Annotated in this window: 169 protein-coding genes, 4 tRNA genes, 1 other RNA gene and 3 pseudogenes (1 of these 177 only partly in view); 84 read left to right on the top strand and 93 right to left on the bottom strand. The window is 71.4% G+C overall.

Annotated features, from left to right (window positions below; translation table 11 throughout):
• Nucleotides 1-179: 179 nt before the first annotated feature.
• A complete protein-coding gene (locus ABT297_RS01195; RefSeq protein WP_350543234.1) occupies nt 180-971 on the top strand; it encodes an SDR family NAD(P)-dependent oxidoreductase in 792 nt (263 codons plus the stop codon).
• 62 nt (nt 972-1,033) lie between these two features.
• On the opposite strand, the gene ABT297_RS01190 is transcribed toward ABT297_RS01195, so the two are convergent.
• The 4 genes from ABT297_RS01190 to ABT297_RS01175 form a co-directional block, all read right to left on the bottom strand.
• Complete coding sequence (locus tag ABT297_RS01190) at nt 1,034-1,732, bottom strand: NRDE family protein (protein WP_350543232.1); 699 nt, start codon at nt 1,730-1,732, stop codon at nt 1,034-1,036.
• A 10-nt stretch (nt 1,733-1,742) separates the two neighbouring features.
• Nucleotides 1,743-4,211, bottom strand: coding sequence for a putative bifunctional diguanylate cyclase/phosphodiesterase (locus ABT297_RS01185; protein ID WP_350543230.1), 2,469 nt, complete (start codon nt 4,209-4,211; stop codon nt 1,743-1,745).
• A gap of 52 nt (nt 4,212-4,263) precedes the next feature.
• Entirely contained in the window at nt 4,264-6,048 is a 1,785-nt protein-coding gene (locus ABT297_RS01180) for a S8 family serine peptidase (RefSeq protein WP_350543228.1), read from the bottom strand.
• A 120-nt stretch (nt 6,049-6,168) separates the two neighbouring features.
• The gene (locus ABT297_RS01175; RefSeq protein ID WP_350543226.1) at nt 6,169-6,657 is read right to left on the bottom strand and encodes a winged helix-turn-helix transcriptional regulator; all 489 of its coding nucleotides are present in this window, start codon (nt 6,655-6,657) and stop codon (nt 6,169-6,171) included.
• A 65-nt stretch (nt 6,658-6,722) separates the two neighbouring features.
• Between ABT297_RS01175 and ABT297_RS01170 the strand changes: the two genes are divergently transcribed.
• The 3 genes and pseudogenes from ABT297_RS01170 to ABT297_RS01160 all read left to right on the top strand — a co-directional run bounded on the left by ABT297_RS01170 (nt 6,723) and on the right by ABT297_RS01160 (nt 9,892).
• The gene (locus ABT297_RS01170; RefSeq protein ID WP_350543224.1) at nt 6,723-7,226 is read left to right on the top strand and encodes a PaaI family thioesterase; all 504 of its coding nucleotides are present in this window, start codon (nt 6,723-6,725) and stop codon (nt 7,224-7,226) included.
• Nucleotides 7,227-7,302: 76 nt separating this feature from the next.
• Nucleotides 7,303-8,763: pseudogene (locus ABT297_RS01165) on the top strand (glycosyltransferase family 39 protein); the annotation flags it as partial.
• Between the two features lie 82 nt (nt 8,764-8,845).
• Entirely contained in the window at nt 8,846-9,892 is a 1,047-nt protein-coding gene (locus ABT297_RS01160) for an ABC-2 transporter permease (RefSeq protein ID WP_350543222.1), read from the top strand.
• 18 nt (nt 9,893-9,910) lie between these two features.
• Here ABT297_RS01160 and ABT297_RS01155 read toward each other — a convergent pair whose 3' ends face one another.
• Both ABT297_RS01155 and ABT297_RS01150 read right to left on the bottom strand, forming a co-directional pair.
• Nucleotides 9,911-10,636 carry an enoyl-CoA hydratase/isomerase family protein gene (locus ABT297_RS01155; protein ID WP_350543220.1) on the bottom strand — a complete coding sequence of 242 codons (726 nt, stop codon included), beginning with the start codon at nt 10,634-10,636 and terminating at the stop codon, nt 9,911-9,913.
• 146 nt (nt 10,637-10,782) lie between these two features.
• Entirely contained in the window at nt 10,783-10,947 is a 165-nt protein-coding gene (locus ABT297_RS01150) for a hypothetical protein (protein WP_350543218.1), read from the bottom strand.
• Nucleotides 10,948-11,505: 558 nt separating this feature from the next.
• Here ABT297_RS01150 and ABT297_RS01145 point away from each other — a divergent pair.
• The 6 genes from ABT297_RS01145 to ABT297_RS01120 all read left to right on the top strand — a co-directional run bounded on the left by ABT297_RS01145 (nt 11,506) and on the right by ABT297_RS01120 (nt 18,023).
• On the top strand, nt 11,506-12,597 hold the full coding sequence (locus tag ABT297_RS01145; RefSeq protein WP_350543216.1) for an XRE family transcriptional regulator: 1,092 nt from the start codon (nt 11,506-11,508) through the stop codon (nt 12,595-12,597).
• Nucleotides 12,590-13,789, top strand: a complete 1,200-nt coding sequence (locus ABT297_RS01140) for a hypothetical protein (RefSeq protein ID WP_350543214.1) — start codon at nt 12,590-12,592, stop codon at nt 13,787-13,789. The genes ABT297_RS01145 and ABT297_RS01140 overlap by 8 nt, the downstream gene beginning before the upstream one ends.
• Nucleotides 13,790-14,050: 261 nt before the next feature.
• Nucleotides 14,051-14,584 carry a GNAT family N-acetyltransferase gene (locus tag ABT297_RS01135; protein ID WP_350543212.1) on the top strand — a complete coding sequence of 178 codons (534 nt, stop codon included), beginning with the start codon at nt 14,051-14,053 and terminating at the stop codon, nt 14,582-14,584.
• A 56-nt stretch (nt 14,585-14,640) separates the two neighbouring features.
• Nucleotides 14,641-15,849 carry a DUF4407 domain-containing protein gene (locus tag ABT297_RS01130; RefSeq protein ID WP_350543210.1) on the top strand — a complete coding sequence of 403 codons (1,209 nt, stop codon included), beginning with the start codon at nt 14,641-14,643 and terminating at the stop codon, nt 15,847-15,849.
• Between the two features lie 86 nt (nt 15,850-15,935).
• Nucleotides 15,936-17,558 carry a glycoside hydrolase family 10-like protein gene (locus ABT297_RS01125; RefSeq protein ID WP_350543208.1) on the top strand — a complete coding sequence of 541 codons (1,623 nt, stop codon included), beginning with the start codon at nt 15,936-15,938 and terminating at the stop codon, nt 17,556-17,558.
• Between the two features lie 36 nt (nt 17,559-17,594).
• On the top strand, nt 17,595-18,023 hold the full coding sequence (locus ABT297_RS01120; RefSeq protein ID WP_350543206.1) for an SPW repeat domain-containing protein: 429 nt from the start codon (nt 17,595-17,597) through the stop codon (nt 18,021-18,023).
• A 51-nt stretch (nt 18,024-18,074) separates the two neighbouring features.
• Here the strand turns inward: ABT297_RS01120 and ABT297_RS01115 are convergent, their stop codons facing one another.
• From ABT297_RS01115 to ABT297_RS01105, 3 genes are all read right to left on the bottom strand, one after another.
• The gene (locus ABT297_RS01115) at nt 18,075-18,269 is read right to left on the bottom strand and encodes a CsbD family protein (protein WP_350543204.1); all 195 of its coding nucleotides are present in this window, start codon (nt 18,267-18,269) and stop codon (nt 18,075-18,077) included.
• Between the two features lie 51 nt (nt 18,270-18,320).
• Nucleotides 18,321-18,905 carry a DedA family protein gene (locus tag ABT297_RS01110; RefSeq protein ID WP_350543202.1) on the bottom strand — a complete coding sequence of 195 codons (585 nt, stop codon included), beginning with the start codon at nt 18,903-18,905 and terminating at the stop codon, nt 18,321-18,323.
• 84 nt (nt 18,906-18,989) lie between these two features.
• Nucleotides 18,990-19,631, bottom strand: a complete 642-nt coding sequence (locus tag ABT297_RS01105; RefSeq protein ID WP_350543201.1) for a sigma factor-like helix-turn-helix DNA-binding protein — start codon at nt 19,629-19,631, stop codon at nt 18,990-18,992.
• A 60-nt stretch (nt 19,632-19,691) separates the two neighbouring features.
• On the opposite strand from ABT297_RS01105, the gene ABT297_RS01100 reads away from it, so the two are divergent.
• Nucleotides 19,692-20,345, top strand: coding sequence for an RluA family pseudouridine synthase (locus ABT297_RS01100; protein ID WP_350543199.1), 654 nt, complete (start codon nt 19,692-19,694; stop codon nt 20,343-20,345).
• Nucleotides 20,346-20,370: 25 nt separating this feature from the next.
• Here ABT297_RS01100 and ABT297_RS01095 read toward each other — a convergent pair whose 3' ends face one another.
• Nucleotides 20,371-21,036, bottom strand: a complete 666-nt coding sequence (locus ABT297_RS01095; RefSeq protein ID WP_350543197.1) for a CPBP family intramembrane glutamic endopeptidase — start codon at nt 21,034-21,036, stop codon at nt 20,371-20,373.
• Between the two features lie 273 nt (nt 21,037-21,309).
• On the opposite strand from ABT297_RS01095, the gene ABT297_RS01090 reads away from it, so the two are divergent.
• The 4 genes from ABT297_RS01090 to ABT297_RS01075 all read left to right on the top strand — a co-directional run bounded on the left by ABT297_RS01090 (nt 21,310) and on the right by ABT297_RS01075 (nt 24,956).
• Nucleotides 21,310-22,551 (top strand): APC family permease, encoded by a 1,242-nt coding sequence (locus tag ABT297_RS01090; protein WP_350543195.1) that lies wholly within the window; start codon nt 21,310-21,312, stop codon nt 22,549-22,551.
• 130 nt (nt 22,552-22,681) lie between these two features.
• Entirely contained in the window at nt 22,682-23,938 is a 1,257-nt protein-coding gene (locus tag ABT297_RS01085) for an AAA family ATPase (RefSeq protein WP_350543193.1), read from the top strand.
• 68 nt (nt 23,939-24,006) lie between these two features.
• Nucleotides 24,007-24,648 carry an RloB family protein gene (locus tag ABT297_RS01080; protein WP_350543191.1) on the top strand — a complete coding sequence of 214 codons (642 nt, stop codon included), beginning with the start codon at nt 24,007-24,009 and terminating at the stop codon, nt 24,646-24,648.
• Nucleotides 24,649-24,797: 149 nt separating this feature from the next.
• Nucleotides 24,798-24,956, top strand: a complete 159-nt coding sequence (locus ABT297_RS01075; protein WP_350543189.1) for a hypothetical protein — start codon at nt 24,798-24,800, stop codon at nt 24,954-24,956.
• 174 nt (nt 24,957-25,130) lie between these two features.
• Here ABT297_RS01075 and ABT297_RS01070 read toward each other — a convergent pair whose 3' ends face one another.
• Entirely contained in the window at nt 25,131-25,448 is a 318-nt protein-coding gene (locus tag ABT297_RS01070) for a chymotrypsin family serine protease (RefSeq protein ID WP_350543187.1), read from the bottom strand.
• A 140-nt stretch (nt 25,449-25,588) separates the two neighbouring features.
• A tRNA-Arg gene (locus ABT297_RS01065) sits at nt 25,589-25,661 on the bottom strand.
• Between the two features lie 105 nt (nt 25,662-25,766).
• On the opposite strand from ABT297_RS01065, the gene ABT297_RS01060 reads away from it, so the two are divergent.
• On the top strand, nt 25,767-27,074 hold the full coding sequence (locus ABT297_RS01060) for a sigma factor (RefSeq protein ID WP_350543185.1): 1,308 nt from the start codon (nt 25,767-25,769) through the stop codon (nt 27,072-27,074).
• Here ABT297_RS01060 and nhaA read toward each other — a convergent pair.
• Nucleotides 27,012-28,929: pseudogene (gene nhaA, locus ABT297_RS01055) on the bottom strand (Na+/H+ antiporter NhaA); the annotation flags it as partial. The gene ABT297_RS01060 and the pseudogene nhaA sit on opposite strands and share 63 nt — an antisense overlap.
• 82 nt (nt 28,930-29,011) lie before the next feature.
• Between nhaA and ABT297_RS01050 the strand changes: the two are divergent.
• The 4 genes from ABT297_RS01050 to ABT297_RS01035 all read left to right on the top strand — a co-directional run bounded on the left by ABT297_RS01050 (nt 29,012) and on the right by ABT297_RS01035 (nt 33,226).
• Nucleotides 29,012-29,641: a response regulator gene (locus tag ABT297_RS01050; RefSeq protein ID WP_350543181.1), complete on the top strand. Its 630-nt coding sequence runs from the start codon at nt 29,012-29,014 to the stop codon at nt 29,639-29,641.
• Complete coding sequence (locus ABT297_RS01045; protein ID WP_350543179.1) at nt 29,638-30,732, top strand: sensor histidine kinase; 1,095 nt, start codon at nt 29,638-29,640, stop codon at nt 30,730-30,732. The genes ABT297_RS01050 and ABT297_RS01045 overlap by 4 nt, the downstream gene beginning before the upstream one ends.
• Nucleotides 30,733-30,735: 3 nt before the next feature.
• A complete protein-coding gene (locus ABT297_RS01040) occupies nt 30,736-31,596 on the top strand; it encodes an ATP-binding cassette domain-containing protein (protein ID WP_350543177.1) in 861 nt (286 codons plus the stop codon).
• Nucleotides 31,597-31,732: 136 nt separating this feature from the next.
• Nucleotides 31,733-33,226, top strand: coding sequence for an ABC transporter permease (locus tag ABT297_RS01035; protein WP_350543175.1), 1,494 nt, complete (start codon nt 31,733-31,735; stop codon nt 33,224-33,226).
• A 20-nt stretch (nt 33,227-33,246) separates the two neighbouring features.
• Here the strand turns inward: ABT297_RS01035 and ABT297_RS01030 are convergent, their stop codons facing one another.
• The gene (locus ABT297_RS01030) at nt 33,247-34,143 is read right to left on the bottom strand and encodes an alpha/beta hydrolase (RefSeq protein WP_350543173.1); all 897 of its coding nucleotides are present in this window, start codon (nt 34,141-34,143) and stop codon (nt 33,247-33,249) included.
• A gap of 117 nt (nt 34,144-34,260) precedes the next feature.
• Here ABT297_RS01030 and ABT297_RS01025 point away from each other — a divergent pair, with 117 nt between their 5' ends.
• Together ABT297_RS01025 and ABT297_RS01020 are read left to right on the top strand one after the other, a co-directional pair.
• A complete protein-coding gene (locus ABT297_RS01025; RefSeq protein WP_350543171.1) occupies nt 34,261-37,653 on the top strand; it encodes an ATP-binding protein in 3,393 nt (1,130 codons plus the stop codon).
• A 49-nt stretch (nt 37,654-37,702) separates the two neighbouring features.
• Complete coding sequence (locus ABT297_RS01020; protein WP_350543169.1) at nt 37,703-39,052, top strand: FAD-binding oxidoreductase; 1,350 nt, start codon at nt 37,703-37,705, stop codon at nt 39,050-39,052.
• Nucleotides 39,053-39,138: 86 nt separating this feature from the next.
• Here the strand turns inward: ABT297_RS01020 and ABT297_RS01015 are convergent, their stop codons facing one another.
• Nucleotides 39,139-39,708, bottom strand: coding sequence for a permease (locus tag ABT297_RS01015; RefSeq protein WP_350543564.1), 570 nt, complete (start codon nt 39,706-39,708; stop codon nt 39,139-39,141).
• A gap of 156 nt (nt 39,709-39,864) precedes the next feature.
• Between ABT297_RS01015 and ABT297_RS01010 the strand changes: the two genes are divergently transcribed.
• Together ABT297_RS01010 and ABT297_RS01005 are read left to right on the top strand one after the other, a co-directional pair.
• The gene (locus ABT297_RS01010; protein WP_350543167.1) at nt 39,865-40,494 is read left to right on the top strand and encodes a TetR/AcrR family transcriptional regulator; all 630 of its coding nucleotides are present in this window, start codon (nt 39,865-39,867) and stop codon (nt 40,492-40,494) included.
• 95 nt (nt 40,495-40,589) lie between these two features.
• Nucleotides 40,590-40,949, top strand: a complete 360-nt coding sequence (locus tag ABT297_RS01005) for a response regulator (protein ID WP_350543165.1) — start codon at nt 40,590-40,592, stop codon at nt 40,947-40,949.
• A gap of 15 nt (nt 40,950-40,964) precedes the next feature.
• Here ABT297_RS01005 and ABT297_RS01000 read toward each other — a convergent pair whose 3' ends face one another.
• Complete coding sequence (locus ABT297_RS01000; RefSeq protein ID WP_350543163.1) at nt 40,965-41,654, bottom strand: response regulator transcription factor; 690 nt, start codon at nt 41,652-41,654, stop codon at nt 40,965-40,967.
• 42 nt (nt 41,655-41,696) lie between these two features.
• Between ABT297_RS01000 and ABT297_RS00995 the strand changes: the two genes are divergently transcribed.
• The gene (locus ABT297_RS00995; RefSeq protein WP_350543161.1) at nt 41,697-43,607 is read left to right on the top strand and encodes a CHASE3 domain-containing protein; all 1,911 of its coding nucleotides are present in this window, start codon (nt 41,697-41,699) and stop codon (nt 43,605-43,607) included.
• Nucleotides 43,608-43,746: 139 nt separating this feature from the next.
• Nucleotides 43,747-43,992: a hypothetical protein gene (locus tag ABT297_RS00990; protein ID WP_350543159.1), complete on the top strand. Its 246-nt coding sequence runs from the start codon at nt 43,747-43,749 to the stop codon at nt 43,990-43,992.
• Nucleotides 43,993-43,999: 7 nt separating this feature from the next.
• On the opposite strand, the gene ABT297_RS00985 is transcribed toward ABT297_RS00990, so the two are convergent.
• A complete protein-coding gene (locus tag ABT297_RS00985; protein WP_350543157.1) occupies nt 44,000-45,010 on the bottom strand; it encodes a VldE C-terminal domain-containing protein in 1,011 nt (336 codons plus the stop codon).
• Nucleotides 45,011-45,187: 177 nt separating this feature from the next.
• Between ABT297_RS00985 and ABT297_RS00980 the strand changes: the two genes are divergently transcribed.
• From ABT297_RS00980 to ABT297_RS00965, 4 genes are all read left to right on the top strand, one after another.
• Complete coding sequence (locus ABT297_RS00980) at nt 45,188-45,412, top strand: hypothetical protein (RefSeq protein ID WP_350543155.1); 225 nt, start codon at nt 45,188-45,190, stop codon at nt 45,410-45,412.
• A complete protein-coding gene (locus ABT297_RS00975; RefSeq protein WP_350543153.1) occupies nt 45,409-46,869 on the top strand; it encodes a hypothetical protein in 1,461 nt (486 codons plus the stop codon). Before ABT297_RS00980 ends, ABT297_RS00975 begins: the two co-directional genes overlap by 4 nt.
• Before the next feature lie 75 nt (nt 46,870-46,944).
• Nucleotides 46,945-47,310 carry a response regulator gene (locus ABT297_RS00970; RefSeq protein ID WP_350543151.1) on the top strand — a complete coding sequence of 122 codons (366 nt, stop codon included), beginning with the start codon at nt 46,945-46,947 and terminating at the stop codon, nt 47,308-47,310.
• Nucleotides 47,307-49,379: a sensor histidine kinase gene (locus tag ABT297_RS00965; RefSeq protein ID WP_350543149.1), complete on the top strand. Its 2,073-nt coding sequence runs from the start codon at nt 47,307-47,309 to the stop codon at nt 49,377-49,379. Before ABT297_RS00970 ends, ABT297_RS00965 begins: the two co-directional genes overlap by 4 nt.
• A 33-nt stretch (nt 49,380-49,412) precedes the next feature.
• On the opposite strand, the gene ABT297_RS00960 is transcribed toward ABT297_RS00965, so the two are convergent.
• The 4 genes from ABT297_RS00960 to ABT297_RS00945 are packed head-to-tail and all read right to left on the bottom strand — an operon-like array spanning nt 49,413 to nt 52,913.
• Complete coding sequence (locus tag ABT297_RS00960) at nt 49,413-50,615, bottom strand: ABC transporter permease (protein ID WP_350543147.1); 1,203 nt, start codon at nt 50,613-50,615, stop codon at nt 49,413-49,415.
• Nucleotides 50,612-51,319: an ABC transporter ATP-binding protein gene (locus ABT297_RS00955; RefSeq protein ID WP_502885470.1), complete on the bottom strand. Its 708-nt coding sequence runs from the start codon at nt 51,317-51,319 to the stop codon at nt 50,612-50,614. The genes ABT297_RS00960 and ABT297_RS00955 overlap by 4 nt, the downstream gene beginning before the upstream one ends.
• Nucleotides 51,320-51,324: 5 nt before the next feature.
• Nucleotides 51,325-52,356 (bottom strand): peptidoglycan-binding protein, encoded by a 1,032-nt coding sequence (locus ABT297_RS00950; protein ID WP_350543143.1) that lies wholly within the window; start codon nt 52,354-52,356, stop codon nt 51,325-51,327.
• 59 nt (nt 52,357-52,415) lie between these two features.
• Complete coding sequence (locus ABT297_RS00945) at nt 52,416-52,913, bottom strand: hypothetical protein (RefSeq protein WP_350543141.1); 498 nt, start codon at nt 52,911-52,913, stop codon at nt 52,416-52,418.
• 145 nt (nt 52,914-53,058) lie between these two features.
• On the opposite strand from ABT297_RS00945, the gene ABT297_RS00940 reads away from it, so the two are divergent.
• From ABT297_RS00940 to ABT297_RS00930, 3 genes are all read left to right on the top strand, one after another.
• Nucleotides 53,059-53,718, top strand: a complete 660-nt coding sequence (locus ABT297_RS00940; RefSeq protein ID WP_350543139.1) for a response regulator transcription factor — start codon at nt 53,059-53,061, stop codon at nt 53,716-53,718.
• Entirely contained in the window at nt 53,715-54,905 is a 1,191-nt protein-coding gene (locus tag ABT297_RS00935; protein WP_350543137.1) for a sensor histidine kinase, read from the top strand. The genes ABT297_RS00940 and ABT297_RS00935 overlap by 4 nt, the downstream gene beginning before the upstream one ends.
• A 133-nt stretch (nt 54,906-55,038) precedes the next feature.
• On the top strand, nt 55,039-56,427 hold the full coding sequence (locus ABT297_RS00930; RefSeq protein ID WP_350543135.1) for an MFS transporter: 1,389 nt from the start codon (nt 55,039-55,041) through the stop codon (nt 56,425-56,427).
• 14 nt (nt 56,428-56,441) lie between these two features.
• Here ABT297_RS00930 and ABT297_RS00925 read toward each other — a convergent pair whose 3' ends face one another.
• Together ABT297_RS00925 and ABT297_RS00920 are read right to left on the bottom strand one after the other, a co-directional pair.
• Nucleotides 56,442-57,527 carry a branched-chain amino acid aminotransferase gene (locus tag ABT297_RS00925; RefSeq protein ID WP_350543133.1) on the bottom strand — a complete coding sequence of 362 codons (1,086 nt, stop codon included), beginning with the start codon at nt 57,525-57,527 and terminating at the stop codon, nt 56,442-56,444.
• Nucleotides 57,528-57,610: 83 nt separating this feature from the next.
• On the bottom strand, nt 57,611-58,462 hold the full coding sequence (locus ABT297_RS00920) for a spermidine synthase (RefSeq protein ID WP_350543131.1): 852 nt from the start codon (nt 58,460-58,462) through the stop codon (nt 57,611-57,613).
• A 167-nt stretch (nt 58,463-58,629) separates the two neighbouring features.
• Here ABT297_RS00920 and ABT297_RS00915 point away from each other — a divergent pair, with 167 nt between their 5' ends.
• The 7 genes from ABT297_RS00915 to ABT297_RS00885 are packed head-to-tail and all read left to right on the top strand — an operon-like array spanning nt 58,630 to nt 66,078.
• Nucleotides 58,630-59,505 carry an FAD binding domain-containing protein gene (locus ABT297_RS00915; protein ID WP_350543129.1) on the top strand — a complete coding sequence of 292 codons (876 nt, stop codon included), beginning with the start codon at nt 58,630-58,632 and terminating at the stop codon, nt 59,503-59,505.
• Between the two features lie 3 nt (nt 59,506-59,508).
• Nucleotides 59,509-59,988, top strand: a complete 480-nt coding sequence (locus tag ABT297_RS00910; RefSeq protein WP_350543127.1) for a (2Fe-2S)-binding protein — start codon at nt 59,509-59,511, stop codon at nt 59,986-59,988.
• Nucleotides 59,985-62,360 (top strand): aerobic carbon-monoxide dehydrogenase large subunit, encoded by a 2,376-nt coding sequence (locus ABT297_RS00905; protein ID WP_350543125.1) that lies wholly within the window; start codon nt 59,985-59,987, stop codon nt 62,358-62,360. Before ABT297_RS00910 ends, ABT297_RS00905 begins: the two co-directional genes overlap by 4 nt.
• Before the next feature lie 36 nt (nt 62,361-62,396).
• Complete coding sequence (locus tag ABT297_RS00900; protein WP_350543123.1) at nt 62,397-63,353, top strand: XdhC family protein; 957 nt, start codon at nt 62,397-62,399, stop codon at nt 63,351-63,353.
• On the top strand, nt 63,350-64,216 hold the full coding sequence (locus ABT297_RS00895; protein ID WP_502885465.1) for an AAA family ATPase: 867 nt from the start codon (nt 63,350-63,352) through the stop codon (nt 64,214-64,216). Before ABT297_RS00900 ends, ABT297_RS00895 begins: the two co-directional genes overlap by 4 nt.
• Nucleotides 64,185-65,405, top strand: coding sequence for a vWA domain-containing protein (locus tag ABT297_RS00890; RefSeq protein ID WP_350543121.1), 1,221 nt, complete (start codon nt 64,185-64,187; stop codon nt 65,403-65,405). Before ABT297_RS00895 ends, ABT297_RS00890 begins: the two co-directional genes overlap by 32 nt.
• A complete protein-coding gene (locus tag ABT297_RS00885; protein WP_350543119.1) occupies nt 65,362-66,078 on the top strand; it encodes an SRPBCC family protein in 717 nt (238 codons plus the stop codon). Before ABT297_RS00890 ends, ABT297_RS00885 begins: the two co-directional genes overlap by 44 nt.
• Nucleotides 66,079-66,162: 84 nt before the next feature.
• On the opposite strand, the gene ABT297_RS00880 is transcribed toward ABT297_RS00885, so the two are convergent.
• Nucleotides 66,163-66,642 (bottom strand): DUF6328 family protein, encoded by a 480-nt coding sequence (locus tag ABT297_RS00880; protein ID WP_350543117.1) that lies wholly within the window; start codon nt 66,640-66,642, stop codon nt 66,163-66,165.
• Nucleotides 66,643-66,779: 137 nt separating this feature from the next.
• On the opposite strand from ABT297_RS00880, the gene ABT297_RS00875 reads away from it, so the two are divergent.
• Nucleotides 66,780-67,100, top strand: coding sequence for a DUF6401 family natural product biosynthesis protein (locus ABT297_RS00875; protein ID WP_350543115.1), 321 nt, complete (start codon nt 66,780-66,782; stop codon nt 67,098-67,100).
• 28 nt (nt 67,101-67,128) lie between these two features.
• On the opposite strand, the gene ABT297_RS00870 is transcribed toward ABT297_RS00875, so the two are convergent.
• From ABT297_RS00870 to ABT297_RS00860, 3 genes are read right to left on the bottom strand one after another with little or no spacing between them, the layout of a single operon-like run.
• Entirely contained in the window at nt 67,129-68,328 is a 1,200-nt protein-coding gene (locus tag ABT297_RS00870) for an esterase-like activity of phytase family protein (RefSeq protein ID WP_350543113.1), read from the bottom strand.
• Nucleotides 68,329-68,374: 46 nt separating this feature from the next.
• Nucleotides 68,375-68,887: a hypothetical protein gene (locus ABT297_RS00865; protein ID WP_350543111.1), complete on the bottom strand. Its 513-nt coding sequence runs from the start codon at nt 68,885-68,887 to the stop codon at nt 68,375-68,377.
• Nucleotides 68,888-68,907: 20 nt separating this feature from the next.
• Entirely contained in the window at nt 68,908-69,639 is a 732-nt protein-coding gene (locus ABT297_RS00860) for a CAP domain-containing protein (protein WP_350543109.1), read from the bottom strand.
• Between the two features lie 227 nt (nt 69,640-69,866).
• Here ABT297_RS00860 and ABT297_RS00855 point away from each other — a divergent pair, with 227 nt between their 5' ends.
• A complete protein-coding gene (locus ABT297_RS00855) occupies nt 69,867-70,067 on the top strand; it encodes a PspC domain-containing protein (RefSeq protein ID WP_350543107.1) in 201 nt (66 codons plus the stop codon).
• Nucleotides 70,068-70,258: 191 nt separating this feature from the next.
• On the top strand, nt 70,259-70,651 hold the full coding sequence (locus tag ABT297_RS00850; RefSeq protein ID WP_350543105.1) for a DUF6401 family natural product biosynthesis protein: 393 nt from the start codon (nt 70,259-70,261) through the stop codon (nt 70,649-70,651).
• Nucleotides 70,652-70,682: 31 nt separating this feature from the next.
• Here ABT297_RS00850 and ABT297_RS00845 read toward each other — a convergent pair whose 3' ends face one another.
• The 13 genes from ABT297_RS00845 to pdxH form a co-directional block, all read right to left on the bottom strand.
• Complete coding sequence (locus ABT297_RS00845; RefSeq protein ID WP_350543103.1) at nt 70,683-72,377, bottom strand: MFS transporter; 1,695 nt, start codon at nt 72,375-72,377, stop codon at nt 70,683-70,685.
• A gap of 10 nt (nt 72,378-72,387) precedes the next feature.
• Nucleotides 72,388-73,122, bottom strand: coding sequence for an LppX_LprAFG lipoprotein (locus ABT297_RS00840; protein ID WP_350543101.1), 735 nt, complete (start codon nt 73,120-73,122; stop codon nt 72,388-72,390).
• Between the two features lie 88 nt (nt 73,123-73,210).
• Complete coding sequence (locus ABT297_RS00835; protein ID WP_350543099.1) at nt 73,211-74,686, bottom strand: glycoside hydrolase family 3 protein; 1,476 nt, start codon at nt 74,684-74,686, stop codon at nt 73,211-73,213.
• A 145-nt stretch (nt 74,687-74,831) separates the two neighbouring features.
• Nucleotides 74,832-75,296, bottom strand: a complete 465-nt coding sequence (locus tag ABT297_RS00830) for a DUF4442 domain-containing protein (protein ID WP_350543097.1) — start codon at nt 75,294-75,296, stop codon at nt 74,832-74,834.
• 51 nt (nt 75,297-75,347) lie between these two features.
• Nucleotides 75,348-76,508 (bottom strand): hypothetical protein, encoded by a 1,161-nt coding sequence (locus ABT297_RS00825; RefSeq protein ID WP_350543095.1) that lies wholly within the window; start codon nt 76,506-76,508, stop codon nt 75,348-75,350.
• Nucleotides 76,509-76,535: 27 nt separating this feature from the next.
• Nucleotides 76,536-77,870 (bottom strand): ABC transporter ATP-binding protein, encoded by a 1,335-nt coding sequence (locus ABT297_RS00820; protein WP_350543093.1) that lies wholly within the window; start codon nt 77,868-77,870, stop codon nt 76,536-76,538.
• A gap of 162 nt (nt 77,871-78,032) precedes the next feature.
• The gene (locus ABT297_RS00815; protein ID WP_350543091.1) at nt 78,033-78,833 is read right to left on the bottom strand and encodes a DUF4230 domain-containing protein; all 801 of its coding nucleotides are present in this window, start codon (nt 78,831-78,833) and stop codon (nt 78,033-78,035) included.
• A gap of 69 nt (nt 78,834-78,902) precedes the next feature.
• Nucleotides 78,903-80,072 carry an acyl-CoA dehydrogenase family protein gene (locus ABT297_RS00810; RefSeq protein WP_350543089.1) on the bottom strand — a complete coding sequence of 390 codons (1,170 nt, stop codon included), beginning with the start codon at nt 80,070-80,072 and terminating at the stop codon, nt 78,903-78,905.
• A gap of 16 nt (nt 80,073-80,088) precedes the next feature.
• Nucleotides 80,089-80,379 carry a type II toxin-antitoxin system VapB family antitoxin gene (locus tag ABT297_RS00805; RefSeq protein WP_190249067.1) on the bottom strand — a complete coding sequence of 97 codons (291 nt, stop codon included), beginning with the start codon at nt 80,377-80,379 and terminating at the stop codon, nt 80,089-80,091.
• Nucleotides 80,380-80,435: 56 nt separating this feature from the next.
• Complete coding sequence (locus ABT297_RS00800; protein ID WP_350543087.1) at nt 80,436-81,053, bottom strand: nitroreductase family protein; 618 nt, start codon at nt 81,051-81,053, stop codon at nt 80,436-80,438.
• 9 nt (nt 81,054-81,062) lie between these two features.
• Nucleotides 81,063-81,992: an aldose 1-epimerase family protein gene (locus tag ABT297_RS00795; protein ID WP_350543085.1), complete on the bottom strand. Its 930-nt coding sequence runs from the start codon at nt 81,990-81,992 to the stop codon at nt 81,063-81,065.
• 16 nt (nt 81,993-82,008) lie between these two features.
• Nucleotides 82,009-83,280, bottom strand: a complete 1,272-nt coding sequence (locus tag ABT297_RS00790; protein WP_350543083.1) for an MFS transporter — start codon at nt 83,278-83,280, stop codon at nt 82,009-82,011.
• A 79-nt stretch (nt 83,281-83,359) separates the two neighbouring features.
• The gene (gene pdxH, locus ABT297_RS00785) at nt 83,360-83,965 is read right to left on the bottom strand and encodes a pyridoxamine 5'-phosphate oxidase (protein WP_350543560.1); all 606 of its coding nucleotides are present in this window, start codon (nt 83,963-83,965) and stop codon (nt 83,360-83,362) included.
• A 181-nt stretch (nt 83,966-84,146) separates the two neighbouring features.
• Between pdxH and ABT297_RS00780 the strand changes: the two genes are divergently transcribed.
• From ABT297_RS00780 to ABT297_RS00765, 4 genes are all read left to right on the top strand, one after another.
• Nucleotides 84,147-85,253, top strand: coding sequence for a citrate synthase 2 (locus tag ABT297_RS00780; RefSeq protein WP_350543081.1), 1,107 nt, complete (start codon nt 84,147-84,149; stop codon nt 85,251-85,253).
• A 108-nt stretch (nt 85,254-85,361) separates the two neighbouring features.
• Nucleotides 85,362-86,480 carry a phosphoserine transaminase gene (gene serC, locus ABT297_RS00775; protein WP_350543079.1) on the top strand — a complete coding sequence of 373 codons (1,119 nt, stop codon included), beginning with the start codon at nt 85,362-85,364 and terminating at the stop codon, nt 86,478-86,480.
• Nucleotides 86,481-86,597: 117 nt separating this feature from the next.
• Nucleotides 86,598-87,677: a septation protein SepH gene (sepH, locus tag ABT297_RS00770; RefSeq protein ID WP_350543077.1), complete on the top strand. Its 1,080-nt coding sequence runs from the start codon at nt 86,598-86,600 to the stop codon at nt 87,675-87,677.
• Nucleotides 87,678-87,723: 46 nt separating this feature from the next.
• Entirely contained in the window at nt 87,724-88,710 is a 987-nt protein-coding gene (locus tag ABT297_RS00765; RefSeq protein WP_350543076.1) for an aldo/keto reductase, read from the top strand.
• 63 nt (nt 88,711-88,773) lie between these two features.
• On the opposite strand, the gene thpR is transcribed toward ABT297_RS00765, so the two are convergent.
• The 5 genes from thpR to ABT297_RS00740 form a co-directional block, all read right to left on the bottom strand.
• Nucleotides 88,774-89,307 (bottom strand): RNA 2',3'-cyclic phosphodiesterase, encoded by a 534-nt coding sequence (gene thpR / locus ABT297_RS00760; RefSeq protein ID WP_350543075.1) that lies wholly within the window; start codon nt 89,305-89,307, stop codon nt 88,774-88,776.
• A gap of 106 nt (nt 89,308-89,413) precedes the next feature.
• Nucleotides 89,414-89,899: a hypothetical protein gene (locus tag ABT297_RS00755; RefSeq protein ID WP_350543073.1), complete on the bottom strand. Its 486-nt coding sequence runs from the start codon at nt 89,897-89,899 to the stop codon at nt 89,414-89,416.
• Nucleotides 89,900-90,158: 259 nt separating this feature from the next.
• On the bottom strand, nt 90,159-90,956 hold the full coding sequence (locus ABT297_RS00750; protein WP_350543071.1) for a maleylpyruvate isomerase family mycothiol-dependent enzyme: 798 nt from the start codon (nt 90,954-90,956) through the stop codon (nt 90,159-90,161).
• Nucleotides 90,957-90,991: 35 nt separating this feature from the next.
• Nucleotides 90,992-92,299 carry an MFS transporter gene (locus tag ABT297_RS00745; protein ID WP_350543069.1) on the bottom strand — a complete coding sequence of 436 codons (1,308 nt, stop codon included), beginning with the start codon at nt 92,297-92,299 and terminating at the stop codon, nt 90,992-90,994.
• Complete coding sequence (locus tag ABT297_RS00740) at nt 92,296-92,736, bottom strand: MarR family winged helix-turn-helix transcriptional regulator (RefSeq protein ID WP_350543067.1); 441 nt, start codon at nt 92,734-92,736, stop codon at nt 92,296-92,298. The genes ABT297_RS00745 and ABT297_RS00740 overlap by 4 nt, the downstream gene beginning before the upstream one ends.
• Nucleotides 92,737-92,834: 98 nt before the next feature.
• Here ABT297_RS00740 and ABT297_RS00735 point away from each other — a divergent pair, with 98 nt between their 5' ends.
• On the top strand, nt 92,835-93,104 hold the full coding sequence (locus ABT297_RS00735) for a DUF2530 domain-containing protein (RefSeq protein WP_350543065.1): 270 nt from the start codon (nt 92,835-92,837) through the stop codon (nt 93,102-93,104).
• Nucleotides 93,105-93,114: 10 nt separating this feature from the next.
• The gene (locus ABT297_RS00730; RefSeq protein WP_350543063.1) at nt 93,115-93,342 is read left to right on the top strand and encodes a VOC family protein; all 228 of its coding nucleotides are present in this window, start codon (nt 93,115-93,117) and stop codon (nt 93,340-93,342) included.
• 6 nt (nt 93,343-93,348) lie between these two features.
• On the opposite strand, the gene ABT297_RS00725 is transcribed toward ABT297_RS00730, so the two are convergent.
• Nucleotides 93,349-94,200 (bottom strand): DUF3027 domain-containing protein, encoded by an 852-nt coding sequence (locus tag ABT297_RS00725; RefSeq protein ID WP_350543061.1) that lies wholly within the window; start codon nt 94,198-94,200, stop codon nt 93,349-93,351.
• A gap of 71 nt (nt 94,201-94,271) precedes the next feature.
• Between ABT297_RS00725 and ABT297_RS00720 the strand changes: the two genes are divergently transcribed.
• The 3 genes from ABT297_RS00720 (at nt 94,272) to ABT297_RS00710 (ending at nt 97,795) form a co-directional block, all read left to right on the top strand.
• A complete protein-coding gene (locus tag ABT297_RS00720; RefSeq protein ID WP_350543059.1) occupies nt 94,272-96,059 on the top strand; it encodes an MFS transporter in 1,788 nt (595 codons plus the stop codon).
• The gene (locus ABT297_RS00715; RefSeq protein ID WP_350543057.1) at nt 96,056-96,748 is read left to right on the top strand and encodes a futalosine hydrolase; all 693 of its coding nucleotides are present in this window, start codon (nt 96,056-96,058) and stop codon (nt 96,746-96,748) included. The genes ABT297_RS00720 and ABT297_RS00715 overlap by 4 nt, the downstream gene beginning before the upstream one ends.
• A 228-nt stretch (nt 96,749-96,976) precedes the next feature.
• Entirely contained in the window at nt 96,977-97,795 is an 819-nt protein-coding gene (locus tag ABT297_RS00710; RefSeq protein ID WP_350543055.1) for a 1,4-dihydroxy-6-naphtoate synthase, read from the top strand.
• A gap of 107 nt (nt 97,796-97,902) precedes the next feature.
• Here the strand turns inward: ABT297_RS00710 and ABT297_RS00705 are convergent, their stop codons facing one another.
• Together ABT297_RS00705 and ABT297_RS00700 are read right to left on the bottom strand one after the other, a co-directional pair.
• Entirely contained in the window at nt 97,903-98,301 is a 399-nt protein-coding gene (locus ABT297_RS00705) for a cold-shock protein (protein ID WP_350543053.1), read from the bottom strand.
• A gap of 69 nt (nt 98,302-98,370) precedes the next feature.
• A complete protein-coding gene (locus ABT297_RS00700) occupies nt 98,371-99,030 on the bottom strand; it encodes an HAD family hydrolase (RefSeq protein WP_350543051.1) in 660 nt (219 codons plus the stop codon).
• A gap of 114 nt (nt 99,031-99,144) precedes the next feature.
• On the opposite strand from ABT297_RS00700, the gene ABT297_RS00695 reads away from it, so the two are divergent.
• The 3 genes from ABT297_RS00695 (at nt 99,145) to ABT297_RS00685 (ending at nt 105,146) form a co-directional block, all read left to right on the top strand.
• Nucleotides 99,145-100,794, top strand: a complete 1,650-nt coding sequence (locus ABT297_RS00695) for a glycosyl hydrolase family 18 protein (protein WP_350543049.1) — start codon at nt 99,145-99,147, stop codon at nt 100,792-100,794.
• A gap of 79 nt (nt 100,795-100,873) precedes the next feature.
• A complete protein-coding gene (locus tag ABT297_RS00690) occupies nt 100,874-103,243 on the top strand; it encodes a helicase-associated domain-containing protein (RefSeq protein ID WP_350543047.1) in 2,370 nt (789 codons plus the stop codon).
• A 262-nt stretch (nt 103,244-103,505) separates the two neighbouring features.
• Nucleotides 103,506-105,146 (top strand): DNA repair helicase XPB, encoded by a 1,641-nt coding sequence (locus ABT297_RS00685; RefSeq protein WP_350543045.1) that lies wholly within the window; start codon nt 103,506-103,508, stop codon nt 105,144-105,146.
• A 9-nt stretch (nt 105,147-105,155) separates the two neighbouring features.
• Here the strand turns inward: ABT297_RS00685 and ABT297_RS00680 are convergent, their stop codons facing one another.
• The 4 genes from ABT297_RS00680 to ABT297_RS00665 form a co-directional block, all read right to left on the bottom strand.
• Nucleotides 105,156-105,740: an acyl-CoA-like ligand-binding transcription factor gene (locus ABT297_RS00680; protein ID WP_350543043.1), complete on the bottom strand. Its 585-nt coding sequence runs from the start codon at nt 105,738-105,740 to the stop codon at nt 105,156-105,158.
• Nucleotides 105,718-107,232, bottom strand: a complete 1,515-nt coding sequence (locus ABT297_RS00675; RefSeq protein WP_350543040.1) for an MFS transporter — start codon at nt 107,230-107,232, stop codon at nt 105,718-105,720. The genes ABT297_RS00680 and ABT297_RS00675 overlap by 23 nt, the downstream gene beginning before the upstream one ends.
• A 188-nt stretch (nt 107,233-107,420) precedes the next feature.
• Nucleotides 107,421-108,482, bottom strand: coding sequence for an aspartate-semialdehyde dehydrogenase (locus ABT297_RS00670; RefSeq protein WP_350543038.1), 1,062 nt, complete (start codon nt 108,480-108,482; stop codon nt 107,421-107,423).
• Nucleotides 108,483-108,493: 11 nt separating this feature from the next.
• Nucleotides 108,494-109,759: an aspartate kinase gene (locus ABT297_RS00665; RefSeq protein WP_350543558.1), complete on the bottom strand. Its 1,266-nt coding sequence runs from the start codon at nt 109,757-109,759 to the stop codon at nt 108,494-108,496.
• A 166-nt stretch (nt 109,760-109,925) separates the two neighbouring features.
• On the opposite strand from ABT297_RS00665, the gene ABT297_RS00660 reads away from it, so the two are divergent.
• The 4 genes from ABT297_RS00660 to ABT297_RS43105 all read left to right on the top strand — a co-directional run bounded on the left by ABT297_RS00660 (nt 109,926) and on the right by ABT297_RS43105 (nt 113,859).
• Complete coding sequence (locus ABT297_RS00660; RefSeq protein ID WP_350543036.1) at nt 109,926-110,708, top strand: hypothetical protein; 783 nt, start codon at nt 109,926-109,928, stop codon at nt 110,706-110,708.
• Between the two features lie 197 nt (nt 110,709-110,905).
• On the top strand, nt 110,906-112,612 hold the full coding sequence (leuA, locus tag ABT297_RS00655) for a 2-isopropylmalate synthase (protein WP_350543034.1): 1,707 nt from the start codon (nt 110,906-110,908) through the stop codon (nt 112,610-112,612).
• Between the two features lie 82 nt (nt 112,613-112,694).
• A complete protein-coding gene (locus tag ABT297_RS00650; protein WP_350543032.1) occupies nt 112,695-113,402 on the top strand; it encodes an HNH endonuclease family protein in 708 nt (235 codons plus the stop codon).
• 217 nt (nt 113,403-113,619) lie between these two features.
• On the top strand, nt 113,620-113,859 hold the full coding sequence (locus tag ABT297_RS43105) for a hypothetical protein (RefSeq protein WP_502885464.1): 240 nt from the start codon (nt 113,620-113,622) through the stop codon (nt 113,857-113,859).
• Here the strand turns inward: ABT297_RS43105 and recR are convergent.
• The 4 genes from recR to ffs form a co-directional block, all read right to left on the bottom strand.
• Nucleotides 113,856-114,449: a recombination mediator RecR gene (recR, locus tag ABT297_RS00640; RefSeq protein WP_350543028.1), complete on the bottom strand. Its 594-nt coding sequence runs from the start codon at nt 114,447-114,449 to the stop codon at nt 113,856-113,858. The genes ABT297_RS43105 and recR overlap by 4 nt on opposite strands.
• A 12-nt stretch (nt 114,450-114,461) precedes the next feature.
• Nucleotides 114,462-114,782: a YbaB/EbfC family nucleoid-associated protein gene (locus tag ABT297_RS00635; RefSeq protein ID WP_350543556.1), complete on the bottom strand. Its 321-nt coding sequence runs from the start codon at nt 114,780-114,782 to the stop codon at nt 114,462-114,464.
• A 271-nt stretch (nt 114,783-115,053) separates the two neighbouring features.
• Complete coding sequence (locus ABT297_RS00630) at nt 115,054-118,074, bottom strand: DNA polymerase III subunit gamma and tau (RefSeq protein WP_350543026.1); 3,021 nt, start codon at nt 118,072-118,074, stop codon at nt 115,054-115,056.
• A gap of 91 nt (nt 118,075-118,165) precedes the next feature.
• Nucleotides 118,166-118,259, bottom strand: an RNA gene (gene ffs / locus ABT297_RS00625) — signal recognition particle sRNA small type.
• Between the two features lie 53 nt (nt 118,260-118,312).
• Here ffs and ABT297_RS00620 point away from each other — a divergent pair.
• From ABT297_RS00620 to ABT297_RS00600, 5 genes are all read left to right on the top strand, one after another.
• Nucleotides 118,313-118,397, top strand: a tRNA-Ser gene (locus ABT297_RS00620).
• 704 nt (nt 118,398-119,101) lie between these two features.
• Nucleotides 119,102-119,374 carry a hypothetical protein gene (locus ABT297_RS00615; protein ID WP_350543024.1) on the top strand — a complete coding sequence of 91 codons (273 nt, stop codon included), beginning with the start codon at nt 119,102-119,104 and terminating at the stop codon, nt 119,372-119,374.
• 259 nt (nt 119,375-119,633) lie between these two features.
• Nucleotides 119,634-119,918 carry a hypothetical protein gene (locus ABT297_RS00610; RefSeq protein WP_350543022.1) on the top strand — a complete coding sequence of 95 codons (285 nt, stop codon included), beginning with the start codon at nt 119,634-119,636 and terminating at the stop codon, nt 119,916-119,918.
• Between the two features lie 271 nt (nt 119,919-120,189).
• On the top strand, nt 120,190-121,101 hold the full coding sequence (locus ABT297_RS00605; RefSeq protein WP_350543020.1) for a helix-turn-helix domain-containing protein: 912 nt from the start codon (nt 120,190-120,192) through the stop codon (nt 121,099-121,101).
• Between the two features lie 63 nt (nt 121,102-121,164).
• Nucleotides 121,165-121,368, top strand: coding sequence for a DUF397 domain-containing protein (locus ABT297_RS00600; RefSeq protein ID WP_350543018.1), 204 nt, complete (start codon nt 121,165-121,167; stop codon nt 121,366-121,368).
• 76 nt (nt 121,369-121,444) lie between these two features.
• Here the strand turns inward: ABT297_RS00600 and ABT297_RS00595 are convergent, their stop codons facing one another.
• The 5 genes from ABT297_RS00595 to ABT297_RS00575 all read right to left on the bottom strand — a co-directional run bounded on the left by ABT297_RS00595 (nt 121,445) and on the right by ABT297_RS00575 (nt 125,142).
• Complete coding sequence (locus ABT297_RS00595) at nt 121,445-121,648, bottom strand: DUF397 domain-containing protein (protein WP_350543016.1); 204 nt, start codon at nt 121,646-121,648, stop codon at nt 121,445-121,447.
• A 171-nt stretch (nt 121,649-121,819) separates the two neighbouring features.
• On the bottom strand, nt 121,820-122,293 hold the full coding sequence (locus ABT297_RS00590; RefSeq protein WP_350543014.1) for a DUF6232 family protein: 474 nt from the start codon (nt 122,291-122,293) through the stop codon (nt 121,820-121,822).
• A gap of 719 nt (nt 122,294-123,012) precedes the next feature.
• A tRNA-OTHER gene (locus ABT297_RS00585) sits at nt 123,013-123,142 on the bottom strand.
• A gap of 90 nt (nt 123,143-123,232) precedes the next feature.
• Nucleotides 123,233-124,768, bottom strand: coding sequence for an ATP-binding protein (locus tag ABT297_RS00580; RefSeq protein WP_350543012.1), 1,536 nt, complete (start codon nt 124,766-124,768; stop codon nt 123,233-123,235).
• A 287-nt stretch (nt 124,769-125,055) separates the two neighbouring features.
• Nucleotides 125,056-125,142: transfer RNA gene (locus ABT297_RS00575), tRNA-Ser, on the bottom strand.
• A gap of 68 nt (nt 125,143-125,210) precedes the next feature.
• Here ABT297_RS00575 and deoD point away from each other — a divergent pair.
• Entirely contained in the window at nt 125,211-125,918 is a 708-nt protein-coding gene (gene deoD / locus ABT297_RS00570) for a purine-nucleoside phosphorylase (RefSeq protein ID WP_350543010.1), read from the top strand.
• 393 nt (nt 125,919-126,311) lie between these two features.
• On the opposite strand, the gene ABT297_RS00560 is transcribed toward deoD, so the two are convergent.
• From ABT297_RS00560 to ABT297_RS00545, 4 genes are all read right to left on the bottom strand, one after another.
• Nucleotides 126,312-126,746 carry a nucleoside deaminase gene (locus ABT297_RS00560; RefSeq protein ID WP_350543554.1) on the bottom strand — a complete coding sequence of 145 codons (435 nt, stop codon included), beginning with the start codon at nt 126,744-126,746 and terminating at the stop codon, nt 126,312-126,314.
• Nucleotides 126,747-126,775: 29 nt separating this feature from the next.
• Nucleotides 126,776-127,297, bottom strand: coding sequence for a tRNA adenosine deaminase-associated protein (locus ABT297_RS00555; RefSeq protein ID WP_350543008.1), 522 nt, complete (start codon nt 127,295-127,297; stop codon nt 126,776-126,778).
• A gap of 80 nt (nt 127,298-127,377) precedes the next feature.
• Nucleotides 127,378-127,545: a hypothetical protein gene (locus ABT297_RS00550; protein ID WP_350543006.1), complete on the bottom strand. Its 168-nt coding sequence runs from the start codon at nt 127,543-127,545 to the stop codon at nt 127,378-127,380.
• Nucleotides 127,546-127,654: 109 nt separating this feature from the next.
• Nucleotides 127,655-128,245 (bottom strand): hypothetical protein, encoded by a 591-nt coding sequence (locus ABT297_RS00545; RefSeq protein ID WP_350543004.1) that lies wholly within the window; start codon nt 128,243-128,245, stop codon nt 127,655-127,657.
• Nucleotides 128,246-128,532: 287 nt separating this feature from the next.
• Here ABT297_RS00545 and ABT297_RS00540 point away from each other — a divergent pair, with 287 nt between their 5' ends.
• Complete coding sequence (locus ABT297_RS00540) at nt 128,533-129,537, top strand: prephenate dehydrogenase/arogenate dehydrogenase family protein (RefSeq protein ID WP_350543002.1); 1,005 nt, start codon at nt 128,533-128,535, stop codon at nt 129,535-129,537.
• Here the strand turns inward: ABT297_RS00540 and mtnA are convergent.
• Complete coding sequence (gene mtnA, locus ABT297_RS00535; protein ID WP_350543000.1) at nt 129,463-130,482, bottom strand: S-methyl-5-thioribose-1-phosphate isomerase; 1,020 nt, start codon at nt 130,480-130,482, stop codon at nt 129,463-129,465. The genes ABT297_RS00540 and mtnA overlap by 75 nt on opposite strands.
• An 80-nt stretch (nt 130,483-130,562) precedes the next feature.
• Between mtnA and ABT297_RS00530 the strand changes: the two genes are divergently transcribed.
• Nucleotides 130,563-131,000 (top strand): hypothetical protein, encoded by a 438-nt coding sequence (locus tag ABT297_RS00530; RefSeq protein WP_350542998.1) that lies wholly within the window; start codon nt 130,563-130,565, stop codon nt 130,998-131,000.
• Nucleotides 131,001-131,034: 34 nt separating this feature from the next.
• Entirely contained in the window at nt 131,035-132,078 is a 1,044-nt protein-coding gene (locus ABT297_RS00525) for a PHP domain-containing protein (protein ID WP_350542996.1), read from the top strand.
• A 72-nt stretch (nt 132,079-132,150) separates the two neighbouring features.
• Here ABT297_RS00525 and ABT297_RS00520 read toward each other — a convergent pair.
• Nucleotides 132,151-132,888, bottom strand: a pseudogene (locus tag ABT297_RS00520) (DMT family transporter); the annotation flags it as partial.
• Between the two features lie 210 nt (nt 132,889-133,098).
• Between ABT297_RS00520 and ABT297_RS00515 the strand changes: the two are divergent.
• On the top strand, nt 133,099-134,769 hold the full coding sequence (locus ABT297_RS00515; protein WP_350542994.1) for a DUF885 domain-containing protein: 1,671 nt from the start codon (nt 133,099-133,101) through the stop codon (nt 134,767-134,769).
• A gap of 46 nt (nt 134,770-134,815) precedes the next feature.
• On the opposite strand, the gene ABT297_RS00510 is transcribed toward ABT297_RS00515, so the two are convergent.
• On the bottom strand, nt 134,816-136,324 hold the full coding sequence (locus ABT297_RS00510) for a DUF6114 domain-containing protein (protein WP_350542992.1): 1,509 nt from the start codon (nt 136,322-136,324) through the stop codon (nt 134,816-134,818).
• Nucleotides 136,325-136,395: 71 nt separating this feature from the next.
• Nucleotides 136,396-137,040: a DUF6230 family protein gene (locus tag ABT297_RS00505; RefSeq protein ID WP_350542990.1), complete on the bottom strand. Its 645-nt coding sequence runs from the start codon at nt 137,038-137,040 to the stop codon at nt 136,396-136,398.
• 622 nt (nt 137,041-137,662) lie between these two features.
• On the opposite strand from ABT297_RS00505, the gene ABT297_RS00500 reads away from it, so the two are divergent.
• Complete coding sequence (locus tag ABT297_RS00500; protein WP_350542988.1) at nt 137,663-140,503, top strand: carbohydrate-binding protein; 2,841 nt, start codon at nt 137,663-137,665, stop codon at nt 140,501-140,503.
• Between the two features lie 160 nt (nt 140,504-140,663).
• Here the strand turns inward: ABT297_RS00500 and ABT297_RS00495 are convergent, their stop codons facing one another.
• The 3 genes from ABT297_RS00495 to ABT297_RS00485 are packed head-to-tail and all read right to left on the bottom strand — an operon-like array spanning nt 140,664 to nt 143,694.
• Nucleotides 140,664-142,040, bottom strand: coding sequence for an ABC transporter permease (locus tag ABT297_RS00495; protein ID WP_350542986.1), 1,377 nt, complete (start codon nt 142,038-142,040; stop codon nt 140,664-140,666).
• Complete coding sequence (locus ABT297_RS00490; RefSeq protein ID WP_350542984.1) at nt 142,037-142,732, bottom strand: ABC transporter ATP-binding protein; 696 nt, start codon at nt 142,730-142,732, stop codon at nt 142,037-142,039. The genes ABT297_RS00495 and ABT297_RS00490 overlap by 4 nt, the downstream gene beginning before the upstream one ends.
• A complete protein-coding gene (locus ABT297_RS00485) occupies nt 142,729-143,694 on the bottom strand; it encodes an efflux RND transporter periplasmic adaptor subunit (RefSeq protein WP_350542982.1) in 966 nt (321 codons plus the stop codon). The genes ABT297_RS00490 and ABT297_RS00485 overlap by 4 nt, the downstream gene beginning before the upstream one ends.
• Nucleotides 143,695-143,936: 242 nt before the next feature.
• Here ABT297_RS00485 and ABT297_RS00480 point away from each other — a divergent pair, with 242 nt between their 5' ends.
• Both ABT297_RS00480 and ABT297_RS00475 read left to right on the top strand, forming a co-directional pair.
• Nucleotides 143,937-145,343 carry a selenium-binding protein SBP56-related protein gene (locus tag ABT297_RS00480; protein ID WP_350542980.1) on the top strand — a complete coding sequence of 469 codons (1,407 nt, stop codon included), beginning with the start codon at nt 143,937-143,939 and terminating at the stop codon, nt 145,341-145,343.
• Nucleotides 145,340-145,978, top strand: coding sequence for a hypothetical protein (locus ABT297_RS00475; RefSeq protein ID WP_350542978.1), 639 nt, complete (start codon nt 145,340-145,342; stop codon nt 145,976-145,978). The genes ABT297_RS00480 and ABT297_RS00475 overlap by 4 nt, the downstream gene beginning before the upstream one ends.
• Before the next feature lie 60 nt (nt 145,979-146,038).
• Here ABT297_RS00475 and ABT297_RS00470 read toward each other — a convergent pair whose 3' ends face one another.
• The 7 genes from ABT297_RS00470 to htpG all read right to left on the bottom strand — a co-directional run bounded on the left by ABT297_RS00470 (nt 146,039) and on the right by htpG (nt 156,246).
• Nucleotides 146,039-148,840: a DUF5682 family protein gene (locus tag ABT297_RS00470; protein WP_350542976.1), complete on the bottom strand. Its 2,802-nt coding sequence runs from the start codon at nt 148,838-148,840 to the stop codon at nt 146,039-146,041.
• Entirely contained in the window at nt 148,837-149,964 is a 1,128-nt protein-coding gene (locus ABT297_RS00465) for an ATP-binding protein (protein ID WP_350542974.1), read from the bottom strand. The genes ABT297_RS00470 and ABT297_RS00465 overlap by 4 nt, the downstream gene beginning before the upstream one ends.
• Before the next feature lie 11 nt (nt 149,965-149,975).
• Nucleotides 149,976-151,283 (bottom strand): VWA domain-containing protein, encoded by a 1,308-nt coding sequence (locus ABT297_RS00460; protein WP_350542972.1) that lies wholly within the window; start codon nt 151,281-151,283, stop codon nt 149,976-149,978.
• A complete protein-coding gene (locus ABT297_RS00455; RefSeq protein ID WP_350542970.1) occupies nt 151,280-152,620 on the bottom strand; it encodes a hypothetical protein in 1,341 nt (446 codons plus the stop codon). The genes ABT297_RS00460 and ABT297_RS00455 overlap by 4 nt, the downstream gene beginning before the upstream one ends.
• Nucleotides 152,620-153,114, bottom strand: coding sequence for a hypothetical protein (locus tag ABT297_RS00450; protein WP_350542968.1), 495 nt, complete (start codon nt 153,112-153,114; stop codon nt 152,620-152,622). Before ABT297_RS00450 ends, ABT297_RS00455 begins: the two co-directional genes overlap by 1 nt.
• A 67-nt stretch (nt 153,115-153,181) precedes the next feature.
• Nucleotides 153,182-154,369 carry a phosphotransferase family protein gene (locus ABT297_RS00445; protein WP_350542966.1) on the bottom strand — a complete coding sequence of 396 codons (1,188 nt, stop codon included), beginning with the start codon at nt 154,367-154,369 and terminating at the stop codon, nt 153,182-153,184.
• A 77-nt stretch (nt 154,370-154,446) separates the two neighbouring features.
• Nucleotides 154,447-156,246 carry a molecular chaperone HtpG gene (htpG, locus tag ABT297_RS00440; RefSeq protein WP_502885469.1) on the bottom strand — a complete coding sequence of 600 codons (1,800 nt, stop codon included), beginning with the start codon at nt 156,244-156,246 and terminating at the stop codon, nt 154,447-154,449.
• Between the two features lie 331 nt (nt 156,247-156,577).
• Here htpG and ABT297_RS00435 point away from each other — a divergent pair, with 331 nt between their 5' ends.
• Nucleotides 156,578-156,895, top strand: a complete 318-nt coding sequence (locus ABT297_RS00435) for a DUF5808 domain-containing protein (protein ID WP_350542962.1) — start codon at nt 156,578-156,580, stop codon at nt 156,893-156,895.
• A gap of 3 nt (nt 156,896-156,898) precedes the next feature.
• Here the strand turns inward: ABT297_RS00435 and ABT297_RS00430 are convergent, their stop codons facing one another.
• The gene (locus tag ABT297_RS00430; RefSeq protein ID WP_350542960.1) at nt 156,899-157,321 is read right to left on the bottom strand and encodes an ester cyclase; all 423 of its coding nucleotides are present in this window, start codon (nt 157,319-157,321) and stop codon (nt 156,899-156,901) included.
• A gap of 85 nt (nt 157,322-157,406) precedes the next feature.
• Here ABT297_RS00430 and ABT297_RS00425 point away from each other — a divergent pair, with 85 nt between their 5' ends.
• Together ABT297_RS00425 and ABT297_RS00420 are read left to right on the top strand one after the other, a co-directional pair.
• Complete coding sequence (locus ABT297_RS00425) at nt 157,407-158,045, top strand: TetR/AcrR family transcriptional regulator C-terminal domain-containing protein (RefSeq protein ID WP_350542958.1); 639 nt, start codon at nt 157,407-157,409, stop codon at nt 158,043-158,045.
• Nucleotides 158,046-158,124: 79 nt separating this feature from the next.
• Nucleotides 158,125-159,717, top strand: a complete 1,593-nt coding sequence (locus ABT297_RS00420; RefSeq protein WP_350542956.1) for a methyl-accepting chemotaxis protein — start codon at nt 158,125-158,127, stop codon at nt 159,715-159,717.
• 8 nt (nt 159,718-159,725) lie between these two features.
• On the opposite strand, the gene ABT297_RS00415 is transcribed toward ABT297_RS00420, so the two are convergent.
• From ABT297_RS00415 to ABT297_RS00400, 4 genes are all read right to left on the bottom strand, one after another.
• A complete protein-coding gene (locus tag ABT297_RS00415; protein ID WP_350542954.1) occupies nt 159,726-161,810 on the bottom strand; it encodes a tetratricopeptide repeat protein in 2,085 nt (694 codons plus the stop codon).
• Between the two features lie 44 nt (nt 161,811-161,854).
• Nucleotides 161,855-162,349 (bottom strand): hypothetical protein, encoded by a 495-nt coding sequence (locus ABT297_RS00410; RefSeq protein WP_350542952.1) that lies wholly within the window; start codon nt 162,347-162,349, stop codon nt 161,855-161,857.
• A 56-nt stretch (nt 162,350-162,405) separates the two neighbouring features.
• Entirely contained in the window at nt 162,406-164,037 is a 1,632-nt protein-coding gene (gene argS / locus ABT297_RS00405; RefSeq protein WP_350542950.1) for an arginine--tRNA ligase, read from the bottom strand.
• 252 nt (nt 164,038-164,289) lie between these two features.
• Entirely contained in the window at nt 164,290-164,748 is a 459-nt protein-coding gene (locus tag ABT297_RS00400; protein WP_350543552.1) for a carboxymuconolactone decarboxylase family protein, read from the bottom strand.
• 127 nt (nt 164,749-164,875) lie between these two features.
• Between ABT297_RS00400 and ABT297_RS00395 the strand changes: the two genes are divergently transcribed.
• Complete coding sequence (locus tag ABT297_RS00395) at nt 164,876-165,760, top strand: sigma-70 family RNA polymerase sigma factor (RefSeq protein WP_350542948.1); 885 nt, start codon at nt 164,876-164,878, stop codon at nt 165,758-165,760.
• A 14-nt stretch (nt 165,761-165,774) separates the two neighbouring features.
• Here the strand turns inward: ABT297_RS00395 and ABT297_RS00390 are convergent, their stop codons facing one another.
• The 7 genes from ABT297_RS00390 to ABT297_RS00360 form a co-directional block, all read right to left on the bottom strand.
• Nucleotides 165,775-166,998: a GNAT family N-acetyltransferase gene (locus ABT297_RS00390; RefSeq protein WP_350542946.1), complete on the bottom strand. Its 1,224-nt coding sequence runs from the start codon at nt 166,996-166,998 to the stop codon at nt 165,775-165,777.
• A gap of 106 nt (nt 166,999-167,104) precedes the next feature.
• Nucleotides 167,105-167,968, bottom strand: coding sequence for a PhzF family phenazine biosynthesis protein (locus ABT297_RS00385; protein ID WP_350542944.1), 864 nt, complete (start codon nt 167,966-167,968; stop codon nt 167,105-167,107).
• Nucleotides 167,969-168,110: 142 nt separating this feature from the next.
• Nucleotides 168,111-168,647 carry a hypothetical protein gene (locus ABT297_RS00380; RefSeq protein ID WP_350542942.1) on the bottom strand — a complete coding sequence of 179 codons (537 nt, stop codon included), beginning with the start codon at nt 168,645-168,647 and terminating at the stop codon, nt 168,111-168,113.
• A gap of 201 nt (nt 168,648-168,848) precedes the next feature.
• On the bottom strand, nt 168,849-169,547 hold the full coding sequence (locus ABT297_RS00375; RefSeq protein ID WP_350542940.1) for a hypothetical protein: 699 nt from the start codon (nt 169,545-169,547) through the stop codon (nt 168,849-168,851).
• A gap of 52 nt (nt 169,548-169,599) precedes the next feature.
• Nucleotides 169,600-172,101 (bottom strand): FtsX-like permease family protein, encoded by a 2,502-nt coding sequence (locus ABT297_RS00370; protein WP_502885463.1) that lies wholly within the window; start codon nt 172,099-172,101, stop codon nt 169,600-169,602.
• Entirely contained in the window at nt 172,098-172,820 is a 723-nt protein-coding gene (locus ABT297_RS00365; RefSeq protein WP_350542938.1) for an ABC transporter ATP-binding protein, read from the bottom strand. The genes ABT297_RS00370 and ABT297_RS00365 overlap by 4 nt, the downstream gene beginning before the upstream one ends.
• Entirely contained in the window at nt 172,817-173,419 is a 603-nt protein-coding gene (locus ABT297_RS00360) for a PadR family transcriptional regulator (protein WP_350542936.1), read from the bottom strand. Before ABT297_RS00360 ends, ABT297_RS00365 begins: the two co-directional genes overlap by 4 nt.
• 129 nt (nt 173,420-173,548) lie before the next feature.
• Between ABT297_RS00360 and ABT297_RS00355 the strand changes: the two genes are divergently transcribed.
• From ABT297_RS00355 to ABT297_RS00335, 5 genes are all read left to right on the top strand, one after another.
• Nucleotides 173,549-174,067 (top strand): SigE family RNA polymerase sigma factor, encoded by a 519-nt coding sequence (locus tag ABT297_RS00355; protein ID WP_350542933.1) that lies wholly within the window; start codon nt 173,549-173,551, stop codon nt 174,065-174,067.
• 35 nt (nt 174,068-174,102) lie between these two features.
• A complete protein-coding gene (locus ABT297_RS00350) occupies nt 174,103-175,554 on the top strand; it encodes a WD40 repeat domain-containing protein (RefSeq protein ID WP_350542931.1) in 1,452 nt (483 codons plus the stop codon).
• A 220-nt stretch (nt 175,555-175,774) separates the two neighbouring features.
• Nucleotides 175,775-177,253 (top strand): DUF2142 domain-containing protein, encoded by a 1,479-nt coding sequence (locus tag ABT297_RS00345; RefSeq protein WP_350542929.1) that lies wholly within the window; start codon nt 175,775-175,777, stop codon nt 177,251-177,253.
• Nucleotides 177,254-177,434: 181 nt separating this feature from the next.
• Nucleotides 177,435-178,580, top strand: a complete 1,146-nt coding sequence (locus ABT297_RS00340) for a DegT/DnrJ/EryC1/StrS family aminotransferase (protein WP_350542927.1) — start codon at nt 177,435-177,437, stop codon at nt 178,578-178,580.
• The gene (locus tag ABT297_RS00335) at nt 178,546-179,526 is read left to right on the top strand and encodes an NAD-dependent epimerase/dehydratase family protein (protein ID WP_350542925.1); all 981 of its coding nucleotides are present in this window, start codon (nt 178,546-178,548) and stop codon (nt 179,524-179,526) included. The genes ABT297_RS00340 and ABT297_RS00335 overlap by 35 nt, the downstream gene beginning before the upstream one ends.
• Nucleotides 179,527-179,676: 150 nt before the next feature.
• On the opposite strand, the gene ABT297_RS00330 is transcribed toward ABT297_RS00335, so the two are convergent.
• Nucleotides 179,677-180,291 (bottom strand): hypothetical protein, encoded by a 615-nt coding sequence (locus tag ABT297_RS00330; RefSeq protein WP_350542924.1) that lies wholly within the window; start codon nt 180,289-180,291, stop codon nt 179,677-179,679.
• The gene (locus tag ABT297_RS00325) at nt 180,288-182,267 is read right to left on the bottom strand and encodes a hypothetical protein (protein WP_350542922.1); all 1,980 of its coding nucleotides are present in this window, start codon (nt 182,265-182,267) and stop codon (nt 180,288-180,290) included. The genes ABT297_RS00330 and ABT297_RS00325 overlap by 4 nt, the downstream gene beginning before the upstream one ends.
• A gap of 498 nt (nt 182,268-182,765) precedes the next feature.
• Between ABT297_RS00325 and ABT297_RS00320 the strand changes: the two genes are divergently transcribed.
• The 3 genes in view from ABT297_RS00320 to ABT297_RS00310 are tightly spaced (at most 2 nt apart) and all read left to right on the top strand, a layout consistent with a single transcriptional unit that may run on beyond the window.
• Complete coding sequence (locus ABT297_RS00320) at nt 182,766-184,235, top strand: hypothetical protein (RefSeq protein WP_350542920.1); 1,470 nt, start codon at nt 182,766-182,768, stop codon at nt 184,233-184,235.
• Nucleotides 184,216-185,460, top strand: coding sequence for a glycosyltransferase family 2 protein (locus tag ABT297_RS00315; RefSeq protein WP_350542918.1), 1,245 nt, complete (start codon nt 184,216-184,218; stop codon nt 185,458-185,460). The genes ABT297_RS00320 and ABT297_RS00315 overlap by 20 nt, the downstream gene beginning before the upstream one ends.
• Before the next feature lie 2 nt (nt 185,461-185,462).
• Nucleotides 185,463-185,535 carry the start of a hypothetical protein gene (locus tag ABT297_RS00310; RefSeq protein ID WP_350542916.1) on the top strand. Its footprint extends 1,730 nt past the window's final position, so 73 of the gene's 1,803 nt are visible here — the first part of the coding sequence; the start codon lies at nt 185,463-185,465; its stop codon lies off the right edge, out of view.

Raw genomic sequence — 185,535 nt, 5'->3', positions numbered from 1 at the left:
GATGACCGGCCCGGAGCGCAGCGGAGGGGCCGGTCATCATGGGCTCAGCCCCAAGTCATGCCGCAGCCGGAGCGCAGCGGAGGGTTCGGCATGACCGGCCCGGAGCGCAGCGGAGGGGCCGGTCATCATGGGCTCAGCCCCAAGTCATGCCGCAGCCGGAGCGCAGCGGAGGGTTCGGCATGACCCGGACGGTGGTCGTCACGGGCGCCAGCGCCGGCATCGGGCTGGCGGCCGCGCGCCGCTTCGCCGCGGCCGGTGACCGGCTCGTGCTGCTCGGCCGGAACGAGCGCCGGCTGGCCGCGGCGGGTGCCGAGATCCCGGGCGCGACGACCGTCCGCGCCGACTTCGCCGACCTCGGCCAGGTGCGCGCGGCCGCCGGGGCCGTCGCCGCGGCCTGCGAGCGCATCGACGTGCTCGTCAACAACGCCGGCGGGCTGTACCGCGGGCCGCGCGCCCTGGTCGTCAACCACCTGGCCGGGTTTCTGCTCGCCCACCTGCTGCTCGACCGGCTGCGCGCCGGCCGGGCGCGGATCGTCACCACGGCATCGCTGGCCGAGGCGTGGGGCGTGCTCGACGTCGACGCGCCGCTGCGCCCGTCGCCGGCGCACCGGATGCGGTGGCTGGCGTACGGCTCCTCGAAGCAGGCCAACCTGCTGTTCACGGCCGAGGCCGCGCGGCGCTGGGGCCCGCTCGGCATCCTGCCGACGGCGTTCTTCCCCGGGGTGGTGCGCAGCCGGTTCGCCCGGACGAGCCCGATGTTCACGCTCGGCCGGCTGATGCCGGTGATCTACACGTCCCCGGACCGGGCCGCCGGCACGCTGCAGTGGCTCGCCGACGCCCCGGCCGAGCGGCTCGTCCCGGGCGGGTACTACTTCCGGCGCCGCCCCTTCGCCGCGACCCCGCGGTCCACGAGTCCGGACCGGGCGGCGCGGCTGTGGGAGGCGTCGCTGGTGCTAGCGCCTGCTTCATGACTGAGGCGGGGCTGCGGCGGGCCCAGATTCCGCCTCGCTCCCACCCCAGTCATGAACAGGCGCTAGTCCGGTAGCCCGACCTCGTCCCAGATCGCGTCGGGGCCGGGGTTGGCGGTGAAGTCGTAGCGGACGCCCGGCTCGCCGATCGCGACCAGGGTGGCCGAGCCGGAGCCGTACAGCAGGCCGTCGACCTCCCGGCGGATCAGCAGCGGGCGCTCGCCGGCGCCGGTGAACTCGCCGCCGGACAGCAGCCCGATCCAGTCGCCCCACGCCGCACGCGGCGGCAGCCCGGGCTTCGGGTCGGGGTTCCCGGCGGCGCGCAGCGGGGCGAAGTCGTTGACGTCCACGCCCTGGTTGACGATCACGTGGTCGCCGGGCGGCAGGAGCCGGTGCGTGACCGCCGTGCCGTCCCACGAGGTCACCGCGACCTCGGTGGGCTCCGCGCGCACCAGATGGAAGGCGTCGAAGGCCTGAAGCGTGTCGTCGTCCGGGGGGAACTGGGCCAGCGGGAGGGAGCCGCGGGTCGGGCGGTCGCCGGCCGGCGGCAGCGGCGGATAGCCGTTGAGCAGGGCCGTGACACTCGGACGGGCCGGGTCCACGGCCAGCCAGGTCCCGCCGGCGGTACTGTCGCGGCCGCCGAACCGGCCCGGCCAGTGCTCGGCGGGGGGCTCCCAGGGGCGGGCGAGGTACTCGTCGCGGACAGCGGCCAGCAGCACGGGCCAGGTGGCGTCGGGGTCGAACCGGAGGAGCACGGTGCACATGGACCGAACGTTATGCCCCGCCCAACTGGGGGATCCGGGCGGTCAGCCAATCCGCGAACTCGCCGGCCGGCAGCGGCTTGGAGATGTGGTACCCCTGGACCAGGTTGCACCCCTCGCGGCGCAGGTGGAGCAGGGTCTCCTCGTCCTCGACACCCTCCGCCACGACCATGAGGTCGAGGGCGTGGCCGAGCTGGACGGCCGAGCGGACCACGGCGCGGTCGCGGTGGTCGACGGCGATGCGCTGCACGAACGAGCGGTCGATCTTCATCTCGTGGATCGGCAGCTCGCGCAGGCGGCCCAGCGACGAGTAGCCGGTGCCGAAGTCGTCGATGGCGAGCTTGACCCCGAGCGCGTGCAGCCGGTCGAGGATCAGCAGCGCGCCGGTCGGGTCGGCCATGATGCTGCTCTCGGTGATCTCCAGCGTCAGCGCGCCCGCCGGCACGCCGGCCTGGCCGAGCAGGCGGTCGACGATGTCGGGCAGGTCGGACTCCTGCAGGCTGCTCGGCGAGAGGTTGACGGCCACGTGGATGTCGTGGCCCATCCGCCGCCAGCCGGCGCAGCGGCGCAGCGAGACCTCCAGCACGTGCAGCGTCAGTGGGCGGATCAGCCCGGAGTGCTCGGCGAGCGGGATGAACTCGTCCGGCGGCACGAAGCCGTGCACCGGGTGGTGCCAGCGGGCGAGCGCCTCGGCGCCGACGACCATGCCGGTGGCGGTCTCGAGCTTGGGCTGGAACACGACCACGATGTCGCGGCGCTGGATCGCCTCACGCAACTCGGCGACCATGGCCAGGCGGCGCGGGCTGTTGCGGTCGTCGTCGCTGGTGTAGACCCGGACCCCGGTGTGCGTCGCCTTCGCCACGTACATCGCCACGTCGGCGTGCTGGATCAGGGTCTTGGCGTCGTGGCCGTGCTCGGGGGCGAGCGCGATGCCGATGCTCACCCGGGCGTTGAGCCGCAGGTGCCCGATCGGGATCGGCTGCTCCATCGCGGCGTCCAGGTCGTCGCCGATCGCTACCGCGACCTCGCGGGTGCGGATGTCCGGCAGCAGTACCGCGAACTCGTCCCCGCCGAACCGGGCCACCGTGCCGCGGTCGCCCAGCCGCCCCTGCAGCCGCTCGCCGGCCTGGCGCAGCAGCTGGTCGCCGACGTCGTGGCCGAGCGCGTCGTTGACGTCCTTGAACCGGTCGAGGTCCATAAGCAGCACGGCGACCGGGGTACCCGCGGCGAGCAGCTCGTCGGTGAGCGCCTGGAACTGCTGCCGGTTGGGCAGGCCGGTGAGCGGGTCGTAGAGGGCCAGGTGCTCCTTCTGCGCGACCTCGCGACGCAGCTCGTCGAGCAGGCGGGCCTTGGTCAGCGACAGGCTGGCGTGGTTGGCCAGCGCCTGGAACAGCCGCACGTGCTGCGCGCCGAAGGTCGGGATGTCGGGGAGGCTGTCGGCGACGAGCAGCACGCCGGTGGCGCCGTCGCTCAGCGGTACGGGCACCGCGATCCCGTCGACGATCGAGCCGATGACGGCGCTGCCCTTGGCCACGAGCACGGGCGACCCGGCCCGGGCCGGCTGCCACCACGCGGTCTCGGGCAGCTCGTCGACGGTGCTGACGTCCAGCTGATGCCGGCCGTGCATGCGCAGCCGGAAGTGGGTGCCGTCGGGGCCCGGCACGATCAGCTCGGCCCGCTCGGCGCGCAGCTGGTCGCGGGCCTGCTCAAGCACGATCCGGGCGACGCCGCCGGTGTCCAGCGGCCCGTGGAGCGCACGCGTGAACGCGTACAACTCCTCCACCTGCTGGTGGCCCTGGCTCTGCCGGACGAAGGCGCGATACGCGCGGTACGTGACCGCGGAGACGACCGCCAGCAGCGCGATGGCCCGCGGGTCGCGCTCGATGGCCAGCGCGCTGACCAGCCCGATGCTCGTGGTGATCGCGACGAGCGGCGCGCCCCGCAGGGAGTTCGGCAGCCGCCGCCACTCGCCGGGGTCGTCGTGCAGGGCAATGACGGCGGTCACCAGCACCGCGGCGATCACGTCGGAGAGCAGCATGACGATCAGGACCTGCAGCCACCCCTTGGGGCCGCTCGGCAGCGCCGGCCCCGACAGCGCCCGCAGCAGCGCGGTCGCGGCCGTGGTCTGCACGCCGAGCAGGGCGACGTTGAAGCCGAGCTTGACGCCGCGCTGGCCGCGCAGCACCGCGAGGCCGATCACGCCGCCGATGAGCCGCACGCACAGCAGCAGTGTCGGGTCGACCGACAGCAGCCCGAGCACCATCGGGATCTCGCTGATGCTCATCGCGTGCCCGCCACGACGGACCCGTACGTGCACGGCGAAGCCCTCGGTCACGGCGAAGGCCACCAGCAGGATCGCCAGCGGCAGCGGATCCGGGTCGGCGGGCAACCCGACGCCGCGGATGCTCAGCGCGTGCGCCGCGACGGTCGCGGCGCCGAGCCAGAGGCTGAGCGTCGCGACCCGGGCATCCGGGCGACCCAACCCACGTGCTTTCTTCATCATCGCCCTGTTTGTGTGGAACTTCGCCGTGCGGTCATTGCCAGATGGAGGAGGACCAGTAGCTCCCACTCCAAGTTCGGCCGCTCCACGCGCTTCCTGACCAAGTCCGGCCGCTCCATGTGCGGCCGTCCCAGACGGCGCCGCTCCAGGTGCGCCCGCTCCAGGTGCGCCCGTCCCAGTTGGTGCCGGCCCAGTCGGCCACGGCCCAGCTACGCCCGGACGAGCCGTTGCCGAGCGTGCTGCCGGTCCAGACCGAGCCGTTCCACGTGCCGCCGGTCCACGCCGTGCCGGCCTTGGCGGCCTTCGCCCAGGCGGTCCCGTTCCACGCCTTGCCCATGATGTCCTTCTCGCCGGTCAGCATCGCGCCGCTCGTCGGGTCGGCCACGTGGGCGGTGCCGCGCGAAGCCTCCAGGCTGCCGGTGCCGGTCGAGGCCGCCCACGTCTGGGTGGACGCGGCCGCCGTCGGGGTCGCCGCCTCGATGGCCCTCCTGATGTTCAGCGCGCCCGCCCCGCGACCGAGGGCCACGGCGTTAGGCATGGCGTCGGCGGTGCTCGTGAGCAGCTTCTTCACCTGGTCCGGGGTGAGCGACGGGCGTTGCTGCAGCAGCAGTGCGGCCGCGCCGGAGGTGATGGCGGCGGCCTGGGAGCTGCCGCTGCCCCGGAAGTACCGGCCCGAGGTGTCGCCGGGGACCAGCCCCGTGGGGTAGTTCACGTCGATGTACGAGCCGGGGTCGCGCAGGCCGACGATCGAGCGCCCGGGTGCGGTCAGGTCGACGGACCGGGTCGCGTTGCCGCGGCTGCTGAAGTCGGCCACGACGTCGTCGGCTCGCGTGTCGGTGCCCTTCGAGTCGGCGGCGCCGACCGCGATGACGTACGGGTTGGCGGCCGGCATCGACAGCGAGTCGCGCGTGGTGCCGTCGTTGCCGCCCGACACCACGACCGTGATGCCCTTCTTCCAGGCCGACTCGACGGCGTGGGACAGCGGGTCGAGCCGCTCGTTCTGCGTGGAGTCGGTGCCGAAGGACAGGTTGAGCACCCTGATGTTGAGCCCGGGGTCGTTTCGGTGCGCCACGACCCAGTCGATCGCGGCGATCACCTGCGACACGTCGGTCGCGCCGTCCGCCGCGGCGACCTTCAGGCTGATCAGCGTGGACATCGGCGCCATGCCGGTGAAGTTGGCCGGGTCGGCGACGGTGGACAGGTTGGTGCCGGGGTCCCGCCCGGCGATCAGCCCGGCCATGTGGGTGCCGTGGCCGAACGTGTCGACGTAGCGCAGGTTGGGCGCCTGCGACTCGAACGACAGGTCCGGACCATTGATGATCCGGTTGTCGTTCAGCCCCGTCACCGGCGACACGCCGGAGTCGATCAGGGCCACGCCGACGCCGGCCCCGCCGAGCTGACGGCCGTTGGCGTCGGACTTCTTCCACACGTCGAGAGCGCCGGTGGCGCGCACGACGCTGAACATCGAGTTGGCGTCGCCGTCAGGGCGCCAGGCCGCCGTCTCGAACGCGACCCTGCCGTCGACGGTCACGCCGCGCACGCCGGGCGCGCCCCGCACGGCCGCGATCCGCCGGCTCGGCAGGTCGGCCACGAAGCCGTCCACGACCGGCAATGGCCGGCCGACCCTGCCGCCGGCGCGGGTGACCGCGAGGGCGGCGGGGCCGGGATCGTCGTACTCGACGATGACACGGGTCAGGACGGCGGCGGCGGCCGGCGGGGTGGCGGCGGCCGCCGGTGCGACCGGCGCGACCGCCCCGGCCGCGATCGAGACGATCGCGGCGGAGGTGGCGCCCAGCGCGGTCCGGTATCTGCTCGGCATGCGGGTCCCTTCCATGGGTCGATGACTCGCCGTGATCCATGGTTGGGCAGTAAGTAACGGAGCGTTGTCAACAGGTCGGGCAGTATTCGCACCTGGTGTGTGCTACAACGCGCCGCGTCGTCACGACACGGGGCTCTGCTCCCGTCGGATCGCGCCCGGGCCGGGCTGCGGGACCACGTCACGGGGCGCGATGTCGAGGTGCCCGCGCTCGCAGACCAGGGTGGCGTGGACGTCGGCGCCGCAGCCGCGGTGGACGGTCCGCAGCGGCGGGCCGCCCGGGTCGGCGAGATACCGGTCGCCCCACTCGCGGACGGCCACTAGCAGCGGGTACAGGTCGAAGCCCTTCTCGGTGAGGCGGTACTCGTCGCGGCCCCGGGAGCCGGGCTCGCGATACGGGACCCGGCGCAGGATGCCGTTGTCGACCAGCACGCCGAGCCGGTTGGTGAGCACCTGACGGGGAATGCCCGTGCGCACGCGCATGTCGTCGAAGCGGAAGATGCCGTTGAAGACCTCGCGGAGCACCACGATCGTCCACCGCTCACCGAGGATCGCCATCGTCCGGCCGATGGTGCAGTTGTCCACCGACCACTCGAGTGCTCTAGGTCTCATGCAGTCAGGCTAGCGCCGAGCTGGGTCTTATTGACAGATCCAGCCCCGGCCGGGAGGCTGGGCCCATGACGCAGACCGAGGGGGACCTCCGCAGCCGCACGTTCTCGTGGTCCGATCCGATGCTCAACGCGGCGGAGCTCGGCCGGCGCGGCGGACTGGAGCTGCTGCAGGCCATGTCCCGCGGCGAGCTGCCCGCGCCGCCCGTCACGCACCTGCTGGGCGCGGGCCGGCTCGAAGCCGAGGCCGGGCGCGTGGTGGTGACGCTCGAGCCGCAGGAGTACCACTACAACCCGCTCGGCAGCATCCACGGCGGCGTGCTCGCCACCCTGCTGGACACCGCGACCGGCTGCGCCGTGCACTCGACGTTGCCGGCCGGGGTCGGGTACACGACGCTCGACCTGACCACGAAGTTCCTGCGCCCCGCCTCGATCGCCTCCGGCGTGCTGACCTGCGAGGGCACCGTCATCTCCAAGGGGCGCCGGACCGCGCTCGCCCAGGCCCAGATCACCGACGCCCGAGGTGCGCTGGTCGCGCACGCCACCTCCACCTGCATGCTGTTCGACCTGTAGTGCACAGCCGGTAATTCACAGCCGGTGGACAGCTTTCGTTGAAGGCGCTGGCAGGGTCGGGCCGCACCTTGGCAGCATGACGACCACGCTGACCCCTCCGGCCGCACCCGAGGCCGGCACCGGGACCGATCCCGGGCACCCAGCCGCCAGGGCGGCCGGCTCGGCGGTCTGGGTGCGCCCGGCGCTCGGGCTGCTCCTGCTCGCCGCCGGTGCGCTGTACCTGTGGAACCTCAGCGCCTCCGGCTGGGGCAACGCCTTCTACGCCGCGGCCGCGCAGGCCGGCGGCGAGAGCTGGAAGGCGTGGTTCTTCGGCTCCTCGGACGCCTCGAACTTCATCACTGTGGACAAGACGCCGGCGGCGCTGTGGGTCACCGGCCTGTCGGTGCGGATCTTCGGGCTGAGCTCGTGGAGCGTCCTGGTCCCGCAGGCGCTGATCGGCGTGGCAACGGTCGGCCTGCTGTACCTCACCGTCAAGCGGTGGCACGGCCCGGCCGCCGGGCTGCTCGCCGGCGCGGTGCTGGCCGCCACGCCGGTCGCCACGCTGATGTTCCGCTTCAACAACCCCGACGCGCTGCTCATGCTGCTGCTGGTGGCCGGGGTGTACGGCATGCTGCGCGCCCTGGAGCGCGGCAGCACCTGGTGGCTGGTGTTCGCGGGCGGCGCGATCGGCTTCGGGTTTCTGACCAAGATACTGCAGGCCCTGCTGGTCGTCCCGGCGTTCGGGCTGGCGTACCTGCTGTTCGCTCCGACCGGCCGGGGCCGGCGCCTGGCGCAGCTGCTCGTGGCCGGCGCCGCGGTGATCGTCTCGGCCGGCTGGTGGGTTGCGATCGTGTCGCTGACGCCGGCCTCGTGGCGGCCGTACGTCGGCGGCTCGCAGACCAACTCGATCCTCGAGCTGACTCTGGGGTACAACGGCTTCGGCCGGCTGACGGGCAACGAGACCGGCAGCGTCGGCGGCGGTGGCGGGAGGGCCGGCGGCTGGGGCGAGACCGGCTGGTCGCGCCTGCTGGACGGGCAGACCGGCGGCCAGGCGTCCTGGCTGCTGCCGGCGGCGCTCGTCCTCACCGTCGCGGGCCTGATCTGGTCGACGCGCAAGGCGGCGTACGTGCTGTGGGGCGGCTGGCTGCTCACCACCGTCGTGGTCTTCAGCTCCATGCGGGGCATCTTCCACGACTACTACACGGTGGCCCTGGCCCCGGCGATCGGCGCGCTGGCCGGCATGGGCGCGGCGACCCTGTGGCGACGCCGGTCCGACCTCTACGCCCTGCTGGTCCTCGGCGGCACGGTCGCGCTCAGCGCGATCTGGTCGTACATCCTGCTCGAGCGCAGCGGCGACTTCCACCCGTGGCTGCGGGTGACGGTGCTCGCCACCGGCGCGTTCGGGGCCGCCGGCATCCTGCTCAGCCAGCAGCTCGGCCGGGGCCCGCGGCTCGCGGCGGCCACGCTGGCGCTCTTCGCGGTCTTCGGCGGCCCGGTCGCGTACTCGTTGAACACCGCCGCCACGCCGCACGCCGGCTCGATCGTCACCGCCGGCCCCGGGTCTTCCGCCGTGCCTGAGTATCGGATAAAAGAGTCAAGTACGACACACCGGAGTCGCTCGTACGATACCGTCAAAAGCGGTGAAAGCGGGATTTCTTCATGAAGTGCGCGACGGCGTCACGCCGCGCGCGAGTGCGCTGGTCCTCGCGGTCCTCGCCCTCCAGCTGGCGTTCATCGCCAGCTACATCGGGGCCTTCCACGAGCCGACCCCGCACCGGATTCCGGTGGCCGTCGCCGCGCCGCCCGAAGCGCTCGACGACCTGGTCGTCAAGCTCGACGGGCTGCCGGGCGAGCCGCTGGAGGCTCGCGCCGCGTTCAGCGAGGACGCCGCGCGCCGGATGATCGACGAGCGCCAGGTCTACGGGGCGTTCATCGTCTCCAGCAGCGACGCCACCGACCGGCTCGTCATCGCGAGCGCCGCCGGCCCCGGCGTGGCCACCGCGCTGACGCAGATCATCACGCCGCTGGAGGACGCCCAGGAGCGGGCGTTCATGATCGAGGACGCCAAGCCGGCCCTGCTCGGCGACGCGCGCGGGCTCTCCGGGTTCTACCTCGCGCTCGGCTGGGTCGTCGGCGGGTACCTAGTCGCGATCGCGGTCAGCACCAGCAAGGGCTCCCGGCCGGCGAACCCGCATCGGGCGCTGATCCGGCTGCTGTCGCTGGCCGTGTACGCCGCGCTGTCGGGCGTCGGCGGCGCGGCGATCGCGGGCCCGCTGTTCGGCGCGCTGGACGGGCATCTCGCGCAGCTGTGGTGGTTCGGAGCATTGCTGGTGTTCGCCTCGGGCTGTTGCACGATGGCGCTCCAGGCGGCGTTCGGTTTCGTCGGCAGCGGCCTGACCGTGCTGCTGTTCGTGGTGCTGGGCAACCCGAGCGCGGGTGGCGCGTACCCGGCGCCGCTGCTGCCACCGTTCTGGCGGGCGATCGGTCCGTGGCTGCCGCCGGGCCTGGGCACGGAGGCGATACGCGGCATCGTGTACTTCAACGGCGCCGGCGTGCAGCGCGCGGCGATCGTGCTCGGCGGGTACGCGCTGTTCGGCCTCGTGGGCACGCTGCTGGTGGCGCAGATCGCCCAGCCGCGCCAGGTCGTGATCCCACCCACCCAGGCCCTGGTGCCGGTCGGCCGCTGATCGCGGCATCGCCCACTGTCAAGACCAGCCGAAGCGGGGTGCGCGACGCTCGACGAACGCGGCCAGGCCCTCGGCCAGTTCCGCCTCGTCCTGCTCCGGCGGCTCGCCGCCCGCCAGCACCTGCTTCGCGGCGAACTGCGTCAACCCGGACCGGGCAGCGATCGTGGAGGCTACGCGCAGTACCGAATCGGCCAGCTCGGCAGCGGGCACCACCGCGTCGACGAGGCCCATGCGCTCGGCCGCCGCGGCGTCGATCAGCTCTCCGGTGTAGAGGAGCAGTTTCGCGCGGGCCGGGCCGATGAGAGCGGCGAGCCGGCGGGTGGTCGACGGAGGGTACACGATCCCGAGTTTGGCCGGGGTCACGCCGAAGCGGCTGTCGTCCGCGGCGAAGCGCAGGTCACACGCCACCGCGAGCTGGCAGCCGCCGCCGACGCAGAAGCCGTCGACGCGGGCGATCGTGGGCTTCGGGAAACCGGCCAGCGCCAGCTCGGCCTCGACCGCGAAGCTCGCGTCGCCGGCGCGCGCCACCGCCGCGGCGTCGGTGATGTCCGCACCGGCGCAGAAGGTGCCGCCCGCGCCGGCGAGCACCAGCACGCGCACCGACGGGTCCTTGGCCGGGCCGTCGAGCAGGCCGGGCAGGGCGCGCCACATCGCCGCGGTCATCGCGTTGCGCTTGGCGGGGTTGGTGATGACGATGGTGGCGATCGGGCCGTCCTGCGTGAGGACCAGCTCGCCGCTCACCATTCGTGCACGGGGGTGTTCGAGTGCATCCTCGGAAGGTACTCCGACCGGGGCCGCCGCCCTCGACCTGCCAGGCGGCGCCGGTCCCAAGGTGCGGCGGTCGTCGCCGCGACCGCCGCCCAGAAGTTCAGTGAAGTTTCGCCGGAGCGTCAGTGGGAACGCGTCGCAGCGGCCATGACGAGCGCCACCAGCACCGCCAGGCCGGTCAGCCCGAAGATCAGTGCTGTGCGGGCGGCCGCCATGTCCGCCACCATCTTGGCGGCGAACGCCGTCGCCTCCTTGCCGGCCTGGTCCGCGGCGGAACGAAGCCCCATCAGGAGCAGAACCGCCGCGCCTACGAGTAGAAAGACGATCAGCACCGGAACCCCCCTCGGTTTCCGGTGCTGCCCGCCCTGCCGGCCGCTGTTCCAATTGCAACTAGGGGAATGTTTACTCCGCGCTTGCGGAGCGTTAGGTTGAACATGAGCCTTCCCTCCTCGGGGAGCGCCGCAAAGGGCTCGTGGTGCCCGGTTCCTTGCCCGGGCTGGGGCACCACGTGCCCTGTCTTCGATCTGACATCTTGGATCTTCACCTTCGTTCGGCACTTCGGCGAAACTTCACCTCCCTTCTGTCTACACGGTAGGCCGGGGGTAGGTGTCGCACAAGACTCTGACCGAATTGCTGTATGCTCTCGACGCCATCCGAAGCGTTGGGGAAATGCCCTGGCGTCGGCGCTAGCGACGGCCTTATACTTCTTCAGTTGACCATGGTGCGTTGCGCCGAAGTTTCGGTAGGACAGGTGGAGTGCGGTGCAGCCTAGTGAGGCACCAACGAACCGCGCGCTGGCGCAACACCTCCGCGACCTCCGGAAGCGACAGTGGCCCGAACTTCAGGTGACGCAGAAGCAAATCGCCGAAGCGCTGGGCGGCGACAAGCAGCTGAGCCTGTCCGTGATCTCCTCGTGGGAGAACCCCGACAGCCCGGTCGTGCCTCCGGAGCACCGGCTCGCCGGTTACGCCCGCTTCTTCGCCTCGCGCCGCTCGATCGAGACCCGGCCCGCACGCCTGCTCGAGGACGACGAACTCACCGACGATGAGCGGGACGCCGAGCGCACGATCTACGCCGAGATCAGCCGGCTGCGCAACCCCGACCACGTCGACGCGCGGCCGGCCGCCGCCGACGTCCCCGAGACCAACCCGCTGCAGGTCCTCAGCACGGGCGGCGAGATCCCGCTCGGCCCGGGCGACTCGATCGGCGGCGGCACCTGGTATTTCGGGTCCGACGCGAAGCGCATCGTGATCGTCTGCGCGCGCCTGCCGGAGGACCTCCGGGAGAAGATGCCGTATGCGCACAAGAGCGACCCGGACTACGTGCGCGCCTACACCTACGCCGACGTCGACTCGGTCATCGAGCTGTTCGGGCACATCCGGGCGGTGAACCCGACCGCCGACGTGCGAATCCGCACCGACGACCGGCTCCTCGCCGACGACTACCACAGCCACCTCGTGCTGCTCGGCGGCATCGACTTCAACCCGATCACCCGCGACCTCGTCGAGCGGCTCAACCTGCCGGTGCGGCAGCAGCCCCGGCTCGCCGAGGAGGACAGCGGTTACTTCGAGGTCGGCGACCGGCGCCACACCCCCGTCGTGGAGGTGGAGCAGCGGGCGGACGGGACCGAGCGGCGGACCCTGCGCGAGGACGTCGCCTACTTCTTCCGCGGTCCCAGCCCCATGAACATGAAGCGCACCATCACCCTGTGCAACGGGATGTTTGGTCGTGGCACCTACGGGGCAGTTCGCGCGCTGACCGATCGGAACTTCCGCAACCGCAACGAGGAGTATCTCGCGAAGCGCTTCGGCGATGCCGAGAGCTTCAGCATTCTGTTCCGCGTCACCGTATTCACGGGAGAAACCTTGACCCCGGACTGGACCGTCGCGCGGAACCGGTTCCACGAGTGGCCGGACGCGGGTGAGCAGGTTGGCTGACCAGACTGACGTCGGCCAACTGCTGTCACACAGTAATCTGCTGGAGCACCCCGATACACCCGACATCGTGGATCGGAAGCTCGACGCCATCATCGTGCCGAGCGCCCGCCCGGCGTCATCGCTCGTGCACGCCGCCGGGCTGGCCGAGGAGCTGAACACGCCGCTGGTCGTGCTGGCCAGCCGCAGGGCGCGCGCCGGCGAGGTCGTCCGGGAGATCGAGGACAACGGCATCGTGGCCGACGTGATCGCCGTGGACGTCGGGCAGGCACCCAGGCGGATGCCCGACCTGGAGACCGCCCACCTCCTTCCGCGCGGCACCGACGTCAGCATGAAACGCAACCTCGGCCTCCTGCTGGCCCGGGCGGCCGGCTGGCGGCAGGTCATGTTCCTCGACGACGACATCACCGTGAAGAGCGCCCTGGACCTGCGCCGGACGGCCGGCGCGCTGGCCAAGCACGCCGCCGTCGGCATGCACATCAGCGGCATGCCGGACAACTCGGTCGTCTGCCACGCACGCCGCGAGCTGGGCGATCGGCAGGGCACGTTCATCGGTGGCGGTGCGCTCGCCGTCCCGACCGACAGCGATGTCGGCGCGTTCTTCCCCGACATCTACAACGAGGATTGGTTCTTCCTGCTCGACAACGCCCAGATCCGGCCGGTCACCCTGGTCGGCGAGGCGATCCAGCTGCCCTACGACCCGTTCGTCGATCCCGCCCGGGCGCGCGAGGAGGAGCTCGGCGACACCCTCGCGGAGGGAGTCTTCGCGATGCTGAGCCGGCGCGGCACCGTCCAGGACACCCTCAACGACGGATACTGGGTCGACTTCCTCAAGGCCCGGCGTGACCTCATCGGGGACCTGCTGCGCCGAGCCGCCGAACGCGCGCCGAGCCAGCGCCTCCAGCACATGATCGTGGCGCTCAAGGCCGCCCGGGGCCGCTCCTTCCTGATCGAACCGCGGGAATGCGTGCGCTTCCTGAGAGCTCTGCGGCGCGACCAGGACGTGTGGGCCGAGGAGATGCGGCAGCTGAAGACCGGACTCGGAATCCACGGTGCGCTCAGCCACTTCAACCTCCGCCTGTCGGCCACGATTCGGCTCAACCGGACCGGACCCGCGCCGAAGGAGTCGCGCCTTCGCCAGCAGCGCAAGCGGCTGGAGGCCGAGGATCGGCGACTCGCGGTTACCAGTCGGTAGATATCGCGCATTATGATTGACCCCTCCCGATTCGCCTGAGGCAGCGGCGCCGACTGGCAACCGACGGCGGTTGAGGTGGGGTCCGGCGTTGAGTGATGCAACGGTCGACATGACGGCACGCGCCGCGCCGCGGCCACTGCGCGGAGCGCCCGCAGAAGTGTCCGCGCAGCGGGCACGGGGGATTCCGGGGTGGGACACCCCCCGGCAGCGCTGCGCCGAAGGCGCCGCCGAGCTAGAAGTTGCCCGGCTCACGGCCGCGAGATGACCGGCGAAGCGGGGGCCGTGACCGTGCGGCCGGCGCGCGCCGAGGACGTTTCCGGACTCATCGCGGCGCTCAGCCAACCTCATTACTTCGCGCACCGGTTCGCCCGGCAGCCGCGGATGGGCATCCTGCTGGTCGCCCTCCAGGGCGATGCGACCGTGGTCGGCAGCGCCTTCCTGCGCCTGGCCCCGGCCGAGGAGTGGGAGCTGCGCGAGCGGCTGCGCAAGGTGCCGGTGCTCACGCACGTCGAGGTGGTCGCCGGCCAGCGGCGCAACGGCGTCGGCCGGAAGATTGTCCAGGCCGCCGAGGAGCACGCCCGGCGGCACGGGCGCCGGTGGATCGCGCTCGGCGTCAAGGACGACAACAACGCGGCCCGGCAGATGTACAACGGACTCGGCTACGAGGACTGGGGCCGCGGCCCGGTCAACGCCCTCGTCGAGACGTTCGACGACAACGGTGGCCGGACCGTCGGCACGGAGTCGTGCCAGATCCTGGTCAAGTCCCTGTTCGGGGCACCGCGCGACGGCGGCTGAACCGCGTTACGGGGAACGCCCGCAAATGCGACTTATCCTCGCGTAACGTCGTGCGCATGGCAGCGGGATCCGCGCGTGACGTGCTTCTGAGGGTCGCCAACGTGAACCCCGCGAGCGTGCGGACCCACACCGATCGGGTGCTCTACAGCTCGATCGGGGTCTTCATCCTGCTGTACGGCGGCTACGCGATCGTGGGCGCGGCGAGCTTCGTCGACGCCTCGACCAACTACCGGCACCCCTGGTGGCAGTGGCTGGTCGGGCCGCCGGTCGCCGCGGCCGTCATCGCCTACGACCGCGCGGTGGTCGGGCGCGTCGCGGTGAACTATGAGCGGCTGGACTCCACCGACCCGCACCACCTGTTGCGCCGGCGCACGTTCGGCCTGTACGCCGGGCGGCTGGTGCTGGCGCTGCTGTTCGCGATCGTCATCACCGAGCCGCTCATGCTGGCCCGGTACAAGGGCGAGATCGACGCGTACCTCGGAACCGTGCACAACCGCCAGCTGTCCCAGCTCGAGCAGGGCGGCGCCATCGCCACCTTCCAGCGCCAGGCGGACGCGCTGCGGGCCCAGGACGACGCCGACGACGCCGCGGTCGCGGAACTGCACCGGCTGGCCGCGGACAAGCGCAAGGAGTCGGCGGCGGCATACGACCAGGCGCTGGCGGACTCCCGCGCGGACGGCGTGACCCGGCGCGCCGGCTGCCCGCCCGGCGGCTACTGCGACACGCTGGTCCAGCAGTCCCGCTCGCTGATGGACGAGGCGACCCGGCTGGACGGCGAGGCCGCCGCGCTGCGCTCCGCGCAGGACCCCGGGCGCAAGGCCCGTGCCGACCAGGTCGCGTCGCTGACACACCAGATCGCCGAGCAGCGCTCCGCCAACCGCTCGTCGGTCGAGGCCGGCGCCGGGTTCGGGGCCCGCACCGCCGCGATGTGGCAGCTGGTGACCGGCGACTTCTGGGGGTTCGGCTTCTTCTACCTCGGCGTCGCCGCGCTGCTGGTCTGCCTGGACTGCGCGGCGGTCTGGCTCAAGCTCGTCTCGCACGGCAACGGCTACGAGCGGACGGAGGCGCGCGAGGCCCGGCGCAGGGAGCTGTCCGAGACCAAGCGGCACGAGCAGGAGCTGCTGGTCGCGCACTCGGCACGGGAGATCGCGGGCGACGGGCTGGACACGGTGGTGAACGAGCGGCGGCTCATGGACGCCGCGGTGAGCCGGGCGACCGAGCGGTTGATGGCGGAACTGGAGGACCAGTCCCGGCTGGTCCGCTAACCTCAGGGCCGACACCCTCGTCTGTTCGTCCAGAAAACGTCCGAATGACTTGCTCTGAGGCCCGGCCGCCCGGGCAGACTGGGCCGGTGCGTCACCGCCTGCCCCGCCGCGCGCCGGTGCTGCCGATCGTCGCCGGCATCGTGCTGGCCATCGTGGCCGGCGTCAGCGCCGTCCGCGCGGTGTGGATCGACACCCTCGACACCCCGGCCGGCAAGCCGCCCAGGGTCGAGCGCCTGGGGGCCGGCGATCGGGCCGACCGCGCCGAGGCCCGGACGGCCCGCTGCGACGGCGTGCCGCTGAGCGCGCCCCGCGAGCTGCGCGGCATCTGGATCACGACGGTCGAGAACATCGACTGGCCGAGCCGGCCCGGCCTGCCGGTCGACCAGATCAAGACGGAGTACCTCTCCTGGCTGGACCTCGCCCAGCAGCGCAACCTCAACGCGGTCTTCGTCCACGTCCGGCCCAGCGGCGACGCGCTGTGGCCCTCGCAGTACGCGCCCTGGTCCGAGTGGATCACGGGCGTGCGCGGCCAGGGGCCGGGCTTCGACCTCATGCAGTGGATGATCGACGAGACCCACCGGCGCAACCTCGAGTTCCACGCGTGGTTCAACCCGTACCGCGGCAGCCAGCCCGCCCCGTCCGGCGCCGGGCCGGACATCAACGCGCTCGCCCGCGACCATCCGCTGCGCAAGCACCCGGAGTGGGCGGTCGTGTACCCGTCGGCGGGCACCACCGGCAGTCGCCTGCACTTCAACCCCGGCATCCCGGAGGCTCGCAAGTTCGTCGAGGACTCGATGCTGGAGGCGGTCGAGAAGTACGACGTCGACGGGGTGCACTTCGACGACTTCTTCTACCAGTACCCGGTCGGTAAGCAGGACTTCCCCGACGACCCGGCGTACCGGACGTACGGTGGCGGCAAGAGCAAGGCCGACTGGCGCCGGGACAACGTCAACAAGCTGGTCCAGGAGATGAGCCAGCGGATCAAGCAGCTCAAGCCCTGGGTGAAGTTCGGCATCAGCCCGTTCGGGATCTGGCGCAACAGCGCCACCGACCCGGCTGGCTCCCCCACCCGAGGCCTGCAGAGCTACGACGACATCTACGCCGACACCCGGCTGTGGGTGCGCGAGCAGTGGCTCGACTACATCGTCCCGCAGCTGTACTGGAACATCGGCTTCGACGTCGCGGACTACGCCAAGCTCCTGCCCTGGTGGGCGGGGGTCGTCAAGGACACCAGGGTGCAGCTGTACATCGGGCAGGCCGACTACCGCACCGGGGAGCCCGGCCCGTGGTCCGACCCCGGCGAGCTCGACCGCGAGCTGGCGCTCAACCGCACGTATGCGCAGGTCACCGGCAGCGTCCACTTCAGCGCCAAGAGCGTGCGGGCCGACGCGCTGGGCTCGGTGTCGAAGTACGCGGCGCACTTCTACGCCACGCCCGCGCTTCCGCCGGTGATGCGGTGGCTGCCGAACGCGGCGCCGGCCGCCCCCGCGGTGCGGTCCCGGGCCGACGGGGACGACGTCAAGCTCAGCTGGACCGGCCAGGGCGTGTCCTCGGCCGTGTACCGGGTCGAGAACGGCACGGCGCGGCTGGTCGCGACACGGCGCGGCGGTGACGGGGAGTTCACCGGGCCGAAGGGCGTCTACTGCGTCACCGAGCTGGACCGGTCCTGGAACGAGAGCCCGCCGAACGAAAGCCCACCGACGGGGTGAGCCCCGCTCATCCGGGCGTTGCCGAGGCTTCGGGCCATGAGCACGAGTTTCATCTCGGATCAGGACTTCACGACCCCGGCGCACATCCGCGTCACACCGGCGGACGACCACAGACCCACGGACGAGACGAAACACCCGTCGAAGGCCCTGCTCACCGTCATCTTCCTGGCCGCCGTGTGGCTGGTGGTCTCGGCGGTGCCGTTCGGCTACATCGGGGCCGGCCGCTACGACGTGTTCTGGAGCGACGCGGTCACCGGCATCACCATCGCGACCGTGACGACGATCCGGATGCTCAACACGCGCGTGGCGGCGTTCGGCTGGGTCACCGGCGGGCTGGCCGGGTGGCTGTTGATCGCGCCGCTGGTGCTGCAGTACGGCTGGTCGACCTCGACCGCCAACGACGTCATCGTCGGGATGCTCATCCTGGTCTGCGCGGCGCTCGGCACGAGCGACGACCGGGACTGAACGACGGCGGGCCGCCCCTGTGCGGGGCGGCCCGATTCCATCGCGGCAGGTTCAGCGCTCGAATGCGTCGCGCACGTTGCGCGCGGCGTCCTTCACGTGCTCGCCGGCCTGCTTGGCCTTCGCGGCGGCACGCTCGGCGGCGCCCTCGGCCTCGAGACGTTCGTTGTCGGTGGCCTCGCCGTACTTCTCCTTGGCGGTGCCCTTGGCCTCCTCGGCCTTGTGCTCGACCTTGTCCGTGAAGCCCATAGCACATTCCTTCCATGTTTCCGGGTTTCCGATCGGTTTCCGGTCTTGCCTTCATGGGTGCCCGGCTTCGCGGGCGCGCAAACGCATCCGCTGTGCCGCGGTCGTCACACCTGTCACGAGCAGTGACAGCGCTACCCCCAGCCCCGCCGCGGCGAGCGGGTTGCCGGTGAACACGTTGCCGCCCAGGTAACCCAGGCCGACCATGTACACGCTCCACAGCAGCGCGCCGATCGCGATGGCCGGCAGGAACCGCTGCCGGGGGAACCGCGCGTATCCGCTGACCAGCGCCACCGTCGTGCGGCCGAGCGGGACGAACCGCCCGGCCGCCACGATCGCACCGCCGCGGCGCTCCAGCAGGCGGGCCACCCAGCCGACCGCCCGGCGGTACCGCTCGTGGCGCAGCCAGCGGTCCAGCAGCCACCGCCCGCCGCGCCGGGCGGCCTCGTGCATGAGCAGGTCGCCGACGACCACGGCGGCCACGGACGCCACGAGGACGACCGGGAGGTGCAGGTGCCCGCTCGCGGCGAGCGCTCCCCCGGCGATCACGCTCGCCTCCGCCGGTACCGCCGGAATCAGGCAGTCCACCACCAGCAGCACGAAGATCACCAGGTAAGCCCAGCCGGCCATCGCTTCCATGCGTTCAACGGTGCCGTCCGGCGCGCCCGGAATCAGCACTGCCAGCCTGCCGATTCACGGTGGGGCTTTCCCTACCTCCTCGCCTTACGACGAGTCGCGGGCCACGAAATCGTCGAACAGCCGCGGATCGTGGAAGGCGGCCATCTCCCGGATGAGGCCGCCCTCGACGCGCACGACCGAGATCGCGAACGGCCGCTCCACCGACTCGCCCGGCGGTGTGTGGTAGAAGATGGCCGCCGGGGAGCGGGTGGCACGCGTGACGACCGCGCGGATGCGCCCGATGTGGCTCAGGCCGCCGGGCGGCACGCTGCGCATGAGCGCGCCGACGATGGCGGGCTTGCCGAGGTACCACGTGGGCAGCGGCGGCATGACCGCGCGCGCCTCGTCGGCCAGCAGCCGCGCCATCCCCGCGACGTCGGCGCGCTCGAACGCCTCGACGTAGCGGCGCAGCACCTCCCGTTCGTCCGGCTCCGGCCCGCGCTCCGGCGTCCAGTCGGCGCCGCGCTCCGGCAGCCGTTCGCGCAGCGTCGCCCGGGCCCGCTGCAACGCGCTGTTGACCGCCGGTGCCGTCACGCCGAGCAGCGCCGCGGTCTCCCCCGCGGACCAGCCGAGCACGTCGCGCGAGATGAGCACGGCCCGCTGCCGCGGCGGCAGGTGCTGCAGCGCGGCCAGGAACGCGAGCTCGACGGTCTCCCGGGCGATCAGGCGCGTCTCGGGGTCCTCCATGCGAGCCCTCTCATCGCGACATGCGATGTTAGGACGATGTGGGCGGACTTTCGTGAGCGCGTGATCGTGGAAGACGACGCGATCCTTGTGCTGGACAAACCGGCCGGTGTCGCAGTGATGGGCGAGCGGCACGAGTCCGATCTGGTGCGCATGGCCGCGGAGCAGGGCGAGGAGCTCTTCCCGGTGCACCGCATCGACAAGGTCACGTCCGGCGTCATCCTCTTCGCCAAGGACCTCGCCGTGCACGGCGGGCTGACCCGGCAGTTCAACAAGCGCACGGTGGACAAGGCGTATCTGGCGGTGACCGCGCCCGGCGGCCTGCCGCCGGCCGGCCGCATCGACCTGCCGTTGAGCGTCGGACGTAAGAACCGGGTGCGGATAGCGGCGCCTCGGGAGAGCATTGTCCTCAAGGATGACACCTGGACGGTGCCGGCGTCGGCGGTGTTCGACACGGTGTCCACGTATCCCTCGGTGACCACGTTCACGGTCCGTTCCCAGACCGCTGAGCGCGCCGTGCTGGAGGCGGTGCCGCAGACCGGCCGCCGCCACCAGATCCGCGTGCACCTGGCGTGGATCGGTCACCCGATCGTCGGCGACCCGCTGTTCGAGAAGTCCCCGGCCGGGCGGACGTACCTGCACTCGTGGCGCCTGTCCTTCGACCACCGCGGCGAGCGGGTCACGGTCGAGGCCCCGCCCCCGCCCGGTTTCGCCTGACGGGGACCTATCGCGGGGCGCCCGATCAGAGCAGCGCGGCGGCCGGGGACAGCAGGATCGCCAGGCTGTTGGCGAAGCAGTGCGCGGCGATGCTCATCCGCACGCTGTTGAGCCGCAGCATGACCACGATCAGCAAGAGCTGGGCCACGAAGAGGAAGACGAACTTCTCCGGCTGCCAGTAGTGCTGCGCCGCGAACAGCGCCGCCGACGTCACCACCGCGAGCACGCCGCGCACGGGCAGCCGGGGCAGCAGGTACGCGCGGAAGTACAGCCCCTCCACGGCCGGGCTGACCAGGCCGTGGACCAGCAGGGTGAGGAGCAGGGTGGCGACCGTCGCCGAGGCCGGGAACGCGGCGGCATCAGGGGGCAGCGGCCAGGACGACGGGTAGAGGTCGAGGAGCCGCTCCTCCAGCGGCGCCAGCAGGATCACCAGCCCGATGGCGATGGCGGCCAGGCAAGGCACGATCATGAGGTACAACCGGAGGGGCGGTTTCCGCCGGAACGCCAGGATCTCCGGCAGCCGCCGGAACGACCACCCGGCGGCGCGCAGCAGCAGGCCCAGCTCGATCGGCGTGAGCACGAACGCGAAGGCCAGCGTCAGGGCGAACTGTGGCGGCAGTTGCCACGCCCGAACGAGCGGACCCAACGCGAACGCCGCGGCGAACGTGGCCGCCGCCGGCGACAGGTGCATGGCGAGAACCGCAGGCCACTTCATTGGGTTCGTTCGGTTCATCGGGTTCGTTGGGCGATCCAGCCGTCGCATCGGCTGCGTGGCGCCGCGGGCCGGGACCGGGATGGTCGTCATGGATTCGACGCTATGAAAGTCGCCTGACCGGCTCCAGCCCGCTGAGCGGAGTGTTCGGGGTAGGGCAGGCCCCACCCCGGCCACTCATGCCCGCTTGACCCCGGGCGCGTCGGTCATCGGTGTTACCCGCTGTTTCCAAAGACGTGCTGGACTTCGTTCGTGACGACTCCGCGGCTCGCCCGCCGCCTCAAGACCCCGGACGCGGTCATCGTGGGCCTCGGCGCCATGATCGGCGCCGGCGTCTTCGCCTCGTTCGCGCCGGCCGCGCACGCCGCCGGCGGCCTGCTGCTGGTCGCGCTCGGCATCGCCGCCGTGGTCGCCTACTGCAACGCCACGTCCTCGGCTCGCCTCGCCGCGCTGTACCCCGAGTCCGGCGGCACCTACGTCTACGGGCGGCGGCGGCTCGGCGACTTCTGGGGGTACCTGGCCGGCTGGGGCTTCGTCGTCGGCAAGACCGCGTCGTGCGCGGCGATGGCGCTCACGGTCGGCGCCTACGCGCTGCCCGGGCACCAGCGCGAGATCGCGGTGCTCGCCGTGGCCGCCGTCACCGCGCTCAACCTGTTCGGGGTGCAGAAGTCGGCGCTCGCCACCCGGGTCATCGTCGGCGTCGTGCTGGCGGTGCTCGCCGCCGTCGTCACCGCGTGCCTGCTCGGCCGTCCGGGACCGCAGGATCTCGTCGCGACGGGCGGCGGCTGGGGTGTGCTACAGGCCGCGGGGCTGCTGTTCTTCGCGTTCGCCGGCTACGCGCGCATCGCCACGCTGGGCGAGGAGGTCGCCGACCCGGCCCGCACGATCCCGCGGGCCGTCCCGCTCGCGCTCGGCATCACGCTGCTGGTGTACCTCGCCGTCGCCGTCGCCGCCCTGGCCGCGCTCGGCCCGGGGCGGCTCGCCGCGTCCACCGCCCCGCTGGCCGACGCCGTCACCGCGGCCGGCGCCGGGTGGCTCACCCCCGCCGTGCGCGCGGGCGCGGCGATCGCGGCGCTGGGCTCGCTGCTCGCGCTGGTCCTCGGCGTGTCGCGCACGACCCTGGCCATGGCCCGCGACCGGCACCTGCCCGGGTTCCTCGCCGCGGTGCACCCGACCCGGCGCATCCCGCACCGCGCGGAGGTGGCCGTAGGCGTCGCGGTGATCCTGCTGGTGACGTTCCTCGACCTGCGCGGCGCGATCGGCTTCTCGTCGTTCGGCGTGCTCGTCTACTACGCGATCGCGAACGCCGCGGCGCTCACGCTGCGCCGCACCGAGGACGCGCCGCCGCGGGTCGTCCCGGTGACCGGCCTGGCCGGCTGCCTGCTGCTGGCCGCGACGTTGCCCGCCGCATCGGTACTCGCCGGCCTGGCCGTCTTCGCAATCGGCGCCCTGCTATGGCTGGCTCGCCGCGCCACACGACCCATCAACTCCTAGACCCCCGGTTCCCGGGCCGAACTGCCAGTCTGGCAGTAGTTGGCAGTTCATTGGCAGTTGCACTGGGCGCGTCAGACCGAATGTCAGAGGTGGACGGTACCCTGAGGGTACGCAAGCGGAAGGAGGCGAGATGCTGCTCAGATTCCGGGTTGCCAACGTGCGGTCCCTACGCGATGAACAAGAGCTGTCCCTCGTCGTCCCCGACGGCGAGGTCAGCGCCGCAGCGTTTGAACTAAAATTTGCGAGCGACCAATCAGTAAGTATTTTTCCCCTTATCGGTATCTTTGGCGCCAACGCGTCGGGTAAATCAAATGTGCTCGCAGCTCTTGTCGAGATGCGGACAGCAGTTCTCAACTCCTATGCGCGGTGGGCTTCTTACGATGGCATCCCACGAAGCCACTTCGTGCTGGACACCAAAAAGAAAGCCGAACCCAGTTTCTACGAGGTCGATTTCACGGTTGATAACATCCGCTGGACTTACGGGTTCGAGCTAGGACCAACTCGCGTCGAGGCCGAATGGCTACACAGCTATCCTCGTGGCCACCGTCAGGTGTGGCTCGACCGTGACGCATCGCGATCGGTGCCATTCGAATGGCCAGGCGCCAGAGTCAAGGATCGCTCACAATTGGCCCGCCGGACTCGACCCAATGCGCTGGTGCTGTCGACGGCAGGAACCGACAACCACCCACAACTCTCGCCAATATTTCACTGGTTCCGCCGAAACCTGTGGCTCATCAACCCCGAGGATGAGCGGATGCAGCGTGAACAGTTCACCACGCGCGAGCTATCCGGCGAACGAGCCAGCCGGATCAACGAACTGCTAGCGGTTGCAGACCTGGGCATCACCGGCGCCAAAGTCGTCCAGAAAGAAAAGGGCGAGACCACCGTTCGACTCATGCATCGGTCAGCCGCCGGCGACGTTTCCTTCGACTGGAGCAACGAATCGTTTGGCACCCGGTCATGGTTCGCGCTTGTCGGACCGCTGCTATTGGCGCTTGATGAAGGGGCGGTCCTTCTCGTCGATGAACTCGACGCTAGCCTCCATCCACGCTTCGCTGCAGAGGTCATCCGCCTCTTTCGCGATCCCCAAACGAACGCGAAGGGGGCGCAGCTCCTGTTCACTTCCCACGATCCATCGATACTGACGACCCCAAGCGGGGGCCGGTTGCTCGAGCCGGGCCAGGTCTGGTTGACCGAAAAGGACAAGGACGGTGCCACCGATCTGTACCCGCTGAGCGCAGCCTCGCCTGGCCATGACGAGGATCTGATGAAGTCATACCTAGCGGGTGCCTTCGGCGCCGTTCCCACGCTCCTGGAGGGTCAGGTCGCCCGACGCCTCCTGACCGCGACCGCAAAGGACCGTCCGCGGCGGGCGGAACGCGACTGATGGCACGCGCCAGGGGCAAAGACACGCTGGGCGTGTCCAGGCACCATCGCAGTCGCCGCCGTCGGGTCGTGCACGTGTTCACCGAGGGGCGGGTCACCGAGCCCAGTTACATCGAAATCATCCGGGACCGAGGCGTCCCAGCAGACCCAGATGTCACCGTTGAAGTGCGCATCGCCAATGCGACTGCGGCGGACTCCAGGCGCACACCGATGAAGCTCGTCGACGCGGCCGCTTCGCTGATGCGCGATGAGGCGCGCGAGGCCCGACGCAGTGGCCTGGCTACTGAGTACTGGCCACAGGTCTGGTGCGTGTTCGACCGCGACCAGCACGAGTCCATCGAAACCGCGCTGAGGCACGCCCGCGACGCAGACGTACGCGTCGCGTTCTCCCACCCATGCTTCGAGGTCTGGCGCCTGCTACATCACAAGTCAGTGACCGGCAGCTTTGGTGGCGTCTGCAACCTAGCCGCAACTCGGCTGCCATTCGCCCCGGAAGTGGCGAACATCAAGTTGGTGCTCCCGGAGCAAATTCCAGTGGGTAGCTACGCGGACACGAAGAGACGCGCCCTTCAGATGAACGCCGCCCACGCCACCCACGTACCGATGACTCAACGCGACCCCTACACCGACGTGTTCACGCTTGTCGAGCAAGGGCTACCGATATGGGACTGCGTAAACACATCTACGCCTTCACCGTGGTGGCACTCATGATAGCGGCGTCGGGCTGCGCCACGAACGAACCAGCGCCCCAGCCAACCTTGGCGCCCGACCCCAGATCGGCAGCCCCGACCCGTCAAGGTTCCCGATCGCCGGTCGCCTCACCCAGCGCGATACCGATCCCGACCGATAACCTCGTGCCGATGAAGGTGCTGTCTGAGCCGGACGCACGGCACCACAAGAGCGTCGAATGGTCACTGCAGTCGGTCAGCTCGGATGGCCGGTCGGTCATCGTGCTGGTCCGCACTGACGGATGCTTGATGATTGCCGGTGCCGCGATACAGGAGGCCCGTCGGCCGTGAGCCTACAAAATCCTGGCTGACAGCGCCGGTGGAGGCTGTGCCGGCACATGGCAACTTGCGGTTTCGTTGGCGCCGCTGCCCAATCCGTTGAACACGCGTGAGCTGGTCCACGGTCCGGTCACATAAGCAGCCAGCAGGCCCGTGTCATACCCGCTGGCTGCCTTGATCACCGACCTAGTGGGGATATGCGGTCTGGATGTACGCACCGAACTTCGACAGCATGTCCGGCATCTGCGTGAAGTTGACGAAGGCGCCGTTCTGCCCGTCGTCAGCGTTGCCACCGCTGATGATGCCGACGGCACTGGCCGTGTTCCCGTCAGGGAGACCAAGCGACGTCCAGACGGGGCCGCCGCTGTCGCCATGTTGCACCAGGCGGCTTCCGTTGATGGATTCGGCAATCGGCTGATTGCACACACGGACGGTGGTGCCGTTGTCGTTCAGGTTGAGCCAAGTGCTCTCGCTCGGTGCGCTCATCCGCACCGGCCGCAGCATGGCGAACTTGGCCGCCTACTCGCCGCGAACGGCCGATCATGGCCGGTCAGCGTCGGGGACAGCCGGACAACGAACGGGTCCCTTGACCGCGTTACTGCTGGTCAAGGGACCCGTTCGGCTGGTTGACAGCCCTTCCTCGGTGGCCCCGGCGCGAATCGAACGCGCGACACCCGCTTTAGGAGAGCGGTGCTCTATCCCCTGAGCTACGAGGCCTTGTCCGAGGTCGAGTCTAGGGGAGAACCCGGTCCGGCCGAAATCGCGTATCCGTGCAACCTCCCACCGGGCGCCGCTCGTTTCAGTCCGACCGAGGGGGGGTCGATGCGTACAGAGGCGCTAGAGGAGTACGTCGAGTACGTGACCGGGCGGCTCGCGCCGCTGCGGCAGCTGGCGTTCCTGCTGTGCGGCGACGAGCACCGGGCCGACGACGTCGTGCAGCAGACGATCGAGAAGCTGTACCTGCGCTGGCCCCGCGTCAGCGCCGTCGAGCACCTTGACCAGTACGTGCGGCAAATGCTCGTGCGCACGTTCCTCGACGAGCGGCGCCGGCCCTGGGCGCGTGTCGGGCTGACCGACCTGCTGATGCCGCTGCGCCGGGCCGCCCGCGGCCCCTCGACCGTCGACGTGCGGCTTGCCGTCGCGCGGGGCGAGCGGCGCCGCGCCGTCGTCCGCGCCGCCTCCGTGGCAGCGGTCGTGCTGGTGGTCGTCGTCGGCGGCTGGGCGTTCGCCGGCGGCCGGGACCACCGGCCGGACCCGCAGCCCGCGATCAGCACCTCCCCGGGGCCGGAGCCCTCCCCGACCGGGTGCCGGGCAGCGGAGCTCGACGCGCCACCGGAGGCGGTGCTCGGCAGCACCGTCACCAGCGGCGACCCGACCGGGCGGTACCACGTCGGGCGGAGCTTCGACGGTGTGAAGGCGACGGTGCTGATCTGGGACCGCGGCCGGTACCAGGTCGTGGACCTGCCCGGCGAGGGCCAGACGCTGGTGGACGTCAACTCCGCCGGCATGGCGGTGGGATGGACCCGGCGCCAGAAGCACGTCAACGACCGGCGGCAGATCGTCGGCGTGATCCAGTCGCGGCCCGTGGTCTGGGCTACCCCGGAGAGCCAGCCGACTCGGCTCGCGCTGCCCGGGGCCGATTACAGCGGCGACGCCCGCGGGATCGACGAGGACGGCACGGTGGTCGGGACGCTGTTCCACAACGAGACCGCAGCGATCTGGGTCTGGTCGCCGGACGGCAAGCCCACGAAGCTGCCTGCGCCTATGATCGACGGCAGGGCCGTCACCACGTACTCCGCGCTCGGCATCCGCAACGGCTGGGTGATCGGGCGGGTCGGCACCAAGCTCGACGCGGCGCTGTGGAACCTGCGCACCGGCGAGGTGCGGGTCCTCGCCTGGGGCTACCCCTTGGCGGTAAACGCCCAGGGCTGGACGGCGCAGTTCAACGCCTCGCACGCGGCGATCGACACCGGTGGCCCGCGGATCGACCTGCCGACGCTACCGGGCGGCCAGGAGGGCGGCCACTCGCTCTCGCCGGAGGCGATCAGCGACGACGGGCGCACCGTCGCCGGGACCGCGATCACCTCGCAGAACGGCCACCGGGTGGCGATGCTGTGGACGTGCCGATGACCGCGCGGATGCGGGCCACCTTCACCGCCTCGGTCAGGGTCGCGATGTCGTAGGCGCCGTAGTGGCGGCGGCCGTTGATGAAGAAGGTGGGGGTACCGCTGACGCCGCTGAGGTCCGCGGACTCCAGGTCCTGGGCGATCCGGGCCGCATGCACGTGGTCGATCAGGTCCTCGTGGAAGCGCTGCCGGTCCAGGCCGAGCCCTTCCGCGTAGCGGACCAGGTCCATCGGCTTGAGCTCGTCCTGGTGGTCGAGGAGGAGGTCGTGCATGGGCCAGAACGCGCCCTGCGCGGCCGCCGCCTCGGCCGCCTCCGCGGCGAGCTGGGCCTGCGGGTGCACGTCGGTGAGCGGCAGGTGCCGCCAGACATAGCGCAGGTCGGCGTCGGCGAGCAGCTCGCGGACGACGGGCTCGGCCTGGCCGCAGTACGGGCACTGGAAGTCGCCGTACTCGACCACCGTCACCGAGGCGTCCGCGGCCCCGCGCACGTGGTCGACGGTCACGTCCACGGGCGGGATGAGGTCGACGAGGACGTCGGCGTCGCCCAGCAGCGCCCGGGCGCGCCTCGGCTTCGGCAGCAGGGCCGTCACGCGGTACACCACCCAGGTGCCCAGCGACGCGAGCACGGCCGCGGCCAGCACGCCCAGCTTGGCCTCGGCGAGCTCGTCGCCGGTGAACGCCAGGCTCGCGATGAGCAGCGACACCGTGAAGCCGATGCCGGCGATCGTGCCGCTGCCGAGCACCGCCGCCCATCCGGCGCCGGGCCGCACCCGGCGGCCGGACAGCCGGGTCACCAGCCAGGTGGTGCCGGCGACCGCGATCGGCTTGCCGAGCACGTACCCGGCCAGCACGCCCAGCGTGATCGGCGAGGTGAACGCGCGCACGAGGAACGGGCCGTCGATCGGGATGCCGGCGTTGGCCAGGCCGAAGAGCGGGACGATGAGGAAGCTGCTCCACGGGTGGTACATCCGCTGCAGGCGCTCGTTGGGCGACAGCGTCTGGGTGAGGCCCAGCGACGCCGAGCGGGCCAGCTCGGCGGTCGGCTGCTCGCGGAAGAGCTTGAACAGGCCGCTGGCCGCCTCCAGTGCGCCGCGGGCGGGCGTGTACGCGGTCGCGGTCAGCCCGATCGCGAGCCCGGAGACGACCGGGTCCACGCCGCTGCGCAGCATGAGGTACCACAGCAGGACGCAGAACGGCGCGTAGACGGCGCCGCGCCGCACCCGGAGCGCGCGCAGGCCGAGCAGCAGTCCGAACACGGCCACGGCGAGCAGCAGCGGCATGAGGGCGATGTGCTCGGAGTACGCCACCGCGATAACGACGAGCGCGGCCAGGTCGTCGACGACGAACACGGTGAGCAGGAAGGCCCGCGCCTGCTCCGGCACGCCACGGCCGACGAGCGCGAGCAGGCCGAGCGCGAGCGCGGTGTCGGTGGACATGGCCACGCCCCAGCCCTGCGTGCCCGGGCCGCCGCGGTTGACCGCGAGGTAGATGGCGACCGGGAGCACCATGCCCGCCAGGCCGGCGGCGAGCGGCAGCACGAACCGGCGGCGGTCGCGCAGGTCGCCGAGGTCGAACTCGCGCCGCGCCTCCAGGCCGACGACCAGGAAGAACAGCGTCATGAGGCCGCTGTTGACCCAGGTGCGCAGGTCGTAGGCCAGCTCCCAGCCGCCGACGCGGAGGGCGAACTCGGTGCCCCACACCCGCTCGTAGCCGACCGGGTCGGCATTGGCCCAGATCAGCGCGGCTGCGATCGCGGCGACCAGGACGCCGGCGCTGGCGGACTCGGTGCGCATGAAGGCCCGCAGCGGGGCGGTCACGTCGCGCCGCCAAATGGTAGTTCGTCCAAATATTTCCGACATGTCGGATGACGCGCCTTACGGTGTCTCGGCTGCGGCCATATCGCGAAAGCCTATGTCGCGCGGGCGCCGTTACGCTCGGGCGGTGGGGATCCGGGTGCTCATCGCCGACGACCAGCAGATGGTCCGCGACGGCCTGCGTCGCATCCTGGGCGCGACCGGGGACATCGAGGTGGTCGGCGAGGCCGCGGACGGCGTCGAGGCGCTGGAGCGCATCCGGGAGCTGCAGCCCGACGTTGCCCTCGTCGACATCCGGATGCCGCGCATGGACGGCCTCACCCTCACCCGCGAGCTCGCGGGCGGCCCGACCCGGGTGGTCGTCGTCACCACGTTCGACCTGGACGAGTACGTCTACACGGCGCTGCGCAACGGCGCCGTCGGCTTCCTGCTCAAGCGCTCCGGCCCGGCCCTGCTCACCGAGGCCGTGCGGGCCGCCGTCTCCGGCGAGAGCCTGATCAGCCCCGCGATCACGGTCAAGCTGCTGCGTCACCTGTCGCGCCCGCGCCCCGAGTCCCCAGAGCCGCTCACCGAGCGCGAGCTGGAGATCGCCGGGCACGTCGGGGCCGGCCGGACCAACGCGGAGATCGGCGCCGAGCTGTTCATCTCGGCCGGCACGGTGAAGACGCACGTCGCGGCCGTCCAGCGCAAGCTCGGCGTGCGCAACCGGGTCGGGATCGCGGTGTGGGCCTGGAACAACGGGGTCGTCGCGCCGTGAGGGCGCTGTGGCTGCTCCTGCTCGCCGTGCCGGTGCTGTGCGGGCTGCCCTTCACCCGCGGGCCGGGCGTCCTCGTGAGCGTCGCGGCCATGCTCGTCGTCGCCGCCGCGATCCGCCCCTCCCTCGCCGCGCTGCCCCTGTCCGCCGCGCTCGGCTCGCTCGCGGTCACCGCCGGCTACTGGGGGCCGCCCCAACCGGCGGGACTGTGGCTCCCGTTCGAGTTCCTTCCCCTGCTGCTACTCCAGGTGCGCCTGCTCCGCCGCGCGCCGGCCCGGCGGGCGGCCGTGGCCGGCGCGCTGGTGGCCCTGGCGACGACAGCGCTCCCCCTGCGCGTCACCCTCCACGTCCCGCACAACAGCCTCAGCGCCTCGGTGCTGCTCGTCGGGACCGCGTTCGTGGCGGCCGTGGCGGCCGCCGGCGTGGGCCTGTGGCTGCGCGCGGCCGACGCCCGCCGCGCCCGCGCCCTGGCCGCGGCCCGCCGCGCACAGCGCCTCGAGCTCGCCCGCGACCTGCACGACCTGGTGGCCCACGAGGTCACCGGCATCGTCGTCGAGGCGCAGGCCGCGCAGGTCGCCCCGGAGGCGGGCTCGTACGAGCGCATCGAGGCCGCCGGTCAGCGCGCGCTGGCGGCGATGGACGACATGGTGGCCGCGCTGCGCGCCGACGAGGACGCCGCGCCGCGGGTGTACGGCCTTGCCGACCTGCCGGGCGTGGTCTCCCGCTTCGGCGACGGCGCGACGCTGGAGATCGAGCCGGGCGCCGGGCTCTCCGCGGCGGCTGGGACGACCGCCTACCACGTGGTCATCGAGGCCCTCACCAATGTGCGCCGGCACGCCCCGGCCGGCGCGGGGGTGCGGGTCCGGCTGTCGGCGGCGGGCGTCCTGACCATCGACAACGGCGGCGGCATGCAGGACGGGGAGATCTCGGCCATACCGAGATCCGGCGGCGGCAGCGGGCTCGCGGGACTCGCCGAGCGCGCCCGGGCCGTGGGCGGCGAACTGCGGGCCGGGCCGCATGCCGGCGGCTGGCGCGTGGTCTGCGATCTCTCCCGTTCGGCAGATGTGCGGGGCGACCGGACCGGCCAGCCTTGAGGCATGCTCGAACTGCTCGACATCACGAAGGTCTACAAGGGCGGCAAGCGCGCCGTCGACGGCCTGACGCTGCGCCTCGAACCGGGGCTGCTCGGCCTGCTCGGGCCCAACGGCGCCGGAAAGTCCTCGCTGCTGCGCATCGCCGCGACGGTGACCCGCCCGACGAGCGGCCGGGTGCGCTTCGACGGCGCCGACGCGGTAGCCCGTCCCGACGAGCTGCGCCGCGCGCTGGGCTACCTGCCGCAGGACTTCGGGGTGTACCCGAACCTGTCGGCGGTGGAGTTCCTGGCGTACCTGGCCGCGGTCAAGGGTCTCTCCGCCCGCTCCGCCCGGGCGCGCATCGACGAGCTGCTTGAGCTGGTAAACCTGACCCACGCCGCGCGGCGGCCGCTCGGCGGCTACTCCGGCGGCATGCTGCGCCGGGTCGGCATCGCGCAGACGCTGCTGGCGGACCCGCGCGTCGTCATCGTCGACGAGCCGACCGCCGGCCTCGACCCCGAGGAGCGGGTCCGGTTCCGCAACCTGCTCAGTGACCTCGCCGCCGACCGGCTGGTGCTGCTGTCCACGCACATCGTGAGCGACGTCGAGTCGGTCGCGGCGCGGATCGCGGTGGTCAAGGGCGGCCGGATCCGCCTCGACGGGACCCCGGAGGAGCTGCTGCGCGGCGTCGCGGGGCACGTCTGGGAGGTCACCGTGCCGCCCGAGGCCGCCGCCGGGCTGCAGCAGCGCCTGCTCACCACCCGGGCGGTGCGCACCCCGGCCGGCGTACGGCTGCGGGTGCTGGCGACGAACCGTCCGCTCGCCGACGCTACACCGGCCGCGCCGGACCTGGAGGACGCCTACGTCGGGGCGGTGCACCGATGAGTGGTCCGGAGCGAAGCGGCGCCTGGTCTGGGTCGGTCAGCGCGAAGCCTCATCGAGCCAGACCAGGCGGAGGGGCCGGTCATCAGAGGCGCAGGTTCAGTTCATGCCGCTGCCGGAGCGAAGCGGAGGTGACGGCATGAACGCACTGCTCGGCTTGGCGCTGGCGGACTTTCGCGAGCGGGTGCGCCGCCCGGCGTACGTCCTCATGCTGATCTCGGCGATCGGCCTCGGGCTGCTCGCGGTGCCGCCGACCGACGCGCACTGGTCGGTGCTCGTCATCGGGGGCTTCCGCGGGCGGTACACCAGCGGCTACGTGGGCATGGTCACCGCCCTGACGAGCGCCCTGTGGCTCACGCTGGTCGGGTTCTACCTGGTGCGCGACGCGGTCGCGCGGGACGAGCGCACCGGTGTGGGGCAGCTGCTGGCCGCCTCGCCGCTGCGCACGCCCGTCTACCTCGCCGGAAAGCTGCTCAGCAACGCGATGGTGCTCGGCTCGATGGTCGTGGTCCTTACCGCGACCGCGCTGGTGCTACAGCTGCTGCGGGGCGAGTCGCGCGCGGTGGACCCGGTCGCGCTGGCGCTGCCGTTCGTGCTCGTCGCGCTGCCGATGCTCGTGTTCACCGCGGCCCTGGCCGTGCTGTTCGAGACAACGCCGGTGCTGCGCGGCGGGCTGGGCAACGTGCTGTGGTTCTTCGTATGGATGATCGGCGCGATCGGCGGGCAGTCGCCGCACGCACCGTTCGGCGGGCTCGGCCTGCGGCCGGTCACCCTGCCGGCCGGCGCCTCGCACGATGTCGGACTCGGCCTGATGTACGTCGACGAGCCCCTGCGCACCTTCGACTGGCCCGGCCTGCGGCTGGACGCCGGGTTCCTCGGCGGCCGGCTCGCGCTCACCGCCGTCGCGGTCGCGGTCGCGCTCCTGCCGGCCCTGTGGTTCCACCGCTTCGACCGCCCGGCGCGCGCCGCGCGATCGGCCGCCGGTCCCGAGCCGCGGACCGGCTACAAGGGGCTCCCCCGGACCGAGCCCCGGCGCGGCGGGACCGGCCCGCGCCTGCTCGCCGGCGAGCTGCGCATCCTGATGCAGGGCGCGCCGCTGTGGTGGTGGCTGGGCGCGGGCGCGCTGGCCCTGGCCGGCCTCGCCGTGCCGCCCGGCCCGGTGCTCGCCCTCGTGTGGATCTGGCCGGTGCTGCTCTGGTCGCGGCTGGGCACCCAGCCGGCGGCGTCCGGCGCGAACGCGATCCTCGCCGCGTATCCGGCCCCGCGCCGCCGCGTCCTCGCCGAGTGGGGCGCGGGCGCGCTGCTGGCCGTGGCCACCGGCGCGGGCGCGGCGGCCCGGATGGCGTTCGCCGGCGACCTGCCGGGGCTGGCCGCCTGGACGGCCGGCGCGGCGTTCATCCCCGCGCTCGCCCTGGCCCTGGGCACGCTGACCGGGGCGCCGAGGGTCTTCCAGGCGATCTACACCATCCTGTGGTACCTCCTGATCAACGACACCAGCGCAGTGGACTTCATGGGCGCGCTGCGCGACCACGGCCGCGTCACCGGGCCGAGCCCGGCGCTGTGGGCGGTGGCCGCGGCTGCCGGCGTCGCCGCCGCGCTCGCCCGCACCATGTGGCGCGAAACCCGCCGCTGAGTCCGTGCGACGCTCCTGAGCTAAGCGAACGCGGCGGAGATGGCGCGGATCTGAGCCGGGGCGATCGCGTCCCAGTAGCGGCCGTCGTGGCAGCCGGTCGACAGCGTCACGACGGACGGGTCGGGGAGGTGGTCGCGCAGATGGCGCACCGCGGGCGCGAACGGGTCCGCCGCGCCGATGTCGATACGGACCGGCAGCCCGGACAGCTCCGCCGCCCGTGCGGTCACGTCGTAGCGCGCCCACTCCTGCGCAGAGTCGTACGCGCCCGGATTGACCCGCTCGGCGTCGGCGTAGTCGCGGAAAATCGCCGGCGAGGAGGCGACGATCAGCCGGAAGCGGTCGCGGTGCTCCAGTCCGCACAGCAGCGCGCCGTAGCCGCCCATTGACCAGCCGGCGACCGCGGCTCGGTCGATCTCGAGGCCTCGGCCGCCGATGAGCGGCAGGAACTCGTCGATGAGCATGCCGAGCGGGTCGTCGGTGGCGTGCGGGTGCCAGTACCCGTCGCCGCCGTCGGCCGCGGCGATGACGAAGGGCGCCGCGCCCGCGTGCACGGCCCCGGCGAGCAGCCGCGGGTAACCGCCCGTGTTCGCCGCCTGCTCGGCGTTGGAACCGAAGCCGTGCAACGCGAGGCACACCGGCAGCCGGGCACCCGGCTCGTACCCCGGCGGGTAGGCCAGCGCGTAGCCGACCTCCCGGCCGCGGTGTTGGGAGCGGAACGAGCCGGTGATGAGGGGCGGCGCCTCGGCCGTCGGCACGGCGGGGGGCCTCGGCGCGGCGGCGTCGCAGCGGCCGAGAGCCTCGTCCAGGCGCCCCTTGCCGGGCAGGACGGCGTGGTCGACGAGCTCGAACCCGGCGACGGCGGCCAGCACCGCGCCGCCGCCGAGCGCCAGCAGCGCCGAGCGCCGGCCGATGCCCATGCGCGACACGGTAGCCGTTCGGTGCCCGTCGCGCGGACCCGCGCTCGGCTCTTCGGGGCCGGCAGGGCGATCTTCCGGCCGATCTGCGGAGCCGGCGCGGCGGCTATCGTGACGTGGGTGACGCGGCTCGACTTCCGGATCCTCGGCCCGCTCGAGGCGTGGGCGCCGGACGGCCGGCCGGTCGACCTCGGCGCCCGCAAGCAGCGCGCGGTGCTCGCCATGCTGCTGCTGGAGCCCGGCCGCGTGGTGTCGGTCGACCGGATCGTCGAGGGGCTGTGGGCCGGGGAGGCACCGGCGAGCGCGACCGGGACGCTGCAGGCGTACGTGTCGCAGCTGCGCCGCGTCCTGGAGCCGGACCGGCCGCCGCGCACGCCGCCGGCCGTGCTGCTCACCCGGGACCCCGGCTATCTGCTGGCGGTCGACGACGCGCAGGTCGACGCGCGCCGGTTCGCCGCCGGCGTCGAAGCCGCCCGGGCCGGCCTGGCCCGCGGCGACCTGGAGGCGGCCGAGCGCTCGCTGCACGAGGCGCTGCGGGAGTGGCGCGGCGAGCCGCTGGCGGACCTGGCCGACGAGGAGTTCGCCACGGCGGCGGTGGCCCGGCTCGGCGAGCTGCACGACGGTGCGCTGGAGGACCTCGCCGAGGTCCAGCTCGGCGCCGGGCGGACCGCGGCCGCGATCGCCGGGGCGCAGGCACTGCTGGAGCGCCGGCCGTTCCGCGAGCGGTCGTGGGGGCAGCTGATGCTCGGCCTGTACCGCGAGGGTCGCCAGGCCGACGCGCTGGCCGCGTTCCGCCGCGCCCGCGCGGTGCTCGACGAGGAGCTGGGCCTGCCGCCGGGGCCCGAGCTGCGGGCGCTGGAGGCCGCGATCCTCCGCCATGACCCGTCGCTGGCCGAGCCCACCCAGCCCACCCAGCCCGCACAGCCCGCCGCGCCTGAGCGGGTCACGGCCACGGCGCCCGTCGCGGACATCGAGGGGGCACCGCGGCTGGTGGGGCGGGGCCCGGAGGGGCGGCGCATCGCCGAGCGGATCGAGCTCGCCGCGGGCGGGGCGGGCGGCGTGCTGCTCGTCGCCGGCGAGGCCGGACTCGGCAAGACCCGGCTCGCCGAGCTCGCGGCGCAGCTCGCCGCCGAGCGCGGGCTCGCCGTGGCCTGGAGCCGGTGCGTCGAGGCGAGCGCGACCCCCGCGTTCTGGCCGTGGGTGCAGGTGCTGCGCGCGCTGCCGGACACCGGCGACGGGCGCCGGCTGCTCGACGTGCTCGCCGGTCGGGGCGAGAGCAGCTGGCACGCCGGGGACCCGGACACCGCGCTGTTCCACCTGCACGAGACGGTCGCCGACACGCTGCGCCTGCACGCGTCCGCGCGGCCGCTGCTCATCGTGATCGACGACCTGCACGCCGCGGACGCCTCGTCGCTGCAGCTGCTGGCGCACCTCGCGCCGGCCCTGCACCGGCGGCCGATCCTGGCGCTGGCCACGCTGCGCCCGGAGGCGGCCGGCACCGCCCCCGCGCTGCGCGAGACGCTGGCGCTGCTGGCCAACGAGCGCGGCGCCGAGCGGCTGCGGCTGACCGCGCTCACCGAGGACGACATCGCCGAGTACACCGACCGGCCCCGCGCGGTCGCGCAGGCGCTGCTGGAGCGCACCGGCGGCAACCCGTTCTACCTCAAGGAACTGCTGCGGCTGCTGGAGAGCGAGTACCCGGACGGCTGGGGCGACGCGCAGGCCGTGGCCGCGACCGGGGTGCCGGAGAGCGTGCGGGACGTCATCACCCGCCGCCTGTCGCGGCTGCCCGAGCGGACCCGCCGGCTGTTGGAGACCGCCGCGGTCATCGGCCGCGACGTCGACCTGCTCCTGCTCGAGGCCGCGACCGAGGACCGCGCATCCGGCGGGCACGAGCTGGTGATGGCCGCCCTCGAGCCGGCCGTCGCGGCCGGGGTGCTGCTGGAGCTGCCGAACGGCTGGGATTATCGCTTCTCCCACGTCCTCGTCCGGGACACCGTCTACGGCGGGCTGAGCCGGTTGCGGCGCGCGCGGCTGCACCGCGGGGTCGGGGAGGCGCTCGAGGCCTTCGACCGGCCCGACGACCCCAACCTGCTCGGGCGCCTGGTGCACCACTTCACGATGGCCGCACGGCTGGGCGTCGCCGATCGCGCCGTGCGGTACGCGACCCGGGCCGCCGAGCTGGCGATGGCGCAGCTGGCCTACGACGAGGCCGCCCGCTACCTGGAGTCCGCCCTGGGCGCGCTCGACCCCACCGCCACGGGCGCGACCGAGCGGCGCGGCCGCCTGCTGGTGCAGCTCGGCGTGGCCCGGCGGGCCGCGGGCGACGTCGCCGGCACGCGCGTGGTGCTCGACGAGGCGCTGACGCTGGCCCGCCAGCTCGGCGACGACGGGCTCGCGATGGACGCGGCGACGCTGTTCGGCGGGGTGACGCTGTGGGGGTGGCGGCCGTACCGCACCATCGACGAGCGCATGATCGGCATCCTGCGCGAGCAGCTGGACCGGCTGGACCCGGCCGACCGCTACCGGCGCGCCGTGCTGCTCGGCACGCTGGCGGTCGAGCTGTACCACGGCCCGCAGCAGCCGGAGGGCGAGGCGCTTGGCACCGAGGCGGTACGGCTGGCGCGCGAGGTCGGCGACCCGGAACTGCTGATCCGCACGCTGAACAACTACTGGAACGCCGCCTGGGTGCCCGAGCGCGAGCCGGAGCGCCGCGCCGTGGTCGACGAGATGCTCACGATCACGCCGCTGCCCCGCAGCGTCGAGGCCATCGCTCGGCTGCACCGGATGGTGACCGAGATGAGCTCCGGCGACCTCGCCGGGTTCGACGCCGACATGGCCCGTTGCGTGCGGCTGGCCGAGGAGGTCCGCAGCGCGGTGCTGCCCGCGCAGGTGCGCTACGCGCAGGCGGGGCGGGCGATGCTGGGCGGCCGGTGGGCCGAGGGCGAGCGGCTGGTCGGCGAGGCGTTCGCGCTGCAGGAGCACACCAGCCTATGGGGCGCGGACTGGATCCGGCTGGCGCTGCTGTACACCAGCCGCCGCTTCCAGGGTCGCGCCGGTGAACTGCGTGACGAGCTCGTGCGCCGCGCCGGCGAGCCCCACCTGGAGCTGCTGCGCCCCACCGCCGTGCTGGCCGCCTGCGAGTCGGGTGACGAGGGCCTGGGCCGGGCCCTGATCGCGCGCTGGGGCGCCACGCGGGACCGGCTGTGGTCCTGGGAGTTCATGGCGTTTCAGTGGGGGCTGATCGCGGGGCGGCTGGGCACCCCCGACCCGGGTGAGCTCTACGATGAGATCGCGCCGTTCGCCGAGCGCTGCTGCACGGTCGGCACCGGGTACGCCACCTGGGGTTCGCTGCACTTCGTCCAGGCCGAACTGGCGTTGCGGCTGGGCGACCGGGCGGTCGCCGTGGAGCACTCCCGCGCCGCCCGGGCCACGCACGAGCGGCTCGGCGTGACACACCTGATCGCGGCCAGCGACGCGCAGCTGGCCGCCCTAGCGGTCCCCAAGCGCTGACCAACTCCCGTCCAAACGGGCGCCAAGCGGGCCCGGGCACCGTCAGCGCATGACCATCGCTATCACTGACCTCCCGGCCGTGGCCGGGCCCGTCTTTTTCCCCGGCGACGAGGGTTACGCGGCCGAGGCCGCGGCCTGGAACGTCGCGGTCGCCCACGAGCCGCTCGCGGTCGTCGGCGCCACCAGCGCGCAGGACGTCGCCGCGGCCGTACGCTGGGCCGGTGCGCACGGCCTGCCCGTCGCGGTCCAGGCGACCGGGCACGGCGCGGTGCGGCCCGCCACCGGCGGCGTCCTCATCACCACCGGCCGCATGAACGAGGTCTCGGTCGACCCGGTCGCGCGCACCGCGCGGGCCGCCGCCGGCGTGCGATGGTCGCAGGTGATCGACGCGGCCGCCGCGCACGGCCTGGCGCCCCTCAACGGCTCCTCCTCGGACGTCGGCGTCGTCGGGTACACGCTCGGCGGCGGCGCCGGGCCGCTCGGGCGCAAGTACGGCTTCGCCGCCGACCACGTGCGTTCGATCGAGATCGTCACCGCCGACGGCGCGCTTCGCACCATCGACGCCGACCACGAGGCCGACCTGTTCTGGGCCGTGCGCGGCGGCAAGGGCAACTTCGGCATCGCCACCGCGATCGAGTTCGACCTGTTCGAGGTCGCCGGGTTCTTCGGCGGCGGCATCTACTTCCCGGGCAGCCACGCCGCCGAGGTCCTGCACGCCTACCGGGTCTGGTCGGCCGGGCTGCCGGAGGAGATGACCACGTCGGTGGCGCTGCTGCGGCTGCCGCCGCTGCCCGAGCTGCCCGAGCCGCTGCGTGGGGCGTTCGTGGCGCACCTGCGGGTCGCGTACCTCGGCACGCCGGAGGACGGCGACGCGATGCTCGCGACGATGCGTGCCGCCGCGCCCGCGCTCATCGACGACGTGTCGTGGCGGCCGTACACCGCGGTCGACTCCGTCCACCGGGACCCGGTCGACCCGGTCCCGTCCCGGGAGCGCGGCGTGCTGCTCGGCGAGCTGACCGAGCGGACCGTCGACCACGTGCTGGAGGTGGCCGGGCCCCGGGTGGACGTACCGCTGATCATGGTAGAGGTGCGGCACCTGGGCGGTGCGTTCGCGCGGACGCCGGCCACCCCCAACGCCGTGTCCGGCCGCGGGGCCGAGTATTCGCTGTTCGCCATCGGGCTGGGCCTGCCCGAGCTCGTGCCCGTCGTGGACGAGGTCACCGATCGGGTGCTCGCCGTCGAGACGCTGCCGAGCGCCCTCATGAACTTCTGCGGCGACGTCAGCGCGGAGGGGCTCCTGGCGAACTGGGCGCCCGCCGACCGCGACCGGCTGCTGCGCACGAAGCGCTCGTACGACCCGACGAACGTCTTCTCCAGCGGCCAGGCCATCGTCGCCTGAGGCAACCGCCGCCGGCGGTCACGCTGGTCCGGATCGGCATGCTCGGCCTCCCGCCGCGCGTCGCGGCGGGAGGCACCACGGTGGTGTTAGATTCCGGCGAGCTCGAGGGCCAGGGTCGCCCCGCCGCAAGCCACGATCAGTGCCGCGATCAGGTTGGCCCGGCCGGCCGGGCCGCCGGTCCGGCGGGCAGCGCGCCAGTACAGCGCCGCGCCCGCGAGCACGAGCAGGCCCTCGATCGTGGCGGCCAGCGCTTGGTACTGCCACAACCCGAACCCCAACCGCGGCAGGTCACCCGCGTTGCCGGGCAGCAGCGGCAGGTCGGTTCGGTGCACGACGAGGTCGAGCAGCCAGTGCGAGAAGACGACCGCGCCGATCACGGTGCCGCCGCGCCGGCCCCACCAGCGGATGCAGAGCAGGCCGGTCACGGCCGAGATGAGCAGGGCCCCCAGCAACGAGTGCGTGTAGTCGGCATAGATGATCCCGTTTCCGTACCCCCCGTCGGTGCCCGGAACGGGATCGATGTGCTCGATGCCGCCGACGAACAGCGGCACGAAGATGACGTCGAGCCAGACCGTCGCGAGCATCAGTGCCCACAACGGCACGGGCCGCTCGAACGACTTGACGGCCGCCGCGAGGCCGAAGTGCCCGGTGAGCATCACCTGCCTTCCTTCGCGCCGATGAGGGCGGCGAACAGAGGCACGTCAAGCAAGAACGCCACGAGAGACTCCTGGCAGTGTCAGCCACTAAGTGGACCACAGTTGCGTTAGCCTGAGCATGTCAGACGATCGACACTTAACGCAACTGGAGTTTCATTGAGGGAGCCGGTTGGCACGGTACGGCCGGGCGGGCGCACCGCCCGCACGCGCGCCGCGGTGGCCGAGGCCCTGCGGGCCGAGCTGCTGGAAGTCGGGTACGCGGGCACGACGATCGAGCGCATCGCCCAGCGCGCGGGAGTGGCGAAGACCACGGTGTACCGCCGCTGGGGCAGCCTGACCAAGCTGGTCGTCGACGTGTTCTCGGACACCGCCAGCACCCGGATCCCACTGCCGGACACCGGCACGTTCGAGGGCGACCTGCGCGCGCTCGGCCACGCCAGCATCGCGCTGCTGTCCACCCCGCATCTGCGCGCCATCGTCGACGTGGTGGTCCGCGAGGCGATCCACGACCCAGCCGCCCGCGCGGCGCTGACCGACTTCTTCGCGTCGCGGATCGCGATCGGCTCGGTCCTGGTGGACCGCGCCGTCAACCGCGGTGAGGCGGCGCCCGGCACCGACGCGGCCGAGGTTATCCGGCTGATCGGCGCCCCGTACTACGCCCGGGCGTACATCACGGGCGAGGAGATCGACCCGGCCGTCGCCGACCGCACGGCCGCGATGATCGCGCTGGCCGCCCGCGAGGGCATCCTGGTGCCGGCGCCCGAGAATCAGAGTGCGTCGCGATAGAGACCCGGGTTTGCGGCAGAGGCCACGCCACCGCAGGGTGCCTTTCCCGTTAACCGCAAGGCCGAACCACCCGGATTCGTGGCAATGTCTCGGGTATGACGATCCGCTGCGTCATCGTGGACGACTCGGAACCCTTCCGGGCCAGTGCCCAGCGCCTGCTCACCGACCAGGGCATCATGGTGGTCGCGACCGCGGCGGACAGCCACCAGGCGATCCACGCGGTCGAACACGAGCAGCCGGATGTCGTACTGGTGGACGTCGGCCTCGGCACCGAGAGCGGCTTCGACCTCGCGGCCCGCATCCGCTCCAGCCCGGTGATCATGGTGTCCAGCCTCGCGCCGGAGGACCTCACCGAACTGCTCGCGGAGAGCCCGGCGATCGGCTTCCTGCCGAAGGAGCAGCTGTCCGGCGGAGCCATCACAGGCCTGCTGCACACCACTTCGCCGACCGGCTGACGCCGGCACCCGGCGTCACGATCCGGCCGAGGACGCGGCCTCGAGGAAGGTGAGCACCGCCAGCACCCGGCGGTGGGTCTCGTCGGTCTCCGGCAGGTCCAGCTTGGTCAGGATCGAGCGGACGTGCTTCTCGATCGTTCCCTCGGTGACCCACAGCGCCTTGGCCACGCCGGCGTTGGAGCGCCCCTCGGCCATCAGCGCCAGCACCTCGCGCTCGCGCGGGCTGAGCACGTCGAGCGGGTCGCGGCGGCGGTGCGCGGCGACGAGCTCCTGGACCACCGCCGGGTCCACCACGGTCCCCCCGTCATTCACCCGGTGCAGCGTCTCGATGAACTCGTCGACATCGGTCACCCGGCTCTTGAGCAGATAGCCGATCCGCTCGCCGCTGGCCAGCAGCTCGATCGCGTGCTCGACCTCGACGAAGGCGGACAACACCAAGATCGCCACCTTGGGGAAGCGCACCCGGATCTCGCGGGCCGCGGCGAGGCCCTCGGTGGTGTGTGTCGGAGGCATGCGGATATCGACGACGGCCATGTCGGGCGACGTCTTCTCGACCAGCTCGAGCAGGTGTCGGCCGTCATCAGCGAGCCCCGTCACGGTGAAACCGTGACGGTCGAGCAGGCTCGCCAGCCCCTCACGCAGCAACACGTCGTCGTCGGCGATCACCACCGAACGACGGAGCGCCGTACTCTCCTCGAATGCCATCAAATCCAACATATCCCTGCGAGTCCGGGTACACACCACCTCATGCACGGGGGGTTGACCGCCCGGCTGGCGGTGACGAGCGCGCTGTTCTCGGTGATGATCAGCGCGGCGTTCGCGACCATCCTTTACGAGGTGTACCAGCTGCGCTCGTCGGTCATGGTCGTCAGCCAGGCTGAGCAGGCCGTTTCGGCGAGCAATGCCCTGGAGCGCCTGGTCCTCGACGTCGAGGCGGGGCGGCGCGGCTACGCCCTCACCCACGACCGCGCGCTGCTGGCCCCCTGGATCCGCGCGCAGCAGCAGATCCCCCTGCGCCAGCAGGAGCTCGCCTCGTCAGTCGCCGGAAGCCCGATGCAGGCGGCCCGGGTCACCAGACTCAACAGCGATGTCACCAAGTACCTCGACAACTACGCCGACCCGGCCATCGTCGTCGACGAGGCCGGCAAACCGCAGACCATCGACCCGAACTCGATCACGAACGGCCAGCATCACGTCGCCGCGCTGCGCAGCGAGTTCGACGACTTCATCACCAGCCAGCGGGCGACCGTCGACCAAATGCACGGGGCCGCGAGCCAGGCCGGCCAACGGGCGCTGATCGCCGGCCTCGCGGGGTTCGTCGTCTCCCTGGGCGCCGTGGCGCTGCTGACGCGGTCGCTCGCCGTCATGGTGGTACGCCCGCTGCACCGGATGGTGATGGCCGCCGACCGTGCGGCGGGCGGCGACCTGACCGTGCGCGTCGCCACGGACGGCCCACAGGAGGTCGGCGCGCTGCAGCGCACGTTCAACTCGATGGTCGCGGCGCTCGACCACGGGCGCGTCATGCTCAGCAGGGTGGCGGCGGAGCAGGCGGCGCTGCGCCGGGTGGCCACCGTCGCGGCGCGCGGCAAGCCGGCCGACAACGTGTTCGACACGGTGACCGAGGAGGCGGGCAAGCTCTTCGGGGCCGACGCCGCGGTACTGCTGCGGTTCGAACCGGACGGGAACGCCACGATCGTGGCGAGCTGGAGCCAGGACCCCGCGCACCGAATCACGCTGGGCCGCGTGGAGCTGGCCGACACCGGGATCGCCGGGCGGGTGCTGCGCTCCGGCCGGCCCATCCGGCTGGCCGGGGCCCGCGGCGCGGACTTCCTGCGGCATGAGTTCGACGACTCCTCGATCCGCTCGGCGATCGGCGCCCCGGTGCTGGTCGCCGGCCGCACCTGGGGCGTGCTCAAGGCCCTGTCCACCCGCGGCCGCCCCCTGGAGGAGCACGACGCCGAGCGGGCGGCCGAGTTCACCGATCTGGTCGCGAGCGCGATCGCCAACTCGCAGGCGCGCGCCGATCTGACCGCGTCACGCGCCCGGGTCGTCGCCGCCACCGACGAGAGCCGCCGCCGCATCGAGCGCGACCTGCACGACGGCACCCAGCAGCGGCTGATCGCCCTGCTGCTGAACCTGCGCGCGGCCGAGACCCAGGCGACCGGCGCCCTGCAGGACCGCCTGCACACCATCGGCGGCGACCTGTCGGAGGCGATCGACGAGCTGCGCGAGCTGGCCCGCGGCATCCACCCGTCGATCCTGTCCGACGGCGGCCTGACCCCGGCGATCAAGTCCCTGGCCCGCCGCTCGCCGGTCCCCGTGGAGGCGAGCCTGGCACTGCCCGAGCGGCTCGACGCGAAGATCGAGATCGGGGTGTACTACGTGGTCGCCGAGGCGCTCACGAACGCGGTACGGCACGCGCACGCGACCGTCATCTCCGTCAGCGCCGCGGTGACCGACGGGCACCTGACCCTGTCCATCGAGGACGACGGCGTCGGCGGCGCCGACCCGGGTACCGGCACGGGCCTGACCGGCCTCGGCGACCGGGTGGCGGCGTTGGGCGGCACCATGCAGATCGCCAGCAGGCCCGGGAGCGGCACCCGCCTCGGCATCACGATCCCGCTCGCGACCGCCCCCACGGAGGGTGAGAACGGTTGAGTCTCGTATGGCGGCCAGCCGGAACTCGCGGGTCGGGAAACCCGCAGGCAGAGACGCCCGCTGGCGCCGAAGCGAAGGCCGTCCGGGCGGAGGCACGGTGGAACAGTCATCCACACCCCGTGTGAACAGGTGATCCACCATGACGACTTGCCCGGTCGACCCGGTCCTGTGCATGGCACTGTTCGTCTCCGACACCCCGTGCTATTCCGATCCCGACGCCGCCACCGTCCGCGCGACGGTCGACGCGACGCTGAATCTCCTCGGTCCCGACGAGTGCTACGCCCGCGCGGCCGAGGTCTTCGGCGATCGTCCGGAGGTGGCCCTGGACCGCATCCAGTGGGCCCGCAGCGTCTGCGCGAAGACCCTGGCCCCCGCCGCCGCCTGACCGCCGCTCAGATCACGGACAGGTGGACGTGGTTCGTGTGGTCGCTGGACGGGTCGCCGTTGCCGCCGCTGTAGGCGTGCCACCCCGCCGCCGGCGTCCAGACCTGTCTGAACCAGATCACGTACAACACGCCCAGTGACGAGGCGTTCTTGACGAAGAAGGCGGCGAGGTTGGTGCCGTACGTCTTGTCGTTGCCCGACGCCACCCCGCCGAACCCGTCGGACGCGGCGGCGAAGTCGCACGCCCGGCCCTTCGGATGCTCGTACGGCCCGGACGGCCGGAAGCACGAGTAGAAGCGCGTGAACCCGGCCTTGCGCGCCTCCTGCGCCGCGTGCAGCATGCGCGGCGTGATGCAGCCCGAGGTCGTCGGGTCGTCGATGATGCAGTTCTCCTTCGGCCAGCTGCCGTCGGCGTTGCGCGGAGCGGGATTGGCCAGCGGGGAGTTGACGCTGACGTACCCGTCGGCCCTGCCCCGCATCTTCGCCAGCGCGGCCTCGGCGTCGGCCTTCTTCTTGGCCTGGATGTCCGCCTGCGCCTGTTGCTTGGCCACCTCCTCGTCGACAGCCTTCTTCGCCTGCGTGAGCTCCGTCTCGAGCTTGGTGAGCCGGCCGATGACCCGGTCGTTGTGCAGCGTGATCTCGTTGACCAGCAGCACGCGGTCCATGAACTGCTCGGGCGAGTCCGTGTTCACCAGCGCGGCCGTGAGCCGCACCTTGCCGCCGGTGCGGTACGCCGCGGCCGCGATCACGTTGACGCTGGCGCGGACCGGCTCGAGCTCCCGCCGCATCTCATCCATCCGCTTGACGAGGTCGGCCTGCCGCTTCTTGGACTCGTCCAGGGTCGCCTGGGCCTCGAGCCACTGGGTGTTGGCCGCGTCGAGCTTGTCGCCCAGCGTCAGATTTCCCGCGCCCTCGTCGGGAGGGGCCGTGGGATCGCCCGGCGCGGCGCCCGCGGGGCTCGCCCAGGCACCGATCAGCACGAGCGACGCAACCACGAACATGAGTGCCCGGCGCCGCATGCGGTGAGCGTACCGAACGCCCCGGCCCGGCACAGGACCGAGAAGCGCTCCCGAGTGACTACCCAAAGTGAGGAATCCGGCGTGTCACCCGTTCGAACGCCTGTCCGGCGTGTCTGATTCGGTCATCGACGGATGCTTTGCTAGCGTGCCCGCTAGCAACGGCTGGTGGGAGTGGCGTTGGAAGCGACAGACAAGACGGTGGCGATGCCGCCACAGCGGCCGCGGTTCGAGCGGGTCCAGCTCAACACCCGGGTCCGGGTGGAGATCGAGCAGACGCTGCAGCGGTTCGTCGTCGACAACAACACCACGGTGCAGGGCTCCGTGGACCTGGCGCTGGCCGAGTTCCTCGCGGCGCGGGGCTATCCCCTGCCCCAGCCGACGGACGACGGGAGAAGCCGGTGAGCACGCCGGGCATCAGTCAGCTCGACGCCGATCTGCAGAAGACGGTGCGGCGCACGTCGTACATGCGGCAGCTGTTCTACGTCGTCGTGTTGCTCGTGGCCCTGGCCGGTCAGGTCTCCGGCGCCGTCGAGGCCCTCGGCATCCCGATGATCTGGGCGATCCCCGCGGTCGGCGCCCTCGAACTCGGCGGCATCGTCGTGCTCGCCAACGCCGACGTGCGGCGGCGCCTCGGCGAGCGCGCGGTCGCCTCGCGCATCCTGTCGGCCGCGATCGCCGCGTTCGCGGTCACGTTCAACTGGATGGCGCACGACAACAAACTCCTCGCGGGCTTCTTCGCCGGCATGTCCGCACTCGGGTACCTCGTCTGGCTCATGCACACCGAGAACCAGCGCCGCGACCGGCTGCGGGCCAGGGGCGACCTGCCGCCGACCACCCCGGCGTACGAGGTGATCGGCCACTGGATCCGCCACCCGTGGCTGACCCTGCGCGCGAAGAACCTCGCGAAGACCGACACCGGCCTGGGCCTCTACTCCTCCATCGCGGCCGCCAAGGCGGAGAAGCGCAAGGAGCAGCGCACCGCCGCGATCGCCAAGGTGCTGCACCGCAAGATCCGCGCCGCGGTCGACCCGACCACCGCCGACATCGCCGTCGCCGTCTACGACCTCGACGAGATCGCGGTACGCCTCGCCGACGGCGCCGACTACGACGGGCTGACCGCGCTTATCGCCGCCGACCTGGCCCCCGCCCGCCTAGCCGCGGTGACCGGCGCGCCGGCAATCGATCGGGCCACGCCGCCCGCCCAGCGTGTGGCGGCGCAGCCCGATCCGCTGCCGGTGCTCGACACCGAGGAACAGCACGCGCTGCCCACCGCGGACGAGCGCGACGCGGGCGGCGAGGCCGAACTCCCCGCTGAGCTCCCCGCGTCGCAGCCCGAGCAGCGCCGGTCCGCCCTCGATGAGCGGCGGCGCTCGGCGCCCGAGGACGAGCGGCGGGCGGCACGCGAGGCGGTTGCCCGGGCCACCGCGGCGGTCGCCGAGGCGACCGTCGAGATGCCCATTGTGCCCTCGCCACTGGGCGACGGGTTGCGCGGCGAGCTCGAGGGCATCCTCCCGTCGCGCCGGCCGCGCTCGCGCACGGCGCCGGTGACGCACGAGAGCAGCGAGGTTGCCGAGACCGCCGAGATCACCGAGGAGCCGGCGCTGACCCCGACGCCGCTGGCGCGGGAGGGATCGCTGCGCAACCAGGTGTACCAGGTGCTGCACGAACACGTCCCGCCGAACGACCGGCGCGACGTGGTGGCCCTGACGACACTGGTCGGCGACCTGCTCGACCTGGACGACACGGAGCGGCTCACCGCCTCCAACTACGTGCGCACCTGGAAGAGCGAGGCCGACGCCGGCCGACGCGCCGCCGTCAACGGCCGTCACCTGCAGGGCATCCTCCCGGCGCAGGGCTGAGCCCGGCGCCAAAACTGGTAAGCCCCGCCTCCCGGCGGCCGATGGGCTGTCGGAAGGGGCGGGAGGTGCGGGTCCGTGGCGCGATTGCTCGTGGTGGACGACGAACAGGACGTCCGCGACCTGATCGTCAAGCGGCTGCGGGCCGACGGGCACGACGTCATCTCCGCCGAGCACGGCGCGGCGGCACTCGCCGCGGTTGCCCGCCACGGCATGCCCGAGGCCGCGATCCTCGACGTCGACCTGCCCGGCATGGACGGCATCGAGCTGCTGCGCCGGCTGCGCCGGCACCGCGCCGACCTGCCGGCCATGTTCCTCACGGTGCTCTGGGACGGCGAGGTCGCGGTGCGGGCCCGGGCCACCGGCGCACTGTACGTGCGCAAACCGTTCACCGCCGAGGACCTGCGCGCCGGGCTGGAGCAGGCCATGCGGGGTGCCGGATGAGGACCTCGCTGCTGCGCACCGCTGTCTGGGCCCTGGTGTACCTTCTGGCCACCATCGCCGGGCGCAAGAGCATCATCGACGGCAGCAGCCTGAGCCTGGTCTGGCCGGCCGCCGGCGTCTCGGTGCTGTGGTTCGCCACGCAGCGCCGGTCCCGGTTGCGCTGGCTCGACCCGCTCGCACTGGCCGCCATCACGGTCGCGGTCAACACGGCCACCGGCGCCGCGCCCGTGCTGGCGTGCTGGTTCGTCGTGGCCAACCTGGCCCAGGTCGGCGTGTTCATGCGGGTGCTGAGCCGGCTCAGCCCGCACATGTGGGGCGCCGGAGGCGACGAGCCGCTGTCCCGCTCGGCCGACCTGTGGCGGCTGATGGCCGCGACCGTCGCCGGGGCGGCGGCCGGGGCGCTCGTCGGGCCGACCGCGATCTGGCTGACCACCGGACGGTTCCACTGGTCCGACGGGGTGGTCTGGTTTCTGCGCAACGCCGTCAGCATGCTGCTGATCGGCGCGGTGGGCTTCCGGCTGGGGCAGCACCGCTCGACCGGCTGGCGCCCGGGGCGCCCGAGCGCGGCCCGGCTGGCCGAGTACGCGGCGCTGATCGTGGGGTCCGTCGCGGCATACGGCGCCGGCTTCGGGACGAAGAGCCTCCCGCTGGCCTTCCCCCTGCTCGCCGTCACGGTGTGGGCCGCGCTGCGGCTGCACACCACCTTCGTGGTCCTGCACGCCCTGTGCGCGGGCACCGCGGCCGTCCTCTTCACGCTGCACGACAGCGGCCCGTTCGCCGCCGTCGCGTCGCACCCCGTGCGGGCACTGCTGGCGCAGGCGTTCATCGGCATGGTGACGGTCCTCGGGCTGTCCATCGCGCTGGGCCGCGACGAGCGGGACGAGCTGCTCGGGCGGCTCACGGTCGCCGGCCGCGAGGCCGCGTCGCAGGCCCGTCTGCTGACCACGATCGTGAACTCGATGAGCGAGGGCGTCTCGGTGATCCGCCCCGACGGCCGCTGGATAATGCGCAACCCGGCCGCGGTCGCCCTGATGGGCGGGGTCACCAGCGGTACCGAAACGGTCGCCCGCCCGGACCACTACGGCCTCTTCCACCCCGACGGCACCCCGCTGCCGGGGGAGGAGATGGCCTACGTGCGGGCGCTCGCCGGCCACGACGTGCGCAACCAGGAGCTGCTGGTGCGCAACTCCGGCGTACCGGACGGGCGCATCCTCTCGGTCAGCGCGACCCGCCTGCCTACCGACGAGACCGCCGAGGGCGGCGCGGTGGTGGTCTTCCACGACGTCACCGCCGAGCGCCGGCACCGCGACGAGCTGTCCTCCTTCGCCGGCGTCGTCGCGCACGACCTGCTCAACCCGCTGACCACGATCGACGGCTGGGCCGAGAACCTCGGCGACACGCTAGGCACGATGCCGAGCGACGATCCGGCGGTGCGCGACGCGGGCGACAGCCTGGTCCGCATCACCCGCGCCTCGGGCCGCATGCGCCACCTGATCAACGACCTGCTGGCGTACACGACCGCGCGCAACGCCGCGATCGCCCCCGTGGACCTGGCGCTGCGCGACCTGGTCGTGGAGGTGACGAACGCCCGCACGGACCTGGCCGCCGCGGCCGGCACCCCCACGCCGGAGTTCGCGCTGGGCAGGCTCGACGCCGTGCGCGCCGACCCGGTGCTCCTGCGCCAACTGCTCGACAACCTGGTGGGCAACGCCGTGAAGTACACGGCGCCGGGCATCACCCCGCGGATCGCCATCTCGTCACGGATCGACCAGGACGGGATGGTGCGGGTGGAGCTCTCGGACAACGGCATCGGCATCCCGCCGGGCCACCACGACGCCATCTTCACCAACTTCCACCGCGCGCACCGCACGAGCGGCTACGCCGGGACGGGCCTGGGCCTGGCCATCTGCAAGCGGATCGTCGAACGGCACGGCGGGACGATCGCGGCGTCGGACAACCCGGACGGCGGGTCCCGGTTCGTGTTCACGCTGCCGACCGCGAACACGCCACCTCGGGCGGCGGCGTCGCAGACCCACCTTCCCGCGATCGCCCGCGCCCGGCGCCCATAGACGAATGAGCCGGAGACGTTCGCCGGGCCGCCCTCAGCTGTTCAAGGCCGTCGTCGGCGGGATTCGCGCCGCACGCGCGGCCGGGTAGAGCCCGGCGGCGGCGCCGATCACGAGCGTGCAGGCCAGTCCCACAACCATGGCCAGGGGAGGAACGACGATCGGCCAGTCGTTGAGCGGGGCGATCACCGCGGTGACCACGACGCCGAGGACCGCGCCTATGACGCCGCCGAACGCGGAAAGCACGAGTGCCTCGGCGAGGAACTGGCCCCGGATGTGCGCCCGGGTCGCGCCGAGGGCGCGGCGCAAACCGACCTCCCGGTGGCGTTCGATGACAGAGATGATCATTGTGTTGGCGACGCCGATCCCGCCGACGAGGAGTGCGATAGCGCCGAGCCCGACGAGCAGGCCGGTGAAGGCCTGATCGATCGCGGCCTTCGCGGCGAGCGCGTCGGAGGGCCGTGAGACGCTCACATCGCTCGGGAACTGCGGCTGGACCGTGCCTGGCAGCAGGGAACGGACCCGGTTGAAGGCGGCCTCGACCGACCGTGCGTAGACGGTCGACGGGTTGCCCTTCCAGCCGAACAGCCTGGCCGCGGCCGGACCGCCGATCAGGGCGGCGGTGTCCAACTCGGGCGCCAGCGGTGACGCGGCCAGGATGCCGACCACCGTGAACGACCGGCCACCCAGCCACACCTGTACGCCCGGTTTCACCACGCCCAGCCGTTCGGCGGCGGTGGCGCCCAGGACGACCGAGGGGAAGGTCGACGTGGCGGGATTCAGCCAGGCGCCGACGCTCAGCCCGCTCCGGGTGACATCGAGCAGGCCCAGGTCAGCCGCGACCACCTGAAGGCCGGCGGTCGCCGCCGGATCGATCAGCTCACTGCGGTACACGTTGACCGCCGGGAGCACCGCGACGCCGCTCGCCGCCTCGACACCATCGACGAGTCGGACTTTGTCGATGGTTTCCGGAGGCAGCTTGGTCTGCTCCCCGAAGAGGTTCCTGGCCGGTTCGGCGCGCAAGAGATTGGTGCCCAGGCTGGTGAGCTGCTCGTTCACTCGCTGCTGACTTGACGCGGAGATGCCGACGACGGCGAGCATCGCCGCGATGCCGATGGCGATGCCGAGCGCCGAGAGGACGGCGCGCAGCGGGCGGACCCGCACTCCGGCAACCGCAAGGCGTGCGATGTCGGCCGGCAGCAGGGCGGAACGCGGGGCGCCGGGATGGGTGCCGGTCATACGGCATGCTCCTCGCTCTGGACGGTCTCGCACTGGTTGGCGCGCGAGTCCGAGATGACCCGACCGTCGCGCATCGCGATGCGACGGGGGAAAGCCGCGGCGAGTTCCGCGTCGTGTGTGATGACGACGACCGTCGTGCCCGAGCTGTTCAGTTCGCGAAGCAGCGCGACGACCGAGGCGCCCGATTCCGAGTCCAGATTGCCGGTCGGTTCGTCCGCGAGCAGCAGCACCGGATCGCCGACGACGGCGCGGGCGATCGCGACCCGCTGGCGTTCACCGCCGGAGAGCTGGTTCGGCCTGTGGCCGGTGCGATGACCGAGACCGACACGCTCCAGGGCGAGCCGGGCACGGCGCCGGCGCTCGGCTCGCGGTACGCCGGAGTAGAGCATTCCGTCCGCCACGATGTCGAGCGCCGCAACGCCCTCTGCCAGATGGAACTGCTGGAACACGAACCCGATGCGATACGCCCTCAGCGCCGACAGGTCCGCGTCCGACATGCGCCGCACGTCCACCCCGGCGATCGTCGCCGAGCCGGCGGTCGGCCGGTCGAGGGTGCCGATCAGGTTGAGCAGCGTGGACTTGCCGGACCCGCTCGGGCCGACGACGGCCACGAGCTCGCCCTGGTTGATCGACAGGCTGACACCCGCGCAAGCGAGTACCGACGGCTGGCCGTAGCCGCGCTCGACACCGTCGAGCCGGATGATCTCGTTCATATCTTCGGGATCACCACGTTCTGTCCCGCCTCCAGCCCGTCGCCGGAGATCTCGACGCGACCGGCCGCGAACAGCCCCGTCTTGACCGGGACGCGATCGACCGTGCCGTCCGAGCGCACCACTTCGACGCCGAAGTGCGTGTCATCGAGTGCGATCAGTGCGGCGACCGGAATCGAGAGCACGTTCTCGCGGGTCTCGGCCGGGAAGCTGACCGTCACACCGGCCTGCTGCAGATCGCCGCCGGCCGCCGGGTCGTCGAGCGTCACGACAACCGGGATGACGACGTTGTCCTTGTCGCCTTCCTGCTGGGGTGTGCCGACCGAGAGGACCTTTCCGTTGGTCCGCGTGCCGTTCGGGAGCGTGATCTCCACCGCGCCGCCGAGCTTCGCCAGCTGCTGATTCGCCAGCTGAAGCTTCACGGACACCCGTTTCTGGAGCTCGGTGACCGACAACACCGCGGCGCCCCCGCCAACGGAGCCGCCCCGCTGCGCCTTGACGGACTGGACGCGCACATCCCCCTGGTCGAACACGATCCGACCAAGGTCGACACGACCGGTCCGCTGCTGACCGGTCGCCTTCTGCCAGGCGACGATCGCCGACGTGGTCTTCGACGTGAACTTCCGGTCCGGCTTGCCGTCGAAGAAGCCGAGCGTCTTCAGGTTCTCCTCGAGTTGCTGGACGTCGGGGCCGTCGCCCATCCCGGACTCGAACGACCGCCAGGCCGGGAGCGAACCCTGGAGGAGGAACACCGGGACGTTGTCCACCGAGAAGAGCGGCTGGCCTACGCTCACGGTCGCACCCGGCTGCGGCGCCGCCGTGAGCACTCCGGACAGCTTCGACCCGACATCGCGCGGGTCGGCGTACGCCAGCGTGCCGGAGGACTTCACCGAGCCGGAGAGCGTTCCGCGCTCGATCGGCGCCTTTCCGGCGGTGAGGTGCTTGCGCGGGGCCGGAGGTTCAGCGAGCGCCGCGGCGGCGAAAGCCGCCCCGCCGCCCACCACCACGAGGGCGGCGACGACCGCGGCCACCGTCCAGCCGTTCCTCTTCCGCCGGCGGCGCGCCTGAGGCGCGTCATCCGGGGACGTCATCATTCCCCAGCCGGCGTGAGCGAGCCCACGGCGCCGCCGCATTTGTCGAGCACGTTCTTGGGCGTACCAGCCGGGATGTTCAGCGCTTCGCCGGGCACGGGATCCGGCACATTCACGCCGTTTTCGCGGTAGCAACCCACTATCTTGAGCAACACCTTTTGCGTCTCCTGGTCGTGCTTCGCCTTCTCTTCCTTGCTCAGGGGCGGCAAGTTGCCTACCTTCGCCGCGCACTTGTCCAAGACCGCCCCCGGCGCCTCCCAGGCGTTCATGTTCACGCTGTCGCCCGGGCCGGGCTCCGGGTCCTTCACATCGACACCGTTGTCGCGCAGGCACTGCGCGTACTTGAGCATCCAGGCCTGGCGGGAGTCGGCGGCCGGTGCGGCGGAGGAGGAGCCACTCGCGGCGCCGCCGTCCCCACATCCGGTGAGCGCGAAAAGCAGTGCGGGCACCGCCAAAATCGCCGCGAGGCGGCCGGGAGAACGGGTGCTGAGGGTCATGAACGTGCCCTTCCGTTTCGAGACACTCGGTGCGAGCGCTGAGTCCAGTCAACGGAGGGTTGTGTTTCAGCCGCGTTCAAGGATTCCTTTATGTTTCCGTGACAGCGCATGTGGTGAAATGCCCGGGAAACCGTAAGGGGGCGCCATGCGTGTGCTGATCGTGGAGGACGAGGTCTACCTCGGCGAGGCGATCCAGACCGGACTGCGGCGGGAGACGATCGCGGCCGACCTCGTGCACGACGGTGAGCGCGCGGTCGACGAGCTGAGCGCGAACGACTATGACGTGGTTGTGCTCGACCGTGACCTCCCCGGCCTCCACGGCGACGACGTCTGCGCGTGGGTGGTGTCCAACCGCCCGGCCTGCCGGGTGCTGATGCTGACGGCCGCCGGCGGTCTCGGCGACAAGGTGAGCGGCTTCGAGCTCGGCGCCGACGACTACCTGGCGAAACCCTTCGACTTCCCCGAGCTGGTGGCCCGGCTGCGGGCACTCGAGCGCCGCTCGGCGCAGGCCCGGCCCCCGGTCATCGAGAGCGCCGGGGTGCGGATCGATCCGTTCCGGCGGGAGGTCTACCGGAATGGCCGGCTCGTGCGACTGACCCGGAAGGAGTTCGCGGTGCTCCACGTGCTGATGCGCGCGGACGGCGGAGTGATCAGCGCGGAGACCCTGTTGGAGAAGGCGTGGGACGCCAACGCGGACCCCTTCACCAACACGATCAGGGTGACGATCTCAAATCTGCGCAAGCGGCTCGGATCCCCGTCGGTGATCGAGACGGTGCCCGGCAGCGGATACCGGTTCGGCACATGAGCCGGGGACAGCGCCGGTTCACCCTCCGTGCCAGACTCGCCGTCACATACGCCGCGCTGCTCGCGGTCACCGGCGCCCTGATGCTCGGCGTGGTGTACGTGTTCATGCGGTACGTGCCCGCCTACGCGCTCACGCCGGCGGCGGGCGTCGGGCCCCTCGACAACCTGCCGACCGCCGCCCCGCAAGCGTCTCCGCTGGCTTCGAGCACCCCGACCAATCTCAACTCCGTGTTCGCGGCCCCTGAGGTCAACAACGCGAACGACGTCTTCACGTTGCTCTTGGCGGTCTCCATCGGCGCCTTCCTCATCCTCGCGCTGCTCGGCGCCCTGGTCGGCTGGGTCATCGCGGGCCGGATGCTGCGCCCCCTGCAGGCGATCAACCGCGTGGCCAAGAGCGCGGCGGCGGGCGACCTCACGCAGCGTGTCAGCGGCGACGGGCCGCACGACGAACTGCGCGACCTCTCGGAGACGCTCGACGACATGCTCGCGCGGCTGGAACGATCCGTCGGCGAGCACCAGCGTTTCGCCGCCAACGCCTCCCACGAGCTGCGCACTCCGATCGCGACCACGCAGACCCTGCTGGATGTCGCGCTCGCCGACCCGGACGCCGATCTGCCCACGCTGCGCCGGACGGCGGAGCGGGTCCGCGAGATGAACCAGCGCAACCGCGAGACGATCGAGTCTCTCCTGGCCCTCGCCGACGCCGGCGGCGGACAGCTGCGCCATGAGCGCGTGCGGCTCGACGCGCTCGTCCACGACGCCCTGCGCGTCGAGGAGTCCGCGGCAGGGGCACTCGGCCTCACCGTCGGGGCCGAACTGGTGCCGGCCACGATCGCCGGCGATCCGGCGCTCCTTCGGCAGGCGGTGGCCAACCTCGTGCAGAACGCGGTACGGCACAACGTGCGGGACGGCCGCATCCGGATCACGGTCGACCGAACGTCGGCGGACGTGAGCCTCGTCGTCGAGAACACCGGCGCGGCGCTCTCGGAGGAACTCGTCGCCACGCTGACCGAGCCGTTCGTCCGTGGCCACGGTCGCGTGGCCGGTCCGGGCAGAGGACACGGGCTCGGGCTGACGCTCGCGCGCAGCGTGAGCGAGGCTCACCACGCCCGGCTCGTCCTCCACGCCCGGGCGGAGGGTGGCCTCATCGCCGAAGTCCGCTTCCCGGCGGCGGGCGACGACGGCTGATGGCGGCGGCCTGCGCGGTGGCGTAACGACTGCCGTCCAGGCGAATCGCGTCGAACACCCGCGTCTCACCGGCGAGGTGATATCGGGCCGCACGGCTTGGCGCCGGGCGCTTGGCTGTACGAACGTGACAGTTATGGCCGTACAAGCACGCAGCCGGCGCCTGCTCATTCTCGGCATCTGTTGCATCAGCCTGCTCATGGTCGGCCTCGACAACACGATCGTGAACATCGCGGTGCCGGCGATCGGCCGCGACCTGCGGGCCCCGCTCTCCGGCCTGCAGTGGACGATCGACGCGTACACCCTTGTCCTGGCCAGCCTCCTGCTCATGGCCGGCTCCACCGCCGACCGCGTCGGACGCCGCCGGACCTTTCAGACCGGGCTGGTGGTGTTCTCGATCGGCTCGCTGCTCTGCGGCCTGGCCCCCTCACTCGGCTGGCTGATCGCCTTCCGGGTGGTGCAGGCGATCGGGGGCTCGATGCTCAACCCGGTCGCCATGTCCATCATCACGAACGTGTTCACCGACCGGCGCGAGCGCGCCCGGGCCATCGGCGTGTGGGCCGGCGTGGTCGGCATCAGCATGGCGCTCGGCCCGGTGGTCGGCGGCTTGCTGGTCCAGAGCACCGGCTGGCGTGCCATCTTCGGGATCAACGTGCCGATCGGCATGGCCGCCGTCGTGCTCACCGCGCTGTTCGTGCCCGAGTCGCGCGCCCCGCGGCCCCGGCGGGTCGACCTGCCCGGCCAGGCCATCGTCCTGGTACTGCTGGCCAGCGCCACCTACGCGATCATCGAGCACGAGCTCGTGGCCGGTGTTGTGGCGCTCGTGGCGCTCGGGGCACTGCTGCTGGTGGAGCCGCGCCGAGCCGAGCCGCTCGTGGACGTCAGGCTGTTCCGCAGCCCCCCGTTCTCCGGCGCCACCTCGATCGCCGTCGCCGCGTTCGGCGCGCTCGCCGGCTTCCTGCTGCTCAACACCCTCTACCTGCAGGAGGTGCGCGGCTTCTCCCCGCTGCACGCCGGCCTGCTCACCCTGCCGATCGCGGCGAGCGCCCTGGTCCTCGGCCCGCTCTCGGGCCGGCTGGTCGGCGCCAGCGGCCCGCGCCCGTCGCTGCTCGTCGGCGGCGCCGGCATCGCCGTCAGCGGGCTGCTGCTGACGGCGCTCACGCCGCACACGCCGATGGTGCTGGTGCTGGCCGCGTACTTCTCGTTCGGTATCGGCTTCGCCATGGTCAACCCGCCGATCACGGTCACCGCGGTTTCCGGCCTGCCCACCGCCCAGGCCGGCGTCGCGTCCGCGTTCGCCTCGACCAGTCGCCAGTTCGGCTCGGTGCTCGGCATCGCCGTCCTCGGCGCCGTGCTCACCGCCGGCCTGCGAGGCCGCCCGCTGCCCGCCGGCTTCAGCCCGGCGAGCCACGCGGGCTGGTGGATCATCGCCGGGTGCGGCGCCGTCATCCTGGCCATCGGTACGCTCACGACAGGACGATGGGCGACGAGCCGGCAACCCGACGCGGAGCTCGTCGATGCCTGAGCGGCCGACGCGGGTCAGGAACGACGGGACCAGCCGAAGGGGTCGTCGGCCAGGCCGCGCTGGATGCCGACGATCGCATCGCGGATCGACGACGTCACCGGGCCCTCCTGCGCGCCGCCGATGAGAAACTCGCCGTCGCGGGACCGCGCGGTGCCGATCGACGTGATGACGACGCCCGTGCCGCAGGCGAAGGTCTCGCGCAGGTCACCGGTCGCGGCGTCCGTGCGCCACTCGTCCACCGAGTACGGCCGCTCCTCGACGCCCCAGCCGCGGTGGCGGGCCAGCGTCAGGACCGAGTCGCGGGTCACGCCCGGCAGGATCGAGCCGTTCAGCGGCGGGGTGACGAGCAGCGGCGCGCCATCCCGCTCGTACACGAAGAAGAGGTTCATGCTCCCCGACTCCTCGATCCACCGGTGCTCCACGGCGTCGAGGAAGACCACCTGGTCGCAGCCCGCGTCCTGGGCCTGGGCCTGGGCGCGAAGGCTGACGGCGTAGTTGGCGGCGGCCTTGACCGCGCCGGTGCCGCCGGGCGCCGCGCGCGAGTAGTCCTGCGACACCCAGACCGTGACCGGCTTGGCGCCGCCGGCGAAGTAGGCGCCCGAGGGCGAGGCGATGACCGCGAAGAGGTACTCCAGGGACGGCCGCACGCCGAGGAAGGGGTCCATGGCGATCATGAACGGGCGGATGTAGAGGCTCTGCCCCTCGCCCGCCGGCACCCAGTCGCGGTCGGCCTCGACCAGCGTCCACACCGCGCGCAGGAACAGCTCTTCGGGCAGGTGCGGCATGGCGAGCCGTTCGGCCGTCGCGTTCAGGCGGCGGGCGTTGGCCTCGGGGCGAAAGAGCCCCACGCCGCCGTCGGGCATCACATACGCCTTGAGGCCCTCGAAGATCTCCTGGCCGTAGTGCAGCGCGGCGGTGGCGGGCGAGAGCGAGAGCGGCCCGAAGGGCACCAGGCGGGCGTCGTACCATCCCTTGGACTCGGCGTACCGAATGGTGACCATGTGGTCGGTGAAGACCCGGCCGAAACCCGGATCGGCGAGCAGGGCGGCGCGCTCCTCGGCCGGGCGGCGGGCGGCGGGAACGGTGTCGAATTCGAGCATCCACGAACTGTAAGCGGTTCCTGAACGATCCCTAAGCACGATCCCGACCACTGGTCGGTAACAACAGCGACCCAGCAGAGCGCCTAGAACAGGCCGGCGGGTGGCGCGGGAGAGGACGTGGCGGTCGCGTCGGTCACCACGCGCGCGCCGCCGATGAGCTTCGTCAGATCGTCGCCGGAGACCAGCCTGGCCGGAAACGGGTCCGCGGCGGCGGCGCGGGCCAGCGAGGCCTGCGGGATGCGGCCGGGCTCGGCGGAGGCCACCAGGACCACGTTGCCGAACCGCCGGCCGCGCAGGACGCCCGGCTCCGCGAGGAGCACGATCTCGCCGTACACGCGGCGCAAGGTCGCCGCCTGGCCGCGGGCGAAGGCCAGGCCGGAGCCGTCGGCCAGGTTGGCCACGTAGAGGCCGCCGGGGCGCAGCAGCCGCGCGGCCGCGGTCAGGAACTCCAGTGACGCGAGGTGCGCCGGGACCCGGGCGCCACGGTAGACGTCGGCGACGACCAGATCGAAGCGGCCCGGGGCGAGCGACTCGACCGCGGCCCGGGCGTCGGCCGCCCGGACCCGGATGTCGGCGCCGCGGGGCAGCGGCAGCTCGCGCCGCACGAACGCGGTGAGCGCCGCGTCGAGCTCGACCACGCGCTGGGAGGAGCCGGGGCGGGTGGCGGCCACGTACCGCGGGATGGTCAGCGCACCCCCGCCCAGGTGCAGCACCGAGAGCGGCGCGCCGGCCGGGGCCATCGCGTCGGCGACCGAGGCGATGCGGCGCATGTATTCGAAGTCCAGCAGCCGCGGATCCGAAAGGTCGAGCGCCGACTGCGGATATCCGTCGATCAGCAGCGTCCAGCGGCCGGGCCGCCCGTCGTCCGGGCGCAGCTCCGCAACACCCGCGTCGATCTGCTCGACGACACCCATCGCCCGTTTGCGCCCGCCCACGTCTTCAATTTTGCAATTTGCACTGACACGCATGTGGGCCTGGGCAACGGAAACTACGTTGTGTATACAGTCCGGCTACGCAGGCGGAGTTGTCCGATCTCGGCTTTAGGACGACGATTCTGTCGACCTTCGACTCATTGTCCGGACCCGAAAAGACCGGAGGCGCGATGCAAGTACCCGCCGCATTCGAATACGCGAAAGCCACAAGCGTCGGGCAGACCCTGGAGCTGCTGACTCAATGGGGTGAGGACGCCCGCGTGATCGCCGGCGGCCACAGCCTCATCCCGATGATGAAGCTGCGCCTGGCCCGCCCGACAGCACTCATCGACATCAACGATGTGGCCGAGCTCTCATACATCCGGGTCGAGGGCGGTGATCTGCGCATCGGCGCGCTCACTCGGCACGCGGAGCTGCTCGCCTCGCCGCTCGTCGAGGAGCACTACCGCATCTTCGCCGACGCCGAGCGCGTGATCGCCGACCCCCTGGTGCGCAACCGCGGTACCGTCGGCGGCTCCCTGTGCCAGGCCGATCCGTCCGAGGACCTCTCCGCCGCGTTCGCCGCGGTCGACGCCTCGGTGGTGATCCAGGGTGCGCGGGGGTCGCGCACCGTGCCGCTCACCGAGTTCCACGTGGGCCCGTACGAGACCGTCGTCGAGCCCGGCGAGCTGCTCACCGAGATCCGGGTCCCGATCCGGCCCGGCGGCGGCTCGGCGTACCACAAGGTGGAGCGCCGCGTCGGCGACTGGGCGGTCGCGGCCGCCGGTGCCGCCGTCTGGCTGGACCAGGACACGATCCGGACCGCCGGGATCGGTCTCTCCGCCGTCGGCGCCGAGCACTTCCGCGCTGCCGAGGCCGAGGCGTTCCTCGCCGGCAAGCCGGCCACCGAGGAGACGTTCGCCGAGGCAGGGCGCATCGCCGCCGAAAACACCAACCCGGTCGCGGACCAGCGCGGACCGGTCGACTACAAGCGGCACCTCGCCGGCGAGCTCACCGTGCGCGCGCTGCGCGCCGCGACCGCCCGCGCGCGAGGGCAGGAGGCCTAGGACATGCAGATCACCGTTACGGTGAACGGCGAGCAGCACACCCGCGACGTGGAGCCCCGGCTCCTGCTGGTGCACTTCTTGCGCAACGAGCTAGGCCTCACGGGTACGCACTGGGGCTGCGACACGTCCAACTGCGGCGTGTGCACCGTGACGCTGGACGGCGTGCCCGTGAAGTCCTGCACGGTGCTGGCGGTCATGGCCGACGGCAAGCAGGTCGGCACGGTGGAGGGGCTGGAGGGCCCCGACGGGCTCGACCCGGTGCAGCAGGGCTTCGTGCAGTGCCACGGCTTGCAGTGCGGCTTCTGCACGCCGGGCATGATGATCACCGCCCGCGCCCTGCTCAACGAGAACCCCGACCCCTCCGAGCAGGAGATCCGGGAGGCCATCTCCGGCCAGCTGTGCCGGTGCACAGGCTACGAGAACATCGTCCGGTCGGTCCGCTGGGCGGCCGAGCACCAGGCGAAGGAGGGTGCGCAGCCATGACCGTGACCGAGAATCCCACGCCGATGGGCTTCGGGCGGATGCACCGCAAGGAGGACGCGCGGTTCGTCCGGGGCAAGGGCAACTACGTCGACGACATCCAGCTGCCCGGCATGCTGCACGGCTCGTTCCTGCGCAGCCCCTACGCGCACGCGAAGATCGTCTCGATCGACACCAGCGCCGCCGAGGCGCTGCCCGGCGTCAAGGCCGTCATCACCGGCGCGACGCTGGAGACGCTCAAGCTGGCCTGGATGCCCACCCTGTCGTACGACACCCAGGCGGTGCTCGCGACCGACAAGGTGCGCTTCCAGAACCAGGAGGTCGCGTTCGTGGTGGCGGAGAACCACTACATCGCGCGCGACGCCCTGGAGCTGATCGAGGTCGAGTACGAGCCGCTGCCGGTCATCGCCGACGCGAAGCAGGCCCTCGCGCCCGGCGCCCCGGTCATCCGGGACGACAAGGAGGGCAAGACCGACAACCACATCTTCGACTGGAGCGCCGGGGACAAGGAGAAGACCGCCGCGGTCTTCGCCGAGGCCGAGGTGGTCGTGGCCGAGGACGTGCTGTACCCACGGGTGCACCCGTCGCCCCTGGAGACCTGCGGCGCGGTTGCCGACTTCGACAAGGTCAGCGGCAAGCTGACCATCTACTCGACCACGCAGGCGCCGCACGCGCACCGCACGGTGTACGCGCTCGTCGCCGGGCTGCCCGAACACAAGATCCGGGTCGTCTCGCCGGACATCGGCGGCGGCTTCGGCGGCAAGGTCGGCATCTACCCCGGCTACGTGCTGGCGATCGTCGGCTCGATCGTCACCGGCAAGCCGGTCAAGTGGATGGAGGACCGCAACGAGCACCTGACCGCCACCGCGTTCGCCCGCGACTACCACATGCGCGGCGAGATCGCGGCGACGAAGGACGGCAAGATCCGCGCCCTGCGGGTCAACGTGCTCGCCGACCACGGCGCCTTCAACGGCACCGCGCAGCCGACGAAGTTCCCGGCCGGCTTCTTCCACATCTTCACCGGGTCCTACGACCTGGAGGCGGCGTCCTGCGACGTCACCGGCGTGTACACCAACAAGGCGCCGGGCGGCGTGGCGTACGCCTGCTCGTTCCGCATCACCGAGGCCGTGTACCTCGTCGAGCGCATGATCGACGTGCTGGCCTACGAGCTGAAGATGGACCCGGCCGAGCTGCGCATGAAGAACCTGCTCAAGCCGGAGCAGTTCCCGTACACGACCCCCACCGGCTGGGAGTACGACTCGGGCGACTACCCGAAGGCGCTGCGCCTGGCCATGGACATGGTCGAGTACGAGAAGCTGCGCCAGGAGCAGGCCGAGAAGCGCGAGCGCGGCGAGTACATGGGCATCGGCATCAGCTTCTTCACCGAGGGCGTGGGCGCCGGCCCGCGCAAGCACATGGACATCCTCGGGCTGGGCATGGCCGACGGCGCCGAGCTGCGCGTGCACCCGACCGGCAAGGCCGTGCTGCGGCTGTCGGTGCAGACCCAGGGCCAGGGGCACGAGACGACGTTCGCGCAGATCGTCGCGGAGGAGCTCGGCATCTCCCCCGACGACATCGAGGTCGTGCACGGCGACACCGACCAGACCCCGTTCGGCCTGGGCACCTACGGGTCGCGCTCGACCCCGGTCTCCGGCGCGGCCACGGCGATCGTCGCCCGCAAGGTGCGCGACCGGGCCCGGATCGTGGCCTCGGCGATGCTGGAGGTCTCCCCGGACGACCTCGACTGGGAGAAGGGCCGCTTCTTCGTCAAGGGCGACCCGGACCAGGGCAAGACCATCCAGGAGATCGCGATGGCCGCGCACTCCAGCCTCGAGCTGCCCGAGGGCGTCGAAGGCCACCTGGACGCGACGACCGTCTACAACCCGCCGAACCTCACCTATCCGTTCGGCGCGTACATCTGCGTCGTCGACGTCGACCCGGCCACCGGCCAGGTCAAGGTGCGGCGGTTCATCGCGGTCGACGACTGCGGCGTGCGGATCAACCCGATGATCGTCGAGGGCCAGGTGCACGGCGGCCTCGCCGACGGCATCGGCATGGCGCTCATGCAGCTCATGGCGTTTGACGAGGACGGCAACCACCTCGGCGCCTCGCTCATGGACTACCTGCTGCCGACGGCGCTGGAGTGCCCCTCGTGGGAGCTCGGCGAGACCGTCACCCCGTCGCCGCACCACCCGATCGGCGCCAAGGGCGTCGGCGAGTCGGCCACGGTCGGCTCCCCGGCCGCGGTGGTCAACGCCGTGCTCGACGCGCTCAAGCCCTTCGGGGTGCGGCACGCCGACATGCCGCTGACCCCGTCGAACGTCTGGCGGGCCGCGCAGGGCCGCCCGATCCGCACCGACCTGGCAATCAGCTAGTCCAGCAGAGCTAGTCCAGCAGAGAAGGAACCCCCGATGAACCTCCTCATCCGTGCCGACCAGCTACGCGAGGGCCGCACCCCGTTCGTGCTCGCGACCGTGGTGCGCGCCGAGCGCCCGACCAGCGCCAAGGCCGGCGACCGGGCCCTGGTGCTGTCGGACGGCACGATCGAGGGGTTCGTCGGCGGTACCTGTGCCGAGTCGACCGTTCGTCTCCAGGGGCTTCGGCTGCTGGAGACGGGCGAGTCGACGCTGCTGCGCATCACGCCCGACGACGAGGGCCCCGACGACCGGCCCGGCTCCGAGGGCCTGCTCACGGTCGCCAATCCCTGTCTTTCCGGCGGTACCCTCGAAATCTTCCTGGAGGCGATGATCCCAGCGCCGCTGGTCTTCGTCTACGGCGAGGCCCCCGTCGCCCGCGCCCTGGCCGACGTCGCCCAGGCCGTCGGCTGGGACAGCTCCCGGGCGAGCGGCACAGCACCCGGCGCGCGGACCCCGATCCCGCTGGACGCGAGCGCCGTCATCGTCGCCTCGCACGGGCGCGACGAGGCCGAGATCCTCACCGCCGCCGTGAAGGCCCGGATCCCATATGTCGCCCTCGTCGCCAGCCGCAAACGCGCCGCCGCGGTCCTCGCCGAGCTGTCGCTCACCGACGCCGAGAAGGGCCTCATCCACGCCCCGGCCGGGCTGGACGTCGGCGCCCGCACCGCGCCCGAGATCGCGCTGTCGGTGCTGGCCGAGATCATCTCGAAGCGGCCGCGGCAGACCGCGCCGCCGGCCGGGGCGCCAGAGGCGTCAGAGGCGCCCAAGCACATCATGCTGCCGCTGCTGGAGAAGCCCTCCGCGGTGCGGATCGCGAAGGATCCGGTCTGCGCCATGGATGTCGCGATCGTCCCGGACGCGCTGCACTACCAGCACGAGGGCGTCGTGTACTACTTCTGCGGCACCGGCTGCCGCCGCGCCTTCGCCGACGCCCCGGCGCGGTACCTGTGATCGACACGGTCGACGCGCTGGTCGAGGGGCTCGACCGGCAGGGGTACCTCGCCGAGCCGGCCCTGGGCACCGCGCTGTTCCTGGCGCTGAAGATGGGCCAGCCGATCCTGCTGGAGGGCGAGCCCGGCGTGGGCAAGACGGCCGCGGCCGGCGCGCTCGCCGCGGCGCTGGACACGCCACTCATCCGGCTGCAGTGCTACGAGGGGCTCAGCGCCGCCGAGGCGCTCTACGAGTGGAACTACCCGCGCCAGCTGCTCGGCATCCGGCTCGCCGAGGCGCGCGGCGAGACCCCGCGCGAGGCGGACCTCTTCGCGCCCGAGTACCTGCTGCGCCGGCCCCTGCTCGCCGCGATCGAGCACCCCGGCCCGCGCCCGGCGGTGCTGCTCATCGACGAGGTCGACCGGGCCGACGACGAGTTCGAGGCGTTCCTGTTCGAGCTGCTCGCCGAGGGCTCGGTCACCATCCCCGAGCTGGGCACCCGGGCCGCGGTCGTGCCACCGGTCGTGGTGCTGACCTCCAACCGGACCCGCGACCTGCACGACGCGCTGCTGCGCCGCTGCCTGTACCACTGGATCGGCTACCCCGACGCCGCACGTGTCGCGGCGATCATCCGCCGCCGCGTGCCCGGCGCCGCCGAGTCGCTCACCACCGGCGTGGCCGGCGCGGTGTCCCGGCTGCGCGCGCTCGACCTGGCCAAGCCGCCGGGCGTCGCCGAGGCGATCAGCTGGGCCAACGCGCTGCGGCTGCTCGGCCTGCCGCTGGACGAGGCGTCGGCCGGCGCCACCCTCGGCGCGGTACTGAAGTACCGCGAGGACGAGGAGGTGGCCCGCCGTGCCGGACTCGCCGGTGTCATCGCCGGGTGACCCGCGCGGGGATCTCGCGGGGCTCGTCGCTGGCTTCGGCGCGGTGTTGCACGACGCCGGGCTTCCGGTCGGACCGGACCGCTGCGCCCGCTTCGCGCTCGCGGTCGAGCTGCTCGCGCCGCGGACGGTGGACGAGCTGCACCGCTGCGCGCGGGCCACGCTGACCTGGGATCCGGCGCAGTTCCCGATCCTGGACCGGGTCTTCGACGCCATCTTCCGGGGCTTCGCGGACGTCGCCGACTTCCGCGGCGATCCGAACGCGCAGGGCACCTCCACGACGACCCGATCGGGCACGGCGAGCGCTTCCTCCACCGACACTTCCGACATTTCTGAAAAGTCTGGAGCGTCGCCCGCCGTGGAGGTCGAGATGGCGACCGCCGGGAGCGCGGCCGAGCGGCTCGCCGGGCGCGACTTCGCCACCCTGACCGATGACGAGCTGGCGCAGCTCGCCGCCCTCATGCGGCGGCTGCGGCTCGCGACCCCGCCCCGGCGCAGCCGCCGGTTCCGCGCCGCGCCGGACGGCCGCTCGGTCGACCTGCGCGCGGCGCTGCGCCGGGCCCGGCGCAGCGGCGGCGAACCGCTGCGGCTGCCGCGCCGCACCCGCAAGCAGAAGCCCCGCCGGCTGGTGGTGCTGTGTGACATCTCCGGCTCGATGGAGCCCTACGCCAGGGCGATGCTCCAGCTGTTGTACTGCGCGACCGGCGCAACCCGTGCCGAGGTGTTCACGTTCGCCACGAGGCTGACGCGGCTCACCCGGGTGCTGGCCCGCACCCGCCCGGCGGTGGCCCTCGAACGGGCCGGCCGGGCCGCGCCGGACTGGTCGGGCGGCACCCGCATCGGCGCCGCGCTCAAGCGCTTCAACGACGAGTACGGCCGGCGGGGCATGGCCCGCGGCGCCGTCGTGCTCGTCGTCTCCGACGGCTGGGAGACCGGCGACCCCGCGCAGGTGGGCGCCGAGATGGCCCGGCTGTCCCGTCTGGCGTACCGCATCGTCTGGGTCAATCCCCGGACCCAGAGCCCGCGCTACCAGCCGCTGGTCGGCGGCATGGCGGCGGCGTGGCCGTACTGCGACGCCGTGGTCAGCGCCCACTCGCTGGCCGCCGTCGAACCACTCCTCGACGCCCTCAACGGAGGTGCCCCTCACCATGTTGCTCACCAACGAATTCGTCGTGGCCAGGCCGATCGATGAGACCTGGGCGGTGCTCACCGACATCGAGCGCATCGCCCCCTGCATGCCCGGCGCGCAGCTGACCGGCGTCAGCGGCGACGAGTACCAGGGGAAGGTCAAGGTCAAGGTCGGGCCGATGACCGCCCAGTTCTCCGGTACCGCGGTCTTCAAGGAACAGGACGCCACCGCGCACCGCGCCGTCATCGAGGCGAAGGGGCGCGACGCCAGCGGCAAGGGCCGCGCGTCCGCCCTGGTGACCGCGGTCCTCTCCACCGCCGACGGGGCGACGAAGGTGCGGGTCGAGACCGACCTGAACATCGCCGGACCGCTGGCGCAGATGGGTCGCAGCACGATCGCGGACATCAGCACCCGGCTGCTGACCCAGTTCGTCGACAACCTCGAGAAGCAGCTGGCGGCCGAGGCGGCCGCGGCCCCGGCCGTTGCGGAGCCCGCGACCCCGGCCGCCGAGGAGACCGCTGCCCCGGTCGCGGATGAGCCGGCGGCTCCGGTCGTTGAAGAGCCTGCGGCTCCGGTCGCGGTGGAGACTCAGCCCGAGACGCGGGTGATCGATTCCCCCGAGGCCGAGGCGGTGGACCTCACCAAGGTGGCCGGCACGGCGACGCTGGTCAAGCTGGCCGTCCCGGTCGTCGTGGTGATCGCCGCGGTCGTCGCCCTGGTGGTCTGGCTCGCCTGACCCGCTACGCCAGGCGGGCCCGATGGGCCCGCCTGGCTGAAGTCCATCGCACGTGGGAGCGCTCCCGCGCCATGGCGTGGCGGCTCAGCGCTTGAGTGCCGGCAACAGATACCAGACCGCGATGAAAGCGACAGCGAACGCGCCGCCGACGGCGACCGCCCACGCCGGCCCCAGGACCACGTCGAAGACCAGGAACACCGCGCCCACGATCGACAGCCACAAAAACACCAGCCCGATTCCGGCGAGATTGCTGCTGATCGCGACCAGTTCCCTCTTCCGCCCGCGCCGGAACAGGATGCGATGGTGGCTGACCGGCGCGATGAGGCACAGGGTGGCCACGGCGGTGCACAGGAGGGTGGCGATATAGGCGGCCTTCTGCCCCTGGGACACCCCGGCGAATCGCTGGTCGAACGGCAGCGTCAACAGGAACGCGAACAGAATCTGCACGCCGGTCTGCGCGACCCGCAGCTCCTGGAGCAGCTCGGTCCAGTTTCGGTCGAAGCGCTGCTCCGGCGTCTCACGGCGGCCGAGACGCTTATGGGGAGTCTCGTCGCGATCGGCCATGTGGGCTCAGTTACCCACCGGACCAACCCGGCGAACGTGACGGTTCGGGCGATCTCCCACGGCGCCCGGCCAATGTCCGGCCCCGCCGCGCATGTCGGGGCTGCGCGAGCGAGCACGCTCGGCTTATGGTCGCGGACGTGAGTGCCCCCTTCGATGAGCTGACCGCCGGGCGGCGCGCCTGGCTCGCCCGTGCCGGCCTGGCCGAGCTCTCCACCACGATCGGGCGTCCGGGCCGGGCGGCGGTGGCGGCACGCCCGGACCTGCTCGCCCGCGTCGACCAGCACGCCGCCGCGATCCGCGACTCGCTCGGCGGGGCGCTGTTCGACCCGGTCGCCCTGGCCGGCTATTCGGCGGCCATCCGCGACGCGGCGCGGGACGCCGGCGACCCGCTGGCGGACTGGTCGCGACCGTCCTGGGCGATGCTGCGCCTGCTGGCGGTGTGCGGCCTGGTCCCATAGGAGCCCCGGGCCGCACACCGCCGCCGGCTCAGCGCAGGAAGCGCTTGTCGGCGTGCAGGTTGTTGGCCAAGCGGATCGTGATGAACTCGTCGTCGTCCGGCTTGCCCGGGGTACGCCCGCTGGAGAACGGGAAGTTGTTGTCGTTCACCACGCCCAGCGTCCGGTCGTCCAGGATCACGACGTCCTCGATGGTCTGGAACGGGAACGTGAACACGTTCGAGGTGCCGCCGAGGTGGCGCGGGTCGGCGATGTTCATGAGGTCCGCGACGAGGGTCTTGTCCATCTTGCCGTCGCGGTTGCGGTCGCGCTTGTCGGCCAGGTAGATCCGCTTGAACTTGGCGGTCGCACCCTGGCCCTGGTCGCGCTCGATGATGAGGAACCGGTCGGCGTCGACGGCGATCGCGTCGCCGATCGAGTAGCCCGGGTCCTCCATCTGGTAGGTGTAGATCTTCCCGGTGTACCGCTGCTTCACCAGGTCGAACTCGTTGAACCGCAGGCTGCCGGCCGGATCGCCGGCGACGGTGCCCTCGAGCATCGGGTAGAGCGTGCGGCCGTCGGGCGACAGCGCCATGCCCTCGAAGCCCTTGCTGCTGTTGAGGTTCGGGTTGCCCTCCGGGTTCTCCGGTGCGCGCACGCCGGGCAGCGAGATCGGTGCCTGCAGCAGCCGGCCGGCGCGGTCGAAGTGCAGCAGGTACGGGCCGAACTCGTCGCCGATCCAGTACGAGCCGTCGCCGACCCGCTGGATCGACTCGATGTCGAAGTCGGCGCCGGTGAGGACCCGGTCCTTGCGGGTCAGGGCCCAGGGCACGAAGCCGCTGGGGTCGGTCAGATTGATGCCGCCGACGACGTCGACCGTCTTCTTGGCGTAGTCGGGAGCGACCCGGTGGATGCGCAGGACGAAGTCGCCGCTGTTGGCCTTGTTGCCGTAGCCGTTGTCGGAGATGACGTCGAAGGTGCCGTCGCCGTTCTTCAGGATGCCGCTGAAGCCCTGGATCGGCTGGTCGTCGAAGGGCGGGGTGATGCCGTTGGACGGGGTGCCGCCGAGCAGGGCGCCGGACGGGTCGCTCGCCGAGACGAAGGTCGCCGCCGGAAGCGCGGCCCAGCCGGTGAGCTGAGCCTGGCCCCAGGCATGGCCGGACGAGCCATTGGCCGAGGCGCTCGGCGCACTGATCGCGAGCGACAGCACGCCGACGCCCACGCCGAGGCCGACACGTCGAAGATTCCTCATAGGTCGCGACGCTAGGCAGATGCCGTGAACCCCGGTTGCTGCCTTTCTAGACTTTTTGTGTCATCTGCCCGAGCAGCGTGTGTAGGCGCCCCACCACGCCCGGCCCATCCGTGATCTTGCCGCTGTCGACGTAATACACCAGGGACGCGCGCAGCACCAGGTCGCCGTCGGCCGTCTCGACGTAGGCCTGGCCGTCGTCGAAGTACGAGAACGTGCTGGCGTCGAGATCCTTCGCGCCCTGCGCGGCGGCCTTGTCGTACCTGATCTGCTCGGCCGCCGCCATGGACGGGCGCACCACGGTCAGGAAGATGTACAGGTCGCCGGAGGAGCCGTCGATCGCGCACGCCTTCAAGCTGTCGGTGTCGCGGCGCTCCTTGTGGCCGGCGTTCTCGCCCAGCGCCGCCTTGAGCTGGTCGTCGGAGGCGAGGGCGCACACGTCCACGGTGTTGTAGACGACGGCGTTGCGCTTCGCCTCGGGCGGCGAGGCCTTGTCATCACCGCAGCCGGCGAGCGCCAGGACGGCGCCCGCCAGCAGCAGTGCTCTAGGAGGGTTGATCACCCGTGCTTTCTACACGGTTTTCAGACTCGGCCGAAGTCCTGGGTCCAGTACGGCGTGCCGTCGGCCTTGTACGCGAGCCCGACGCCGACCGCGACGCTCGAGCAGTTCAGGATGTTGGCGCGGTGGCCCGGGCTGTTGATCCAGCCGTTGACGACATCCTGGGCGCTGCGGTACCCCCAGGCGATGTTCTCGGCCGAGGCGCCCGTGGTGTAGCCGGCGGCGGCCTCGCGCTGCACGAAGCTGCTGCCGTTCGAGCCGGTGTGGTCGAAGAAGTTGTTCGTGGCCATGTCGGTGCTGTGCGCCCTTGCCGCGGCGACGAGCCGGCCGTCGATGCGCAGCGCGCCGCAGCCGTTGGCCTGGCGGTAGTCGTTGGTCAGGGTGACGACCTGGTTCTCGATCGCCGCGTACCCGTCCTGTGACGGCTGCGTCGTGGTCGGCGCCGTGGCGGGTGTCGTCGGCTGGCTGGCGGGCGCCTTGGGCGGCGTCTTGGCCGGGATCTTCTTCGCGGACGACTTCTTGTTCTTGGTCTTCTTCTTCGTCGTCTTCGAGGCCTTCGCGGCGATGACGTCGACGGCGGGCTTCGCGGCCGCGGCGTTCGCGCCCACCGCCTCCACGACATGCGCGACGCCGGCCGTGACGGGCGCGCCGGCCGCGAGGGCCTGTGGTCCGGTGGTCGTGACGAGTGCGAAGCCGAGGGGCGCCGCGAGGAGCGCGGCGGCGATGGTGGTGGCGCGGCGGGCGAACCGGGTCACTGTGTGAGGCCTTCCGTCGGGGACTGTGGCGAGGTCTGTCACCCCTGACATCGGGCGCGTCGCAAACCTCGTGAGCGGCCCAACCACCCCGCAACGCGCGGCAACCGACCGGCTACCCGTGCGGATGAATCCCTAATGGTCGGTACTCCGGATTTCCGTCAAAGGTTGGAGGGCGGGTGCCCCGGGCATTTCTACGGTTGAGGTACACATCGATACGAGGAGCAGGGATGCCCAGTCTCGTCAGATCCCGTGACAACCGTTGGATCGCCGGCGTCTGCTCGGGTCTCGCCCGCCGCTTCGGCATGCCGCCCAACGTGATGCGGCTGATCTTCGTCCTCTCGTGCCTGCTGCCCGGCCCGCAGTTCGTGATCTACCTGATCCTGTGGGTCCTCATGCCGGACGAGTCCAAGGCCCGCAGCTACGGCTGAGTTCGCTCCTCACAGAGGGGCTTCAGCGGCGGGGTGGGTGGCCCGGGGTGCGGCCCGGGCCGCCCCTTGCCGCCATCCGGCGCGGCCGGCTCAGACCACCGGCGCGGCCGGCTCGGTAGCGGTCCGGGTGACCCGTGGTGCGGCCCGGGTCCACCCGTCATGCGCCGGGCGACGCGGCCGAAGTCGGTGGCATGTCCAACGACACGAGCTTCACCACCGCCGGCACCGGGAGCGGCGCCTTCGGCGACTTCTCCGAGGCCACTCGCCTCACCGTCGCGCGCGCGACGCTCAACGGCCTGATGACCTGGCTCGGCGAGGCCGGCCTGGCCGCGGCCCGCGAGTCCGCCGGCCTGCAGGCCGCGATCGACCAGCATGCGGCCTCGGTCCGCGACGCGCTGGGCGACCCCGCGCACGGCCCCGGCGCGGTCCCGCTGGCCGGCTACGCGACCGGCGTGCGCGACGCCCTCGTCGAGGCGCAGTGGCAGCTCGCCCCGACCAACGAGGTCGACTGGTCGAAGCTCGAGTGGCCCGCCCTCCGGTTGATCGCCATCTGCGCCCTGGCCCGCGCGGGCGGCCACGCGTAGGGCTCTCGCAGCGAGCGTCCCGGGCTTGGGGTCAGTGGTTCGGCCCGGGGCCGGGGCGGGCGGCGCGACCCTGCAGCAGCAGCGCGAATACCGCGCCCAGTGCGCAGATGGCGGCCGTGGCCAGGAAGATCTCGCGATACTCCGTGCGCAGCGCGGACTGCAGCGCGGCCTTGTACGCGTCCATCAGGCGCCGCTGCTCGTCGGCGGGCTTGCCGAAGACCAGCGGGAAGTCGAGCTGGGCGGTCAGCTCATGGAAGCGGTGCAGGCCCCACGCGGTCAGCGCGGCCACGCCGATCAGCATGCCCATCATCCGGGCCACGACCACCGCCGAGGATGCCACGCCGTGCTGCGCGGGCGGGGTGGCCCGCAGGATCGCGGCGGAGAGCGGGCCGATCACCAGGCCCAGCCCGAACCCGGCGACGACGAGGTCGGTGTCCAGCCGTGGCAGGAACCCGAGGTAGCGCACCGCGAGCACGTCGGCCGGCCAGCCCGCGATGAGCACGTATCCGCCGGCGGCCACCGCCAGCCCGCCCGCCGCGACCAGGCGCTCGCCGAGCCGCGACACCAGCCAGCCGCCGAGCACCGCGCCGATCGGCAGCGCCACCAGGAAGCGGGTCAGCACGAGCGTGCCCTGCACGCCGTGCCGGCCGAGCAGCGTCTGCGCGACCAGCTCCACGTCGACCAGCGTCACCATCAGGGCGGCGCCGGCGCAGAAGCTCGCGCCGAGCGCGCCGAAGAACGGGCGCCGCAGCGCGCCGCGCAGGTCGATCAGGCGGGTGCGCGCCCGCAGCTCCCACACGACGAACAGGACGGCCCCGGCGGCCGCCCCGGCGAGCATCCAGCCGCCCCACGGAGGCAGGACCGCGCGCTCCGGGTCGGGGTTGTAGAGCGCCACCACCGCCGCGCCGAGTGTCAGCGCCAGCAGCAGGCCGCCGACGACGTCGGTCTTCGGCCGCTCCGGCGCCGGGGCCCGACCTGGCAGCGCCACCCACACGAGCGCGATGGCGGCGGCGACCAGCGGAAGGTTGATCCAGAAGATGCCCCGCCACGAGCCGAGCAGGGCCGCGATGCCCACCCCGTAAAGCGGGCCGAGCACGCTACCGAGCTCCTGCGCCGCGCCGACCACACCGAGCACCGTCGCCCGGCGCCGCTCCGCCCACAGGTCGCCGGCCAGCGCCAGGGTCACCGGCAGCAGGGCGCCGCCGGCCAGGCCCTGCACCGCCCGGCCGGTCGCGAGCAGCCAGATCGAGTCGCCCGAGCCCGCCGTGAGCGCGGAGCCGCCCGCGAAGCCGACGAGGCAGCCGATCAGCACCGCCCGCCGCCCCAGCCGGTCGGAGAGCGAGCCGAGCAGCGGCATCCCGGCGATATACCCGAGCAGGAACCCGGTCACGACCGGCGTCACCCGCTCGAGCCGGTTGACCGCGATGTGCAGCGCGTCGAGGATGTCGGTGAGGACGCCCACGACCACGTAGGCGTCCAGCGCCGCCAGCAGCACCGTGGCCCCGCCGACGCCGATGGCCAGCCGCCGCCGCGGATGCCCGCCGTCCCCGCTCTGGGCACCCCCCGCAGCGCCCCCGGACCGGCCCGCAGCGACGGCCCGGCCGCCGCCGGAGCCTGCGGAGAGGCCGGGAGCCGCTGCGGCGGTCGCGGTGGGGACGGCCTCGGCGCCCGCGCGGCGCCCCGCGGGCGTCGGTGGCGGGTCGGCGGACGGATCGCTGTCCAGCATCGGCTCGGCTCTACTTCGGCGGCGCGATGGTGACGGCGGCGTCGAACTCGGTGAACGTCACGGTGACCGTGCCGCCCTTGGCGTCGCCCACGGCGGGCAGGTCGAACGCGGCCTTCAGCACGCGCTTGTTGTCCTTCGCGATCCACAGGCGGCCCGGCACGCTGCCGGTCACGCCGGGCACGACCTTCGACAGGTTCTCGGCCGGGAACTTGGCGCTCACCCGATAGGTCGCCTGGTTGTCCACGGTCTCGGCGCCCTCGGTCTTGCCGTCGGTCGCGGCGGAGACCACCTTCGCGATGCCGCGGTCGGGATCGAGGATCGCCGACGGGTCGTAGACCGACGCGGCGAGTGCGAGCGGGATCTTCTGGTAGTCGCCGGTGGGGCCTTTGAGCCACATCGTCTGGCCCACGATCGTGAACGCCAGATCGGCGGTCGTGCCCATCTGCTCGACCTGCGCGGTGCCCTGGGCGTTGCCCTCCTTCGTGAGCACGCCGTCGGCGCGCTTGATGGCCACCCCGGCGATCGTGCCGTCGGCGGTGATCAGGAACTTGGCGGTCTTGATGCCGCCCATCGCCGCCGCGGAGTCCTTGAGCAGCACTTCGGCGGCCGGCAGGTTGGGGTCTGCCGACGGTGCCCCGCCCTTCTTGTCGGACTTGCCGGAGCAGCCGGTGAGGGCGACGAGCACCGCCGTCAGCGCGGCGACGCCGGCGACGAGAAGGCCGGGGCGGGACTTGGTCGGGGACATACCGGCATGCTAGACCGGCGCGGGAAACGCCGCGGGTGTCGAAGCTGAGTGCGGTCTCAGCGTCACGAGATCCTCACCGTCCGCGTCTTCAGCGACCCGCCAGCAACTCGGCGACCGCACGGCCTGCCGCGGCCGTCGCGCCGAACGTGGCGATGTGTACGTCACCTTGCGGGTCCACCGGAACGCCCATTTCGACGACGACGGCGTCCCGGCGCATGGCCAGGGAGACCTGTACGGAGTCCGCCATCCACGGATAGCGGTGCGGGTCGCGCACGACCAGCACCAGCGGCCGGCCCAGCGAGGCCCGCAGCGCGTCGGGCAGGCCGTCCCGCGAGGTCAGCCGCACGCCGGCGGTCGCCGGGACGAGTTCCGCGAGCGGCGCGAGCAGCCCCCACGGCGTCTCGGGCGCGATCGCGAAGTTGAGCTCGGGCTGAAACTCGATCACGTACGGCGCGCCCGCCAGCGGGAACGCCGCGTCCGGCGCGGTGATCCGCAGCGCCCGGCGGGCCGCCGACAGCCCGATCTCGCCCGCGCGCGGGTCCGGCGCGAGCTTGGGTGCCGCGGCCGACCACGCGGCGAGGCGGGCAACCCGCGCGGCGGCGTCGGCGAGCCGCTCCTCGGACAGCTCGCCCGAGCGCACCGCGTCGACGATCGCGTCGCGCAGCATGACCGCGGTCTCCTCGTCGGCGTGGTCGCCGCCGACGCAGATCGCGTCCGCGCCAGCGTCGAGCGCCATGACGGTGGCGCGGGCGAGGCCGTGACGGGCGGAGATCGCGCGCATCTCGATGCCGTCGGTGACGATCAGCCCCTCGAACCCGAGCTCGCCACGCAGCAGCTCGGTCATGATCTTCCGGCTCAGGGTCGCGGGCAGCTCGGCGTCGAGGGCCGGCACCCGCAGGTGCGCGCTCATTACCGCCTGCACGCCCGCCGCGATGGCCGCCCGGAACGGCACCAGTTCCACCGCGTCGAGATCGGCCCGGCCGGCCTTGATCAGCGGTACGTCGAGGTGAGAGTCCACGCTCGTGTTCCCGTGCCCGGGAAAGTGCTTGGCGCACGCGGCGACGCCGGCCCCCTGCAGCCCGGCGATCCAGGCCGCGGTGTGCCGGGCGACCCGCTCGGGCTCGGCACCGAACGCACGCGAGCCGATCACCGGGTTGTTCGGGTCGTTGTTGACGTCGGCGTCGGGCGCGTAGTCGAAGTTGATGCCGGCCGCGGCCAAACCGCGCCCGATGTGCCCGGCGACCTCGCGGGTCAGCGCCGGGTCGTCGATCGCGCCGAGCGCCAGGTTGCCCGGCCACGGGCTGCCGGTGTGCGCATGCATGCGCGTGACGTCGCCGGCCTCCTCGTCGATGGCGACGATGACGTCCGGCTTCTCGGCGCGCATCGCGGCGGTCAGCTCAGCGACCTGATCCCGGTCCACCACGTTGCGCGCGAAGAGAGCGACGCCGCCTAGCCCATCGGCGAGGCGGCGGCGTAACCATGGTGGCGGCTCCTTGCCGACAAATCCCGGCTGCAGCACGGCATCCGCCATGCTGCGCAGTTCGACCCCCGTGTGTGCTTTCATGCGTGAACCACCCCTTCGCACCTGGCGATGATGGTCACATCACATCTCGATAATAGTCAAGAAACCTTCCAGTAGTTAACAGGTTCGTACCGCTTTCAGGCACGGGTCGGACACATGTCACGCACCGCGGCGCCTGAGCGCGGGTTCAGCGATTCGGCCGGATCGTCCACACCACGGTCATGGCCGCGGTGACCGCGCCGCCCTCGCGGGTGATCTCGATGGCCACCGGGAACTCGGGGCGGCCACCCGTCACCAGCTCGCCGACGACCTCGTCCACCGCGCGGCCGAGGACGGCGGTGGCACGGACCGGGCCCTTCGCCAGCTTCGCGTACGCGATGTCCGCGCGCACCGCCAGCGGCGTGCCCAGCGACAGGTGCGGGCCGAACGCGGCCATCACGACCGCGCCCGAGGCCGTCTCGCCCAGCGCGAACAGCGCACCCGCGTGGGGGCCGGCCACGTGGTTGTGCAGGCGCTCCTCGTCGGGAAGGGTGGCGACGGCGCGCACGTCGTCGCCGTCCACCACCACCTCGACGATCTCGATGCCCACGGTGCGGGCGAACGGCACGACCGACGTCAGGCCCTGGGCGAGCGCCTTGGAATCAATGTTCATTCCAGGTATGTTACCGACCGGTAGACTGCGGCCGAACGCCGATTTTCCCGGTCAGGTGAACAGGCGCCCGATCGCACGGACCACCTCGACGTAGAAGTTTCCCTCGATCTTGCGGAAGATCGCGAACGGCTCGTCCGGGGAGCCCACGAACGGACGCAGCGTCCACGCCAACTGCGTGCCGACGAAGCCGAACAGCAGGATCCACACGTTCAGCAGCGTCATGCTCGCCGGCCGCTCCCCCGGCGCCGGCTGCGGCTCGGGCCGAGGCGCGGGCCGCATCATGGGCACCGGCTGCGGATACGGCACCGGGTAGGCGGTCCGGCCGTCGGGCATCAGCAGCGGCTGGCCCTGCATCGCGGTCGGGTGTGGGGGCGCCACGAGGGTGGCGACCAGCCCGTTCGGCACGCCGGCGGTCGCCGGCAGCGCGGAGATCGGGACAGTGGAAACGGGGACCGCGGAGACCGGCGCGACAACGGGCGCCGGCGCGGGCGATGTGGGCACCGCCGCCCCCGGATCGCCGCCCGCCGCCTGCTCGCCCTCGGCGGCCTCCCCATCGGCGGCGGCCGAGCCGGCAGTGGAGCCGGTGGCCGAGGCGGCGCCGGTCGAGGAAGTGTCGGTGGTGACCGGGGCGGACAGCGCGGCCTCGGCGGCCGCGGCCGCACGCTCCCCGCGCTCGCGCTCCTGCCGCCGCGTCTCGGCCAGCGCGGCCGTGTGCTCGTTCAGCGCGCGCATGCCACTGGTCAGGAACCGCAGGCCGACGAAGGCGGTCATCGTGAGGATCGCGACGTTGAGGAGCTTGTAGAAGTCGTAGCTGAACGCGGTGATGCGGAAGAACAGGCTGATCGGCGCGAAGGCCAGCGAAAGCACCGACGTCACCGTGATCGTGACCATCACCAGCGACAATGCCTGTTTTACCTGGAGGCGGGCGCCGAAGACCAGGTTGAACAGATACAGCGTGGGCAGGCAGATGGCCAGCGTCATGAGAAACAGCAGCGGCAGTTTCGCCGCCGACAGGGCCGCCTGCGCGATGCTTGCGGATGCGCCAAGCACGGCTCCGTAGCAGGCCAGCGCCGCCACGGAGGTGTAGAGCATCTGCTTGGTCAGCTTGCCAAGGTCACGTTCCTCGCCGATCTGCCGCCAGATCGACTCACGATCACGCAGGATGCGCTCGATGATGAGCAGTCCGGATCCGGATTCGCCATAGGCTGCCATCGGCGCAGGCTAGGCGACATGCGTCACTCAGCGCCACCCCACATCGATACGTTGTCCCCTTTCGTCGAAAAAGTGTAGAGCTTCCATGCGCACAGCGACGGTCAACGGGTGACCGTGCGTCACATTCGGATACGGTGCGAGCCGAACCGCCAACTCGGCCGGGCGGCGGTGGTGCCGGCCCGGGTCACTCAGGACGCTCTCGCGGTTGGACGCGCGGCGCGGGCCGCCGCGGCCGTCGGCACCGACGCCGACGCCGACGAGCTCAATGTCTTCGGCCCCGCCGCCGCGGCCGGTGAGCCTGTTGACGAACTTGCGCAGGCCGCCGCCGTTGATCGGCGCGTCCGACGGGGGCTTGCCGATCTCGTCCACGATCACCGCGGTCGCGCCGATGTCGAGGAACGCGAGCGACTCGTGGCCGTGGTGCTCGAGGTACCGGATGCGGCCCCGCAGCACGTCGCCGGTCGAGGAGTCGGGCACCGGGGTCAACGCCTCCGCACGCACCCCGATGACGATGCGCTCGCCGTGGAAGTGGGCGACCTGCCTCGAGCGCAGGTCGTTCCACGGCAGGTGCAGCACCTGGTCGCCCATGTGCAGGGCGATGTGGCGGTCGAGGTGGACGTAGACCTCGGCCTCGAGCAGGTTCATCCGCGGGCTGCCGAGGAAGGCCGCGACGTAGAGGGTCGCCGGCCTGCCGTACACCTGCGTCGGCGTCCCCACGTCCTGCAGGACGCCCTTGCGCATGATCGCGACCCGGTCGGCCATGGTCAGCGCCTCGGCCTGATCGTGGGTGACGTAGATCGTGGTGACGCCCAGCTCGCGGACCAGCCCGGAGATCTCGGCGCGCAGCTCGGCGCGCAGGCCGCTGTCCAGGTTGGACAGCGGCTCGTCCATGAGGAAGAGCTTCGGCCGGCGCACGATGGCCCGCCCCATCGCGACGCGCTGGCGCTGGCCACCGGACAGATGCGCCGGCTTGCGGGCCAGCACGTCGCCGATGCCCAGCGCACTGGCCACCTCGGCGACCTGCTCGGCGCGCGGCTCGGCCTCCACTCCGGACAGCCGCAGCGGGAAGCCGATGTTCTCGCCGACCGTCATGTGCGGGTAGAGGGCGAAGTCCTGGAAGACCATGGCTACCCCGCGCTCGCGCGGTGGAAGGTCGTTGGCGAGCTCGCCGTCCATGATGATGGCGCCGGAGGTTGGGTCCTCCAGGCCGGCCACCATGCGCAGCAGCGTCGACTTGCCGCAGCCGCTCGGACCGAGCAACACCATGAACTCGCCCTGTCCAACATCCAGGTTGATGCGGTCGACAGCGACGGTGCCGTCAGTGAACACCTTCATCACATCTTTGAGCGCGACGGTAGCCACCGTCACACCTCCGCCCCAGGTCAGCAATTCGCGGATCGGCCAGTTACCCCGAGTCAAATACTGTGATGAGACACACGCAAGTTGGTCCATCGGGTAAATGACCAGTGTTCGGGGTGTTACCGCGCGACTACTGTCACGGGAACTCGCAGTTCAGGGTCAGGGTCAAGGGGCCGGGAAGTTCACCGTCACCGATGTGTACCCGAGCGCCGCGAGGAACTGCTGGAGCATCTTGCGGGTGTTGTCCTCGGCTCGTTTCTGCAGGCCAGCGTCCTTGGCGGCGTCACCGATCTTCCCCTCGGCGAGCTTGTAGACCTCCTGCATCCGATTCGGGTCCGAACTCAACGCGTCACCGATGCGGTTGAAGATCCCCCGCTCCTGCTCGTAGACGTAGCTGTGGTCGTTGTCGATCCGGACCGGCCGCAGCTGGGGCGCCGGCAGGTTGATCTCCGCGGTACGCCGATCCTCGGACTCCCGCACCGCGCCCTGGCCGATGCTCGTGAAGTCGACATACACCTCGACGGAGCCGGCCGCGACGAACAGGATGCGCTCATTGAGCAGGAAGTCCGGGATGTATCTGCGGTCCTTCTGCACATCGACGATGACCTGGAAGTTGCCCTCGGCCGCGACGAACTGGTTGAGGTCCTGCACGGACTTGAGCAGCGCCGGGCCGCTGCGGTCGGTCTGCTGCTCGGCGAAGGGGTTCTTCAAGCCGGGAAAGAGGCCGATCGTCTTGGCGCCGAGCACCAGCGCGACGACCAGCCCGATCGTGGCGACCAGCCAGAACAGGCCGCGCATCGCGCCGCCGCCCGGCTTGACCGGCACGACGATCGGCTCGCGCGGCTCCAGCGCCTTGCCCTGCTCCGCGCGCGGATCGACGGGGTCCCCTATCTGCGGGTTCCAGCCGCCGGCACCCGACGTGACCTCGGGATACTCGGAGGTCGTCGACTCTTCCTTGTCGGCCATGCTCGACTCCTCTGGGAGGACCTTCTTCCCATCACGGTAAGGGGCCGAGTAAAGAGCCGCGAGTCGATCTCAGGCGAACGCGGCGATGCCCGTGAGGCGCTGCCCGATGACCAGCTGATGTATCTCCGAGGTTCCCTCGTACGTGAGCACCGTCTCAAGATTGGCGGCGTGGCGCATGACCGGATACTCCGCGCTGATGCCGTTGGCGCCGAGGATCGTGCGGCACTGCCGGGCGATCGCGAGGGCCTCCCGCACGTTGTTGAGCTTGCCCACGCTGACCTGCTCGGGGCGCAGCTTCCCGGCGTCGGCGAGCCGGCCGAGATGCAGCGCCAGCAGGTAGCCCTTCTGCAGCTCGACCGCGGCGTCGGCGAGCTTGGCCTGGGTCAGCTGGAAGCCCGCGATCGGCCGGCCGAACTGCTCCCGCGCGCTGGCGTAGTCCAGCGCGGTGTGCAGGCAGTCGCGGGCCGCGCCGAGGGCGCCCCAGGCGATGCCCTGCCGCGCCTCGGTGAGACAGGACAGCGGCGCCTTCAGTCCCCGGGCGTGCGGCAGCCGCGCCGAGGCGGGCAGACGCACGTCGTCAAGGAAGATCTGCCCGGTGCGGGAGGCCCGCAGCGAGAGCTTGTGGTGCACCTCCCGCGCGGACACGCCGGGGGCCCGCATCGGTACCGCGAAACCGCCGACCCCGTCATCGGTGCGCGCCCACACGACGGCCACTTCGGCCACCGGCGCGTTGGTAATCCACATCTTGCCGCCGCTGAGGACCCAGTCGTCGCCGTCGCGGCGCGCACGGGTGGTCATGGAGGCGGGGTCGGAGCCGTGGTCGGGCTCGGTCAGTCCGAAGCAGCCGATCGCGTCGCCCGCGGCCATCCGCGGCAGCCACTCGTCCTTCTGCTCGTCGGACCCGTACTTCCAGATGGCCTGCATCGCCAGCGACCCCTGCACCGAGACGAGGCTGCGCACCCCGGAGTCGCCGGCCTCGAGCTCCAGGCAGGCGAGCCCGTAGGCGACGGCGCTCGCCCCGGCGCACCCGTAGCCGTGCAGATGCATGCCCAGCAGGCCGACACCGGCGAACTCCTTCGCCAGCTCGCGCACCGGCACCTCACCTCGCTCGTACCACTCGGCGACGTTGGGCCGGACGTGGTCGTCGACGACCCGGCGCACCACCGCGCGGATCGCCAGCTCCTCCTGCGAGTGCAGGCCGTCGAGGTCGAGCAGGTCGAGGGGGCGCGTCGTCGTCACGCCCCCACCATATGCGTCAGGCCTGCAGGACCCGAGCGTGAATGGAGGTGCGCTGCTGCAGCGCGGCCCGCAGCGCGCGGTGCAGGCCGTCCTCGAGATAGAGGCCGCCCTCCCACTGCACGACGTGCGGGAACAGGTCGCCGTAGAAGGTCGAGTCCTCAGCGAGCAGCTTGTCGAGCGCCAGCTCGCGTTTGGTGGTGATGAGCTGGTCGAGCCGCACCGGGCGCGGCGGGATCTCGGACCACTGCTTCAACGTCAGCCCATGCTCCGGATACGGCCGACCGTCGCGGACCGCTTTGAAGATCATGAACGTTCACCCCCCTGACGCTGCCAGGGTACCGACTGGGTGCGACAGAAATGGTGTCACGAGTCGGCTCGGTTACCCCAGTTGCCCCGATGCGTCACGCTCGGCGACTCCCGCCGGCCCCGTTTGAGCGATGGCGAGCGCTTGTCCGCGGCCCGGTAGCCGATGGTCATAGCGCCGATCGGCGTGTAGCTCTCGGGGACGCCGAACTCCGCGCGGAAGTGCGGGATCCGGTCCGGGGTGATGCCGAAGAAGCACGCACCGAGGCCCTCGTCCACCGCGCCCAGCAGGACCAGCAGGCTCGCCATCCCGGTGTCGATGTGCCAATAGGGCACCGGCCAGCGGGCCTCGTCGCGATCGGTCCAGCCCTTGTCCGGCTGGGCGTAGCGGTCGAGGTACGCGTCGCGGTGGCTGAGCGGCACGACGACGACCGGCGCCCGGCTCATCCCCTCCAGCCAGCCCGAGGGCAGGTTGTCCTCGGGCGTGGTGGCCGCCCAGAAGCGCTCGACATCCTTGCGGGTGTCCAGCAGCAGGAACTCCCAGCCCTGGGAAAAGCCCGCCGACGGGGCGTGCGTGGCGTAACCGAGCAGCCGCTCGACGATGTCCGCCGGCACCGGACGGTCGGGGTCGTAGTTGCGCACCATCCGCCGCCGGCGGATCACCTCGGAAAGTTCCACAGATGAAGCCTAGAACGCGCGGATCCCCCACGCCCCGCGCCAGCTCGAACCCGGCTCCAGGGTCACCACGTCGCGCCCGGAGCGGAACGCGTCGGGCGGGCAGGTCATCGGCTCGATCGCGAGCGCCTTGCGCAGCCGGTCGGCGGGCAGGGTGTCGGAGGAGTACACCTGCCACCAGCTGAAGGATGAGTCGGCCCAGACGGTGACGCCGCGGCCGTCGGGCGCGGTGACGTCGACCTGCGAGCCGCCCTCGGCGTCGGGGTCCACCTCGCCGAAGGCCGTGTCGAGGACGGTGGCGCCGAGGCGCCGCCCCTCGGTGAAGTCGTACTCGCTGCCGGCGACCCGGGCCGCGCCGATCGGCAGCATGCGGGAGTCGACGAGCAGCCGGCTGCGGGCCGGCACGCGCAGGGTCAGCTCGTCCACCGGTACCCCGGGCACCAGCACGTACGGATGGGTGGCGAGGCCGAAGGGCGCCGCGGTGCCGCCGGTGTTGGTGACCACGTGCTCGGCGCGCAGGCCGACTTCGCTCACCGACCACGTCGTCCGCAGGCGCAGCGGCCACGGGTACCCCGGCCGCGATACCAGATCGTGGGCGACGGTCACGCTGTCGGGCGTCGCGTCGACCACCTGCCAGCGCACCCAGTTCACCAGGCCGTGGATCGCGTTGTGCCGCTCGGGCTCGGTCAACGGCACCTGCAGGTGCTCGCCGCCGAACGCGTACTTCCCATCGCGGATGCGGTTGGGCCAGGGCGCCAGCACCTGCCCGGCGGAACCGACCGCGCGCTCGTGCTCGGCGAATCCGGCGACGACGTCTCGCCCGTCGGAGGTGAAGGTGCGCAACCCCCCACCCACCTCGACGATGACGGCCTCCTGGCCGCCCGAGCGGATCGTCCACTGTGTACCCGAGGGAGCGGGTGAGAGCTGCGCGGCGGTGTCCATGGGCGCGACAATATCCTCAGTGTGTCGGGTCGGTGTAGCGGAGGAGGACGGGAAATGTCAGGGCCAGGAGCACCGCCACTGCCGCCGCGGCGATCCCGCCGCTGACCCAAGAGAAGCTCGCGCTCGTGGCGTCGGCCATGGAACCAGCCCGAAGGTCACCCAGACGTGGACCTCCGGCGACCACGGCGAAGAAGACGCCCTGCAGACGGCCGCGCATCTCGTCGGGCGCGCTGAGGAGCACCGTCTGGCGGTACACCCCACTGATCATGTCGGCGGCGCCGGCCACCGCCATGAAAGCCACACACGCCCACAGCCACGGCACCGCGCCGGCCAGCGCGACGGCGAGGCCCCAGCCGACCACCGCCAGCACGAGCGCGATGCCCTGGCGGTGTACGCGCCCGATCCACCCGGAGGTCAGCCCGGCCAGCACCGCGCCGATCGCTATGGAGGAGTACAGCCAGCCCAGCGACGACGGCCCGAAGCGCTCGTCGGCGACGACCGGGAACAACGCCTTCGGCATCGCCAGCACCATGGCCGCGATGTCGATGGCGAAGGTGAGCAGGATGAGCTTGTGCCCGGCCAGAAACCGCAGCCCGTCGCGGATGTCGCGCAGGCCCGCCGTGGCCCGGCCCGCCGTGGCCCGGGCGCCGGTCGGCGGCAGGGCGGGCAGGCGCAGCGCGGCCCAGAGCACCACGGTGAACAGCACGGCGTCGACGGCGTAGGCGGCGGAGAAGTCGAACGCGGCGATGACGACGCCGGCGCCGACCGGCCCGCCGATCGCCGCCACGTTGGACACCGTGAAGCCGAGCGTGTTGGCCGCCGCGACCTCCTCGCCACCCACGAGCGCGGGGATGATCGCCTGGCGGACCGGGCTGTTGATGCCGAAGGCCGCGGACTGGGCGGCGATGAGCAGCAGCATCAGCCACGGGTTGTTCAAGTGCAGCACCGCCTGCACCAGCAGCCCCAGCGTCGTCAGCCACATCAGGGTGGAACTGACCACCAGGACCCGGCGCCGGTCGTAGGCGTCGGCGATCGCGCCGCCCCAGATCGAGAACACGATCAGCGGCACCAGGCCGACGAAGCTGGACAGGCCGACCCACAAAGCGGACTTCGTGATGGCGTAGACCTGGACGGGCACCGCGACCGCCGTGAACTGCACGCCGAAGAACGACACGGCGTTGCCGACGAAGATGCGGCGGTACGCCGGGTACCGCAGCGGCCGGATGTCGATCGCGTGCCGCCGCAGCCAGCCGCGCCGCTCCTCCTCCTGCTCCTCTATAGCGGTCACGCGCCCTCCGCTTCGCTCCGGCCGCGTGAGCTCCGCGCTGCCCCATGGTGACCGGCCTCTCCGCTTCGCTCCGAGCCGGTCACGGAGCGAGCCGTTCGAGCTTGCCGCCGCTGAATCGGAGCCGGTCGTGCAGCCGACTCGCCCGGCCCTGCCAGAACTCGACCTCGTCGGGCGCGACCCGGAACCCACCCCAGTGCGGCGGCGCCTCGATGGGCCCGTCGCCGAAGCGCCGCTCCGCGTCCGCCCACGACCCCTCGAGGTCCGCCCGCGAGCCGATCACGCTGGACTGCGCGCTCGCCCACGCGCCGAGCTGGGCGCCGCGCGGCCGGACGGCGAAGTACTCCTCGGTCTCGGCGCGCGAGACCTTCTCCACCGCGCCGCTCACGATGACCTGGCGATGCAGGTGGTACCACGGAAAGACGAGCGTCGCGCGCGGGTTGCCGGCGAGGTCGTTGCCCTTGCGCGACTCGTAGTTGGTGAAGAAGGTGAAACCCCGCTGGTCGTACCCCTTGAGCAGCACCGTGCGGGCCGATGGCCGCCCGTCGGCGGAGGCGGTGGCCAACAGCATCGCGTTGGGCTCCGGCAGGCCGGCTTCCACGGCGTCGGCGAACCAGGCGGCGAACTGGTCGAGCCAGTTGTCGGCGATCGAGTCCTCGGTCAGTTCGCCCGAGTACTCCTTGCGCATCCGCGACAAATCTTCCGGTGATGTGCTGGGTGTCACGCTCACATCTTTCCTCCGACGATCACAAATGCGTGAAGATGTGTCATGCAGGACACATCTGAGCCTCCGTTCAGTCGGCAGTCGCCACGCCCAGGGGTGAAGATGTCAAAAGGGAGTTGACACCCCGATTCGGCAGGAGTGCGTGATGTCCGATTTCAAGCCGGGGCTCGAAGGCGTCATCGCCTTCGAATCCGAAATCGCGGAGCCCGACAAAGAGGGCGGCGCCCTGCGCTATCGCGGCGTCGACATCGAGGATCTCATCGGCCAGGTGTCGTTCGGAAACGTATGGGCGCTCCTGGTGGACGGCAAGTTCGGCCCTGGCCTCCCGCCGGCCGAGCCCTTCCCGGTACCGGTGCATTCCGGGGACATCCGGGTCGACGTCCAGTCCGCCGTGGCGATGCTCGCGCCGTACTGGGGCCTGGGCCAGCTGCTCGACATCGAGACCCCGCAGGCCCGCGAGGACCTGGCCCGGGTCAGCGTCACCGCGCTGTCCTTCGTCGCGCAGGCCGCCCGCGGCCTCGGGCTGCCCGCGGTACCGCAGAAGGAGATCGACAAGGCCGAGACCATCGTCGAGCGGTTCATGCGCCGCTGGCGGGGCGAGCCGGACCCCCGGCACGTCAAGGCCGTCGACGCCTACTTCATCTCCGCCGCCGAGCACGGCATGAACGCCTCGACGTTCACCACCCGCGTGGTCGCCTCGACCGGCGCCGACGCGGCCGCCTGCATCTCCTCCGGCATCGGCGCCCTGTCCGGCCCGCTGCACGGCGGCGCACCGTCGCGCGTGCTCGGCATGATCGAGGCCGTCGAGCGCAGCGGTGACGCCGAGGGATACGTCAAGGGCGTCCTCGACCGCGGGGAGCGCCTGATGGGCTTCGGGCACCGGGTGTATCGCGCGGAGGACCCCCGGGCCCGCGTGCTGCGGCGCACCGCGAAGGAGCTCAACGCGCCGCGCTTCGCGGTCGCCGAGGCGCTGGAGAAGGCCGCACTGGAGGAGCTGCACGCCCGCCGGCCCGACCGGGTGCTGGCGACCAACGTCGAGTTCTGGTCCGCCGTGGTCCTCGACTTCGCCGAGGTGCCCGCCCACATGTTCACCTCGATGTTCACCTGTGCCCGCGTGGCCGGGTGGAGCGCGCACATTCTGGAGCAGAAGCAGCTGGGGCGGCTGGTCCGCCCGTCCGCGAAGTACGTCGGCCCCGGGCCGCGCAAGCCGCATGACGTCGATGGCTGGGACCGGATCCCGCACGGCGTGTAGGCGGTGTGACGCTCGTCGCGTCGCCGACGAATTTTCACCGGGTTGCGGCGCGGATGATGGCAGGATCCGCGGGGTACCCGCCCGCCCGCCGCACCCCGGAGTACTCACATGGCTGAAATCCGCATTCCCGACGAGATCAAGCCCGCCGATGGGCGCTTCGGTGCCGGCCCCAGCAAGGTGCGGCCCGAATCGGTGCATGCGCTCGCCGGGGTGGCGAAGACGTGGCTGGGCACCAGCCACCGGCAGAAGCCCGTCCGTGACCAGGTGGCCCGCCTGCGCCGCGGCCTGGCGGAGCTGTTCAGCCTGCCCGAGGGCTACGAGGTCGTGATCGGCAACGGCGGCAGCACCGCGTTCTGGGAAATCGCGGTCTTCGGCCTGATCCGCGACCGGGCGCAGTTCGCCAGTTTCGGCGAGTTCGGCGCCAAGTTCGCCTCGGCCACCAAGAAGGCGCCGTTCCTCGGCGAGCCCACCGTGATCAAGGCCGAGCCCGGCACCGGCGCGTTCCTGCGCGCCGAGGAGGGCATCGACGCGTACTGCTCGCCGCACAACGAGACCTCGACCGGCGTAGCGGTGCCGGTCCGGCGGCTCGCCGGCACCGACGAGGGCGCCCTGCACCTGACCGACGCGACCTCGGGCGCCGGCGGGCTCGCCGTGGACGTCAGCCAGACCGACGTGTACTATTTCGCGCCCCAGAAGGGCTTCGGCTCCGACGGCGGCCTGTGGATCGCGCTCATGTCGCCCGCCGCGATCGCGCGCGTCGCGGAGATCAAGGAGTCGGGGCGGTACATCCCGGACTTCTTCGACCTGCAGACGGCGATCGACAACTCGCGGCTGGAGCAGACGTACAACACCCCGGCCCTGGCCACGATCTTCCTGGCCGCCGAGCAGGTGGACTGGATGCTCGCCGGCGGCGGCCTGTCGTTCGCGGCCAAGCGCAGCGAGGAGTCGGCGTCCATCCTGTACGGGTGGGCCGAGCGCTCCGCCGTGGCCACGCCCTTCGTCGCCGACCCGGCGGTGCGCTCCAACGTCGTCGGCACGATCGACTTCGACGGCTCGATCGACGCGACCGCCCTGGCCAAGGCGCTGCGCGCGAACGGGATCGTGGACACCGAGCCGTACCGCAAGCTCGGCCGCAACCAGCTGCGGATCGCCATGTTCCCGGGCGTCGACCCGGCCGACGTGGAGGCGCTGACCGTCTGCGTCGACTACGTCGTCGAACGGCTCTGATCTGCCCCTTTTCCGGTTTCTGTCGGCGCGGCGCGCGTCTCTCCAGCTACGGTTGCCGTACTGTGACCTGAAGGCGCCGGCCGATGGCGCCTGAAGCGGGTGGGACGGAGGCACGCGATGCGGCCTGTGCGATTCGTCGCCCTCTCGGAGGACGGCCAGGCGTTCGTCCTTGCCGATGAGGTCGGACGGCTGCTGGCGCTGCCCATCGACGAACGTGTCCAGAGCGCGCTGCGTCCCGACCACAGCCACCCGGTCACCACCGTCGAGACCGGCTCCTCACAGCTCGCGCCGCGCGACATCCAGGCCCGCATCCGCTCCGGCGAGTCGGCCGAGGAGGTCGCGCGGGTCGCCGGCGTGCCCGTCGACCGGGTCCTGCGCTACGCGGGCCCGGTGCTGCAGGAGCGCGCGATGCTCGCCCAGCACGCCCGGCGCACCCGGCTGAAGACCTCGGAGAAGGGCTCGTCCCTGGCCGAGGTCGTCGACATCCGGCTCGGCCAGCACGGCATCGACACCGAGAAGATCTCCTGGGACGCGTACCGGCGCGAGGACGGCACGTGGCGGATCACCGCGACCTGGCCGAGCGGCAAGGCGACCGCGCAGGCCGTCTGGGAGCTGGACAAGGCCCGCCAGCTGGTGTCGCCGCACGACGACATGGCGCAGTATCTGTGCACCGAGCGCGGCCCCAGCATCCTCGGCCAGGAGCCGCCCGCGACGGAGCGGCCGCTGCCGGCCCGCGGCGAGACCAGCCGCGGCGACCTTGGCCTGCGCCCCGACGCGGCACGCGGCGGCCACGAGCCGATCCGCCCGGCGACGCCGGAGCGCCGGCCCGGCGGCCGCACGCTGGGCAACGACCCGATCCGGGCCGGCCGCGACGCGCTGCTCGCCTCGCTGGACCGCCCGCTCGGCGCCAACGCGTCGGACGAGCCGGTCGTCACGCCGCCACCCGTCAAGAACGACAACCGGGCCCGTGGCGCCGCCGCCCTCATCGGCCGCTCCCCGTTCGACGAGGACAGCGACCAGAGCAAGGAGATCCCGGCGGTGCCGTCGCTGGCGGTGCTGCGCCCGCGGCGCAACACCGCGTCGGCCGCCTCCGCCGTCGAGCAGCCCTCGGCCACCACGGAGAAGCCGCGCAAGCGGCTGCCGAGCTGGGACGACGTGCTCTTCGGTGGCGCACCGGCCGCCCGCGAGACCTCGTAACCGGGACATGTAACTGGGATATTCGTCCGGCGATAGGTTGGTGTACATGGAGTACACCAACCTCGGCCGGACCGGCCTCCTCGTCAGCCGGCTGTGCCTGGGCACCATGAACTTCGGCCCGAAGACCACCGAGCCGGACAGCCACGCGATCATGGACCGCGCGCTGGAGCACGGCATCAACTTCTTCGACACCGCCAACGTCTACGGCTGGAAGCTGGGCGAGGGCGTCACCGAGCAGATCGTCGGCCGCTGGTTCGCCCAGGGCGGCGGCCGCCGCGACAAGGTCGTGCTCGCGACCAAGGTCTACGGCAAGATGCACGAGTGGCCCAACGGCCAGGGCCTCTCCGCACGGCACATCATCACCGAGGCCAATGCCTCGCTGAAGCGCCTCCAGACCGACTACATCGACCTGTACCAGATGCACCACATCTCCCGCACCACGCCGTGGGAGGAGATCTGGCAGGCGATGGAGGTGCTCGTCACGCAGGGCAAGGTGTTGTACGTCGGGTCGTCCAACTTCGCCGGCTGGCACATCGCCGCCGCTCAGGAGTCGGCGAAGGCACGCAACTTCCTCGGCCTCGTCGCCGAGCAGTGCATCTACAACCTCATGGCGCGCACCGTCGAGCTCGAGGTGCTGCCCGCGGCGAGGCAGTACGGCCTGGGCGTCATCCCCTGGTCGCCGCTGCACGGCGGCCTGCTCAGCGGCGCGCTGGCCAAGCTCGCCGCGGGCAGCGCGGCCCGCACGGCCGAGGGCCGTGCCGCCGAGGACCTGGAGAAGCACCGCACGTCGCTGGAGGCGTTCGAGAAGCTCGCCGCCGAACTCGGCACCGACCCGGCAAACCTGGCCCTGGCCTGGCTGCTGGCGCAGGAGGGCGTGACCGCCCCGATCATCGGCCCGCGCACGATCGAGCAGCTGGACAGCACGACGGGCACGCTCGACCTCACCCTCGACAAGGAGACCCTCGACCGGCTCGACGAGCTGTTCCCGCCGGTCGGCAACGGCGGCCCCGGCCCGGAGGCCTGGGCCTGGTAGGCGGTTGGATTCCGGCGCTGGTCGTGGCTCGGCCAGCGCCACCCCCCAGCGATGCCTCGGCGGTCAGGCCAGTGTCACGGCCGCCAGTGTGTCGTATTCGGGCTTGGGGCCGAGGTGACTCCGCATAAGCCGCACCTCGTCGACGCGCCATCGCGGCCCCCGGTACGCGGTCAGCATCGCCAGATCGCCGGCCAGCTCCTCCCGGCTCAGCACCACCCCCGGCCGGGCGATCGTCACGTGCGGCTGCCAGGGCCGCCGGTCGAACGGCAGCCGGCACCTCTTGAGCGCCCGCCGCACCGCCAGGCCCAGCGGCGCCAGGTCGTCGCTCTCCAGCCCCGCCACGAGGTGCCTGAACTGCCCTCGCCCGAGCGTCTTGCCACCCGCGATCCGCACGGTCGGCGCGGCCGTCCCGGCCAGTTCGCCCAACGCCTCGACCGCCGCGGTCTCATCCTCGACGTCCCCGATGAACGCGACGGTGAGGTGCCACCGCTCGGGCGGCGCGAGCCGGACTGACCGCTCCCGCGGCCGTGCCACGGCGAGCCCGTCGACCATGCTCTTGAAGTGCTCTCGCACGTCCTCCGGCGGGTACGCCGCCATGAACACCCTCAACCGCGTAGTGCCCCCAGACGTTGTGTGGCAGATTCCTGTCGCCGCGCCTGCCGACTCTGACCAGCGACGCGGCGTTTGTGCGTGTCGATTCGGATCAGCGCTGCTGCGCTCCGGCGCCTCGCAGGATCAGCCCCGCCCGCTGCAGCTCCCCCTCGACCCGCAGCCGCTCCAGCTCCAGGTCGACACCGGCGAGCTCGTCGAGGTGCTCCTCGACGCCGAGCTGCGCACACGCCAGGCGCAGCCCGTCGTCGTACGCCTCCTGCACCGCGACGAACCATACCCGCGACCGCGTGGCGACACCTTCGCGCAGCCGGTTGAGCCGGCGCAGGTCCCCGGCGACCTGTTCGATCGGCGGCCCCACGGCCCGTGGCCGCCGGGCGTGCGTGACCTCGTCGATCCCACGCCCCAACCGGCTGAGCGGCCACCGCCGCCGCATCGCCCGGGTAAGCCGCCGCACCCCTTCCCCGACCCGCGAGATCATCTCGTCGGCGGACAGGAGCAGCGCGCAGATGACGCACGGCGCCACGGCAATAAGCCCGATGAATCCGGCCACGAGCAGGCCGCGCAGCACGCCCACCATCTGAGATTAGGCTCACACGAGAGCGATCGCTACCGATTCACGCACTCTCGCTACGCGAACCTCGCATCGCGCGCAAAACGACCAGCGCACGCCCACCCGGCGCACGAGAGATGGGTGCGATGGGGCCGGGCAGGCTTCGCCCCCTCGCCGCCGCCTGCCCGGCCTCACCGCTGTCCGCGACCGCGGCGGCCGAGGCAAGGCCGGAACGCGGCTCGATCGTCACCACGAGCCGTCCTGAGGGCCGGCCGGGTCGCGGCGACTACTGCGTCGAGGCCACCAACATGGCTCGGAGTTCCTTGATGGCTTCCCCGTCACCCTCCACCTCGATCGACACGTGCGCATCGGTCAATGGGGTCGATTCGCGTGCCCATAGCCACCGCAGCAGGGTGGCTGGATCGCCCGTTACCGACGCGTCGGGCGTCGTGGGCTGGTCGGCGGAGGCCGGGGTGGTTCCTGAGGTGACTGTGGCGCCGTCGGGATCGGTGCGGATCAGCCACGCGGGGCCGCGCGGGGCGACCTGCACGCGGACCGTGCGGCCCTTCGCCGACGCCAGGACCTCGGTGAAGTCCTCGCGCCAGGCGTGGGAGCCGTAGCCGACGAAGAGGCGCAGCACCTCGTCGATGCCGTCCACCGCCAGATCGTCGGGGATGGGGTCGGAGTCGGCGCGCAGCGCCAGCTCGGCGTCGAGGCGGTGGATGACCGACTCCTGGGCCATGCGGCGAATCCAGAACCTGACCGTCTGGTCCGGGGCGTGCCAGGTGAGGGCCGGGTCCGTGTCGCCGCGACGCGAGAACTCGTGGGTGACCGCGCCGTAGGCCCGGTCGAGCAGGGCGATCGGGTGCTCCGTAACCGTTTCGGGCGGGGGCCAGGAGGCGGGCCACGCGCCCGTCTGCATGACCATCGCCTTGTGCAGGTAGACCTGTCCGACGTGCCGGACGAGGTCTGTCACGGTCCAGCCCGGACAACTGGGCACCGGGGCGGTGAGGCCTGTGCCGGCGATATCGCGCAGGCGCATGTAGTCGGTGGCCAGGCACTGCAGCAGACGTGATCGCTCCATGCCCGTGACTCAACCACACGGGTACGACAGAAAAATCAACGCACCGCCGGACGTACCGCCGGGACACCCGCGGTGCGCTCGTGCACCCGCATGTGCGGGCGGGGACGGAGGCCGACGTGAATGCGACCGCCGACCCGGCGCAGCTGGAGCACGCCCAGGGCGACGGTGGCGATCAGCGACACCAGGCCACCGGTCCAAAGGCCCGAACGGGGTCCGAACCGCTCGGCGCACCAGCCGATGATCAGCGAGCCGATGGGGGTGCTGCCGAGGAACACCAGGACGTACAGGGCCATCACCCGGCCCCGGAACGCGGCGTCGACGCCGAGCTGGACGCGCTGGTTCGCCGCCTGGGCGAAGTAGATCATGAAGAAGCCGGTCGGGATGAGCAGGATCACCGCGACCACGAACGACGGGGCGAAGCCGACCAGCGTCTCGAAGCCGGCGAACAGGATGGCCGCGGCGAGCACCAGGTAGACCGACGGGCGGCTGCGGCGGCGGGAGCTGGCCAGCGCGCCGATCAGAGCGCCGAGCGCGATGGCGGTGGAGAGCATGCCGAAGTACTTCGCGTCGACCCGGAACTCGACCTTCGCCAGCACGGCCAGGGTCAGCTGGAAGTTGAACCCGAACAGGCCGACGATCAGCACCAGCAGGATGGCCAGGCTCAGGTCGGGGCGGCGCCAGACGTACCGCAGGCCGTCGATCGTGCGGGCCTCGCTCGCCGCGACCGCGACGCGCTCGGCGCGGAACAGCTCAGCGGCGCGCATGCGGGCCAGGCAGATCAGCGGAGCGATGCACAGCAACGCGGTGAGCAGGAAGATCGGGCCCGTCTTGTCGTGTAGGGCGGCGATGACGAGACCGGCGACCGCGGGGCCGACGATGCGGGCGGTGTTGAACGTCGCGGACGAGAGCGACAGCGCGTTGGGCAGCAGCTCCTTGGCGACCAGTTCGGAGACGAACGCCTGGCGCACCGGGGTCTCGATGGCGCTGATCATGCCGAAGAGGGCGGCCGTGACGTAGACCCACCAGAGCGTGACCACGCCGGTGAGCACCAAGGCGCCCAGCAGGGTCGCCACCAGCGCCGACGCCGCGTTCGCCAGCAGCAGCAGGTGCCGCTTGTCGAATCGGTCGGCCAGCTGTCCGCCGTACAGCGAAAGGAACAGCACCGGCGCGAACTGCAGGGCGGTCACGACACCCAGTGCGGACGCCGAGTTGCCCGACAACTGCAGCACCAGCCAGTCCTGCCCGGTGAACAGCATCCACGTGCCGAGGAGCTTGACGAGCTGGCCGATGGTGAACAGTCGGTAGTTGTAAACCTTCAATGAGCCGAACGTGGTACCGCTCATGCGCTCCGTCCGATCCTCCCCAAAATCTCGGCGGCCTTGGTCAGCACCTCACGCTCCTCCGGTGTGAGGGCCATGAGCTGCTTGGCGAGCCACTCGTCGCGGCTGCGGCGGTGCTCGGCGACGACCGCGCGGCCCGACTCGCTGGCGGCGAGGATGACCTGCCGGCCGTCGGTCGGGTGCGGCGAGCGCTGGACGAGACCGCGGTCCTCCAGCTTCGCGACGATCTTGGTGAGGGTCGGCGGTTGCACGCGCTCGATCTCGGCGAGCTCACGCGGCGTGAGTGCGCCGGCGAGCTCGAGGCTCGTCAGCGCGGACAGCTGGGTGATCGTGAGATCTCCCATGGGCCTGGCCTGGCGCAGGCGCCGGTTCAGCCGGGTGATGCTGTCCCGCAGCGCCGCCGCCAGCTGGGCGGCCGCGAGTTTCCGTACGCGAACCATCACATTAGTTAGCTTACCTAATGAGCATGGCTAACGACCTGTGCCGTCAATCACCCGGGGCCTGCGGCGGACGGCGCCAGCCAGGTACCGTGATCGGCGTGCCCACGCCGCCCAAGCCGCTCGACCCGCCGATGGTGCCGTTCGCCGTCGTGGGCATCGCGCTGTGGATCATCGCCGCGCTGATCATGCTGCCGTTCCGCGACGAGCTCGCGAAGGCCGGACATGGCAGCTGGTTCGGCATCGCGATCGCCGGCGCCCTGTGGGGCATCCCCGGCCTGCTCACGATGGTCGTGCACGACCGGAACCGGCGGCGCCGGGCCCGGGTGGCGTCCGATTCGTTCAAGACGGACAGCCCCACCGCGCCCTAGCGTGGGGCACATGGCACTTCGACTCAACGTCATCGGCATCGTCGTCGCCGACATGCCGCGCTCGCTCGCCTTCTACCGCCGGCTCGGCCTGGACGTGTCCGGGCCCGCGACGAAGAGCTCACCGTCGCAGTGGATGACGTCCATGCAGCCATCGGGAAGGATGCGGCTCGTGCCGGCCTCCCGCACGCCCCTGCGCCAGACGACCGCACCGCGCATGCGGGACGGTCGCTCCGTGTAGTCGGGCTCAGCCGTGCCCATAGGGTTCGGCCGGCTCGTCGCCGTCGACCGAGCCCGGCGCGTGGCTCACGGCGACCTGCTCGACCTCGCTGTCGTCGAAGACCGTCGGCAGCTCGTCGACCGCCTGCACCTGCTCGACCAGGACCTCGGAGTGCGCGCCGCAGCCGTGGTCGACCGAGACGACCTGGGCGTCGTCGGGCGCATACTCATTGCCGCACACGCCGAACGCCTGCCGCAGCGATCCGGCGAGCTGCAGGTAGAACCCACACGAGCCGCAGCGCGCCGACGACGGGGCGGCGACGGAGATCGCGGCATTGGGACCGCGTTCGCCGTCATACCAACGCTGGGCCACCTCCGAGCGGCCCTCGCGCGACATCACGCGGGCGCGGCCGAGGCCGAGCTCCCAGTCGACCTCTTCGACCGCGGGGTCGTCGGACTGGAGATACCCCGGCGTGAGCCGCGGGTCGTCGGGCGGGGTCGGCAGCAGGTCACCGACGCCGAGGTCGCCTGGCTGGAGGCGCTCCTGCCAGGGCACCCACTCGGGTGCGCGCAGCGCTTCGGGGCCGGGCAGCAGCGTCGACTCGCAGATCGTGACCTGCCGGCTGCGAGGAATGCGGGTTACGGTGACGGCCCAGCGCCAGCCGCGATAGCCGGGCAGGCCACACTCGAAGAAGTGCGTGACGAGCCGATCGCCCTCGGCAACAGCGCCCAGATGCGCGCCGATGTGATCGGGATCGACCACGTCGAGTCCCCGCAGCGCCGTCTCGACGGCGTCCGCCAGGACCTGGTCGAGCTTGGCGGCGCGGCCGCTTCCGCGCGCGGGTGCAGTCGAGGCAGTCACACCACCATTCTTCCTCATCGCCACGCCTATCGAGCACGGTGGGCCCGGCGTGCCCCGAAACTGTCGTACCGATGGTTCAGGATGGTGGCATGTCCGTGATTCGAGGAGTGGCACAGACCATGGTCACCACCGTGCGCGCGGCGCGGGTCGCCGCCGTCGGCACGACCAGGGCGGGCCGTTTCCTCGGGCGCAACCTGCTGCGCGTGCGCGAGCGCGGAGCCGGCGGCGAGACGGGCATGCTCCGCCTGCTCGACCTGCACGCCGCATCCTGCGCGGGAGACACCCTGGTCGCGCTGGGTCTCGCCGGGACCATTTTCTTCTCGGTGCCCGCCGGGGAGGCCCGCGGGCGCGTGGCGCTCTACCTGATCGTGACGATGCTGCCGTTCGCGCTGCTCGCGCCGGTGGTCGGGCCCATCCTCGACCGGTTCCGTCACGGCCGGCGATACGCGCTGGCCGTCACGATGCTGGGGCGCGCGTTCCTGGCGTTCGTGCTCTCCGAGCACCTCACCGGCTGGGCGCTGTATCCAGCCGCGTTCGGCATGCTCGTGCTGTCCCGCGCCTATGGCGTGGCCCGCAGCGCCGCTGTGCCCCGCGTGCTGCCGCCCGGCCTGGGCCTGTCCGAGGCCGGCGCCCGGGCCTCGGTGTTCGGCACGCTGGCGGGCGCCGTCGTGCTGCCCATCGGCCTGTTCGCCGGTCAGTTCGGACCGCAGTGGCCGCTGCGGGTGTCGATCCTCGTCTTCCTCTACGCCATGGTCACCGCGCTGCGGCTGCCCCCGCGCGCCGACTCCGATCCGCCCGAGACGATGCCACGCATCCTGCGACCAATGGGCCGGCGCGGCGTGAAGATCCTCAGCGGGCGCGTGGTCGTTGCCGCCCTGATCGGCAGCGCCACGCTGCGGGGCCTCTATGGATTCCTGACCTTGTATCTCGCATTCGCCATCAAGGAGGGCACGCTCCCGGTCGACTTCGCCGTCTGGCAGCTCTCCCAGCAGGCGGCGGTCGTGGTGGTGGCGGCCGCGCTCGGGGTCGGCTCGTTCCTGGCCACCGCGATCGGCACCCGGCTGCGCATCCATCGCCCGGCGCTGCTCCAGGCGATCGGCATCGTGCTCGCCGCGTTCGTCGCCATCATCGCCGCCTACCGTGGCTCGCTCGGGGCCGTGGCGCTGCTCTGCCTGCTCACCGCCGTCGCCAGCGGCCTGGCCAAGCTCGCCGTGGACGCCTCGATCCAGGAGCGGATCGACGAGCAGGTGCGGGCGAGCGCGTTCGCCCACTCCGAGACGCTGCTCATGATCGCATGGGTATTGGGCGGCGCGGTCGGGCTCATACCGTTCGGCGGGTCGTGGGGGCTGCTGGTGGCCGCGGCGTTCGCGACGCTGGGCACGGTCCGGGCGCTGTATTCGGCCGTGGTCCTGCGCAAGGAGCGCCTGAGCGGGGCGCCACCGGACGTGGCCGCTTCCGATGCGACGACGGCCGCGATGCCCGCCGCCCGGTCCGGTGCCGCAGGCACCTCGACCTCCGGGGCCCCCGCGAGCTCCGGGGCCGGCTCGGGCGGGCGAACGGCGCCGACCGCGCGGATGCCCGCCGAGGAGGCCACCACCGTTCCCCGGCCCGCCGCGGCCACGGCGGCGACCGGCCAGGGCACGCCGGGCGACGACGGCGGGCAGCGGCGCTTCGGGTGGCGGCGCCGGCGGGACACGGCCGAGCGGGACACGGCCGAGCCGACGGCGATCGAGCCGACGGCGGCCAAGCCGACGGCTACCCGCAAGATGCCCGCGGTCGACGTGGAGGACAGCACATCGCCGCTGGCGCCGCCGGGATACACGCTGTATCGGCCCTCGGGCACCGACCCGACGGCCCGGCTGGAGGACGAGCGGTGAGGCGGTTGCTGGGATACGGGCGGGCGTTGATCGTGACGGCGGTCGAGATCGAACAGAACACGGTCCTCGCCGGGCTCGGCATCGACGAGCAGGCGCCCGACGCGCTCGATGCCGGCGCGCCCGTGGTGGTGGCCGCGTGCGGTGTCGGTCCGGCGGCCGCGGCGGCGGTGACGTCGCAGTTCCTGACCGTCGCGGTGCAGCGGGGAGCGCCGTTCGACGTGGTCCTGTCCGCCGGGATCGCGGGCGGATTCGCGGGCCGGGTGGAGATCGGCGGCCTGGTCGTCGGCACTGAGTCGATCGCGGCCGACCTGGGGGCCGGCGGCCCGGACGGGTTCCAGAGCGTCGACGAGCTCGGCTTCGGGGCGTCGCGGCACGATGCCGACCCGGCGCTGCTGCGGATGCTCCGCCAGGCCCTCCCCGAGGCCGTCGGTGGCCCTGTGCTGACGGTCTCGACGGTGACCGGGACAGGCCGCGCGAAGGAGTTCGTCGAGAAGCGCCACCCGGACGCGGTGGCCGAGGCCATGGAGGGCTTCGGCGTCGCCACCGCGGCCCGCCTGTGGCCGACCACCGCATTCGGCGAGATCCGCACCATCTCCAACGCCGTGGGGCCCCGGGACCGTGCCGCGTGGCGCATCCCGCAGGCCCTGTCGACGCTCCGGGACGCCTTCGCCACCCTCGGCAGCCACTGACCGTCGTGCCCGGCTGCACGGTCCGGGTCGAGCCTGAACGAACGCGGCCGGTGTCGGGTGGGGACGGTCGGTGTCGTCGCGCTCCGTGGTCACCGACGGGGTTTCGTGAGCTGCGGCTCGACCCAAGTTCGCGCGTCCGCGTGGCGATGGGCGGAGAGTCGCGAGGGTCACACCGGGGGATTCTTTACTCGGCGTGCGGGCCCGGCCGCAAGGTCTAGATTCGGATTTGTGACGCTTTCCCTTGCCTTCTCGCCGTGTCCGAACGACACCTTCGTCTTCCACGCGCTCACGCACGGGCTGGTGTCCGGGGCGCCCGACTTCGACGTGACCTTCGCCGATGTCGACGTCACCAACACCGCGGCGTTGAACGGGGAATTCGACCTCGTCAAGGTCAGTTACGCGGCGCTGCCGTGGCTGCTCGACAAGTACACGCTGCTGCCGTGCGGCGGGGCGCTCGGGCGCGGGTGCGGGCCGCTGGTACTGGTCAAGGATCAGTCGATCAAGTCACTCGGGGGCAAGAGCGTGGCGGTGCCGGGGGACCGGACCACCGCATACCTGCTGATGCGCCTCTGGTCGGCCGGAGACCCGCCGGCGAGCGTCGAGATCGTGCCCTTCGCCGAGATCATGCCCGCGGTCGCGGCCGGGCGGTTCGATGCCGGGCTGGTGATTCACGAGGCGCGGTTCACGTACCAGCGGTATGGGCTGCACGCGCTCGCCGATCTCGGGGAGTGGTGGGAGAACGACACCGGGCTGCCGATCCCGCTGGGGGCGATCATCGCGCACCGGGACCGGGTCGACCCCGAGCAGGCGACCGCCTGGATCAAGGAGTCGGTGCGGCTGGCCTGGGAAAACCCGCGCGCCAGCCGGGAGTTCGTGCTCGAGCACGCGCAGGAGATGGAGCAGGCGGTCGTCGAGCAGCACATCGCGCTGTACGTGAACGAGTTCACCGCCTCGCTCGGGCCCGACGGCCATGCGGCGGTCGACACGCTGCTGAACCGGGCCGCGGCCGAAGGGCTGGTTCCCGCTACGCCGCTCGTCGGAGCGTAAACGCCGGTGTGAGATCCGTTACCTGCCGGGACGCACCCACGCACGCGACAGAAGGGCCCGGCGGGCGCGGGCCCTTCTTCATGCGGCGAGCGGCGAACAGGCCGAGATCAGACCTCGAGCTCCCGGGCCACCAGGTGCACGGCCTCGGCAACCGTGCGGGACGTCTTGCGATCCGGGAAGCGGCCGCGCTGCAGGTCGGGCTGGATCTTCGCCTCCAGCACCTTGATCATGTCCTCGATCAGGCCATGCAGTTCCTCCGGCGCGCGCCGGCTCGCCACCGCCCGGGCCTCGGCCACCGAAGGCGGCGCGTCGAGCAGCTTCACCTGCAACGCCTGGCTGCCCTTGCGGCTCTCGACCACCCCGAACTCGACCCGCTGACCGGTCTTCAGCTCACCCACGCCGGACGGCAGGGCCGCCTTGTGCACGAAGACGTCGCCCCCGTCGTCGCTGGTGAGGAACCCGAAACCCTTCTCCTGGTCGTACCACTTCACTCGACCCGTCGGCACGCTGCCCTGCTCCCCAGTGTCGGACCCGTCCCGGAGCCGTAAATGGCACGCCGGGATTGCACACCAAGGCTAGTCACCGGAAACGGCCCGGCCAACCGAGATCACGCCTTTGAGAAACGCCGGAAACGGGCGTAGGTCCTCGAAAACGACGGTCGCGCCCGCGGCGTGGAGGTCCTCCGCGGAGCATGGGCCCGAGGTGACGCCGACGGCCGGGATGCCGGCCAGGGCCGCGGCCTGCATGTCGGCCACGTGGTCGCCGACGTAGAGGGCGGCGCCAATGTCCTGCAGGACCCGGGCCTTTCCGGCGTGGAAGGCGTCGCCGTACACCTTGTCGACCGAAATGCCCAGATATGCGAGATGCAGTTCGGCGAGTCGCCCGAGCTTCGAGGTGATGACGGCGATTCGCGCGGGCACCTGGCGTACCGCATCCAGGGCTTGTTCTGCCCCCGGCAGAGCGACCGAGGGCGCGATGGCGTGGTCGGGATAGAGCGAGCGGTAGATGCCGATCGCCTCCTCGATCCGCTCGAAGGGAAACCATTCGGACATCTCCTGGCGCAGCGGCGGGCCCAGGCGGCTGGCCGCGAGGTCGGCGTCGACGTGGACGCCGGTACGCTCGGTGAGCGCCCGCCAGGTCGCGGCGATTCCCCGCCTGGTGTCGAGGAGCGTCATGTCAAGGTCAAAGCCAATGACAACCGGTTGTTGAGACACCTTTAAGGATGCCCAGGTCACAGTGGGTATGCCATCGAGAGACGCGCTGATCTCCTATTGACGAAGTGAGACCTCTGCCACTAGCGTCACGGATACTTTTAGGAAAGTTTCCTAAGGGATCATCCAGGAGACGCGATGAAACGATCCGTCCGCAACGGCCTCATCGTCGCCGCCGCGTTGGCGGCGGCCACGGCCGTCGTCCCTGTCGTCACCACCAACGCCAACGCCGCCGGCACCCTCAGCGCCACCTTCACGGTCGACCAGGACTGGGGCTCCGGCTGGGGCGCCAGCTACAAGATCACCAACGGCACCGCAAGCGCGATCAACGGATGGACGCTTGAGTTCGACCTGCCCGCGGGCGGCTCGATCACCAGCTTCTGGGACGCCGAGGTGACCCGCACGGGTCAGCACTACGTCGCCACGAACAAGTCCTGGTCCCCGACGCTCGCCGCGGGTGCCACGTTCAGCTGGGGCATGAACGGCGCCGGCGCCAAGCCGCCGATCAACTGCAAGATCAACGGCGTGGCCTGTAGTGGCGGCAACCCGACGACGTCGCCGACGACCAGCAAGCCGCCGACGTCCAACCCGCCCAGCTCCAACCCGCCTTCGTCGAAGCCGCCGACCTCCAACCCCCCGACCTCGAACCCTCCGACCTCGAACCCGCCCGTGGGGAACAAGAAGGTCGTCGCGTACTTCACCGAGTGGGGCGTCTACGGCCGCAACTACCAGGTGAAGAACATCGAGACGAGCGGCTCGGCGTCGAAGCTGACCCACATCCTGTACGCGTTCGGCAACACCACCAACGGGCAGTGCTCGATCGGTGACAGCTTCGCGGACTACGAGAAGGCGTTCACCGCGGCCGAGTCGGTCGACGGCGTCGCCGACACCTGGGACCAGCCGCTGCGGGGCAACTTCAACCAGTTGAAGAAGCTCAAGGCGAGGAACCCGGGCCTGAAGGTCATCTGGTCGTTCGGTGGCTGGACCTGGTCGGGCGGCTTCACGCAGGCCGCGCAGAACCCGACCGCGTTCGCGAACTCCTGCTACAACCTGGTCAAGGACCCGCGCTGGGCCGGGGTGTTCGACGGCATCGACGTCGACTGGGAGTACCCGAACGCCTGTGGCCTGCAGTGTGACACCAGCGGCCCGAACGCGTTCAAGAACGTCGTCGCGGCGCTGCGCGCCAAGTTCGGCTCCAGCTCGCTGGTGACCGCGGCCATCACGGCCGACGGCTCCAACGGTGGCAAGATCGACGCCACCGACTACGCGGGTGCGATCTCGAACCTCGACTGGCTCATGCCGATGACGTACGACTACTTCGGCGCCTTCAACGCGCAGGGCCCGACCGCCCCGCACTCGCCGCTGAGCTGCTACTCGGGCATCCCGACCGCCGGCTTCTGCGCCGAGGCGGCCGTCTCGAAGCTCAAGAGCAAGGGCGTCCCGTCCAACAAGATCCTGCTGGGCATCGGCTTCTACGGCCGCGGCTGGACCGGCGTCACCCAGGCCGCGCCCGGCGGCACCGCGACCGGCGCGGCGCCCGGCACGTACGAGGCGGGCATCGAGGACTACAAGGTCCTCAAGAACACCTGCCCGTCGACCGGCACGATCGCCGGCACGGCGTACGCGAAGTGCGGCAGCAACTGGTGGAGCTACGACACCCCGGCCACCATCAACGGCAAGATGGGCTACGCGAAGACGCAGGGCCTCGGCGGCGCGTTCGTCTGGGAGCTCTCCGGCGACACCGCCAACGGTGAGCTGATCACCGCGGTGAGCGGCGGCCTGAAGTAGCACATCGTAAGCACATCGAGGGCGGGCCCACCGGGCCCGCCCTCTTTTGTCAGACAATGCGGTTAGCGTATGAGGCGAGATGACGACGACTTCGCTGGCCGACCATTTACGCGCCCTGTCCGACAGGGAGCTGATGGCGCTCATCCGGTTACGTCCTGACCTGGTCATCCCGCCGCCGGCCGACTTCTCGGCGTTGGCGCACCGCGCGCAGTCCCGGGTGGCCGTCGCCCGGGCGCTCGACGCGCTCGACCAGTTCACGCTGGAGATCCTCGACGCCCTGCGGTACACGCGGGTGGGGCACACCTCCTCGATCGAGGCGGTGCTGGCGCTGACCGCGCAGTCCGGGCTGGAGGCGGCGCGGGTGCGCGCGGCGGTCGACCAGCTGCGCGCCTACGCCGTGGTGTTCGGGCCGGACCCGGCCCTGCGCATCGTCGGCGCCGTGGAGGAGGTCTGCTCGCCGTATCCGGCCGGGCTGGGCCGCCCCGCCGAGGAGCTCGACCCGATGGCGGGCGCGCTGGCCGCCGACGCCGCCGGGCTGCGCCGCACGCTGCTGGCCGCCCCGCCGGGCGCCCGGGCGGTGCTCGACCGGCTCGCCGCCGGGCCACCGGTCGGCACGGTCGCCGCCGCCAGCCTGCGGCCCGACTCCGACTCGCCGATCCGCTGGCTCGTCGACCGCCACCTGCTGGTCTCGGTCGGGCGCGACGCCGTGGAACTGCCGGTCGAGGTCTCGCTCGTGCTGCGCCGCGACGCGGGGCCGCTGGGCCAGCTGCACCCCGACCCGCCGCCGATGGACACCCCGCAGCGCGAGCCCGCCCAGCTCGACCGCGCGGGCGCGGGGCAGGTCCTGGAGCTGGTGCGCAACGCCGAGGCGCTGATCGAGAGCATCGGCCAGGAGCCGCCGTCCGTACTGCGCTCCGGCGGCCTCGGCGTCCGGGAGCTGCGTCGCTACGCCAAGTCCGTCGGAGTGGACGAGCCGCAGGCGGCGCTGCTGGCGGAGGTCGTCACCGCGGCCGGTCTCGTCGGCGAGGAGCTCATCGACAACAAGCGGATCGAGAGCGTGTTCATGCCCACGGTGGCGTATGACGCCTGGCGGGCGGGTGGCATCGCGGCCCGCTGGCACCGACTCGCGGTCGCCTGGCTGACCATGACTCGCGCCCCGGCGCTGGTGGGACAGCGCGACGACCGCGACCGGCCGATCAACGCCCTCGCACCGGAGCTGTCCCGGCCGGGCGCGCCGGCGCAGCGCCGGGCCGGGCTGCAGGTGCTCGCCGACCTGGCGCCGGGCCAGAGCGCGGCGCCGTCCGCCGTGGTGGAGACGCTGGCGTGGCGCGCGCCGCGGCGCATCAGCCGGGGCGCCTCGGCGGGCATCGAGGCCAGCCTGGCCGAGGCCGCGTTCCTGGGCCTGACCGGCTTCAACGGGCTGACGAGCTACGGCCGGCTGCTGCTGGAGGAGCTGCTGTCCGACGGCCTCGACCCGGACGACCCGCTGGGGATCGCGGCGCCGGAGGGATACGCGATGGCCGGCTCGGCGGCGCTGCTCGACACGCTGCTGCCCTCGCCGGTCGACCACGTGCTGCTGCAGGCCGACCTCTCCGTGATCGTCCCGGGCCCGCCGGAGCCGACCCTCGCCGGCGAGCTCGAGCTGCTGGGCCGGCAGGAGTCGGCCAGCGTCTACCGGATCACCACGGACACGGTGCGCCGCAGCTTGGACTCCGGCTACTCGGCCGCCGACCTGCACGCGCTGCTCGCGCGGCGGTCCCGCACGCCGGTGCCGCAGACGCTGACGTACCTCATCGACGACGTCGCCCGCCGGCACGGCGGCATTCGGATCGGCTCGGCCAACTCCTACGTGCGCAGCGACGACGAGTCGGTCATCGCCGAGGTGCTCGCCGACCGGCGCCTGCAGGCGCTGGGCCTGCGCCGCCTGGCGCCCACGGTCCTGGCCTGCCGCCACACCCCGGCCCGCCTGCTGGAGGCGCTGCGCGAGGCGGGCTATCCGCCGGTGCAGGAGGACGCGACCGGCGCCGCGGTGCTGACCAGGCCGAAGGTCCGGCGGGGGGCGCCGCGGCCGACGTGGGCCGCCCGCGGAGTGGAGGACCCGGCCACGAGCGTGCGGCTGTCGGCGCCGCGGCTGGCCGGGGTGATCGAGCAGATCCGCCGGGGCGACGCCGCGGCCCGGGCCGCCCGGCGGGCGCCGGTGACCGTGCGCTCCGACGGGGCGTCGAGCGCGTCGCACACCGAGGCCCTCGAGGTGCTGCAGCAGGCACTGCGGGACAAGACGCGGGTCTGGGTCGGCTACGTCGACGCGCACGGGGCCACGGCATCGCGGCTGGTCAGGCCGGTCTCGATGGGCTCGGGCTACCTGCGCGCCGAGGACGAGCGCACGGAGATGCTGCACACGTTCGCGCTGCACCGGATCACGGGGGCCATTCCGGAGGCCGACGCCTGAGCGTCGGTCGTGAGCGCTCCCGACCCCCGCGGAGCCCGGATCGGACGACGCGCCCGCCCCCGAACTGATTCGACCGTCCGATCCCGGCGCGCTTGCGGGCGTGCCGACTGCTGACGATCGCCGAACGCGCACGCCCGGCTCCGCGGCGAACGGCCGCCAGACCGTCCATGGTCAAAACGCGTACGACCCCTAGTCCGGTTGCATCGGCGTGCATCCTTCCCATTATCCGGGAACTGTCATACCCGCATGCGACACTGGTCCGGTGCCTGAAGGTCCGCTGATCGTCCAGTCCGACAAGACCCTCCTGCTCGAGGTCGACCACCCCGACGCCCAGGCCTGCCGCATGGCCATCGCGCCGTTCGCCGAGCTCGAGCGCTCGCCCGAGCATGTGCACACCTACCGGCTGACCCCGCTCGGGCTGTGGAACGCGCGCGCCGCGAGCCACGACGCCGAGAGCGTGGTCGACTCGCTGCTGCGCTTCTCGCGCTACCCAGTGCCCCACGCGCTGCTCGTCGACATCGCCGAGACCATGGATCGGTATGGGCGGCTCCAGCTGCTCAACGACCCGGTCCACGGCCTGGTCCTGCACGCCTCCGACCGGGCGGTGCTGATCGAGGTGTCGAAGAGCAAGAAGCTCGCCGGGATGCTCGGCGCCCAGATCGACGCCGACACGATCATCGTGCACTCCTCCGAGCGGGGCCGGCTCAAGCAGGCACTGCTGAAGCTGGGCTGGCCGGCGGAGGATCTCGCCGGCTACGTCGACGGTGAGGCGCACCCGATCAGCCTGGCGGAGGACGGCTGGGTCCTGCGCTCCTATCAGCGCGAGGCGGTCGAGTCGTTCTGGGCCGGCGGCTCGGGCGTGGTCGTGCTCCCCTGCGGCGCCGGCAAGACGCTGGTTGGCGCCGCGGCGATGGCCGAAGCGAAGGCGACGACGCTGATCCTGGTCACCAACACGGTCGCCGGGCGGCAGTGGAAGCGCGAGCTGCTGGCGCGCACCAGCCTCACCGACGCGGAGATCGGTGAGTATTCCGGCGAGCGCAAGGAGATCCGGCCGGTCACGATCGCGACCTACCAGGTGCTGACGACCCGCCGTGGTGGCACGTTCGCGCACCTGGATCTCTTCAGCGCCCGCGACTGGGGCCTGGTCGTCTACGACGAGGTCCACCTGCTGCCGGCCCCGATCTTCCGGTTCACCGCCGACCTGCAGGCCCGCCGCCGGCTGGGGCTGACCGCAACGCTCGTGCGCGAGGACGGCCGCGAGGGCGACGTGTTCTCGCTCATCGGCCCGAAGCGGTATGACGCGCCATGGAAGGACATCGAGGCGCAGGGCTGGATCGCGCCGGCCGAGTGCGTCGAGGTGCGGGTGACCCTCACCGACGCCGAGCGGATGGCGTATGCCGTCGCGGAGCCGGAGGAGCGCTACCGGGTGGCCGCCACCGCGCGGACCAAGCTGCCGGTGGTGCGCGCGCTGATCGACCGGCACAAGGACGACCAGATTCTGGTCATCGGCGGCTATATCGATCAGTTGCACCAGCTCGGGGAGTTCCTCGAGGCGCCGATCGTGCAGGGTTCGACCACCAACAGGGAGCGGGAGCGGCTCTTCGACGCGTTCCGAAACGGGGAGCTCAAGACGCTGGTGATCTCCAAGGTCGGCAACTTCTCGATCGACCTGCCCGAGGCCGCCGTGGCGGTCCAGGTGTCGGGGACGTTCGGATCACGGCAGGAGGAGGCGCAGCGGCTGGGGCGGGTGCTGCGGCCCAAGGCGGACGGCCGGCAGGCGCACTTCTACACGGTCGTCGCCCGGGACACGATCGACACGGAATATGCGGCGCATCGGCAGCGGTTCCTCGCGGAGCAGGGGTATGCCTACACGATCACCGATGCTGACGACGTGTTGGCCTGACTGGAAGATCTATGGCCCCTCGGCGATCACCGACAGCGCCTCGTCGATCATCGCCAGCACGTCGTCCGTGTTCTCGCCGTCCTGGACCCAGGCGATCAGAGCGTTGATCATGGCGCCCACGCACGCGCCCACGAACGCCTGGCAGCGGAAGTCGTCCTTCGGGCGGCCCAGGCGGTCGGCGAGCGCGGCCGCCAGGTAGCGGATCGAGTCCTGCATGCTGTCCAGGGCTCGCATCCGCAGGGCCGGCACGGTGAACTGCAGCCTCGCGCGCTGCAGGACCTGCTCGGCCTCATCCGGGCCGACCGAGGCGAATGCGTCGACGAAGCAGCGGCGCATCACCTCGAGCGGGGCCAGGTCCGGCGGCGCGGCGCGGATCGCCTCCGCCATGAGCTCGTCGTAGCGGTCCTGGATGATCACGTCTTCCTTGGTCTTGAAGTATCGGAAGAACGTGCTCGGCGAGATCTCGGCGGCCTCCGCGATCTGCTCCACCGTGGTCGCGTCGTAGCCCTGCTGGGCGAACAGGCGCACGGCGTGCTCCTGAATCGCCCAGCGGGTCTTCTGCTTCTTGCGTTCACGTAACCCTGGTGAGCTCATCAACCGATTCTTCCGCACCGGCGGCCGGCTGCGCACTCGGCAGGAACAGCGCCACCAGCACCGCACCCACCACGGCGATGGCCGCGCAGGCCAGCAGTACCGCGCTCATCGCGGCCAGAAACGCCGAGTGCGCCGACAACGCGAGCGCCTGGTCGCCGGTGCGCGCGGCGACCGCGACGGCGGCCGAGATCGACTGCTTCGCGGCCTCGGGGGCGGCGGCCAGGCGGTCGCGGTACACAGCGGCGGTCAGGCTGCCCAGCAGCGCCACGCCCAGGGCGCCGCCGACCTGGCGCAGGGTCATCGTGATCGCGGTGCCAGAGCCGGCCTCGTCGCGCGGCAGCGAGCCGAGCACCGCGTCCATCGCCGGGGTCAGCGCCAGGCCGACGCCGAGGCCGCCGACCGCCAGCCAGGTGGCCACGAAGCCGTACCCGGACTCGATGCCGGTGCGGGCGCCCAGGCCCAGGCCGACCGCGCCGATCAGCAGCCCGGCCGCCACCGGCAGCCGGGTCACCGTCAGGTGCGCGATGCGCTCCCCCAGCGGCGCGCCGACGAAGAGGCCGCCGATCAGCGGGAGCAGCCGCAGGCCGACGCCGAGCGCGTCGTTGCCGCGGACCGCCTGCAAGTACTGCGGCAGGATGAACAGCACGCCGAAGAGCGCGAAGGACGCCATGGTTCCCGCGGCGGTACCCCAGGCGAAGCGCGCCTTCCGGAAGAGCCGGAGGTCGATCATCGGGGCCTCGGCGCGCCGCTCGACGAGCGCGAAGATCGCGAGCAGGGCCGCGCCGAGGGCGAGGGCGACGAGCACGCGGGCGTCCGTCCAGCCCCGGGTGGGTGCCTCGATCACGCCGTACACCACGGAAACCAGGCCCAACATGGACAGCCCGGCGCCGATCAGGTCGACGCGCTTCGGCGTGGAGGACCTCGACTCCGGCACAAGCAGCCCGACGGCCACGAGCGCGACCAGCGCGACCGGAATGTTGATCACGAAGATCGAGCCCCACCAGAAGTGCTCCAGCAGGTAACCGCCGATGATCGGCCCGAGCGGCAGCCCGATGCCCATGCCCATGGTGACCAGGGAGATCGCCTTGCCGCGCTCGTGCGGCTCGAACATCACGGGCAGCACGGCCAACGTGATCGGGGTGAGGATCGCGCCGCCGACGCCCATGAGCGCGCGGGCGGCGATGACCTGGCCGGAGCCGCTCGCGAACACGGCGATCAGCGAGGAGCCGGCGAACAGCACGAGACCGGCCATCAGCAGGCGCTTGCGGCCGTAGCGGTCGCCGAGCGCGCCCATCGGCAGGAGCAGCCCGGCGAACACCAGCACGTACGCGTTGACGATCCACTGCAGGTCGTCGTTCCCGGCGTTGAGCGCGGTCGCGAGCGTGGGCAGCGCAACGTTGAGGATCGTGGTGTCGAACCCGACCGTGAGCGCGCTGAGCACGATCGCGACCAGCGCCCACCACCGGCGCCGGCTGGAAGTGATAGCAGACATATTTTGAGAGTAACTACCACTTGCTGCTAACTGTCAATCGAGATGCGCTTCACATATACCGATTGCCCGACTCGCTGGGCGACCAGAAATATGGTGATAAGTCGGGTATTGGTGCACCAGAAGTGCGCAAAGCTCGACGCCCGTCCCGCGTCAGCCATCCGGACTGCACGGTGGTGCGGAGCGGGCGGTTAGGCCGCGCGCAGCTCGGTGGAGAGCAGCTCGGCGATCTGGGCGGTGTTCAGCGCCGCCCCCTTGCGCAGGTTGTCGCCGGTCACGAAGAAGTCCAGCGCCCGGGGGTCGTCGACCGAGCGCCTGATGCGGCCGACCCACGACGGGTCCGTGCCCACGGCGTCGATCGGCATCGGGAACTCGCCCGCCCCCGGATCGTCGACCAGGATCACGCCCGGCGCGTGCCGCAGGACCTCGCGGGCGCCCTCGGCGTCGACCTCGGCGCCGAAGACCGCGTGCACGGCGACGGAGTGGCCGGTGACCACGGGGACCCGCACGCAGGTGGCGGAGACCTTGAGGTCGGGCAGGCCGAGGATCTTGCGCGACTCGTTGCGGAGCTTGAGCTCCTCCGAGGACCATCCGGCGTCGCGCAGGGAGCCGGCCCACGGCACCACGTTGAGCGCCAGCGGGGCGGGGAACGGACCGAGATCGTCGCCGACGGCCTGGCGCACGTTGCCGGAGCGGGAGCCCAGCGCGCGGTCGCCGCTGACCCGGCTGAGCTGGTCGAGCAGCGTGTCGACGCCGTCCTTGCCAGCGCCGGAGACCGCCTGGTAGGAGGCCAGGACGAGCTCCTTCAGGCCATACTCGCGGTGCAGCGGCGCGAGCGCCACGATCATCGTGAGGGTGGTGCAGTTGGCGTTGGCGATGACGCCCTTGGGGCGGTTGCGCACCTGCTCCGGGTTGATCTCCGGCACGACGAGGGGCACGTCTGGGTCCATGCGGAAGGCGCCCGAGTTGTCCACGGCGATCGCTCCGCGCGAGACGGCGATCGGCGCCCACTCCGCGGAGACCTCGTCGGGCACGTCGAACATGGCCACGTCGATGCCGTCGAAGACCTCGGGGGTGAGCTCGTGGACGAGCGCCTCCTCCCCGCGCACGGTGAGCTTGCGGCCCGCCGAGCGCTTGGAGGCGACGAGCCGGATCTCGCCCCACACGTTCTTGCGGGACGAGAGCAGCTCACACATCACGGAGCCAACGGCCCCGGTCGCACCGACCACGGCCAGGCTCGGCAGACCGCCCATGGGGGACGAACCTACCTTCCGGTCCCCGCGTAGACCACGGCTTCTTCGTTGCCGCCCAGCTCGAACGCGTCGTGGATGGCCCGGACGGCGACGTCGAGGTCGGTGTCGCGGCACACGACCGAGACCCGGATCTCCGACGTGGAGATCATCTCGATGTTGACGCCGGCCTCGGCGAGAGCGGCGAAGAGCTTGGCCGCGACGCCCGGGTTGGAGCGCATGCCGGCGCCGATGAGCGAGACCTTGCCGATGTGGTCGTCGAACAGGATCGACTTGAAGTCGATCGAGGACTTGATCCGCTCCAGGGCCGCCTTGGCGATCGCGCCGTCGGTCTTCGGCAGCGTGAAGGAGATGTCCGTGCGCCCCGTGCTCTCCGTCGACACGTTCTGCACGATCATGTCGATGTTGGTCTCCGCGGCGGCGACCGTCTGGAAGATCCGCGCGGCGACGCCGGGCTGGTCGGGCACGCCGACGATTGTGATCTTCGCCTCGCTGGGGTCGTGCGCGACGCCGGTGATGAGCGCTTGCTCCACGGAAAGGTCCTCCATCGATCCGGTGACCATGGTGCCGTTTGCGGTTGAGTACGAGGAACGGACGTGGATCGGCAGCGAGAAGCGCCGCGCGTATTCGACGCTGCGCAGGTGCAGCACCTTCGCGCCGCAGGCGGCCAGCTCGAGCGTCTCCTCGTAGGTGATCTGCTTGATGTGCCGGGCGTTCTTGGCCACCCGGGGGTCGGCGGTGAAGATGCCGTCGACGTCGGTGTAGATCTCGCAGACGTCGGAGTTCAGCGCCGCGGCGAGCGCGACGGCGGTGGTGTCCGAGCCTCCGCGGCCGAGGGTGGTGATGTCCTTGGTGTCCTGGGAGACGCCCTGGAAGCCGGCGACGATCGCGATCGCGCCCTCGTCGAGCGCGCTGCGCAGCCGGCCCGGGGTCACGTCGATGATCCGGGCGCGCCCGTGCGTCGACGTGGTGATCACGCCGGCCTGGCTGCCGGTGTAGGAGCGGGCCTCGAATCCCAGGTTGTTGATCGCCATCGCGAGCAGCGCCATGGAGATCCGCTCGCCGGCGGTGAGCAACATGTCCAGCTCGCGGCCGGCCGGGACGGGGCTCACCTGCGAGGCGAGGTCGAGCAGCTCGTCGGTCGTGTCGCCCATGGCGGACACCACCACGACGACCTCATGACCGGCCTTTCGCGTGTCGACGATCCGCTCGGCGACGCGCTTGATGCGCTCGGCGTTGGCGACGGACGAACCGCCATACTTCTGCACGATCAGCGCCACGCCGTCGAGCTCCTTCCAGGCCTCATCCGCCCGTTTGGGCGAGGTCAACGCAGCCGAGCGTACCGGTGTGAGGTTCCCCTCGGGAGTGGCGTTCCACGATCCGGCCGCCCCGCCGGGCGAGAATACGCGGGTGCGGGAGCGTCGGGTCGGGAATAACGCGATCACTGTGACCACGGGCACGGCGCTGGCCGTGCTCACCGGTGTGCTGGTCGCCGCCTGCGGTTCGTCCGGCGCCCCGGATCCGGGGGTCAGCCTGGCCCGCACGCCTGCGCCGACCCAGCCCGACCCGCGCGGGATGCTCGCCGCGCGGGTGGCGGTCGCGAAGGACCAACGCTACGTCGCCGCGTACACGCTGACCGTGCCGAACAAGGCGCCCCGCTCGATCCTGGTCTCCATCGCCACCGACCGCACCTGGCGGGTCGACGTCCAGGGCGGCGCGCTGGGCGGCACCGCCGACGTGGCGATCGCGAACCGGCCCGACGGGCAGTTCCAGTGCCAGATCAACCCGCCCGGCAACTGCGTCAAGGTGGCCGCGAGCGGCAAGAGACTGCCGGCCGCGATCGACCCCAGGGTTCAGTACGTGTTCGTGAGCTGGCTCGACGTGCTGCTGGACCGGCAGATCCCGCTGTCGGTCGCGGCGGGCGACCCGCTGGCCGGCACGTCCGCGCCCTGCTTCTCGGTGGAGCCGAGCGTGACCGCGATCCAGCCACCGATCGATCCGGGCACGTTCTGCTACAACGACAACGGCATTCTCACCGCGGCCAAGTTACCGTTCGGGCAGCTCACGCTCGCTGGCGAGGTGGTCGCGGCGCCGCCGACGATCTCACTGCCCGGCCCGGTCGTGGACGGACCGCCGATGACCACGGCGGCCCCGCCGGCGCCGGCGCAGTCGGACGTCTCGGGGTCGCGTTCGCCCTCGACCGCGCCGTCGGTGAAGACCTCTCACTGAACGGGACCGGTTTCGCGGTACCGGATGGGGGGCGTATGGTCTCTCTTGACATGTGGCAGACGCTTCTTCTTCGTCGCCGCGACGAGGCCCCTCAGGCCGGCACCTCGTCGCGGGGATGATGCGCGTCTGCGCTCCTGCCGGTCTGTCCCAGACCAGACCTTCCGCGCACAGCGCGATAACCCAGGAGCAGGCAGAGCATGTCCGAAATCGCACGCCAGTCCACCAGCCGCATGCCCATTCATCGGTACCGGCCCTTCTCCGAACAGTTCCCAGTCCCGCTGACCGACCGGCAATGGCCCGGTAACGAGATCACGGTCGCACCCCGCTGGTGCGCGGTGGACCTGCGCGACGGCAACCAGGCGCTCATCGACCCGATGTCGGTCGAGCGCAAGCGGCGAATGTTCAACCTGCTGGTACGCATGGGCTACAAGGAGATCGAGGTCGGCTTCCCGGCCGCCTCGCAGACCGACTTCGACTTCGTGCGCACGCTGATCGAGCAGGACCTGATCCCCGAGGACGTCACGATCCAGGTGCTGACGCAGTGCCGGGACAACCTGATCGAGCGCACGTTCCAGTCGCTGGTCGGCGCCCGCCGGGCCATCGTGCACTTTTACAACTCGACCTCGACGCTGCAGCGCCGCGTGGTGTTTGGCCTGGACCGGGCCGGGATCACCGACATCGCCACGACCGGCGCGCGGCTGTGCCAGAAGTACGCCGAGGCGGTCACGCCCGACACCGAGATCTTCTACGAGTACTCCCCCGAGTCCTACACCGGCACCGAGCTGGACTACGCGCTGGAGGTGTGCACCGCGGTCATCGAGGTGCTGCAGCCCACGCCGGACCGCCCGCTGATCGTCAACCTGCCGGCGACGGTGGAGATGGCCACCCCCAACGTCTACGCGGACTCGATCGAGTGGATGTCGCGCAACCTGCCGCGCCGCGATTCGGTCGTACTGTCGCTGCACCCGCACAACGACCGCGGCACCGCGGTCGCCGCGGCCGAACTGGGCATGATGGCCGGCGCCGACCGCGTCGAGGGCTGCCTGTTCGGCAATGGCGAGCGGACCGGCAACGTCGACCTGGTCACCCTGGGGCTGAACCTGTTCTCGCAGGGCATCGACCCGCAGATCGACTTCTCGGACATCGACGAGATCAAGCGCACCGTCGAGTACTGCAACCAGCTGCCCGTTCACGAGCGCCACCCCTACGCGGGCGACCTGGTGTACACCGCCTTCTCCGGGTCGCACCAGGACGCGATCAAGAAGGGTTTCGACGCCCTCAACCGCGACGCGGCGGCGGCCGGCGTGGACGTCGACCAGTTCACGTGGGGCGTGCCGTACCTGCCGGTCGACCCGAAGGACCTGGGCCGCTCCTACGAGGCCGTCATCCGGGTCAACTCGCAGTCGGGCAAGGGCGGCGTCGCGTACGTCATGAAGTCCGAGCACCACCTCGACCTGCCCCGCCGGCTGCAGATCGAGTTCTCCGGCGTCGTGCAGCGGCACACCGACGACGAGGGCGGCGAGGTCAGCCCGCAACAGATGTGGGACATCTTCTCCGGCGAGTACTTCAACGACCGGCGGTTCGCGCTCGCCGGGTATGAGGCCGCGACCGTTGACGGCAAGGTCACGCTGACCGCGGACATCACCGCCGACGGCGCCGCCCGGACCGTGAGCGCCACCGGCAACGGCCCCATCGACGCGTTCGTGCGCGCCCTGGGCGATGTCGGCGTCGACGTGCGAGTGCTGGACTACGCCGAGCACGCGCTGACCTCCGGCGAGGGTGCGCAAGCCGCGGCGTACGTCGAGTGCTCCGTCGACGGCACCACGTACTGGGGCGTCGGCGTCGATGCGAACATCGTCACCGCGTCCCTGCGCGCCGTGCTGAGCGCCGTGAACCGCGGATAGTCGGACATGAGACGCGCCCGTGACGATCAACACGGGCGCGTCTTCCGAGCGCCGCGGGCACTGATGCCGCAGAGTATGGGGCGTGCGCCCCCTCTCCAACGGCAAAGCCGTCCTCACCGCCCTCGCGCTCGCCACGGTGCTCACCGGCGCCGGCAGTTGCGACGTCTCCTCCACCACTGGCGATGCCCAGGCCACGTCGGGCCCGACCGCCACCAGTAGCGGCAGCAGCGCCAGCGCCAGCACCGGCAGCGGCACCAGCAGCGGGAACGGCACCGCGGAGCTGGACACGCTGACCGTCGCGACGGCCGGACCGATGACCGGCTACAGCCGCCAGAAGTTCACGCACTGGACCGGCCAGGGCAGCGGCTGCGACACGCGCGACGTCGTCCTCAAGCGCGACGGCAAGGACGTCAAGGCCACCGACAACTGCAAGATCACCGCAGGCTCGTGGCACAGCCCGTACGACGACAAGGACTTCACCGAAGCGCAGGCCCTCGACATCGACCACATGGTGCCACTCGCGGCGGCCTGGCGCTCGGGCGCGGCGCAGTGGACCGACGAGCGGCGCAAGGAATTCGCGAACGATCTGACCCGGCCGCAACTGTTCGCGGTTAGTGCGGCGTCCAACCGGGCAAAGGGCGACCAGGACCCGTCGACGTGGAAGCCGCCGAGCCAGACCTACTGGTGCACGTATGCGCAGAGCTGGGTCACGGTGAAGGCCTACTACAAGCTGACCGTCACGCAGGCCGAGAAGGCCGCACTCGCCGACATGCTCGCGACCTGCAAGTAAAAACCAACTTCTACGAATCGGAGGGACCGGAATGGCAGAGACGACGGAACCCGCGGACACTCCCGCCGCTCCGGAACCCACGGCGACTTCCGCCGTTCCGGAGCCCACGGAGACTCCCGTTGCGCCGGAACCCACGGAGACACCCGCTGCTCCGGAACCCACAGAGACTCCTGTTGTTTCGGAACCCACGGCGACTCCCGTTGCGCCGGAACCCTTGGTGACGGACATCATGGCCGGCCCGGGCGGCGTGATGACCGACGACGTCGGGGTGATCACCGGCGAGCTGACGCTGCGCTCGGAGATCGCCCCCGACGGGTCCTTCGTCGTCTGGGTGCAGTACAAGGAAGCCGATGAGTGGTACACCGTGACCGGCGCCGTGGGCACCCTGCAGGACCCCGCGGACCTGGCCGCCGTCCACTCCGTCGTCGTCGGGATCCTCAACCGCCCCGAGGGTTAGACGGCTCGCCTTCCCTCGAACGCGCGGCCCAGGGTGATCTCGTCGGCGTACTCGAGGTCGCCGCCGACCGGGAGCCCGCTGGCCAGCCGGGTGACGTTGAGCCCCATCGGCTTGACCAGCAGCGCCAGGTAGGTCGCGGTGGCCTCCCCCTCGGTGTTGGGATCGGTCGCCAGGATCAGCTCCTTGCAGGTGCCGTCCGCGAGCCGGCTCATGAGCTCCCGGATGCGCAGGCTGTCCGGGCCGATCCCCTCGAGCGGGTTGATGGCCCCGCCGAGCACGTGATACCTCCCCCGGAACTCGCCCGTGCGCTCGATCGCCACGACGTCCTTGGGCTCTTCGACCACGCAGAAGACCTCGTCGTTGCGCCGCGGGTCGCGACAGATCCGGCACAGCTCGGCCTCGGCCACGTTGAAGCAGCGCGTGCAGAACCGCACGAGCTCCTTGACCCGCTGCAGCGCCTGGGCGAGCCGCTTGACGTCCATGGGGTCGGCCGACAGAACGTGGAACGCGATGCGCTGCGCGCTCTTCGGCCCGACCCCCGGCAGCCGGCCGAGCTCGTCGATGAGGTCCTGGATGGCGCCTTCGTACACGCCGGACGCCCGCTAGAAACCGGGCAGCCCGAGCCCGCCGCCCAGGCCCCCGAGCCCAGCGGTCAGCGGGCCCATCTTCTCCTCGGTGAGGTCGCGCGCCGCCTGGGCCGCGTTGTGCACCGCTGCGACGATCAGGTCCTCGAGCGTCTCCACGTCCTCCGGGTCGATCGCCTTGGGATCGATCTTGATGGAAACGACCTCGCCGGTCCCCTTCACGGTCGCGGTAACCAGCCCACCACCGGCCGTGCCGGTGAGCTCGGCCTCGGCGAGCTCCGCCTGCGCGGCGACCATCTGCTGCTGCATCTTCTGCGCCTGCTTCATCATCTGCTGCAGGTTGGGCTGTCCACCGGGCCGCACAGGCCGCTCCTTAGCGTGTCATCAACGTTGCTTCACGTTGCGGGCGTTGCACCATAGGTTTCGGACCAGCTTAGGCCCTGCCCCGCCGGGCGGCCGCGCTCAGCCTCCACGCCACCCCCGCCACCCCTCGCGGACCTGGCCGATCCCGCCCTCACCCACGGGCGCTCCTACGGCCTCCTACCGCGGCTTCACGGCCCAGCGGCGACGGGCTTCCCGGCGCGGCCGGGGGAAGCGAATCGGCCGGGCCTCAGCCGCTCGTGGTTTCGCCGATCTTTTCGGCGCCGAGGGCCTCGATCAGCAGCCGCAGCGCCGCCTCCTCGCTCGTCTCCCGGACGTCGGTCGCGTCGTCGAGCAACTCGTCGCCCGGGTCAAGTCCGGGGAAGCGCGGATCGGCCAGCGCCGAGTCGTATTCGGGGTCGAACGGCGGCTCTTCCGCCCCCGTGCCCTCCCAGGCCGACTCGATCGAACCGGCCGCTGCCGCTGCGGGGGCCGCCGCCGCACGGGTCGCGGAGGTCGCGCCTGGGCCGCCGACTCGGCGCCCGCCGTTCGCTGCCGCCGCGGCCGCCCGGCTGGCCGCCTCACGAGCCTTCTCCAGCGCGCTGGAACCACCCTGCCGCGGCCGTCCTGGCGGCCCGCCGCGAGTCGCGGTTGCCGTGCCGCCCCCGCCGCCCGTGGTCGAGCCGTGAGCCGTGGCCGTCATGCTGGCCGTCGCCGAGCCGTGGGCCGCCACAGGGTCGGCCGCCGGCGCCGCCGAGCCGAACCCGCCCTGATTGCCAGTCGCCGCCGCCGCACGGGCACTCGACGCCGACGTGGCCGTCCCCGTCGCCATGGCGCCACCGCTCGCGGCAGCGCTCCCGGTGCCGCCGGCCGCAGAACCGTTGAACGCGGAACCGCCGGTCGCGGAACCGTTCAGGGTGGAACCGTTGAACGCGGGGCCGTTGGGCGGGGCAGCATTAGGGCCGCCACCACCGGACCCGGCCGCGATCGAAGCGCTTCCGGCCATCGCATCCGCCGCGGCCATCGCTGTGGCCATCGATCCCGCGGTCTGGGCTGGAGATGCGGTCTGGGCTGGAGATGCCGAACCGCCGTCTGCCAGTGCGGCTGTGCCGCCGGGCGTGGCCGGTGTCGGCCAGTCCTCGGCCGCGCTCGCCCCGCCGGCCTGGGCCGCGGCACCGCCGGGAATCGCGGGCGCCGGCCAGTCTTCGTCCTGCACGACCGCCGTAGCCGAGGCGAACCCCGACGCTGCGGACCCGCCGCCAGACCGTCCCGAGCCGCCACCGACGGCCGCGCCGTGCTGGGACCCGACCTGCTGTGGAGCGCCCTGCTGCGGCCGGCCCTGCTGAGGGCTGCTGTGCTGCGGGGCGCCGCCCTGGTGCGGCCCGGAAGCGGCCTGGGCCGGGCCCGACGGCGGCGGGCTCGGCGCGGGCGGGCCGGACGGCTGCGGGGTGGGCTTCGGCGGCGTGGGTCGGTTGCCGCTGCCGCCCGGCTGGCCGCCGACCTCGCAGCGCACCTGCCAGCGGCCGCCGAGGAGCTCCTGCAGCGCGCTGAGCAGGACGTCGGGCGAGGCATTGAGCATGTCGGCGTGCGTCGAGTATTTGAACCCAAGCACCAGCGTGGTGCCCTCGACGTCCTGGACCATGGCCTCGCGGATGATCGCGCCGGTCTTCTTGCTCTTGTCGTTGACCAGCGCCAGCAGGTCCGGCCAGACGCGACGGATCGCGTCGGCGTCGAGTCCGCCGCCGGTCCCGACCGGCGCGGGCGGGGCCGACGCAGGGGCCGGTGCTGCGGGAACCGGTGCTGCGGGAACCGGTGCTGCGGGGGCCGGCTGCGGAGGAGGCGGCGGCGCTCCAGGTGCCGGGGCAGGCGCGGAGGGCGCCGCGTCGGACCAGGCGCTCGGGGCCTCGGGTGGGCTCACGACCGACGTCGGCGAGCCGCCCCCACGAGGATCGCGAATGTAGTCCAGCCCCCGGTTGCCGCCGTCGACCGCACCGCGAACCGGCGGGGCATCGGCCGCGGCGGGAGCCGCCTCCACCGGGGCCGCGGCGGGTGCCACAGGCGAGGGTGGAGCCGGGGCTGGGGCCGGGGCAGCCGCGGCGGGCACGCCGCCGGCGAGCAGGCGGCGCTCCATGCGCTCCAGGCGCTGCAGCAACGCCGTGCTCGAGTCGTCGGCGCCCGGCAGCAGCATGCGGGCGGTGATCAGCTCCAGCAGCAGCCGCGGGGCGGTCGTGCCGCGCATCTCGGTGAGGCCGTTGTGCACGATGTCCGCGTATCGCGACAGCGTCGCCTGGCCCAGCTGCGTGGCCTGGGCGGCCATCCGCTCGAGCTGGTCGTGCGGGGCGTCCAGCAGGCCCTTGGCGACGGCGTCGGGCACCTGCTGCAGCACGATCAGGTCGCGCAGTCGCTCGAGCAGGTCGGAGGCGAACCGGCGCGGGTCGTGGCCGGCCTCGACGACCCGGTCGATGACGCCGAAGGCGCCGCGCCCGTCGTCGGCGGCCAGCGCCTCGCACATCTCGTCGATGAGGGCCACGTCGGTGACGCCGAGCAGGGCCACCGCCCGGGCGTAGGTGACACCTTCCTCACCGGCGCCGGCGATCAGCTGGTCGAGGACCGAGAGGGTGTCCCGGGCGGAGCCGGCCCCGGCGCGGACGACCAGTGGAAAGATGGCGGGCTCGACCTTGACCCCCTCGGCGGCCGTCAGCTGCTCCAGGTATGGCCGCAGCACGCCCGGCGGGATCAGCCGGAACGGGTAGTGGTGGGTCCGGGACTTGATCGTCCCCAGCACCTTCTCCGGCTCGGTCGTGGCGAAGACGAACTTGACGTATTCCGGCGGCTCCTCGACGAGCTTGAGCAGCGCGTTGAACCCGGCCGACGAGACCATGTGGGCCTCATCGATCACGTAGACCTTGAACCGGCTCGACACCGGGGCGAAGAACGCCCGCTCGCGCAGTTCGCGGGCGTCGTCCACGCCGCCGTGGCTGGCCGCGTCGATCTCGATGACGTCGATCGAGCCGGCGCCGTCGGGCGCCAGGTCGCGGCAGGACTGGCACTCGCCGCACGGCTCAGGGGTGGGCCCCCGCTCGCAGTTGAGCGACCGGGCCAGGATGCGGGCGCTGCTGGTCTTGCCGCAGCCGCGCGGGCCGGAGAAGAGGTAGGCATGGTTGAGCCGCCCGGAGCGCAGCGCCTGCGACAGGGGCTCCGTGACGTGTTCCTGCCCGATCACCTCGGCGAACGTGCGAGGCCGATACTTGCGGTAGAGCGCGAGCGCCACCAGCGGTCCTCCGTTCGACTAGAGCCGGGACCACCGTACTCCGGACCACCGACAATTTCGGGCGGGCGTCGGGCGGGTCGGGCATGGATGCACGAAGGCCACCCGTGCACCCGACAGAGCTCACTTATCCTTGCTGCCTTCCGGCCCTGGGGAGGTTCATGAGGTGTCGCCGCACGAGTGGCTTGGGACCACAATACCCGGTGCACGAACCTCGCGAGCAATGGGTATCCTGTCGCACGGAGGATTCGCCTAGAGGCCTAGGGCGCACGCTTGGAAAGCGTGTTGGGATAAAACCCTCACGAGTTCGAATCTCGTATCCTCCGCACCGCCTGACCAGGCAGAACATCGGCCCGGCCCGGCCCGGCCCCGCCACGGGAGCCGGGCCGATGTCGTCGGTGGTCTCAGCTTTAATCCCAGCCGGGCCACTCGGGCGCGTACCGGAGCCCCGGCCGGGCTGTCGTCGCCGTACTTCGGCCGCGGCTTCTGCTTCCTCCTCCGCCGACCCTTGGGCTTCTCCTTGGCCCCGGCGTCGCCCAGAGCAGCCCGCCGGCGCGCTTGGCGTCGTCGCGACGGATCGGGGTCCTGAGGTGCTGATATCTCTTGGCCGTGGCGGTTGTGGCCCGACCCATGACCCCATGGCCGCACGCTCGGTCACGCCGAGCAGAAGCAGAACGGTCGCGGCGGTGTGACGAGCATCATGCAGCCGGACGTCGCGAAGCCCAGCCACCCTTTGCCGTGCGCCGCGGTGCGCGATGATGCCGCTCGTGGAGACGCCTCGCGACAACCGATGGACGATCATGCCGTGGATAGTGGTTTCGGTGGCTGTCGCGTTGGCTATGGCGTGCTGCATCGGCGGCTGCGTTCTGCTCCTGATTGCCCCCGACCAGATGGCCGCGTTCAGTCCCTTCAACTGGCGGTAGCGGGCTACCGTAACCTAGCCATCTGCGATATGGCAGGTTGACGCCTGTTCGAGCGTGCCGCCGCATGGGACCATCTCTATACCGACACGCTGTTTGAGGGGGCGGCGATGTTCTATCGGAGCACGGACATCCTGATCACCAGCACCCACGTGGCCGTCCTGCAACCCGACCCGGTTCGGTTCGATCTCGAGGGTATCCAGGCGCCGTACATCGTCCGGCACGGCCGAGGGGCCGACTTCCGGGCGGGGCACGAGATCCGCGCGCGCTACGAGGCCGCGGACGTCCGCATCTTCTACACCACCAACAGGGCCACGTTCGGCGCCGTACGCAGGGCACTCATCCGCGCCCTCGAACAGCGCGCCAACCCGCTGCCGATCTGAAGAAGACCGCTGCCAGCAAGGAGCAGTCTGCAATATCGCAGCTTGTCATCTAGCGTCTGGTCATGCGGCCATGCGATCATCGGATGTAGCAGGCCACGAGGGGGCGAGTGGCGGATACGCAACAGCGCCCGGCGGCAACCGGGCGCTGTTCTCGTTGCGGCCGCCACTCCGGCTACGCGGAGGGGTGACATCGATACCCGAAGTATTGCCTACCGCATTGCCGACCCCGCTCGCAAGACCGAGGGGAAGGGAGATGCGCATGTTCTACCGAAGTCCCGAAGTAGTCGTGACCGCCGACCACTTCGTGATCCTCCGGCCCGCCCGCGTGGAGTTCCGGATCGACTTCCTGAAGGGTGTGTATGTCCTGGAGCACCCACGGACCGGCCGCACCCGGGCCGCACAGGAGATCCGCGCGCAGTACGGGACCCACGACGTGCGCCTCTTCCACAGCACCAACCCGACGACGTTCGGCCAGGTCCGCCGCGCCCTGATCCGCGCGCTTGAGCGGCGCGACCAGGATCGCCGCTACGCGACCTCAGGCTGAGCGCATCCGCCGAATCGTTACTTACCGTTCAGTAGGTAACAATCCGAAGAATCTGCCACATCACGGGACAGTCATATCGTTAATGGGCACCTACACTGGCTCCCGGCCCGACCGGACCACCCGATCAGCCGGAGTACCCCCCATCAGGAGGGGAACCCGACCCATGGCGTTTCAAGGATGTCTGCAGCCTGCGCGTCTACCGGCGAGTAGGGTGAAATACAAACAGCGATGCGGCAAGTAGCCATAGGTCCAACGAGGGACAGACGACGTCATGAGTTCGGGTGACACGCCCGCCGTCGCACGCCGGAAAGTCCGGCTGGCGATCAAGGACGCCCGCAACACCAAGGGAGATACGCAGACCCAGGTGGCCGAGGCCATGGAGTGGTCGCTCTCCAAGGTGATGCGCATCGAGTCCGGCGAGGTCACCATCTCGCAAAACGACCTGCGCCCGCTGCTGGCCTACCTTGGCATCAGAGACCGCAAGGTGGTCGAGGAACTCATCCAGGCCGCCAAGGCGTCGAAACAGCGACGGCAATGGTGGGACGACAAGCGTTATCAGGGACGTCTTACCTCGGCGATGCGCCAGCTGATCGGCTTCGAGGCCGAGGCGTCCGTCATCCGGAGCTTCGCGCCGCAGGTGATTCCAGGATGGTTACAGGGCGAGGCATACGCACTGGCCGTCTCGCAGGGGTTCACTGAAGAGCTCAGAGACGATGAGATCGCGACGCGTGCCGCCATTCGCGTCGAGCGCCGCAAGGCGCTGTGGGGACGCGATCCGCGTCCGAAGCTGTACGCGCTGTTCGACGAATCGGTGCTGCTGCGCGGGTACGGCGGACCTCAGGCCCTTCGCGAGTCGCTTGCCGACATCAGCGCGGCCATAGCGGAAGGCCGCCTCACGGTTCGTATTCACCCACTGGAGCTACCGTATCCGCCGTTCGGTCAGTACGACCTGATGTACCTGTCGAACGAAGAGAACAATCACGCCGTGTTGTACCGGGAGAGCGGAACCCTCGACGAAATCGTCGACGATCCGGCGCGAATCGCGCGCCATCGCGACGCCTGGGATCGCATGTGGGAGAGCTCGATCGGCGAGGAGGATTCGGCACGAAGGATAGCCGCGGCCGCGAAAGACCCCGCCGCCGGCGCGGATACTCGGTTTGCCGACAAAGGATCTTCGGACTGACGCCGAAGACCACTGGAGGCCGACCATACTGGGCTGCCTCCCTGTCAGGAAAAAGGGTGTTCAATGCACGAGACGGTCATGCCGCCCAGCTGGCGCAAGAGCAGCTACTGCGGCAACACGACCTGCGTGGAGGTCGCGAACCTCGCGTCGGACAGCATTCTTGTCCGCGACGCGAAGGATCCGGGCGGTTCCGTGCTGTCGTTCGAACGCGACACCTGGGGGGCGTTTGTCGCCGGCATCAAGGACGGCGCTTTCGACCCTCACTAAGTCGCCACGCCGGGTCAGACGCGTCGGCATGCCACAAGCCCACGACCGCTCGCGCATCGCACCCGGCCCGCAGCGTTCAACTCGGTGGAAGCAGCGTTTCCGTGCGTAGCCCCGCAAGGAACGCGCGCCAATCCGCCGTGCCGAACCTCAGACGCACGCCGTCCGGATCATCCGAATCACGAACCAGGATGCCGTCGGCGCCGCAGGCGACCTCCAGACAAGAAGTGGTGCCGCAGGCGGAAGACTTGCGCCAGACGAGTGCCTCGCTACTCTCGGCCATCGGGTCGTCCTCCTTCAAACCCTAGGACGTGAGCCTTCAGCATACGAAGGGCCGCGTCATACCTCACGTGAGTATGCAAAGTTGGCCCATGAATGCACATTCGCGGCAAACCGGTCAACTGGCATCGCCCGCGGGGCTCCCGGCCCCGCGGGCTCTGCTCTTCGTGGCACGTCAGAGCAGGGAGTTCAGCCTCCCATAGGCCTCGGCGTAGCCGGCGCGGTCGAGGCGCTCCACGCTCGCGGCGCTGGCCGCGAACGCGCGCATCAGGCCGCGGCGGACCCGCATGGCGGATATGGTGTTGGTCGATGCGAACAGCGTGACCCCGGCTCCCGCGTAACGCGCGCGCAGGAACCAGACGGCCGGGGCGAGGACGCGCATCGCGCGCCCGGTGAGCGGCGGAACGAACAGCACCGCGGCGATGATGACGTATCGACCGGTGCCCTCGACGAGGGTCAGCGCGGCCACCGCCCCCACGGTGGCCAGCGCGCCGGCGGCGAGCAGGACGATCCGCGCGGGGCGGACGTCGTGCTCGAGGCGCAGATCCTCCAGCCCCTCCAGGTCGTACACCTGGGGGTCGGGTTTCCAGACGGCGTAGACGTCGTCGGTGATGACGATGTCGTGATCCTGATAGAAGACGGTCGGCATAAGTTTCCCCCCTTAGCCTCGCCATCAGTATGAGTCGGCCGCGTCACAGATCGCCAGACCACGAGGTGCCATATCGCAAGTTGCTAACACCCATCGGCCGTGCGACTGCCGCGACGCGCGCGTTCCCCTGGTGACGCACCTTAGCGTCGTGGAGGGTGAGCGATAGACGCAAATGGAAATTCCGGCCGGAAGATTCCCGCGACCGGCCAGCACCGCGGTGCGAGCACGCACGCCTCGCCTCGCCTCGCCTCACGGAATCCTGAACGCCGGACGCCCGGCCGCCCTCCAGTGTCCGTGGGCGGTCCGCACCGTCCGCGAGCTGGGCTCGCGAGGTGGCACGGACGGCGGAGAACGCCGGTGGACGCGAACGACTGAGACGACGGCGGCTGTTCGGCCTCTGGTCAGCGTTGCGCGGCGTAGTTCCACTTAACTGGGATATAAATTGCAAGTATGCGTAGTGAAGCGCCGAGCCTGCTGCCGCTCTTCCGTTCGCAGCACCAAGGGAGGCGCACATCGAGGCTCGATCGATTGTCGATGCTGACGGCAAGCTCATGTCGCATCTGAGCTTCTTCTGACACGGCAGGGCGGTGCCTGGATGGACCGCCGAGCAGCGGCCACCCTGGTGTGAGCCGCCAGCGCGCATCGCGGCGACGCAACTGAGACGAGAAAGCCAAACGCCCGGCTGCCTCCAAAGAAGGTGCCGGGCGCTTCTGCTGGCCTGGAGCGGTGGCGCGGGGATTCGAACCCCGGGAGGAGTTACCCCCTCACACGCTTTCGAGGTCTGCCCATCAGCGTCCGGGAGCGGTCCCCGCCGTCCGTGACCAGGTGCGGCGAGGTGACATGGACCGCCTGGGCCGCCGGTGGACGCTGGCAAATGAGACGACAACTGAGACGACCTCGATGGGTTGAAGGTTGGCTCTCGCGGCGGAGCGCGCGACCTCAGGCTTCCGGAATTTGCGGTACCCGCCTATAGCGAGCGGTCCGCGATCGTGGCTGGCCGGTCATCTCCACCAGACCCCGTTCCCGAAGCGCCTTCAAGGCGCGAAATACCTGGTGCGGCTTCAGGCCGGTGCGCTCCTCGATCTCGCTTCGAGACGAACCTTCGGCGGAGAGCCCGGCCATCACTCGAGCCGAGTTCCGAGTCAGGTCGTCATCCGTCGTCACCGGCTCGTCAGTCTGTTCCGTCTGAAGCGGATCATTCGACGGAAGGCGATACGTTGTCGTGCCCCGCGTTCCCTCCTGTTCGATCAGGCCCCGCTCGACAAGGTCCCGTAGCTCGCGAGTGACCGTTCGGCTGTCCTGAACGCCGGTGGACGCTCGATAGGCGCTGTTCGTCATCACGACACCGTTTCGCATCATCACCAGGGCGCTCATTTGCGACCGCGACAGCGGCCGGTTGTCGAGAGACTGCAACCATTCGAGCGCTTCCTGGTCGAGCAGTGTGTGGTTCGGGAACTCTGCGGTGAACGATGAGACCGAGTCGGTGAAATGCGGTGGCTCCATGCCGGCCTCGGTGAGTGCGATCCGGATCCGGGTGATTCCGCTCCCGCGGTTCTCGCACACCATGTGACCGTCGAAGTACGGCGTGTCCTCCAGGATCTTGAGCAGGGCCTTGTTCCGTGATGACGTGACGCCGGTAATGCCCAGCACACCGACGTCGACCGGCCCGTAGAGCCCGCCGGGGTTACGGATCACGAGCCGATCGGGGTACATCTCGACCTGGACCTGCATGCCGCGTGCGAAGTCGGAGTAGTCGCGGTGGACCAGCGCGTTGACCAGCGCCTCGCGCAGGACCTCCTCGGGATACTCCCACTCGTCGATGCGGAAGATGCCCGAGATGATGCTGCGCCGCTTCATGTTGCGCTTCAGGATGCGCACGCACTCGTTCACGATGAACGGGATCGAGCCGTCCACCGACCGGTTCTCGGTGAACCGTTCACCGGCGGGGCCCAGCACGCCGGGTTCGCTGGTGGGATAGGCGACGAAGGTGAGGTTGAGCTGTGGCTCGAAGGTCTGCGGATAGACGCCGAACGCCAGCAAGCCGGCCAGCGTCGGCACGGACCTGCCGTCGTGAACGGTCAAGACGTTGAGCATGGTCAGAGCGCGCTCGTCGTCGACCTTTCGGAAGATCTCACCCCTGGTCTCGCGAATCCGGTGAAGAAATCGACCGAGTGCCTCCTGGTCCAGGTCCGCGATGCTGGCGTCTGACATCGCCCGGACGTCGTGCTTCTGCTCGGTACGGTTCGCGAGCAGCACAGCGACCTCGTAGTCGGTCAGCCGCCGGTCCCCATCACCGACCCGGATCCGTGACCCGGCCCAGGGTCCGAGGCTTCGCTTGTGGCACGGGCGCTGATCGCGTGGTGTTGGTGGCACGTAGCAGGCGACAACGTTCTTGCCATCGATGGCGACCGTAAAGATCTCCGCCCGGACAACCGGCTCCATCTCGGAGCACACCGCGCCGATCTGGCTCTCCATCGCCCCGGCGTCGGTGACACCGACCGGGCCTGTGCAACAGGCTGTAGTACAGAGCTGTGTTTTGTACTACAGCATGACACGGTCGGTGTAGTACAGCACATTGTGTGTAGTACAGCGAGGGGCGACCGAAGTGCAGGAGAGGATCGTCGACTGGTCGCCCTGGATACTCCGTGTGGCCGCCAACGGTGCACAGAGCACCCTGCCACAACTGAGACGAAATGAGACTGGAATGCCGAACGCCCGGTCGTCTCCGTTAGGAGATGCCGGGCGTTCGTGCTGGCCGAGTGCGGTGGCGCGGGGATTCGAACCCCGGGAAGGCTTGCACCTTCACACGCTTTCGAGGCGTGCTCCTTAGGCCACTCGGACACGCCACCGCCGAAGAGGTTACCTGACGCCCCGGCCCCATCCGCGAGGGGGCTCGCCGTTTGGCAGGATCACGGGTATGAGCACGCACATCGGCGCCGAGCCGGGTCAGATTGCCGAGCGGGTCCTGCTTCCTGGAGACCCCCTGCGGGCGAAGTGGATCGCCGAGACGTACCTCAAGGATGCCCGCTGCTACTCCACCGTGCGCAACATGCTCGGGTTCACGGGCACCTTCGACGGCGTCGAGGTCTCCGTGCAGGGGTCAGGCATGGGGATGCCCTCCGCCAGCATCTACGCGCACGAGCTGATCAACGACTACGGCGTCAAGACGCTGATCCGGGTCGGCAGCTGCGGGGCGATCCAGGACTCGCTCAAGCTGCGGGACGTGGTGGCGGCCATCGGGTCGAGCACCGACTCGAACATGAACCGGGCGCGGTTCGACGGGCTCATCGACTACGCGCCGGTCGCGGACTTCGGGCTGCTGCGCACCGCCGTCGACGTGGCCGCGGAGAAGGGGATCGCGATGCGGGTCGGGCCGATCCTGGCCGCCGACGCGTTCTACACGGACCGGCCCGACCTGTACGACAGGCTCGCCGACTACGGGGTGCTCGCGGTGGAGATGGAGTCCGCCGCGCTGTACACGATCGCGGCACGGTTCGGGGCGCGGGCGCTGACGCTGCTGACGGTCAGCGACCACATCAAGACCGGCGAGCGCACGACCGCGCAGGAGCGGGAGCAGACGTTCGGCCAGATGGTCGAGGTCGCGCTCCAGACGATCATCGCTTAGTCACCGCAGGCCATCGCCGAACACGCTACGCGAACCGCACAGACCCGAAATAAGGCATAAATCCGAAATGTCGCTCGCTTGCGGGCGACATTTCGCGATTGCGCACCGCTCGTGACAGAGCCGATCATGACGCCAGGGCCGTCGTCGGGGACAGGCTGGCGGCTCGCATCGCCGGGTAGAGGCCCGCCACCGCGCCGATCAGCATGGTCGCTCCCAGGCCGCCCGCGAGCGCCCATGGTGGGAGGACCGCGGGCCAGTGGGGTACCAGATCCCGTGAAGCATCTGCGCATCCGATCTGCGCTCCGCGCACGGCGGGACGGCCGAGGTGGAGCCGCGCGAGGATGGCGGCCTGCGCGTCACGGTGACCCTGCCCACGCAAAGCTGACGACCGCCCTACTCGCGGTGGCCGGCGAAGAAGGCGCGCAGCAGGGCCGAGGACTCGTCCTGCAGGACCCCGCCGATCACCTCGGGCCGGTGGGTGAGCCGCCGGTCGCGCAGCACGTCCCACAGCGACCCGGCGGCGCCCGTCTTCGGCTCCCAGGCCCCGAAGACGACCGTGCCGATCCGGGCCAGCACGAGCGCACCGGCGCACATGGTGCACGGCTCCACGGTGACGACGAGGGCGCACTCCTCGAGCCGCCAGCCGTCCCGCTCACGGCGCCCGGCGGCGCGGCGCAGGGCCACCATCTCGGCGTGCGCGGTCGGGTCGCCGGTCAGCTCGCGCTCGTTGTGGGCGGCCGCGAGCTCCGACCCGTCGGGCCCGAGGATGACCGCCCCGATGGGCACGTCCGGCCCGGCGCAGGCGGCGACCTCGAGCGCGCGGCGCATCGCCGGCTCCCACCGGCGTCTCGCCGCGCTCACGCCTCGCGCAGTTCCTCGATCTCGTCGCCGGCCCCGATGGCCTGGCAGATCTCGGCCGTGAGGTCGGCCGGCAGCATCCCCTCCTGGGCGCACAGCTCGAGCAGCTGCCCGCCGGACAGACCCAGGTCGGCCAGCAGCTCCGGATCGCCGACCGGCTCGACCTCGGGCTCGGCCGACGGCCGCTCCTCCTCGTCCTCCTCGTCGGGCGACTCCTCGGCGACCTCGGCGACGTCGGGGAGCTGCTCCTCGACGTCGCCCAGGAGGATCGCGCCGAGGCGCGACTCCTCGGCGAACACCGAGTCGGAGCCGAAGACGCGCAGATCCTCGCCGTCGTCGAGGCGCAGAATCACCAGGTACGCGTCGTCGGACTCGACGAACAGCAGCGAGACGGACGCCTCCGGATCGGCGTCGCGCAGGCGATCGGTGATCTCTTCGATGTCGGCGACGCCACTGAGGTCCAGCTCGGCAGCGGCCCAGCTCTTGGCGTCGCGCGTGACAGCGGCAGCGAAGTGCGACACGGTCCCCCCGGTCGGTGCTCGTCGGTACGCGTGAACACTATTCGAGCGGGTTGTCGCTCGGCACCAAAGGGCCCCGGAGTTCAGTCGGCGAGTCGTCGCCGGTTGGCGATCAGCTCACGCAGGCGGTCGGCGCGCAGCCGACGCGGGTGGAGCCGCTCGCGGAACGCTTTGGCGTCCGCCAACTCGACCAGCAGCGCGAGCCGCCGGCGACGCCGCTCGGGGTCGAGCCGCTGCAGCCTCAAAGCCATGTCGCTGAGAGTGATCCTCGCCCGAATCCACGTCAAGAGTACGAGCCGAACTCCGAGAAACCACTACTCAGCGTGTCCGGTCGATGCCCGAAGGCTTCACCCGGAACGGTCACCACAACAGCCAGTCGCCCCCGGCGAGCTGATACGCCACCACAACTCCGGCGATCGTCACCGCCACCCCGCTGGAGGCCGCCACGCCGACGGCCACACCGCGGTCGCCGAAACGGGCGAGGACCGCGGCCGCGGCCCAGGCGAGAATCCCGGCGACGAGGGTGATCCAGACATACCCCCGGGCGGACCCCAGCATCAGCAGGCCGAACAGCAGCATCCAGCCGGCCCCGGCGGCAGCCCCGGCGGAGACCATCTGTGCCCGGACCGGCAGCGGCTCGCGATACATCGGCCGAGGCTGGCTGACCTTGAACACCGGCGGACGCACGGCGCCCTGCCAGGCCCCATACGCGGCGGCGGGCGTCGGCGGCCGGGCAGCGCTCAGCCGCGGCGGCGGCCCGACGACCGGCGGCCCCATGGCACCCGGCCACGGGGTCGGCCCCACGGTCGCCTGTGGTGCGGTCGCCTGTGGTGCGGGGGTCATCGGCGGGAAGGCCGTCGCCCGAGGGAACGCCGTCGCCTGCGGGCGGCCGGGGGCGGGCGCGGGAGCCGGACCGCCCGGTTCCTTCCACTGCGACTCGCTCACTGCCACACCAGCAGCTTAGCCCGGCGCTCAACCGAAGACCGCGAGCCGCTTCCGGCTCGCCCCGCCGACCGTCGTGAACTCACCGCCAGCCGTCACCTGATGCGACGCCACGCCGGCGGCCGGCTTCACCCGGGGCTCCGAGCCGTCGGTGCACACGCCATAAAAAGGATAAGTCTCATGAAAGTACGGTAACTAGATGTAATCTCGCAAATGGCCGACCACGGGTCGGCATAAGTCGTTCGTCGGGCGTCCCGAGCCGAACGGGTGGTCGGGGGATGTGCGACAGTTCCGCAGTGCGTGATGCGACGTTGAACGTGGCGGTGATCGGGCTCGGGCTGATCGGTGGATCGGTCCTACGGGCGCTCGCGCTGCACGGCCACCGCGTGAGCGGCTACGACGCCGACCCGGCGACCAGGGCAACCGCGCGCACCGCGGCCGCGCAGGCCCCGGCCAACGCGCGCTGGCACGTGACCGCATCGATCAGCGACGCGGTGCGCGACGCCGAGCTCACGGTCGTCGCGGTGCCCCTACCGGCCGTCGGCGCGGTCTTCGACGAACTGGCGTCGCTCGGCTACGTCGGCGTCGTCACCGACGTCACCTCGGTCAAGGGTCCCGTCCGCGACCTCGCCGCCGACCGGCTGCGCACCGGCGGGCAGGCGCTGGCCACGTTCGTCGGCGGCCACCCGATGGCCGGCCGCGAGACGTCCGGCTTCACCGCCGCCGACCCGCGGCTGTTCACCGACTGCGCCTGGGTGCTGTGCCTGAGCGAGGACGGCGCCGGCATCCGCGACTGGGTCGAGCTGGCCGCGCTCATCACCGGCCTCGGCGCCCGGGTCGTGCCGGCCACCGCCGACGAGCACGACGCCGCCGTCGCCGCCATCTCGCACGTGCCGCACCTCGTCGCGGCCGCGGTCGCCGCGCTGATCTCCAACGACCCGCTGGCCGGCACGCTCGGCGCCGGCTCGTTCCGCGACGGCACCCGGGTCGCCGCCGCCCGCCCGCAGCTCACCGCCGCCATGTGCGGCGGCAACGCGCCGGCGGTCGGACGGGCCCTGGACACGGTGCTCGCCGACCTCAACGCGGCGCGCGCGGCGCTCGACGGCGCCGACCCGATCGGCGCGCTCGCCGCGTGGCTGACGCCCGGGCACAACGCGCGGCTGGCCTGGCCGCCGCAGCCGGGCGAGTCCGCCGACCTGCCGGCGCGCGTCGACGTGCTGCTCCGCCTAGGCCGGGTCGGCGGCTGGATCGAGTCGGTCTCCGCCGACCGCCGGACCGTCCGCGCCGTCCGCCCGGCCTGAGAACACACGCTCGTCCGTCACCACCGCGGTGACCAGCCCGGCCGGGGTCACGTCGAAGGCCGGGTTCACCGCCGGTGTGCCCGCGGGTGCCGCCGCCCCGACCACCTCGGCCGCGCCGCGGTCCTCGATCTCGACGTCGGCACCGGACGCCGTCGAGAGGTCGACCGTGGACTCCGGCGCCACGCAGATGAACGGGATGCCCGCCGCACGCGCGCCGAGCGCGTGCGCATACGTGCCGATCTTGTTCACCACATCGCCGTTGGCGCAGATCCGGTCCGCGCCGAGGATCACCGCGTCCACCTCCCCGCGGGCCATCAGGTAGGGGCCGGCCGAGTCGACGGCCAGCCGGTGCGGGACACCGGCCCGGGCGAGCTCCCACGTGGTCAGGCGGGCGCCCTGCAGCAGCGGGCGGGTCTCGCTGGCGATGACGCCGCCGAGGGCGCCCCGGCGGTACAACTCGAAGACCACCGCCAGCGCGGTGCCGTCCACGACGGTGGCCAGCCCGCCGGTATTGCAGTGGGTCAGCAGCCGCACGCCCGGTCCGCACAGGCGCTGGACCAGATCGGCACCGCGCAAAGCCATCTCCGCGGAACTCGCGATCTCCTCGTCCCTGATGAGCAACGCCTCCCGCAGCACGGCGTCGAAGGACGGCAACAGCGCCGCCGCGCGTCCCGCTCCGCGGGCCAGGTTGACCGCCGTCGGCCTCGCCGTTCGCAGCAGGTGTACCGCACGGGCCCGCGCCTCAGCGCCGGAATGCTGACTGGCGGCGAGCGCCACCCCGAGCGCGCCCGCCACCCCGAGCGCCGGCGCACCACGCACGGCGAGCCGCCGGATCGCGTGGACGAGCTCCTCCACCGTCTCCAGCCGCAGGTACACGGTCTCGGCGGGCAGCCGCGTCTGATCCACGACGACCACGGCCCCGTCAATCCAGTCAATGGTGCGCATCCATGCTCCGTTCACCCCGCCCGGTCCCGCTTTCACGAAAGCGCCAACGCCGAACGTTGACGCGCGTACATTCGGTTTTCATGAGCTCCGTGCTGGTGCTCGCGGCGGTCCCGATCGTGCTGGCCGCGGGGCTGCTCGCGTTGATGAAGGTGCCGACGAACATCCAGCTGACCGTCACCGAGACCGCGCTCGTCATCGAGCCGCAGGGCCTGGACAGCTGGTGGACGTGGCGGGACCGGATCGAGGTGCCGGTGGCCGCGGTCGCCTCGATCCGCATCGGGCCGCGCACGGAGGCCCCGCCGCTGCCGCATCGGCGGGGCGGACTGAACATCGACGGCATCATCACCGCGGGCCCGCACGGCAATACCTTCTGGGACGTACGCCGCGGCGACCAGCTCCTCATCATCAAGTGCCTACCGGGGGCGGAGTTCGAAACGCTGGTGCTGCAGTTCGCAAACCCGTTCGCCACGCTGACCCGCACGCGAACGGTACTCGCCCACCAGCCCCAGCGCGCCTGACCCGTCCCCGTGCACCTCGGATAGCGTGGGGCGCATGCCGTCAGCGCGTGACCCGCTCGCCGATCTGCGTCGCATCGCGTACCTGCTGGAGCGGGCCCACGAGAAGACCTACCGCGTGCGAGCCTTCCGCGGCGCCGCGGCCAAGCTGGCCAAGCTCCCCGAGGGCGAGCTCGCCGCGCGGGCCAAGGCCGGGACGCTCACCGAGCTGGCCGGGGTCGGGGATGTCACGGCGCGGTGCGTGGCGGAGTCGCTGGCCGGGGAGGAGCCGGTCTACCTGCGCCGGCTCGAGGCGACTGCCGGGCAGGACCTCGACGAGGCCACGGCAGCCCTGCTCCGGTCGCTGCGCGGCGACTGCCACACCCATTCCGACTGGTCCGACGGCGGGTCGCCGATCGACGAGATGGCCATGGCCGCGGCGCAGCTCGGGCACGAGTACCTCGTGCTGACCGACCACTCGCCCCGGCTCACGGTGGCGCGGGGGCTGTCCGCGGAGCGGCTCGAGGAGCAGCTCGACGTGGTGGCCGGGATCAACGCCGGGTTCGCGGGACTGGGCATGGAGTTTCGGATCCTGACCGGCATCGAGGTCGACATCCTCGCCGACGGGTCGCTCGACCAGACCGACGAGCTGCTGGGGCGGCTCGACGTCGTGGTCGGCTCGGTGCACAGCAACCTCAAGGACGAGCCCGAGGTCATGACCCGGCGGATGGTCACCGCGCTGGCCAACCCGCACCTGGACATCCTCGGGCACTGCACCGGGCGGCTGATCACCGGCGGGCGGGGCACGCGGGCGGAGAGCCGCTTCGACCCGGCGGCGGTGTTCGGGGCGGCGGTCGAGCACGACAAGGCGATCGAGATCAACTCCCGGCCCGAGCGGCTCGACCCGCCGAAGCGGCTGCTACGGGTGGCGCTGGAGGCCGGCTGCCGCTTCGCCATCGACACCGACGCCCACGCGCCCGGCCAGCTCGACTGGCTGCCCAACGGGTGCTCCCGCGCCGTCGCCTGCGGCGTCCCCGTCGAGCGGATCGTCAACACCCTGCCCGCCAAGGACCTCCTGGCGTGGGCGGCGTCGCACGAATAGGCCCTGCGAGATGCCCACGCCGGTCAGCACGATGAGGCCGCCGACGGGCTGGTGCCAGGTGAGGTACTCGCCGAGGAAGACGACGCCGGCGATCGCGGCCACGAACGGCGGGAAGTACGTGACCATCGAACCTGTCGTGACGCCCGCGATCTGCACCACGTGGTAGTTCAGCGCGAACGCGATCCCGGTGCCGAACACGCCGAGCGCAAGCACGCCGAGCCACACCCGCGGCGAGAGGTCCAGCGGCGACGGCGGCAGGCCGGCGACGAGCGGCGCCGCGATGACGAGGTGCAGCGTCGACATGATGAGCTGGCCGGCGGAGAGCTGGAACGGCGCGATGTCGAAATGCTGCATCAGCCAGCGGGTGTAGTTGAAGGCGATGCCGTAGCAGGTGACCGCGCCGAGCAGCATCAGCTGGCCGGCCAGGGAGCTGCCGCCGATGCCGTTCCAGACGCCGAGGACGACGAGCACGCCGAGAAACCCGGCCAGCAGGCCGGCGATCTGCCGTCGGCTCGGCCGCTGCGAGCGGACCGCGACGAGGGTGACCACGAGCGTGGTCAGCGGGGCGGTGCCGTTCCAGATGTTGGCCAGCACCGAGGGCACGCGCTGCTCGGCGTAGCCGAACAGGGTGAACGGTACCGTCGAGGCGAAGAGCGAGAAGAGGAACAGGTGCCCCCAGAGCCGGGCGCCGCGGGGCAGCGGCAGCCGGCGCATCGCGAGCAGGATCAGCAGCGTGACGGCGCCCAGGGCGATGCGGTAGAGCGCGATGTACACCGGCGCCAGCCCCGCCAGTGCGTCCTTGATGAACATGAAGCTGGTGCCCCAGATGAGGGCGACGGCGACGAACGCCGGCAGCCAGCGTTTGACGTCAGGGGCGGGACTCGACATGGGCCTTACTCTGCACCGGCTGGGGTGGCGCTGTCGCGCGCGTTTCGGACCTTGCACGCAGGTCAAGCCACCCGCCGGGAATTGGCCTGCCGGTGTACCACGATGATCGGCTCGGTGCCGTAGGGTCGGCCCGTGGGTTCTATCGATGACATCGCCAACAGGTATGTCGAGCAGTGGGCGCCCCTCGACCCGATCGGGGCGACCTTCGTCGGCGTGGCCGGCCACGACGACCGTCTGACCGACCTCTCCCCCGACGGTTTCGCCGCACTCGCCGACCTCGATCGGCGCACGCTCGCCGCGCTCGGCGCCGAGACGCCGGCGACCGAGACCGAGCGGGTCGCCAAGGAGGCCATGCAGGAGCGGCTCGGGCTGGCCCTCGAGCGCTACGAGGCCGGCGATCTCACCAGCGACGTCAACGTGATCTCCAGCCCGCTGCACGGGGTGCGGAGCTCGTTCGACCTCATGCCGACCGCCGGCGAGGAGGCTGTCGCCGACATCCTCGCCCGGCTCGCCGCGGTGCCGGCGGCGCTCGCCCAGTGGCGGCAGACCCTGCTGCACGAGGCGCAGCGCGGCCACGTCGCGCCGGCCAGGCAGATCGTCGAGGTGGCCAAGCAGTGCGAGGTCTGGGCCGACCCCGAGGGCGACAACTTCTACCCCGACCTGGCCACCCGCATCGGCGCGGACAACCCGGCGCTCGCCGCCGACCTGGCCCGCAGCGCCGAGGCCGCGCGTGCCGCGACCGTTGAGACGGGCGCGTTCCTGCGCCGCGAGCTGGCGCCGCTGGGCCGGCCGAAGGAGGCCGCCGGGCGCGAGCGCTACCAGCTCGCCTCGCGCTATTTCCTGGGCGCCACTGTCGACCTCGACGAGGCCTACGCCTGGGGCTTCGACGAGCTGGCCCGGCTCGAGTCGGAGATGCGCACGGTCGCGGACAAGCTCGTGCCCGGCGGGACCGTCGACGAGGCGGTCGCCGCGCTTGACGCCGACCCCGCCCGCACGATCCACGGCAAGGAGGCGTTCCGCGACTGGATGCAGGAGCTCGCCGACGCCACCGTGCGGGAGCTCAACGGCCGGCACTTCGACATCCCGGAGCAGGTGCGGCCGATCGAGTGCATGCTCGCCCCGACGTCGGACGGCGGGATCTACTACACCGGCCCGAGCGAGGACTTCACCCGCCCGGGCCGCATGTGGTGGGCGGTGCCCCAGGGCGTCGACAGCTTCTCGACCTGGCGCGAGGTCACCACGGTCTATCACGAGGGCGTCCCCGGCCACCACCTGCAGATCGCGCAGACGTATGTCCGGGCCGAGCTGCTCAACCGCTGGCGCCGGGTGCTCGCGTGGTCGTCCGGCCACGGCGAGGGCTGGGCGCTCTACGCCGAGCGCCTGATGGACGAGCTGGGCTATCTGTCCGACCCCGGCGACAAGCTCGGCATGCTCGACGGGCAGGCGTTCCGGGCCACCCGGGTCATCGTCGACATCGGCATGCACCTGGAGCTGGAGATCCCGCGGGACAACCCGTTCGGTTTCGCGCCCGGCGAGCGCTGGACGCCCGAGCTGGGCTGGGAGTTCCTGCGGGCGCACTGCCGGGTCGAGGAGAAGACCCTGCGATTCGAGCTCAACCGATACCTCGGCTGGCCCGGCCAGGCGCCGTCGTACAAGCTCGGCGAGCGCGCCTGGCTCGCGGCCCGCGCCGACGCCCAGGCCCGCAAGGGCTCGGCGTTCGACCTCAAGGCCTTCCACCGCGACGCGCTCAACCTCGGCTCCCTCGGCCTCGACCCGCTGCGCGCCGCGCTCGCCCGGCTCTGATCGCGCCGGTCGAGTCCGGGCACGGGATGTGCCCGGACTCGACCGGTCAGGCGGCGTAGGCGATGTTCATACCGGGCGCGGTCAGGATGTTCGACCGCACGTACACCAGCTCGATCGTGCACGCCGTGTAGGACCTGGGCAGCGGGATCGGCGGCGGCGGGAACGAGGGGGTGAACGTGAGCGGCAGGCCGAGCACGCTCGCGGAGAAACTGGTGGTGTAGAACTTCACGTCGCCCTCGACGGTGAGCTTGCTGCTCTTCGTGACGAGCAGCTTCCCGGCGCCGGGGGTGTCGAGCTGAAACGGCGTGGAGACCGAGTTCCGCATGGTGAACGCGAGCACCTTCACCGTCGTGCCGTCCTTGTGCGGCAGCTCGGCGATGCCGTCGTAGGTCAGGCCGTCCATCGTCATCACGTCGGTCTTGAGGATCGACGGCTGTTTGGCGACGAACGGCTGCCCCGCCGCCGGCTGGGCCTCCTTGTTGTTCGGCGCCTTCTTGTTGTTCGGCGTCGGCGACGTGCTCGCGCAGGCCGCCGGCTTGGACGCCGCCGGCTTGGACGGAGTGGCGCTCGTCGCCGGTGGCGGGGCGCCGGTCGTGCTCGGGGCGGCCGCCGCGGACTGCGAGGCCTCCGCGGTGGCCTCCTTCTTGCTGCCGCCGCCGAACAGGTCGGTGATCCGGCCCAGGATCCCCCCGGATTTCTCCTCGGTCGGCGACGGCGACGGGCTCGCGCCCAGAGTCGGTGCCCCGGTGGCCGGAGCACCGGTCTCCGGGCCACCGATGGCCGGCGCGGTCGCGGTCTTCGCCGGCGCGGACGACGCGCACACGGCCGGCGCGGCGTAGGCCTCGCCGGTGTGGTTCGTGGCGCCCACGATCGACGCGGTCAGGACCGCCGTCATCAGCGTCGGGCCCAGGTGACGCCGCTTGGGCAGCTCACCCGGGCCTGCCGCTGGGGGGCGCTGGTCACCGGCGCTGCCCGCGCCGGTCCCTCCGTGCAGCGGGCTGAGCCGCGTCGTCGGTAGTTCGTCGGTGAGCATCCCCGAGCTGGGGCGCTCCGGGGGCATTGGCGGGTCGGGCCGCCCCACGGTCTCCTCGGCGAGGATGTCGTCGAGGTGGGTGTCCGCGTAGTACGTCTCGTCGGCCGGCCCCGGCGGCAGGTCCGCGTCGCCGTCGGTGGCCGAGGGGATCGCGGCATCAGGTGCCCAGGCGACGGCGAGGCCGCCGCCGGCGAGGCCCAGGACGGTGCCGAGGAAGAACCCGCCGAAGTTGAGGCCGATCAGCGAGTACAGCGCGGTGACCGTGCCGAGGATGCCGTAGAAGAGGCGCTGCTGGGGGGTGAACCAGCTCAGCGCCCCGCAGAGCAGCATCAGCAACGGCAGCACGTACGACAGGAAGCCCGTCGGTCCGAAGTGGACCTCCAGCGCGAGCTTCAGATTGCCGCTGATGAAGAGCTCCAGACCCGACAGGATCAGGAACAGTCCTCCCCAGAACGGCCGTTGTGCGCGCCACCCACCGAAAGTCGCACGGCTTCTCGCGTGCGCGGCGTGCGAGGTGGTCACTGCGTCCTCCAGATAGCGGTTCGCAACAAGGGGACCCGCGGATGGTCACCCGCGGGCCCCTGACGGTGCGGCTAGAAGCACTCCTCCGGGTTGCTGCCCGCGGAGAGGCCGAGGTCGAGGCCGGTCAGCTTGAACGTGCCCGCGGAGGTGGACCAGGCGACCTGCTTCAGGTTGTCGATGGTCACCGAGTCCGCCTGCTGGGCGAAGCTGCCCTGCAGACCCTTGGCGTTGGGGCCACCCTTGGTGAGGTCGGAGGCGTCGATGCCGATCTGGATGTTGTTGAACGTGGCGTCGCCCTTCAGCGACGACATGTCGATCAGCAGGTCGGTGGCCTCGGCGGGATTGTTCGCATCCTTGCCGGCGCGGATCACCATGGAGACCGGCAGGCCGGGCACCTTCACCGACTGGCAGAGGTTGTACAGCTTGGCGCGCGAGATTCCGGAGACGGCCACGAAGTGGTTCTTCGGGTCGGCCGGGTTCTGCGGGTTGCCGCCCTTCTCGGTGGCGAGGCCACCGTACTGGACGAACCCGGTGCCCTCGAGCTTGTCGGCGGACACCTTGAACTGGCTGCCGGACACGTTGAACGACGCGGCGATGGCGCCGGTCGCCTGACCGAAGACGATGGCACCTGCGATGAAGCCGGCCGGCGCGACGACGGTAGCGAAACGCTTCCATCTCGTGCGGCCCTTCACCACGCTGCCCTGAGCTACGGACACGTAGGGCTCCTCTTGTCGCGGGGTTTGGTGTGTTGCGGCGCTCCTGCCTTGCGGGCGCTCGCATCGCGCGGCGGACCGGCCTCCGGGGCTGCCGGGCGGATATTCCAAGGTGGTTCCGGAGGCCGGATCGGGGCGTGCGGACGATGTTGCCGGGTCCCTCACGTGGGTACAAGGCCCGTCGTTACTGGCCGGTAACCACGATCCATTGAAATTCCTACGCTCCGTATTGGGTTACCGGAGTGTTTCCGTGTAGCGACCGGCATCAAATACGCGCAATTCGGACAGCACATTCACTGTGATGACTACCACACGTAGCGAACCTTGTCTATTATCACGGTTCTATAACGACAAACCCGTGAGGTTCTTTTCTGGCATCGAAGCTCCTGAGTTTGCTGACAAATGCCGCGAAAACCGCATCACGAAAAACTCGGCATTGCGCAGCCCGCGTGCTCGATGGTTAGTTAAGGCCCGTAACTAACGACGGGTGGCCGCCATCCACCCGGCACGTTGGTTGCCGCGCGACAGAGGGTCGGCGCCCACGTCGAGCGGCTGCTTTCGCAAGCGCGGTCGGCGCGCGTCTTGCCTGGCTGAACTCCCCCGCAGCTCAGGAAGGACACCGCACATGGCCCCATCTCCGCGCCGGTGGCGGCGGCTGCTCACGGCAGCCACCCTCGCCGCCGGCGGCACCGTCATGGCCGCCGTGGCACACGCCCCGGCCGCCACGGCCGTTCCCCTCCCGGCCACGGACTACCAGCACGTCCAGCTGGCGCTGGGCAGCGCCGCGCTCGGCGAGCCGATGTCCCTGGCCGTCATGCCCAACCGGTCGGTGATCCACACCGCCCGCGACGGAACAGTCCGCATCACCGACGCCGCGGGCAGCACGAAGGTCGCCGGCAAGCTCTCCGTCTACACCCACGACGAGGAGGGCCTGCAGGGCGTCGCCATCGACCCGGGCTTCGCCACGAACCGGTGGGTGTGGCTGTACTACTCCCCGGCCCTGTCCACGCCGGCCGGCGACGCGCCCGCCACGGGTACCGCCGCCGACTTCAACGCCTGGAAGGGCCACCTCAACCTGTCCCGGTTCACGCTGAAGGCCGACAACACGCTGGACTTCGCCAGCGAGAAGGTCGTGCTCACGGTCGACAACGACCGCGGCATGTGCTGCCACGTCGGCGGGGACATCGACTTCGACGCGCAGGGCAACCTGTACCTGACGACCGGCGACGACACCAACCCGTTCGAGTCCAACTCGTACACGCCGATCGACGAGCGGACCAACCGCAACCCGCAGTACGACGCGCAGCGCACCTCGGCCAACAGCAACGACCTGCGCGGCAAGCTGCTGCGGATCCGCCCCAACGCCGACGGGACGTACTCGATCCCGGCCGGCAACATGTTCGCTCCGGGCACCGCGAAGACCCGCCCGGAGATCTACGCGATGGGCTTCCGCAACCCGTTCCGGATGAGCGTCGACAAGCCGACCGGGATCGTGTACATCGGCGACTACGGCCCCGACGCGGGCACGACCGACCCCAACCGCGGCCCCAACGGCCAGGTCGAGTTCGACCGCGTCACCGGGCCGGGCTTCTTCGGCTGGCCGTACTGCACCGGCACCAACACCACAGCCGAGACCTACAACAAGTGGGACTTCGCCACCAACACCACCGGCCCGAAGTTCAACTGCGCCGGCGGCCCGGCGAACAACTCGTTCCGCAACACCGGCCTGACGACGCTGCCCGCGGCCAAACCGAGCTGGATCCGCTACGGCGGCGACGCCGGCAGCCCGCCCGAGTTCGGCGGCGGCTCCGAGTCGCCGATGGGCGGCCCGGTGTACCACTACGACCCGAACCTCAACTCGGCGGTGAAGTTCCCGCAGTCGCTGGACAACAACTTCTTCGCCGGCGAGTACGGCCGCAAGTGGATCAAGCCGGTGCTCATCAACGCCGACGGCTCGCCGGGTACGATCTCCACCTTCCCGTGGGCCGGCACCCAGGTCATGGACATGGCCTTCGGCCCCGAGGGGGCCCTGTACGTGCTCGACTACGGCACCGGCTCGAACAACCAGGCCCTGTACCGCATCGAATACGTCGGCGGCGGCAACAGGGCGCCGACCGCGAAGCTCACCGCGGACAAGACCTCCGGGTCGAGCCCGCTCACCGTGAACTTCTCCTCGGCGGGCAGCTCCGACCCCGAGGGCGGCGCGCTCACCTACGCGTGGGACTTCGACGGCAACGGCACGACCGACTCCACCGCGGCCAACCCGACGTACACGTACACCACCAACGGCACGTTCACCGCGAGGCTGACGGTGAAGGACCCGCAGGGCGCGACCGGCACGGCGAGCACCGTCATCACGGTGGGCAACACCGCGCCGACGGTGAAGCTGACGCTGCCGGCCAACGGCCAGCTGTTCAGCTTCGGCGACACCGTGCCCTTCTCGGTCACGGTCACCGACCCGGAGGACGGCACGATCGACTGCTCGAAGGTCACCGTGACGTACCTCCTCGGCCACGACAGCCACTCGCACCAGATCACGTCGAAGACCGGCTGCACCGGCTCGATCGCGGTCCCGGTCGACGGTGAGCACGACGCGGCGGCGAACGTCTACGGCGTCTTCGACGCGTCCTACACCGACAAGGGCGGGCTGACCGGCCACGGCTTGTCGACGCTGCAGCCGCGGCACCGGCAGGCCGAGCACTTCAGCGCCCAGTCGGGCATCCAGATCGCGAGCCACGCCTCGGCCGAGGGTGGATCCACCGTCGGATTCATCGACAATGGTGACTGGATCTCGTTCTCGCCGTACCTGCTGAACAACGCCACGCAGTTCACCGCCCGCGTCTCGTCGGCGGCCAGCGGCGGCACGATCGAGGTGCGGGCCGGCTCGGCCACCGGCACCCTGCTCGGCACCGCCACGGTGACCTCGACCGGGAGCTGGGAGACGTTCACCAACGTGACCGCGAACATCTCCGGCGCGCCGAGCACGGCCACCACGCTGTACCTGGTGTTCAAGGGCGGCGCCGGAAACCTGTTCGACCTCGACGCGTTCACCTTCAGCACCGGTACCCCGACCACGCCGGTGGTGAGCCTCAAGTCGCTGACGAACAACCTGAATGTGTCGGCGCCGAACGCGACGACCGCGCTGATCGCCAACTCCTCGACGATCGGCACCGCGCAGCAGTTCGACCTCGTCGACCTCGGCGGGGGCAAGGTGGCGCTGCGGGCGCGGGCGAACAACCAGTTCGTCTGCGCCGAGAATGCCGGCGCCCAGCCGCTCATCGCCAACCGGGCGGCGGCCGGCGCGTGGGAGACGTTCAACCTGATCCGCAACGCCGACGGCAGCGTGAGCCTGCAGGCGACGGTGAACGGACTGTACGTCACCGCGGAGAACAACGGCGCGGCGTCGCTCATCGCCAACCGCACCGCGATCGGACCCTGGGAGAAGTTCCAGCTCATCGGGGCCTAAGCGCATGTGTTGATCCGTGGGGGTGCTCGGCACTGACGCCGGCGCCCCCACGGATCGACCGCAGCCGCCGGGTTGGCTGAACCTCGGCGCGCGCCAGCCCGGCGGCGCCGCTCCCGCTGCCCCGGACCGTGCCGTGTCTCGCGGGAAATGCCGTCGTCAGTTATGCCCGCATCACCGTGGCGATGGGGATTCGGGCGGCGCGGATGGCCGGAATGGAGCCGCCTAGGAGGCCGGCGATGAGGCCCGCGATCACGCCAGCCACGCCGGCCTGCCACGGGAAGCCCATGTCGTGCAGCTGGGGCACGCGGTCTCCCAGGATGCGGATGCCCAGGTTCACGCCCGCGGCGGCGACGCCGATGGCGGCGCCGGCCGTCAACAGGCCCGTGAGCAGGGTCTCGGCCAGGACGATGCCGGCCAGCAGGATGCGCGGGGTGCCCACGGCGCGGCGCAGGGCGAACTCCTCCACGCGCTCGCCCACCGTGGCCAGGCCGACGTTGAGGATTCCGGCCACGCCGATGAGCAGGACCAGCATCGCCATGCCCAGGAAGATCCAGCGCATGATCGTCAGCATCTGCTCGATGCGCTTGCGGGCATCGTTGACGTGGACGTCCAGGGCCTCGCGCGGGACGCCGGCGGCGATCAGCTTGCGGGTCAGCAGGCTCTCCGTCTCGCCGGCCGTCGGGGCGAGCATGACCTGCAGTCCGGGGCCGTTGTTCATCGCCATGGGCCGGCCGCCCTCGGGGCCGCCGGCGGCGACCACAGCGGTGGTGTCGGACGCGGTCTGCTGGGGCAGCCAGTTGTTGATCTCGTCGATGCGGGCATAGGCCGTCGGCTGGTCCTGGCCGTCGTCGATGATGCCGATGATGCGCGGCGTGGGGTTGGCGGTGGCGCCGTCGAGGCGCATCTCGGCCGGGATGCGGTAGCGGCCGAAGCCGACCGCGGCGGCCTTGTTGATGACGATGCGCGGCGAATACGACGGCTTGTCCGAGAATTCCAGCCAGTTGCCGGCGACCGGGCGGAACGGGCGGAACTGCCGGATGTCGTTGACCACCGCGATGAGCGCCACCTCGATGGCGGCGCCCGGCGGAGCGACGGCGCCCTTATCAATGGGCACCGGACGACAGCCGTCTGATTCGTCGCAATGCATCTCATACGCCGTCTCGCGGCTGTATTCGTTGAGGCGGTCAAACGGCGCGGCGCCCGGGTTGATCGGCCTGACCTTGGGCTCGCCGATGATCGCCTGGATCTGGAAGCTCGCTGCCACGCCCGGCTGGTCCTTGATCGTGGTCATCGCGACGTCCACGGCCGAGCCGATCGGCGGGACGTACATCATCCGGGTGCCGTCCTTGCCGGTTTGCAACTCAACATTGGCCAGGTTCAGCGTGCGCGCGGCCTCGGCGCCCGCCTGGACGGTGACGACCGCGAGCACGCCCAGAAACAGCGAGATCATCGACAGGAACGTGCGCATCTTGCGGGCGCGGATGCCCTGCAGGCCGATGATCAGCGCGGAGCGGAACCTGCCCGTAAGCCGGATCATGCCGGCTCCAGCACGGCGGGGCGCAGCGCGCCATCCACGAGGCGCAGCACGCGCTGCATCTTGGCCGCGTGGGCCTGGTCGTGGGTGACCAGAATCAGCCCGCAGCCGCGATCGGTGGCGGCCCGCAGGACCTCGATGACGAGGTTGCCGGTCTCGGTGTCCAGCGCGCCGGTGGGCTCGTCGGCCAGCAGCATCCGCGGGCCGCGCACGAGCGCCCGGGCGATCGCGACCCGCTGCTGCTCGCCGCCGGAGAGCCGGGTCGGATGGTTCTTGGCGAGATGCGCGATGCCGACCTGGTCGAGCGCCTCGAGCACGCGGGCGCGCCGCTTGCGCCGCGGCAGCCAGCCCTGGCCGTTGACCAGCGCCATGGCCACGTTCTGCGCGGCGGTGAGGTGCTTGAGCAGGAAGAAGCGCTGGAACACGAAGCCGAACTCGGCGCTGCGCAGCGCGGCGGCCCGTCGCTCGGAGATGCGGGCCAGGTCGCGGCCGCCCATGACGTAGGTGCCCGAGTCGGGCCGGTCGAACAGCCCGATGAGGCTCAGCAGCGTGCTCTTGCCCGAGCCGGAACGTCCCAGGATCGCCACGCTGTCGCCCTCGCAGACCGTCAGGTCGACACCGTCGAGGATGGTGCGCGGCCGCTGTTGGCCCTTGAGCGTCTTAGTGATGCCGGCAAGCTCGATGATCGGTCTCATTTGCCCGGCCCCCGACCGCCCTGGCCGTCCTTCGCGGCGGGAATGTTCGGCCCCGGCACGGAGACGGTCTCCTCCTCGGTCAGGCCGCTCTTGATCTCGATGACCTTGCCGTCGGTGAGCCCAAGCGTCACCTCGCGGACCTCGCGGCTCTGGTCGGCCTTCACCACCTCGACCTGGCCCTTGCCGTGTGAGCCGGCGACCGCCTCGACCGGCAGGACCAGCACCCCGGCCGCCTTGGCGGTGACCACCTCCACGGTGGCGGCGGCGCCGTTGATGAGCTTCACGTCGGCCGGCCCGACGCAGACCAGTCGCATCCCGGTCGGCTCCGACGGCTGCTGCTGCTGGCCCGGCGGCGTGGGCTGCACCGGCGGGGCGCTCGCGCTCGGGTTGGGCGCGGGCGCGGCCGGCTCGGGGATCACGCCGACCGGCAGCGCGGCGAGCGTGCCGAGCACGGTGCAGGCAAACGGCCCGGGCCCGCTCTTGACCTGTGCGGTGACCGACTGCAGGGTGTCGGAGACCTGGTATGCCTGAGCACCGTCGATGTCGGCGACAATGCCATACCCGACCTGGCGGGCCGACACGATCGGCATGCCGGCAGTCACCTTCGACCGGTCCTCGACGAGCCGCCCGGCGAAGACCGCCCCGGCGGGCACCTCGACCGCGGTCGCCTTGGCGCCTACCCAGACGTTGGCCACCTTCGTCGGCTTCGTCGGGGTGCCGGTCGGGGCCTTCACGTCGAGATACCGCACCTCGCCGTCGATCGGCGCGACCAGCCCGAACGTCGGGCCCAGCGCGACCTTCCCGCTCAGGCTGACCTTGTTGGTGAGATCCTGCCGCGTCGGCTTGGCGGTGGTCACCGCGGTGCCACGGTCAGCGAGGCCCGGCGGCTGCTGCGAGGCAGCGGACTGCGTGCACCCGGCAAGCAGCCCGATCACGGTCAGTAGCGGCAAGACTCTTCGCACCGGCAACCTCCGAAACCAGTTTGCGGTCTGATCGAAGTCCGCCACAGAGTAGCCGCTGCCTGGGGGGCGTGCTGCCCCGTTCGGGGTGAACCGGAAAAAACCACCCAGCGTGCAGGGTGTGGACACGGAACGGCCCTTCTGACCTTGGTCGCCGAACGGGGTACGTTCGAGACGAGGCGTTGCCCGAACCAGAGCCCACTGGACGATTTCCCTACCGGTCAGGTAGTAAGGGCGTGCGAAACATGGCTCTCTGGAAACCGGATCCGACCTTCTACCCGTCACCGCGCGACGCGTCGCTGGCCCCGCCGGAGAAGCTCGCCTACGTCGGCGCCTTCGACCGCGCGGCGGAGCGTCCCGACGCGATCGCCGTGGTCGACACCGACCCCGAGTCGCCCGCCTACGGCACCGTCGTCGGCTGGACCGATCTGCCCAACACCGGCGACGAAGTGCACCACTTCGGCTGGAACGCGTGCAGCAGCGCGCTGTGCCCCTATGCGCCGCACCCGCACGTCGAGCGCCGCTACCTGATCGTTCCCGGGCTGCGCTCGTCCCGCATCCACGTGTACGACACCGCGCCCGACCCGCGGCAGCCCAACCTCGTCCGGCTGCTCGATGCCGAGGAGCTCGCCAAGCGGGCCGGATATTCCCGTCCGCACACCGTGCACTGCGGCCCGGAGGGCATCTACGTCTCCGCGCTCGGCGGGGCCGACGGAGCGGACGGGCCCGGTGGCGTGGCCCTGCTCGACCACACATCCTTCGACGTGCTCGGGCGCTGGGAGATCGACCGGGGGCCGCAGTACCTCGCCTACGACGTCTGGTGGCACCTGGGCCACGACGTCGTCGTCACCAGCGAGTGGGGCACCCCGTCGATGATCGAGGACGGGGTCGTCGCCGAGTTGCTGGCCGGTCGCGAGTACGGTCACGCCCTGCACTTCTGGGACCTGCGCAAGCGCCGGCACCTGCAGACCGTCGACCTCGGTGAGGAGCACCAGATGGCCCTCGAGCTGCGCCCGGCTCACGATCCGACCATGGACTACGGGTTCGTCAACGTCGTGGTCAGCGTCGAGGACCTCTCCGCGTCCGTCTGGCTCTGGCACCGCGAGCACGGAACGTTCAGGGCCACGAAGGTCATCACGATCCCGGCGGAGCCCGCGGACGCCGGCCTCCTGCCACCCGTGCTGCGACCGTTCGGCGCCGTGCCGCCGCTCGTCACCGACATCGACCTCACCGTCGACGACCGCTTCCTGCTCGTCTCCTGCTGGGGCACCGGCCGGCTGCTGCGGTACGACGTCTCCGACCCGTTCAGCCCGGTCCTCGTCGGCGAGGTGCGCCTCGGCGGCATCGCCACCCGGGCCGCCCACCCCGTCGCGCCGGACCTCCCGCTGACCGGCGGCCCCCAGATGGTCGAAATCAGCCGCGACGGACGTCGGGTATACGCGACCAACTCTCTCTACGGGGCCTGGGACGACCAGTTCTACCCCGGCGGCGTCGGCGCCTGGATGGCGAAGCTCGACGTCACCGAGCAGGGCGCGCTCGAGCCCGACCCAAGGTTCTTCCCGCACGGCGAGGCCTTCCGCGGCCGGCGCGTGCACCAGACCCGCCTCCAGGGTGGCGACGCCTCGTCGGACTCGTACTGTTTCACCCGATGAGCACCGGAGCACTCGTCGCCCTCGCCGCCATGGGCGCCTTCCACGGCCTCAACCCGGGCATGGGCTGGCTGTTCGCCGTCGCGATCGGGTTTCAGGAGCGCAGCCGGGCCGCCCTGCTGCGGGCCCTGACCCCGATCGCCGCCGGTCACGCCGTGTCGATCTTCGTGATCGCCGGGCTCGTCAGCGCCCTCCAGTCCGTGGTCGCCACCCGCGCCGTCGCCATCGGCGGCGGCACGGTGCTGGTCGGCTTCGGCCTGTGGCGCGCGCTGTCGCGGCGGCACTTCCGCTGGGCCGGCATGCGCCTCACGTCCCTGCAGCTGTCGGGCTGGTCGTTCCTCATGTCCAGCATCCACGGCGCCGGGCTCATGCTCGTCCCCGTCCTGGTCGCCGGGGGCATCGACGCCGGCGCGCACCACCATGGGGTCACCGCTCAGGCCACCGCCCCACTCTGGGTCGGCTTCCTGGCCACCGCCGTCCACACGATCGGCATGGTGACGGTCGCGGGCGCCATCGCCCTGCTCGTGTACCAGGCGGTGGGCCTGCGCATCCTGCGCTCGGCGTGGATCAATCTGGACAAGGTGTGGGCCTTCGCCCTGGTCGGCGCCGGCATCGCGACCGTGGCGGCGGCGATCTAGCTAGCGCCCACCCCGGCGGCCGGTGAGACCGCCGGGGGTGCGGCGCCGCGCCGAACCGGCCTAGATCGGCGCGGCAAGCAGGTCTGCCAGGGCCTCGGCGGTCTCGGGGTGGGTGCTGAGCAGTGCCAGCGGTCCCGCCCCGGCCCCGTCTTCGGCCGGCGACGACACGTGCCAGCCGGCGTCCAGGCCGAGCGCGCCGGCCAGGGCGTCGGTGGTCGCCGGGTGCGCGGCGAGGAAGGCGCCGACCGGGCCGGTCGCCGGGCCTGCCGCGGTGGCGACGGCGCGGGGACGCGGCTTGGCCAGCCAAGGCGGAACGAACGCGTCGAGCGCCGGCAGCGTGGCCGGGAACGTGCGGCCGGCCTCCCGGATGAGGACCGGGACCAGCTCGCCGGCCTGGTCGCGCAGCGTGGTGATCAGGGTCGGCAGCCACGGGAGCAGCACCGGATCGGGCAGCTTCGCGAAGGCGTTGGACATGAGCTCGACCACGAACGGCGTGAGCTTCGGGACCGGGTCCAGCGCCTGGATGAAGCCGCTCAGATACTGCGGGATCGAGGGCACGACCAGCGGGTTGCCCAGCAGGTCGGCGCAGCGGGCCCGCAGGTCGGCCAGCGGCAGCAGGCCCAGCTGGTGGTGAGCCGACCACAGCAGCGCGACCTTCGCCGGGCTCTCCGGGTGGGACTGGCGCACGGCCAGCTCGAGCTGGGCGCGGTCGCAGCCGAGCGACAACGCCACTCCCTCCATGGTGAACAGGAAGCCGAGCATCGCGGCGACCTGCCGCACACCGGTCTCGTCGTCGACGAACGCGGTCGGCAGCAGCGTGCAATAGTGCGCGTAGCCCGCGGTGACGAACGACTCGCACCACGCCGGCAGGGTCGGCTCGCTCGCGCGGTAGTGCGCGAGCAGCCGCCGGATGTGCCGCAGCACCTCCGGGGCGTCGTCCACCGTGCGCTCGGCGGCGAGCAGCTCCACCGCGCGGGCGCCGAGCTCGTCGGTGAAGCGGCGGCTGCCGAGGAACAAGATCGAGTCCTCGACGGCGCTCAGGGCGACCGCCGCGGTGGCGTCCGGCGCCCAGACCGAGCGGCGCAGGCGCTGCTCGACGACCTGCTCGACGGTCACGCCCTCGTAGCCCAGCTCGATGATGTACCGCTGGTGCTTGCCGATCGCCAGGTCCCAGCTCTCCTGGATGGACTTCTCGCCCAGCCGGCGCGTGCCCATGATGGGCCGGACCGCGCCCTCGGGCAGGAGATACCGCAGCATCCACAGCAGGTGCGAGGCCGGCCCGAGCTCCGGCCGGCCGGCCAGATCGAGCAGGGCCCGCTGCACGGTCGACTTCGTCAGGTCGAGGCCGATCGGGGCGAGCCGGTCGTAGACGTCGCGAGCCAGCGGCGGCAGCGCCTCGTAGCCGACCTGGCCGACCCGGTCGCCGCCGAGCAGGATCTCGCAGAGCCGCCGCACGTCCCGCCGGCCGGGCACGACGTCCTTCTCGATGCAGGTGACTGCCGCGTCCTGGAAGTCATACGGCGTCGGCCGGGCCCGGTTGCGCATCCCGGCCAGCAGGATCGACGTCTCGAACACCGCGATGGCGTCGGCGGTGCTGGCCAGGTAGCCGTTGCGCCGGGCCAGCCGCACGATGTCGACGCACCAGCCGAGCAGCTCCTCCTCGTCGAGCGCGTCGAGGACCGGCGGGCTGGCGAGGAAGCCGGAGAGCCGGTCGGCCACCGGCTCCGGGGCCGCTCCCGCCGCCATCGCGACGGCCTTGCGCTTGCGGCTGCCCTTCTGGCCCTCCAGCTGAAACGGCGTGAGCCGCGCCCGGGTGACCGCCTTCTGCCAGGTCGCCGCGGCGATCGAGACCGAGCCCGACGCGAGGCCGAACTGCGCCTCGATGGCCGAATGGCTGGACGGGATGAGCCCGTAGAGCCACGTCGTCGCCGTGCGCGGGCTGATCTCGAATTCAGGCACGCCCTCGCCGGTGCCGAACTCCGCGACCCGGCTCGCGGCGTGGAAGGCGCCGCAGACGTAGAGGCAGTCGGCCTTGTCGATGCCGGTGCGGGCCAGGTGCTCGCGCATCCGGGTCCACATGTACCGCTCCCGGTCCTCGTCCACCGCGACCCGCCGGGTGCCGGCCGGAGCCAGCCGCCGGAACAGGCTGCCGATGAGCACCATGACCTGCCGGTAGGTGGCGTAGTCCGCGCCGGCGAGCGGCTGCTCGACATACTGGTCCCACCACTCCGACCAATGCCGCACCTTGCCGTGGTGCAGCAGGTGCTGCTCGAGCTCGGCGAAGCGCGGCCGCAGGTCGCCGATCTCGATGCCGACCGCGTCGCCGTGCAGGTCGGCCTCCTCCGGCTGCTGGTCCGGCTCCTCGGCCGACGGTGCGCCGTCCTCGCGCGGCTGCCACTGGAACACGTGGTCGGTCGAGCGGTCGACCAGCACCAGCTCGACGCCGGGTGTGTCGAGGGCATAGGCGATGGCCTGATACTCCGCGGACGCCTCGGTGATCGGCGCGACGACGCTGAGCGGCCCCCACTCCTGCGGAAACCCGTCCAGCTGCGACGCGAAGGCTTGCAGCGCCACCGGCAGGCGGCAGTTGCGCAGCTCGGTGAGCAGCGGCGCCATGTCCTCACACAGCTCGAGGTAGATGACCTTCGGCTGCTTCTCGCGCAGCCGCCGGACCATCGCGAGCCCGGATGCGGGCGAGTGGTGGCAGACCGGGAAGATCTCCAGCTCCTCACGCAGCGCCCGGTCGACGTCGTCGACGATGCCGGCCAGGATCTCCGGGACCGCGCCGGGCCCCTCGGCGAAGGCCGTGGCGGCCTCCACCAGCTGGGACCGTAGCGCGCCGAACGGTGGTGTCTCGGTCATGACAGCGTGGCGATCGCCTGACGGCCGCCTTCGAGGAACGCGGGCCATTCCCCGCCGTCCTCCTTGCTGCGCGGCTCGACGACACCGTGCCAGTACTTGTTGAGGATCGCGAGATCCTCCGGACTGCGCCGGGCCAGCGACCCGACCAGCGACCCGGCGAGCGTCTCGGCGCGCAGGCTGCGGTCGCCGAAGAACGTGCTGTGCAGGATCGCGTCCTCCAGCACGCCGATCTGCTCGGCGGTGGACAGCGCCGACTCGAGCTTGTCGTCGTCGCTGGTCGCCGACGCGGCCGCGGCCCGCAGGTCGGCGAAGCTCTGCAGCAGGATGTCGAGCAGGTTGGGCGGCACGTCGAGCTCGATGCGGTGCCGACGCAGCAGCTCGGTGGTGCGGAAGCGGACGATCTCCGCCTCGCTCTTCTTGTTGGTCACGACCGGAATACGCACGAAGTTGAACCGCCGCTTGAGCGCCGAGGACAGGTCGTTGACGCCCCGGTCGCGGCTGTTGGCGGTCGCGATGATCGAGAAGCCGGGCTGCGCGAAGACGATGTTGTCGTCGTCGAGCTCCGGGATCGACACATACTTCTCGGACAGGATCGAGATGAGCGCGTCCTGCACGTCGCTGGTCGAGCGGGTCAGCTCCTCGAACCGGCCGATGACGCCCTTCTCCATCGCGGTCATGATCGGCGAGGGGATCAGCGACGCCCGGGACTGGCCCTTGGCGATGACCATCGAGACGTTCCACGAATACTTGATGTGGTCCTCGGTCGTGCCGGCCGTGCCCTGCACCACGAGCGTCGAGTTGCGCGAGATGGCAGCGGCAAGCAGCTCGGCCAGCCAGCTCTTGCCCGTGCCGGGGTCACCGATGAGCAGCAGGCCGCGGTCGGAGGCCAGCGTGACGATGCTGCGCTCGACGAAGCTGCGGTCGCCGAACCACTTCTGGGAGATCTCGCGGTCGAGGCCGTCGGCATCGCCCAAAGAACGGCCTTCTGTGCCGAGGATGAACAGGCGGATCATCCGCGGGCTGAGCCGCCACGAGAACGGCTTGGGCGCGTCGTCGATCGATTCGAGCCAGTCGAGCTCCTCGGCGTATTTGACCTCGACGGGGGCGCGGAGCATGTCAGTCATGAGGGGGTCTCCTATGCGAGGAAGCTCTTGAGTTCGGTGACAAGCTTTTTGATGTGCCCGGAGAGCACCGGCGCGCCCATGTCCTTGAAGCGCTGCCGGAACCACGGGTTGACGCTCTGCTGGCCTCCGCTGCTGACGGAGCCGACCGGAATGAACTTGACTCCGGATCTGTGCAGGGACTGCATCGAGTCGAACAGGACCTGCGACTGCGACTCGTAGAAGTCGGAGATCCACACCACGACCGTGTTTCGGGGGTCGCTCACCTTCGGCTGGGCCAGCGCCATCGCGACCGTGCCGTCGGTGCCGCCGCCGAGCCGGGTGCGCAGCAGCACCTCGAACGGGTCGTGCACCCACGGCGTGAGGTCCAGGGCGCGGGTGTCGTAGGCGACGAGGTGCACGTCGACCTTCGGCAGCCCGGCGAAGATGGAGGCGAGGATGGTGCAGTTGACCATCGCGTTGACCATCGAGCCCGACTGGTCGACCACGACGATGAGCCGGGCCGGCGTGGTGCGTTTCGCGGTGTGCTTGTAGAAGAGGCGGTCAACATAGAGTCGCTCGTCCTCGGGGCTCCAGTTGGTGAGGTTCTTCCAGATCGTGCGCTCGATGTCGAGGTTGCGATAGACCCGCTTCGGCGGCACCGACCGGTCGATCTCGCCGACGCTGGTCTGCTGGACCTGCGTGCGCAGGACCGCGGCGACCTCGTCGACGAACCGGCGGATGAGCGCCTTGGCGTTGGCGAGCGCGACGCCGGAGAGATTGTTCTTGTCCCGCAGCAACTGCTCGATGAGCGACATGCTTGGGGTGAGCTGCTTGGCCAGCGCCGGGTTGGCGAGCACCTCCCGCAGGTGCATCCGCTTCACCAGGTCACCCTCGATGCCACCGAGCACACCCGCCAGGCCACCGGCGTTGGGGCGGCCGCGCAGCTCGCCCGGGTCAGTGCCGAGCGCCTTCTCGAACCAGCCGGCGTCGGCCTGCCAGTTGGCCAGCTGGGTGGCGCTCACGCTGCCGCTGCCGGTGTTGAACACGTTGATCAGCAGCTTGGAGACGAGGGCGGCACGGCGAACCTCGAGACCGGCCGCCTCGCCGGCACCGTCGCCGGCGCCCAGCGTCAGCAGGCCCTCGAACTCCCCGGCCAGCTCCGGGTGGCGCTGGACCAGGTTGTCGACGGTCACGCCCGGGTCGAGCAGGGCCGGCGGCAGCCCGACGTCGCCGACGATCGCGACGCTCGCGGACTCCAGGGCCGGCTGCTCGTCGGCCTCGAACAGCCGGCCCAGCATGCGCCAGTAGAGCACTTGGCGGCGGTTCTCGTCGGCGGTCATTTGCGCAGCAACCTTCCGGCCCGCTCGCGCAGCACCTCGACCGCCTCGCCGGCCGCCTTGGCCAGCTTCGGGTCGGCGGGGCCGAGCGCCCAGTCGATGGTGTGCACCCCGACCCGCTTCTTCTTGACGGTGGTCTCCACCCCGAGCGGCTGCACCGTCCAGGCGCCATCGTCCCAGCGCAGCAGGCCGATGCAGGCGGTCGCTCCGGCCAGCAGCTGCGGTGTCAGCGGCCCGCAGGCGGGCAGCCGGCGCGTGTCGAGCGGGACGCCGGAGAGGTCCTCGACGAACACCGGCTCGGCGATGCGGGCCGGGTGCCGCTCCAGCGGGGGCGTGGCCGGGGCGAGCGCCGTGCCGAGGTGGACCCTGGCCGTGGTGAACGGGTCGGCCGCCTCGCCTGGCCGGGCCCGGTCGTCGCGCCAGATCAAGTCGCCGCCGGCGAGCAGCGGCATGTCGGTGAGGTCGAGGACGCGCCGCTCGGCGAGCGCGGTCAGCAGCATCTGGTGGCCGGACAGCAGCCGCCAGATCGCCGGGCCGACGATGGTGTCGACCTTCGCGGCGGAGACGCTCGCCCGCACCAGGCGCGCGGCGCCGCCGGAGGTCTCCAGCACGCCGTGGACCTGCACCTGCACGGCGGTGGGGTGCTCGTGGACGTCGGCGCCCAGCACGAACAGCCGCCCGGTGACCGGCTCGGCCTGCTCGGCCCGCTGCGCCCGGCCGCCGTCGCGGGCCAGCAGGAGCGCGCGGCTCCAGAGGTCGGCCCAGCGGCGCACGGGCAGGCGCTCCATCGTCGCGATCGGGCTGCCGGCGCGCAGCTCCGCGGCGAGGCCGTCGAGCAACACCGCCAGGCGGCGCAGCTCCGGGTCGGCGAGCGCGGCCTCGATGGCCTGGCCGGAGGCGGAGACCAGGTCGTCGTCGACGCCCCGCCAGCCGGTGATGGCGAGCTCGCGCAGCCACGACCGGGCCCCGGCGAGCAGGTGGGACGCGGCCGCGGCTTGGCCGGGCTCGCCCTTCCACTCGGCGCGCTTGCGGCCGAGCGCCGCGTCGGCCCGGGCGAGCAGGGCGTCGTGCACCGCGCCGAACAGCGCGATGCGCGCCGCGGCGAGGGCGAAGAGGTGGTCGTCGGCGATCGAGCCGGCCGCGATCTTGTCGACGGCCTCGGCGACCGCCTCGCGCAGCGGGCTGCCGGCGAACCCGGCGGCCAGCGCGGAAAGCGCCGCGACCCGGTCCTCGTCCACGCGGGCGAAGCCGTGCACCAGCCCGTCGTCGACGGCGGCGGCGAGACCGAGGGCGTCTCCGATGCCCGGACCGGGCTCGTCGGCGAACAGCGAAGACAACATCAGCGCTCCTCCTCCGCCCGCGTGACGGACGGGAACCAGTGCAGCTCCGGGATCGGCTCGCCGCTGCCCGGCAGCTCCAGATAGGCCAGGTGGCGCAGGAACCCGCTGAACACGGTGGCCGCCGGCGCCGGCTCGTGGTGCGCCTTCAGCCCGGCGGCCAGCGGCCGGCCGTCCTCGACGTCGAGGCGCAGATAGCGGGCGACGCGCCCGCGGCCGTATTGCACCTCGGCCTCGTCCAGCAGCGCATGCAGGTGCTTGCACGGGTGGGCGCCGCGCAGCCCGCCGCAGGGCCGGTTGTTGTTGGTGCTGCAGCTCAGTCCGTGAGTGCCTGCGCCGATCGACGAGACGTAGACCCGCTCGATGTCCGACCCGCTTGACACCACGCCCTGCAGGCGCCCGTCCGCCAGCTCGACGAACGGCACCTTGGCCAGCTTGCGTGGCTCCACGGGCGGTATGACGACCGCCGTCGAGCGCGTTTCGACGCTCAAGACCATCGACCTCCAGCATTCGGGGTGGTCCTAGACGCCGGTAGTTGTACCGCATGGGTACGACAAAAACCCGCTACGCCAGCGAGACCGCGATCCGTAGGCAGGTCGGAACGTCCTCGGTGTGATAGGGCCATTCGCTCGGCTCGATGTTGTGCACGAACCCGGCGTAGATGACGGCGCCGAGCAGCGGCGCCACGGGGCGCAGCAGCCGGACGGCCGCGGCCGGATCGCTGCCGGGCGCCAGCCGCCGCCACTGCTCCGCCCAGTGCGCCACGAGCGGCTCCGCCTCGGGCGGCTCGAGCCCATCGCACAGGGCGAGGATGTCGAAGGCGGGGTTGCCGAGAAACGCATCGCCCCAGTCGAGCACGGCCGGCGGTACCGTCGCGGAGAAACGCGCATTGCCGGGGTGAAAGTCGCCGTGCACGAGCGTGTCCGGCAGCCCGCACGCGGCGACGGCGGCCAGCCGGTCACCGAGCCCGACCAGCAGCGCGTCGAGGCCGAAGATCTCGCCGAGCCACGGCTCCGCGGCCACCAGGATCTGCTCGCGCAGCCGCCCGCCGCGCCGGTCCCGCACCCCGCGCCCGGCCAGCAGCGGCAGGTCGTCCAGAGCCCGCCGCTGCAGCCCGTGCAGCAGGTCCGCCATCGCGAACCGGGCCTCGGCGGGCGCGCCGAACCCGTCCTCGCCGGGCAGGTGCGTGAGCAGCTGCCGCCCGGTGCCGTCGGCGGCGAGCAGCCTCGGCGCGGCGCCGGGGGCCACCGCGCCGAGCCACGCCAGGACCTCGGTCTCGGCCCGCATGAACGGCGGCAGGTGCTTGAGCCACACGGGCCCGCCGGAGGTGTCCAGCCGCCACAGCGCGGATAGGTTCCAGGTCTTGCGCTGTATGACGTTCCGGGCCGTACCGAGGCCGAGGCCCCGTATCTCGCGCAGCGCCCAGCGCACCGACTCGGCCGGCCCGCCCACCTCGGCGTAGGGCGCCCGGCGCGGATGCGGAGCCGGCCGGAAATCGACCGGCTCCAGCTCCGGCACCACCCCGGACGCCGGCCCGTCGAGCTGGGCCAGGTACGTCACCGCCCCGCCGTGCGGGTGCGGCCGGTCGGCGTGCAGCAGCCGCAGCACGCTCACGTCGGCACCGAAGCGCTCCCGCGCCCCGGCGACGACATCGTCGACCTCGGGCCAGTACGGGACCTCGACGGGGAACGCCGGCAGCGCGCCGAGCACCACGCCCGCCGCGTCGACGAGAACCAGCGTCACCGTGCGCACGGCCGGCCCCTACACCGCGCTCCCGTGCGCGGCGACGATCCGCCACCCGCGGGTGTCGTGCCAATCCCCCGCCGTCGTCACAGCGACCTCGCAAGCCGGTCGGCGATCAGCCGGGTGAAGCGCGACGGGTCGGCGAGCTCGCCGCCCTCCGACAGCAGCGCGATGCCGTAGAGCAGCTCTGCGGTCTCGGCCAGCCCGGACGTGTCCGGGTCGGCGGCGTGCGCGTCACGCAGGCCGCCAACCAGCGGGTGGTCGGGGTTGAGCTCCAGGATTCGCTTCGTGTGCGGCATCGGCTGGCCCATCGCGCGGTACATCTTCTCCAGCGTAGGCGTGATGTCGTGCGCGTCGCCCACGATGCAGGCGGCCGAGGTGGTGAGGCGGGTCGAGAGCCGCACCTCCTTGACGTCGGCCTCCAGCTTCGTGCCGAGCCAGGACAGCAGCGGCGCGAAGCCCTCGCTGCGCTCCGGGGCGATCTCCTCGGCGCCCAGGTCGACCTGGCCCTTCGCCACGGACTGCAGCTGCCGCCCGTCGTACTGCGCGACCTGATCCACCCACACCTCGTCCACCGGGTCGGTAAGAATGAGCACCTCGTAGCCCTTGGCGAGGAACGCCTCGAGGTGCGGCGAGTTCTCCACCGTGGCGCGCGATTCGCCGGTCATGTAGTAGATGTCGTTCTGCCCCTCCTTCATGCGCTCGACGTATTCGCGCAGGGAGGTGGGCTTCTCCGCGGAGTGGGTCGAGGGGAGCAGGACGAGATCGAGCAGCACCTCGCGATTCTCGGCGTCGTCGATCAGGCCTTCCTTCAGGGCGCGGCCGAACTCGGTCCAGAACGTGGCGTACCGCTCGGCATCCTTCTCCTGGATCTCCTTGAGCGTGGCCAGGACCTTTCTCACCAGGCGCCGCCGCACGACCTGGATCTGACGGTCCTGCTGCAGGATCTCGCGGGAGATGTTGAGCGACAGGTCGTGCGCGTCGACGACACCCTTGACGAATCGCAGGTACTGCGGGGTAAGCGCCTCGCAGTCGTCCATGATGAACACGCGCTTGACGTACAGCTGCACCCCGCGCTTGCCCTCGCGGCTGAACAGATCGAAGGGCGCCCGCGCCGGAATGAACAGCAGGGCCTCGTATTCGAAGGTGCCCTCGCCCCGCATGTGAATGGTCTCGAACGGGTCGGTCCAGTCGTGACTGACGTGCTTGTAGAACTCGTTGTACTCCTCGTCGGCGACCTCGCTGCGCGGCCTCGCCCAGAGCGCCTTCATCGAGTTCAGCGGCGCGTCGGCGTCATCGAGCCGGATCGGCCAGGCGATGAAGTCCGAGTACTTCTTGACGATCTCCCGGACCTTCCATTCCGCCGTGTAGTCGAACAGCTGGTCCTCGCTGTCCTCCGGCTTGAGGTGCAGCGTCACGGTGGTGCCCTGCGGCGCCTCCTCCAGCGACTCGATCTCGTAGGTGCCCTCGCCGGCCGACTCCCACCGGGTGCCCTGGCTCTCGCCCGCGCGGCGGGTCACCAGCGTCACCCTGTCGGCAACCATGAACGTCGAATAGAAACCGACGCCGAACTGCCCGATGAGCTCCGCCCGCTGCTGCTGTTCGGGCGATTCCCGCAGCTTGCTCAGCAGTTCCGCGGTGCCGGACTTCGCAATGGTGCCGATGAGCGAGACGACGTCGTCGTGGGACATGCCGATGCCGTTGTCCCGCACTGTAAGCGTGCGCTGATCCTTGTCGATCTCGAGCCGGATGTGCAGATCGTCGGTGTCGACGTCCAGTTCCTTGTTCACCAGCGATTCCAACCGCAGCTTGTCCAGCGCGTCGGAGGCGTTGGAGATCAACTCCCGTAGGAAGATGTCCTTGTTGGAGTAGATCGAGTGGACCATCAACTGCAGGAGCTGTCTGGTCTCGGCCTGGAACTCCAGCGTCTCGCTCACTTCGACTCCCTCTCGAGGCTATGACCGCCGAAAAGAATACTGGCGCAATGTCGAAACCGAGGAGTGCCGTTCGTGTAGAGACCGGCGACACGCCAGCCAGCCAGCGACACGCCAACGAGCCAGCCTGCTGACCCTCATGCTGCTGGCCGCGGCCCGGCGCCCGGGCCGCGTACGCGACGGCCGCGGAGCTCGCCGGCAACGCGGCCGAGCTGAGACACCTGAACTCCCACGCCGAGCCCGACGGCTCGACCGCCGTGACACCGGGTGAGATGCTCGAGGCATGACGAACCCGGTGCTCGCCCAGCTGCTCGCGATCGCGCTCATCGTCGCGATCGTCGCGCTGGCCGTCGTCGTGATTCCCATCAACCGCCGCGGCGCGCCGATCAGCGCCCGGGGCGGCCGCGAGGAGCGTGGCTGGCGCGGCTTCATCTATGCCAACCCCGACGACCCCAACCTGTTCGTTCCCAAACGGTTGGGCCCGGGCTGGACGATCAACTTCGGCCACCGCCGCGCCTGGCAGGCGGTCTTCGGCATCCTCGCCGTCATCGCGCTGAGCATCGCGCTGGGCACCCTCGCGGGCGCGCACGGCCGCAGCTGACCGTCAGCCGACGGCCGGCCAGTCCCATCCCAGCTGCAGAAACATGCCGAGACGGTCACTGACCGCCCGGATCTGCGAGATCTTGCCCGCCCTCAGTGTCAAGATCCAGATTTGCTCGACCTCGCACGAACGCCCCGTGGACTCCGGCATCCGCGGGTGATAGCCGGTGTGCGTGGCGCGCACCAGCAGACGGGCGACGACCGTGTCGCCCTCGGCGACGAGCTGCTGCGGATACATCCCGCCGTCGCCGAACGCCGCCAACTGCTGCCGGAAGCCCTCGAACGCCGCCCCCGGCTCGTCCTCCTCGCCGAAAATGACCTGGTTGTGGTCGACCACGTCGGCTGCCATGTAGTCGCCCCAGTCGGCGATCCGGCGCTCGTTCACGGCCCGGAAGAAGTCGATCACGACCTGCTTGTTCGCGTCCATCCCGCACCCCCGCAATCTTACGACGTAAATTTAACGCGCCCACCGTAGACTTACGCCGTAAGAAGAGTCAATGGAGGAGGTCGCCGTGTCCCTGAAGCGACAGCGCGGCGAGCGTGCCGGGCTCACCCGCGAGCAAGTGCTCGACGCCGCCCTGGAGCTTGCCGACGAGTCCGGCCTGGCCGGCCTGACCATGCGCGGCCTGGGCGCACGGCTCGGCGTCGAGGCGATGACGCTGTACCACTACGTGCCCAACAAGGAGGCCCTGGTCGACGGCATGGTGGAGCGGCTGTTCACCGCCGCCCAGCCGGCCGCGCCCGACCCCGACTGGCGGGCGCACCTGCGCGGCTACGCGCACGACCTGCGGACGGCGCTGCTGCGCCACCCGGGCATCCTGCCGGCGGTCGTGCGGCCGGCGGTCACCCCGGCGACGCTCGACGCCGTCGAGGGCGGCCTGCGCACGCTGACCGGGGCGGGGTTTCCGCTGGGCACGGCGCTGGACGTGCTGAACACGCTCACCCTGTTCGTGCTGGGGCACGCCGCCGCGGAGGTGGGCATCAGCGCGAGCGACGGGCCAGGCTCACCCACCTGGCTCGCGAGCCTCGACAGGGAGCGGTACCCGCTCATCCTCGAGTCCGTGCGCAGCGGCGCCGGCACGGACGACACGGCCCGGTTCGCCTTCGCGGTGGAGGCCCTGATCGGCGGCTTTTCCCTGCATAACCGATAAGCGATGACCGTCCGGCATGCCGCGGAAATCCTTCACCTCGCCCCGGCGCCGTCGATCAGCCAATCGGGGAGGCAGCACCGTGAGAGAGGCACCGATCATGACCCGCTGGTTCGCCGACCGCCCCGTCGCCGTCAAGATCTTCATGACCTGCGGCCTGTTCACGATCGCCGCGATAGTCGCCGGCATCGTCGGCGTCGCCGGCCTCGCCGCGGTGTACGCGCACGGCCAGGCGATCGAGCGGAACAACCTCCGCCCGTCGCTGCAACTGGCGGAGGTGCGCTCGCAGGCGCTCTCCGCCCGCATCGCGATCCGTGACGTGGTGCTCTCGCCCGACAAGGCCGCCGCGGAGCGGCGGTTGCGGGCGGCGGACGCGTCGGTGGACGCCGAGGTCGCCGCCTACCTGCCGTCCGCGTCGGACCCTGACGCGGTGCGCCAGTTCCAGAGCAGCTGGGCGCAGTACCGGCAGATCCGCGACACCGAGCAGCTCCCGGCCGCGCGCGCCGGCGACCTCGCCACCTTCGAGGAGGTCGCCGCGGACCGGGCCAACGCGATGGCGGCCAAGGCGATGACCGCCATCGGCACCGCGGCGGACGCCGAGTCGGCGGAGGCCGTCGAACGCGTCGCGAACGCGCGCTCGGAGTTCCACCGGGCGCGGATCACGCTCATCGCCGTGCTGGCCGCGGGGGTACTGCTGGGCGCCGCCGTCGCCCTCTACACCGTGCGCCGCATCGTCGCGCCGCTGCGCCGGGTCGGCGCCGTGCTGACCGGGATGGCCGCGGGCGACCTGACCGGCGCCGCGGCGACCGGCAGCCGCGACGAGATCGGCCGGATGGCGGAGGCGCTGGACTCGGCCACCGCCCGCACCCGCGAGACCGTCCGGGAGGTCGCGGACACCGCCGCCGGGGTCGCCGACGCGGCCGGCCGGCTCGCGGCCACCAGCGAGGAGATCGCGCACTCCGCCGAGAGCACCTCGGCCCGCTCCGAGGCGGTCGCGAGCGCCGCCGGGCACGTGGCCGGCAGCGTGCACAGCGTCGTGGCCGGCGCCGAGGAGATGTCCGCGTCGATCCACGAGATCGCCCGATCCGCGGCGCAGGCGGCGAGCGTCGCCGCGGCGGCGGTGCTGGCCGCCGAGGCCGCCTCGGGCACCGTCGCCCAGCTGGACAACTCGTCCACCGAGATCGGCAACGTGCTGAAGCTGATCACCTCGATCGCCGAGCAGACGAACCTGCTGGCGCTCAACGCGACCATCGAGGCGGCCCGGGCCGGTGAGGCCGGCAAGGGCTTCGCGGTCGTCGCCAACGAGGTCAAGGATCTCGCCCAGGAGACGGCGAAGGCGACCGAGGACATCGCCGGCCGGGTCGGGGCGATCCAGTCCGACGCACGGGCCGCGGCCGCCTCGATCGGCGAGATCAGCTCAGTGATCGGGGAGATCAGCCAGCATCAGACCACGATCGCGGCCGCCGTCGAGGAGCAGACCGCCACGACCGGCGAGATCAGCCGTAACGTCGCGCAGGCGGCGGCCGGCACCGACGAGATCGCCTCGACCATCTCCGGCGTGGCGGACGCGTCGCGCACCACGAGCACGGGCACCGGCCGGTCCCGCACCGCCACCGCCGAGCTGGCCACCATGGCCGGCCGGCTGCAGCAGCTGGTCGACCGCTTCCGGTACTGACGCCGCGCTCAGAGGCCCAGGCGGGCGGCGACGGCCGACGCGGCCGGGTGGTCCGTGCGCTCGTAGATGGCCAGGGCGCGCCGCCACAGGCCGATCGCCGGGGCGCCGTCGAGCGCGTCGCCGAGCCGCGTCGCGGTCTCGGCCTCGTCGAGCCGGTCGCCGAGCTCGGTGAAGCGCTCCAGGGCCTCGCGGTAGCGCTCCACCGAGCGCTCCCGGTCGCCGAGCGCCGCGTGTACCCGGCCAAGGTGGGCCAGCGCCGCGGCGGTCTCGTGCGGGTCGCCCAGTTCGCGGCGCAGCGCGAGCGCCCCCTCGCCGTGGGCGACGGCCTCGGCGGCGCGCCCGGCCTGCGCGTAGTGCCAGGCGGCCGCGGCGCGCGCGGACGCCTGGCCGGGCCGGTCGCCGGCCCGGCGGAACAGGGCCAGGGCGAGCTCGTCGTGGACGATCGCCTCGACGAAGCGGGCCATCGACTCCAGCACCGCGGCCAGGTCCTGCCGGCACGCCGCCGCGGCGCTCACCTCGCCCCGGGCCTGGAAGCGGTCGGCGGCCTCGCGCAGCCGGAGCAGCGCCGCCTCGTGCTGCCCCGTGCGCAGGTACGCGGCGGACTGCGCGCGCTGCGCCCGGGCGAGCAGTGCCGGATCGCCGAGGCGCTCCGCGGCCTGGATCGCGATCTCCTGCACGGCGATTCGCTCGTCCCAGCGGCCGGCGGCGTCGAGCGGGCCGTCCAGGGCCTCGGCGATGCGCCAGGCGTCGCCGTACCGGCCGCGGCGCATGGCCAGGCCGAGCACGGCAAGCGCCGTCCGGTGCCCGGCGGCGTGCGCGGCATGGTGGGCCACGAGGCGGTCCTGCAGGCCGGCCCGCTCGGTGTCCGGCGTGCCGGCGGCCGCGTGCTCGCGCAGGAGGGCGTGCATGGTGTACCGCCCGGGCCGGGACTCGGCGACGAGCTGCGCCCGGGCGAGCTCGTTCAGCATGTCCACACTGGACTGTCCTAAGAGGATAGTAGCGTCGGGCTCCCCCAGATCCGGGCCGGGGTGCGCGCCGAAACCGCGGAACAGCCGCCGGGCGGACGGCGACAGCAGGTCGTACGACCAGGCGAACGCGGTCCGCTCGGCGAGCGCGTCGGCGGCCGCCGCCAGCGACACCTCGGGGTGCAGCGCGGCGCGGGCGGAGAACACGGTCAGCGCCATGGGCCGGCGCCCGCACGCGGCGATGATGCGGTCGACAGCGGCCGGCTCCGCGGCGGTGCGCTCGGCGCCGATCCGTGCCGCGAGCACGGCCCGCGCCTCGGTGCGGTCGAGCACGTCGAGCGTCAGCTCTTCCGCGTCGAGTCCAGCTGGGCCGTGCCGGCCCGTGACGAGCGCGACGCTGTCGCCCGCGGCCGGCACCAGCAGCCGCACCTGCGCCGCGTCGGCGGCGTCGTCGAGCACGATCAGCACCCCGCGGCGGGCGGTCAGGCCGCGGTACATCCCGGTGCGCGCGACCAGGCCCAGCGGCATGTCGGGGGGCTCAACGCCGAGCGCGGCGAGCAGCGTGCGCAGCGCCTCCGCGGCGGGCAGCGGGCCGGTCGGGTCGGAGCCGCGCAGGTCCAGAAACAGCGCCCCGTCCGGGAACCGGCCGGCGATCCGGTGTCCATAGTGGACGGCGAGCGCGGTCTTGCCGACGCCCGCGTCGCCGCCGACGAACACGGCCCGGGCGCCGGGCAGCATCCGGTCGAGCCGGGCGATCGCGCCGGCTCGGCCGGCGAAATACGCGGGAGCGGCCGGCAGCTCATGCTCATCCGCGTGAGGCGAGGCCAGGGTAAGGGCCGGGGCGACGGCGACGTCGAGGGCGGCGAGCCGGGATCGTGCTGACGCGAAGGCGCCGCACTCCGCCCGGCTGGCGCCGAGCAGCCGGAGCAGGGCGTCCAGGCGCTCGGCCGGGGCCAGCGCGCGGCCGGCGAAGTACTCGCCGACGGCGGCGCCGGGCCAGCCGGTGCGGGCGGCGAGCTCGCCAAACGTCAGCGGCGATGAGCCGACCCGCCGGGCGTGCCTGCGCCGCAGGTCGCGCAGGAGCCCGGCGAGCTCGTCGAGGGTGGAGACACCCGATGGATCTACCACGTCCGGAAGCCTGCCACAGCGCGCCAAATCCGGCGCGGTGGCGGTCAGACGGCGCAGGTGGTGTCGAGGTCCGCGCTCGCCGCCCGGATGTCGGCCAGCAGCTTGTCCATGTCGTCGATCGAGTTGATCTTCGCCAGGTAGTCCGCCGCGCCGAACAGCGCGAGGCCGTCGGCGGCCTTGTCCAGCGCGGTCTGCAGCTTCGGGTCGGCCGCCTCGGCCTTGAGGTCGCGCGCCTGCTTGACCAGCGCGTCGGTGAGCTCCTTCGCCTTGTCCACCGCCTGCGTCTCGGCCGCCTTGTTCTTCTGCTGCCGCGCCGCGATCATCAGGCCGATCTGGGTGCCGATCGGTTTCACGGTGTCCTCGGTGACGATCTTCTCGGCCTTGTCGCAGACCGCCCTGGTGTTGGCCTTGAGGTCGACCGTCGGGCTCGGCGAGGACGTGGGGCTCGCCGCCGGCTTCGGGCTCTCATCGGACTGCGAGCAGGCCGCGGAGGTGCTCACGAGGGCGGCGAGGATCGCCACGGTCAGTAGCCGTCGCACGATTGAGGTTCTCCTCCATGTCGGTGGTCCTGGCACAGGCCCGGGATGCCAGTGTCCTACATCCGCTCGGGGGCCTCGATGCCGAGCAGGTCGAGGCCGGTCCGCAGGGTCCGCGCGGTCAGATGGCACAGGGCCAGCCGGCCGCCGCGCGCCGGCTCCGGCGCCCGCAGCACCGAGCAGCGCTCGAAGAACGCGGTGAAGGCGGTCGCCAGGCCGTACAGGTAACCGGTGAGGCGGTGGAACTCGAGCGTCTCGCCGACGTGCTCGACGACGCCGGGGAAGCCCAGCAGCTCCACCGCGAGCGCGTGCTCGGCCGGGTCGGCGACGGCGAAGGCGCCGCCCGCCGCCTCCGCGCCGCCCTTGCGGATGATCGAGCGGGTCCGCACGTGGGCGTACTGCAGATAAGGCCCCGTGTCCCCGGTGAGCGCCAGCATCCGGTCGAAGTCGAACACATGGTCCTTGATCCGGTCGGTCGACAGGTCGGCGTACTTGAGCGCGCCCATGCCGACCTCCGCCGCGCCGGCCCGCGTCACGGCCTCGTCGAGCAGCTCGGTCAGCCGGATCGCGCCTCCCGTGCGGCTGCGCAGCATCTTGCCGTCGGTGCCGAGCATCGAGCCGAACGCGACATGCTGCGCCCGCACCGGCGGGGCCAGCCAGCCGGCCGCCTCGGCGACGGCGAAGACCATCGCCAGATGCTGCCGCTGGGGCGCGCCGACGACGTAGAGCAGGCGGGTGGCCTTGAGCTCCTCGACGCGGTACCGCAGGGCCGCGAGGTCGGTCGCCGCGTATCCGTAGCCGCCGTCGGCCTTGCGCACGATGAGCGGCAGCGGCGCACCGTCCCGCGTCGCGAAGCCCGCCGGGAAGGCGCACTCCGCACCGTCGCTCACGCGCAGCAGACCGCGCTCGCGCAGGTGCGCCACGATGCCGTCCAGCTCGGCGTTGTAGGTGCTCTCGCCGGCGAAGTCGCCCTCCCGCAGGCGTACGCCGAGGCGGTCGTAGACGCCCAAGAGGTACCGCCGCGAAACCCCGACCAGCGAGCGCCACAGCGCGATCGTGTCCGCGTCGCCGCCCTGCAGCAGGATCACCCGGCGCCGCGCCCGCTCCCGGAATGCCTCGTCCGCCTCGAACCGGCGCCGCGCGGCGGCGTAGAACGCGCTGAGGTCCGACTCGTCGATGACACCGCCGTCGACGTAGTGCTCGACGAGCATGCCGAAATTGGTGCCCCAGTCGCCGAGGTGGTTCTGCCGGATCACCCGGTGCCCGAGATACTCCAGCACCCGCACGGCCGCGTCACCGATGACCGTCGAGCGCAGGTGCCCGACGTGCATCTCCTTTGCCGCGTTCGGCCCCGAATAGTCCACCACTACGGTTTCTGGATCCACAGTGGACACCCCAAGCCGCTCGTCCGCGGCGGCCTCGGCCAGCATCCGGTCCAGCGCCGCGTCCGCCAGCGTCAGGTTGACGAACCCCGGCCCGGCCACTTCGACCTTCGCGCACAGGTCGTCGAGCCGCGCGGCCCGCGCCACGGCCGCCGCGATCTCGCGCCGGTCCCCCGGTAGGGCGAGCGCCCCGTCGGCCTGGAAGTCGGCGTGCCGGGATCGGCGCAGGACGGGGTCGACGGTCGATCCGGTCACGGTCTCGAACGCGGCCGCGAGCCTGTCCCGCAGCACCTTGCCGATGGCAGCCATGCCCTCGCACGCTACCGACCCGGGCGCGCGCCCGCCGCTGGTTTTACTTCCAGTGCGAGCTACGCCCAGCCGGGCAGCACTCCCGGCCCGGTGACGATGAGCAGGACGCAGATCGACGTCGTTACCACTACGCGCAGCATTCGTCGCATGAACCGGACGTTATCTGGGCAGGTGGTGGCCGGGCCTTCACCCCGCGGGGCGAGATGCCTGCGTGGCCCGGTTCACCTCTGGTCGCGCCTACCGGGTAGCGGCTCAGCCCCAACTCTGCGGTGCGGGCTGGCGGGTGGGCGCGTTGAGCCGGTTGAAGAGGTTGGTCGTGGCGATCCACAGCACGATCGCCGCGAGCTCCCGCTCGCCGAAGTGCTCGACGGCGTCGTCCCAGATGTCGTCCGGCACCGCGTCGGCCCGGTCGGCCAGCCGGGTCGCGGCCTCGGCGAGGGCCAGGGCGGCCCGCTCGGCGTCGGTGAAATACGGCGTGTCCCGCCAGGCGGCGACGGCGAAGAGCCGCTCGTCGGACTCGCCGTTCTTCTTGGCGCTGCGGGCGCCCGAGTCCACACACGGGCTGCAGCCGTTGATCTGGCTGGCCCGCAGGTGGACCAGCTCCAGCGTAGCGGCCGGCACGCCGGCCGAGTGAGCCGCCTTGTACAGCAGGTTGATCGCCTTGGTGGCGTCGGGCAGGAGCACCGCCGGGTTGGTCATCCGTGCCTGCATCATCGTCTCCCTTGTCACATCGCTGCGATTTGGTTCGTCGCCGGTATGACGACCCGCCACGAGGACCTGTGACAATTGTGGCCTAGGTCATAAATCTGCCCACAAATTGGGATGAAAGGCATCGAGCGTGAGCGAGAGCGACGACCGGCTGGCCGAGCGGTTCGAGGCGCTGCGGCCACGGTTGCGGGCGGTGGCGCACCGGATGCTGGGCTCGGCGAGCGAGGCCGACGACGCGGTACAGGAGGCCTGGCTCCGGCTGAACCGCACGGACGCGGACGAGGTCGGCAACCTCGCCGCCTGGCTGACCACGGTCGCCGGCCGGATCTGCCTGGACATGCTGCGCTCCCGGACCAACCGCCGCGAGGAACCACTCGAGCTGCGCGCCGAGGAGCCGCCAGCGGGTGCCGCCGACCCGGAGCAGGAGGTGCTGCTGGCTGACTCGGTGGGCGTCGCGCTGCTCGTGGTCCTGGAGACACTCACCCCGGCCGAGCGCCTGGCGTTCGTCCTGCATGACATGTTCGCGGTGTCGTTCGACGACATCGCGGTCGTCGTCGGCCGCAGCCCCGCCGCCGCCCGCCAACTGGCGAGCCGGGCGCGCCGCCGCGTCCAGGGCGGCTCGAGCGGCTCGATTGGCTCGGCAGCGGCGGCCGCCGACCTGCAGCGCCGCCGCGAGATCGTGGACGCGTTCCTCGTCGCCGCCCGCGGCGGCGACATGGCTGCGCTGCTGACCCTGCTGGACCCGGACGTCGTCATGCGCGCCGACGCGACGGCGGCCCGGATGGGCTCGGCCGGCGAGTCCCGGGGCGCGGAGGTCGTCGCCGCGTTCTTCTCGGGCCGCGCCCAGGGCGCCCGCCCGGCCGACATCGACGGCGCGACCGGCGTCGTGGTCCAGGTGGACGGCCGGACCCGGATCGCGATCAGCTTCACGGTCACGAGCGGCCGGATCATCAGCATCGACGTGGTGGCCGACCCGGCCGACCTGGAGATCCTCGACGTGCGGATCCTCGCGTAGCGCCGCCCGCCGGCTCAGCCGGGGCGCACACCCCAGGCGGAGACCATCGGTGAGGTCGCCACGTCCAGCAGGCCCGCGTCCAGGTTGGCCAGGTGCTGGTCGACCTCCTCGTCGGTGGCCAGACCGGCGGCGGTCAGCCGGGCGCGGATCTGCTCGACCGTGGCCCGCTCGAGCCGGTCGCACGCCGGGCCGGTGACCGGGAAGTAGGCGTCGGCGGCCACCTCGGTCAGGCCGGCCTCGCGCAGCAGTCGGGGCAGCTTCCGGCCGTACGCCAGGTCGACGCCGCGCCCGGCCATCAGCGTGCGGAAGTCGTGCTTGAGCCGGTTGGCCAGCCGCTGCGCCGGGCCGGCCTCGTCCGGGCAGGCCAGCGGCTGCAGCATCGGGTCGGCCTCCTCGATCAGCAGCCGGCCGCCGGGGCGCAGGGCGGAGATCATGGCCGCGAGCGCCGCCTCGCGCCGCGGCACGTGGACGAGGACCAGCCGGGCGTGCACGAGGTCGAAGCCGTCGCCCGGCGGCGGCTCGGCGCCGACATCGTGGCGGAGCACCTCGTAGCCGGCGCCGGTGGCGAGCCACGCGACGTCGATGTCGGTGGCCAGCACGCGGCCGGCCGGGCCGACGCGCGCCGCGAGCCACGAGGGCACGCTCGGGCCACCGGCGCCGACCTCCCAGCAGCGCCAGCCCTCGGCGACGCCGAGCGCGTCGAGATGCCGGAACGTGGAGGGGTCGAACAGCTCCGCCAGGGCGCCGAAGCGGGCACCGGCCTCGGCCTGGGCGTTGTCGAGCAGATACCCGCCGTCGCCGGGGGCGTCGAGTACCTCGTCGACGCCGTTGTCGTCGTCGTAGGAGTGAACGAAGCCGAGGCGCTCGTAGAGCCTCCGCGCCGCGCTGCCCCGGAGGACAACCAGCCGGAACGGCCGCGCGTCGCGGTGCGCCGCCATGACGTGCCGCAGCACCTGCCCGCCGATGCCCCGGCCCTGCAGTTCCGGGTCGAGATAGAAGTGCTCGATCCACTGTGCGTCGCGCTCGGGACGGATGGCGACGGATCCCACCGCCCGGCCGTCGACCTCGATGACGTCGGTGTTGGCCGGCACGAAGCCCTCGAGAAAGCGCCGCCGGGAGCGGTCGGGGTCCCAGCGCCCGACCCGTTCGAGATCCGGCCGCATCGTCGCGGCCCTGAGGTCGATGAGCCACGGCGCATCCACCGACGTGGCCGGGCGTAGCGTCCACGGCCGCGACATTCGGTCAACGTATCACCGGCGCATCGGCAAGCGGCCCGAGCGGCCGCCCCGCCGGGGTCGCCGGCGCCGGCATGGCCGCCTTCTCCGCCCGGGGCCGGATCCGGCGTCAGATGAAGAGCCGGCCGTCGGCCACGACGACGGCACTGCCGGCGATCTCGACCCGCTCGACGACGCCGTCGTCGAGCACCGACACGCACGCGCGGATCGTCGACGGGCGGCCCATCTCGACGCCCTGCCGTACCGTGATCGTCGCGCCGAGCGGCACCCGCCCGTGCCGGCCCAGGTGCAGCGCGAGGGGGCCGGCCGCGGAGCCGGTGCCGGCGTCCTCCGTCACACCATAAGCGGGCGAGAACATGCGGGCCCGCCAGACCAGCGGGTCGCCGGTCGGGGCGAAGCAGTTCGCGGCCAGGTCGTCGTGGTCGGCCAGCGCGCGAAGGTCGACCCGCAGGGCGGTCAGCTCGGCGACGCCGGCGAGGCCGACGAACGCATGGCGCGGGCCGTTGCGGTACACCTCGACGGGAAGGGTCGACGAGGACACCCCGAGCGCGTCCAGCAGCTCGGCGGCCCGGTCATAGGGCTCCCAGACCGGAATGGGCTGGAGCATCCGGGCGGTCCTGACGCGGCCCTCGCCGGACTCCCCGGTGAAGCGGAACGGCACCACCCCCATGCCGGTCTCCATCCGCAGCTCGCCGTCGCGGACGCCGGGATGACCGGTCGCGGCCAGGACCGCGGCGGTACCGAAGGTCGGGTGGCCGGCGAACGGAAGCTCGCCGATCGGGGTGAAGATCCGCACCCGCACGTCGCCGCCGGCCACGGGCGGGAAGACGAACGTCGTCTCGGACAAATTCATCTCGCGCGCGATGCGCTGCATCCGCCCGGTGGTCAGCCCGGCGGCGTCGGGGACGACCGCGAGCGGGTTGCCATCCAGGGCGGTGTCGGTGAAAACGTCGGCGATCACATAGCCGTACACGGCGCCAGCGTAGGCAGCCCGGCGCGCGGCGCGACACTGCTCGAACGAGTAGCCGGCTCAGCGTCGAGTGGGTCCGGTTGCTCTGGCCAGAACCATTACGAGAGGGCATCAACCAGTGCAACCGAACCCGCCACGGTGGCGTTTACGGGCCGGTGGGCGACGTCGTGCCTGGCGACGGTGATGCCGGGGCCGACGGCTGCATACCGGCGTGCTCGTGCAGCCGCACGATCCGCGCGGTGTAGGTCTCGCTGGTGCCGGTACCACTGATCGTTCCGCCGATCGTGATCATCGAACCGGTCGTCAGGGTGCCGGGTTGCAGCGTGTGTCGGAGCTCGTAGACCCGCAGGTTGTTGCCCAGGGCCCACGTCCTGGTCCATCCGTCAGCCGATTTCACGGTGACCGACGAGCCCGAGACGGACGTGAGCATGCCCTGCTGCATGGCCACGTGCACCGGTCCCTGCTTTGTCTGGATGACGCCCTCGCCGTGCTCCACCCCCTTGAGCATGTCGCCGTGTTGTTCGGCGCCGCCTGTCGCGCCCGGGCTGGGTGCCGTGGTGGTCGTGCCACCGCCCGGCGGGGACGGACTGGGTTGGGCACTCGCCACCACCGGCGCGGCGACCGCACCGACTCCGGCGAGCACCGCGGTGCTGAGCGCGAGGCCTATTCGCTTGCGTAACATGGTCCCCCTCCTCACCTGGACCAACAGTCCCGATACCACTCGGTAACCGGCGATAAACCACACACAACTCATGATTTTTCGCCATTTTTCGTCGCCGACCGGCTTCCGTCGGCCTCCCGTACGACAGTCATGTCGTCGCGAGCGGGGACGCACACCGCGAGGCGACTACGCTGCGGTGCCGTGAAGGACGCAAGGCACGTTTCAGCGGGGTGGGTTGGTGAACAGGCCGACTGAGCACCCGAGCTCGCCCGGCTCCAGCTGGACGCGCTTGTACCCGACCTGCTGGATCGCGCCGTCGGCAGTCTTGATCATCACGATGCAGTCGCGCTCGGCGGGCACGCCCACCGCTGCCACGAGGGTACCTTCGCGCGTCACGGTGTCGACCTTGACGCCGTCCTGGGGGAACGCTGCCCGCACAACGCTTGCGAGAGTGTCGGGCGTGGCGGTGCGCAGCGCCGCGTCGAGGCGGTCCTTCGCATCGGCGGGCAGCGTCAGCACCGGCGACGCGGACGGGACGGGAGGAGTCGCGATCGCGGGACAACCGATCTCGTGGTATTCGGTGTAGCGGTAGAGCTGAAGCACGTAGCGGTAGCACCGCGTGGCGCTGCCGGCCGAGTTGCCGCGGTCGCCAATCGCGGCCGCGTGCTGCTCGGGCACCGTCACCGCGAACCGGACGTCGACGGTGGCCTTCTCGTCTCCGGTGGTCCGCCCGGACCAGCCGACCGGCGTGGCACTGGGCGCTATCTCGGTCGCGGCGATGTACTCGGCGTCGCGGACCCGGTCTCGGTGACCGAGCTTGTCGTTCAGGCGCGCCGCCTGTTGTTCCGCGCTGTCCCGCGCGAGCGAGTCGCCGTCGACCGGCCCGGTCGCGCAGCCCGTCAATGCAACGACGGCCGTCAATGTCGCGCACGTCAGACGGAGACCCGTGCCCACGGCGCCACAGTACTGCACATCAGCCGGCCGCACCCGAGCGCGCCTGTTCCGGTCGCCCGCCGGTGGGCAGCGCGGCCAGGATGGTGGCGAGCACCGGCGGAACGGCGACGACCAGCAGCAACGCGAGCCACGGCGTATGCCAGTCGACCTCGACGTTGTAGGCGACGTAGCCGGCGGCCGGTCCGATCCCGGCGGCCAGACCGAGCGGGATGGCCAGACCGGCGATCAGCACGGCCTGGCCGGCCCGGATGCGCCGGCGGATGCTCGGCGTGGCACCGACGGCGACCATGGTGGCCAGGTCGCCGCGCATCTCGACAGCCGCGAGCCCGACCGCGACCGTGCTCGCGATCGCGGTGACGATCGCGCTGACCGCGGCGAGGACATAGAAGATCGTGCTGGTCTCGCTGACCGGCCGGCCCCGCGCGGCGATCACGTCCGGCACGATCGGCGCACCCGGTACCCGGCTCGCGTGCACCTGCGCCTGTAGTAGTAACTCCGTCGCGGCGGCAAGCTCGGCCGGGCGTGGCGGTCGGACGGTGTCGACGACGACGGCGTCGACCGCGGTGGTGAGGCCGAACCGGCGTGCGGTGTCCGGCGAGACGAGCAGGCCGGGAAGGGCTGTGAAGTAGGCCCCGCTGGCGGCGACGTTCGCCGGAAGCACGTGTTCGGCACCCCCGTCGGAGGCCAGGGTGACCCTGCCACCGCTGACCAGCGTGTCGTTGAACGCCACCGCACCACCCGCGCGGAGCGCCTCCGACTCCGCCGGTGTCGCCGCGCGTCCAGCGACCAACTGGATGATCTCGTCGCCACCGACGGCGATGCCGCGCTGCTCCATGGCGGCCAGTACGGCGCCGTCTGCAGTGCCTTCGATGTGCGAGCCCATTGGGATGAAGACCCGGCCGCCCGGCGAACCGGTCACGATCTCCAGCCTGATGAGACTGCGGGTGGGCAGGGCCGACCCCAGGCGCCGCAGACCGTCCTCGCCCAGCAGATCCGCCGCCTCGACCGGCAGCATCACCTGCCCTGGGCGTGCCTTCTGCTGCGAGGGTGTGCTCTGCCCCCGCGCGTCGCCGACGAGCGTCAGCGCCACCGTTCCGGCGAGTGCGGCGGTCACGGCGGCTACCGCCGACGCGGTGCGCAGGTAGTGCCGCGCCGCGTGACGGGTTGCCAGCCGGGCGGCGAGCGGCAGCACGCGCGCGGCACGGCCGGCGCCGCGGCGCACGAGCGCCGGTATGACGGCCACGATGCCGGCGAGCAGTGCGACGCCGCCCGCCGCGATGAGTTCCGGCCGCCCGTCCGGATTCGCGGTGTACCACAGCACGGCCGTCCCGGCGGCCGCGCACAGCAGCCCACCGGCCAGCCAGCGCAGGTCGCCGGTGGAGCGGGACCGGTCCGCGCTGGTCTCGGCCCGGACCGGACGGTTCCCGGCGGTACGCGCCGGAAGGTATGCGGCGAGCAGGCCGATCACGACCACCAGCAGCGCGACCGCCGCGACCGGCACGGGCGGGATCGCGGCGTCGATCAGCGGGTGATCGGCGATCCGCTCGATCACCGGCCCGGCCAGCGCGAACGTCAGCAGGCCGAGCACGACGCCGAGCGCCGCGGCGGCGGCGCCGAGGACCAGGCCGGCGGCGAGGACGACCCGGCCGACCTGGCGCGACGTGGCGCCCACCGCGGACAGCATCAGCAGCTGCTGCCGCTGGCGTCGCGCGCCGATCGCGAATGCCGCACCGGCGAGCAGGACGACCTGCGCGCCGGCGAACGCCACGACGACCGTCGTGGCCGCGGCCTCGATCGCCCGCTGCCGGGTGTCGGGCCGCATGTCTGCGCGGTTCATGTAGCTCAGCCCGGGCACGTCGGTGCCGGGCGGTTGCCAGGATGCCGAGTCGCCGGGCAGGGCGACGAGCAGTTGCCGGCGCGCTCCGGCCGACAGCGGATCGTTCGCGGACACGATCAGCGCTGGGCTCCGCAACGACCTGCTCAGGTCGACGACACCAACAACGGTCAGCTGCCGCATCGGCATGCCGGCCTCGATCTGCCGGCCGACGCCGACGTGCAACTGCCGGGCCAGCGCCGTGGTCAGCGCCACCTCGGCGCTGCCCTGCGGCGCCCGACCGGCTCGCATGACGTACCGCCCCTCGGCGATCACTCCGGTGACGTCGACGGCCTCGTAGTCGTAGGCGCCCAGCCCCTGCGGGGTCCGCACCACGGTCCGGCCGTCCGCGACCGGCTCGGTGCGGCTGCCAGCCGGCAGCGACGCGGCCGCGCTTTCCAGGTTGTCCGCGCCGACCAGCAGGTCGGCCCGGCCCAGCTTGAACGTCGCCTCCTGCGCGGACGTGCCGCTGAGATTTCCCCACGAGACCACGAGAACAACGGCCGCATATGCCGGCACGAAGAGCATGAGCAGGATCAGGGTGTTGCGGGTCTTGTTCCGCCACATCGAGCGGCGAGCGATGCGCAGCGCGACGCGCCACGAGCCGCCGTGCCCCGACCTGGGCCGTGGCGATGCCGCCGCACTCACGAGGCGCCCCCGAGCAGGTGCTCGACCGGGACGCGCGGTCCGGTGGTGTCGATGAGCCGGCCGTCGCGCAGGAAGATGGTGCGATCGGCCCAGCCCGCGTACCTCGGCTCATGCGTGACGAGGACCCCTGCCGCGCCGCCGTTGACCCTGCTGCGCAGGACCTCCAGGACCGCCTCGCCGGTGCGGGAGTCCAGCGCGCCGGTCGGCTCGTCGGCCAGCACCAGCCGTCGCTCGCCGATCAGCGCCCTGGCGATGGCGACCCGCTGCTGCTGCCCTCCGGACATCTGGTCCGGGAACCGATGCGCCAGTTGAGCGATACCGACCTCGGCGAGCGCGGCAAGCGCTTCCCGCCGGGCGACACGGGCGCTCAGGCCGGCCAGTTCGCGCGGCAGCGCGACGTTCTCCGCCGCGGTCAGGTCCGCGACGAGATTGAGGTTCTGGAAGACGTAGCCGATCCGGTCGCGCCGCAACCGGGCCAGCTCGGTCGCGGTCAGGCCGCCCAGGTCGATGCCCTCCACGGACACCACCCCGGACGTCGGCAGATCGAGGCCACCGGCGATCGCGAGCAGCGTCGACTTGCCGGATCCCGACGGGCCCATGATGGCGACCAGTTCACCCGCGCGGACCTCGAAACCCACCGCGTCGAGCGCCCAGACGTCCTCATCGCCGGAGCGGAAGGTCCGGCTCACATCCGCGAACCGCAGCACGATGTCGCTCACCGTTTGCCTCCCGCCGGCGGCTGCTCCGCGACCGGCCGGCGATCCGCCGGTGCCGGCGCCGGCGAGCCGGCTGCCCGCCTGCGGCGCAACACCGTGGCCTCGATGTGGTCGAGCCAGCGGAGCTCACTTTCCAGGGCGAACATCAGGTGATCGAGCATCAGCATCCAGGCCGGCTCCTTTTCCGGATCGGCGCGCCGCCGCAGATCGGTGTAGTCACGCATCTGGCGCATCGACTCGACCCGCTGAGCCTGGACGATCCCGGTCACGTCCGCATGCGGCGTGGTCACGGCGATGGCCAGCTTCATCGCCAGTTCGCTGCGTGAACGCTCCGCACCGGTCACCGGCGTGGCGAACCACTCGGCCAGCGCCGCCTGACCATGCTCGGTCATGGCGTACATCGTCCGGCCCTCGTCGTTTTGTCCTACCGTGTCGACGAGGCCATCGCGGTGCAGCCGCTCCAGCGTCGTGTAGACCTGACCGACATTGAGCGTCCACATTCCCCCGGTCCGCGTGTCCAGTTCGGTCCGCAACTGATAGCCGTACTTCGGACCATCGCTGAACAACGCCAGCAGCCCCCAGTGCACCGCACCTCTCCGCATGGCGGCCACCTTACCAAGTAACTAGTTACTCAGTAAGTCGGTCGCGCGGGCGGCGATTTCGCGAAGTTTTTCGCCGGAGGCCCCTCCTCAACCGCCGCGCTGGGCGTGTCTGATGGCGAGGAGGGGGCGGTGGATGCGGAGGACTCGTTCGCGAGTTACGTGCGGGACCGGACTGCGGCTTTGTCGCGGATCGCGTATTTGCTGACCGGCGACAAACACCTGGCCGAGGACTTGGTGCAGGAGACGTTGCTGAGCGTGGTCGGCCGGTGGCGGCGAATCGCGGCCGGCGGCGACCCGGACGCTTACGTGCGGCGAGCCCTGTACCACCAGCACATCTCGTTCTGGCGACGCGGTCGGCGCCGGCCGACGCTTGTGTACGAACCGGCGGACCGGCCGATCTCCGACCCGACCGCGACGGTCGCCGACAGCCTGACGCTGCGCCGGGCGCTGACCCGGTTGGCGCCCGGCCAGCGCGCCGTCCTGGTGCTGCGCTTCTACGAGGACCGCACCGAGGAGGAGGTCGCCGAGATCCTCGGTTGTCGCGTCGGGACGGTGAAGAGCCAAACCCGGGACGCGTTGGCCCGGTTGCGCAAGTTCGCACCGGAACTGGTCGAGCTGGACTTTGCGAGGGCGGAGGTAGGACGTTGACACGAACCGGGTCTGAACAGCCCAAACTGCAGCTGATGCTGGCGGCCGAGGCCGACCGCATGCCGCCGGCACGTGTGCCGGAGGACCTCTGGCTGCGTGGGCGACGTCGTCACCAGCGCCGGATCGGCGGTGCCGTCGCCGCGGTGCTGGCCGTCGCGTTGGCGCTACCGAGCATGCTGGTGCTCGCCGCCGGGCCATCGCCGGTGGCCGAGGCACCCGCAGACGCGGCCGTGCCGGCACGGGTGTACGACCCGTTGCCCTGGCAGGCGCCCGTCGCGCAGTCCCCCCGGGGTCGCGCGGCGGTACTGCTCAGCGGTTCCGGCAATGGTCTCGGCGGGCATGACTGGCCGTGGACGTACGGGTCCAAGATCGCTGCGGTGGGCCGCGACGGGTCGTACCGGATGCTTCGGTACGCGGACACCTACCTGCAGGTCGGCCAGCAGGTGCGGCTCTCGCCCGACGGCCGGTACGTTGTCGGACCGGACTCTGTCGAGGACCTCGTCGTGCTGAGGCAGGTGCCAGGGCGACTGAGCGTCGTCGACCTGACCACCGGGCGTGCGCGCCACTTCGAAAGGCTACCCGCCGACGTTCCGGTGGCCTGGCGGCCCGACAGTGCGGCGCTGGTGCTATGGCGCCAGCCGGAACGACCCCTGAACGAGAACGAGGTGACGCCCCCGTTCGACGGCAACGAGGGAAAGCACGGCTACGCCGGCGGCTCGCTGTGGCTGCTCGACCTGGCCACCGGGGGCAGCCGGAAGGTCCTCGACCTCGGCGCGGCGGTGTTCGACCCGATCAACTCGGTTGCTTTCACTCCGGATGGCCGCCACCTCGCCGTTCAGCTCGACCGGACACTCGTCCTCGTGAACGCCGCCGACGGCAGCTCGCGCGCGCTGGCCACCCTCGGCGCCGGGCAACGCCTGGCCGGCACCGGTGCGTTCACGGCCGACGGCTCGAGGCTCGCGGTGCTCGAGCTTGACGGCTGCGCCGTGGCCTGCACCAGCGCCGCGCGGAACCAGCGACAGTGGCGGCTGGTGACGCTTGACGCCGGCACCGGCCGAGCCGGACCGGACGGCGGGTTCGACCGGGTGCCCGGCGCGGCGGTGCGGGTGGTCGGCTGGCAGCGGGACGGCACCGCGGTAGTCGTTGCCTACCAGGATGAGCACAACCCCCATTATGATCGAGATCCGTCGATAGATCCGCCGGCAGGGTACCGAACCGTCTCCAAGGCCGACCTGCTCGCGGTGCGGCCGGGCGGCGGCACGACCCAGCTGATCCGTCCGGAGTACGTATTCATCTGGGACATCGACGTCGCGCACGACCTGGTGGTCGACGGCCGGTTCGGCGGTCCGTCCCCCGCACCGGCGGCGTTCCCAGCCGCACGGTGGCTCTACTGGCTGGTGCTCACTCCGACGACCGGGTTGCTCCTGCTCGTCGCGGCTGTCGTCTGGTGGTGGCGGCGCGTACGTCGCCGGCGTCCGGCTCGGTAGCGGGGCGAGGATGCTAACGCTCCGTTGATGGTCAGTTCGGGTGGGCCGGACGACCCGGTTCGATGCGTCGCGCGTCGTCGCCGAGGTGTGTTCACGCGCAGTTCACTACCGGCTACGTGGTGCGGCCGACGTGCGTCCGACGCGGCAGACCTGGCCTCGCCGCGGACGTGAACCCGCCGCAGAATCGATCACCACCCTTACAGGGTGTAGCCTGTCCCGCGTGCCGGTGAGACGAGTCTTTGCCGTGGCGTTTGTCGGCTTTTTCCTCCTCGCCGCCGCCTGGGCGCTCGCCCTGCCCACGAACGGAACGTATGACGAGCACCAGCACCTCGTACGAGGCTATGCGGTATGGAGCGGGCAGTTCTATCCGCAGGGACGCGGTGTCGACGACGCCGGCACCCCCGCCGAGGTCGTCGACGCACCGCGCAGTCTGCTGCCGGAGAACGTCAACTGCATGTGGCGTCCCAAGCCGCCGAAGCCCGCGTCGTGTCAGCTTCCGGTCACCGACCGCACCAACGGGCCGATGCCAACCACTGCCGGCCTGTACAGCCCGGTGTACTACCTAGCCGTCGGCCTCCCGCTGCGCCTCAGTCCCGACTCGACCGGCCTGGTCTTCGCCCGGCTGCTGTCGGCGGCCACCTCGGCGCTGCTGCTGGCGGCCGCCGCGGCCGTCGCCGCCCGGCGGGGCAACAAGCTGTTGTTCGCCGCCCTGGTGCTGGTGAGCACCCCGTTGGCGATGAACCTCAACGGCTCGATCAATCCCAACGGACTGGAGATCAGCGCGGGTGTGCTGCTGTTCACCGCGCTGCTGGCCGCGTTGCGTTCGCCCGCCAGACCACTGCTGATCCTTGCCGGCGTCGCCGCGGCGTTGCTGCTGACCGTGCGGAGCCTCGGCCCGGCCCTCTTCGCCTTCGTGGTGCTCGCCTGCGTGCTCTTCGCTGGACGCGGGCCCGCCCTGGCCCTGCTGCGCCGGCGCGACACCCTGATGTGGTTCGGCGGGCTCAGCGCGGCCGGCGTGGCGTTCTGCGCGTTCTGGCTGCTCAGCTCGCGCGTCACGGACGTTGTGCCCGACCGAGGGCTGGAGCTTGGCATCGGCGCCATCCTGAAGGGGATCGCCACCACACGTGGCGAGTTCTATCTACGACAGATCGTCGGTCAGTTCAGTTACGGCGAGACGCCCGTTTCGCCGGTCATGATTCTGCTGTGGTACGTGCTAATGGCGGCGCTCGTCGTCCCGGCGATCTGGCTCGCGAGCTGGCGCGCCCGGCTCGCGATCTGCGGCATCGCGGTGGTCAGCGCGCTGCTGCTCATTGGTCTGGAAATCCATTTCGTACCGCTGCGCGGCTGGTACGCCCAGGGCCGCTATGTGATGCCGCTCGCCGTCGGAGTGGTCATCGCGGCGGCGTATGTGGACGGCATCGCGGCGTGGCTGACGCGACGCGGCTGGCTCGACTTGGTAGCGCTCGCGCTCGTGGTCATCACGGTGCCGCTCGACCTGTACGCGCTGGCTCGTGTCATGACGCGCTTCCAGGTGGGCATCAACGCCGGGCTTCAGCCGTTCGGGGGCTCGTGGCAGCCGGCGAGCGGCCCGGTGTTGCCGTTGCTGGCGTGCTTGGTGGGTGGGCTGCTACTCACCTCCACGGTGCTCGTGCGCGCTGTCCGCCCCGCCGCGGAGCCCGAGAAGGTCAGCGTCGGCTGATGACTCGTCCAGCCGCGTTCAACGCGCCGATGATCAGGTCTTCGGCGGGCGAACGCCGGCATTCACAGATCTTGGCTCCGGGTCGCGTCGGCGGGCCCGGCACGCCTAGACTCCAGCGGGACCTGCCCGTCCGCACCGGCTGCTGGCAGGACAAACTGTGTGTAGCACGATGGGAGTGATCGTGACGGAAGTCATCGCACTTGGTCAACCTACGGTCGGGGACGCGGAGCTCGAGGCCATCGCCGAGGTGCTGCGCAGCGGTTGGCTTGCTGGTGCGGGCCCGACCTGCGCGCGGTTCGAGCAACGGTTCGCGGCGGTGGCGGGTGCGTCGCATGCACTGGCCACCACCAACTGCGGCGCGGCGTTGCACTTGGCGATGCTGACGCTCGGTGTCAAGCCGGGCGATGAGGTCGTGGTCGGGGACTACACCTTCCCGGCTACCGGTCACGCCGTGATGTACGGGGGCGCGAAGCCGGTGTTCGCGGACGTGCGTCCGGACATCTGGACGATCGATCCCGCCGCCGTGGAGGCGGCGATCACGCCGAAGACGGTGGGGATCATTGCCGTCGACGTGGCCGGCCAATGCGCGGACTACGACGAGCTGCGTGCCATCGCGGATCGTCATGGCCTGTTCCTCGTCGAGGACGCGGCCTGCTCAGCGGGCGCGACATACCGGGGCCGGGCGGCGGGCAGCCTGGCCGACGTGGCCACCTTCAGCTTCCACGGACGCAAGGGCATCACCGCAGGCGAGGGCGGAGCGTTTGTCACCGACCGGGAGGACCTCGCCGTCCACGCTCGGAAGCTGCACACGTACGGGATCGAAGGTGCGTTGAGCCGCGAGGCGAGTCGCGAGCTGCCGATTCCATCCTTCGACGAGCTCGGCTACAACTACCGCATGTCAGACGTGGCCGCCGGGATGATGCTCGCCCAGCTCGATCGGCTCCCCGATCTGCTCGCCGCCCGTCGCCAGGTCGCGGCCCGCTACGCCGAGCTGCTGAAGGACTTCGACCTGGTCACTCTTCCCGCCGAGGCTCCCGACCGCGAGCACAGCTGGCAGGCGTACATCCTGACGCTCGACCCGACGGTCAACCGTGGCGAGGTCGCGCTGCGCCTGCGTGAGCGCGGCGTCCAGTGCAACTTCGGCACATACGCATCGCATGTTCAGCCTCTCTACGGCGCGAGTAGCGCCTGCCCGGTGTCGGCCGATATTTTTGCGCGGCAACTGGCTATCCCCATGCACGCCAATCTGACCGACGCGCAGGTCGAGACCGTCGCAACCGCGGTGCGTGAGGTTGTCACCGCTGTCCGTTCATCCCGAAGTCTCTGAGGAGCTTTTGACCATGTCCAACGATCGGACCGTGTTCTTCACCGGCGGCGCTGGTTTCATCGCCCAGCACACAATCCCGTTGCTGTTGGCGAAGGGCTACCGGATCCGGATCTTCGACAACATGGCGCGAGGCGACCGGTCGGCCGTCAACGCGCTGGTCGAGACGGGTAAAGTCGAACTCGTCGAGCAGGACGTCCGTTACGGCGGTGCCGTACACGCGGCCATGAAGGGCTGCACCGACGTCATCCACTTCGCGACGGTGTCGATCAACAAGAGCCTGGCCGACCCCTACGAGTCGATCGACATCAACATGGTCGGCAATCACAATGTGTTCGCCGCCGCGGCCGACCATGGTGTGCGCCGAGTCGTGTTCGCGTCCTCGGCCTCCGTGTACGGCGACCCGCAGAAGCTGCCGATGCACGAGGATGATCGCCTCAACCCGCTGACGCCTTACTGCATCTCCAAGCGCGCCGGCGAAGACCTCCTCGCGTTCTACCAGCGCCACAAGGGCCTCTCCTGGAACGCGCTGAGGTTCTTCAACGTATACGGCCCCGGTCAGAAGATCGAGGCTTACTACACCAGCGTCATCAACACCTTCATCCAGCGACTCCGTTCGGGCCAGGCTCCGGTCATCGACGGCAAGGGCGAGCAGTCGATGGACTTCATTCACGTCACCGATTTGGCCCGTTCGGTGGTCGCCGCTCTGGAGAGCGAGCGGGACGGCCTGCCCTTCAACATCGGCACCGGCGTGGACACCTCAATCGCGCAGCTGACGAAGATCCTCATCGACGCGGTCGGCGTGGACGTCGAGCCGATCTTCAATGGCCGTGAGGTGCTGGTCAGCCGCCGGGCGGCGGACATCACCCGGGCCCGCGAGGTGCTCGGCTGGGAGCCGACCATCACGGTCGAGCAGGGCATGCGCGAGCTCGTGAACATGACGGCTTAAGCGGGCGCCGGAAGTCGTGTCCGTAACTCGCCCGAGCTGATCGGTGTGGGTGTGCGAAGGCCTCGTCGAGTTGGATTTGGTTACCACACAAGTCCAACCACGACGAGGCCTTCACCATATGCGCCTCTAAATCTTCAAGGCATCAATCATCTAGCGGGCCCACCGCTGGACGAGGTCCTGCGCCACCACCGCGGCGAGCGCCGCGCGGGCCGCCGGATCCGTGGGGGCGACGAACGTCCTTGTGTCATCGGCCCCGACTTCCTGCGTGCCACTGATCGTTCGCGGCGGAGTCTCGACCAGTACCGACACATAATCCTCGCCGATCCGGAATCGCAGCTGTCCGGTGTTACCGACGCACGTCTCGTCGCCGATCCGCACGGGCGCCGCGGTGGCCAGCGGGCGGGTCATGCACGCCGACATCAGCCGGCCACCGTTGTGCTGTTCGTTGTAGATGTAGATGTTGAGTTGCTGGTCACCGCTGAGCTTGTGGTCGGTTGGAAGCAGCCTGTAAAGGCAGCGCTGGACGTTGTCGCTGACCCGACTGGCTCCCCGCTGGCCGACGGGCTTCATGGCGGGCCAGCCGGCACCACGAAGCGCAGGCGTCAGCACGGACAACATCGTCCGCGTCGTGTAGGCAGAGCATGCGTCCTTCTTGAGCGCCGCCGCCGTAAGCGGTCCGGTCTGTTGCTGCGCCGGCTTACCGCAGCCAACCAGCAATGACCCGAGCAGAGCGGCGGCACCGACGGCCATCCCGAGCCGCTTCACGACCGACCTCGCAAGTCCACGATCTCCAAGTCCAGGGCAGGGTATTGGGTCTGTATCCGCCGGAACATTTCCAGACTTATCGTGTCGTCGACCAAGACCCGGTAAGGCGTCGAAGAGGTCATGAAGAACTCGGCCATCTCCGCGTCGCTGGTGGCCAGCCACGGATAGCCCCAGTAGAAGACCGACCAACTCGCCCGATAGTTGCGCTGCAGGGCGGCGGTATACAACGTCGCCCAATGGCTGGCATCACGATTGCCGAGGTCGGCGCGGGAGCCGAGCTGCACCCAGGTCAGCCGGCCGTCGGCTTTGGGGTAGAGCTGGATGGTCTTCACCGTCCCCTTACCGGCCTGCCAGATGGCGTTGCGCTGCTGGAAATGCAGGCGACCCGATCCGGCCGGCGCGTAGAACTCCAGATCGGTGACGCTGACGAAGAGCGCGATGGCGAGGATCCAGGCATACGCGACGGCGATGACGCGGCGCGCTGCGAAAGCTCGGGCCGCCGGACGCAAGATCAGCAGGGTTGAGCCCGAGCACACCACCGTGACGAGAAGCATCTCGTGGAACAACTTGTCCACGTAGTAGGTCTGCTGGGTGCGCCCGATGAGCACCTGGTACCCGAACATCACCGCCGCCGGCGACGCCGTCAGCAAGAGGAGCGCGACGACAGTGCGCCAAATCGGCGAATGGCGCTGCCACCTGAGCACCGGCGCGGCGATCACGATAAGCAGCCAGAAGATGACCACCTGTCGCGACACCTTGGTGATCTCGCCCGGAAGCAGCAGCCGTTCACCCACGCCAGCAGGACTGAGGACGGTATTCACCACCGGCGAGACCGCGGCCAGAGCAAGAGCGGCCAAGGCGACACTGACAGTGATGATCCACCGCTGCGTCAGTTGCCGGCGCGCGCGGATCATCCAGACGAGCGCGGCGGTCAGCGCGAACGGCAGGAACAGGAAGTACGTGAACGAGACGGCTACGACCAGCGCGGCGACCAAGACGATCTGTTCTCGGATGCGGGCGACGGGCCGGACGACGATCGCGGCCAGTATCGCGAGCATCGCCCAGCCGGCCATCTCCGACGGAAACCCCCGAGTCAGCAGGGTGATCGGGTCACCGAAGCAGAGGTAGCCGGAGATCGCGGCGAGGAACGGCAGCGCGACCCAGTCGCCCAGCAGCGGCCCAGCCACCCAACGGGTGGCCCACAGCGTGGCCAGGCACAACACCACGAAGGTGCCGATGTCGAGCGTGATGAGCAGCCCGAACGACGCGACCGCGTCGCTGCTGTCGGCGCCCTGCGGCATCACGTTGGCCAGCAAGGCATAGATGAAATGGCTACCCTGCGGGTAACTCTCGTAGCCGGCATCGACGTTCGGCATCGGCACATCTCGATGCATGAACAGAAATCCGCCGACGCTTCGGATCGTGTCGTAGATGGTGAAGTGCCGGGCCAGATCGCCGCCCATGGCGAGGATGCTCAGCCGCCCGGCGAAGTCTTGACCGAGAAACGGCCGCACGGCGAAGCCCGCGCACGCGAGTGTGCCACCGAGAATGGCGAGTGCGGGCCAGCCAAGGCCCGCCGTCGGGAACTCCGGTCGGCGCCGGGCCAGCACAGCGGCCAGCACCAGGCCGGTCAGCGCCAGCGCGGAGGATGGGACCGGCCGAAGCGTCGCCGTCCATAGCGACAGGCCTAGCCCTACCGCGCAGGTCAACCCGACCAGCAAACCGAGGGCCAGGACCAGCCGGTCGAGGATGTTCCGTCCGCTCCTGATCAGGGAGGCCGTCGCAACCCAGATCAGCAACGGCAACAGCCAGCCGACCCCGAGGGCCATGCAGAGCACCGGAATGAGCCACGCCGCCGCGACGAGAGCGGCGACCACGCCGACGAACAGGGGGCCCGGCAACCGCCCGGCGCGGCGCTCCCCGTTTGACGTCGAGTGAGACTCTCCGGTCCTCATGTCTTCGCCGGAGCTGATCACACCTGGTCTCACATTTCCCGCCCAGATGTGTACTGGCAAAACCGGATCTGGTTGCAGCGGAGGTCTGACACGACCCGGGATTTTACACTACGGGGTGCATCGCGCTGGGGGCGGTGCATTCGACTCGCGGCCTAGTAGAACGCATCGTGGCCGACCCCCTCTGCTTTCGCAAACAGATGGCGAACGGCTGCTCTTCCACCGACCATTTCCGCCCTTTGGGCATCGTGCAGGCCATCCTGTCCTGCATTACGTGGCCAGTCGCTCCGCAGGACGAAATGGCGCATAGAAGAACCTGCGGCCCGAGTCCAGCCCACGACAACCTCCGGGGGTACATCGCCAGGCACTTCATGCGGTACCGTGCGGTTCGCGTCCGTGCCGACCGGCACCGGGCGCGTCGACATACCGAAACCCCCTGGGACGAAGACTGTGCCAGTACTCCCCGATAGCACGTCAACGCCTGCCGCCAGATCGCCCGGCCTCGCCGTTTCACATCGGTCGATGGATGGGGCGGGCCGACGGCCTTCCTGGGTGCTGGCCGGGCCTCGCTGGGCCGGCCTCCTGATCGCGACGCTGCGTCGCCACCGCGGGCTGGCCGGCCTGCTCCTCATCGGCATTGCCGCCCGGCTGCTCCTCGCCAAGGCGTACTCGCCGGCGCTGTGGTTCGACGACTACCGGAACTACCTGCGCGAGTCCCATCCCCTCACTCCGGGCAACTGGCACCCGGCTGGTTACTCGGCCTGGTTGAGGGTGCTGATGCCGTTGGGTGACCTTTGGACGGTGACGGCCGCTCAGCACCTCCTCGGGTTGACGCTGCCCGTGGCGGTGTACGCCATGCTGCACCGACGCGCCGCGCCGCGTTGGCTGGCACTCGTCGCGGCGGCGCCGTTGGCCCTGGATGCGCGGGCGATCGTGCTGGAGCACTACCTGATCGCGGATTCACTGTTCGCCGCGCTGCTGGTCGGCGGCCTGGTGCTGCTGCTGTGGCGGGACAAGCCGAATATCTGGCTCAGCCTGGCCGCCGGGCTCCTGCTCGGCGGCGCGACGCTGGTCCGCGTCATCGGCCTGCCACTGTGCGCCCTTGCCGGCGGTTACCTGCTGGTGCGCTGGGTCGGTTGGCGGCCGCTGCTCGGCTTCGCCACCGCGATGCTGGTGACGCTAGGCGGTTACGCTGTGTGGTTCCACTCCCACCACGACGAGTACGGGCTCACCGGCTGGAGCGGGCGCTTCCTGTACGGGCGGACAGCCGGGATCTCCGACTGTGACCGGCTGAAGCTCACCGAACAGGAGCGGAGACTGTGCCCGGTGCAACCGCTCGGCCAGCGCCCGGAACGGCCCGACTGGTTTGTGTGGAGCCCGGATAGCCCGGCGCAGCGCTATCCCGACGAGCCGCTGCTGAAGAGCTTCGCCGTCAAGGTGATCACCCAACAGCCGGGTGACTACGCCTTCACAGTCACGCGCGACGTGGTGCGGTACTTCTTCTACCCGGACCGGCGCCTGGGCCCGAATACGCAGTGTCTGGACGCCTACTGGGACCTGGGAAAAGTCGTCAAAGGTGTAGACTGCTTCCCGCACGTGGCGGCCGATGGCTCCACTGAGCCGGCCAGCCTCCAGAGACCCAGCAGCACCAAGTCCCGCACGGCCTTCCGATGGTATGCCGCTGTGTTCACGCTGCCGTTCCCGGTCCAGTTCCTGTTGGTGGTGGGCATCGCGGTGGCGCTGGCGTGGCGGCCGCGACGCCCGGGCTGGTCGTATGGAAGCGGCGCATTGCTGCTGGTGGGCTGCGGCCTCGCCATCATTACGATCTCCTTCGCTACATCAATGTTCGAACGACGGTACGGGCACTCGGCCAGCCCCTTGCTGGTCATGGCAGGCGCTTTCGCCTGGCTGCGCGTGCGGGCGGCGACCCGCCCCGCGCCGGATGAGCCCGTGCTTCCCGAGAGGAACCTGGATGCCGACACAACAACTTGAGGTCACCGTTCTCCTCCCCTGCCTCAATGAGGCTGAGACGTTGGCCGTGTGCGTCAGCAAGGCGCTGCAGTCGCTCACCGAGCTGGGCGTGGACGGCGAGGTGCTGGTCAGCGACAACGGCTCGACCGACGGTTCCCAGAAGATCGCGGAGGACTGTGGCGCCCGGGTCATCCAGGCCCCGATCCGTGGATACGGGGGTGCGCTGCTGGCCGGCATCGAGGCGGCGCGCGGCCGGTACGTCATCATGGCGGACGCCGACGACTCGTACGACCTGGCCAACCTCAAGCCGTTCATCGACGCGCTGCGGGCCGGCCATGACGTGGTGATGGGCAACCGGTTCCGGGGCGGGATCGCCCCGGGCGCGATGCCACCGTTGCACCGGTACCTGGGCAACCCGGTGCTGTCCTGGCTGGGGCGGTGGTTGTTTGGTCTGAAGCACGTGAAGGACTTCCACTGCGGCATCCGAGGCTTCCGCCGGGACCGGATCGAGCAGCTGCGACTCTGCATGCCCGGCATGGAGTTCGCCTCCGAGCTGGTGGTGCGCGCGGCGCTGGCCGGCTACGACATCGTCGAGGTGCCGACCACGCTCGCTGTCGACGGGCGCAGCCGTAAGCCGCACCTGCGCACCTGGCGGGACGGGTGGCGGCACCTGCGCTTCCTGCTGGTCATGGCGCCTCGCAAGGCGCTGGTGTGGCCAGGTCGGGTGATCGGCGTGCTCGGCTTGATCGCAACGGTTCTGCTGGCGATCGGGCCGGTGCGGATCGGCAGCACCGAGTTCGACATCAACGCGCTTGTGTATGCCTGCCTGGCGGTCATCATCGGCACGCAGCTCGCGCTGTTCGGCGGTTTCGCCCAGCTCTACGGGCGCGACGTCGGACTCGTCACCGATCGTCAGGTTGGCCGGTGGGCCCGGATGCTGCGGCTGGAGACCTGTGCCGCGGTGGGCATCGTGCTGATCCTGGGCGGCCTGGCCGGCACGGTGGCCGCCGTCAGCAACTGGGGGCAGCACAACTTCGGGCCGCTGGACCCACGGTCCACGATCCGTCTGGTGCTGCCGTCGGCGACAGCTATCGCGCTCGGCGTGGTGACCATGTTCTCCGGTCTGCTGGCGAGCTTGCTGACCCTGCGGGGGGCCGGGGTGCCGCAGGCGGTCGCGGGCGCTCCCATCCCGCAGCCCCGAACGGCCGCCGATGATGATGCGGCACTGCATACGACGGCGAGGTAGCGGTGTACGAAGCAACGACTGCCGCGGCCCGTGAGGAGTCCACTGACGGGCCCAACGCCGACGTGACCGGGCCAG

The organism is Dactylosporangium sp. NPDC000555 (genome assembly GCF_040300025.1).
Classification (GTDB): domain Bacteria; phylum Actinomycetota; class Actinomycetes; order Mycobacteriales; family Micromonosporaceae; genus Dactylosporangium.
The sequence above is the reverse complement of the archived record's forward strand: the minus strand, read 5'-3'. Positions and strand labels throughout refer to the sequence as shown.

What these genes read in the sequence shown, in the direction of transcription:
- ABT297_RS01195 (WP_350543234.1), top strand. Translation starts at nt 180, where the DNA reads ATGACCCGGACGGTGGTCGTCACGGGCGCCAGCGCCGGCATCGGGCTG.
- ABT297_RS01190 (WP_350543232.1), bottom strand. Translation starts at nt 1,732, where the DNA reads ATGTGCACCGTGCTCCTCCGGTTCGACCCCGACGCCACCTGGCCCGTG.
- ABT297_RS01180 (WP_350543228.1), bottom strand. Translation starts at nt 6,048, where the DNA reads ATGCCGAGCAGATACCGGACCGCGCTGGGCGCCACCTCCGCCGCGATC.
- ABT297_RS01175 (WP_350543226.1), bottom strand. Translation starts at nt 6,657, where the DNA reads ATGAGACCTAGAGCACTCGAGTGGTCGGTGGACAACTGCACCATCGGC.
- ABT297_RS01170 (WP_350543224.1), top strand. Translation starts at nt 6,723, where the DNA reads ATGACGCAGACCGAGGGGGACCTCCGCAGCCGCACGTTCTCGTGGTCC.
- ABT297_RS01155 (WP_350543220.1), bottom strand. Translation starts at nt 10,636, where the DNA reads ATGGTGAGCGGCGAGCTGGTCCTCACGCAGGACGGCCCGATCGCCACC.
- ABT297_RS01150 (WP_350543218.1), bottom strand. Translation starts at nt 10,947, where the DNA reads ATGGGGCTTCGTTCCGCCGCGGACCAGGCCGGCAAGGAGGCGACGGCG.
- ABT297_RS01135 (WP_350543212.1), top strand. Translation starts at nt 14,051, where the DNA reads ATGACCGGCGAAGCGGGGGCCGTGACCGTGCGGCCGGCGCGCGCCGAG.
- ABT297_RS01130 (WP_350543210.1), top strand. Translation starts at nt 14,641, where the DNA reads ATGGCAGCGGGATCCGCGCGTGACGTGCTTCTGAGGGTCGCCAACGTG.
- ABT297_RS01120 (WP_350543206.1), top strand. Translation starts at nt 17,595, where the DNA reads ATGAGCACGAGTTTCATCTCGGATCAGGACTTCACGACCCCGGCGCAC.
- ABT297_RS01115 (WP_350543204.1), bottom strand. Translation starts at nt 18,269, where the DNA reads ATGGGCTTCACGGACAAGGTCGAGCACAAGGCCGAGGAGGCCAAGGGC.
- ABT297_RS01110 (WP_350543202.1), bottom strand. Translation starts at nt 18,905, where the DNA reads ATGGAAGCGATGGCCGGCTGGGCTTACCTGGTGATCTTCGTGCTGCTG.
- ABT297_RS01105 (WP_350543201.1), bottom strand. Translation starts at nt 19,631, where the DNA reads ATGGAGGACCCCGAGACGCGCCTGATCGCCCGGGAGACCGTCGAGCTC.
- ABT297_RS01095 (WP_350543197.1), bottom strand. Translation starts at nt 21,036, where the DNA reads ATGCACCTGTCGCCGGCGGCGGCCACGTTCGCCGCGGCGTTCGCGTTG.
- ABT297_RS01085 (WP_350543193.1), top strand. Translation starts at nt 22,682, where the DNA reads ATGCTGCTCAGATTCCGGGTTGCCAACGTGCGGTCCCTACGCGATGAA.
- ABT297_RS01075 (WP_350543189.1), top strand. Translation starts at nt 24,798, where the DNA reads ATGAAGGTGCTGTCTGAGCCGGACGCACGGCACCACAAGAGCGTCGAA.
- ABT297_RS01070 (WP_350543187.1), bottom strand. Translation starts at nt 25,448, where the DNA reads ATGCTGCGGCCGGTGCGGATGAGCGCACCGAGCGAGAGCACTTGGCTC.
- ABT297_RS01060 (WP_350543185.1), top strand. Translation starts at nt 25,767, where the DNA reads ATGCGTACAGAGGCGCTAGAGGAGTACGTCGAGTACGTGACCGGGCGG.
- ABT297_RS01040 (WP_350543177.1), top strand. Translation starts at nt 30,736, where the DNA reads ATGCTCGAACTGCTCGACATCACGAAGGTCTACAAGGGCGGCAAGCGC.
- ABT297_RS01035 (WP_350543175.1), top strand. Translation starts at nt 31,733, where the DNA reads ATGAACGCACTGCTCGGCTTGGCGCTGGCGGACTTTCGCGAGCGGGTG.
- ABT297_RS01030 (WP_350543173.1), bottom strand. Translation starts at nt 34,143, where the DNA reads ATGGGCATCGGCCGGCGCTCGGCGCTGCTGGCGCTCGGCGGCGGCGCG.
- ABT297_RS01020 (WP_350543169.1), top strand. Translation starts at nt 37,703, where the DNA reads ATGACCATCGCTATCACTGACCTCCCGGCCGTGGCCGGGCCCGTCTTT.
- ABT297_RS01015 (WP_350543564.1), bottom strand. Translation starts at nt 39,708, where the DNA reads ATGCTCACCGGGCACTTCGGCCTCGCGGCGGCCGTCAAGTCGTTCGAG.
- ABT297_RS01005 (WP_350543165.1), top strand. Translation starts at nt 40,590, where the DNA reads ATGACGATCCGCTGCGTCATCGTGGACGACTCGGAACCCTTCCGGGCC.
- ABT297_RS01000 (WP_350543163.1), bottom strand. Translation starts at nt 41,654, where the DNA reads ATGGCATTCGAGGAGAGTACGGCGCTCCGTCGTTCGGTGGTGATCGCC.
- ABT297_RS00995 (WP_350543161.1), top strand. Translation starts at nt 41,697, where the DNA reads ATGCACGGGGGGTTGACCGCCCGGCTGGCGGTGACGAGCGCGCTGTTC.
- ABT297_RS00990 (WP_350543159.1), top strand. Translation starts at nt 43,747, where the DNA reads ATGACGACTTGCCCGGTCGACCCGGTCCTGTGCATGGCACTGTTCGTC.
- ABT297_RS00985 (WP_350543157.1), bottom strand. Translation starts at nt 45,010, where the DNA reads ATGCGGCGCCGGGCACTCATGTTCGTGGTTGCGTCGCTCGTGCTGATC.
- ABT297_RS00965 (WP_350543149.1), top strand. Translation starts at nt 47,307, where the DNA reads ATGAGGACCTCGCTGCTGCGCACCGCTGTCTGGGCCCTGGTGTACCTT.
- ABT297_RS00960 (WP_350543147.1), bottom strand. Translation starts at nt 50,615, where the DNA reads ATGACCGGCACCCATCCCGGCGCCCCGCGTTCCGCCCTGCTGCCGGCC.
- ABT297_RS00945 (WP_350543141.1), bottom strand. Translation starts at nt 52,913, where the DNA reads ATGACCCTCAGCACCCGTTCTCCCGGCCGCCTCGCGGCGATTTTGGCG.
- ABT297_RS00940 (WP_350543139.1), top strand. Translation starts at nt 53,059, where the DNA reads ATGCGTGTGCTGATCGTGGAGGACGAGGTCTACCTCGGCGAGGCGATC.
- ABT297_RS00935 (WP_350543137.1), top strand. Translation starts at nt 53,715, where the DNA reads ATGAGCCGGGGACAGCGCCGGTTCACCCTCCGTGCCAGACTCGCCGTC.
- ABT297_RS00930 (WP_350543135.1), top strand. Translation starts at nt 55,039, where the DNA reads ATGGCCGTACAAGCACGCAGCCGGCGCCTGCTCATTCTCGGCATCTGT.
- ABT297_RS00925 (WP_350543133.1), bottom strand. Translation starts at nt 57,527, where the DNA reads ATGCTCGAATTCGACACCGTTCCCGCCGCCCGCCGCCCGGCCGAGGAG.
- ABT297_RS00915 (WP_350543129.1), top strand. Translation starts at nt 58,630, where the DNA reads ATGCAAGTACCCGCCGCATTCGAATACGCGAAAGCCACAAGCGTCGGG.
- ABT297_RS00910 (WP_350543127.1), top strand. Translation starts at nt 59,509, where the DNA reads ATGCAGATCACCGTTACGGTGAACGGCGAGCAGCACACCCGCGACGTG.
- ABT297_RS00905 (WP_350543125.1), top strand. Translation starts at nt 59,985, where the DNA reads ATGACCGTGACCGAGAATCCCACGCCGATGGGCTTCGGGCGGATGCAC.
- ABT297_RS00900 (WP_350543123.1), top strand. Translation starts at nt 62,397, where the DNA reads ATGAACCTCCTCATCCGTGCCGACCAGCTACGCGAGGGCCGCACCCCG.
- ABT297_RS00885 (WP_350543119.1), top strand. Translation starts at nt 65,362, where the DNA reads ATGTTGCTCACCAACGAATTCGTCGTGGCCAGGCCGATCGATGAGACC.
- ABT297_RS00880 (WP_350543117.1), bottom strand. Translation starts at nt 66,642, where the DNA reads ATGGCCGATCGCGACGAGACTCCCCATAAGCGTCTCGGCCGCCGTGAG.
- ABT297_RS00870 (WP_350543113.1), bottom strand. Translation starts at nt 68,328, where the DNA reads ATGAGGAATCTTCGACGTGTCGGCCTCGGCGTGGGCGTCGGCGTGCTG.
- ABT297_RS00855 (WP_350543107.1), top strand. Translation starts at nt 69,867, where the DNA reads ATGCCCAGTCTCGTCAGATCCCGTGACAACCGTTGGATCGCCGGCGTC.
- ABT297_RS00850 (WP_350543105.1), top strand. Translation starts at nt 70,259, where the DNA reads ATGTCCAACGACACGAGCTTCACCACCGCCGGCACCGGGAGCGGCGCC.
- ABT297_RS00845 (WP_350543103.1), bottom strand. Translation starts at nt 72,377, where the DNA reads ATGCTGGACAGCGATCCGTCCGCCGACCCGCCACCGACGCCCGCGGGG.
- ABT297_RS00840 (WP_350543101.1), bottom strand. Translation starts at nt 73,122, where the DNA reads ATGTCCCCGACCAAGTCCCGCCCCGGCCTTCTCGTCGCCGGCGTCGCC.
- ABT297_RS00835 (WP_350543099.1), bottom strand. Translation starts at nt 74,686, where the DNA reads ATGAAAGCACACACGGGGGTCGAACTGCGCAGCATGGCGGATGCCGTG.
- ABT297_RS00830 (WP_350543097.1), bottom strand. Translation starts at nt 75,296, where the DNA reads ATGAACATTGATTCCAAGGCGCTCGCCCAGGGCCTGACGTCGGTCGTG.
- ABT297_RS00825 (WP_350543095.1), bottom strand. Translation starts at nt 76,508, where the DNA reads ATGGCAGCCTATGGCGAATCCGGATCCGGACTGCTCATCATCGAGCGC.
- ABT297_RS00815 (WP_350543091.1), bottom strand. Translation starts at nt 78,833, where the DNA reads ATGGCCGACAAGGAAGAGTCGACGACCTCCGAGTATCCCGAGGTCACG.
- ABT297_RS00805 (WP_190249067.1), bottom strand. Translation starts at nt 80,379, where the DNA reads ATGATCTTCAAAGCGGTCCGCGACGGTCGGCCGTATCCGGAGCATGGG.
- ABT297_RS00795 (WP_350543085.1), bottom strand. Translation starts at nt 81,992, where the DNA reads ATGGACACCGCCGCGCAGCTCTCACCCGCTCCCTCGGGTACACAGTGG.
- pdxH (WP_350543560.1), bottom strand. Translation starts at nt 83,965, where the DNA reads ATGCGCAAGGAGTACTCGGGCGAACTGACCGAGGACTCGATCGCCGAC.
- ABT297_RS00780 (WP_350543081.1), top strand. Translation starts at nt 84,147, where the DNA reads ATGTCCGATTTCAAGCCGGGGCTCGAAGGCGTCATCGCCTTCGAATCC.
- serC (WP_350543079.1), top strand. Translation starts at nt 85,362, where the DNA reads ATGGCTGAAATCCGCATTCCCGACGAGATCAAGCCCGCCGATGGGCGC.
- sepH (WP_350543077.1), top strand. Translation starts at nt 86,598, where the DNA reads ATGCGGCCTGTGCGATTCGTCGCCCTCTCGGAGGACGGCCAGGCGTTC.
- ABT297_RS00765 (WP_350543076.1), top strand. Translation starts at nt 87,724, where the DNA reads ATGGAGTACACCAACCTCGGCCGGACCGGCCTCCTCGTCAGCCGGCTG.
- thpR (WP_350543075.1), bottom strand. Translation starts at nt 89,307, where the DNA reads ATGGCGGCGTACCCGCCGGAGGACGTGCGAGAGCACTTCAAGAGCATG.
- ABT297_RS00755 (WP_350543073.1), bottom strand. Translation starts at nt 89,899, where the DNA reads ATGGTGGGCGTGCTGCGCGGCCTGCTCGTGGCCGGATTCATCGGGCTT.
- ABT297_RS00750 (WP_350543071.1), bottom strand. Translation starts at nt 90,956, where the DNA reads ATGGAGCGATCACGTCTGCTGCAGTGCCTGGCCACCGACTACATGCGC.
- ABT297_RS00745 (WP_350543069.1), bottom strand. Translation starts at nt 92,299, where the DNA reads ATGAGCGGTACCACGTTCGGCTCATTGAAGGTTTACAACTACCGACTG.
- ABT297_RS00740 (WP_350543067.1), bottom strand. Translation starts at nt 92,736, where the DNA reads ATGGTTCGCGTACGGAAACTCGCGGCCGCCCAGCTGGCGGCGGCGCTG.
- ABT297_RS00730 (WP_350543063.1), top strand. Translation starts at nt 93,115, where the DNA reads ATGGCACTTCGACTCAACGTCATCGGCATCGTCGTCGCCGACATGCCG.
- ABT297_RS00725 (WP_350543061.1), bottom strand. Translation starts at nt 94,200, where the DNA reads ATGAGGAAGAATGGTGGTGTGACTGCCTCGACTGCACCCGCGCGCGGA.
- ABT297_RS00720 (WP_350543059.1), top strand. Translation starts at nt 94,272, where the DNA reads ATGTCCGTGATTCGAGGAGTGGCACAGACCATGGTCACCACCGTGCGC.
- ABT297_RS00695 (WP_350543049.1), top strand. Translation starts at nt 99,145, where the DNA reads ATGAAACGATCCGTCCGCAACGGCCTCATCGTCGCCGCCGCGTTGGCG.
- ABT297_RS00690 (WP_350543047.1), top strand. Translation starts at nt 100,874, where the DNA reads ATGACGACGACTTCGCTGGCCGACCATTTACGCGCCCTGTCCGACAGG.
- ABT297_RS00680 (WP_350543043.1), bottom strand. Translation starts at nt 105,740, where the DNA reads ATGAGCTCACCAGGGTTACGTGAACGCAAGAAGCAGAAGACCCGCTGG.
- ABT297_RS00675 (WP_350543040.1), bottom strand. Translation starts at nt 107,232, where the DNA reads ATGTCTGCTATCACTTCCAGCCGGCGCCGGTGGTGGGCGCTGGTCGCG.
- ABT297_RS00670 (WP_350543038.1), bottom strand. Translation starts at nt 108,482, where the DNA reads ATGGGCGGTCTGCCGAGCCTGGCCGTGGTCGGTGCGACCGGGGCCGTT.
- leuA (WP_350543034.1), top strand. Translation starts at nt 110,906, where the DNA reads ATGTCCGAAATCGCACGCCAGTCCACCAGCCGCATGCCCATTCATCGG.
- ABT297_RS00615 (WP_350543024.1), top strand. Translation starts at nt 119,102, where the DNA reads ATGTTCTATCGGAGCACGGACATCCTGATCACCAGCACCCACGTGGCC.
- ABT297_RS00610 (WP_350543022.1), top strand. Translation starts at nt 119,634, where the DNA reads ATGTTCTACCGAAGTCCCGAAGTAGTCGTGACCGCCGACCACTTCGTG.
- ABT297_RS00605 (WP_350543020.1), top strand. Translation starts at nt 120,190, where the DNA reads ATGAGTTCGGGTGACACGCCCGCCGTCGCACGCCGGAAAGTCCGGCTG.
- ABT297_RS00600 (WP_350543018.1), top strand. Translation starts at nt 121,165, where the DNA reads ATGCACGAGACGGTCATGCCGCCCAGCTGGCGCAAGAGCAGCTACTGC.
- ABT297_RS00595 (WP_350543016.1), bottom strand. Translation starts at nt 121,648, where the DNA reads ATGGCCGAGAGTAGCGAGGCACTCGTCTGGCGCAAGTCTTCCGCCTGC.
- ABT297_RS00590 (WP_350543014.1), bottom strand. Translation starts at nt 122,293, where the DNA reads ATGCCGACCGTCTTCTATCAGGATCACGACATCGTCATCACCGACGAC.
- ABT297_RS00580 (WP_350543012.1), bottom strand. Translation starts at nt 124,768, where the DNA reads ATGGAGAGCCAGATCGGCGCGGTGTGCTCCGAGATGGAGCCGGTTGTC.
- deoD (WP_350543010.1), top strand. Translation starts at nt 125,211, where the DNA reads ATGAGCACGCACATCGGCGCCGAGCCGGGTCAGATTGCCGAGCGGGTC.
- ABT297_RS00560 (WP_350543554.1), bottom strand. Translation starts at nt 126,746, where the DNA reads ATGCGCCGCGCGCTCGAGGTCGCCGCCTGCGCCGGGCCGGACGTGCCC.
- ABT297_RS00550 (WP_350543006.1), bottom strand. Translation starts at nt 127,545, where the DNA reads ATGGCTTTGAGGCTGCAGCGGCTCGACCCCGAGCGGCGTCGCCGGCGG.
- mtnA (WP_350543000.1), bottom strand. Translation starts at nt 130,482, where the DNA reads ATGCGCACCATTGACTGGATTGACGGGGCCGTGGTCGTCGTGGATCAG.
- ABT297_RS00530 (WP_350542998.1), top strand. Translation starts at nt 130,563, where the DNA reads ATGAGCTCCGTGCTGGTGCTCGCGGCGGTCCCGATCGTGCTGGCCGCG.
- ABT297_RS00525 (WP_350542996.1), top strand. Translation starts at nt 131,035, where the DNA reads ATGCCGTCAGCGCGTGACCCGCTCGCCGATCTGCGTCGCATCGCGTAC.
- ABT297_RS00500 (WP_350542988.1), top strand. Translation starts at nt 137,663, where the DNA reads ATGGCCCCATCTCCGCGCCGGTGGCGGCGGCTGCTCACGGCAGCCACC.
- ABT297_RS00495 (WP_350542986.1), bottom strand. Translation starts at nt 142,040, where the DNA reads ATGATCCGGCTTACGGGCAGGTTCCGCTCCGCGCTGATCATCGGCCTG.
- ABT297_RS00490 (WP_350542984.1), bottom strand. Translation starts at nt 142,732, where the DNA reads ATGAGACCGATCATCGAGCTTGCCGGCATCACTAAGACGCTCAAGGGC.
- ABT297_RS00480 (WP_350542980.1), top strand. Translation starts at nt 143,937, where the DNA reads ATGGCTCTCTGGAAACCGGATCCGACCTTCTACCCGTCACCGCGCGAC.
- ABT297_RS00475 (WP_350542978.1), top strand. Translation starts at nt 145,340, where the DNA reads ATGAGCACCGGAGCACTCGTCGCCCTCGCCGCCATGGGCGCCTTCCAC.
- ABT297_RS00470 (WP_350542976.1), bottom strand. Translation starts at nt 148,840, where the DNA reads ATGACCGAGACACCACCGTTCGGCGCGCTACGGTCCCAGCTGGTGGAG.
- ABT297_RS00465 (WP_350542974.1), bottom strand. Translation starts at nt 149,964, where the DNA reads ATGACTGACATGCTCCGCGCCCCCGTCGAGGTCAAATACGCCGAGGAG.
- ABT297_RS00460 (WP_350542972.1), bottom strand. Translation starts at nt 151,283, where the DNA reads ATGACCGCCGACGAGAACCGCCGCCAAGTGCTCTACTGGCGCATGCTG.
- ABT297_RS00455 (WP_350542970.1), bottom strand. Translation starts at nt 152,620, where the DNA reads ATGTTGTCTTCGCTGTTCGCCGACGAGCCCGGTCCGGGCATCGGAGAC.
- ABT297_RS00450 (WP_350542968.1), bottom strand. Translation starts at nt 153,114, where the DNA reads ATGGTCTTGAGCGTCGAAACGCGCTCGACGGCGGTCGTCATACCGCCC.
- htpG (WP_502885469.1), bottom strand. Translation starts at nt 156,246, where the DNA reads ATGGTCCACTCGATCTACTCCAACAAGGACATCTTCCTACGGGAGTTG.
- ABT297_RS00435 (WP_350542962.1), top strand. Translation starts at nt 156,578, where the DNA reads ATGACGAACCCGGTGCTCGCCCAGCTGCTCGCGATCGCGCTCATCGTC.
- ABT297_RS00430 (WP_350542960.1), bottom strand. Translation starts at nt 157,321, where the DNA reads ATGGACGCGAACAAGCAGGTCGTGATCGACTTCTTCCGGGCCGTGAAC.
- argS (WP_350542950.1), bottom strand. Translation starts at nt 164,037, where the DNA reads ATGGCTGCCATCGGCAAGGTGCTGCGGGACAGGCTCGCGGCCGCGTTC.
- ABT297_RS00400 (WP_350543552.1), bottom strand. Translation starts at nt 164,748, where the DNA reads ATGCAGGCACGGATGACCAACCCGGCGGTGCTCCTGCCCGACGCCACC.
- ABT297_RS00390 (WP_350542946.1), bottom strand. Translation starts at nt 166,998, where the DNA reads ATGTCGCGGCCGTGGACGCTACGCCCGGCCACGTCGGTGGATGCGCCG.
- ABT297_RS00380 (WP_350542942.1), bottom strand. Translation starts at nt 168,647, where the DNA reads ATGTTACGCAAGCGAATAGGCCTCGCGCTCAGCACCGCGGTGCTCGCC.
- ABT297_RS00360 (WP_350542936.1), bottom strand. Translation starts at nt 173,419, where the DNA reads ATGCGGAGAGGTGCGGTGCACTGGGGGCTGCTGGCGTTGTTCAGCGAT.
- ABT297_RS00350 (WP_350542931.1), top strand. Translation starts at nt 174,103, where the DNA reads ATGCTGGCGGCCGAGGCCGACCGCATGCCGCCGGCACGTGTGCCGGAG.
- ABT297_RS00320 (WP_350542920.1), top strand. Translation starts at nt 182,766, where the DNA reads ATGGATGGGGCGGGCCGACGGCCTTCCTGGGTGCTGGCCGGGCCTCGC.
- ABT297_RS00315 (WP_350542918.1), top strand. Translation starts at nt 184,216, where the DNA reads ATGCCGACACAACAACTTGAGGTCACCGTTCTCCTCCCCTGCCTCAAT.